The organism is Sorangium sp. So ce1335 (genome assembly GCF_051521615.1).
Taxonomy (GTDB): domain Bacteria; phylum Myxococcota_A; class Polyangia; order Polyangiales; family Polyangiaceae; genus Sorangium.
Genome location: NZ_CP150363.1, coordinates 1,210,200 through 1,440,885, shown reverse-complemented (window position 1 = coordinate 1,440,885; position 230,686 = coordinate 1,210,200). Strand labels below are relative to the sequence as shown.

The window sequence follows — 230,686 nt, the reverse complement described above, 5'->3', positions numbered from 1 at the left end:
CGACGCGCAGCCGGGCCCGCGCCGCGGCGCGCTCGGGGCCCAGGTCGCGGGCCAGCCCGCGCGACGAGCGGCTGGAGGCATCCGTCTCTGCTGCTTGAGATTCGTTCAACACGTTCGAACGGGACACGGCGGGCGCGCGATTCTAGCGAGGGCATGGCGTATCGGGAACGTTTCTGCGGCGGGTCGGTGGCGGCGCGATGACGCGTCCGGCCGGCTGCGGGGCGCGCCGGGGTGGAGAAATCCCTTCGACAGCCGCCCGGGGCGTGCCATGAGAGGCGTCCTACATGGCGGAGCAGCTCTTCCTGAACGGGATGCGCGGCGCCCAGCAGGCCCCCGGGGCCCCGGCGCCGCCGGCCGAAACCTCCTCCCCTGCCGCGGCCTCCGCGCCTGCCGAGCCGCGGCCGTCCTCTGACCTGCCGCACGTGCCGCACGCGCCGCACACGCCGCACGTGCCGCAGGCGCCGGCGCCCGAGCCGCCGCGCGAGACGGCGGCGCGGCTCAGCGCGGAGCTCGAGGCGGCGCTCGTGCGCGAGCTCATGGAGGCTTACCAGACCCTCAACTACACGCATTTCGGGCGGAAGCTGCGCTCGGCGTCCATCGAGCTGTCCGACGCCGCGAGCCGGCTCGGGCGCTGGGTCTCGGAGGCGCGCGCGATCGAGATCTCGCGGCCGCTCGTGCTGACGCAGCCGTGGGGGGTGGTGATCGAGGTCCTCAAGCACGAGATGGCGCACCAGTACGTGTTCGAGGTGCTGGGCGTCACGGACGAGGCGGCGCACGGGCCGGCGTTCCGCGAGGTGTGCGCGCGCCTCGGCATCGACGCGACGGCGTCCGGGATGCCGGCGGCGGCGCCCTCGCCGGCGGATCCGGGCGCGGCGGCGGGCGGCGACGCGGGGGCGGACGCGCGGATCCTCGATCGGATCGCGCGGCTCCTCGCGCTCGCCGACAGCCCGAACGCCCACGAGGCGCAGGCGGCGATGAGCGCGGCGCAGCGGCTGATGCTGAAGTACAACCTCGGCGTCGCGAAGGCGCGCGCCGCGCGGCAGTACGGCTTCCGCCACCTCGGCGCGCCGAGCGGCCGCGTGGGCGAGAGCGAGCGGATCGTCGGAGGCATCCTCGGCAAGCACTTCTTCGTCGAGGCGATCTGGGTGCCTGTCTACGTGCCGCTCGAGGGCAAGCGCGGCAGCATCCTCGAGATCTGCGGGACGCCGGCGAACCTGGAGATGGCGGCCTACGTGCACGCGTTCCTGCACCACACGGCCGAGCAGCTCTGGCGGGAGCACAAGCGCGCGCACAGCGTGAAGGGCGACAAGGACCGGCGGACCTACCTGGCCGGCGTGATGCTCGGGTTCCTCGAGAAGCTGAACACGGAGCGGAAGGCGTCCGCGGAGCAGGGGCTCGTCTGGGTGAGGGACGCCGACCTCGACAGCTACTACCGGACGCGCCACCCGCGCGTGCAGCACCTGCGGCACGCGGGCAACCAGCGGACGGCGGCGCACGCGCACGGGCGCGAGGCGGGGCGGAAGATCGTGCTGCACCGCCCGATGGAGGGCGCGACGGGCCAGCGGGGGCTGCTCTTGCCGGGCAAGAAGGGCTGAGCCCCGGCTTCCGGCCGGGGCGCCCGTGCGCCGGCGGAGCGCACGGTGGCGGCGGCGTCGGGCCGCGGCGCGGGGCCGACGCGCTCGTTGACGCAGAAGGAGCGGTTCCGGCACGATGGCCGTCCGGTGTGCGCGGGCCCACCCAGGAGAACAACGAGATGCCGCTCCGGTTCACCATTGAAGAGCGATTCGATGCGTCCCCCGAGGACGTGTTCCGGATGGCGACCGACATCGACGCGTTCGGCGACTGGATGCCCAACTTCGTGCGCGCGGAGAAGCTCACCGGCGACGTCGTCGGCAAGGGCGCGATGTGGCGTGAGACCCGCAAGATGTTCGGCAAGGAATCGACCGAGCAGTTCGAGGTCACGGCGGCGGAGCCTGGCAAGAGCCTTGACCTGTTCGTCGACGGGAAGAAGGGCACGACGGGGCGCGGGGAGTACCGGTTTCGCTACGTCTTCGAGCCGCAGGGCGCGGGCACGCTGATCAGGATGGATGGCGAGATCGCGGGCATGGGGTGGTTCATGGAGACGCTCGGGCGGCTGTTCATCGGCAGCTTCAAGAAGGCCGTGCACGGGGATCTCAAGGCGATGAAGACCCACCTGGAGCGGCGGCGGGGCGGCTGAGGGGGCGCGGGGGCGCGGGGGCCCAGGGAGAGAGCGCGCGGCGGGGAGAGGGCGTGCCGAGCTGCCCGGCCCCCGTGGAGGGTGTTCGTCGCGCGGGGTGGGGGCCCCGCCGAACTCGCCTGGCCATCTCTCGTCCGGCGGAGTCGGAGGAGAGCGATGGCTGTCGGGCTCAGATATAGGCCCACCCCTGACCCGCGCGACGAACGCCCTCCACGGGGGCCTACCGTTGCCCACCCGAGCCACGCGCGGACATCGGCCCATCCCACCCCGCGCAACGAACACCCGCTCCGAGGTCTGGCCAGGTCTGCGTCGAGCACTCCGCATCCAAGGTACCGAGAAGCCAACGTTGGACAGCGCAAGGGCGCCGACACCGGTATCCGATGCAGCCCAGCGCGCCGTCAGCCTCGAAAAGGCAACGAAAGCGCCACGGGGCCGGTCCGCGTCACCGCGGCGAACCTGCTGAAGCAGAGGGCCATGTACCTGGAGGGGGACCCGTGAGACGCATAACGCAATGTTCCAGATGGCAAGGTTCGATGGGACGCGCCGGGCGGCGGAGCAGCGGCCGAGCCCCGATCTGCCGCGGCGCGCTCCGGAGCCGGAGCTGTCGCGCCGGTCCCTCGCGGGACCGGCGCGCGACGCCCGGAATCCTCTCTTTCCCGCATCCAGGCCTTCCGTCTTTGTTGACCCGGTGCGCGGCGCCAGGCACCATCCACGCGCGGCGCCAGGCCGGCCTGCACGGCCGGAGGCTCGACCCCGGCTCACCGCGCTTCCCCTAAACACGCGATTGAGGTGCTTGGATGCACGTTCGTACGATCCTCTTGTTCTGCCTTGCTCCCTTCTTCATTGGCGCGCTCCAGGGCTGCGGCGGCTCGGATGATCCGCCGGACGAGAACACCGACGTCGCGGGGCCGCTCGGCGAGTGCCCGCCCAGCCCCGATGCCCAGGTGACGTTGGGCTTCGACACGCTCCAGAACAAGTGCATCACCTGCCACACCAAGGAGAAGACGGACCTCTTGAGCCGCGGCGGCGCGCCCACCAGCGTCAACGTCGACGACGAGAACAGCGTCACCGCCGAGGCGGTGAAGATTTACAACCGGGTCAAGGACGGCACCATGCCCCCCGCCGATCCGCAAAGCGCCGAGACCGTCGAGGCCATCCGCGTCTACCTCGCCTGCGAAGCGCTGTAGTCATCACCGCGCTCCCCTCCCCTCCACACACCTGATCCAGCGCCAGCGCGCCCCTCACGAGACGGCGCGCCGGGAGCTCACGGCGCGCGCGGCGATCCACCGCGTGATCGTCGGCTGCTCGGGCGATCTCCCGCGCTTCGCCACGGTCGCCGCCACGGTGGTCTCCGCCGGCCCTGACCTCTCCGGCGCGCCGCGCTCCCCACGCCATGACCGCCCGGCTCCCCGGCGCGCTCCCGACGCCATGACCGCCCCGGCTCCGCGGCGCGCAGCGCTCCGGATCGCCTCGGATCGCTGTGCGGCCGCGCGATCCGGAGTATGGTGCGGGCATGCCCAGGCTGGATGCCCGCTCCGGGGCCGCGGCGCTCGCGCTGGCCGCCGCGCTCTCGCTGACCGCCGCGCTCGGCGCCTCCTGCGCCGGCACCCCCGCGGCGCAACGCGGCGCGACGACCTGCCCTCCGCTCTGCCCGGCCGGCCCGCAGCAGACGCCGCCGCCGGCAGCGTCGGCGGGGCCGGTCGTGCCCGGTGAGGCGGGGGAGGCCCCGGTGTTCGATCCGGAGCGCCTCACCCTCGTGCTGGACGACCCGCGCCTCGCGCAGGTGCACAAGCTCGTCGAGCAGGAGGCGTACGCCAGCGCCGCCTCCGCGCTGGCCCAGGTGCTCGCCGGGCCCCTCCCGCCCGCGGACGCGGCGGCGTTTCGCTACCAGCTCGGGCGGCTGCGCGCGCTCGCGGGCGACCCGATCGGCGCCGCGAGGGAGTACGACGCGGCAGCGGCCGCAGGGGGGCCGCTCGCGGATCACGCGCGGTTCGCGGCGGCCGACCTCCTCGCCAGGGCGGGGCAGCCCGACGCGGCGCTCGAGCGGGCGCGCGCCGTCGCGTCGGACGTCGCGGTCGTCGACGAGATCGACCGCATCATCGCGGGCGCGCTCGCCGACAAGGGCGACATCGAGGGCGCGGCCGCGCACTGGAACGCGTACCTCGGCCGGAGCTGGCCGGCGTCGACGTGGGTGCCCGAGGCGCTCCGCTTCGCCCGCGCGCTGCTCCGCCACCCCAGCGAGGACCACGCCGAGGAGGCGATCCGGATCGCCCGCCGCATCATCGACCAGGCGCCGGGCGGCGCCGGCGCGGGCGAGGCGAAGGAGATCCAGGATCAGGCGCTGTCGACGCTGCCGTTCGCGCGGCGCAAGCCGTTCCTCGACCCCGGCCCCGCCGACCTGCTCGCCCGCGCGCGCGCCCTGCTCGCCTCGCGGCAAGACAAGGAAGCGCTCGCCATCGTCGACGCGCTGGTCGCCCTTCCCGAGGCGCAGGCGCCCTCGGCCTTCGCCTGCGACGCGTTCGCCGCGCGCGGCGAGGCGCTCGGGCGCCTCCGCCGGAGGGCCGAGGCCGCGGACGTCTACGGGATCGCGATCGAGCGCTGCGGGCCGGCCGCGCCCGCGGCGGCAGCCGCGCCGGCTGGAATCGCGCCCGCGGCGGCAGCCACGCCGGCTGGAATTGCGCCCGCGGCGGCAGCCGCGCCGGCAGGGACCGCACCCGCAACGGCAGCCGCGCCGGCCGGGGCCGCGACGCCCGGTACCGTCGCGCCCATCGCGCCCGCGGTGAGCGGCGGCGCCGCCGGGTCGGGCGCCCCGGCGCCGCGGCGGCCCGAGACGCTCTACAACGCCGGCCGCGCGTCGATCCGCGTCGACAGGCACGCGGAGGCGGCCGCGCGCTTCGCGCTGCTCGAGAAGGAGTACCCGGATCACCGGCTCGCGGACGACGCGCGCTACCTCGGGGCGCGGGCGCTGCTCGCGCTCGGGGACCAGGCGCAGTTCGTCCAGATGCTCACCGCCATGCCCGACGACTTCCCCTCGGGCGACATGGTCGCCGACGGCCTGTTCGAGCTCGCGCTGTTCGAGATGGAGCGCGACAGCTGGGCGGGCGCGGTCCGGCCGCTCGAGCGCGCGCTCGCGCGCTTCCCGCACGAGCGCGCGTACCACGCCGCCGGCAGGCTCCCGTACTACCTCGGCCGCGCCCACATCGAGACCGGCTCGCCCGACAAGGGCAAGGCGCTGCTCGAGCAGGTGATCCGCGACTACCCGCTGTCGTTCTACATGGCGCTCGCCCACGCCAGGCTCGCCGAGATCGATCCCGCGGCCGCCCAGCGCGCCCTCGCCGCGGCCATGGACCGCGACGCGAGCGCGCCGTACACCGAGCTGAGGAGCCCCGCGTTCGCGCACCCCGCGTTCGCGCGCGCGGTCGAGCTGGCGCGCCAGGGCGAGCCGCGGCTCGCGCGGCGCGAGCTCGACCTGCTGGGCGTCGGGAGCCGCACCGCGCCGCGCGAGGTGATGTGGGCCTCGGCGTTCCTGCTCGCGCGCGCGGGCGCGCTGCCGCAGTCGTACAGCATCCTGCGCACCGCGATGACGGCGCCCGCCGAAGGCCACGCCGAGCTCGCGGGAAATGGCGAGTGGGTCGACCACTACCCGGTCGGGCGCTGGCGCGCCGCCTGGGAGCTCGCCTACCCGCGCCCCTTCGCCGCCGTCGTCGCCGCCGAGACGAAGCGCAGCGGCATCCCCGAGGCCCTCGCCTACGCGATCATGCGCGAGGAGTCGGCCTTCGACCCGAAGGTGGCCTCGCACGCCGACGCGTACGGGCTGATGCAGCTCATCGTGCCGACCGCGAAGCGCATGGCCAAGCCGCTCGGGCTGCCCTGGAGCGCCGAGGCGCTGAAGCGCCCCGAGATCAACATCGCGCTCGGCTGCCGCTACCTCTCGGTGCTGCGCAACCAGTTCTCGGACAACCCGCTGCTGGCGATCCCCGCCTACAACGCGGGCGGCGGCGCGCCGAAGCGGTGGATCGCGGAGCGCCCGTCGCAGAGCTTCGACCTGTGGGTCGAGCGCATCCCGTACCCGGAGACCCGGCTCTACACGAAGCGCGTGCTCACGAGCCTCGCCGTCTACGAGCTCCTGTACGCCGGCGCGCAGCCGAGCGAGGCCCTGCGCACGCCGCTGCCGGCGAGCCCGGCGGCGCGCTCGGCCGTGGCCAACGCGGCGCCCTGACGCGGCCCGGCGCGGCGCCCCCGCGGCGCGCGCCCTCGCCGCCGGCGCGCCCCGCGGCGCGCGCCCTCGTCAGCGGCGCGCCCTCGCCGCCGGCGCGCCCTCGCCGCCGGCGCGCCCTCGTCAGCAGCTTGCTCCCCGCCCGGCGCCGAGGTTTCGGCGAGCGGGCCACGCGGGAGCTTTGGTACAGTCCTCGCGTGGTCGACCCCTCGAGCCCCTCCCATCAGCTCGTGGGCGCCGTCTTGAACGGGCGCTTCCGGATCGTGCGACTCCTCGGCGAGGGGGGCATGGGGGCCGTGTACGAGGCCGACGGGCTGCGCGGCGAGGGCAAGCGCGCGATCAAGGTGCTCCACCCCGAGTTCACGCAGGACGAGCAGGTCCTCCACCGCTTCTTCGCCGAGGCCGAGGCCACGAAGGGCTTCGTCCACCAGAACATCGCCTCGGTCTTCGAGGCGGCGCGCGCGGAGGACGGCACGCCGTACCTCGTGATGGAGCTCCTCCAGGGTGTGCCGCTGTCCGCGTACATCAACGCGGGCAACCCCATCCCGCCGCAGCAGGCGGTGCCGATCATCCACGAGGTGCTCCAGGCGCTCATGGCGGCGCACGCCCACAAGGTCATCCACCGCGATCTGAAGCCGGAGAACCTGTTCCTCGTGCGCGACCCGCGCGGCGGCTTCCGCGTCAAGGTGCTCGACTTCGGCATCGCGAAGGTGATGGACGCGGCGGGCGGCATGGGCCTGAAGACCCGCGCTGGCACGCTCCTCGGGACGCCCGGCTACATGAGCCCCGAGCAGATCAAGAACGCGCAGGGCGTCGACGCGCGCACCGACCTCTGGAGCGTCGGCGTCATCTTCTACGAGATGCTCACGGTGACGCAGCCGTTCCCCGCCGAGAACGAGTTCGCGCGGCTCACCGCCGTGCTCGCGAAGGAGGTGCGCCCGATCGAGCAGGTCGCGCCGCACCTCGCCGCCTGGAGCCTCTTCTTCCAGCGCGCCCTCTCCAAGGACGTGAACGGGCGCTTCCAGTCGGCCGAGGAGATGGCGCAGACGCTCGGCGCCATCGCGCACCGCACCGGCATCGCGACGCCCGGCGCGTGGGTCGATCCGCAGGCGTCGCTCCCGCCGGCGCACCACCTGCCCTCGCTGCCGCCGCCGCAGCAGCAGCCGCGTTACCCATCACCGCCGCCGCCGCCGTACACGCCGCAGCCGGGCGCGGCGGCGAGCGCGCCGGTCGGGCCGCGGCCGCCGACAGTCCCCCCGCCGCGCGGGACCACGCCGCCGACGCAGACGACCCCATCGATCGCGCCCACGGCGGCGTTCCCCGCGGCCCCGGTGGCCCCCGTGGCCGCCGGGTCGACGTACATCAGCGCGCAGCGGCCGACGGGCGTGCCGACGCTCACGGGCGGCCACTACGACGTGCGGGTCGTCGAGGTCCCCCTCCCCGGCGCCGACGGCGCGGCCCCCGAGGGCGCGGCCTGGTGGCTCGTGGCGGTCATCGGCCTCGTGTGCCTCGGCGTCGGCTTCGCGCTCGGCGTGCTGGTGAGCGGATGAGCGCCGCGGACCGCGTCCGCGCGCTGCTCGCCGTCACGTGCGCCGCCGGCGCCCTCGCCGCGCCCCGGCCCCTGCGCGGCGACGCAGCCGGCGCGGGCGGCGCGGGCGGCGCGGGCGAGCCGCCCGTGCACGTCGTCGATCTGCACGTCGACGTGCCCTGGCAGGTCCACTTCAAGGGGCGCGACCTCCGCCTCGACGAGGGACACGCTCGCAGGGACACGCTCGTCGCGGGCAACTACCTCGGCATCGTGCTGCCGATTTACCTGCCCGACAAGGCGCGCCCCGAGGGCCCGCAGATCGAGGACGCGAGCGCGATCCTCGCCACCATCGAGGCGATCATCGCCGCGAACCCGGTGTTCCTGCCGCTCGGCGCGGCGCGGGCCGAGCCGGGGAGGATCAGCACGTTCCTCTCGATCGAGGGTGCCGGCGCGTTCGCGGCGGACATCGCGCAGATCGACCGCTTCATCGCGCGCGGCGTGCGGCTCATCAGCCCGAACCACGCCCAGAACACGCGGCTCTCGTCGTCGGCGACCGGCGAGCCGGCGGCGTTCGGGCTCACCGAGCTCGGCAAGCGGTTCTGCGAGCGCGTGTACGCGCAGGGCGCGCTGATCGACGTCTCGCACATCTCGGACGCCGCGTTCGCCGATCTCGTCCCGATCGCCGCGGCGCACGGCGCGCCGATCGTCGCGACCCACTCGAACGCGCGCGCGGTGGCGGACCGGCCGCGCAACCTGACCGACGAGCAGCTCCGGCACATCGCGCGGAGCGGCGGGGTCGCGGGGCTCAACTTCCACGCCCCGTTCGTGAACGGCAAGGGCCAGGCGGATCTCGACGACGTGCTCGCCCAGGTCGACCACATGGTCCGCGTGGCCGGCGTCGATCACGTCGCGATCGGCTCGGATTTCGACGGCGGCATCATCGTTCCGAAGGGGCTCGACGACGCGTCGACGCTGCCGGCCCTCGCCGCGCGGCTCCGGCGGCGCGGGATGTCGCGCGACGACGTGGAGAAGATCTTCTCGCGGAACGCGCTGCGCATCCTCGGCTGGCGGCCGGCGGGCGGGAGCGCGGCCGGCGGCGCCGGCGGGTAGGCGCAGGCCGGCGCGCGCCGCCGGCGCGGCCGTGGTAAGGGCCCGCATGCGCACGAATGTCGCCCGGTCGGTGCGGGGGCTCGCCGCCCTCGCGATCGTCGCGTCCGCCGCGGGCCTGAATTGCGCGGAGCTCGGTCGCCTGGAGGGCGTCGGCGAGGCCGTCTGCCCCGAGCTGCGCGGGCCCGGCGACGTGCTCGGCGCGCGCTTCTCCGCGGACGCGCGGGCGAACGCGAAGGTGAGGACGTTCGTGCAGGCGGCCAAGGACATGGCCGCCGTGTCCGCGGCGATCGAGGCGCAGGTGGCCGACGCGTGCCGCCGGATCGGCGCTGATCTCGGCATCCCGCCCGCGCACATGGCGCCGCGCGACGAGGCGGGGGGCCAGGCGAGCGGCGCCTGCGCCCCGGTCGCGGCGGCGGTCGACGCCATCCTGCGGCAGGGCGCCGGCGTGCAGGTCGCCGTGACGCCGCCCGTGTGCCAGGCGAACGCGCAGGCCGGGGCGCGCTGCAGCGGCGCGTGCGACGTGCAGCTCGACCCGGGGCAGATCGTGGCGCAGTGCGAGCCCGCGCGGCTCTCCGGCTACTGCCACGGCCGCTGCGCGGGGCGGTGCGACGGGCGCTGCGCCGGGCAGTGCCGCGGGCAGTGCTCGGCCTACGACGCGCAGGGCCGCTGCGCGGGGTACTGCAACGGCGAGTGCGACGGCGGCTGCGACGCGACATGCCACGCGCGCTGCGAGGGCACCTGGCAGGCGCCGCAGTGCGCGGGCACGGTGCGGCCGCCGAGCGCCGACGCCGAGTGCGAGGCGAGCTGCCGCGCGCACGCCGACGTCTACGCGGCCTGCACGCCGGCGTTCGTCCAGGTGCGCCCGTCGCACGGCGCCGAGATGGCCGCGCGGCTCGCGGCGACGCTGCAGGCCAACCTGCCGGCGCTGCTGCACGCCGAGGTGGCGCTCGGCCGGAGGCTCCTCGGCGACGCCCAGACGGTGGTGCAGGTCGGCGCTGCGCTGCCGCGCGTCGTGGGCGACGCGGGCGCGCACGCGCTCGCGTGCGTCGCCGGGGCGGCCGAGGCGTCGACGAGCGCGTCGGTGCGGATCCAGGTGAGCGTGCGCGCCAGCGCCAGCGTCACGGGGCGCGTCGGGGCGACGGGCGGGTAGCGGCCGGGCCGGAACGGCGCGCGAGCGCGGGCGCCGGGGCGCACGCTCAGCGGGACGCGCGAGGCACACCGACGGCGCCCCGGAGCACGGCGAGTGCAGCGCGGCGGCGACGGCGGTAGACTTGTCTCCGTGCAAGCGCTCAAGACCCGCGTTCAAAACGGCCGCATCGTCGTGAACGAGCCCACCGACCTGCCGGAGGGCACGGTGCTCGAGCTGGTCGTCGCCGATCCGGGCGACGAGCTGGACGACGAGGAGCGCGCCGAGCTCCATGCGGCGCTGGCGGAGGGGCTCGCGGAGCTGCGAACGGGAGGCGGCGTCGACGCGGACGAGCTCCTGTCCGAGCTGCGGGCCCGCGGGTGAAGGTCCGGTTCCTGGGGCGCTCGGCCGAGCACGCGCGGGCGGCTGACGCGTGGTGGCGCGAGAACCGCGAGGCTGCGCCGTCCCTGTTCGCGGAGGAGCTCGCCACGGCGCTCCGCATGCTCAGGAACGTGCCGGAAATGGGAGCGCCTTACGGACCCAAAGCCGATGACAGAGTGCGGCGCGTCTTGCTGCCGCGGACTCGGTACTACGTCTACTACGCGTATGTTCCGGAGGAACGCTCGATTGGCGTGCTCGCCATCTGGAGCTGTCTGCGCGGGAGGCCGCCCAGCTTGCGGCACGCGCGTGGGATGAGGCGACCCTGACCGGGGGCGCAGCGATCGTCGCTGCTCCGGCGCCGCCGCGCCCTGGACGGCGCGCCCTCGTCTGCATGGACGGCGTGGACGGCGCCGCGCCGGTCGGACTACCCTCCCGCTCCCGCCGGGAGGATCCCATGACCGATCTCGACGACCGCTGTCTCGACACGTTCCCCGAGTGGCTGCGCAGCCTCGCCTCCGACGCCACCGACCTGGCGGCCCTGCTCGCCGCGCCGGACATCCCGGAGCCCGCGCGCCGCTCGCTCGCGGGCGGCCTCAATTACCTCTTCAAGTCGCTCGACCTCATCCCGGACGGCATCGAGGACCTCGGCTTCCTCGACGACGCCTTCGTGCTGCGCGTCGCCGCGGCGTTCGCTGCGGCGGAGAGCCCGGCGCTTCGCGACCAGGCGCCCACCGTCGCGCGGCTCGCCCGCGACGCCGAGCTCATCGCGGAGCTGCTCGGCGCCGACAGCGCCCGGCTCAAGGGCTACGTGCGCTCGCTGGAGAAGGGCGCGGCGCGCGGCCGCACCGTCGACGACATCCTCGGCGACGAGCAGGTCCGCACGTCGTTCATGCACGAGATCACCGGCTGGGCGTCGAGCTACACCGCCCCGACCTTCAGCCGCGACGCGAAGAACCTGATCAAGCTGAAATCCTTCCTCTCGGCCAAGCTCCCCGCCTGAGGCTCCACGCCCGCTCGCGCCGCGGCGCCCCCCCGCGCGGCGCAGCGCGAGCGCCGCCCACGTAGTACACCACGCGCACCACCCCGGAGGACCGCGTCCGATGTCAGCCGCTCCCCGCCTCTCCGCGCCGCTCGGCGCGCTCGTCGCCGCGCCGCTCGGCGCGCTCGTCGCCGCGCTGCTCGCCGCGGGCTGCGACGCCGATCGCCCCGCCCCGACGGCGCCGCGGCCCGCCCCCGCCGCCTCGGCGCCCGCCCCGCGCTCGGCCGGCGCCGCGCCCGCGCCGCCGCCCGACGCCGATCGCTCCTACGCCCGCCCCGCCGCCGAGCGCGTGGTGGCCATCGGCGACGTGCACGGCGACCTCGCGGCCACGCGCGCGGCCCTCCGGATCGCGGGCGCGATCGACGGCGCGGATCGGTGGATCGGCGGGAAGCTCGTGCTCGTCCAGACGGGCGACGAGCTCGACCGCGGCGACGGCGAGCAGGAGATCGTGGACCTCTTCGACCGCCTCGGCGAGGAGGCGCGTGCCGCCGGCGGCGCGGTGTACGCCTTGAACGGCAACCACGAGGTCATGAACGTTCAGCTCGATTTCCGCTACGTCACCGAGGGCGGCTTCCGGGACTTCGAGGACGCGCCCGGGGTCGACGCCGCGGCCCCGCGGCTCGCGCCCGTGCCGCCGCCCGCGCGGGCCCGCGCCGCCGCGTTCGCGCCCGGCGGGCCCTACGCGAAGAAGCTCGCGACGCGCGACGTGATCATCACCGTCGGCGACACGGTCTTCGCGCACGGCGGCGTGCTCCCGGCGCACACGCGCTACGGCGTGGCGAGGATCAACCGCGAGGTGCGCGCGTGGATGGAAGGAAAGGCCCCGTCCCCGCCGGCCGTGATCGCCGCCGAGGACAGCCCTGTGTGGGCGCGGCTCTACTCGAGCGACCCGCCCCCGACCCCGGGCTCGAGCGCCTGCGCGGCGCTCGACCAGGTGCTCGCCGCGATGTCCGCGAAGCGCATGGTCGTGGGCCACACCGTCCAGCGCCAGGGCGTCACCTCGGCCTGCGGGGACAAGGTCTGGCGCATCGACGTCGGCATGGCCGCCCACTACGGCGGCAAGCCAGCAGCGCTGGAGATTGCCGGTGACACGGTGCGCGTCTTGACCGGCGACACGAACGAGGCGGGCGCCGACAAGGGCGAGAGCAAAGGGAACGCGAGCCGCGAGAAAAAGTGAGCCGAAAACGCAACATCAGGGCACTTCCCTGACGCGTGAGCCACGCGAAGCCTGCGAACCGCCCGAACGGCGCGGAAACACGCCGGACCGCGCGAAACATCCGGACCCGGCGAACCCCCCGGACCGTCGAAACGACGGTCGCGTCGGATCAACGCAGCGCAAGCGTGGGACGCGCAAGCATGGGATGAACGAGATGAGCGCCGCGCCGGCCCGCCCGTGGTCCATTGACGGGCGCCGAGAGGACCGGATAACGTCGTTGGCAAACTGGGGTCTTTCGATCCACAGGGGAAGGGAATCAGATGCCTGAGCTACCGCTCGCGCTGATCCACGAGGCGAATCGGGGCGTACGGGACCCCGCCCTGGAGTCCGGCGAACGGCGGCTTCCCCTGCTGTATCCTCGTGTCGCACCTTCTCCGCTGCGCCGACGCCGGCAGCTCGGGCGCCGCGCAGCGCGGCCCGGCACGGGGAGCGGCTGATGGACGACGACGAGCTGTTGCGCGCCCTGACGCGCATCGCGCAGCAGGATCGAGGGGGCGATCCGCGCACGCGCAAGCTCGGCGAGGAGATGCTCCCCGAGGGCGAGCAGGGCGCCGAGGGCGGCGCGCGCCCGAGGGCGGCGCGCCAGGGCGAGGGACTGGAGGGGCGCGAAGCCCGGCCGCCCCTCGACGACGAGACGCGCGCCCGGCTCGCGGACCAGCTCATCGCGCAGCTCCGGGAGCCGCGCGGCGACGCGCCCGCGCCGCTGTCGCGCCCCATCGTCGACAGGGAATCCGGGATCCGCTTCCGGGGCCCCCACGCCTGGGACGGCGAGGTGGAGGAGCCGGACGCCATCGTCGAGCCGCCGCAGCTCGGCGCCGACGCCGACTCGCTCAGCGGGACGAGCGCGCCGCTGAACACGGACGCGCCGGTCTGTCGCTCGATCGGCGGCGCGTCGGAGCCGCCCGGCGCGTCCGAGCCGGCGCCCGGCGCGTCGGAGCCGCCGCGCGACGTCGTCTGCCAGGGCGCGGCGGCGGCGCCCGGCGCCGGATGCGCGCCGGACGACGCGGGCGTCCTGGTGCCGCGCGCGCGCCCGGCGGGCCCCGAGCTGCGCGTCGAGCGGCGGACCTCGCGGCGGAGCCAGGCGCGCGCGATCGCGGGCATGGCCGGCTGGGCCGCGGCGGCGGCGCTCGTGTCGCTGCTCGCGCTGCGGCCGGCGCCGTTCGCGCCGGGCGCGGCGCCGCTCCCCGGCTACACGGTCGCGACGACCCTCGGCGACGGCCCGCACCACGGCGATCGCGAGCCGGGCGCTTCTCGCCACGTCGCCCACGTCGCCCACGTCGCCCACGTCGGCCGGGGCGCCCGGCTCACGATCGCCCTGGCGCCCGGCGGCCGCGTGCACGCGCCGGTCGACGTGAAGGCGTTCCTCGTGCAAGGCGGGAACGCGCGCCCGTGGCCGGTGGCGATCGATCTGGACGAGCGCGGCGGCGCGCGCATCTCGGGGACGCGGGAGGAGCTCTTCAAGGACGTCGCGGCGGGCGCGTGGGAGGTCGTCTTCGTGATCGGCCAGCCCGGCTCGCTGCCGGACGACGCCGGGGCGCTGGCCGACGAGCACGGCATCCACCAGGCGGGGGGCCGGCTCGTCCGGCAGCGATTGTTCCTTGACTGACCGCCACTTGGACTAAGAGGAAAGGCGCTCTTCTCGCGGCGCGCGCCGGCCGACGGCTCGCCCCGGGGGGTGCCGGTCGACGGGCGAGCCCGGGGGCGCGGCGCCGTCGGGCGCGGGGGGGCAGAGGGCAGCACGCATGAACCGACGGATGTTCAAGAGCAAGATCCACCGCGCGACCGTGACCCACGCGGATCTGCACTACGAGGGCAGCGTCACGATCGACGCCGATCTCCTGGAGGCCGCCGACATCCTGCCCTACGAGGCGGTCGATATCTGGAACGTGACGCGCGGCTCCCGGCTGACGACGTACGCGCTCGCGGGGGCGCGCGGCTCCGGGGTCGTGTGCATCAACGGCGCCGCGGCGCACCTGAACCAGCCCGGCGACCTCGTGATCATCGCGACGTTCGCGGACATGGACGAGGCCGAGGCGCGGCGGCACGCGCCGCGCGTGCTCCGCGTCGACGGGCAGAACCGGCCGCTCGCCGAGCAGCCCCCCGAGACGCCGGGGCCGCTCGCGCCGGGGGGGCCGCGCGCGTCCAACTGAGCGCGCGGCGTCAGCCGCCGTGCGGCAGCGCCCGCGCGACGGGCGCGCGGGCCAGCCGGACGAAGCGCGCCGTGAGCACCGCCGCGACGGCCATGAGCCCCGCGGTGAGCCCGAACCAGAGGCCGCGGACGCCGAGGTCGAGCCCGAAGGCGAGCCCGATCGAGAGCGGCAGGCCGAAGGCCCAGTGGGCGCCGAGGTTGGCCCAGAAGGGGAACCGCACGTCGCCCGCGCCGCGCAGCGCGCCGGCGGCGACCGCCTGGATGCCGTCGAAGAGCTGGAAGAGCGCGGCGATGCGCAGCAGCGGGACGCCGAGGGCGAGGACCTCCGCGTCCGGGGTGAACGCGCCGATCAGGGCGTGGGGGAACGCGGCGTACGTCGAGGCGCTCACGCACATGACGCCGGCGCCGAGCAGGAGGCCCAGCAGGCCGGGGCGCAGCGGCGACCGGCCCGCGCCGACGGCGTGCCCGACGCGGACGGCGGTGGCGCCGCCGACGCCGATCGCCCCCATGAACGCGAAGGCGGCGAGCCCGATCGCGACCTGGTGCGCCGAGACGACGGTGGCGCCGAGCCGCCCCGCGAGCAGCGCCGTCATGCCGAACACGCCGACCTCGGCGAGGAGCTGGAGCCCGATCGGGACGCCGAGCCGGTAGACCGCCATGACCGGCACGGCGCCCGCGTCGTCCCGGGCCGCGCCGCGCCGGCGCAGGGCGGACCAGAGCGCGATCGACGAGAGCACCGCGCTGGCGAGGCTCGCGGCGAGCCCCGCCCCGAGCGCGCCGAGCTGCGGCAGGCCGAGCGGCGGCAGGCCCACCCAGCCGAGCGCCTCGTCGCCGCGGACCAGGAGGTTGCACGCGACGAGGTTGACGGCGTTCGCCGCGATCACGGCGACGAGCGCGGGCCGCGTCGCGCCGTGGGCCTGGAGGAAGCTCTTCGTGGCGAGGAAGACGGGCCAGAGGAAGATCCACAGCGCGTGGCCGAGGACGTACCGGCGCACGCCGGGGACCAGCGCGGGGTCGACGCCCATGGGCGCGAGCGCGAAGGTCGCCGCGAGCGCGGCAGCGAACGCGACGACGCTGACGAGCACGCTGGCGCGCAGGGTCGCGCGCAGCGCCGCCCACGCCTGACCCGGGCGCCCGGCGCCGATCGCCTGCGACGCGAGCGGATCGACCGCGGCGGCGATGCCGATGCCGAGCGCGTTGGACGTGTGGACGAGCGTCCTGCCCATCGCGCAGGCGGCGAGCTCGTCGACCGAGACGCGCCCCACGATCGCCACGTCGACGAGCGACATCGCGACGAGCCCCGCCTGCGCCACCGCGATCGGCAGCGCCAGGCGCGCGAGCGTGCGCAGCTCGGACTGCGCGCCGTCGGCGGCGAGAGGGGTGGGTGCGAGGTTCAAGGGTTCACCGGCGCCGGAAGAAGAGCGCCACCGTAGCGCGCCGGGGAGAGAGCGCTCGTCGGGGACGCCCGGCGGGAGGCGCAGGGGTGAAGATCAACGATCTTCCTGGCTTTCTGTGATCCGGGCGGCTGGACCGCGAAGGAAGAGAGAGAGAAGAAACGCAAAGGCGCAAAGGGGGTGGACTGAAGTCTCTCGACTCCGATCTCCGTCCCCGAGCTGCCGCCTTTATTCTCTCTCTTTCTTTTTTGCGCCTTTGCGTTGTTTCTTCTTTTCGCTGGCGTGCTTTGACGCCCTCTCCTCGCGCCGCCCACCCCTCACCAGGCGAGGTGAACCCTCCCATCCAGGTACACGCGCTGCGCCTCCGCGAGCCCCGTCGACTCGCCGTCCACGGCGCGCAGGATCCCCGTCGCGGGCCCGAGCATGACGTCGCGCCCCGCCTCGAAGCGCTGCGCCCGGACCAGGGCGCGGTAGGCCTTGTCGAGCAGGAGCGCCCGCTCGCGCGACGGCGCCACGAGGTACGCGAGGTCGCGATCGCCGCCGGGCGCGCCGCGGCGGACCTCGGCCTCGTCGAGCGCGCCGCCCGGGAAGAACCGCGCGAGCATCTCCGTGTTTCCGCGGTAGTCGTCGGCACCGCCGGCGCGGCGCAGGTACGTCAGCACCTCGGGGTCCGCATGGCCGGCCTGCGGCGCGTCCGGCATGCCGCGCAGATCCTGGTGCCGCCAGCCGGCGGCGCCAGGCACCTTGCGCGCCAGCGAGAAGGTGTGGTCCACCGTGACGCCGACAGCGCCGTGACACCCCATGCACGCGCGGTGCTCCTCCGCCGTCTGCAGCCGCAACCGGCCCTGCTCGTCCTCGATGAACCCCTGGATCTGCCAGCCGAACGCGTTGCGCAGGCCGACCTCGGGCGCGCCCGCGTAGAGCGGCGGGCGCCCCTCCTCCTTCTCGTCGGCCTCGCGCTCGTACGCGCGCGAGATCGCCCAGTCGTCCGGCTCGTCGGCCTTGCGCGCGTAACGCAGCTCCTTCATCCGCGCCGCGAGCATCCCCGGGCGGTCCGGGTCGAGGTAGCGCACCGAGTGCAGGAGCTCCGTCCCCCGCGGGTAGATCCACGCGCGCACCGGGACCCCGGCCGCGCCCCCCGCGTAGCGCGCCGGCAGGCGACGGATGCGCGTCACCGCGGGCGCGATCACGCCGTCGCCGTCGAGATCGACCCCGGCGACGACCTCGCTCACCGGCTCGACCTCCCGCCCCGCCGAGGCCGCCATCGGGGCCGCCTCGCCGGCCCGGGGCAGCGGCGACGGCGACGCGATCGCCGCCTCGAGCAGCGCGAGGTTCAGCTTGTAGACCTCCCGCGACGGGGCGCCGGACGCGTCCTCGCGGAACGCCGCCGGCAGCCGGATGAACACGTCGCCGGCGCTGCCGTTCGTGGGCCAGAAGCTCCCAGGGAACGGCTTGTACCGCACCGCGCGGAAGCCGCTCCCGTCGGCCGCGAAGCCCTCGTCGTCGAGGCCGGCCTCGAGGTCGAGATCCGGCACGTAGCCCGGGTAATCCCCACGCGACGAGAGCGCCCGGCGCAGCGGCGCGTAGTTGTCCTCCCGGATGTACTCGAGGATCTCGGCGTCGCTCGTCCGCGCGGCGACGGCCGACAGGTCCTCGAGCAGGTTGGTCCAGGGGTTCGTCCGCGCCGCGTCCGAGAAGCTGTAGTCGCGCTGGAGGTCGTGATCCGCGAGCGTGTTCGGGCCGAGCCCGGTCGCGTGGCACGTCCAGCAGCCGTTCGCGCCGCCCGCCGTGCTCGCGTAACACATCGGCGGGATCGACGCCTCGGGGTTGCCCGCGCGCCCGGCACGCGCGGCCGCTGTCGCGAGCGGGTCGTACGCGCCCCCGCCGCAGCTCGACCCCGCGGCGACGACGGCGGACGCCGCGGCCAGCGCCAGCGCCGCGGACAGCAGGCGCGCACGGCCACGCTGCCAGGCGCCCAGCGGGCGCGACGCGCATGACGGGCGCAACGGGCGCAACGGGCGCAACGGGCGCAACAGGCGCAGAAGACGCATCGCTCGCACGGCGCTCACCCGGGCAGGAAGCTGACCGCGATCACGCTCGACAGCGCGTCATCGCCGTGGGGCCACGCGCTGTACGCGTCCTCGCCGGGGTGCTGCACGGACATGAAGATCGTGCCCATGTCGGGGGTGAACTGCGGGCCTGTCGCCTCCGCGTCGCCCGGCATGGCCACCACGCGGAACGCCTTGCCGAAGCTCGGCGCCACGACGCCCGGCGCGCCCTCGCGGTGCGCGGGGTCGAGATCCAGGTAATAGAACGCGTCCGCGTGCGGGTTCGTCCCGAAGTTGCCGTCGGTCCCGAACCACACGCCGCCCTCGCGATCGAGCAGCAGGTTGTCCGGGCAGGCCGCGTCGAAGTCGCCCTGTCCCTTCGACCCGTGCCAGACCTCGAAGAACCGGAACGTCGCCGACGCGCCGGGCGCCGCGGGGTCCTCCTCCTCGAGCGCGAAGATCGAGCCCACCTCGTCCGCGCGCCGCGGGGCCTCCGTGGCGTGGACCTCCGGCGCGAACAGGACGCCCCGCTGGTCGAGCGCCGTCGGCCGCGTGTGGTTCGTGAACGCCACGTAGATCCGCGGCGTGCCGCTCGGATCGCGCGGGTTCCACTCGATGTCCTCGGGCCGGTTCAGCTCCATGACCCCGATCTTGTTGCTCGCCGTGAACAGCGCGCGCCGGACGTCGTCGTCCGATGCGAAGCCGCCTATCCCGTTCCAGCGCACGTCGCGCAGCGCCTCGCCCACCGTTGTCGCCGGCGCCCCGAGCGCGGCCGCGTTCGGCGCGATCGCCGTGCTGCTCACGGAGAGCTCGACCCACCGGCCGACGCCGGGGGCCGCCTCGGTCGGGGCCGCGCCGGTCGCGAGCAGGGTGTCGCCGGTCGCGTTGTCGAGGCCCTCGAAGTGCGCCGCGTAGAGCGTGCCGTCCTCGAGCAGCGCGCGGATCTCGGCCCGCCCCATCCCGGCCGCGACCTTGCCGGCCGTCACGTACTTGTAGATGCGGCCGCCGCGGCGGTCGTCGGCGCCGTAGATCACGATGGGCTGGCCCGGCAGGAGCTTCCAGTCGCCGTCGACGGCGAAGGTCGCGGCCTCCCAGCGGGCGCGGCCCATGAAGCCGAGCTTCATGTGGCCCACGCCGGGCTCCGTCGCGCCCTCGAACTCGCCCGCCGGCTTCCCGGGGTCGATCTCGGCGAGGTACCCGTAGTGGTCGCGGGGCTGGCGGCCGCTCTGGTCGGAGATGCGCCCGAACTCCGCCGTCTCGCTGGCCTCGACGACGGGGCTCACGCTGGCGCCCGGATCGAACCCCTTGCCCGCGAGGAACTTCTGGTCGCCCGACCAGCTCGCCTCGAGATCGCCGTAGTAGTCCTGCACGTTCTCCTCGGCCGAGATCACCGTGCCCCACGGCGTCAGCCCGCCCGCGCAGTCGCCCATGATGCCGGCCACGACGCCCTCCGGGAGCGCCTCGCCGGTCGTGTCGTCCCTGCCCGGGCCGAGCAGCGCCTGGCCCGCGACCCGGGTCCGCGTGGCGCTCGTGGCGTCGTAGCGGACGGCTGTCGCGCTCCGGTCGACGGACCACGCGCCGGTCGACGGGTCCTGCACGGCGCGCAGCCACGAGCCGCCGACCTGCTTCTTCTCCCACCGGATGTACGTGTCGACGTCCGCCTGCGACCAGACGCTCGACGCGACGTCGTTCGTGAGGACGCCGAGGGCCCTGAGGTGCCGGGCGAGCGTGAGGTGCTGGCCGGTCGGCGCGGAGGTGACCGTGGGGCTCCTCCCCGAGACGTACTCGTGGTTGACCCAGAGCCAGCCCGCGGAGCCCGAGCCGTTCCACTGCGGGGCGTTGCCCGGCGCGGCGTCCCAGCCCTGGCCGAAGAAGGCGATGTAATCGTTGTTGGCGCCGAAGCGGGGCGCGTCCGGCGCGGCGCTGAAGGTCAGCGGGTCGAGCCAGCTCACGAGCACGTCGGAGCGCACCCCGGCGAGCGTCCGGATGGTGTCTGTCGCGGCCGCGTGGAGCGGGAACTGCTCGCCCGCGGGCAAGGCGCCGGCGGCGAAGAGCTCCACGCGCTCCTTCACGTAGTCCGAGAGGTTCGCGGCGCTGGTCCGCGTCGGCGCGTCCTCGCCGGGCTCGCCCTTCGGCCCGGGCTGCCCGTCCTGGCCCGGCGCCCCGTCCTGGCCGTCCTCGCCGTCCCTTCCAGGAGCGCCGTCCTGGCCGTCCTCTCCATCTTTGCCGGGCGCGCCGTCCTTGCCGGGCGCGCCGTCCTCACCAGGAGCGCCGTCGTTGCCGGGCACGCCCTTCGCCCCATCCTCGCCGCAGCCGCTCCCGAGGGCGGCGAGGCCGCCCACGAGCACCAGAAGAAAGGCCGACCTCAGGGTCCGCTTCGTCATCATTGCATCGTCTCCGCCGGGTAATGGCGGCAGACGATGCCCGGCGATGGTGTCGCCCGGGTGCGACGAGCGCGACGACTTCTTGTCAGACAGCGTCCGCGCCACGAGCGCGCGGCGCGCGAGATCACGGCGCGCGTGGGGGAAAGCTCCCCGGCGCGGGGCGTCGCGCTACTCGTCGTCGTCGTCGGGGACGACGACCTCTTGGCCGAAGCGCGCGCGCGCCTCGAGCAGGTCCTGGTCCGAGATCCAGGTGCGCTCGCAGCTATGGAGCGGCGCGACCTGGTAGACGTCCTTGCGCTGCTCGCCGTGTCCGTCGTCGAGGACCCGGACTACCTCGTGATGGAGCCCGCAGGAGGGGCAGAGCGCTCGCATGAGGGGTCACTATAGTGCGAGCGCCCTGGGTGCAAGGCCCTCCCCGCGCGCCGCCGAGGGGCGGCGCGGCGGAGGGACGTCGGCGCTGGGGAGAGGGACGAAGGCGGGGTCGGGAGGGACAGGGACGGCCGGGTCAGGCCGTGACGCGGGCGCCGGCCGCGGCGGGCGCCCTCTCGCCCGACTTGATGCGCATCCCGTAGAAGGAGCGGTAAACGAACACCGTCGAGAGAACGAAGAACACGGCCGCGAGCACAATGCTCGTCGTGCGGTCGATCTCGATCGCCAGCTCGACCGCGAGGAGACCGAACAGGGTCGTGAACTTGATGATCGGGTTCATCGCGACAGACGAGGTGTCCTTGAAGGGGTCGCCCACGGTGTCGCCGACGACCGTGGCCGCGTGGAGCGGCGTGCCCTTCTCCTTCAGCTCCACCTCGACGAGCTTCTTCGCGTTATCCCAGGCGCCGCCGGCGTTCGCCATGAAGATCGCCTGGTAGAGCCCGAAGAGCGCGATGCTGATGAGATAGCCGATGAAGAAGAACGGCTCGAGGCAGGCGAACGCGAGCGTCGAGAAGAAGACGCCGAGGAAGATGTTGAACATCCCCCGCTGCGCGTATTGCGTGCAGATCTCGACGACCTTCTTGCTGTCGGTGATCGAGGCCTTCTCCACCCCCTCGAGGCGGATGTTCGCCCTGATGAACTCGACAGCGCGATAAGCCCCCGTCGAGACCGCCTGGGTGGACGCGCCGGTGAACCAGTAGATCACCGCGCCGCCGGTCACCAGGCCGAGCAGGAACGGCGGGTGGAGCAGCGAGAGCCTGTCCACGTTGGCCGTCAGCCCCCTCGTGAGCACGACGATGATCGAGAAGATGAGGGTCGTCGCGCCGACGACCGCCGTCCCGATGAGCACCGGCTTGGCCGTCGCCTTGAAGGTGTTGCCCGCGCCGTCGTTCTCCTCGAGGTAATGCTTGGCCTTGTCGAAATTCGGGGTGAAGCCGAAGTCCTTCTTCAGCTCGGCCTCGATGTTGGGCACGTTCTCGATGAGCGAGAGCTCGTAAACCGACTGCGCGTTGTCCGTCACCGGGCCGTACGAGTCGACCGCGATGGTCACCGGGCCCATGCCGAGGAAGCCGAACGCCACGAGGCCGAAGGCGAAGACGCTCTCGGCCATCATCAGGCTCTCGAGGCCCTGGGCCGAGATGAGGTACGAGACGCCCATCAGCACGACGAGGACGAGGCCCATCCAGTACGCGCTGAAGTTGCCGGCGGTCAGGCCCGACAGCACGTTCAGCGAGGCGCCGCCCTCGCGCGACGCGGTCACGACCTCGCGCACGTGGCGCGACTCGGTCGAGGTGAAGATCTTGATCATCTCCGGGATGATCGCGCCCGCCAGGGTGCCGCACGTGATGATCGACGACAGCTTCCACCAGAGCGACGGGTCGCCCCCGAGATCCGGGATCATGAACGCCGAGACGGCGTAGGTGAGCGCGACGGACACGATCGAGGTCAGCCAGACGAGGCGCGTCAGCGGGGCCTCGAAGTTCATCTTGTCGGCGTTCGCGTAGGACGCCTTCGCGATCGCCTCGTTGAGGAGGTACGAGCCGATGCTCGCGAGGACCATCACGATGCGCATCACGAAGATCCAGACGAGGAGCTGGACCTGGACGCCCGCGTCAGGGACGGCGAGGAGGATGAACGAGATGAGCGCGACGCCGGTCACGCCGTAGGTCTCGAAGCCGTCGGCGCTCGGGCCGACCGAGTCGCCGGCGTTGTCGCCCGTACAGTCGGCGATGACGCCCGGGTTGCGCGCGTCGTCTTCCTTGATGTTGAAGACGATCTTCATGAGGTCGGAGCCGATGTCGGCGATCTTCGTGAAGATGCCGCCCGCGATGCGGAGCGCGGAGGCGCCGAGCGACTCGCCGATGGCGAAGCCGATGAAGGTCGGGCCGGCGTAGTCGCCGGGGATGAAGAGCAGGATCATCAGCATGAGCATGAGCTCGGTGCTGATGAGGACCGCGCCGATGCTCATCCCGGCCTTGAGCGGGATGGCGTAGGTCGGGAACGGCTTGCCCTTGAGGCTCGCGAACGCGGCGCGCGAGTTCGCGAAGGTGTTGATGCGCATGCCGAACCAGGCGACGCCGCAGCTGCCGGCGATGCCGACCAGGCTGCTCAGCAGGATGACCACGACCTTCGTGGCCTCCATGTGGCGCAGCACGCCGAAGTAGAGGACCATGACCGCGCCGATCAGGACCTCGAGGATCAGGATGAACTTGAATTGCGTGACGAGGTACGTCTTGCAGGTCTCGTAGATGAGCTCCGAGATCTCCCGCATCGAGCGGTGGACGGGGAGCTTGTTGAGCTGCGAGAAGATGACGATCCCGAACACGAACCCGAGCGCGCAGACGACGATGCCGCCCAGGAGAAGCGTGCGGCCGTCGACGCCGCCGAACGACTGGGTGCCTAGATCGGGGAGGACCAGATCGGATTCACTGGCGCTGGCGAGCCCGCCGCTGAGCAGAAGGGCGAGCGCAGCGAGCCCGGCCAGCAGCGGAGAAAGCCAGGCCTTTTGAGACCGGATGACGTTCATGGACGGTGTGCCTCCATCGCAAATGCCGATGCAGAGGGAGGCGCCGTCGCCGCCCGCTGCTTCGTGGTTCCGAGGGGTTGGCCGCCTGCGTAAAGGGAAAGGAGAACCGGCGTGCTGCCGGCTGGGTTCTTGCTCTAACGCCGACGCTTCAGCACAGCCTCGCCCCCCAGCGACCGGTGGTGTCGGATTGCTCGGCTCTGCCGAGCGCGCCTCTACCGTGTGACCGCCGAGGCGCGCCGTAGGTACCATGTGTGGCAGACGCCGTCGAGAGGGTGCGAGGCGCGCGCACGACGAGAGTCCCTATCAGCGCGGGTGTGTCAGGAGAACGCTTAGGGAGATTGCGTAGGTTCGTGTCGCGATGGGAGGAGGCAGAGAGGAGCGCGCATTACGGCGCTCCTTACACGAACCATCGCATTCTGTGCGTCCAGGGCGTTTGGACGCGCTCGGTCGCACCCAGTTGCGCCTGGTCGCGTTCCATTGCGCTCGATCGGGTTCATCTGCCAATCCGAGCCAGACAGCCGCTGATCGGAGCCTGATTCCCCGTTGAAGCGCGCATTACCGCGCTCCTTGACGAATTGTCGTATTTCGTTCGTCCAGGGCGTTCAGACGCGCTTGATCGCGTTCCGTTGAGCGCGGTCGCGTTCCGTTGCGCGCGGTCGCGCTCATCCGCCGGTCCGAACCAGACAGCCGCTGATCGGAGCCCGAGTCCGCGCTGGAGCGCGAATTACCGCGCTCCTTGACGAATTGTCGTGTTTGTGCGTCCAGGGCGTTCAGACGCGCTCGGTCGCGATCAGTTGCGCTCGGTCGCGTTCATCCGCCGGTCCGAGCCCGACAGCCGCTGATCGGAGCCCGAGTCGGCGTTGGGGCTCGCGTGGGACGTGAGGAGCTCCGCCACGAGATCCCGACACTCCGGCTTGTTCCGGAGGTGGCTCAGCAGCAGGTTCGACGCCTCGCTGAACGACTTCTCGTACGCGAGCCCCTCGCGCGTGCGCGCCGCGACGCGCTCGCGCCCCTGCGCGAGGTCCTCCTCGAGCGCCTCGGCGTAGCGGGCGAGCTGCGCGCGGAGCTCGTCGATCTGGCGGCGGAGGTCGCGCGCGTTCGCCTCGCGCGCGTTCTTCTTGTGCTCGTAGCGCCCGAGCTGCTCGCGCTTCGCCTGCGCGGTCGCCGCGGCCGCGCCCGCGCGCTCGTAGACGAGCGGGTCGTGGTTGCCCTGGCGCACGGCCGCGTCGGCGAGCTGGCGCGCGGACAGCGCGAGCTTCTCGGCGGAGGCGAGCTCGACGCGGACCTTCTCGACGTCCTCGCCGTCGGCCATCGCCTCGCGCATCACGCGCGACTCCTCGTGCGCGAGCTCCTCGACCTTGCGGCCGATCTCGGCGCGCAGCGCGCGGCCGCGGCGCTCGAGCGCTTCGAGCTTGCGGGTGAGGCTCGCGACCTCGCCCTCGAGCTTGTTGGCGCGCGCGGCGAGATCCCAGGCCTGCGCGAGGCCGTTCTGGACCTCCTGCGGCACCTGGCCGGACGGGTAGGCGCGCGAGACCATGCGCGAGAAGAGGGCCGCGCGGCTCGCCCACTCGATGACACCAGCGCTCTGCGGCGGCGGCGGCGGCGGCGGGACGGGCACGCCGTCGCCCCCCTCGACCTCCCACGCGTGGGCGGGGAGCCCGCGCTGGAGCGCCTTCAGCTCCTCCTGGAGGTGGTGGGCGTCGCGGTAGCGCTTGCGGATGTCCTTCTCGAGCAGGCGCAGCACGATCGCCTCGCCCTGCGCGTGCGCGTCGGGGCGGATCGAGCGGGGGCGCGGCGGCGCGTGGGTGCGCTGCATCTCGAGGAGCGTGTCGCGGTCGTTCGCGCGGAACGGGAGCTGCCCCGTCAGCATCTCGAAGAAGAGCACGCCGAGCGCGTAGAGGTCCGACTGCGCCGTCGCCTCCTCGCCGCGGGCCTGCTCGGGCGACATGTACTCGGGCGTCCCGAAGACCGCGCCCTTCGGGGCGAGGCGCGGGTCGCGCGCGATGGCGGCGAGGCCGAAGTCGAGGATCTTGACGAAATCCTTCCGGCCGCCGCGGTGCGTGAGCAGGATGTTGTCGCTCTTCAGGTCGCGGTGCACGACGCCGAGGTCGTGGGCGCGCGCGAGCGCGGCGCACATCTGCTCGAGGATGTCCACCGACCGCGCGATCGGCATCGGGCCGCGCGCGAGCTCCGCCGAGAGCGGCGTGCCGACGAGGTACTCCATGACGAGGTAGAGCTCGCCCTCCTCGGTCTCGCCGATGTCGTGGATATCGATGATGTGGGCGTGATCAACGCGGTTTGCGGCGCGCGCCTCGCGCAGCATCCACGCGCGGAGGTGGGTCTCTCCGCGGAGATCGGGCCGGATGAGCTTCAGGGCGACGACCCGGTCGATCAGCACGTGACGGGCGCGGTAAACGACGCCCATGCCGCCTTCGCCAAGCCGTGCCTCGAGCCGGTACCGGCCGGCCACGACCTTCCCGATCAACGGATCGGTGCTCGAAGCCTTGGGACCTGCCGGTCGCTGAATCGCGCGCTCCATGGTGCCTTCGTTTCTCCTCAGCGCTCCCCGAAGTGCGTTTCGCGTGTCTCAGGGGCCTTATTGCGCTGTGCGGTGGTCGGATCGCTCGCTGAAGGTATCCGGTTTGAAACAGCTGGTCTACGGGCCCGCGGCCCGGGTGGAGATGAATCTCGGGCGCGCTCCGCGGAGGGGTCGGGGTGGGAGATCGGCGCCGCTTGCGCGCTTCCTCAAGCGTCCGCGGGGGGGTGCGCGGCCGGGGGCGCGTCCGCTTGCGGGCGGATGCCGGACGGGCGAGCATCGAGGGGCAGGCGACAGACGAAGCGCGCCCCGGCCAGCTCGCGCCGGCCAGCGCGCCGCTCGCCGCCGCCATCGTCGTCGTCATCGTCGACGGGCGGCGGCGAGGGCGACAGCGCCGGCGCGAGGGCGAGGGTGCCGCCGTGCCGTCGGACGATGTCCGTCGAGATCGAGAGCCCGAGGCCCGTCCCGTGCCCTCGCGGCTTTGTCGTGAAGAACGGATCGAAGATGCGCTGCGCCAGGTCGAGCGGCACGCCGGGGCCGCTGTCGGTAATGGCGACGGCCGCCATGTCCTCGTCGATCCAGGTCTCGACGCAGATCGCCGGCGCGCCGGGCGGCGTCGACGAGGCGGCGCCGGCCTCCTCCAGCGCCTGGATGGCGTTGACGAGGAGGTTCATGAACACCTGGTTGATCTCGCCGCTCCGGCAGGTGACCGGCGGCAGGTCGCCGTAGCGCCGGATCACCGCGATGCGCGCCTGGCGGAGCCGCGGGCCGAGCAGCAGCAGCGTCTCCTCGAGCCCGGCGTGCAGGTCGACGGGGAGCGGTTCGCCCGAGACGCGCGAGAAGCTCTTGAGGTTGGTGACGATGCGGACGCTGCGCTCGACCGCGCGGTGGACGACGTTCGAGATGCCGACGAGGTCGTCGAGGGCGGCGTCGGCCTGGAGCCGCTCGCGCAACGCCTGGAGCGCGCGGCGGCGCTCCTCCGGGAGCTCGGGCTCGGCCGCCCGGTAGGCGTCGAGGACGGCGCGGAGCTCGGCGGCCCGCTCCTCGATCGGCTGGGCGGCGCCGGCGATGGCGTTCAGGGGGTTATAGATCTCGTGCGCGACGCCGGCGACGAGCTCGCCGATGGACGCGAGCCGCTCGCCCTGGATGAGCGCGGCCTGCGTCCGCCGGAGCTCGGTGAGCGCGCGCGTGAGCTCCGCGGTGCGCGCGGCGACGTTCTCCTCGAGGCCGGCGCGCTCGCGCTCGAGCTCCGCGATGGTGCGGGACAGCGCCTGGCGCATGCGCTCGACGCTCTCGCCGAGGCCCACGACCTCCCGCGGCCCGGACAGCTCCGGCACCACCGCGTCGAGCTCGCCGCGGGCGACCTCGTCGGCGGCGCGGGCGAGCTGCGCCATGGGCCGGGAGAGCTCGCGCGCGGCCCGCGCGACGACGCCGAGGGCGGCGAGCACGAGCAGGGAGAACGAGGCGAAGAGCGCGGTGACGGCGTTGAAGTCCTCGTTGAAGGTCGAGCCGGTCGCGAGCGCGCGGTAGAGGCCGATCGACGAGAAGAGCGAGAGGAGCCCCGTGAACAGGAGCGGCAGCCCGAAGTCGCGGAGCATGCGCCGCCGGAGGGGCATGGGCGGCGCGCCGCGCAGCGGGCCGTCGACCTGCTGCGCGCCCGTCCACGCGCGCAGCAGGTCGACGGCCCGCGCGACGGAGTCCTTGTGCCACGCGCGCTGGTAGAACGAGACGCCGAAGCCGAAGAGCGCGCCGAAGCCGAGCTGCATGAGCCCGTCGGCGAGGGTGAAGGCGGCGGTGGCGCCGGGGCGCACGTAGGCGATGCCGATCGCGGTGCACGCGAGCCACAGCGCGAAGTTGAGGTAGGCGAGCACGTCGGGGAGCCGCTCGGCGCGGGCGAGGCCGCGGGCGAGCAGGGCGCGGTCGCCGGACGGGCCGGCCTCGAGGGCGGCGACGATCGCGCGCGTGGCGGGGCGCACGGCGAGGGTGAAGCCGAGGGTGCCGGAGAGCGCGAGCAGGGGGACGACCTCGAACCACGCCTGGAACACGACCTGGCTCTGGGTGCGGAGGAACGCGACGGCGAAGAGCAGCATGACGTGGCCGCCGACGATGCCGGCGGCCGTCGCCGACTCGGCGAGCCGCGGCCGGAGCGCGGCGGCGAGGGCGCGCGCGGAGGCGGCCTCGGAGGCGCCGCCGTCCGCGGCGTCGGCGCGGAGCAGGGCGCGGTAGATGGCGCGGCGCATGCCGCCGGCCATGACGCCGAAGGCGACCGCCGTGACGAGGAGGCCGAGCCACGCGGGCGGGGTGGCGTGGCCGATCCCGAGCGGGCTGGGCCACGAGGGGGGCGCGGCGGGGGCGCCGCGGCCGGCGAGCGGCAGGACGGCGAGCGGCCACGAGAGGGTCCGGATCGCCGCCGCGATGGCGAAGCCGCGGTCGCCGCGCCGGACGAGGGCGCCGGAGAGCGCGGCCGACAGGGCCATCGAGGCAAGGAGGAGGATCGCCGGCCACGGCGTTGTGAGGGCCGCGGGGACGACCGCCGAGAGGAACAGGAGGGCGGAGAACAGCTCCCAGCCGTTCGCGACGAGCTCCGCGCGGGCGCGCGGCGTGCGGAGCAGGGAGAGCGGGGGCGACGGCACGGGCGGGCGCCATGGAAGCCCAGCGGCCGCGGCTTCGCAACGGCGCGCGAGCTGCACGGCGCGCGCGGGTCACGCGGCGCTGGCGGCGCGCGGCGCTGGCGGCGCCGGCGCGGCCGGAGGAAGATCGCGCGCGTCGGATTGACTCTCCAGCGGCTGGAGACCTCAGGGTGGCGGCGTGGCAAGGGAGCGGCTCACCATCGGCGCGCTGTCGAGGCGGACGGGAGTTCCGGTGAAGACGCTGCGCTTCTACTCGGACGAGGGGCTCCTCCCGCCGTCCGAGCGGTCGCGGAGCGGCTATCGGCTCTACGCCGAGCAGGACGTCGTGCGGATCGATCTGATCCGCACGCTGCGCGAGGCAGGGCTCGGTCTGCAGACGATCCGGGCGGTGCTCCGCCGCGACGTGTCGCTGGGCGGCGCGCTCCGGCTGCGGCTCACCGCGGTCGAAGCGCAGATCAGGGCCTTGCAGCAGGTGGCCGCCGCGCTCCGCGCCGCGCTGCGCTCGGAGCCCACCGAGCAGGACATCAGGAGGTTGTGCGCCGTGACCCAGCTATCGAACGAGGAGAGGAGAGCCACCATCGAGCGCTTCTTCGAGCGCGTGTCGGACGGGATCCCCATCGACCAACAGTGGCTGCGCGGGATGATCGAGGCGAGCGCGCCGAAGCTGCCGGACGAGCCCACGCCCGCGCAGCTCGACGCGTGGATAGAGCTCGCCGGGATCCTGTCGGACCCGACGTTCGTCGAGAACATGCGCGCGGCGGCCGCGGACACGTGGAGCGGGGGCTTCGATCTGGTGGCCTACCAGCGGGCGAACCAGGAGGCCGCGCGCGCCGCGCGCGACGCCAGCGAGCGCGGCGTCGCGCCGTCGTCCGCCGAGGCGGCGCCGGTCGTCGAGGGCTTCGTCTCGGGGCTCGCCGCGGCGTCCGGCAAGCCGGCCGACGCGGCGTTCCGCGCGTCGCTGCTCGACCGGTTCAGCACGCACGACCCGCGCGCGTCGCGCTACTGGGAGCTCGTCGCGATCATGAAGGGCGAGGCCGCCGCGGCGGGGCGGGCGCCGGAGTGGGACTGGCTCGTGGAGGCGATCAAGCACCACCTGCGCGCGACGTGACGCGTCACCGGCCGGAGAGGCGCACGCCGGGGAGAACCTTTCGGCTCTCCACCACCTCCTCGAGCGCGTCCGCGTCGATCAGGAGGTGCGCGCGCAGGCTGCCCTCGATCGCGGTGAACACCTTGCCCTGGTACCGGACCTCGCCGCCGGGGCGGGCCGCGAGCCAGTAGTTGCCGCCGAAGCTGCCCCCCTCGCCCGCCGGGCTCGGGCCTGCGAGGAGCGGCGCGGCGTTGCCGGGGAACGGCTCGGGCGGGGTCGCGAAGCCGAGGAACGCCGGCGCGGGGGGCTCGGGCTCGGGGGCGGCGGAGAACGCGAGCGACGCGCCGGGCTCGAAGCTCACTGCGAGGACGCCCGCGCGCGCGTCGACGACGACGCCGGGCGTGCGCTCCTCGACGACGACCTCCTCGATGACCTTCCCCGAGACGAGCAGGAGCTTGTGGCTGCTCGTGATCTCCGAGCGATCGGCCGTGAGCTCGCGGCGCAGCGCGACCTCGTGCGAGACGTAGAACTGGAGGTTCTTCACGTCTCGGTCGGTGAGGCCGTGCTGCACCCGGAGCTCGTGCGTGAACGGCACGAGGCGCGGCCCGCAGCCGGTGACGGCGAGGAGGGCGGCGACCGCGAGCGCGAGGAGGAGCGCGGCGGGCGCCTGGCGCCTCCGCGGAGCGTGACGGGCGAGCGATGCGCGGACGCGGAACAGCATGGAAGCCCTCCGTGGCGGCGCCTCGGCGGGGAAGCCGGGGCGCGCTTCCTCGGAACGGCGGCGCCCGGCCGGAGCTTACAGCGCGAGTTCGTGCGGCGGCTCGCGGGATGCCCTCGGGGGAGGGAGGACAGCGCGACCGTGTCAGCGTCCCGGAAGGGGCATGCCCGAGATCGTTGCGAGCGCCCGGACAAGTTTGTCGAGGCTGTCGGATCGCTTGCGGACGAGGGCAATGTCGAGCCTCCGGGTCTCGCTCAGCTGGTGCGTCGTCGGCAGGTAGCCCGGGACGAGCCGCCTCAGCACTTCCTTGGCGCCGCGCTCGCTCTCCGGCGTGGGGGCTCCAACCCGCCGCAGCTCATCCTCCGCGAAATTGAGGAGCAACCACGTCTCGTACTCGCGGACCGCCATCACGGCATCGCCAGGCATGAGCACCTGAATGGCGCGCGCTGCATCCGGGCCCCACGTTGCCGGGCAATCGTCGTCCGCATCGCACAGGACAAGCACCGCGTCGGCCCTCCACGTCTGCCGCGCGAGCAGCACGGCGCGGCGCAGTCCGTCGGCGTGACAGCGGCGCAGCGGACCTCGGACCGTCTCGTCGACCAGCTTGCCGCGAGGGTGCCTGATCGGATCCTGATCGACGATCCACGCCGTATCGAGGAGGTGCTGGCGGAGGATCCGCATGCAGGGGTTCGGGATCGCGGCGACCTCGCCCTTGCCCTCGACGATGCAGACGAGTCGCTTCATCGGGCTCAGAGCTGGACGCTCGCGGGTTCTTCCCCCTCGATCCGCAGCGGCTCGGAGCGCATCAGCTCGGCGACAGAGAACAGCCCTTGTCGAACCACGTCGCGCTGCGCCGAGGAGAGCGGACCTATCTGCGTCACGCCGTCGCGGTACGAGCAGACAAGGATCTCCTCCTCGCGCGCGGCGTCGAGCAGATCGGCGCTGTGCGTGGTGATGAGCAGAGATCCCCTCGTCGACGCGTCCTTGAGCACGTCGAAGAGGAGCTGGGCGGCTCCGACGTGGATCGCGACCTCGGGCTCCTCGATGATCAGGAGCTCGTCCCCGGTCATCTGCTGGGCAGCGACGAGGATCCCGAGCGCGCGCAGGGCGCCTTCGGACATCTCGCTCGCCGAGAACCGCGCCACGTGCCCTCCAGGCTGGCGCTGCTCGAACTTGAGGAGCAGGAATCGATCGAACGCCTCCACGGCGATGCGCAAGAGGTCCGGGACGATCCGCTGCATGGCGGCCAGGACGCGCGCCTGTCCTTCGGCGTCGAGGCTCCGGAGCGCCACGGCGATGTTGCTTCCCGACTCGTCCAGGCGCGTGTTCTCGGTCGCGACCTGCGGCTTTCGCATGGCCTCGGCGTCGAGCCGGATCCGCGTGACGTTCCGGAGCGCTGTGGCCCTGGTGAAGTCGGCAAGCTGGCGCGCGAACACCATGGCGCTCGCGGTCTCGCTCAGCGGGGGGGCGCTCCCGCTCGAGATCACACGCTTCTCCGGTTCAGTCTCCACTTCCAGCCCCTCGGGCGTCCGCTCGACCGAGAGCACCGGGGCGCCTCGGACGAAGAGCTCGATGATCTCGTTGTGAAACGCCCAGGATCCGTCGCCTGCGGCCCGGATCGTGAACCGGTGACGCAGGTAGTCCGTCTCGAGGGCTTCGCGCGACGTTGCGGCGCGAATGTCCACGTGCACCTCGGTTCGGTCATCCTCGTCCGCCGGCTGCCAGCGCCTGATGCCGGCGATGCCGCCGCGCCTCTCGACCGCGGTCGCGGCGTCCGTCGCGACGTCGCGCGCGAATACGATGGCGTCTGCGAAGTTGGACTTGCCGCTGCCGTTCGGGCCGACGAGCACCGTGAAGGGGGCCAGATCGACGCTAGCCTCCGCGATGCTGCGGTAGTTCCTGAGCTCGACGCGGCGCCACATCTGCACCGGCCCTTGGTCGATCGGCGGCGCGTCGACGTCGACGTACCGGCGCACTGCCAGGCTGAACCCGTTCGCCGCGATCTCGTCGACATCGACGAGGCGCGCATACCCGGCAATGTCGCTGGCCGACCGGAAGGTCGTCGCGATCTTCGTCACATCCTCGGGCCCGAGCCGGTTCCTCCTGCGCTCCTCCTGGAACCCTCGCGATGCATCGATGAAGAGCACCTTCCGCTTCCTCGACGCCGGCCTGTGGCGGCTCAGCACGAGGAGCGCGGCGGGGCCCCTCGTCGCGTGGAGCAGGTTGGCAGGGAGCCCGATCACCGCGTCGAAGAGGTCGTCCTGCAGCATTCTCTTGCGGATTTCGCCCTCGGTTCCTCCGCGAAACAGCACGCCGCCGGGCGCCAGCATCGCCAGCACCCCCGCAGGGCCGAGGCTAGCGATCATATGCTGCAAGTACGCGAATTCGCTTCGATTTCCAGAGGGAACACCGTACCGAAAACGCGCATGGCGGTCGCGCTCCGCCACGTCATGCCCCCACCATGTAAGGCCGACCGGCGGAACGCAGAGGACGCGGTCGTAAGACACAAGATGACCGTCCACGGAGGTGCGCGGATCGCGAAGCGCATCGCCCCTGTCGATCTGTGCGTCCGGCAGACCGGCCAGGAGCACGTTGATCCTGGCGAGCGTCCAGGCTTCGACGCTCTTCTCCTGACCGCGGAGCGAGAGGCTTCGCCCGTCTCCGCCACGGCGCGCGACGTATGTCGCGCATGCGACCAGCAAGGTGCCGTAGCCACACGCCGGGTCGTAGATGCGCATTCCCTCGGACGGGGCGAGCAGCTCCGCCATCAGCTCCGCGACCGCGCTCGTGGGGTGGGGCCCACCGGCGCGCTTGGCGTCCCGGAGGTCCACCTCCTCGAGGAACACCTGGAAGGCACGCCCCAGCGTGTCGGGCGTGGCCAGATCTCCGTCTCGAAGCGACATTCCCGAGAGGAGCCGGAGGAGCTCGTGCAGGAGGCGAAGGCGCTCCGTGCGATCCCCGAGACGTCGCTCGTCCGTGAAGTCAAGCCAGGAGAGCACGCCTTCAAGAGGCGGATTGCTCTCCTCGAGCGCTGCACAGGCCCGGTTGAGCGCCAGGTCGACCGCCGGAAGGCTCGCTTCCACCGTCGCCCATCGCGCCCGGGCAGGCACCGCGATGTTGAGCGTGGAGGGATCCGCGTCGTTCAGACGCTTCAGTAGGAGCAGGACGGCGATCGTCATCCGATGCTGCCCGCTCGGACCGAGCGCGTGCCGGAGGAGTTTGTCTGCCTCGAGCAGGCGGCCCACGATCTCTTCTTTCGTCAGCCGACCGTCTCGCGCTGCGCTCCCCGAGCCACCCCTGGACGCTGAACCCCTCTGTGTCCCCAGAGCGCCACGCGCCGCGCTCCGAGGCGAGCGATCGTCGAGCAGACGCGCGACGAGGAGGGCCTTGTCACGTCCGCGCGCGTCGAGGCCGAGCGCACGGCAAAGCTCCTTCAGCTCATCGAGGCGGAAACCGCGCAGCAGCTCATCGAGCTGCAGCCCCGGCGCCGAGAGCATCGCGTCGACGATCGCCGCCTTCTTCCGCCGGTCGGGCAGGTCGACCCCGAAGCGATCGGCCAAGGCAGCGAGCGCAGACCGGGGAAGCAGCAGCAAGACGTCGCGGGGCGTCGGCATGGCTGCGCGAACGGTACACGCGCGCACCACGCGTCGCGAGCCTGGCTACTTCCGCCGCCGCTTCCACCAACGTCATGGGCGCGTCCCCCTCGCGCACGCCACGTCGCGCGCTCGGCCACGCGGACCCGAGCGCAGCGTCCCCCTCACCGCCAGTACAGCGTCGCCCGCCCGATCGCCGTGAAGGGCCACCCCGGCGAGTAGTGGATCCCGGTGACGGCGGCCGGCTCGTGCGGCAGGCGCGACTCGCTCGCGAACTGGACCTCGCGCCAGGTCGTGTCGAGGAGGTTCTGGACGTCCACGGCCACCTCGACGTCCCTCCACCGGAGCCCGGCGTTGGCGTCGACGACCGTGAACCCCTCGGCGGTCAGCGACTCGTCCTCGGTCGCGGGCCGCGCGCCGATCGCCTTGACCCGGAGCGCGGCGAACGGCGTGAACGCGCCGACCGTCGGGCGGACGCCGACGCCCGCGGTCAGCGTGCGGGTCGGCGCGAGGGCCACCGCGCTGCCGTTGCCCGCGTTCGCGCGGAACCGCGCGCGGGTGAACGTCGCGTCGACGTCGGCGAAGAGCCAGCTCCCGAGCCGGTAGCGCGCGCCGACCTCGAGGCCGTAGCGCCGCGTCTGCCCCGACGGCTCGGTCGCGCCCGCGTCGCCGCTCCAGACCAGCTCGGAGTCGAGATCGAGGAGGAACCCCGCCGCGCTCAGCGTCAGCCCGCGGAGCGGCGTGGCCCTCGCGCCGACCTCGTAGCCCGTCGCGGGGGTGATGAGCGTCGCCCCGCCCTGCCCCAGCACCGCGCCCTGGGCGTCGTTCGAGTGGAAGCCCCGCCCGTAGTGCGCGAACAGATCGAGGCCCTCGACCGGCGACACGATCGCCGTGAGCTTCGGGAAGAGCTGCATCTGCCCCCGGAAGCCGCTCGACCGGCTCCCTGTCGCGCCGAGGTCCTCGCGCCGGTCCTCCACGTTGACGTCGATCCACTGCCCGCGCAGCCCCGCCACGAAGCGGAGCCAGCGACGGAGCCGGGCGTCCTCCTCGACGTACACGCCGATCTGGCCCTCGTCCACGTGCGCCCTGCCCCGCTCCTCGATGCGCTCGCGCGCCACGTCGTGGTGGAGCGACTTGTCGATCGCGTCGGCGCGGATCTGCGCGCCGAGCGACGTCGTGAGCTTCACCCCGCGGTGCTCGAAGCGCCGGCGCAGCCGGAAATCGGCGCCGCCGACGACGCGGTCGTCGTTCTGCTCGATCTGGTCGCCGTGGACGGGGTCCTCGCTGAAGAAGGTGAAGTTCGAGTACAGCGTGAAGCGGTAGCGGACGAGGTACGCCATCGCGCTCAGGTCGGCGTCCCGCCACGCCGTCGAGTACGCGAGCGAGGCCATGTGCCGCTCCGTCGCCCCGCCCTCGGTCGGGTCGACCGCGCCGAAGTGATCGATGCACGGCGGCTGTCCCGGCGCGGGCGGCGGCGGGCTCGGTTGGCCCGGCTCGCCTTCGCCGCACACGGCGCGCGCGGGGATCTGGCCGGAGCCGTACCAGGTCGATCCATAGGACATCCACGTCATCTGGATCTTCCCTGCGGCGCCGATGTCGTGCGTCGCCCTCAGGAACACGTTGAAGCGCTCGAGGCGCTCCGGGTTCAGGAAGGGCCCGTCGTTCCGGTAGACCTCCGCGGCGGCCACCGCGCGCCAGGCGTCGCCGAGCTCCGGCGAGGCGATCACGAGCCCGCGCTGGATCCCGTACTGCCCCAGGCTGAGCTGCGCGAGGCTCTCGTCGAGCTTCTCGGCGAAGCGGAGGTCGACGGCGCCCGCGGTGCCGAAATCGCCCAGGCTCGCGTAGTAAGGGCCCTTGGTGCCGTCGAGCCCGGTCACGAGCTCCGGGATCACGAAGTAGAGGTCGGTGAACCCGTGCCCGTGCCCGTGGCTGACCATGTTGACCGGGACACCGTCGACGGAGAAGGCGACGTCGGTCCCGTGGTCCGCGTCGAACCCGCGGAGGAAGTACTGGTTCGCCTTGCCGCCGCCGGCGTGCTGCACGGCGAAGAGCCCGGGGACCGCCTCGACGATGTCGCCCGCCCGGAGCCTCGGCCGTAGCTCGAGCTCGCGGTGCCCGACGGACACGCGCGAGGCGGCCTCGCTCCCCGGCTTCTCCGCCTGCACGGTGACCTCGAGCGGGGCGTCGGCGCCGGCGGGCGCCCCCGCGCTGCCCTCGGTCGACGCCCCAGCGCTGCCCTCGGTCGACGCCCCAGCGCTGCCCTCGGTCGACGCGCCCGCGGGCGCCTCGGGGGCCTCGCCCTCGGCCCGCGCGAGCTCGGCGCGCGCGAGCGGCGCGATGGCGAGCGAGATGGAGAGTGCCGCGAGCCCGTCGCGTGAAAGCCGATGTCCGTTTCGCCTCGTGATCGTCGCGCGCCGCATGCGCGTCCTCCTTCGCTTGCATCGCGCAGGGCGGCGTCGGGCCGCTCGCGCAGGGCACCGCGAGGAGAGAGGCGCATCCGTCGCGCGCTGCGCCGGACCGACCTCTCGCCCCCGCGGGCGATCGGGAGGCCGCGCGGGGGGCGGGTCGGACTCCGGGACGCGCGCGAACGGCTGCGGCGGCTCGGACCTACCGCCTCCCTCGAGGCTCCCAGGTCAAGCCGACGCCGGATGTCTCCCCACCGCCGGGCGCTGGCAGGTCTTCGGGCTCGCGAGCGTCTCGGCCGGGGCCGACTCCCTACTGTCCACCGCTTCCCAGCCCTCGTCGGGCCAGTGCTCGTCGTGGAGGTCGTTCTCGCTTACCGCTGCGGGGCAGCCCCGGATTTTCACCGGGTTCCCTATTCAGCCCGGGCAAGGACCCGGGCACCAGCACGCCGCGCAACCTAGGTCGGCGCCGCTCCGGCTGTCAATGCTCCCGCTCACTCCGCCCGCTCACCGCGCAACCTGGCGCCTGGCGTGATTCGCCTTCGCGCCGCGCGCCGCGTTCACCACGCCGGCCGGACGTTCGGGCTCTGGCGAGGATGGGCTCGCTCCTCCGTGGGTCGCGTGCTACACGGCCGCCGCCGTATATGCCCCGTAATGATCTCCGCAACATCGCCATCGTCGCCCACGTCGACCACGGGAAGACGACGCTCGTCGATCACATGCTCCGCCAGTCGGGCGCCTTCCGAGAGAACGAGGTCGTGGCCGAGCGGGTCATGGACTCGAACGACCTCGAGCGGGAGCGCGGCATCACCATCCTCGCGAAGAACACCAGCATCCGGTACCGCGGGGTCAAGATCAACATCGTCGACACGCCCGGCCACTCCGACTTCGGCGGCGAGGTCGAGCGCACGCTGATGATGGCCGACGGGGCGCTGCTCCTCGTCGACGCCGCCGAGGGCCCGCTGCCGCAGACGCGCTTCGTGCTCTCGAAGTGCCTCCAGCGCGGCTTCCCGGTCATCGTGGTCATCAACAAGATCGACCGCAGCGACGCGCGCGCCCACGAGGTGCTCTCCGAGGTGTTCGACCTCTTCTGCGACCTCGAGGCGAGCGATCCGCAGCAGGACTTCGCGACGCTCTACGCCGTCGCGAAGCTCGGCCAGGCGAAGCGCGAGCTCGAGCACGAGGCCACCGACTTAGAGCCGCTCTTCGAGACCATCCTCGAGCGCGTCCCCGGCCCGTCGGGCGACCCCGACGGGCCCCTCCAGGTCATCGTCTGCAACACGACGCACGACGACTACGTGGGCCGGCTCGCCGTCGGCCGCGTGGTCCGAGGCACGGCCCGGTCCGGCACCGACGTCGCGCTCCTCGCCGAGGGCGGGCAGTCGCGCGGCTACGTGAAGATGCTCTACGCCTACGAGGGGCTGAAGCGGGTCCCGGTCGAGAGCGCCAGCGTGGGCGAGGTGATCGCGATCGCGGGGCTCGATTCGGTCACGATCGGCGACACCATCGCCGACCTGGGGCAGCCCGAGGCGCTGCCGCGGATCGTCGTCGAGGAGCCGACGATCAAGATGAAGATCGGCGTGAACACGTCGACGTTCGCGGGCAAGAGCAAGCAGTCGAAGTACCTCACGAGCCGCCACCTGAAGGAGCGGCTCGAGCGCGAGGCGATGAAGAACCTCGCCATCCGGGTGGAGCCGACCGAAGTGCCGGACACGTTCGTCGTGCTCGGCCGCGGCGAGCTCCAGCTCGCGATCCTCGTCGAGACGATGCGGCGCGAGGGGTACGAGATGCAGCTATCGAACCCCGAGGTGGTGACGCGCGAGATCAACGGCGAGGTGATGGAGCCGATCGAGCTCGTCGTCATCGACGTGCCGGACACCTACGTGGGCATCGTGACCGAGCGGCTCAGCACCCGCCGCGGCCGCATGGTGAAGATGACGAACCCCGGCTTCGGGCGCGCGCGCCTCGAGTTCCGGGTGCCCTCGCGCGGGCTCATCGGCTTCCGCGGCGAGTTCCTGACGGCGACGCGCGGCACGGGCCTGCTCAACACGATGTTCGACGGCTGGGCGCCCTGGGGCGGCCCGATGATGCGCCGCCCGACCGGGGCCATCGTCGCCGACCGCGCCGGCGTGGCGACCCCGTACGCGCTGCACCACCTCCAGCCCCGCGGCATGTTCTTCATCGTCCCCGGCGTCGAGGTCTACGAGGGGATGATCATCGGCGAGCACAACCGGCCGAACGACACCGACGTCAACGTGATCAAGGAGAAGAAGCTGTCGAACGTGCGCAACCACGGCAAGGACGAGAACGTCCTCCTGGCCAGCCCGCGGCTGCTCACGATCGAGACGGCGATGGAGTGGATCGACGGCGACGAGCTCGTCGAGGTCACGCCCGACGCGGTGCGCGTCCGCAAGAAGGTGCTCGCGTGCAACCGCCGCGAGCGCCGCGAGGACGCGATCGAGCAGGCGCAGGCCGTCGAGTGATCGGCCGGCCGCGCGCCGCGGCCGGCTCCCCTGCCCCACCCGCTCCGGTGTAGTATCGCCGGGCATGAGAACGACGCTGCTTGCGGCGGGCCTCGCATCGATCGTCGCGCTCGCGCTCGCGCTCGCGGGGGCGGGCGCGTGTGGCGGGAACGTCGTCGTCGACGGGCCCTCCGGGGGCGACGAGGGGTCCGGGGGCGCCGGCGCGACGGCGGGCGCGGGCCCACAGCAGCCGACGACGGGCGCGGGGCCGACGACCGCGGGCGCGGGCCCGCAGTCGTCGAGCGCCGGCGGCGTGGATCCGGTCGAGGCGCAGATGGCCTCGTGCGGCGCCTTCTGCGCGCTGTTCGACCGCGCGTGCCCGGCGAACGGCTGCCGCGACGCCTGCGCGGCCCTGCTCACCGTGCCGCGCCCCTGCAACGCGCTGACGGCGCCGTACTTCGACTGCTTGAGCGTCGGCATCCAGATCTCGTCGATGTCGTCCTGCGCGCAGATCGCGCGGTGGATCGATCCGCTGTTCGAGTGCCTGAGCTCCAGCGAGTCCGCGTGCGACACGCCGTTCAAGGAGGTCTGCACGGAGCCCTTCCAGGACCACCGGGCGTGTCAGATCAGCGGCGTCCCGTAGCCCGGGCGCTCGTCACCTGACGGGCCCCGGGGGCGGCTCGGGCCGCAGGGCGCGCCGCAGCGGGGCGAGCGCGTCGACGACGAACGCGATGAGCGCCTTCACGCGCGGCACGGCGCGCGCATCCCGGTGCACCCCGAGCCACAGCGCGCGCTCGGGCGGCGGCGAGGGCGGCGAGAGGAGGCGCAGGCCCGGCGTCGCGTCGCCCAGGTAGCGCGGCAGACAGACGAGCCCGACGCCGGCGGCGCCCATCGTCGCCTGGGCCTCGCGGCCGTTGGTGCGGGCGGCGACGCGGGCCTTTCCGGCGACGGCGCGGAGCCACGGCAGGTCGGCGACGGCCGGCGGATCGTCGCTCATCGTGACGAGCGCGTGGCCCTCGCACTGCGCCTCGAAGTCCGGCGTGCCGCGCTCGGCGAGGTAGGTCTCCGACGCGTAGAGGCCGAACCCGATCCGCGCGATCTCGCGCTGGAACACCTCGTTGTGCTCGAACGCCGCGGGGCGGAGGGCGATGTCCGCCTCCCGCCGCGGGAGGCTCAGCCAGCGCGCGTCCGCGATGAGGTCGACGGAGATGGCGGGGTGGCGCGCGACGAACGGGACGAGCAGCGGCCCGAGGACGCGGACGGCGAGCCACTCGGACGCGGTGACGCGCAGGTGGCCTCTCAGGCCCGCGTCGCGTCCGGAGGCGGCGAGCTCGGCGGCGAGGGCGTCCTGCTCCATGCGCACGGCGTGCCCGAGCATGCTCTCGCCCGCGGCCGAGAGCGCGAATCCGGACGGCGAGCGCAGAAAGAGCTTTGCCCCGAGGCGCCGCTCGAACGCGTCGATGCGGCGCCCCACGGTCGGCTGCGTGACCTTCAGCGCGCGCGCGGCGGCGGAGAGGTTGCCGTGCCGCGCGACGGCGAGGAAATAGCGCAGGTCGTCCCAGTCGAGCATGGCTCCGGCGCGCGGGGCGCCGCTGCCGGAGAGCGCGCCGCGTCATGCGAGGATGCATGGCGAGTATACGGCGATGGCGGATCCCGCGACAACGGCGGGGCATGCATGCTCGGCGCGCTCCCCCGCTCTCGCGTCCTTCGAGGGCGTCACACCGGATCACCCGATCGAGGTCACCATGCTTTCGCGTCGCCGTGAGTTTCTCGACCTTCTCTCCGGGATCACCGCAACCGGCTTCCTGAGCTCCGCCCCGCTCGCCATGACCGCCTCGTGCGCCGCCGAGCGCGGGTCGGCGCGGCCGCCGCCGGCGCGCTCGAAGATCAGGGCCGTCGCCTTTGACGCCTTTCCTGTCCTCGACCCCCGGCCGGTCGCCGCGCTGGCCGAGCAGCTCTCCCCGGGCATGGGCGCCCTGCTCAGCGAGGCCTGGCGCACCCGCCAGTTCGAGTACACGTGGCTCCGGATCGCCTCGGGGGAGTACGCGGATTTCTGGCAGGTGACCGGGGATGCGCTGGTGTTCGCCGAGAGGCTATTGAAGATCAACCTCGGCGAGGAGAAGCGGGCTCGGCTCCTCGGGGCCTACCTCGATCTCCGGGCGTGGCCGGACGCCGCGCCGGCGCTGAGGTCGCTCAAGGAAGCGGGCGTCCGGCTCGCGTTCCTGTCCAACTTCACGCCGCGGATGCTCGACACCGCGATCGAGACGGCCGGCCTGGGAGGCCTGTTCGAGCACGTGCTCAGCACCGACCGGGCGAGGACGTACAAGCCGGATCCCCGCGCATACCGGCTGGCGCTCGACGCGTTCCGTCTGGAGCGCGAGGAGATCCTGTTCGTGCCGTTCGCCGGCTGGGACGCCGCGGGCGCCCGGTGGTTCGGCTACCCGACGTTCTGGGTCAACCGCCTTGGCCTGCCGGCCGAGGAGCTCGGCGTGACCGCCGACGCCACGGGGACGAGCCTGGCCGATGTGGTCGAGCTCGTGACGGCGGGGGAATGAGCGGCGGGCCGGGCCAGGACAAGAAGACATCGAGGGACGCGGCGATCCGGACGACCTGCGGTGAACTGCCAAGGATGCCAGGAGACAAAAGGAGAGGAAGAAACACCGCCACGGCGAAAGGAGATAAGAAGAGAGAGGCCCCGTCGAGTCATCCCGGTGCGCCGGCAAAAGAGCCCTCGGGCCGAATGGGACGGTCGGCCCGAGGGGGGTGCGTCTTCATGGCGGACCGCCCGGCGAATTACCTGCGATAGCCCGTCCACTACGAGTCGTTCCCGCCAGACATCTATACCCATGCTGGTGGTGAGATGGCCAGAGCGAACTGCACGAGATCTGCTCTTTTGATGCGAGCTCGGTCATTGTGCATGTCGATCCGAGTTTCTCAGGAGTCAGATCCGGAGAGCCGGCGCGAGACATTCTGCGTGACACCGGAAGGCAATGTCCCTGGCTGCAAGGAGCCTGGCGAGGGTAAGGCCCACGCCGCCGTCGAGGTCGAGGAGCGCGGCGAGCACGAGCGGCCCGACGTCAGGCACGAAGAGCTTCGAGATCGGAGCGCTGGCGCCGAAGGGCGCGGCCGCGGCGAGCCCGCAGGCGCCGCCCCGCCCCTGAGCGGCCCTGTCAGGAGGCGCCTTGGCTCGCGACGACCGGGGTGCGCTCCTCGTCGATGGCCCGCAGCATGGCGGCGGCGGCGTGCCCGTCCCGCGGCCGCTCGCCCGGGTACTTCGAGAGCATGCGCGAGAGCAGCGCGTCGAGCGCGGGCGGCGCGCCGGGCACCCTGTCGCGGAGGCGCGGGGGCGCCTCGAACAGGACCTTCGTCAGCGTGGCCGCCGTGGTGGCGGCCGCGAACGGGGGCCCGCCCGTCAGGCACGCGAAGAGCACGCAGCCGAGCGCGAACACGTCGGCGCGCGCGTCCAGCTCCTTCGCGCCCAGCGCCTGCTCGGGCGCCATGTACCCGGACGTCCCGAGCCGCGTCCTCGCGGCCGTGCGCCGCGTCGATGCCTCGACGTGGACGACGCCGAGATCGAGGATCTTGATGCGATCGACGCGCCCCCCGACGAGGAAGACGTTGCTCGGCTTGAGGCCGCGGTGGACGATGCCGCGCTCGTGCAGCGCGCCGAGCGCCTCGGCGACGGACAGGGCGAGCGCCACGCTGTCCTCCGCGCGCATCCGGCCTCCAGCGAGCCTCGACGCGAGGTCCTCACCGTCGAGCCACTCCATGACCAGGTAGGGCTCGCCCGAAGGGAGGACCCCCTCGGCCACATGGCGCGCGATGCGCGGGTGGTCCAGCCGATCGAGGATCAGCGCCTCGCGGCCGAACCGCGCGAGGCTCGCGTCCCAGTGCTCGTGCAGGACCTTGATCGCGACGGGCTGCCCCGTGCTCCGGTCCAGGCCGCGATAGACCTCGCCCATGCCTCCGCGCCCGGCGAGCCGCTCGATCACGAAGCGATCCGCGATGGTGGATCCGAGATGCATGCCGAGCCCCCCGTGGCGATGCGAAATCAAGACAGCACCGGCAAGCAGACAGCGGCGACGGGCCCCTGTCAAGGGAAGGGCCGGCCGCCGACCGCCGTTCGGAGCGAACGGCGCGAACGCCGAATCAGCCATTTTTGCAATCCTTTCGCGCTGCTTCCGCGGTCATTCCTCGTGTCGTTACCGCAATCGACCGCGCTCGATCCCGCGTTCGTTCCACGACGGTTCCCGCTGGCAGGGACGATGATGCTGTCGAGGATTACCGTGGTCCAGTGGCGCGACCTTTCGTGCGCTGGACCGCGGCGGACGACAACAATCCAGCGATGCGCGCGGCACCGAGGCGGCGCGCTAGCAGCCGGGGACGGCGACGTCGACGTCGAGCAGCACGTCCGCGGCCACGGTCGTCGCCTCGTCGGGGCGGCCGCTCACGCCGGCCTCGCTCGTGATCGTCATGCTCGGCGCCACGACGTAGGGTTTGAGATCCACGCCCTCGATCACCTCCATCGACAGCTCGCGCGCGCCGCGCGGCACCTCGTCGAGCTTCGCGATGAGCACCCGCGGCTGCCCCTCCGCCTCGACGAAGAACGACGCGGAGCTCAGGAAGTCGAAGCTCCCGCCCTCGGGGCTCTCGACGCGCAGCGTGAACGCGACGAGGTGCACCGAATCGACGTCGTCCTTTGTGACACCCTGGTTCTCGAACTCCGCCGAGAGATCGATGTTCTGAAAAGCGTCGAAGTCGAGCACGCCGAGGAGGTCGTCGATGATCGTCCCCGCCGGGACGACCGCCGTGCCGCCGACCTCCACGTCGATGTTGTCGAGGGAGTCGCACATCGGCAGCGCGCACAGGCCGAGGATGGACGCCGCGCGCGCGAGCGCCTCGCCGAGGGGACGCCGCCCGTCGCGCCGTGAGGACCGCCGGCTGGATGCAACAGGAGAGGGCGAAGGAGGCGAGCTGTTCATGGGGCGAGCGTAACGTATCTCCAACCCCTCACGCGCCCGCGACGCAGGCGCTCGAGCGGCCACGGCGCAGGCGCCCGCGATCCAGGCGCCAGGCGCCCGCGATCCAGGCGCACGGGCGATCCCTGCGCTAGTCTTCCGCTTTCCCGGGTGACGCGGCCTGCCGGTGGGTGTGGCCGCGCCCCAGGGTGAGGGGCACCGCGCGCCCGCAGCCCGCGGGCGGCCCAACCGCCCTCTCCGTGATGCACAAGGAACTCCTCGATCTCCTCCTCGCGCTCGATCGCGTGCCGCAGGATCCGCGCTGGCACCCCGAGGGCGACGCGCTCTTCCACTCGCTCCAGGTCTTCGACCTGGCCCGCCGCGAGACAGCGGACCGCGGGCTCTGGGCCGCGGCGCTGCTCCACGACGTCGGCAAGGCGTTCGCCTCGGCCGACCACGCCGAGGAGGGGGCCGACGCGCTCGCGGAGCTCGTCTGTCCGCGGGTGGTCTGGCTCGTGCGGCACCACCTCCACCTGCTGAGGGCGCCCGCCGCGACGAAGCGCCGCCTCCGGCGCACGCGGGCCCTCACCGACCTCGCGCGGCTCCGGCGCTGGGACCTCGGCGGCCGCTCGCCCGGGGCGACCGTGCTGCGCCCGGAGGCCGCCGTGGAGGTCCTGCTCGACGGCGCGGACTGGACCCTGCTCTCGGTAGGCGGCGAGCCCGCCCCCTTCCATGATCTGCGAAAGGAGCCGCTCGCGTAGCCGCGCGACCCGCCGGGAGGTCCTCTGCGACGACGTCGACCGCTGGGGCGACGAGCGCCGGCTCTGGGGCGGCGAGGGCGAGCCGCCGGGCCGGGCGCGGCTCTGCGAGGCGGTGCGGGCCGCGGTCGAGACCGCGCTGACCGCGAAGCAGCGCGAGGTCGTCGAGGCCTACTTCTTCGACGGGCTCTCGCAGGGCGAGATCGCGCGCCGCCTCGGGGTGGCGCAGCAGGTGGTGCAGAAGCGCCTGTTCGGGGCGCCGCGCGGCGGCCGCCTTGTCGGGGGCGCGATGCTGCGGCTGCGGCAGGCCCTGGAGCCGGCGCTCGCCGCCGCGGCGGCGACTGCGCGCGGCGCGGCGGCGGCGCAGGCGCACGCGGTGACGCGCGCGGCGCGGGTGGCGCGATGAGCGCCGAGCGCTTCGGCGGGCTGCGCGCCCGCATCGCCGTGGAGGCCGCGCGCCTCATGGTCGAGGAGGGCGTGGACCAGTACTTCACCGCCAAGCGGATGGCCGCGAAGCGGATCCTCGGCCAGGTGGAGGGGCGTCGGGCGCGCTGCCGGCCCGCGGATCTGCCGTCCAACGGGGAGATCCGCGAGGCGCTGCTCCTCCTCGTCGAGCGCGCCGAGGGGAGCGGGCGGACGCGCCGGCTGTTCGCGCTGCGCATCGTGGCGCTGGAGGCGATGCGCGCGCTCGCGCCGTTCTCGCCGCGGCTCATCGGCTCGGTCTCCACCGGCCACATCCGCCGCGGCAGCGACGTCGATCTGCACGTGTTCCCGGCCGACGAGGAGGCGCTGGAGCGGCACGTCCGCGCGCTCGGCTGGATCTTCGACCGGGAGCGCGTGACGATCCAGAAGGGCGGCGAGATCCGCGAGTACGTCCACTACCATGTGGCCGACGTGGCGCCCCTCGAGCTCACGGTGTACGCCCCGCGCGAGCTGCGGGCGCGGCCCCGCAGCAGCACCGACGGGAAGCCCATCGTGCGGCTCGGCATCGCCGCGCTCGCGGCGCTCTGCGCACGCGACCACCCCGCGGCCTGGGAGCGCTACCTCGAGACCGGCGAGGTGGACGGGATGGACGCGCTGCTCGAGGCGGACGAGGAGGCGCCGCTCCCCGGGCCGTTCGACGGGCTGCTCGACGACGGCGCCGAGGGCGGGGACGAGCCGGCCTGCGCCGAGCCCGGCGAGGAGGACGACCCCGACCAGGACTACGATCCGCTGCCAGGGTTCGAGGGCGTCGCCTGAGGCGGCCGGCCAGCGTGCCCGCTGCAGGCGTGCACGCAGGCCTGCCCGCTGCAGGCGTGCACGCACGCTGGCCTGCCAGCTGCAGGCGTGCACGCTGCCGGCGAGCGCGCCGCGGGCGGGTGCGCCGCCGGGAGCCCGCGGACGGGGGCGGGGCGGGCGAGCGCCGCGAGCCGGTGGGTCAATACGTGAGCGAGGGCGTGGCGCAGCCCAGGCCGAAGGCGGCGACGGGTCCGCCCGCGACGACGGCCTGAAAGCGGTTCGCGATCTGGTCGGCGCCGCAGAAGGTGTCCGGAAACTCGCTGCCGCCGTCGCCGCCGACGCCGTCCGGCCACGTGACGGGTCCGAGCTCGACGCGGAGATCGCCGGGAGGTCCCGTCACGACGAGCGGCGCGCAAGCGATGAAGAGGAGATCCAGGTAGCTGCCGGACCAGCCGCTGAAGCCCACCACCACCTCGTTCTCCGGGCACATGATGTCCCACGACTCGGAGCCATAGGTGCCCTGGAGCGGCGTCACGTCGCCAGGCGCGGTGGTGATGGTGTACGAGCCGTCTCCGGTGAGCTCCAGGTGGCCGCACTGCGCCTGGATCTTGCCATGGATGAACGACTCCCCGAGCGTCCCCAGGGCGCCTCGAACCCCGACGATCACCTGACTCCCCGGGCACCGCTCCATGGCCGGCGTGGCCGTGCCGACGTTGCCGCGCAGCTCGGTGTAGCCCTGGTCCGCGACGTCGACGCCCGTCGGCGTCGGGCACGGCTCCCCGTCGCACGCGCCGCCGCCACCGCCGGCCTCACCGCCCGTGCCGCCGCCCGCCTCGCCGCCCGTGCCGCCGCCCGCCTCGCCGCCCGTGCCGCCGCCCGCCTCGCCCCCTGCGCCGCCGGTCTTACCGCCATCGCCGCCCGCCCCGCCGTCGCCGTCGCCGGGCAGGGCGCCGTCGCCGCCGCCCGCGCCGTCGAAGGTCAGGCTGTCGAGACCCGAGATCGCATTGCACGCAGCGAGGGCGAGGCCGGTGATCAGCGCGGAGAGTCCGAGGAGATGACGCGTCACGGCAGACGACTACTCGATCCGCGGCCGGCACGGTAGGTGGTCGCCCGCACGCCGCAGAATCGTCGCTTTCAGCGGACGTCATGCCAGAGGCGGTCGCCGCGGCGGCCGTCCATGGCGCGGCCGCCGCGGCGCCATCACGGCCGGGCGTCGTGGGTCGCCGCGGGCGCGTGTACTGCTGCGCGCGCCGGCTTCGGGCGGCTCGACCCCACGCGCAGGCCGCCGAGGAGGTCCTCACCGAGACCACGGGCCTCGACGCCTCGAGCCTCGAGCGCAGCAGCGGCGCGCGCTCGCGGATCGCGCGCGCCCGCAATCCGGGCTGCGCGATGGCCCAGGCGTCGCCGATCTCGTCGATCGCTTCGAGCTCAGCAGTGGAGTCGACCGTCGATTGCATTGCGCGACCATAGCGACACCGTCGCTCTCAGCAACACCGCGACTCCGCCACCCGACCCACTTTTTCTCCCCGCAATTCCCCACGACAGCGAATTCCGTACCGCGCCTCGGGAGACCCTCACAATAGATTCGGGGCCATCATCATTCGCGTCACGCCCACCCACCATTCGCCCTGCCCCGTGGCGCAGATCGGATCGAGCCTCCCCCGGGACTCCGGACCCCTCTTCTCTCTCGCCCGCTGTGCCCTCTGTGTCTCTGTGGTTTTTCTCTTCTCATGAGCCCAGCGACGAGCCCGGGCGCCCCTCGCCTCGCCGCCCTCGTTGCCCTGCCTCGCCGCGCCCGGTAGAGTCGAGCATGGTGGTCACGACGGTCGTGCGGCGCGACGCCATGTCGGTGCTCGATTACCGGTGCAGCTCCGGACCCGGGGACGCGCCGTTCGTCGAGCTCCACGGCGGATTCTCCGTTTCGTACGTGCGCGCGGGCAGCTTCGGTTACCGCGTCCGGGGGGAGGCGTTCGAGCTCGTGGCCGGGTCGCTCCTGGTCGGCCATCCCGGCGACGAGTACATGTGCACGCACGACCACGTCGCCGGCGACGAGTGCCTGTCGTTCCAGCTCGCGCCGGCGCTCGTCGACGCGATCGGCGGCCGGAGCGACGCCTTCCGGCTCGGCGGCGTGCCGCCGCTGCCCGAGCTCATGGTGCTCGGCGAGCTCGCGCAGGCGGCCGCCGAGGGCCGGAGCGGCGTCGGCGTCGACGAGGCGGGGATGCTGTTCGTGGCCCGCTTCGTCGATGTCGTCTCCGGCAAGCCGCGTCGCCCGCCGGAGGCCGGGGCGCGCGACCGCCGCCGGGCGGTCGAGGCGGCGCTCTGGGTGGACGCGCACGCGGACGAGCCGATCGATCTCGAGCGGGTCGCGCGGGAGGCCGGGCTCAGCGCGTTCCACTTCCTGCGCCTCTTCGCCCGCGTGCTCGGCGTCACCCCGCACCAGTACCTCGTCCGAGCCCGGCTGCGCCGCGCGGCGCGCCTCCTCGCCGACGGCTCCCGGTCGATCACGGACATCGCCCTCGACGTCGGGTTCGGCGACCTCTCCAACTTCGTGCGCACGTTCCACCGCGCGGCCGGCGTGTCGCCCCGCGGCTTCCGCCAGGCGGCGCGCGGCGAGCGCAAGCTCTTCCAGGACCGGATAGACCGCGCCCTCTAGACCAGGGCGGCGCCCGGACGAGACCCGGACGAGACCCGGACGAGGCGCCCGGACGAGACGCCTCGACCCCCGCGCGCGGACCCACGTTAGAGAAGAAGAACCGCAAGGACGCCAGGAGACGAACTGGCAGATACCATTCCCTGATCTCTGGCGAATTTCTCACCTCGTCGCTGCGCGCGACGCGCTCGGGCGCCGCTGCCGGACCGCAAGAATCTCCAAGAACGGCCAGCGCGGCGGGCGCTACGCTCGCGCCGGATCATGACAGCCCACGGATTCACGCTGTTCGACACATCGATCGGCCGGTGCGGCATCGCCTGGGGTGGGCGCGGCGTCGCCTTCGTGCAGCTCCCGGAGGCGCGCGACAGCGAGACGCGCGCGCGCGTGCTCCAGCGCTTCCCTGGCGCGCGCGAGGCGCCGCCGCCGCCCGACGTTCAGCGCGCGCTCGACGGCATCGTCGCGCTGCTGCGCGGCGAGGCGAGCGACCTCTCCGCCGTCGCGCTCGACATGGAGCGCGTGCCGCCGTTCCACCGCCGCGTCTACGAGGTGGCGCGCACCATCCCGCCGGGCGCCACGCTGACCTACGGCGACATCGCCGGACGGCTCGGCGCGCGCGGCTCGGCGCGCGCCGTCGGGCAGGCCCTCGGGCGCAACCCGTTCCCGATCGTCGTGCCGTGCCACCGGGTGCTCGCGGCCGGCGGCAGGGTCGGCGGCTTCTCCGGCAACGGCGGTGTCACGACAAAGCTCCGCCTCCTCGCGATCGAGGGCGCCCACGCGACCGGGGCGCGCAAGACGGACGACAGCGGCGGCGACAGCGGAGATGGCGGCGCGCTCGGCTTCGATCCGGACGCCGCTGTCGCGCACGTGCGCGCGTCGGACGCGGCGCTCGCGCGGCTCATCGACGCCGTGGGCCCCTTCCGCATGCGGCTCGACCGGACGTCGAGCCTCTTCGTCGCGCTCGCGGAGGCGATCGTCTACCAGCAGCTCACCGGCAAGGCGGCGGCGACCATCTTCGCGCGCGTGCGCGCGCTCTTCCCGCGCGCGCACGAGGGCCCCACGCCCGAGCAGATCCTGCGCGCCCCGGACGAGAAGCTCCGCGCCGCCGGCCTCTCGCGCGCGAAGCTCCTCGCGCTGCGCGATCTCGCGCGGCGGGCCGCGGACGGCGAGCTCCCCACGCTCGCCGAGGCCCGCCGCATGGAGGACGAGGAGCTCATCGAGCGCCTCACCCAGGTGCGCGGCGTCGGCCGGTGGACCGTGGAGATGCTCCTCATGTTCCGGCTCGGCCGCCCGGACGTGCTGCCCGTCGACGACTACGGCATCCGCAAGGGCTTCGCGATCGCGCTCGGTCAGGGCGACCTCCCCGCGCGCAAGGACCTCGAGGCGCACGGCGCGCGCTGGAGCCCCTACCGGACGGTGGCGAGCTGGTACCTGTGGCGCGCGGCGGAGACGGCGCGGAGCGGCTGACCCCTTGCTTCCGCGCCGGCGCGGGCGCTGACTCACTAGCGTGGGGAGCGAGCGGCCTCTCGCCCCTCGTCCGGAGGTGCAGCCATGGGAATGCCGAGGACGACGCCGTTTCTCCCTCTCCTGTTCGTCGCCAGCGCCGCCTGCGCCCCCGCCGCGCAGCGCGGCGCCCCCAGGGCGCAGGCGGACGCGCCGCGCGCCCCGGCGGAGGCCGCGGACGCGCCCCCGATGCAGGTCTTCGCGTTCGGCTGGAAGGTCCCGTGTCGGGTGCCCGTCGAGCAGATCACGGACAAGCGGGGTCGCAAGGCGCGCCTGCGCTACACGCTGTCGGTGCTGCCCGCCGTGGACGGCAACCTCGACGTGCGGTTCGAGGACATGAGGTTCCTCGAGATCGACGGGCAGGACGTCGCGTCGCCGGAGGCCGGGGCGCAGCCGGGCGCGTCGCTCGGGCTGATGGCCACCGCGCCGGTCCTCGTGGTCTCGCGCGAGGGCGCGTACGTGGGCGTCCGGGAGCTCGGCGACTCGGTCGAGCGGCTCCTCGGCTCACCGCTGTTCCTCGAGGGCCCGCAGCAGGTCGCGAGCGTCGCGAAGCTCCTGCCCGCGCCGCAGATGAAGGCGATGCTCCTCACGAAGGCCGGCGATCACTGGACGACCTGGGTGGGCGCGTGGGCGGGCCTCGAGCTCGCGCCGGGCGAGTCGCGCGAGGGGGTCGAGGAGGTCGCGGTCGGCGAGCGCCAGGTCCCGATGCGCGTGCGCTACGACCACCACGGCCCGGTGGCGGGGCCGAGCGGGCTTGTCCGGGTGTCGTTCACCTCTACCCTGGACGACGAGACGGGCTGGGGAGCGATGCGGCACGCGGTCGTCGACATGCAGCGGGACGCCGGGCACGAGCTGTCGACCGAGGTGGAGAAGGCGCTCGATCAGATCAGCCTCCGCCGCGTGATCCGCCTTGAGGCGGAGACGGATCCGGCGACGCTGCGCTCGATCCGCGCGCGCTACGAGATGGTCATGGAGTTCTCCGCGAAGGGCAGGAAGGAGCGGCGGCGCGACGTGCGGGAGGACCGCTTCGACTGGGACCGCGCCGAGGGCTGCCGGTGAGCGGCGGCGGCGCGCCGCGCAGCGCGTAGGCGCCGGCGCGCCGACGCGACGGCGCAGAGGACGAGGGCGCGCGCCCGCGGCCGGGGAGCGGCCGTGCGCCGCGGCGGCCCGTCGGGGGTTCTCTGACGACGAGCGGGTGCAAGACTGTCACAGCGGGCTGTGCCGCATCGACGGCGCGGGCGCGCGCGGCTCTCGGGATCACGCGCAACGGCTGGCCGGCGTGGAAGGGCGGGGTTAAGTTCTCGCCGGCGCGGCGAGCCCGCACGGGCGCCGCACGACGTTGAACAAGGGTTGCGGTCCCCGATCGCAACGAGAAGAGCACTGGAGGAGCACGACAGTCATGTTGAAGAACCTCGAAGGGCAGCGCGTTCCGGATGTCACGTTTCGTACGCGTGTCGACGGCCAATGGAAGGACGTGACCACCAAGGACGTGTTCGCTGGCAAGAAGGTGGTGGTGTTCGCGCTGCCGGGCGCCTTCACGCCGACCTGCTCGAGCAGCCATGTGCCGCGCTACAACGAGCTCGCGAGCGAGTTCAAGCGCCGCGGGGTGGACACGATCGCATGCGTGTCCGTGAACGACGCGTTCGTGATGGATGAGTGGTGCAAGGCCCAGCACGCCGACAACGTCCTGTTCCTCCCGGACGGGAACGGGGAGTTCACCGAGAAGATGGGCATGCTCGTCGACAAGGCGAACCTCGGCTTCGGCAAGCGCTCGTGGCGCTACTCGATGTTCGTCGATGACGGCGTGATCAAGAAGATGTTCATCGAGCCCGAGGTCGAGGGGGATCCCTTCGATGTTTCGGACGCGGACACGATGCTCAAGCACCTGGATCCGTCGTCGAAGGCGCCGCACGACGTGCTGATGTTCACGAAGCCCGGGTGCAGCTACTGTGTGAAGGCGAAGCGGCTCCTGGACCAGCGGGGCGTGGCCTACGAAGAGGTGCCCGCCTCGCCGCGCCGGCTGCGGGCCGTGAGCGGCAAGTCGTCGACGCCGCAGGTCTTCATCGACGGGCAGTACATCGGAGGCGCCGACGACCTCGAGGCGTACCTCGCGAAGGGCTGAGCTGGGGTGAGGCGGGGGCCGGGTTGCCCGGCCCCCGTGGAGGGGGGCTCGTCGCGCGGGGATCCCCCGCTCCGTTCACTCGGCAGCGTACATCTGGTCGATCAGACCGCGGAAGCGGTGCTCGATGACGTTGCGCTTCATCTTGAGCGTCGGGGTCATCTCGCCGTCCTGGACCGAGAACTCGCGGCCGAGGACCGTGAACTTCTTGATCTGCTCGAAGCTGGCGAGATCCGCGTTCAGGGCGTCGATGTGCGACTTGACCTGATTGACCACCTCGGGGCTCGTGATCGCGTCACCGTTCAGGACCCCGCGGTCCTTCAGCTCGGCCAGCTTCCCCTCGGTCAGGGTGATCAGCGCGGAGAGGTACTTGCGGCCGTCACCCACCATGCACACCTGGCTGATGATCTCGGCCGCCTTGAGCTTCTCCTCGATCGGGAGCGGCGCGATCATCTTGCCGCCGGAGGTCTTGAGGATCTCCTTCTTGCGGCCGCGAACCTTGAGCTGCCCGCGCTCGTTCCACTCGCCGAGATCGCCGGTGTGCAGCCAGCCGCCCTCGAGCGCGGCCTGGGTCGCCGCCTCGTCCTTGTAATAGCCCACGAACACGTGGCGGCCGCGCGTCAGGATCTCGCCGTCCTCGGCCAGCCTGAACTCGAGGCCCGGCACGGGCTTGCCCACGGTGCCCGCGCTCTCGACGCCCGGTTCGGTCATGCAGATGACGCCCGTCGACTCGGTCTGGCCGAAGTCCTCGAGGATCTCGAGGCCGAGCGCGCGGAACCACGTCGCGATGTGCGGCGCGAGCGCGGCCGCGCCCGAGGCGAGCATCTCGGCCTTGCCCAGGCCGAGCGCGGCGCGCACCTTGCTCAGCACGAGCTTGTCGGCGAGCTTGAGCTGCACGAGATCGAGCGGGCTCGGCGCGCGCTTCGCGTACTTCGCCTCGGCCACGCGGGCGCCGACGGAGAGCGCCCACTCGGCGAGCTTCTTCTTCGCGCCCTTGCCGCCGCGCACCTTCGCCATCACGCCTTCCATCATCTTCTCCCAGAGGCGCGGCACGCAGAGCAGCAACGTGGGCTGCACCTCCGGGAGCTCGACCGAGACGTTCTCGAACTTCGAGCAGAAATTGACCGTGTAGCGCTGCGAGATGCCGACCCCCACGCACTGGAGCTTCTCGGCGATGTGGCAGAGCGGGAGGAACGAGAACATCGAGCCGCGCGCGAACGGCAGGCCCCAGTATTTCACGGCGACGTCCGACGTGAAAGCCAGGTTGTCGTGCGAGAGCATCGCCCCCTTGGGGTTGCCGGTCGTGCCCGATGTGTAGATCAGGAACGCGCCGGCCTTCGGGTCGATCTTCGCCAGGTAGTCGGCGTACGTCTTCGCGCCCGGCTTCTGCGCGAGCGCGCGCCCCTCGGCCAGCGCCTGCTCGTACGAGATCGCCTTCGGAGAGATCGAGGTGTCACCGTCGAAGACGAGGATCCAGCGCACGGTATCGGGGATGGAGTATTCGCCGCCGGCGCCGGAGATCTTCTGAAAGTACTCCTTGTTTTGCGCCGAGAGCAGCGTTGCCTGGGTGTGGTTCAGGATGTACTGGATGTCCTTCGCGGTGGAGTTCGGATAGAGGCCTGCCGATTTGCCTCCGACGAGCAGCGCCGCCAGATCGACGTGGACCCACTGCGGGCAGTTGTACGAGAGAATGGCCCCGACCTGGCTCGCGTCGAAGCCCTTCGACTCGAGGAACAAAGCCAGGTGGTACACACGATCGCGGTACTCGCGCGCAGTCAGCGTCTTCCATTCGCCCTGGGATTTGTAGCGCTGGGCCGGCGCGTCAGGGGTCTCATTGGCCCACTGTTCCAGACGGTGGAGAACGGTGCTCATTGGCATTTCCTGCGGCCTGGGGCCTCGATGGTGATCGGGGAGCCAGGATGCGGGAGTCGCTGGGGCATTGTCAATCAGCCTCGAAGAGCCCAGGACGGGTCGCCCCGCCCGACGCGCCTGCGTCTCCGCCGGCGGCAGGTGCGGGCCGCTCGCAGGCGCCGACCCGACCTGACCCGGGTTCGCCGCCGACCCGACCTGACCCGGGTTCGCAGGCGCCGACCCGACCTGACCCGGGTTCGCAGGCGCCGACCCGACCTGACCCGGGTTCGCAGGCGCCGACCCGACCTGACCCGGGTTCGCAGGCGCACCCGACCCCCGCCCGACCTGACCCGGGTTGGCACCGACCCCGGACCTGACCCGGGTTGGCACCGACCCCGGACCTGACCCGGGTTGGCGTCGCCGACCCCACCTGACCCGTGATGCCGTGACCCCACCTGACCCGGGTTGAAGCCGGGCGACCTGACCCCGACGCCGGGCGACCTGCCACCGGTTGGCGACAACCTGATCCACATGTGAGCGACCTGACCCAGATTAACTCAGCACGATCTGCCCAAGGCGCAGCGCGACCTATGTGATCTATACCCCGGTCGACCCAAGGCGTCGCGCCCGAGTGCGCCACCTAACCGGGTTGCCCCACTTCCGTGATTCGCCCTGGTGCTGACCTCGGGTTGATCGTGGATTCGAATTCAACTTCTCATCTGCAATGCTCCCGTTCCGTCGAACATAGCGTCAGACACCACGACATTCGTTTCGCGCACGCTCGACGCGGCAGGACACCTGTACGTCCTATCGCGCAATGCGACATTGACGATGTGCCGCCGGTCGCGCCTTCACCACACGACGTAGCAGCCGTCGTAGGCCCCTCACCCATCTCCTAGCGGCACTCCCGCGCGCGTTCCTACACGGCGGGCACCACATCGCTCACGTTCACGCCGTGAAATGTGTACATCCACCACGTTCCCGCCGGGAACAACGCGCTGCGCACGCCAGCGCACCATTGCCCGAGCGCCACGCGGTACGCCGCGCGAAATGCTCGCACAGCAGCCACAGCGGTTCGCCACATATCCCTCTGCTCACGACCGACTGCGAATGTAGGATTGCGGTCGCGTAGCGCCTCGAAGCTTGTCGCACGTACGTAAGGGGAGACCTTGCCGGCTCGTTCGGCTCCCAGGAATCGGAGCCCTTGCCGCTGTACCTCCACATGCGCCTGCGCTTCCCGTCGCTCCAGCTCGGCAGCGACTTCACGACGAAAAGCTCCCGCGCCGTCCTGTTGAACGCTCGGCGGCAGCGTGAGTGAAATCGTCATCTCCTCGCTCCACTGCGGATTCTTTGGGTCGAAGAACGCCGAAGGGCGCGACGCGTGGAGCGTGCCAGTTCCGAGCTCACCCACATGCACCTTGACACCCGGCCATTGCTTCGCATGACGGACGAGGCCAGCGGCCACAGGATTCGCGAGGACATAGGCAATCTTCTCCACCACTGCCGCGTGCGTTAGAAGCCTAACCAGGCTCGTGGCTCGATGATCCCAGACTGGTCCCTCCCATTTGCGTACCACCTTCGTGCCAAGCGCAACGAGGCGATGAAAGAACTGCAAGAATCGCGGCAGGACCCCTTGCACATCGGTCACGATGAGGTGTAGGTGCGTCGACATCGCGCAAACGGCATGAACTTTCACGCCGTAGCGGCGGGCTGAGACGCCGAGGGCGTAAACCAGTAGTTGGTTGATGGCCGCATCAGGGCGAAAGAGGTGGTGCCGGCGCACGACGCGCCGCGTGATGAGGTAGGTGGCGCCTGGAGCGATCTCGCGAGGCTGGCTCATGGCCGCAGATCACTGACAACCTGCGTGCCGCGCGCTGACGTGAATCATTTCAAACACTTGCCGTGCTCCGTGGGTGGCGGAGGCCGATTTCCGCCGGTTTCCGCCACCCCGGGGACAGGTGCGATGCGCTATGTCAACCCAACCGACACGCTCCGGTATAGCTAGCGTCGCTCCGATCGTCGCAGCTCTCCTGGATCCGGTCGCTGTAGTGCTACCGCAACCTGCGCGCGCTCGCGCTGCCCTCCTGGGTCGCACTCGCGCTCGCTGCTGCTGCCGCTGCCGCCGCAACCTGGGTCGGGGTCACCTGCCTCGCCCGCCGCCCGCGCCGCATTAACCGGGTCAGGTTGGTCTCCAGCTCAACCGGGGTCAGGACGCCCCCTCCCCGGCGTGGGTCGGGCCGGGGTCGGGCCGCGCCCCCGGCCGCAGCTCGACCTGGGTCGGGTCGCCACCCGCAGCTCGACCCGCGTCGCGTCGCGACCGCTCAACCTGGGTCGGGCCGCGCCCCCGGCCGCAGCTCGACCTGGGTCGGTCGCGCCGGCTCAGCTCAACCTGGGTCGGGTCGCGCCGGCTCAACCTGGGTCGGGTCGCGCCGGCTCAACCTGGGTCGGGTCGCGCCGGCTGCACGCGCACGCTCTTCCACCGCGCGAGCTGCACCAGCCCAGCGGGCGCCCCGCGCGGCTTGCTCACATCCGCCACGCGGCACACGTGGACCTCCACCCTCGCGGCGCCCCGCGCCTTCGAGTACCACGCCGCGGCCTCCGCCGCGCGCTCGACCACCTCGCGCGGCACCTCCACGCGCTCCGGATTGCGCACGATCACGTGGCTGCCCGGCGTCCCCCCGGCCACGTGCAACCAGAGGTCGTGCGGCTCGGCGACCTCGAACGTGAGCGCGTCGTTGTCCTCGTCCCCGCGCCCGACCAGCACCTCGAACCCCTCCACCGCGAGCGTGCGGTACGGCCGCCCCTTGCTCCCCATCCCGCCCTCAGCCGGTCGCCGCGCCGGCGCTCGGCTGCGCCGGCCTCGCCGCCTCGCCCCTCACCTCCGCCGCGAGCCACGCGAGCAGGTCCCGCGTGACCTCCTCGCGGTTGATCTCGTTCAGCATCTCGTGCCGCCCGCCGGGGTAGAACCTGTGCGTCACGTTGCGGAGGCCGGCGGCGCGGTACGCCTCCAGCATCTGCGCCACGCCCCTGAGCGGCCCGCCGACCGGGTCGCGCGTCCCGGAGAACACGTACAGCGGCAGATCCTTCGGGATCCTCGCCTGCCGCTCGGGCCGCGCGATCTCCACCATCGCGTCGAGCACGTCCACCCAGAGCGACGTCGTCGCCGGGAAGCCGCAGAGCGGATCCGCGATATACCTGTCGACCTCCTCGCGATCGCGAGACAGCCAGTCGCAGTCCGTGCGCGTCGGCGCGAACGCCTTGTTGAAGCTGTCGAAGCTCATCGCCTGGAGGATCGCGCTCTTGCCCCGCTCGCCGAGCCGCCGCTGCTCCGCCCGCGCCACGAGCCGCCCCGCGTTCACGAGCGCGCTCGGCTTGCCCGACGACCCCGAGAGCACCGCGCCCTGGATCGAGCCGCCGCGCTCGATCAGGTACTCCTGCACGAGGTACGAGCCCATGCTGTGCCCGAAGAGCACGACCGGCAGCCCCGGGTGATCTCCCTTCTCGCGGTCGATGAGCTGCGCGATGTCGTCGACCACCCGCTGGAAGCCGCCCCGGCTCGCGAAGAACCCGAGCTCGTCGCTCCCGCGCGCCGTCCTGCCGTGGCCCCGGTGGTCGTTCGCGTAGACGGCCCACCCGGCGGCGCAGAGCGCCTGCGCGACGCGCGCGTAGCGGCCCGCGTGCTCGGACATGCCGTGAGCGACGTGGAAGACGCCGCGCGCCCCGCCGTCCGGGAGCCAGCGGTACACGAAGAGCTCTCGACCGTCGTCCGCCTGAAACGTGAAGGTGTCCGCGCGCATCGGGAGCGGACCCTACCATCGCTCCGCGCACCACTGACCACGATTCTCGATGCTTCCGCGCCGAAAAGGAGTTTTCGGTACGGTCCCCCATGGCATGAGGTTCGCACGATCCCCGGACCATGCCCGAGCGCCGATCGTTGCCCGTGCTCTCGTTGCGCGACACCGTCCTCTTCCCTGGGATCGCGACGCCGATCACGGTCGGACGGCTGAAGACGCTCCGTGCGGTGGAGGCCGCCCTCCGGATGGAGGGAGAGGACAAGCGCATCTTTGCCGTCGCCCAGCGCGACGCCGCCGAGGAGCCCACCACGGGCGGCCTCTTCTCGATCGGCGTGATCGCCCGCATCACCCAGGTGCAGCGGTTCGGCTCGGGCCTCCAGCTCGTGCTCTGCTGCGAACGGCGGGCGGCCGCGCCCCGGTACACGGAGGTCGACGGCGTGATCCGCGCCCCCGTCATCGAGCTCGCGGATCTCCCCCTCCGTCCAGAGGAGGACGGCGCCCTGGAGGCGCTCTCCCGCGAGGTGCGAGAGCGCGCCGTCGAGTACGGCCGACACCGCGGCGCGCCGGAGGACGTCCTCAAGCAGTTCGTCGGCGGCATGTTCGGCCCGGCCGAGCTCGTGAACCACATCGCCTTCTACCTGGACCTCCCGACCCCCGAGAAGCAGGCGCTGCTCGAGATCCTCTCGACGGAGGAGCGGATGCGCAGCCTCGCCCTGCACCTCTATCGGCAGATCGGCATCGTCGAGACCCAGGAGAAGATCCGGACCACCGTCGAGGAGGAGCTCGGCGAGCGCCAGCGGGAGCTCTACCTGCGCGAGCAGCTCCGCGCGATCCAGAAGGAGCTCGGCGAGGAGGACGACGAGAACGTCGTGGCACGTCTGGAGCACAAGCTGCAGCGCGCCTGCCCTCCGCCCGAGATCCTGCAGGAAGCCCGGCGCGACCTCGCGCGGCTGCGGCGCATGGGCCGGGAGACATCGCCCGAGGCGCAGGTCCTGACGACCTGGCTCGAGCTCGTGGCCGATCTCCCCTGGAACCAGCGCACCGACGACCACGTCGATCTCGATCGCGCGCGGGCGATCCTCGACGAGGATCACCACGGCCTCGACGACGTGAAGGATCGGGTGCTCGAGTTCCTGGCCGTCCGCAAGCTGCGCATGGAGCAGGCGCGGGGCGAGGGCGAGCGGAGCCGCGCGATCTCCCGCGGCCCCATCCTGCTCTTCCTCGGCCCGCCCGGGACCGGCAAGACGTCCATCGCGGAGTCGATCGCGCGGGCGCTCGGCCGCAAGTACGTCCGCGTCTCGCTCGGCGGCGCGCGCGACGAGGCCGACATCCGCGGCCATCGCCGCACCTACGTCGGCGCCATGCCGGGCCGCATCCTCCAGGGCATCAAGCGGATCGGGTCGAAGAACCCGGTGATCGTCCTCGACGAGGTCGACAAGCTCGGCGCCTCCTTCCAGGGCGATCCCGGCGCGGCGCTGCTCGAGGTGCTCGATCCTGCGCAGAACGACGGCTTCGTCGATCACTACCTCGGCCTGCCGTTCGACCTGTCCGAGGTGCTGTTCATCTGCACGGCGAACTTCCGCGAGACGATCCCCGCGCCGCTGTTCGACCGGATGGAGACCGCGCTGTTCGCCGGGTACACCGAGCAGGAGAAGCACGAGATCGCGCGGCGGTACCTGCTCCCGCGGCAGCGGCGGGAGTGCGGGCTGCGCGAGGACCAGCTCCGCGTCACGGGCGCGGCGCTCGGCGAGATCATCAGCGGATACACGCGCGAGGCGGGCGTGCGGCAGCTCGAACGGACCCTTGGCGCCCTGGCGAGAAAGGCCGCGCGCAGGATCGCGGGTGGGGAGAGCGAGCGGGCGGTGGTGGACACCGGAGATGACGTGAAGGATTTGCTCGGTCGCGCGCGGATGCGCCCAGAGCGAAGGTTGCAGCACGATCAGCCGGGCGTGGCGACTGGCATGTATTACACGCAGACCGGTGGCGACATCATGCACGTCGAGGCGAGCGTGATGCCGGGCAAGGGCGATTTCGTCCTGACGGGGCAGCTCGGCGACGTCATGAAGGAGAGCGGCCGGGCGGCGCTGAGCTACGCGCGCGCGCACGCCGCGGAGCTCGGGGTGCCGCTCGATAGGCTCCAGCGGCGCGACGTCCACATCCATGTCCCGGCGGGCGCGGTGCCCAAGGACGGTCCGAGCGCGGGCCTGACGATGGCGGTGGCGCTCGTGAGCGCCCTGTCGGGCAGGCCCGTGCGGAGCGACATCGCGATGACGGGCGAGATCACGCTGCGCGGCACGGTGCTGCCGATCGGGGGCATCAAGGAGAAGGTGCTGGGGGCCCACCGCGCGGGGATCTTCGAGATCCTGATCCCCGCGGACAACGAGGCGGATCTCGACGATCTCCCCGCCGAGGTGCGGAGCTCGCTGGAGTTCTACCTGGTGAGCACGCTCGACGAGGCGATAGCGCTCTGCCTGCGGCTCCGCCCGATGCGCCTGGAGGCCCCGGAGGTGATCCCGCACGCGCGGGCCTCCTGACGCTGCGCTGCCCGCGGGGGGCCCCAGGGGACCGACGGCGGCCGGGCGCTCACGTGGGCGGACGGCTCACGTGGGCGGACGGGAGGCCGGCGCCTCGCCTCCGCCGAGCGTCTCGGCCAGCGCGCCGCCTCCGCCGAGCGTCTCGGCCAGCGCGGCGGCGGTGGCGGCGGCGAAGGCGTCCAGCGTGGCGGGCTCGGTCCAGCGCGCGGCCTCGCGGGCGTCGAGCGCGTTGTGCGTCTCGATCAGAACGGAGGGCATGGTGGGGCGTCGCAGCACGAAGATGCGCTCTCCGGGCGGGTGCCGATCGACGAAGACGCCTGCCTGGGCGCTGTCGGCCTCGTACAGGCCGCTGTAGGCGGCGCCGCCGTACGGCATGAGGCCGGCTTCCGCCATGCGCCGGGCGAACGCGCGGGCGAGGGCGAGCCGGCGAGCGCAGAGGGCGGGCTCGCCCTCGTCGGACCAGAGCACGGCGAACCCCGGCGCCGCGAGGTTGAGCGGGCACGTCCGGCCCGGCGCGGGCGACCACGTCTCGATCCTGCCGCGCACGTCCGAGTGCAGGCTGACGAAGGCCTCGGCGCGCCACCGCGCGGCATCCTCGGCGCGCTCCCGGTACGGCAGCGGCCGGGCGGCCGTCCTGCCCACGCGCGCCTCGAAGCGCCCCGTGGCGTTGAGCCGCTCGGCGAGCGCGTGCGCCGCGGAGAGCGTGAACTCCTGCTCCTCGACGCAGAAGCAGGAGAGGTTCCCCGAGTTGCCCGGGGCGCCGTGTCCCGGGTCGAGGTAGATGCGACGGACCCCGAAGTCGGGTGGGAAGACGGCGGTGGGGGCGACAACGCGGGCTCCCGGAAACGGCCAGCCGCTCGGCGCGATCGGGAGCTTCAGCGCGCGCCGCACCGCGAGGTCGCGCGGGGGGCCGGTGGAGAGGGCCCGCGCGAGGGCGGCGGCGCCGGCGGCGCCGGCGAGACCGAGGACGAGCTTCCTGCGCGAGATCACCGCGGCTCCGCTTGCTATCAAAGCCGCGGCGTCCCGTCAGGTTCCTGGCAAGGCGGGGCGCCGGACGCGCGGGAGCACGCGCGACGCCTTCGTCCAGGGCGCCTGCGCGCCTTGGCCGGGGCGCCTGCGCGCCTTCGTCCGGGGCGCCCGGGGTCTGCCACGAGACGCGCGCGCGGCAACGACGCGTGCGCCGGCGACCTCCCCGATCGCCGGCGCGCCTCTCGTCAGCGCAACGCGTCGGCGGCTGTCTCGGCGGTGAGCGACTGATCCAGCCATCGCTCCAGCGTCGCCAGATCGTCGCACGCCTCGATCCGAGCGAGCTCGTCAGCCCCGAGCTCGAGCCGCCGCCTCGCGAGCAGCCGGCGGAGCAGCGCGCGCGCTTCGGCGAGGCGCCCCGCTTCCATGCCCTTCTCCAATCCTTTCTCGAGCCCCTTCTCGATGCCCTGCTCGAGCCCCTTCTCGACGCCCTGCTCGAGCCCCTTCTCGAGCCACTGTTGCTGCACGTCCGGGAACGCCCTCAGCAGCGACTGCAGGATCTCCCGCTGGCGCGCGCGGATCTCGGGATCCTCGGACCTCTCGAAATTGCGTAGAATCTCCTCGCGAACCTTCGTCGACATCGTCGTGTACTGTACCATGCTCAGCACCCACTCTTCCCGCCGGCGTGTTGCCACCCACCGGGCGAATTCGTCGAGCGGCCGTCCTGAGCGGGCCACCAGGAACGGCACCAGCTCGTCCCGGAGCGGCAGCTCATTGGCCGCGATCCACAGAAACTGAAATGGCGACGGCGCCACGCCGTAACAGCCCTCCGCGACGCGCTGCAGCTCGCGAACGCGCCCCACCCACGCGGGCAGGTGCGGCGCCACCAGCCACAGCGGCTCCTCCCCAAGCCAGGGCGGGTCCCGCTCTTCCACCCGTTGCACCTGCCTCGCCTGCCGGCGCAGCAGCGCCCGCTGCGCGGCGACCACGTCCACGTGGTCCCCGGGCATCTTCAGCTCGATCAGGATCTCATCATGTCCTCCCGCTTGCGGCCATGGCTCGCAAAGTGTCAGCAAATCGCCAGGTCGATGCACGGAGAGCAGCCCGTCTCCTTGCACCTTGTTCAACCCCATCTCCGGCGGATCGTGCCATTCGACGGCACCCCTCGTGATGACCTCCGCCTCCTCGGCGAACGTGCGTTTGATGAACCGGTCCGGCTGACCCATCTCCAGCGCAGTAGCAGAGGGCGTGGAGGCCACCAGGTATATTCGATCGTTGTCGTTTTATGAGATCAGGTGGCGTTCGCCCCGGGAACACTCATGCAACGGGCACAACTCACGCTCGTTCTTCGCCCGTCTTCCGCTCTCTCAACGGCACGAGCAGGACGAGAAAAGCGAACGAGATCCCCGTGCAGAGGGCAAACAGCGCTGCATAGCCGAGCCGCTCGGCGAGCACGCCCGACGCCCACACGGCGGGCGATTTCCCGAGCACCTCGACGCTGGCCAGCAGCGTGTAGTGCGTCGCGCCGACGGACCGCCGGACGCGCGACATCATGAAGGCGAACACCGTTGTCGTGACGGCGCCGCCGAAGAGGTGCTCGGCCACGGTGACCGCGATGACGGCCCCGGCGGTGGGCGTCCCCGCCGCGGCGAGGTACCACTCGCCGGCCATCGCGAAGGACCGCAGCGCCGAGCTCACCCCGACGGCCGCGAGCAGCGGCAACCGATGCGCCAGCAGCCCTCCCGCGAGCGACCCGGCGATCGACGCGACCAGACCGTAGGTGCCGACCCAGAGGCCGATCCGGTGCGGCGGGAAGCCCGCGTCGACGAGGAACGGCTTGAACATCACGTCGACGATCGACTCCCCCAGCTTGTAGGTGCCGAGGAACGCGACGACCCAGAGCGCGCCCGGCGCCCGCAGGGCGGCGAGGACCGTCGCGAGCACCTCGCGCAGCGAGCGGCGATCGCGCGCCTCGATCTCGCCCGCCGGCGGCTCGCGCAGCGCGAGCGAGGCGAGGGTCGAGAGGAGCACGAGCGCCGCCATCGCGCCGAACTGGCCGCGCCAGCCTATCCAGGCGCTCGCCCACACGAGCAGCCCGCCGGCGACGAGCATGCCGGCCTTGTAGCCGACCACCTGCGCCGCGTTCGCCAGGCCGAGCTCGCCGCGCCCGAGCAGGTCGATCGCGAGCCCGTCGACGGCGATGTCCTGCGTGGCCGCGAGCAGGTTCATCAGGAAGACGAGCGCGAGGAGGGCGCCGAGGTGGCGCGACGGCGGGACGAACGCGGCGGCGGCGCACGTGAGCGCGAGCAGCGCCCCGAGCGGCAGGATCCACGAGCGCCGCCGGCCGATCCGCTCCCACCCGAAGCGGTCGACGAGCGGCGCCCAGAGCGCCTTGGCCACCCAGGGGAGCGCGAGCGCCCCCGCGAAGCCCACGCCGGCGAGGGAGACGCCGCTCGCCCGCAGGAAGACGGGGAGCGCCGTCGCCTGGAAGCCGAAGGGGATCCCCTGCGCGAAGTACAGCGCGGCGAGGGCGGCGATGTTGCCGGCGCGCGTTCGGTCTGCCACGAGCCGGAATCGTAACCGAGCGGTCGAGCCCCGGTCGCTCGAAACACGGACACTGGCGCTTCGATGGCGAGCATCACGACCAAGCCGACGGCGATGACGACGAGGAGCAGGCCGCCCGGACCCACGCTGTCTCCCGATCGCGGGAGCGCGCGCCGGCGCGCGTGCGCGACGTCGAGCGCGCGCCGGGCGGCGAGCCCGTCGTCGCCGAGGTCGGCCCGTTCCGGCTGCGCCTCCTGCCGAGCGCCCACTCCCGCCTGATGCTCGGTGTGGAGCGAGCCCCCGGTCCGAAGCCACCTGGCCATCGGATGCTCTCCAAGGTGCATCGCCTCACCGACCGCGGGCAGCGACTGCTGGACAAAGGGCTCGATCGGCTCACAGATGCGCCAAGTCTGCCGGTCGGCGGGATCGACGCCTACTCGGCTTCAGCTCCTTGGGTGCAGCTCGAAGATGGACGGCTGGCTCGGGCATGAGGGACACGGCTGACTGTCGTGCACCGCAGCGCGTCCGCTGAGCGCAGAAGGCTGCCCCTTCACATGGTCACCGCATGCCGCGCCCCGCCGCTCACCCCGAGCACGCCGCGTCGCACCCCTCGCCGCCGCAGTCCACGCCGAGCTCGCCGCCGTTCTCCACGCCGTCCTTGCACGAGGCCGGCTCGCAGGCGCCGGCCCAGCAGACGCCGCTTGCGCAGTCCTCTCCGGACTCGCAGCCGCCGCCGTCAGGGCAGCGGCGGGGGCATCTCCCGCTGCAATCCACGCCGGTCTCGTCGCCGTTCTTCACCCCGTCGCTGCACGTCGGCGCCTTGCAATGCGCCATCGCGCAGACCCCCGACTGACAGTCCGCCCCGGCGTTGCACGGATCCCCGTTCCTGCACGGAGCGCAATCTCCACCGCAATCCTGGGCGGTCTCTCCACGCCCGGGATCGAACACCATGTTGACGCAGTGTGGCGGGACGCAGAACACCCCGTCACAGGCCAGCCCCGCAGCGCAGTGCAACGTGGGATCATCGTGGAGGCACTCCACGCACCGCCCCTCATGACACCGCCCCGATCCGGAGATCGGGCAGATCACCCCGTCGAGCAGCGCGTTGATGGGCCGGTCATAGTCGCAGAGATCCTGCGTACACTGGTTGCCGTCGTTGAACACGTCGTACGCCGGCACGCTGACCACGATCCCCTCCTCCGTGCACTCGTCCTGCTTGCAGTCGCCGCGGAGCTGCGAGCCGAGGCGACCCGGCTTGATCTCGAGCTCGCACTTCCCCTCGACGCACCGCCCCGCGCCGCACCGCGGGTCCGGCGGCCCCGGACACTCCGCGTCGCCCTCGCACCGCTCCGACGGATCGACGACGCCCGAGCACTCCGCCGTCCCCTCCGCGCACTCGGCGCAGGGCCGGCACATCTGGAAGCAGCCCGGCGCCCTCTCGCCGCGCGCGCAACAGACCACCTTGCCCGGCTCGGCGCACTCGCAGCGCTCGTTGATGCAGACCGTGCCCGGCGCCGTCTGGCCGTCCGATAAACAGTCGTTCGTCGTCGCGCAGTCGCCCCCCACATACGGCTCGCCGCCACAGGCGAAAGGGAGCGGTAAGACCGTGAGAAAAAAAAGCCCCACGGCACAAAGCTTGACAGAGCGCATCGTGCGTCCAGTCCTCCGGCACAAGGCTGGGCTGGCCGGCACCCCGACGGCCCCAATCCGCCAAAGTGCCGTTGGCCTGATCCTCGAACAGGCTCACTATGCCGCGCTCGGCCTGCGGCCGTCACGCAAGTTTTCGCCAGTAGATGAGCCGCAGGCGCTGATTTCCCGTCAGCGCCGGTCGCGCAGGATCGATGTCGATTTCGTGGTCAGAAGACGCCTGAAATCGTAAAGCTCTCCAAAGACACCCTGACCTCGGCCTCGCCGCGCGGGTAAAACGTGTACCCGAGCGTGGCGGCCAGGATCGCGCCGCCGGTGATCAGGCCGGCGACGCCGATCGCCCTGAAGGTGCGCATGTCGTCGCGGGCCGAGGCGGCGTGCTGGCACACCGGCTCGCTCAGGCGGAAGCAGCCGTTCGGGCCCGCGGCGCGGGCGGAGGCGAGGATGGCCTCCTCGCGCTTCTCCGCGCCGCCGAGCATCACGCCGCCGAGCGCCGCGAAGGTGGCGGACAGCCCGACGCCGCCGACGAGGATGGCTGTGCTCGGCCCCGGGCGAGCCGGCGGCGGCGCCGCGAGGCCCACAGCCGCCGCGCGGGGCGCCTCCGGCTCCGGGCGCTGCGGTGCGGGCGGCGGCGGGAAGGTCAGCCTCACCTCCCGCGTCTCGCCGCGCGGGACGTCGACCTCGGCCGTGGCCGTCCTGCCGTCCAGCGCCGCGCGCACGACGCGGCGCCCGGGCTCGACGGGGATCGGCCTGTCGCCCTCGATCTGGACCGGCGCGCCGTCGATCGTGACCGTCGCGCCCGCGGGCGCGACGATGCGGAGCTCGCCGGCGAGCTGGCGCGCGCGGGCGAGATCGACGAGCCGCGACTCGTAAAGCGCGCGCTCGTCGGCGGTCCGCGGCGCGCGCATGATCTCCTTGCAGAGCGACAGCCAGCGCACGGCGGCCGGCATGTCGCCGATGCGGAACGACAGCGCGCCGATGTTGCAGGCCGCCACCTGGGAGCGCTCGAGCTTCCACACAGCCATCCAGAGCTCGCGCGCGTCCGCGAGGCGCCCCTCGTCCACGGCGGTGTGCGCCTGCGCCACGAGCCGGTCCCGGGCGCCGGACGGCGGCTCGGCCAGGGCGCCTGCCGAGGTCGAGAGGAGCGCGGCCGTCAGCGCCGACGCGGCGGCACGACGAAGGTTCCTGTGCATGAGGGTAGCCCTTCACGCGCCCGGCGCGGGCTCACGCGGACGCCGCGGACCGGCTACCAGGGCACGCAGGGGCTCACGTACCAGAACGACGGCGGCCGTGGAAGCAGCGGCGGCGCACGGAGGGGCAGCGCCGCAATGGATCGAACCGCCAAGGCGCCAAGTTCTTGAGATTTCTTGGCGCCCTGGCGCCTTGGCGGCTCCCGGAGTACCGCACTGCCGCCTTGGGCCTGGTCGAGAGAGGTCGAGCGCCCTCACGCCTGGTTTCACGCACCAGGAGTCCGGTCAGGGAGCCGGAGAGATTTCAACGCAAAGGCGCAAAGGCGCAAAAAGAGCGAGTCGCATTTCCCCCGCCGTCCTGCGCCCCGTCACGACCCTGCCCTCAGGAACGCCGCCTTGATCCGCTTCTTCCCCCACCCGGAGAACTTCACGGTCGCGATCGGATCCGCCCCCGGATCCACGCTCTCCACGACGCCCGGCCCGAACCGGTCGTGGAATACGCGCATCCCGCGCCGCAGCGCGAGCCCCTCGCCCTCCCCGCCCACGTCGACCGCCTCCCGCTCCACGTACCGCTCGCCCGGCGCCCGCTCGGCGCGATCCGCGCCGCCCGCGCCGGCCCCGCCGCGCGCCCCCGCCGCGTCGCCCTCCCGCGACAGCCGCGACCACGCCAGCCGCTCCTCGGCCTGCGGCGCGGGCCTCCGCCCCTCCCACGAGCCCCGCCCCTCCCACGAGCGCTCCCCAGATCCACCGAACCTCCCCGACGACGCGCCATACCCCCCGCCGCCCACGTCGACCCGGCGCTGCGCCATCATGCTCGTCGGCGTCGCCATCGGGCGCACCGACGCCGGCGGCAGATCCGCGAGGAAGCGGCTCGGCAGGCAGTAACGCGTCTGGCCGAAGATCGCCCGCCGCGCCGCGTGCGTGATCCAGAGCCGCTCGCGCGCCCGCGTGATCGCCACGTAGGCCAGCCGGCGCTCCTCCTCGATGTCGCCCTTGCGGTTCGGGTCCTGGCTCCGGAACGGGAACAGGTCCTCCTCCATGCCCGTCAGGAACACCGCATGAAACTCCAGCCCCTTCGCGGCGTGGATCGTCATCATCGCGACCTTCGGCATGTCCACCAGCATGTCGGCGTCCGACACGAGGCTCACCCGCTCCAGGTACCCCGCCAGCGTCGCCTGCTCGCCGGCCGCGATCGCCTCCTGCTCGTAGTCCACGATCGACTGCACGAGCTCGCGCAGGTTCTGGAGCCGCGCCTCCGACTCCACGCTGTCGTCCTGCTCGAGCATCCTCGCGTAGCCCGACCGCGCGAGGACCTCCTCCGCGAGCTCGCTCGGCGACAGGCGCGTCAGCTCCGCCATCAGCCCCTGCATCAGGTCGCGGAAGCCGAGCAGGCTGCGCTTCGCCGCCGTGGCGAGCGGCTCGAACCGGCCCGACGGCAGCGTCGACCGCTGCACCGCCGACGGCGGCACCGCGCCCCCGACGAGCGGCTCGATCGCCTCGTAGAGCGACACGCCGAGCGCGTCCGCCGCCTGGATCAGCTTGTCGACCGTGCTCTGGCCGATCTTGCGCGCGGGCACGTTGATGATGCGGTTGAGATCCACGTCGCTGCGCGGATTGACCACCACCCGCAGGTACGAGAGCAGGTTCTTCACCTCCGCCCGCTCGAAGAAGCGCGTGCCGCCGATGATCTGGTACGGGATGCGCGCCTCGCGCAGCACCTCCTCGAGCACGCGCGACTGCGCGTGAATCCGGTAGAACACCGCGATCTCGTTCGGCGACACCCCCTGCGCGATGAGCTCGCGGATGCACTCGACGACCCACGCCGCCTCGTCGTGCTCGCTGTCGGCGGCGACGACGTCGATCGGCGCCCCGTCCTTGTTCGAGGTCCACAGCTCCTTCGGCTCGCGATCGGACGCGTGGCGGATCACGCCGAGCGCGCCGCGCACGACGTGCCCGACAGAGCGGTAGTTCTGCTCGAGCTTCACCACCGTCGCGTGCGGGAAATCGCGCCGGAAGCCGCGCACGATCCGCACGTCCGCGCCGCGCCAGCGGTAGATGCTCTGGTCGTCGTCGCCGACGACGCACAGGTTGTCGTGGGCCTTGCAGAACGCGCGCACGAGCCGGTACTGCACCTGGTTCACGTCCTGGAACTCGTCGACGAGCACGTGGCGGAAGCGCGCCCGGAGGTCCTCGCCGGCGAGGCTCGCCGGGTCCTCTGCGAGCCGCAGCACGAAGAGCAAGAGGTCGTCGAAATCGACGGCGTTCGCCGACTTGAGGTGCCGCTCGTACGCCTCGAAGCACCGCGCGATCGCGTCGTCGAAGTAGCCGTTCCGCTCGAACTCGCCGGGCCCCCGCCCCTCCTGCTTCTCGGCGTGGATGCGCGACAGCACCTGGCGCGGCGGGTAGCGCCGATCGTCGAGGTTGAGCTCCTTGAGCACCCGGTTCATGACCGCGCGCTGATCGTCGTCGTCGTAAATGACGAAGTTCTTGTCGAGCCCGGCCGCCTCGTGGTGCCGCCGCAGCAGGCGCGCGCACACGGCGTGGAACGTGCCCACCCACAGGTCCTTCACGATGTCGGCCCCGATCAGCCCCTCCAGGCGCCGCTTCATCTCGGACGCCGCCTTGTTCGTGAACGTCACCGCGAGGATCCGGTAGGGCGGAACACGGTGCGTCACGATGAGGTTCGCGATCCGGTACACGATGACGCGCGTCTTGCCGCTGCCCGCGCCGGCGAAGATGAGGAGCGGCCCGTGGGCGTGCTGGGCCGCGCGCGCCTGCGGTTCGTTCAGCTCCTCGTACGGAATGCCTGGCTCGGGCGGCGGAGGGGGGTAGGCGTCGGGTGCAGCGAAACGATCCACAGGGGGTCGCTAGCACGGCCTCCGCGCGAGCGGGAGCCCGGCAAGCCCGCGGACCGCCGCGGCGCTTCCCCGCATTTTCCGCCGCAAACGGGGAGCGCTCGCCGTAATCTCGCACGCGCGTGCGCCGCCGGCAGAGCACCGGCGGAGACGCGGCCAGGACGGGCCGCACAGGAGAGATCATGCGCATCGCGCTGACGCACAACCTGAAGATCACGGGATCCGCCGAGGAGGCAGAGTTCGACAGCCCGGAGACGATCGCCGCCATCGCCGGCGCGCTCGAGCGGGCCGGGCACGAGGTGGAGCGGATCGAGGTCAGCGGCCCCGCGTCCCGGGTCCTGGCCCGGCTCGAGGCGCTCCAGCCGGACCTCATCTTCAACACGGCCGAGGGCCACAAGGGCAAGACGCGCGAGGCGTTCTATCCGTCGCTCTTCGACGAGCTCGGCATCCCCTACACCGGCTCCGACGCCTACGCGCTCAACGTCGCGCTCGACAAGTCGCTCACGAAGCGCGTCCTCGCGAGCTACGGCGTCGCCACCCCGCGCGCCCGCCTCGTCAACCGGACGACGCTCGACAGCGGCGCGCTCGACGACGTGAGCTTCCCGGTCATCGTGAAGCCGAACTTCGAGGGCTCCTCGAAGGGGATCCACAGGGAGTGGAGCGTCTGCGAGGACGCGTACCACCTCGCCGAGGTCGTCGAGCGGCAGCTCGCGCGCTTCGAGGCGGGGCTGCTCGTCGAGCACTACGTCGCCGGCATCGACGTCGCGTGCTCCTTCGTCGACGGCCTCAAGGAGGCGAGCGGCGCGCGCCCGAGCAGCGCCGGCGTCCCCGAGGGGGTCCTCACGCCGGTCGAGTTCGTCATCGATCCCCAGGTGCCCGGCAGCTACAACGTCTACGACTTCAACCTGAAGCACGCGAAGCCCGAGCGCGTCACGCGCCGGCCCGCGCAGCTCCCCCCGCAGACCATCGAGCGCATCCGGTCGCTCACCGCGCGCGTCGTGCGCGCCCTGGACCTCAAGGACCACGCCCGCTGCGAGTTCCGCGTCGCGCCGTCGTCCTCGCGCAACCAGGGCCACGACGTGTACTTCCTCGAGGCCGACGGCCTGCCAACGCTCCAGCCGGGCGCCAGCGTGTTCGTCGCCGCGGCGCAGCGCGGCGTCGACTTCGACGGCGTGATCCGGGCCATCGTCCGGAGCGCCTGCCAGCGGCGCGGGCTGTTGCAGCTCCTCGAGGGGGGCGCGCAGCGCCGGTCGAAGCGGACCGCGCTGCGCGTCGGCTTCACCTACAACATGAAGCGGGGCGAGGCGGCCGCGGCGGACGCGGGCCCGGCCGGCAAGGCGGGCCCCGGCGCCGCGTCCGACTCCGAGGCCGAGTTCGACTCGCCGCGCACCATCCAGGCGATCGCCAGCGCCATCGAGAGCTACGGCCACACCGTCGTCCAGCTCGAGGCGACCCCGGATCTGCCGCGCGCGCTCACGGCCGCGGGGGTCGACGTCGTCTTCAACATCGCCGAGGGGCTCCGCGGCCGCGGCCGCGAGGCGCAGGTGCCGGCGCTCTGCGAGCTGCTCGGCATCCCCTACAGCGGCTCGGACGCGACGACGCTCTCGCTCGCGCTCGACAAGGGCCTCACGAAGCAGATCCTGCGGGCGGCCGGCATCGACACCGCCGAGTGGCAGGTGGTCACGACCGGGCGCGAGAAGCTGAAGCCGTTCCGCTACCCGGTCATCGTGAAGCCGAACGCCGAGGGCACCTCGAAGGGGATCACCTCCGCGTCCGTCGTCAAGGACGAGGCCGCGGCGCGCGCGGCGGCGAAGCAGCTCGTGGATCGCTATCACCAGCCAGCGCTCATCGAGGAGTACATCACGGGGCGCGAGTTCACCGTGGGCCTGCTCGGCGAGCGGCGGCCGAAGGTGCTGCCGCCGATGGAGGTCGTCTTCGTCGACCCGCCCACCTACCCCGTCTACGGCTACGAGGAGAAGCAGTCGGACACGCCGCGCGTGCGCTTCGAGTGCCCCGCGCAGCTCACGCCGTCCGAGCTCCGCCGCATCGAGAAGGTCGCGCGCGACACGTTCGCGGCCCTCGCCTGCCGCGACGTGGCCCGGGTCGATCTGCGCATGACGAAGGACGGCAGGGTGTACGTGATCGAGATCAACCCGCTGCCCGGCCTGACGCCCGATTTCAGCGATCTCTGCGTCATCGCGAAGGTGGCCGGGATGGATCACAGGATGCTGATCGGCGAGATCCTGGCCGGCTGCCTCAAGCGCTACCGCGACGCCCGCGCCACCTCGCCGCAGGCCGGCCTCGCCGCGGCGCCCGCGGGCGGCGCGGCGGCCGTCTCCGCGGCGGTCCCGGCCGCCGCGCCAGCGGCCTCGCCGCCCGCCGGCGCGACGGCCTCGCCGGGCTCGCAGCCCGCGCCGGGCTCGCAGCCCGCGCCGGGCTCGCAGCGCACGCCGGGCTCGCAGCCCGCGCCAGGCTCGCAGCGCACGCCGGGCTCGCAGCCCGCGCCGGGCTCGCAGCCCGCGCCGGGCCCTGCGCCCGTCGGGGCCGCGCCGCTCGGCGCGGCGCGCCCGTCCCTGCCCTCGACGAACGGCGAGGTCGTCGGCCCATGAGCGCGCCCTCGGCCCAGATCCGGCGCCCTCGGCTGCGCGATCTCGGCGTCGCGATCGGCCGCTTCCCCACGGGCCCCGAGAACGCGATCACGGACGTCGCCGGGGTGCGGGTCCACCACGTCACGAAGATCGAGGGCACGGGCGAGCTCGTCCCCGGCATCGGCCCGGTGCGCACGGGCGTGACCGCGGTGATGCCCGCTGACGGCGACCTGTTCCTCGATCGGGTGTTCGCCGCCAGCTACGTGCTGAACGGCGCCGGCGAGGTGACCGGCCTCGCGCAGGTCAACGAGTGGGGCCTCTGCGAGACGCCGATCCTCCTCTGCAGCACGCTCTGCGTCGGCCGCGTCCTCGACGCGACCGTCGCGTGGCTCTCGAACCGCCACCCGCAGATCGGCACGGAGTACGACGTCGTGATCCCGGTCGTCGCCGAGTGCGACGACAGCTTCCTCAACGACACCGTGGGGCGGCACGTCACGCAGGCCGACGTCGAGGAGGCGATCGACAACGTCCGCGGCGGCCCCGTGGGCGAGGGGTGCGTCGGCGCCGGCACCGGCATGCAGACCTTCCACTTCGCGGGCGGGATCGGCACCTCGAGCCGCTCGGTGCCCGTCGGCGGGGTCGACGCCGTTGTCGGCGCGCTCGTGCTCTCGAACTTCGGCGATCGCGAGCTGCTCCGCATCGACGGCGTCCCTGTCGGCCGGCTGATCAGCGACCGCTTCGCCCACGTCCCGCGGCGCGGCCCGGCCGGCTCGATCATCGTGCTCGTCGCCACCGACGCCCCCCTCATCCACCGCCAGCTCACGCGCATCGCGCGGCGCGCCGCGCTCGCGATCGGCCGGACGGGCGGGTACGCGGCCAACAACTCGGGCGAGATCGTCCTCACCTGGAGCACCGCGAACCGGGTGCCGCGCGTCGCCACGGAGCAGTGGAGCGCGCCCCGGTCGAGCCGCTCGCTCAGCGTGCACCCCCTCGCGCCCGGGCGGCACATGGCCGAGCTCGTCCTCGACACCGAGCTCGACGGCCTCTACGAGGCCACCGTCGACGTGGTGGAGGAGGCGATCCTCAACGCGATGTGCGCGGGCGTTGACATGACCGGCCACAGCGGCCACCACGCCCCCGCCCTGCCGCTCGACGCCGTGGCCGAGGTCCTGAAGCGGTACCGGCCACCGCACCCCTGCGATCCGCCGGCGCTGCGCTAGTCCCACGCACCAGGGATCCGGAGCGAGATTTCAACGCAAAGGCGCAAAGAAAAAAAACAATAAATTCAGGCCTTTTTGCGTCTTTGCGCCTTTGCGTTGAAATCTCTCCGCTCGCGCGGCAGAGCCCTGGCAGGACTCCTGCCCCGAGGTAACGAGGCGCTGCCCCGACGGTCGGCCGCGCGGCGCGCTACTCAGGATCGCCGTGGAGGAGCCACTCGTGGGCGGCGTCCTCGTCCCAGAAGCGGCGGAGGACCTTGTCCGTGCCGCTCTCGCGCGCGACGCGGTTGAGCTGGAGCGCGACGATGTCGCTCTCGATGATCTCGGCGACGCGCATCACCCCGAGCTCCAGGCCGAACTCCTGGACGGCGCGGATCCTCTCCGCCACCTCGGGGGCCATCGGCCGGAAGCCGCGGACATCCGCCTTGATCTTGATCTCCCGGCCCTGCAGGCCCTCGCACGCCTTCCTCAGCTCGCTGACGAAGTTCTCCATCTCCTCGAGGCGAACACGGCCCTCGAGGACGAAATCCACGATGGCGTGGATCCGGTCGACTTTGATCTCGAACACGTTGAGAGACCTCCTGCAGTTCCCGAAGCGGCGGGATGGGGCCGCGCAATCATACTCCGGATTGCAGGGGGCGAGCCCCCGGATCGCGCCGCCCGGGCGGCGGCGATGCCGGCGATCAGCCGTGGGCGGCGCGCGGGGCGCGGGCGAGATGCCCGCGCCCCGCGCGGACGTTCACGCCGCCCGCGCCTCGCCGACGGGCGACTTGCCCTGCCCGCGGCGCGCGGCGATCGCCTTCTCGTAGATGGACGCGTACCGCGCGAGCAGCTTGGGCCACTGCCGCTCCTCGAGGATCCACGCCCGCGCGTTCTTGCCGACCTGCTCGAGGCGCGCCGGGTCCTTCAGGGCCTCGACGCACCGGCGCGTGAGATCGGCGCTGTCGCCGGCCTTGAAGACGAACCCCGTCTCGCCATAGCGCACGAGCTCCCCCATGGCGGGGACGTCGCTCACCATGACGGGCCGGGCCATGGACATGGCCTCGAGGGGCTTCAGCGGCGTCGTGAGCTCCGTCGTCCGGGTCCGGATGCGCGGATACACGAGCAGGCTCGCCATGGCGTAGATGTTGAACACCTCGTCGTGCGGCACCCGCCCGGTGAACGTCACCTTGGACTCCACCCCTCGCTCGCGGGCGAACGCCTTGAGCTCCATCTCCTGGCCGCCGGCCCCCGTGATCACGACGTGCGCGTCCGGGATCTCCCGCGCGATGTCGCCGATCGACGCGATGAGCGTCTGGAGCCCCTCGTACGGCTGGAACGTGCCCACGTACCCGATGAGCCTCTTGCCGGCGAGCCCGAAGCGCTCCCAGGCGCCGGGCGGCGCCTCCCGCGGCGAGAACTTGTCCGAGTCGACGCCGTTGCCCACGACGTGGAGCGCGTCCGCGCTGCGCACCCGCGGCGCGACGGCGTTCTTGAGGCTCTCGCAGATGGTCACCGTCGCGTCGGCGTACCTGTACACGATGCTCTCCAGGCCGGCCGCGATCTTGTAAGGCACCGAGTCCTCGGCGAACTTGCCCCGATCGACCGAGGCGTTCTCCCAGAGGTCGCGCACCTCGTAGACGAGCGGCAGCCCGAAGCGGCGCGCCGCCGCGAGCGCCGGCAGCCCGACGAGCATGGGCGAGTGCGCGTGCACGAGATCGGGCTTAAACTCCCGGATCGCGTCCTCGACGCGCGCCTCGAGTGCCCGCACGAGCGAGAGCTCCCGGACGACCGGCAGCTTCTTGACGGCGGGCTCGCGCGTCCGCCAGTACGAGATGCCGCCGATCTCGTCCTTCAGCGCGTCCCCGGACCCCTGCTGCGCCGAGGTCACCACCGCCGGACGCATCCCGTGCTCGGCCTGATGCTTGATGATGTAGTCGCTGCGGATCGTGTACCCCGCAATGACAGGCAGCGACGTATGAAGAACATGAAGCACGCGCACGAATCACCGCCCTTCCTTGTGATGATGCGCCGCGCAGCGTACCCGAGGCCGTCGCGATCGTCACCAGGCTCGTCCCGCCGCCCCGCTGCGCCCACCACGCGCACGACGCGCGCAACGCCGACGCCGCGATCGTCGCCAGGCGCGTCCACCGCCCCGCTGCGCCCACCACGCGCACGACGCGCACGACGCCCACCACGCGCGCGACGCCCACCACGCGCGCGAACGCGAGCCTAGCTCTCCGCTGCCCCGTTGCGGTACGCTCCGCCGCCCCATGACCCTCAAAATCGCGATCGTCGGCTGCGGCAAGATCGCCGACGGGCACATCGAAGAGATCCAGAAGATGCCGGAGCGCGCCCGGGTCGTCGCCGTCTGCGACCTGGAGCTGCTCATGGCCGAGCAGATCGCGGTGCGCTACGGCATCCCGAGCCACTACGACTCGTTCGACCGGATGCTCGACGTCGAGAAGCCCGACGTCGTTCACATCACCACCCCTCCGCAGTCCCACCTGTTCCTCGCGCGGCGCGCCATCGAGGCGGGCGCCCACGTCTACGTGGAGAAGCCGATCGCGCTGAACCTCTCGGACGTCCGGCGCCTCATCGAGCTGTGCACCGCCGCCGGCAAGAAGATGACCGTCGGCTGGGAGTACCAGTTCGATCCGCCGGCCATCGAGATGCGGCGGCTCATCGGCGAGGGCGTGCTCGGCGACCCCGTCCACGTGGAGAGCTGCTTCGGCTACAACCTCTCCGGCCCCTTCGGCACGGCGCTCCTCGGCGACGGCTCGCACTGGGTCCACCGCCTCCCGGGCAAGCTGTTCCACAACAACATCGACCACCTGCTCAACAAGATCGCCGAGTTCGTCGACGACGAGCAGCCGAAGGTCACGGCGACCGCCTACGCGCTCCGCGAGAAGCGCTTCGGCGACGCGCGCGACGACATGCTCGACGAGCTGCGCGTCACGCTGCAGGGCGCGCGCGTCAGCGCGTACGGGACGTTCTCGTCGCACGCGCGGCCGCCGGGCCATTTCCTCCGCGTCTACGGCACGAAGAACACGCTCCACGTCGACTACACGAGCCGCACCGTCACGCTCGACGCGTCGCCCAGGCTGCCGAGCGCCATCGGCCGGGTCGTGCCCGCCTTCGATCAGGCCCTCGCGTACTTCCGCGAAGGGGGCAAGAACGTCGTGCGGTTCGCCCGCAGCGACTTCCACTTCTTCTCGGGGTTGAACCGCCTGATCGGGCTCTTCTACGACAGCATCACGCGGGGCGCGGAGCTGCCCATCTCGTACCGGGACATGATCCGGGTCGCGTGGATGATGGATGAGATCTTCCGGCAGGTCCCGCAGGAGAAGGCGCGCACATGAAAGTCCTTGTCACCGGCTCGAACGGCTTCCTTGGGTCGGCCCTCGTCGACCGGCTGCTCGCCCACGGCGAGACCGACATCCGCTGCCTCGTCCGCCCGGCGAGCAACCGCGCGCGCCTCGAGGAGATCGAGAAGCGCCGGGGCGCCGCCCTCGAGGTCGCGGTGGGCTCCCTCGCGACGAAGGAGGCCGCCGAGCGCGCCGTCGAGGGCGTGGACGTCGTCTACCACGTGGCCGCGGCCATGGGCGGCGCGCCCGCGGACATGTTCCTGAACACCGTCGTCGCCTCGAAGAACCTGCTCGAGGCGCTCGTCCACACCGGCCGATCGCCCCGGGTCATCCTCGTCAGCTCCTTCGGCGTCTACGGCGTGGCCGACCTGCCGCGCGGGTACATCGTCGACGAGAACACCCCGCTCGAGTCGCGGCCCGCGCAGCGCGACCTCTACTCGCAGGCGAAGCTCCGGCAAGAGAAGCTCTTCTGGGAGTACCAGGCGCGCTACGGCTTCCCGCTCACGGTGATCCGCCCCGGCGTCATCTACGGCCCGGGCGGCAACGCCTTCTCCGGCCGCGTCGGGATGAGCCTGTTCGGCGTGTTCCTGCACCTCGGCGGGCGCAACCTCCTCCCGCTCACGTACGTCGACAACTGCGCCGAGGCGATCGCGATCGCCGGCCGGAGCGAGGTCTCGAAGGGGCAGGTCTACAACGTCCACGACGACGACCTGCCCACGGCCGACGTCTACCTCGCCCGCTACAAGCGCGAGGTGAAGCCGATCCGCTCGATCTCGGTGCCCTATGTCGCCCTCACCGGGATATCGAAGCTCGTGGAGCGCTATCACGCCTACTCGAAGGGGCAGCTCCCGGCCGTCTTCACGCCGTACAAGACCGCGACGTCGTGGAAGGGGAACCGGTTCGACAACACGAAGCTGAAGGCGCTCGGCTGGAAGCAGCTCGTCTCCACGGAGGAGGGCCTGCAGCGGACGTTCGCCTACCTCCGGGAACGCGCGACATGATCCGCGGGCGGTCGCTCGCGCCGCTCGCGCTGGCGCTCGGCCTCGCGGGCCTGTTCGCCGGCTGCGACCGGCGGCAGACCCCCGGGCCCCCGGCGGTGCACAGCGGCGCGGGCGCGCCGCCCGGCGCCGCGGAGCCGCAGTCCGGCGCCGCGGAGACGCAGTCCGGCGCCGCGGCCCTCGCCGTCGCGGCGCCGCGCTTCGAGGCGCCGCCCGCGCCGCCGGCCTCGCCGGCCAAGGGGCACCCGCGGCTCTGGGTGCGCGAGGCCGACCTGCCGAAGCTGCGCGCGCGCGCCACGCCGGCGAACCCGCTCTTCAGGGAGCTCGCGACCGTCGCGGCCGAGGCCGTGGCGGCGATGGACAAGGGCCAGATCCCCTCCGAGGGCGACTGCGTCGCGAGCCGCGTCTACTGCGAGGCGCACGCCGAGCTGTTCGCCTTCATGTCGCTCATCTCGAGCGACGCGGCGGCCCGCAACGACTACGCCGCCCGCGCGCGCAAGATCCTCCTCTACATCGTCGACCGCGTGAACAAGGGCGATCCCAAGGACCCCTTCAACCGCAACTTCGCCAGGGGCGATCGCGCGCGCTGGGCCGGCGAGTCGTTCGGCCTCACGGTCGACTGGATCTACGGGTACCTCTCGGCCGACGACAAGGCGGCGATACGGTCCGTCTTCCTCCGCTGGGCCGAGGCCCAGCTCAGGTCGACGACGACGAGCCACGCCCACCCCGAGCCGATCGGCAAGCTGAACGACCCGGTGATGCTGAAGGAGCCGAAGAAGCGCCGGTACGCCGTGAACAACTACTTCACGTCGCACATGCGCAACCTCACGCTCATGTCGCTCGCGTTCGACGACGCCGACGACCCGCCGGATCTGAAGCACGACCGCGCCTACCCGCGGCTCCGGGACTACTTCGCCAACGTCGCCGGGGCGTGGCTCTACATGACCGACAGCGTCCTCCGGAACGACGCGCGCGGCGGCGCGCCGCCCGAGGGCTTCCAGTACGGCCCCGCGACGCTCGCCTACGTGAGCCAGACGCTCCTCGCCATCCAGACGGCGGGCGAGGCCGATCCGGCGAAGTGGGGCCCGCAGGTGCACCTCGACGGCAACCCCTTCTGGCACGAGTTCATCCCGGCGCACCTGCACAGCCTGAGCCCCGCCGCGCCCCAGGGCCGGATCGGGCCGACCCACGAGGCCGCGTGGACGGGCGACGGCGAGCGCTACGAGTACACCGATCACATCGATCCGTTCGCGGCGCTCGGCCTCCACGCCCAGAACAGCGGCAACGCCGAGCGCCTGAACGCGCTCCGCTGGATGGCCATCCACGTGGGCCCGGGCGGCGCCGCGGGGCTCGCGCGGCGCGCCCGCTCGACGCTCGGCCAGGTCCACAAGCGGCACTCGATCATGTACTTCCTGCTGCTCGATCCGGCGGTGACGCCGACCGACCCGCGCCCGTCGATCCCGCTCGCGCACCACGGCGCAGGGCTCGGCCACGTCTTCGCGCGGACGGGCTGGGGGCCCGACGCGGCGTGGCTCCACTACCAGCTCGGCTGGGAGCAGATCGACCACCAGCACGGCGACGGGCTCAGCTTCGGCTTCTACCGCGGCGGCGAGTGGCTCACGAAGGAGCGCGTCGGGTACGGCGCGTTCTTCATGAACTCCGAGCAGCACAACACCCTGGCCGTCGAGAACGACCGCAACCGCCGCCACGACGACCCGAACCGCGGCGAGCTCTGGCGGCGCGGCTCCCAGTGGCCGCTCGTGCACACGAACGACCCCCGCTTGCTCGCGAAGAGCTTCGCGCAGGACCACGTGTACGTGCTCGGCGACGCGACGGCGCTCTACAACTCCGACTACGAGAACATCCACGATGTGAAGCACGTCAGCCGCTCGCTCGTGTGGCTCAAGCCCGATCACCTCGTGCTCTACGACCGCGCCGCGACGGGCAAGGACGGGCGCTTCAAGCGCTTCTTCCTGCAGACGCCGAGCGTCGCGCAGGTCGCGGGCAACCTCGCGACGGTCACGACGCCGAAGGGGCAGAAGCTCTTCGTGACCTCGCTGCTGCCCGAGCGCCCCGTCGTCACGGCCGAGGCGTACAAGCCGACGGGCACCTGGGACACGAAGCCCGCCGAGTTCGAGTCGATGCTCGCGACCCTGCGGGTCGAGCCGCCGGCGCCGACGCCGCGGGACGCGCGCTTCCTCCACGTGCTCCAGGGGGCCGCCGACAAGGCGACGGCCGATCCGGCGACGCTCGTGCGCACGAAGCAGGGGACGCCGTTCGCCGGCGCCGCGGTGAAGGGCACCGTCGTCCTGTTCCCTGTCGAGCTGGGCCCCGTGTCCCAGGTGCAGTACACGGCGCCCCCTGGCGTGACGAGGCACCTCGTCACGGGCCTCACCCCCGGCGCCTCGTACGACGTCAGCAAGAAGCCCGCGGGCGGCGGCGACGAGATCACCATCCGCCCCGGCTCGACCACGAAGGCCGACGAGGGCGGCGTCCTGTCCTTCTGAGCGCCCGACGCGCCCCGCCCCGCTCGCGCGCGCCCCGCCGGCTTGTCCTCGGCGCGGCGCGCTGCGATAATTTCTGTTCTCCCGCCACATCTTCCACGGAGATGTCATGAGCAAGAAGCTTCTCGTCGCTGCCGGCGCGTTCGTCGTCGCGCTGGGCGCCCTGTTCATCCCTGTCGAGGGCAGCGCTCCCGCCGCGACGGGCCCCATCCCGAAGGCCGGCTCGCTCGACCTGTCCGGCTACTCGGCCGCCCCGCCCGACGCCCCGCTGGATCTGCTCTTCATCCACCACTCGGTCGGCGGCCAGATGCTCACGGACCCCGGCCCCGAGAAGGAGAAGGCGTCCTGCGTCTACGAGACGCACCCGAACGGCGGCGGGCTCAAGAAGAAGCTCGCGGCGCAGGGCTACCGCGTCCACGAGGCCTCCTACGGCAGCGAGATCGGCGAGGACACAGACCTCTTCCACTGGGCGCCCAAGTTCCGCGACAAGATGGACAAGCTGCTCCGGGTGGCGCTGAACGACCAGATGCACCCGGACGGCGTCGTGAACCGGATCGTCGTCTTCAAATCCTGTTATCCCAACAACCGCTTCGTCGGCGAGGGCGCCGCCCCCGGCAACCCGGCCGGCCCGGAGCTCACGGTCTGGAACGCGAAGGCCACGCTCGCCTCGCTCCTGCCCGAGCTCGCGAAGCGCAAGGACACGCTGTTCGTGTACGTCACCGCCCCGGCGAACGTCCTCAAGCGCTCGAAGGAGCCCTTCTGGAAGTGGACAGCGAAGCAGATCCTCGGCCGGCCGTCGGAGGCCCAGGTCGCGCAGCGAAAGGCCGACCTCGCCCGCTCGTTCAACAACTGGGTCAAGTCGCCCGACGGATGGCTCAGCGGTTACCCGGAGAAGAACGTCGTCGTCTTCGACTACTACGACGTGCTCACGAACAAGGGCGAGTCCAACTTCTCGCAGTACGGCTCGGAGGGGGGCACCGACAACCACCCCTCGCGCGAGGGAAACGAGAAGGCCGCTGACGAGTTCGTGCCGTTCCTGAACCAGGCCGTGCGCCGCATGGGCTTCAGCACGTGAAGCGCGCGACGCCGCGCGCCCGGGCCCACCACCGGCGGCATCGAGCGCGACGTGCTTGACGCGGGCCTCGATTCTCCGGAACGTCGCCCTCCACCCGAACCGCGTCTTCGCTGAGGACCCTCGACATGCTCGCGCTCCCCGGGGTCATCCTTCTCATCATCTTCATCTACGGCAGGCCCCAGGAGTGGGACGAGCGGTTCGAGAGCCTGCCGTTCCTCTACCTGTGGCTCGCCCTCGCGTTCATGGGCATGGGCCTCGACCTCGCCATGGGCAAGGTCCGGCTGAAGGCCACCCCCCAGCTCCGGTGGGCGATCGTCGTCTACCTCTGGTGCGTCCTCACGCTCGCCCTGCGGAACCCCGCCGAGCTCTCCGAGGGCTTCGTCTCGATCAGCGTGACGTTCGTGCTCTTCTTCCTGATCGGGCACAGCCCAGACGGCTTCAGGGGGTTCCAGAAGCTCGCCGGCACGGTGCTCGTCATGGGCCTCTTCGTGGCGGGCGTCGCCATCCACCAGGGGTTCTCCTCGTTCCAGTGCCTCGCGATGACGCAGACCATCGGCGGCTCGCGCGGCGAGGCCGGCATCCCCGACGGCCGCTCCTGCGAGACCCGCGTGGACTGCCGCGAGGGGCCGGGCGCCGATCCCGAGGCCGAGTACCTGTGCGAGCGCGTCGGCCTCTTCAAGACGTCGACGATCAACGGCCGCGTGCGCTGGCGCGGCGTGCTCCAGGATCCCAACGAGCTCGCGCTCACGTCGGGCATCGTGCTGCCGTTCAGCTTCGCGCTCTTCGAGCAGAAGCGCTCGTTCTCGCGCGCGCTCCTGGTGCTCGCGTCGCTGCTCGTGATCGCGACGGCCATCATCCTCACGCAGTCGCGCGGCGGCCAGCTCGTCTTCGCGACGGTGCTCGGCGTCTACTTCGTGAAAAAGTACGGCGTCCGCGGCGCGATCTTCGGCGCGGTCTTCGCGGCGCCGCTCATGCTCCTCGGCGGCCGCGGCGGCGGTGAGGCGGAGGAGTCGGCGAACGAGCGCACGGAGATCCTGTCCGAGGGCCTGAAGATCTACCGCATGTTCCCGATCCTGGGCGCCGGCTACCGCCAGTTCACCGAGCACCACTGGCTCACGGCGCACAACGCGTACCTCCTCGCGCTCGCGGAGCTCGGCCCGCTCGGGATGTTCGCGTGGACGGCGATGATCTACCTCACGCTCAAGATCTCGCTCGTCGCGCTCAAGCGGTACGAGCACGGCGCCCAGTTCGCGATGATCCGGGCCTGGGCCATGGCGGTCATGGCCGGGTTCTGCGGGATGATGGTCGGGATCTTCTTCCTCTCGTTCACCTACCACTACGTGCTCTGGATCTACTTCGGCCTCGCCGGGGCGCTGTACTGCGCGATCAGGAGCGTCGACCCCTACTTCTCGGTCAAGCTCGAGCAGCGCGACGTGCTCCGGCTCGTCCTGGCCAACATCGGCCTGATTGTCGCGCTGCTCGTGTACACGAAGTCGAAGGGCTACTGAGGGCCGCGCGCCCCCGCGCCACCGCGCCCCCGCGCCTCGTGCCTCGCGCGGGCGCAGGACGCCCGGGGCGGCGCCCGGACACCCGGGGCGGCGCCCGGACACCCGGGGCGGCGCCCGGACACCCGGGGCGGCGCCCGGACACCCGGGCGCGGGTTGCTCTTCGCCCGGGCTCAGCGCCCGAGGCCGAGGACCATCACGAGCGGGGTCTTCAGGATGATCGACAGCTCCATCTGGAGGAACGTCGACAGCTTCTCGAGCGACGCGGCATATGCGAGGTCGAAGAGCAGCTTCATCCGCATGTCGTCGGCCTCGGCCCCCTCCGCCTCCTCGAGGCCGAACGGGTTCGTCAGCGTCGCCTCGAAGGCCGCGACCTCGCTCTCCGCCGGGGCGCGCCCGGTGTAGCCGAGCGAGACCTGCGCGAGGCCCGTGATGCCCGGCTTGATGTCGCGCATCCGCTCCTCGAAGAACGGGATGGCGAGCGCGAGGTTCACGAGGAGCTCGGGGCGCTCGGGGCGCGGCCCCACGATGCTCATGTCGCCCATGAGCACGCTCCAGAACTGCGGGATCTCGTCGAGCCGCGTCTTGCGCAGGAAGCGCCCGACGCGCGTGATGCGCGGATCGTCCTGCTGGGCGAGCACGGGCCCGGTCATCTTCTCGGCGTCCACGCGCATGGAACGAAACTTGCGCATGTGAAATTCGACGAACTTCGGGTAGGCGACGCCGTCCCGTACTTCCGTGCCGATGAGCATCCCGGCACGGCGCTGCATGTAGAAGATCGGCCCGGGCGACTCGAGGTAGATGGCCGCGCCGATGAGAGGGTAGAGCGGGAGGGTCAGCGTGAGACCCACGAGCGAGCCCGCGATGTCGATCGCACGTTTCGCTACACGAACGCCAGGTGTCACTGTTTACCTTGTGGCTCCCATAGTTCAGAACGTGGTAGGGTACAAGCTCGGATGGAGGTTTGGGCGTGATCCGACTCCGCGTACCAGGTTCGTTGACCTATCGCCACCTCGCCCTCCGCGTGGTGGCGGCCGCTTGCAAGATGGCCGCGCCTGGGAGGGTCGAGGGCGGGTCGCCCGGCCTGAGCCAGGAGGATTTCGAGGCCCAGACCGTCTCGGCGTTCGGGGAGGCGTTCAACAACATCGCGATTCACGGATACCGCGATGGTCCGCCGGGCGACGTCGACATCGAGATCGAGTCCGACGCGGACGGCATCATCATCCGCCTGATGGACACGGGGTGCAGCTTCGATCCCGCGGCCATCGAGAACCCGCCCATCGACGACCTCCCCGAGTCGGGGATGGGGCTGTTCATCATCAAATCGTTCATGGATGAGGTCGACTACTGTCCCGGCAGCCCGAATGTCCTCCGCCTCGTGAAGCGGAGGGAAGGCAGCTCGTGCATCGCCGGCGACGGCAGTGAAGGCAGCAGTGAACAAGAGCATTCCGATGCCGATTTCGCCGAGGCGACGGGGCGTCGGACGAGCAGTTTCCGAATGCGGAGCGTCTCCCGATCGGGCGCAGCCCGCGCCGCTGGGGGAATCAAGATCCAATGAGCTATACGCGGACCGATAACGGCAATGAGACGGTCGTGCAGTTCGAGGGGACCCTCGACGCAGTGACCGCACCGGAATTCAGGACGTTGGTTGACGAGCTGGTGGCCGAGAACCGCCAGAACATCACGCTCGAGCTCTCGTCGCTCCGGCTGATCGACAGCTCCGGCGTGGGCGTGATCGTCTCGCTGTTCAAGCGGGTGCGCGCCAACGGCGGCCAGGTGCGCATCGTGGGGCTGAGGGATCAGCCGCGCGCCATCTTCCGCCTGCTGCGCCTCGACCGGGTGTTCCCGACGTGACGCCGGGGGCGGCGTGCTCGCCGCCGACCTGGCCAGAGCGGCTGCGGCGCGGCGTCGACGCGGACGTCGCGCCGGCGCGGCGCCGCAGCCACGCCCGTCCGCGCGCGCGGCCGGGCATGAGATAGGCGCGCCGTCGCGGCGCTCAGGGGCCGCGTGCAACAAGCTGGCGCTCGGGCAGCACACGTCTACCATAGGCAGCCGTCTGCCCGACCGGGGCTTGCGCTCCGGGTCGGGCGGCGCAAGCCAACCTTCGAGGAGCGGGGACTATGGACAACTGGAAGATGAACCAGCAGCCCGCCGGGCTTCCCCCGCCCCAGGAGCCGCTCGGGGCGCTTCCCGCTGATACGTCGGCGCGGCCTGCAGGCCCGCAGCCGCCCAGCATCAGCGCGATGATCAACCGGACCCTCGTGCACTGGTACGTCGCGGTGCTCGTGGCGCTCGCGGGCATGGCGTTCACCGTGCTCGTGGTCAAGGCGCGGAAGCCCGCGTACCGCTCCGAGACGGTGATCTTCTACCGGGAAGGCGTGAAGTCGACGTACCTCGGTCCGGACGGGCCCGACCCGCTCCGCACGCTCTCGGCGCGGCTGAAGGAGACGCTGCTGGCGCGCTCCAACCTCGAGAAGGTCGTGACCGAGTTCAGCCTCTTCCCCGACGTCCTCGAGAAGCGGGGCATGGTCGACGCGGTCGACCGGCTCCGCAGCAAGATCACCTTCAAGGCCCGCTCGACCGACACGTTCGCGATCTCGTGCGAGGGGGAGACGCGCGAGCAGGCGCAGGAGGTGACGCAGCGGCTCGCGGACATCCTCGTCGAGGAGACGACGCGGATGCGCAGGTCGCAGGCGAAGCTGACGAACGAGTTCCTCGACGCCGAGCTGAAGCGCGCGGAGCAGGACGTCGAGAAGGCCGAGGCCGAGCTCGCGGCGTTCCTGGCCGAGCACCCCGAGTTCGCCGCCGAGCAGGCCACGCCCGGCGGCGCGCAGGCCGGCGCCGCCGTCCGCGCGCAGCAGACCCGCAGCACGACCTCCGACCCGACGCTGGAGGCCCTCGAGCGGCAGGTGCCCCGCCTGCGGGCCCGGCTCACCGGCACGCCGCAGCAGGCGGCGCCGAGCTCCCCGGGGGCGCCCTCCCCGGCGCTCGTGCGGCAGCGGGACCAGGCCGAGCAGGAGCTCGCGACAGCGCGGCGGGATCTCGCCGACAAGCAGTCCCGCTTCACCGAGCAGCACCCCGACGTCCGGGCCGCGCTGGCCCGCGTGAGCAACGCCGAGGCGGCGCTGCGGCGCGCCGAGGAGGCGCTCGTCCTGCCGCCGCCGCCGGAGCCGGTCGTCGAGGTCGCCGCGACCGACGAGGCCGAGAAGGCGAAGATCAGGTCCCAGCTCGCCATGCTCGAGCGGGAGATCGCGGCGCGCCGGGGCGCGAAGAAGGGGAACGCCGCCGACGCGAGCGAGGCGGCGAAGCTGATCATCAACACGGAGACCGAGTGGTCCCGGCTCAGCCGCGAGAAGGCCCGGGCGCAGCAGCGGCTCAACGATCTCGAGGGCAAGTCGTTCCGCGCCGAGATGGCCGCGAGCTCGGAGCAAGGCGGCTACTCGGCGCAGATCGAGGTGCTCGACCCGGCGTACAGGCCGAGCGGGCCGTCGGGCCCGTCGCGGCTGCTCCTTGCCCTCGGCGGGCTCTTCGTGTCCATTGCGGCCGGCATCGCGGCCGCAGCGGCGCGCGGTATCGTGTTCGACGATCGGGTTTACGACATGGAGGATATCGATCGCATGGCCCTCGCCCCGGTGCTCGTCATCGTACCGGCCGCGCGCGGCCCCCGAGGCCGCCGTGGCTGAGACAGGCGGCGCTGAGCCGGGAAAGCCCCCGCCGGTCGCTTCCCTGGAGCGGGCGCTCGATCAGGTGTGCGACTTCCTGAGTCGCGCGGAGCAGACCGCGCGGGTCCGCGCCCTCGTCATCGAGGCGCGCCGGCTCCGCAACGTGGTCGGCAACTGGCGGTCGATCGCGCCCGATCCGGACGTGCGCGAGGAGATGATCGCCCGCGTCCTGCGCCTCGCGAACGACGCGGAGGATGTCGTCTCGGCGGAGCGCCCGAGCGCCAGCCAGGACGACCCGAACGCCGCGTTCGACTCGCCGACCATCCGGCAGGACCTCTCGCCCGCGGGGCACCTGCAGCCCCCGCACGGGATCGGGCTGCGCCTCGGCCCCGCGCCCATGCAGGGCGGCCATCCCGGCATGCAGCACCCCCCGCCCGCCCGTGCGCCGTCGCCCCCGACGACGCTGTTCCTGGCGGGCGGCCCGCCCGCGGGCCACGGCGAGCACCCGGGCCATGGGGCGGTGCACGGCGTGCACGCCCCGGCGCTGCCGCCCGGCCCCGAGCGACCCGGCGTGGGCCCCGCGGTGGCGCGCGTCGTCGACCTGAGCGCCACGCTGAGCAGCCCTGGGCTCGTGTCGAGCGGCCCGGTCGCGACGAGCGCGTCGGCGGCGGTGCCGATCGAGCGCGTCATCGCGCCGCCGGCGCGCGACGTGGGGGTGCGGGACGCGGCGGCGCACCCGGCGCACCCGGCGGGCTCCCCGCCGCTGGAGCGCGGGTTCAGCGGGACGTTCCCCTCGCCTCCGTCGCTCGTCTTCGATCGCGTGGTGCCGCCCGCGTCGCGCGAGGTGACGGTGCGCGAGGTGCCGCCGCAACCGCAGCAGCCGCCGCTGGAGCGCTCGGTCACCGCCACGTTCTCCTCGCCGCCCTCCCTCATCTTCAACCGCGTCGTGTCGACGCCCGCGCACCACGCCGTCGACGCGAAGCTGCAGTCGCTCGACCCGACGTTCGAGGAGCCGCCGTCGCTCCACATCGAGCACATGCGCTCCCTGCCCTCGGGGCCGGAGACCGCGGGGCTGCTCCCGGAGGAGTCGCTGGCCGGCCCGGGCGAGGTCACGGTGCGCCCGCTCCCGATGCCGGACTCCGTGGACCCGAAGATCGTGATGGTCCACGCGCCGTACTCGCCGCAGGCGGACGCCTACCGCACGCTCCGGCGCAAGCTGCCGTCGGGCGCGGGGACCACGATCGCCGTGACGAGCGCGTCGCCGGGCGAGGGCAAGACGTCGTGCGCCATCAACCTCGCGCTCGCGCTGCGCGAGACCGTCCGCGGGCGGATCCTCCTCGTCGAGGCGAACATCCGCACGCCCGGCATCGCCAAGGCGCTGCGGTTCGACCCTCCGGTCTGCTTCACCGAGCAGCTCCAGCGGCACGTCAGCGATCGGTACGCGCCCTGGGTGGTCGTCGAGCAGGCCGCGCCGACGCCCGCCGTGGCGCCCGGCGACGACGCGGCCGACTCGTCGGAGAGGAACGGACCGCTGGGCAGCAGGTCGCCCGACCCGAGGCTCTCCGTCCAGACGCCCGTCCACATCCTGGCGGTCGATCCGGGCAAGGAGCGGCCGCCGCGCCTCGACGCGGTGGCGTTCGCGGCCGCGATCGAGAGCCTCAAGCGCGCGGGGTACTCCTACATCATCATCGACACGCCGCCCGTGCTCGGCGGCATGGACGTGAACGACATCGCCGACTCGGTGAGCGGCGTGGTCATGACGTCGCTGGTCAAGAAGTCGACCCGCAAGGCGATCCGCCAGGCCATCGAGCAGCTCCGGCCGGCGCCCATCCTCGGTGTCGTCCTGCTCGACGCCTGAGCGCCCGGCGCGCGGCCGGCGGCTCCCCACGTCGAAAGGCGGGGGAGGCGTAGCCGCGCGCCGCCTCCATTGTTACCTTGCGGCCCTCATGCGCTCCGGACGAGGTATTGCGGTCGCGGCCTTCGGCTGCGCGATCCTCACCCATCACGACGCCCGAGCGCAGGACGCGTACCTCCAGGGCGTCTTCACCGGGTCGATCGGCGTCACCGACAACGTGAGCTCCGCGGCCGAGCAGTCCGACGGGCCCGGCCCCGAGGCCGACGGCTTCGGGACCGCGAGCCCCGGGCTGATCTTCACGTACACGACGCCGCGGACGTCGAACACGCTGTCGTACACCTTCGCGGCGAGCTTCTTCTTCCTGCACTCGGAGGCGAGCTCGTACTCGAACATCGCCACGTGGACCGGCCGCTTCGTCACGTCGCCGAGGACGACGCTGACGCTCGGGGCCTCCGGATCGCAGGGCCAGCTCAACACCATCCAGCTCGAGCAGACGCCGGGGACGACGACGATCGGGGGCACCGCGGGCGGGACGACGAACTTCGTGCAGGGGTCGTTCAACGAGGGGTTCTCGTTCCAGCCCTCGCCGGTCTGGCAGCTCGGGCAGGCGGCGACGTTCCTCGCCTACAACCCGCTCGTCCGGCGCCCGCAGCGCACGTACAGCGCGGCGAACACGCTGAGCGCGCAGCGGATCTTCCGCCACGACATCGCGTCGCTGGCGCTCTCGGTCGGCTACACGCATTTCGACAACGTGCCGGAGAACGTGCCGGCGACCGACACAGACCCCGAGCCCGAGGTCAGGTACGTGGAGCGCGACCAGCTCCTGACCACGCTCGTGGCGAGCTGGCAGCACGACCTGGGGCGCCGGTTCTCGAGCCAGCTCGACGTCGGCGGGGTCGTCGCGACGGACGTGACGGGCGACGCCGTGTCGCTCGTGCGGCCGGCCGGGCTCGCGGCGCTGCGCTACACGCACGACCGGGGCGAGGCCGAGCTCGCGTACACCTACGCGGCCACGCCCAACGTCTTCCTGCAGCAGATCCAGCTCTCGCATCAGCTCACGCTGCGCGCCGCCGCGCCCATCCTCCGCCCCTCGTGGCGCCTGTCGGTCGAGGGCTCGGCCGGCGTACAGCTCGCGCGGCCCCTCGAGCGGGACGCCGAGGGAGAGCTCACGACGGGGCCGAACACGCTCGCGGTGCTCACCGACGTCGCGCTGCTCTGGAGCCCGGTCATCGTCATCCCCGATTTCGCGCTCGCGCTCCGTTACCAGCACACGAACCAGCGCACCGACACGCGCATCGTGCGCAACGCGCTGCTCGTGTCCGTGTCGGGGGCGTTCCCGCGGCGGATGGAGGCGGGCTCGCGCATCTCGATGACCCAGCCCTTCGGGTCGGCGGGGCCCGTGGGGCCGCCGCACCGGGATCCGACGCCGATCGAGGCGCCGGAGGGGACGGAGCCGTCGTCGGCGGCGGGCGACGCGACGCCCTAGAGCAACGATCAAGCGAGAAATGAACCGCCAAGACGCCAAGGACGCCAAGAAGAGAATGTCTCGGCGTCGTTGGCGTCTTGGCCGTTCGAGGTTCTGCTCGTTTCAGGCGGGTTCAACCCGTTTGTTGCACTAGGAGCTCGTCGCCCGGACCCGAGAGGCCGTGCCGAGCTGCTCGGCCCGCGTACCCATCGCGGGCGGGCTTGCCGGGCGCTCAGGTGCGGCGGGCGAGGAGGAAGGCTCTGTCGTCCTCGGGGAGCTGGTCGCCGCGGAACTCCTCGAGCATCTGCGTGAGCTTGTCGGCGATCGCCGCGACGGGGCGGCCGGCGCTGGCGGCGCACAGCTTCGCGAAGCCGGTGCCAAGCGCGTGCAGGCCGAGCATCTGCTTGGACGAATTGCGCAGCTCGGTGAGCCCGTCGGTGTACATCGCCAGCACCTCGCCGGGCGCGAGCACGCTCTGGTGCGCCTCCATCGGCACGAGGCCGATCCCGAGCGCCGGGTTGACGGCCGCCTGGAGGTGCCGCAGGCCGCCCTCCGCCGTGGCCACCAGCGCCGGCGGGTGTCCCGCGTTGACGCACTCCATGCGGCCCGTCGCCGGGTCGAGCGCGACGGCCACCATCGTCACGAACGACTGCTCCGGCAGGTACTCGCAGAGGTAGGCGTTCAGCCGGTCCATCATGCCCGTGATGCCGCGGCCGGCGTCGACCGTCGCCCGCACCATCGTGTGGACGCTCGACCCGATGAGCGCGGCCTGGAGCCCCTTGCCGCAGACGTCCGCCACGGCGAGCAGGAGGCGGCCGTCGGGCATCGGGACGATGTCCACGTAGTCGCCGCCGACCCACCGGCACGGCTCGAAGCCGAGCGCAACGTCCAGCGCCTTGAACTCCAGCCGCTTCGGCACGAAGGTCCGCTGGATCTGGTGCGCCATCTCGAGCTCGCGCTCGATCGCCGCGTGCGCCTGCGCGTGGCGCCGCGCCTCCCAGGCCGACTCGGCCTGCTGGTAGACCTCGGCCGCGAGCGCGATGAGCCCGAGCCACTCCACGCTGCCGAAGTCGGGCGGCAAGGTCACGTAGAGCAGGTTCATCAACTGCTCCTCGACCCGCAGCGGGCACGCAACGACCCAGAGCGCCATGACGTCGCGCGACATCGTGAGCTCGACCGTGGCGCTGTCGCTCACCAGGTTGCCGGCGAGCACCGGCTCGCGCGTGTCCTGCACCGCCGCGAGCACGCGGCGCGAGATGTACGGCGGCGCGACGGAGTCCTCGCGCCGGAGCGACTGGAACGGGCGGTGCGGCCCGGACAGGATCGTCAGCGCGCCGTTCTGCCGGAGCCGCAGGGCGAGCGCCATGCTGCCGTGGAAGTCCTCGCGGACCATGAGCTGGCAGAGCGCGTCGAACCGGTCCGTCGCGTCCTCGATGCTGAGCAGCCGCCGCGACAGGTCCATCAGGGTGAACAGGTGCTTCGCGGCGATGCGCGGCGGGTCGAGCTCCCCGAGCTTCCGGATCGCGGTCGGTTTGTCCTCCTCGAAATGAAGGCCGCCGGGGTCGAGCGGCACGCGGGGGGCGCGCGCCGTGAGCTGGAACTCGAGGACGTAGTCGCCGATCCCGATGCGATCGCCCGGCTTGAGCACCTTCTCGTTGATCCGCTCGTCGTTGACGAGCGTGCCGTTGGTGCTGCCGAGATCGCGGATCCACCACCGGCCGAACGGATCGCAGAACAGCTCGGCGTGGCGCCGGGAGACCGTGTAGTGGTCGAGCGTGAGCTGAACGCCCGGCGCCCTGCCGATGACGATATGGGACTCGGTCAGCGGCCGCCGCGTCCCCGGGAGATCGCCGAGGCGGATCTCCAGGTGGCCCTTCCAATCCGAGCTCGACGGCGCAGCGCCCAGGCTCTCATCTGCAGGCGACATCGTTCGACCTGGCCCGACCATGGGCGGCGGCGTGGACATGGACCGTCTTCGATGGGTACCGAACCGGCGCCCTGACATCAAGGGGATGCTCGCGATTTCGCGAGCACGGAAAGCGCCTCGTCCGTAACCTGTAACAGAGGGCGCGTCGAGAGCAGCCCCGCCGAGCACCGCCCACAGCGCGGGTGTTTCGCGACACACCGCGGTGCTGCGGGTGAGGCGGGAGAGCGCGCGACCGAGGGGGACCGCGATCGCCACGGCCGCCCACGCCGCGCCACGTCACGCCCCCCGACCGGACGCGGCAGACGCACGTCGCGCCGCGCCACCTGCTGCGCGCGGCGGACGAGAGCGCGCCGCGCGCGGGCGGGGAGAGGCCGCTGCGCGCGGGCGGGGAGAGGCCGCCGCGCGGGCGACCCCCGTCAGGCCTTGATGACCTTGGGGTTCTCCGCGCGGTAGACGCCGCGGGCGTCGACGATCAGGGCGGCGTGCTTGAGCACCAGGTCGTAGTCGACGACGGAGTGGTCGGTGACGAGCATGACAGCGTCGTGGCTCTTGAGGGTGTCCTCGTTGAGCGGCAGGGACGAGAGCTCCGGCAGGTGCGGCCAGGTGCGCATGCGCGGCAGCTTGGGCACGTGCGGGTCGTGGTAGCTGAGCACGGCGCCGAGCTTGCGGAGGAGCTCGATGATCTCGAACGCGGGGCTCTCGCGCGGATCGTCGATGTCCTTCTTGTAGGCGACGCCGAGGATAAGGACCTTCGTGCCCTTCAGCGGCTTACCGCGGTCGTTGAGGCCGAGCTGGAGCTTGTTGACGACGTAGTGCGGCATCTCGACGTTCACCTCGCCCGCGAGCTCGATGAACTTCGTCGACACGCCGTACTCGCGCGCCTTCCAGGCGAGATAGAACGGGTCGAGCGGGATGCAGTGCCCGCCCCAGCCCGGGCCCGGGTTGAACCGCATGAAGCCGAACGGCTTCGTCGAGGCGGCGTCGAGCACCTCCCAGACGTCGATGCCCATGGAGTCGTAGACGACCTTGAGCTCGTTCACGAGCGCGATGTTGATCGCCCGGAAGATGTTCTCGGTCAGCTTCGCCGCCTCCGCCGCGCGGGCCGAGGACACCGCCACGGTGCGCGCGATCGCCTGCGAGTAGAGCGCCTGCGCCAGCGCCAGCGAGGCGCGGTCGACGCCGCCGACGACCTTCGGGATCGTCGCGGTGCTGTGGTCCCGGTTGCCCGGGTCCTCACGCTCGGGCGAGAAGGCGAGGTAGAAGTCCTCGCCCATGCGCAGGCCCGACTGCTCGAGGATGCCCTTGACCAGCTCGTCGGTCGTGCCGGGATACGTCGTGGACTCGAGCACGACGAGCTGCCCCTTGCGCAGCCGCTCCTTGATCTTCTGCGCGGAGCCGACGACGTAGCTCATGTCGGGCTCCCGCTGGGCCGTGAGCGGGGTGGGGACGCAGATGAGGATGGCGTCGGGCTCGTCGAGCCGCGAGAAGTCCGCCGTGGCCTCGAATCGACCCGTCTTGGATGCCGCCGCGACGCGCGATGGATCGAGGTGCTTGATGTAGCTCTTCCCCTCGCTGAGCGCGGTGACCTTCTCGGGGTCGACGTCGAAGCCCAGCACGCGGAAGCCTTTCTCGATGAACGTGAGCGCCAGCGGCAGGCCGACATAACCCATGCCGATGATGCCCACCTGGGCTTCGCGTGAGGTGATCTTCGCCAGGAGGCCCTCGACCGCAGCGGGATGCGTCTCTGCCATTTCCTTTTATCTCCAGTGGTGGAGGGGAGCCGCCACGCGGATCCCGACCCATGTTCGAAGAGAGGGGCCCGACGCTACCACAGGCCCCCAAAATTCGCTCGAGTGTCGAAACGGATCCCCGGCGAGGGGAAGGCCGGCGAGCGATATCGGGAGCGCCCCTAGCGGCGTCGGCGCATCGCCTCGCGGGCGAGCTGGAGGAAGTCGCGCGACGCCTGCCGCGCGATCACGAGCGCGGACGCGACGAAGACAAGCCCGCCCGCGATCACCTCGGCGCCGAGGCGGAACCCGCGCGGCAGCGGCCCGAGCTCCCGCACGCCGTAGCGCACGGCGAGCACGGCCACGATCATGGGAAGGCACGCGATGAGCGGTCGGATCAGCGGGCGCAGCAGGCGCATGTAGGGGACGCCGTCGGCGCGCTGGACGACCCAGAGGCTCGCCAGCGCGTGCACGCCGAAGGCGACGCCGACCCCGGCGCAGGCCCACAGCACGCCGCCGATCGTCCCGAGCAGCGCGATGCCGCCGATGATCGCGCCGACCTTGAGCCACTCGAGGATCATGATCGTCCGCGTGCGGCCGTAGACCTGCATGTAGGACGACATCACCCAGCCGATCGGGCGGGTGACGCCGAGCGCCGCCAGCACGGCGAGGAGCGGGCCGGCCGGCTCCCAGGCCTCGTTGAAGAAGGTGTCGTTGAGGATCGTCGGGGCGACCGCGCCGAGGCCGACGGCGAGCGGGAAGATGAGGAGCGACAGCAGCGTGAGCGCGCGGACGAGGGCGGTCTTGCGCTGCTCCGGCTCGAGCTTCGAGAACGACGGGACGAGCACGTCGCCGATGCGCTCGCCCACCTGCGAGGCCGGGATGTCGGCGAGGTTCCACGCGAGGTTGTAGAGCCCGCCGACGTGCTCCCCGAAGAGTCGGATCATCACGAGGTTGTCCCACTTCGAGGCGCCGAAGTTCGCCAGCGATCCGAAGTTGAGCGGGATGCCGAAGGCGAACAGCTCGCGCGCCTTCTCGCGCGACAGCGGGCTCGGCGTCAGCCACTCCGCGAGCTTCACGGCAGGGACCGTGGTGACCACGCGCACGACGGCGCGCAGGAGCGTGGCGACGACGATGGCGTTCCCTCCCCAGCCTCGCATCGCGAGGACGACCGACGCCGCGGTGTAGGTGAGCTCTCCGGCCGCGTTGCGGAGGCTGACGCTGCGGAAGCGCATCTCGCGGATGAGCAGGCGATCGGGGACGTACCAGAGCCGGTCGATGACCATCGCGAGGATGAGCCCGGGCATGAACTCGAGCATCCCCGGCGCGCCGACGAGGTGCACCGCGATCGGCTCCCGCAGGAGGTACACGAGGCCGATGGCGAGGAGCCCTGCCCCGTGGAAGTAGACCGTCGCGTTGAACAGCATCTGGCGGTCGAGGTTCGGCCGCGACGCGATGTACTGCCCGATCCCGAGGCTCGAGAGAAAATGCGCCGTCATGATGACGACCGACGCGGCCGAGACCTCGCCGTACACATCCGGCGCGATGAACCGGGTGAGGACGAGGGTGCCTATCAGGCCGAGCACGCGCGAGCCGAGGCCTGTCGCGATCGTCCAGACCGCGCCGAGGACGGCCTTCCGGGCGAGCGCGGAGGAGCCGGCCACGATCAGGGCACGAAGACGGTATCGCCCGCCTTGAGCACGAGGTCCTGCTCAGGCCGCTTCCGCGAGGCGATATCGTCGTAGTTGATGGGGATGTGCCGGAACTTGCCCGGGCTATCCATCCGGATGAGCAGGATCTGGTCCGTCGAGGCGAACTGGTTCGGCCCGCCGGCGAGCGCGAGCGCCTCGGAGACGGAGACGAAGTAGTTCGACGCGTAGATGCCGGCGCGCGCGACGTTGCCGCTGACGACGAACCGGTAGCTGTTGATCCCGGTCACGGCGACGGTGATGACGGCGGTCTCGTCCTTGACGAACTCCGAGAGCCGCCGCTTCAGGTCCTCGCGGACCTGGGTCGGGGTCTTGCCGGCGACCTGGACGTCGCCGATGAGCGGCATCGTGATGACGCCGTCGGCCCTGACGAGCGCGTCGCTCGACAGGTCGCCCATGCGCCACACGTTGATCCGGAGCTGGTCGCCGACCCCGATCACGTACTCGTGCTTACGCGGGTCGTATTCCTTCGCGTAATTCGCCGGATTGTAGATGTACGTGGGCGAGCACCCGGCAGAGAGCACGGCGAGGGCGAGCCCGGCCGCTGTCAGAAGCGCTCCTCTCATGAACGACCGTTTCGTGGGACGGGCTGTGCCTTCCATGGGCGTCTGCATCGAGGAGAAAGTCAGGCAGTGCGGGTTGCGATCGTGGCGATCTCGGCGGCGCGGCAGCGCGGTTGCGCGGCTCCCACCGAGCGGCGCCAGCATTGCAGGAAGGCCGTCCGCCGCCAAGGGGAAGTTTTCACCCCGCGACAATGCTCAGGATCCTCGCGAGGAACGTGCTTGACGGCCCGAGGGTCGCTCTGAAAGCTCGGCTTTGATGCTGCTTCATGTCCAACGGATCGCGGTCCCCTTCGAGTACCCCGTCTACTTCACGGAAGGCGTCTTCTCGCCGAGCAACGACGATCTCGCGTCCGCGGTCTCCGCGCGGGAGCCGCAGCGGCGGCACCGGGTGCTGCCGGTGATCGACGGCGGCGTGGCCGCGGCCTGGCCTTCGCTCGCGGAGGACATCGCGCGGTACGTGGGCGCGCACGCGGATCGGCTCTCGCTCGTGGCCGAGCCGATCGTGGTGCCTGGGGGCGAGGCGGCGAAGAACGACGACGCCGCGACGGCGGCGCTGCAGGCGCGGCTCGACGCGCTCGGGATGGATCGGCAGTCGTTCGTGATGATCGTCGGCGGGGGCGCGGTGCTCGACATGGCCGGCTACGCGGCGGCGACGGTGCACCGGGGCGTCCGGGTCGTGCGGATCCCGACGACGGTGCTCGCGCAGGCCGACTCCGGGGTCGGCGTGAAGAACGGCGTCAACGCGTTCGGGAAGAAGAACCTGCTCGGGACGTTCGCGCCGCCGTTCGCGGTGCTCATCGATCCGCGGTTTCTGGAGACGCTGTCCCTGCGCGACAAGGTGGCCGGGATGGCGGAGGCGGTGAAGGTCGCGCTCATCCGGGACGCGCGGCTGTTCTCGTGGCTGACCGAGCGCGCGCCCGCGCTCGCGTCGGGGTCGCTCGCGCCGCTGGCCGAGCTGGTGCGCCGCTCGGCGGAGATCCACCTCCAGCACATCGCCACGGCGGGCGACCCGTTCGAGCTCGGGAGCGCGCGGCCGCTCGATTTCGGGCACTGGGCTGCGCACAAGCTGGAGTCGCTGACGAAGCACCGGCTGCGCCACGGCGAGGCGGTGGCGATCGGGATCGCGATCGACACCGTCTACGCCGCGCTGGCCGGCCTGTGCAGCGGGGCGACGGCGGCCGCGGTGCTGACGACGCTCGAGGCGCTCGGCTTCGCGCTGTGGGACGACGCGCTCGCGCTGACGCGCGGCGCCGGCGAGCGGGGCGAGCGGGGCGAGCGGCTCTGCGTGCTCGACGGGCTCGACGAGTTCCGCGAGCACCTCGGGGGCGAGCTCACGGTGACGCTGCTCGAGGACGTTGGGCGCGCGCGGGAGGTGCACGCGATGGAGGAGCGGCACATCGTCGCGGCGATCGCGCGGCTGCGCGAGCGGGCCGGGAGGCGGCCGTCGCACGCGCCGGCCGGCGCGGCGGGAGCGGCGCGGTCGTGAGGCTCGCGTGCGCGGGGGCGCCGCACCTCACGTACTGCACGAACATCCACCCGGGCGAGACGTGGGCGGAGGTGAAGCAGAGCCTGGAGACGCACCTGCTCGAGATCGTGTCGCGCGCGGCCGGCGGCGAGGTGGGCGCAGGCGGCGGGGCGAGCGGCGGCGCCGTGCGCCCGCGGTGCGGCGTGGGGCTGCGGCTCTCGGCGAGGGCGGCCGCGGAGCTCGCCGCGCCGGCGGAGCTCGAGGCGTTCCGCGATTTCCTCGCGCGGAACGGCCTCTACGTGTTCACGCTGAACGGCTTCCCCTACGGCCGGTTCCACGGCGCGCCGGTGAAGGAGCGCGTGTACCTGCCCGACTGGCTCGACGACGAGCGCCTGGCGTATAGCGATCTCCTGGCGACGCTCCTCGCCGCGCTGCTGCCGGCCGAGGAGGGCCTGATGGGCAGCGTCAGCACCGTGCCCGGCGCCTTCCGGCCGCGGGCGCGCGCGCCCGGCGACGCGGAGGCGATGGCGCGGCGGCTCGTGAGGCACGCGGCGCACCTCGTCGAGGTCCACCGGCGCACGGGCAAGCGCATCGCGCTGGCGCTCGAGCCCGAGCCGTGCTGCTTCCTCGAGACGACGCCCGAGACGATCGGCTTCTTCACGGATCACGTGTTCTCGCGGGAGCGGGCGCGGGAGCTGTCGGCGCTGACGGGGATGAGCCTTCCGGGCGCGGAGGAGGCGCTCCGGGCGCACCTCGGCGTCTGCTTCGACGCGTGCCACATGGCGGTGGAGTTCGAGGACGCGCCCGCGTCGCTCGCGGCGCTCCGCGCTGCGGGCATCGCCGTGCACAAGGTGCAGATCAGCGCGGGGCTGCGCGCGAGCGTGGCGGAGCGCGATCCGGCGACGATGGCGAGGCTGCGGGCGTACGCGGGGGATGTCGTCTACCTGCACCAGGTCGTCGAGCGGCGCGGGGGCGCGGGCGGCGGCGGCGAGCTGGTGCGCTACCTGGACCTGCCGGAGGCGCTGGCGGCGCTCGAGGGCGCGCGGGCGGCCGCGCCGGGAGGGAGGCCGGAGGAGTGGCGCATCCACTTCCACGTGCCGATCTTCCGGGGGATCGAGGGCGCGCTCGGGACGACGCAGCCGGAGCTGTCGGCGCTGCTGTCGCACCTGCGCGAGGTGCCTGCGACGCAGCACCTCGAGGTCGAGACGTACACATGGGATGTCCTGCCGGAGGACCAGCGGCGCGGGGGCGTCGTCGAGGCGGTGGCGCGGGAGCTCCGCTGGGTGGAGGAACGGATGGTGCGCGGCGGAGCGGGCGCTGGCGCCGGAGAGGGGGGTGGCGGCGGCGCGCGCCGTGGCGGCGGAGAGAGCGGTGGCGGCGGCGCTGGCGGCAGTGCGGCCAGCGGAGAAGGAGCATGACGATGACGTCACGCGCGCGGGTGTATCTGCGGCTCGGCCGCGTCTCGAACCTGCCCACGGTCTGGACGAACGTGCTTTGCGGGATGGCCCTGTCGGGAGCCGGCCTGCGGGCGCGCGAGGTGGCGCTCGTGGGGCTGGCGGTGTCGCTGATGTACGTTGGCGGCATGTTCCTGAACGACGCCTTCGATCGGGAGATCGACGCGCGCGAGCGCCCGGAGCGGCCGATCCCTTCCGGCCTCGTGAGCGCCCGCGAGGTGTTCGCGGTGGGGTACGGCTTGCTCGGCGCGGGGGTGTTGATCGTCGGGGGGCACGCGCACACGGAGGGCCGGGGCGCGGCGCCGGCCGTGGCGAGCGCGTTGCTCGCGGGGGCGATCGTGCTGTACGACGCCTGGCACAAGGGCAATCCGCTGAGCCCGGCGCTCATGGGGCTGTGCCGCGCGCTCGTCTACGTGACGGCGGCGCTCGCGGCCGGGGGGCAGCTCGGGCTCGCGCTGCTCGGAGGGGGGGTGGCGCTGCTCTTCTACCTGATAGGCCTGACGGCGATCGCGAAGCAGGAGAATCTGCTGGCGGTCCGCAGCCTGTGGGCGCTCGGCTTCATGGCGGTGCCGTTTCTCTACACGATGGGGACGCCGCTCACGGGGATGATGGGGATCGTCGCCTACGGGGCGCTCGCCGGGTGCGTGCTCCACGCGATCGGGCTGCTCCGGGGGACGCGCAAGGACCGGATCCCGCGCGCCGTGGTGACGCTGATCGCGGGGATCTCGCTGCTCGACGCCGTGCTCATCGCGAGGACCGGCGCGCCGGGGGCCGGCGGCGCGGCGGCGCTCGCGATGCTGGGGTTCCCGCTGACGCTGGCGATGCAGCGGGTGGTCAGGGGGACGTGAGGGAGAGATGAGCGTTCGACCGCGCGCCCCCTGCATCTTTCCTCGCGAGGAATCACCCCGAGACTCGGGAATACATTGAGCCGCCGGAGACAAACGCATATGACGTTACGCCACGTTCGAATGGTACGAGCCAGTTTTCTGGCGCTCATCTTTACCGGATCTGGATGCGGGCTGCTCCTCGGGCTTGATGATTTCGAAGATGCACCTGCATCAGGAGGTCAAAGTTCGGGCGGGGATGGCGGCCTCGACACCTGCCGCCCTGACACGTCGGAGCAATGTTACGGTGGTCCGTCCGATACCGAAGGCGTCGGTCTTTGCAGATCCGGGACACGGACGTGCGACAGCAGCGGCGAGATGTGGAGCGCCTGCCATGACGAGGTGCTGCCGCAGCCGGAGAGCTGCGCCTCGCCCGAAGACGAGAACTGCGACGGGTTTGATTGTGCAATATGGTCCAGAGTTAGTCACCTGACCAACACCGCAACGCGCATCACATCGATATCCGCCAACGACAATCATCACATTTTCTCAGTAGGAGAATTCCAGGACACCGTACAGTTCGGCAGCGAACCCCTGATCAGCGCCAACCGAATCGACGACACCAACCTCGACGCATTCATTGCCTCCTTCGACAGCACCGGAAGCCATCGGTGGAGTCGTCAGTTTGGCGACGAGATGCATCAAGCAGCGACCTCCACGTGCGTCGACAGCTCAGGCGATGTCATCTTCGCCGGAATCAACGACGGCAACATCAACCTTGGCGGAGGCGAGATCGGCCCCGGCGTATTTGTCGCGAAGTTCGACGACGATGGCTCCCATATATGGAGCAGAGGCATTCACGGGGCTCCGGAGGGCGACCCCGGCCGTTTTGCAACTACCCAGAAGGTATATTGCACCCCGGCTGGCGACGTGATCCTCGCCGGGGGATTTGCTGGAACGGTTCAGCTCGACGAGGTTACCTTCAGCACGCACCCCCCGGACGCGTACGACATCTACATCGTGAAGATCAACGGGAGCACCGGCTCCTGGAGCGCAACGGATGGTGGTTGGTCGAAGAAATTCGGAGGTTCGGGTAACGACAGTGTGGCCGACGTTGTCGTGCGCTCCGACAACAACACCATCATCATCACAGGAACGTTCACGGGACGGATCCAATTTGGAAGCTTTTCGTCGACCGTCGACAATGGGATGTATCTGGTCAGTATCGATGGTACCGGGAAGCCCACCTGGGCGCGTAGCTTCGGCAACGCTCGCCCGCATGCTCTGAGCATCGATGCGCTCGGCAACACCTCCATCACAGGCGCCTACGACCATCCTGTTGATTTTGGAGGTGGCGAGCTTCCAGAGTGGAACCAGAACCAGATGACCTTCACGACGCAGTTCGACATCGCGGGTAATCACAGATGGAGTCGGGGATTCCTCGGAAATATGACGATGTCAACCATCAACACCGATCCCCTCAACAATGTCGTGCTCGCCGGCCAGGGGAGCTACAGTTTGAGGATCGACGACAACGAAGTGTGGACAGTGGAAGATTTTCCCTCCGCGTTGGTGATCAAACTCGATCCTGAAGGGAGAACCATCTGGAAAAAGTCGCTTCCGAACACCTGGAGCCACATTGTGACGTCAGTGGTTGCAGCGACCGATCTCAGGGGCGAGAGCATCATTTCCGGAAGAGCGACGTACCCAGGAGGCTCGAGCACAGGGACCATCGACTTCGGCACCGGTCCGCAGCGTACGGGCGAGCACTCCTTGTTCATCACAAAGATTGGAAACTGAACTCCGCCCGTCAACCAAAGACGTGGTCCAACACCGTCGATGCAACATCAGTAGCGCGAACTGTGTCGCCTAGCGCGCCTGAGTCATGGCTGGATAGGAACACTGGCCCCCGTTCCAGGGGTTCGAGCAAGCGCCCATGGGACCCGCGCACCAACGCAGGATCGAGGGGGATCACGTCCATGAGGTAACGGAGGCCGAGCTTCTTCTTGAGCAGTCTCCAGGCGACATGAACCGGCAAAACACGCAGCTTAGGATCAGCGAACAACTCGACTGGATCGTACCCGGGCTTGCGGTGGATGTCGACTGTCCTGGCATACTCCGGCGCCCTTTCCTCATCTAGCCAATAATAGTAGCTGAACCATCGATCTTCGCGAGAGACAGCGACAAGCTCGCCCGAACGTGGATGATCCAACCCGGCAGAACGCTTGCCTTCAGCGTCGAGGACAAAGTCCACTCCGGGCAACCTTTCGAGCAACGATTTCACCTCCTCGACACGTTCCGGACGACGCACGTAGACATGCGCCACTTGGTGGTCCGCCACGGCGAATGCCTCGGACGCGCCGGCGTCGAGCTTCTCGAGCCCACGCTCGACGCGCACGCGCAGGAGGCCATGCTCTCGGAGCGTCCGGTTGATGTGCACGGCCCCGGAGACCCGTGTGATGCCGTACTCGGACAGGACGAGCACGCGCGCCCCATCCTTCCGCACATGCTCGATGAGCTCGCCGCACACCGCGTCTACGGCGCGGAGATCATCCTTGATCGCGGGGTGTTCCGGCCCAAGGCGTTGCAGGTTGTAGTCGAGGTGCGGGAGGTAGACCAACGTCAACGTCGGCCGGCGCGTATCGTAGACGTGGCGCGCGCACCGCGCGATCCACTCCGTGGACCGGATATCCGCGTTCGGACCCCAGAAGTTGAACAGAGGAAACCCGCCCAGCCGGAACACGAGCTCATCGCGCAACGACGCCGGCTCGGTGTAGATGTCCGGCAGCTTGAGCCCGTCCGCCCAGTAGATTGGCCTCGGCGTTACCGCGTAGTCTGCCGAGCTGTACATGTTGTACCACCAGAACAGCTTGGCGCAGGTGAACGTCGGGTCGCGCCGGCGCGCGGCCTCCCAGATCTTCTCCCCGGTCACGAGCTGGTTCGCCTGGCGCCACAGGTTCACCTCGGCGATGTCGCGGAAGTACCAGCCGTTCGCGACGCAGCCGTGGCGGCTCGGGAGGAGGCCTGTCGTGAAGGTCGACTGGACCGTGCACGTGACGGCTGGCAGCACGGTCTGCAGGGGGCGCATGACGCCCTCCCGGGCGAGCCGCTGCAGGTTCGGCGTGGCGTCACCGAGGAGTTCGCCGGTGAGCCCGACGACGTTGAGGACGACGGTGCGGTGCATGGGTCTGCTCGTCAGCTTTGCACGACAGGGGTTTGCCCCCGCAACACGGAGTTGCCCTCGAACAGCTCCCGCTGATCCACGGCGGGCATCTCCCCGAACTCCGATAGATCGAGGCGGCCGCTCTGAGCGAAGAAGGCGAGCGGATTCTTCCACACGATCCGCTCGATCACATCGTCCGTGATACCGTTCTCGCGCATCCGCGCCGCCGTCTTCGGCACCTTCAGCGGATCGCTCACGCCCCAGTCCGCCGCGCTGTTGATCAGGATCCGCTCGGCGCCGTATTTCTTGACCAACGCGACCATCCGGTCCTCGTCCATCTTCGTGTTCGGATAGATGGAGTGACCGGCCCAGCAGCCGGTCGCGAGCACGAGCGGCAGCGTCTCTTCGTTGTTGTGGTCGATGAGTACGCGCTCCTCCGGAAAGCGGAGCTCCCGCACCAGGGCGAGCGTCCTCTCGGTCCCCCGCTTCTTGTCGCGGTGCGGCGTGTGCACGAGGACGGGCAGATCGTGCTCTCTCGCGAGCTCGACCTGCAGGGCGAAGTATCTCTCCTCCTCGGGCGTCATGTCGTCGAACCCGATCTCGCCGACCGCGACCACCCCTTCCTTGTCGAGGTAGCGCGGCAAGAGATCGATGACGCCTTGCGCCACGCGAGGGTTGTTGGCCTCCTTCGGGTTGAGCGCCAGCGTGCAGAGGTGGCGGACGCCGAACTGGCTGGCCCGGAAGCGCTCCCAGCCGAGCAAGGAGGCGAAATAGTCCTCGAACGTGCCGACGTGCGTCCTCGGCTGGCCGAGCCAGAACGCGGGCTCGAGGACGGCGACGATGCCGGCGGCGGCCATCGCCTGGTAGTCGTCCGTCGTTCGCGATGTCATGTGGATATGAGGATCGAATAGCTTCACTGGTCCCTCCGACGCACGCGGCTTCACTCGGCGATCCGCGTCGCGCGCTCGTGCTCTTGCTCGAGCGAGAGCAGGCCGATGTCGGCCGGGACGCTCCGGCCAGCCGCCCTCCGCTCGCTCGCGAAGTCCTCCGCCATCCTGGCGAGCTCGCTCGATCGCCGCTGCTCCAGCCCGACGACCCTCGCGAGCGCCACGCCCATGAACATGGCCTTCAGGACCATCTGGTTGAAGTTGAGGTCCGGAAAATGGGCCGCCGGGTAAGGATTCTCGCAGGCGATCGCCTCGAAGACGGGCAGCTCGTTCGTGCGACACGCTTCGACCGCGAGTGGGACGAAGCGCTCTGCATCGGCCACGAGCGGCAGGGCCCGCAGGAGCGCCTGCCGCTCCCGGCCGTCTCCCTGCTGGTAGCAGTCCCAGAGCAACCGATCGAGCTCCGGTGTGGGAAGGCGCCTCGAGACCAGCGAGAGCATTGTGATTCGACCGAGTTCATCCAGCCGCCAGTCGTCGACTGCTCCGACGACACCGGCGGCCGCCAGGGCGTCCCGCTCGTCGGCGTGCAGCCCGAGCGGCGCCTTGCCGAGCACGCGTACCGCCGCAGTGAATGTCGTCAGGAAGCGGTCGCGATCGAACCAGGCGAACGCGTCGTTGGCCGGTGCGTCAGGCGCCCGGCCAGGACGCGTACCAGGCCCGGTGACCCGTTCGACGCGCTCCAGCCAGGAGCCCGCCGCCGGCGGAACCCGACGCGATAGGGCTTCGAGGAGTGGTAGGGAAGGGTCTTGCATTGTCGTCGTGCTCGCGGGTCCCGATTTACCTGCCGCAAGATGGCGACGGCGCCAAGCGGTGGAAAAATATATCAACGAGCGCCTCGTTCGGATAGTCTCCTACGGCATGATGGACCAGAAGCGTTCCTTTATGTCTTTCATGCCGATCGCAGCCGCCCTCCTCGGGCTGGGCTTCAACCTGAATGGCTGCGGCAGCAGTGAGACCGGAGCCGGCGGGGGAGGTGGCGGCGGGGGAGGATCCGGCCCCGGCGGACCGGGTTCCGGGGGCGGCGCGTCGACGGGCGCCCCCACGAGCAGCGCAACGGGCTCGGGCACCAGCGGGACCGGCGGGACCAGCGGGACCGGCGGGACCAGCGGGACCGGCGGGACCAGCGGGACCGGCGGGACCAGCGGGACCGGCGGGACCAGCGGGACCAGCGGTGGGGGCGCCGGCCCAGTGACCGGGACCGGCGCGGGTGGGCATGGGACGATCGAGTGCGACGAGCCGGGCGGAACCGTGCCGCCGCTGAAGCTGACGGAAGTGGTGAGCGGCCTGCATCGACCCCTTTTCATGACGAGCGAGCCCGGCGATGCCAGCCGGCTCTACGTGGTGGAGCAAGGGGGGACGATCCGACTTGTCCGCGGAGGCGTACTGCAGAGCACTGCGTTCCTTGATATCTCTGACGAAGTCCAGCAGATCGAGTGGCAGGCCGACGAGCGTGGCCTTTTGGGGCTCGCCTTTCACCCTGATTACGCGACCAATGGTAGATTCTTCGTGTACTTCAACACGAGATCACGCTCGCGGGTCCTCCGAGAGTACAGGCGTTCAGAGTCCAACCCAGATCAAGCTTCTCCGCGGGCGCAAAACGAATTCTTCTCGATACCGGTACGGAGAGCCAACCACAACGGCGGGATGATCGCCTTCGGCCCTGACGGCATGCTCTACATCGGCGTCGGCGACGGCGGCAGCGAGGGCGACGTTCAGGATCCGGACAAAAATGGACAGAACATCATGGTGAAGTACGGCAAGATCCTGCGGATCAACGTCGATACTTACCCGACTCCTCCCGCCGGAAACCTCCCCAACGGCGATCCGGACATCTGGGATTACGGCCTCCGCAATCCGTGGCGGTTCAGCTTCGACAGCTGCAACGGAGACCTCTACATAGGCGATGTTGGAGCGAAGTCGGTCGAGGAGATCAACGTCGAGCCGCGCGGCCAAGGACACAGAAACTATGGGTGGAGCGTCCGCGAAGGAAACGGCTGCTACCCGCCTCGCGGGGGGGAGCCCGCCGAGGAGGCCTGCCCGCTGGTAGGCCACACGCCACCTGTCGAGGTGCACGGGCACGGCAGCGGCGACGGCTCCATCACAGGGGGTTATGTGTACCGCGGCAGCAGGATCCCCGCGCTGCGCGGCACTTACATCTACGGCGACTTCTCCTCGAACCGCATCTATAGCTTCGTCTGGAAGAACGGCAGCATCGTCACTAAAAGGCCTCTGACGGCGGATCTCGAGAGCGCGGATACTCTGCGGGCGCTCGCTTCGTTCGGAGAGGACGCCGCCGGCGAGCTGTACGTTGTCGATTATTCGCCGATCGTGCCTCCGGATCCTGACGCCGGCACGGCTGGCACGAGTGGACGGCTGTACCGGATCGATCCCGAATGATGAGGTGAAATCAAGCTCGTAAGGTGAAACCGCCGCCTGATGCGAGCAGAGCAGTGCGGTGCAGCGGCAAGCCATGAGGACGGGATCGAATGTTGACCACACGCGAGAGGGCTGCGGCTCTACTAGGACTGCTCGTCGGGCTCGGGCTGCTGAGCCGAGACGCGGCCGGCGGAATCGATGATCTCCAGGGCACGAAGCCAGGGGAGCTACCGAACAATGGGGAGTTCTCCTCGTCAGAGACGTGTTACGGCTGCCATCGAGCCCTGCCCAACACCAGCCCGCCCCAGTCCAAGGACTACATGCCCTTCGACACGTGGGCGGGTACCATGATGGCGAATGCGTGGCGAGATCCCGTCTTCACCGCCGCCCTCACCGTCGCCGAACAGGATATGCCCGGCGTCGGAACGTTTTGCGTGCGCTGCCACTCCCCCATCGGCTTCGTGCGCGGTCGAGCGACGCCCCCGTATGGGTCAGCGTTCGATCCCGATCCGAGCCTGGAAGGCATCGTTGATGGTCAAGGCGTCGGCTGCGATGTGTGCCACCGTGCAACGACCTCTCCGGCACCCAACGCCCCCTACATCCTGGGCAACGCGCAGCTCGTGTTCGGGCACGAGATTGATCCCGAGGAGCAAAAGCTGGTCAAATACGGCCCCTACGAGAACGTGATCTCCGAGAACCACGGCGGGAAGGAGGAGCCCGCCATGTCCAGCTCCCGCTTCTGTGGCCAGTGCCACCAGGTCACGAACCCCGAAGTGATGCTGCGGGATCTGAGCGGCAAGCCGACGACCGTCGAGTTTCCTCTCGATACCACGTTCGAGGAGTGGGCCTCCAGCGATTTCCGAGACCGCGGCGCGAGCCCGAAGAGTTGCATCGATTGCCATATGCGCAAGAGGGATGGGGAGTGGACTGTCGCCAAGGAAGGTGTGCTCCGCACCGATCCGCGCGACCACCTGATCGTCGGCGGCAATCACTGGGGCATCCAGGCCGTCATGGCGGCCGACCCGACCCGCGCCGCGGAGTACGCCACCTCCTTCCAGCTCGCGCTGGACCGCACCCTGGAGAGCCTCGCCTCCGCCGCCTCGGTCACGCTCGTCGAGGCCCCACAGCAGGCCGAGCCCGGAGACGAGATCACCGTCACCGTGCGCGTCGAGAACCTCACCGGTCACAAGTTCCCGACCGGCTACGCCGAGAGCCGGCGCGCCTGGATCGCCGTGTTCCTCGTCGACGAGGCCGGGGTCGAGCGGCCGCTGCTCGGCGGCTATGACGCCGACACGGGGGAGATCCAGCACGCGCCGCCGACCCACGAGTACCGGGCGGTGCACGGGCGTTGGAACAGCGAGGCGGGCGTGGGCGAGAAGGAGGAGCACCTCGCGCTCCACGACATGATCATCTCGGACACGCGTATCCCGCCGAAGGGCTTCGTCGCGTCGCAGACCACCCAGGCGACCCAGGAGATCGACTTCAGCGACGGGAACGGCGGATACCGCAACTACGACGAGGCGAGCTTCACGCTCACCGTGCCGGCCGACGCCTTCGGCGCCCAGACCCTCTCGGCGCGCGTCTACTACCAGTCGATGACCAGGGAGTACGTCGAGTTCCTGCGCTCCGCGAACGTGACGGACAACAAGGGAGAAGAGCTCATGGCCATCTACGAGGAGACCGGCGAGGCGCCGCCGATCCTCGTGGACAACGAGGATGCGCCGCTCGATCTGGGAGCCCCGCCCGATACGACCGGCAGCAACGGCGCCAGCAGCAGCGCCGGCAACGGCGCCGGCGGCAGCGGTGGCGGCGGCGCCGGCGGCGATCCGACCGGCGGCGCCGCCGACGGAGCCCGCGACGACGGCGGATGCGGCTGCCGGACGCCCGGCAGCGGCCACGACCGGTGGCTGCCCGCAGCGCTCGCCGCGCTCGCCCTCGCCTCCGCCGCTGCCCGGCGCCGGCGAGCGCCCCCGTCCCCTTGAGCGACGTTTTTCGCTCGCCCCGCTGCCCGGTGACAGCATAGACACCTACCGAGCGCCTCACGGCGAGCCCCGCCTTGCCCATCGCCCGCCTCGTCGATCCCCTGTTCCTGCTCCTCGTCGCCACGGGGCTCGGCCTCGCGCTCTCCGGCGTCGACTGGAGCTACCGCGCGCGCCGGGCGAAGGTCGGACGGGCCCTCGCGTGGAGCGCCTGGCTCGCGCTGTGGCTCCTCTCCATGCCCTGGGTCTCGAGCTCGCTCGTGCGCCGGGTCAGCACGCCGCCGAGGGACCTGCGCGCCGACCTCGCGGGGACGCCGCTCGAGCGGCGGGTGCTGATCCTCCTCACCGCCGGGATCGACGCCGACGAGTTCGGTGTGCCCCCCATGGAACGGCAGTCGGCAGCGGGCCTCGAGCGCTGCCTCGCCGCCGTCCGCGTCTACCGCGAGTACGGCTTCGGCCACGTGATCATCTCGGGACAGGACGTGCGGCGCGCGCCCACCGAGCTCGCCGGCAGCATGGCCGACCTGCTCGTCGAGCTGGGCGTGCCCAGGAAGAAGATCATCCTGGAGACCGAGGCGCGCGACACCCGAGAGAACGCCATCCACTCGGCCCGGATCGCGCGCAGCCTCTCGGCCGAAAGGGCCGTTGTCGTGACGAGCGCGCTCCACATGCCGCGCTCGCTCCGCATGTTCGAGCGCGTCGGCCTCGACGTCCTCCCCGCGCCGGTCAGGTTCCAGTCGCTGCCGCCCGACGGGGTCGAGCGGCTGATCCCCTCGTCGCTCGCCCTCTACCGATCACAGCGCGTCGTTCACGAGATCGTGGGCCTGCTCGACATGTGACCGGCGCGATCATCACGGCTCCGCCCTCGGGCGCTCGCGCCTCGCTCCCTGCTGCCTCCGCCCGCGGCATGCCTTCGCGCGACGTCGCGCCCTTCCACGGCGTCGCGCACCGCCGTCCGCCCCCGCGCCCCGCGTTACCAGGTGACCCTCTGCGACCCGCGGAGGAAACGCCACAGGCCGACGACGGCCGCTGCGTTGAGCACAACGAAGGTGCGCGCGAGCGTGCCGAGCTTGCCCGCAGCGCCCCCGAGCGCGGCGAGCAGGTAGAAGGCCACCTGACCCCCGAACAGCGCGCGCGTCGCGTAGAGCGCCCACGAGACGTCGCCGCTTGTCTCCGCGCCGATCCAGGCGACCGTCGACGTGAGCAGCAGCACGGCGAGCGCCCAGGGGCACACGAGGCGGAGCAGCTTGTGCGAAAAGACCTCGAGCCAGGACGGGTTCCTGAACGGGACGAGGAGCGCCGGAAGCAGCGAGAAGAGCTGGTAGTTGCCCGCCAGCGTGCGCACCTTGCGGCCGAACTCTCGATCGTCGCCGAAGGCGTCGTCGTACGCGATCGCGTCCTGCGCGAAGAGGATCTCGCGGCCCTGGAGGCGGAGCCGCATCGGCACCCACATGTCATCGAGGATGACGCCCTCCGGGAGCTGGCCCATGTCGGCGCGCCGGATCGCGTAGATGGGACCGGTCACCCCGACCATGCTCCGGAACCGCCCCTCCTGGAGGCGGATCCAGTTCTCGTAACGCCAGTAAGCCCCCGAGCCCGCCGAGCCCTTCAGGACCAGGTTGCCGGAGACGCAGCCCGCGTTCGGATCGGCAAGCAACCGCACGAGCGCCCGCAGCGCGCCGGGCACGAGGGGCTGTCGGACATCGGTCATCAGGAGCACCTCGCCCGTCGCGACGCCGAGCATCGTGTTCACGCCGATCGGCTTGCCGCGCCGCGCCTCGCTGACGATCACCTTCACCCGCGGGTCGCGCTCGGCGAGCTGTTGGGCGACGCGCACCGTGTCGTCGGTCGACCCGTCGGAGTAGAGCAGGACCTCCAGCTTGTCCTTCGGATAGTCGAGCGCGAACAGGCTCTCGACCTTCGCCGGGAGATACGACGCCGCGTTGTAGACGGGGATGCACGCCGTCACGGTCGGCAGGTAGCTCGGATCCTCCTTCCGCCGCGCCGGCCACAGGCGCGCGAGCACGCCGATAACGACCGGGTACCCGAAGTAGGTGTACACGAGCACCGCCACGGCCAAAAAGGAGGCAATTACCACGTTAACCTGTAAAGCGCCGGTCGGGGGCGGTTGTCAATCGACATGGATCGCCCCGCGGCGACCGAGCGGATTGCGTCACGTGCGCGTCGCGCGCGGTCGGTTCGCGATCGGCTCGCGAGCAGTTCCCGGTCAGCTCCCGCTCAGTTCCCGCTCAGTTCCCGCTCAGTTCCCGTTCAGCTCCCGCTCAGTTCCGCACCTTCACGCTCCGGATGACGTCTCCATCCACGAGCGCGGCCCACGGACCGGCGGCGACGCCGACGGCCGCGTACTGGCCGTCGAGGTGCGGCGCGCGCGCGTGCATGACGAAGAGCTGGCTCGATCCGGTGTCGCGGCCGGCGAGAGCGACGCCGACGCGGAGCGGCTCGAACGGGACCGGCGACGTCTCGCAGCGGAGCGCCGGCCTGCCGGGCGGACCTCCGGCGCCGTCGCCGAACGGCGCGCCGAACTGCGTGACGAAGCCGGGCACCACGCGGTGGACGATCTGGCCGTCGTAGTAGCCCGAGCGCGCGAGGTCGACGAAGCGGGTGACCGCGACCGGCGCGAGCGCCGGGTCGAGCGTCATCGTGAGCTCGCCGGCGTCCGTGTCGAACGTCAGCACGGCCGGCTCGCGCACGAGCGCGGACGCCTCGGCCGGCACGTCGCCCACCGGCGGCGCGACGGGCGGCCGCCCCGCCGCGCCCGCGTCGCCAGGCAGCCCGGCGTCGCACGCGACCTTGCGGCCCCGGAGCACGCCGAGCGCCGTCCCCGCGCGCGCCCGCGTCGTCGGGTAGCTCGACCTGCAGAGCTCCTCCAGGCGCGCCTCGGCCGCCCGGAGCGAGAGCGCCCCCGCCGCGTCGATCACCGCGCCGATGAGCTCCGGGTCGTCGCGCGCCGCAGGGCGGTCGAGGATCGACAGCAGCGCGGCCTCGATCGCCGGCGACGTGACCGCGGCGGGGGCGTCCTTCGCCTCGCGCCTCGCCTTGCGCTTGCGCTTCCCCTGCGCCGGGGCCTCCGACGCGCGCTGCGGCTGCCGCGCGATGACCTCGGCCGCGGCGGCGACGAGGCCGGGCTCCTCCGCGGCGAGCGCCTTCGCGAGCAGCCCGGGCGCGCCGACGATCTCCTCGTGCGAGGCGAGGAGCTCGATCGCGGCCTCCCTCGCGCGAAGGTCGCCCGACTCGGCGTAGGCGCGGAACGCGGCGAGCCGCGCGCCCGTGATCGCGCCGCGGCCGATCACCTCGACGACCGCCCGCGCGCCGATCGAGCCGCGCACGGGGGCGCCGGCGTCCGGCTTGCTCGCCGGATCGTCCGGCGCGGTGACGTCGCAGCCGAGCAGCAGCGGGTCGCGGAAATTCTCGCCCGCGAGGAGCCTGGCCGCGCCGCAGCGGAGCCACGCGACGCGGCGGAGGAGCGCCGGGGGCGCGCTCGGCGGCGGCGGCAGGGCGGCGAGCTCGCGGAGCGGCTTGCGCGCGGCGCCCGCCGCGCCGAGCGCCTCGAGCGCGGTGAGCAGCGCGCCGAGGTCCTCGCTCACGAGGCCCGTGAGCGCGATCGGGTCCGCGCTCGGGACGAGCGCGGCGACCGCGTCGGCGAGCGCGCGCTGGCCGGGGGCGCCGAGCCGCTTCAGGGCGCGCGCGGCCTCGGCGCGCTCGCCCGCGGTGAACACGCCCCGCGCGCCGAGCACGCGCGCGAGCTCGCCGACGGCCGGCTCCCCTGCCCTGCCGAGCGCGCGCACCGCGAAGATCCGCGCGTCGCCCGCCTCCGCGAGCCGCGCGGTCGCGACGTCGCGGATCCGGGGGATCACCGTGAGCGGGACGTGCTCCAGCCGCCCGATCGGGTAGAGCGCCTCCGGGACCGGCGGGCTGGCCGCGCTGCCCGAGGCGAGGTTGAGCAGCGCGACGAGCGTCTCCTCCCGCAGCTTGAGCTTGAGCGCCGCGAGATCGCCGAGCGCGTAGGCCGCGTGGATGGCGCGCTCGCGCGGCCCGTCGAGCCACGCGACGAGCGTCGGCTCCGACGTCTCGGCGCCGCACCGCCCGATGGCGCGGGCGATCGCGCCGCCCGCGTCGAGCCGCGGAGTCCCCGCGGCGGCGCCGCCCGCCGCCGCGACGCTGCCCACCGCCGCCGCGACGCTGCCCACCGCCGCCGCGGGCGCGGCGGCGCCCGGCCCAGCGGCGCCCGGCGCGCCCGTGAGGACCGGGCCGGCGTCGCGGGCGAGGGCGCGCGCGACGAGCAGCGAGGCGGTCTCGCCCTCGTGCCCCTTGCACGAGGACCCGAGCCCGTACGCGGCCCACGCGATCACCTCGTCGTCCTCGTCGGCGAGCGCCCGCACGAGCCCGGGCCGCGCCGCGTCGCCGCCGATGCGCGCGAGCGCCCTCGCGGCGGCGCGCCGCACCTCGACGTCGCGGCTCTGCTGATCGGCGGGGCTCACCTCGAGGGCGGCGCGGCGCTGCTCGGCGGCGAGGAGGACGCCGATCCGGTCCTGCGCCCCGCCGCCCGCCGGAGCCGCCGCCGCGCTGCCCGCGTCGGGGGCGGGGCCGGGCGCCGGCTGCCCGGTGCAGGCAGCGAGGGGCTGGGACAGCGCGAGCAGGGCGAGGAGAGAGGAGGCGCGCCTTCGGTGCATGATCACGGTTCCCCCTGGCGGGCGCGGTCGAGCAGCCAGGCGGCGCTCTCGCTGAGGATCTGCCGGCGGCGCATGGCGCGCGCGTCGAGCCACATGGAGACCACCTCGTGACCGCGCTGCCACGCGCGCGCAACCATCGGCGCGCTGACGTGCGGCGACGGCAGCGCGCAGGCGTCGATCCCGACCTCGCGGAAGTTCTGGAGAGCCCTCGCCATGTGCCAGGGACAGGTGACGATCGCCGCCCGCCGCGCGCCCATGCGGCGCAGGAGGGCGGCGCTGAAGATCGCGTTCTCGTGGGTCGTCAGCGACCACAGGTCCTGGACGATCGCGTGCGCCGGGACGCCGCCGCGCCGCAGCTCGGCGGAGAGCACGCGCGCCTCGATCTGCGCGCCCCAGCGCCGCCCGCCGCTGGCGATCACCCAGGGCGCGACGCCCTCACGGTAGGCCTGCGCCGCGGTCGCCGCGCGGCGCGCGCCGGGGGCCGCCGGGCGCCCGGACGGGAGCATCCTGCAGCCGAGGACGACGATGGCGTCCGCGTGGAGCGGCATGGGCCCGACCATAGCCCATCGCCCGCGATATTCGCCCGTCCGCTGCGCTCTCCCGGTGCGCCCGCTCTCCGGACCCGCCGCCTCTCAGACGCCGCCGCGACCCCGCCGCGGGGCCGGCGACGACCGCGCAACTACATTGGCGCCGTACCCCTGCTCCCCCGGCCAGGTCTCCACGTCTGCGACCTTCCTTGCTCCCGGTGCACCAGGCGGCTTGACGCTGCCCGCGCTCGGAATCTAATAGCTCTACCTTGAAACGGGCGGGGTTCAGCGAGCGAGGCAGGATGCGGATCAAGATGTGGGGGGTTCGCGGAAGCATCCCCACGCCCGGTGCAGGCACGGTCGAAGTCGGCGGCAACACGAGCTGCTACGAGATTCGTGCCGGCGAGACGCTGGTCATCCTCGATGGCGGGACGGGGCTCCGTCTCCTCGGCCAGGATCTGGTCAAGGAGATGCCGTTCGAAGCCTGGATGTTCTTCAGTCACGTGCACTGGGATCACATCCAGGGCTTTCCCTTCTTCACGCCGGCCTTCGTGCGCGGAAACAAGATTCATCTTTACGGCGGCCTGAACGTCTCCCGGACGCTCGAGGAGACGCTCGCCGGGCAGATGGACTACCCGAGCTTCCCGGTGCACCTCACCGAGATGGGCGCGGCGATGACCTTCCGCGACCTCTACGAGGGCGAGGTCGTCACGATCGGCCCGAACGACGACGTGCGCGTGACCAACGCGCGCGGCAACCACCCGAACGGCGTGTACGCGTACCGCGTCGAGCACGAGGGCAAGGTCGTCGTGTACATCACCGACTCCGAGCACTACGCGATCGTGGACCCGAAGCTGAAGAAGCTCGCCATGGGCGCCGACGTGCTGATCTTCGACGCGATGTACACGCCCGAGGAATACGCGGGCGAGGTGGGCGGCGGCCCGAAGACGGGCTGGGGTCACGCGACGTTCGTCGCGGGCTGCGAGCTCGCGAAGGCGGCCGGCGCAAAGCAGCTCGTCCTCCACCACCACGACCCCAACCAGACCGACGCGATGGTGCGCGAGAAAGAGATGCGCGCCCGCGAGCTCTTCCCGAACACCATCGCCGCGCGCGAAGGCACGGTCATCGAGATCTGACGGACGTCGGGCGGCGGACGGCCCCCGCGGGGCTCGCAGGGGCGCGGCCGCCGCCGCGTCAGGCGCTCTTCGCCAGCGGCGCCATGGCCATCGTTGCCATCGTTGCCGTCGTTGCCGTCGGTTCCCGGCCCGGTTCCCGGGTGATCTCCTCGATCCGCGCGCGCATCCGCTTCTTCGCGCGCTCCTCGATCTGCCGCACGCGCTCCTTGCTGACGCCGAAATCGGCGCCGAGCTGCTCGAGCGTCACGGGGCTGTCGGTCAGCCAGCGCTGGCTCATGATGCGGCGCTCGCGCGGCGACAGCTCGCTCACGACCTGGAGCAGCGCGCGCGAGAGCTGCTCGCGCTCGTCGGCGTCGCACGCCTCCTCCTCCGGGGTCTGCGAGCTCGACGCGAGCCGATCCACCGGGGCCACGCCGTCCTCGGTCGGCGCGCGCTCCAGGCTGACGTCGCGGGCCATGAGCAGCGGGAGCAGCTCGGTCGCCCGCTCCTCCGACAGGCCGCTCAGCTCGGCCAGCACCGCCGGGTCCTTCTCGTGCGTCTTGCGGTAGATGCGCAGCGCGCGGCGCTCGCTCTTCGACGAGCCGAGGCGCACGATCCGGTACCCCCGCGCCACGTGCTCGCGGATCTCCGCCCGGATCCAGTACGCCGCGTAGGTGGCGAGGCGGCAGCCGCGGTCCGGATCGAAGCGCTCAGCCGCCTTCAGGAGGCCGATGTTCCCCTCCTGGACGATGTCCTCCATCGGGAGCCCCCACCGCCGGTACTCGAGCGCGATCGTCATGACGAAGGGCAGGCACGCCTCGATGAGGCGCCGGCCCGCGTCCCGATCACCAGCGCGCCAGCGGAGCGCGAGCTCCCGCTCGGCCTCCGGGCTCAGGGTGGCGTAGCTCGCGAGCTCTGTACGGTAAGCCGAGAATGCCGCGCGATCCCAGGTGGTGCTCATCGTGTGTTCGCTCTCCGCCGCGCGCGCCGATGAAGGAGGGCTGGGTTGAGAGACCCCCGCGACCCGGTGGGCGGCGCTCGGGTAGATGCAGGGGGGATGCCGGGATAAACCTTAGGAAATTGCCTTTTTTTGCGCTGGAGTGCGCAACGTGTTCGGATCCTCCGGCGGACGCGAAAGCTTTGCGGGAAAGCGGAGGACCACGGATGCGCGGCGCTGAGCCAAGACCCACGGCGCGCGAGCGGCGGACGAGAACAGGGACGGGCCTCCTGCGCCCGGGGGCCGGCGGCGCCGCCGCCCGCGCCGACGGTCGCGAGGCCGCCGCGCAGGCCCCCGGCCGCGAGGCCGCCGCGCGCGCGGGTAGGACCATGACCAGGACCAGGACCGCGGGCGAGACCGGCACGCGCGCGGGTCGGACGACCGGGGCGCCGCGCGCCGCGGTCGACCCTGCCCCCGGGTCCCGCGTCGTGGTATTCGGAGAGCAGTGAGGACACGCGTCGCGAGCTCGGTCGCGTGCATCGCCGCAGGCCTGGCGACGCTCGCCTTGCTCTCGCGCGAGGCCGAGACGCCCCTCGCCAGGGCGCAGCGCGGGATCGCGCGGCCCCTGCTCCATGTCCTTTCGCCGGGCGACGAGGAGATCGACGGCGCCGGCTGCGACCCGAACGCCCTCGACCGCGGCATCGCCGTGCCGACCGGGGCGCCGACCTCGCTCGGCTGCGATCAGGCGCGCGCGATCATCGCCCAGGCCCGCACCACGCTGGCCGCCCCGCCGCTCCGCGTCGACCCCGCAAACTTTGCCGAGGCGACCTCCGACTGGCTGGATCCGCACGGGCTGTGGTCGGTCGCCCCGGACGCGCCCGTCGGCGCGTCGCTGCGGCGGGAAGCCGCCGCGCTCCTGGCCGAGCTGCAGGCGCCCGTCGGGAGCGGGCCGTGCCCCGCGGCGCTGCGCGTGGGTCAGGAGCTCTCGCGGTGGTCGCGCGAGCTCGACGGGCTCTTCGGCGAGGGCTACCAGCGCGGCCTGGCCAGCCCGCCCGCGACCCTCGCCGAGGCGTGGGCGCTCGTGTCCTCTGCGCCGTTCGAGGACGGCGAGGTGACGCGCAGCGCCCGCGACCTCGCGCGCGAGCTCGGCCGCGAGGTCGGCGGGTTGCGCGCGCGCTTCGGAGAGCCGCTTGCCCGCTACGCCGACGCCGTGCGCGAGCGCGCGGCGCCGTCGATGAGCGACGACGGCTGGGCGCGCGCGGTGATCGCGGCGGCGGTGCGCGCGTACGTGCCCCAGCTCGACGCGCACGGGGCCTGGGCGCCGCTCGAGGAGGAGGTCTCCATCTACGATCTCGACCTCGAGGCGAACCCGCCGGCCCGGCTGTGGCAGGAGATGACGCGCACCACGATCGGCGTGCGCATCGACCGCGGCGCGCTCGCGCCGCTGGCGGACGGCGACGTGGTGCTCCGGATCCAGGACCTGCCGATCTCCGGCATGAGCGTCGAGCAGGCCGAGCAGCTCGCCGTGCTCGCCGACGTGCGCCCCGGGACGACCGCGCGGGTGGCGGTGCTCCGGCGCGGGGCCGCGGCGCCGCTCGAGCTGACCGTGGCGCCGCACGCGCCCGGGCCGCAGCCGGTGGCGGAGACGGCGCCCTCGGAGCTGCCGCTCGATCTGGTGCGCTACGGCGACGGCAAGGTCGCGGTGATCAGCATCCCCGACGTGCCCGACGACCTCGGGGACAGGGTCGCGGCGTCGCTCCACCGCGCGCGCGCGCAGGGCGACACGCGGGGCGTGATGCTGGACGTGCGCGCGAACGGCGGCGGCTCCACCGACGGGGCGATCGCCGCGCTCGGGCTGTTCCTGCCGGGCGTGCCGCTGTTCCCGATGCGGCGCCGCGACGGCGGCGTCGAGGTGGAGCGCTCGCCCGACGTGCCGCCGGAGCGCGGGTGGAGCGGGCCGCTCGCGGTGCTCGTCGACGGCGACTCCGCGAGCGCGGCGGAGATGATCGCCGGCGCGATCGCCAGCTACCGGCGCGGCGTGGTCATCGGCGATCGCACCTACGGCAAGGGGTGCGCCCAGGAGTACCTCGACGACGACGCCCACGTCGGCGTGCTGCGGCTCACGACGCTGCTCTACGCGCTGCCCGACGGCGCGCCGGTGCAGAAGGTCGGCATCGTGCCGCAGGTGCAGCTCTCGCTGCCGGCGACGAACGAGCGGGAGGCGCGCGTCGATCGGGCGCTCGGCCCGTGGCGCGGGCCCGACGTGCGCGATCTCCACCGCGTGCGCGACGTGCCCTGGCCGGCGCACGCGGGGCGCGTGGGGCCCTGCCGCGAGGAGACGGTCTGCCGCGCGCTGCGGTCGCTCGGCGCGGTCCCCGCCGCGGCGCGCTGAGGCGAGGTACCGCGGCGGCGCGCTGAGGCGCGGTACCACGGCGGCGCGCTGAGGCGCGGTACCGCGGCGGCGCGCTGAGGCGCGGCGGACGTGGACGCGCGGAGGCGCGCGGCGGACGTGGACGCGCGCTGGCGCGGTCAGCGCTTGAACAGCTTGCCGAGGAGGCCGCCCGCGGGCGTCGGGTCGTTGCTCGTCCGGCTGCGCATCTCCTGGACGCGGACCTCCCGGATCGCGTCGAGGTTCTTCGGGTTGATCTCGGCCGCGAGACGGAAGTCGCGGATCGCCTTGTCGATGCGCCCGGACCGCTTGAGGAGCATTCCGCGGTAGAAGAGCGCCCGCTCGTAGCGAGGCTCCTGCTGAAGGACGGCATCCAGCGTCTGGATCAGGTCGTCGTAGTGCGCGCTCGTGGCGCCCTCCGCGAGCGCGGGCGGCTCGCCGCGCCGCTGCGCCTGGATCCACGCGAACAGCGTCATGTACTCGGGCTGCTCCGGGTCGGCGGCGAGCGCGCGCCGCGCGCGGATCTCGGCGCCGATGAGATCGTTCTTCTTGAGCAGGACCTCGGCCTTCTGGAACTCGAGCGCGGCGTCGACGGCGCGGGCGATCTTCTCCTCGTCCTCCGCGGGCGCCGCCGCCTCCTTCGGGCCCTGGAGGTACTCGGCGCGCCGCTTCGGGTCGCTCAGCGTCTGGTACGCCTCGCTGATGCGGGCGAACACGCGCGCGACGAGCGGCTTGACGTCCTGGAGCTCGGGGGGCGTCCGGTCGGGGTGCCACAGCTTGGCGAGCGCAAAATAGGCGCTCTGCACGCGCTCCGGCGGGGCGTCCTCCGCGACGCCGAGCATCTCGAAGAAGCTCTCGCCGTCGATCGCGGCGGCGCGCGCCTCGATGTCGGCGCGCCGCGCCGCGAGCTCCGGGCTCAGCCCGACGCGCGGCGGCGGCGGGAGCTCCGACGCCGACGCCTGCGGCTTCGCCGGCGCCGCGGCCGCCTGCGGCCTCGCCGCCTCGGCGGCCCGCGCCGGGGGCGGAGGCGCCGCCGCCTCGGCGCGCCCTCCGCCCCGCGCCGCCCTGGCGTCCGCGCCGACGACCGGCATCTTCACGGTGGGCGCCTGCTGCGGCAGCGGCGCGCGGGCGCCGGGAGCGGCCGGCGCGGGCGGCGCCGTCGTCCGGCGCGGGGCGACCGCCTCGGCGAACGGCGACCCGGATCGCCTGCTCGACGGCGCCGCGTCGTCGGGCTGCCTCGGCGAGGCGCGGCCCTCGGCCTCGCCGCGCGCGGGGCGAGGCGCGGGCATCGTCGAGCCCGAGGCCTGCCGCGGCGAGCGCGCCGCCGCGCCGGACGGCTCGCGCTGCGGGGCCTGCCCCGCGTCGGCCGACGGGGCGCCGGACGCGCGCCCCCGTCCGAGCCCGACGGGCCGCCGGCCGGGCGCGCCGAGATCGAGGTGGCGCGTGATCGCGAGCGCGTAGATCGTCAGCCGCACGACGCGTTCCTGCGCGACGCCTGCCCCGACGAGCTCGGCGATCGTCATGCGCCGCGCGCGCAGGAGGTCGACGACGGCCGCCTCGTCACGGTGGAGCTGGAACCGCTTCATCTCGGCCTCGACATGGAGGCCGATCGGCCGGTTCTGGATCCGATCGAGCGTCGCGTCGATCAGCGGATCGTCGGCGTGGAGCCGGACCCCCGCCATGATCACCGCGAGCGGCTCGCACCCGATGAGCTCCGGGCCGCCGTACGACGACAGCAGGTTCTGGCCGTCGTAGTAGGCGTAGCGCGTCCCGGGCGGGAGGTCGTAGAGCGCGACAAGCTTGCGCACGAGCTGCTGGCGCAGCACGGCGAAGACCGTCTCCCGATCGAGCAGGCCGCGGGAGACGAGCAGCCGCCCGTGCAGCACCCGCCGCTTCGTGATGTCGCGGAGCGTCTCCCGGAGCGTCGCCTCGTCGAGCAGGCCGAGCTCGAGGATCACCCGGTCGAGCGGCGCGATGATCGTCCCGGTCCAGATCTTCGCCGGCACGCCGTCGCTGAAGAAGATGCCGTGGCGGACGCCGTCAGGGTCGATGAAGCACGCCGTGCCGGTGAGGCGCCGGTCGAGCATGTACACGAGCAGGTGCACGAGCGGCGTGCGCGCGAGCGTGCCCTCCGCGGTCGGCGCGTCGGGCGGCAGCGACAGCACGGCGATCGGGCCGGCCATGGCCGACGGCGGCAGCTCGGACTCCGGGCTGCGATCGCGCCGCGATGGCTGCTCCCCCCAGCCGCGCGTGCGCAGCGCGGACGACCGCGCGCTCTCCTCCGGGACCTCGTCTGGCTCGCTGTCTGTCTGCACGGACCACGACTCCTCTCCCAGGGCGCCCGGCGGCAACGCGTACGGGTCCGCCGCCGCGGCGGGCTCCTGCTGCTGCGGTGGATCGGGCCAGCGCGCCGTGGTGCGCCCCGGCCGCAAGGTCGGCGAGCGCTTGCCGGACGGCGCCGGCGGAAGATCCGCGAGCATCCTGGCCTCCGCGCCGCCGTCGTCGGGCGCGGAAGCCGGCGCGGCGTCGGGCGACGACGCGGGCCCGCGGCCGGCGTCGCCGGGCCGCGTCCTCCGCCCCGTCGGCGCGCTGGTCATCGGCAGCGTGGGCGACGAGGGCCACGTGATCGGCTGCAGCGGCGGCATGCGCAGGTGGCCCAGCGGCGACGACGGCGCCGGCACCGGGATCGTGCGGATCAGCGGCGGATCCGCCGCGACCGCCGGCGCGCGGAGCGACGCCTGCGGCCCCTCCTGGACCGCCGCGTAGGCGCGCATCGAGGCGACGGCGGGGTCGTCGCTCGTCGCGACGATCCGGCGGATGTGCCGCGCCGGCTCGCCGTGGCGAGGCCGCTCGGCGAGATCGACCTCGAGCGGGCGCGCGGAGACCGGGCCGCCCGAGGCGTCGAGGACGAGCCGGACGCGCGGCTGCGAGTAGCGGGCCGGGTGAGACGGCGTCTGCACCACCAGCGCGACCTCCCCGGTCGACAGCTCCACGAGCGTGCCGGTCGGAAAGATGCCGAGCGCGCCGACGAGCAGCCGCAGCACGGTACGGTCCGCGGGGTCGGCCGCCTCCTGCTCGAGCTTGGCGATCGCCTCGTCGGCGGAGAGCGGCGCCTCGCCCGGCGCGGCGGTCAGGAGATCGTTGAAGGCGCGCGCTGTCGCGAGGATGCGCGCCTGCAGCGTCGGCTGGCGGAGCCCGCGGTAGACCGGGCCGAGCGCCGGCTGACGCCGCACCCAGTGCGCCTCGTAGGCCACCACCGTGCGCGTCACGCTGGGCTCGTTCACGAGGCCGAGCGCGGTCAGCACGACCGCCGTGCCCGCGGGGACGTCCGCGTCCTGCTGCTCGCTGAGCTGCGGGACGAGCCCGCCCGCGCCGCCCCCCGCGACGCCGGTGAGCCGCGGCCGCGCGATGTCGAAGAGCAGCGCCGCCATCGAGAGCCGCTGCAGGAGGACGACGTCGCTCGTGATCTGCCGGGCCATCGCGAGGCTCAGGATCGCGGTGTTCACCGCGCGCCCGGCGTCGTCGTGGTTCTGGTTGCGGAGCGCGGTGACGCCGAGGAAGGCCGGGGTCTCGTTCGCGGAGAGGTCGACGAGGCGCTGCGTGATGCGCTTGACGCCCTGCCGCAGGACGTACCGGCCCTGCCGCAGGTCGTCGTAGAAGCGGCGGAGGATCACGATCGCCGTCGCGTACGTCCGCACGATGGCCGCGGCCTCGTCGCCCTCGCGATCGATCGCGGCCTCGCGGCGCAGCACGGCCTCGTCGACGGCGCGCAGGCGGACGCGCGGCGCCGGGCGGTCCACGAGCGCGGGCTTGCTGCTGCGGAGCGCCTCGGCGAGCGCGGAGGCGAGCGCGTAGAGGTCGCTCGCGCGGACGTCCTTGGCGACCCCGATCTCCGAGTAGCCGCAGCGGCCCAGGATGTCGCCGAGCTCGAGGGCGCCCTCGTAGACGGCGCGGCTCGCCTTGAGGAGCTGCCCGGAGACGAAGACCGAGCCGCGGGTGAACAGGATGGAGACGTTGTGGCCGGAGCGCTGGCCGAAGTCCTGCACCAGCGAGACCGTCTCCTCGACCTGCCGCACCATGGCCTGGTTGTCGATCGCGTGCAGCGTCGAGAGCTTCACCAGCCGGAAGAGCGCCTGCACGACGCTGGCCGCGAGATCGCGCGCCTGCTCGCGCCGGATGTTCTCCGACATGTTCTGGCTGATGACGTCGACCTGCGGCGTCGTCACGGCAGCTCCCCCGCCGTCGAGATCCGCTTGCCGAGGCGCGCGGCGATCGCCTCGGCGGCGGCGCTCGCGGCGTCGCGCAGCGGCTGGCTGTTCCAGGGGCGCCGCTTCGCGGCCGCGAGCGCGGCGTCGAGCGCCTCCTGCGAGCACGCCTCGCGGCCGAGCAGCTCCGCCGAGAGGCAGCGCGTCTGCTCCGCCGCGTCGTCCGCGAGCAGGCCGTGCCGCTGGAGCAGCTCGACGGCGACCGACTCGCCGCGGGCCGGGTTCAGCGTGTAGAGGGCGCCGAGGAACTCGCGCCGCTCTTCGGGCGTGAGCTGGTGGAACGAGGCGTCCTGCACGCGGCGGACGAGCAGCGGGCCGGCCGCGCGGACCTGGTGGTGCGCCAGCGTGCGGAGCGCCGCGACGCGCACGTCGGGCGGCGCCGACTCGGCGAGCGAGAGCAGCTCGTCCCGGATCTGCTCGTGGCTCGTCGCGAGGTGCGCGATCGCCTCGCAGCGGAGCGCCGCGTTCGCGCAGCCGGAGAGCCGCCTCAGCGCGCTCAGGGCGCCCGGCGTCCGCGACGCGGCGAACATGGCGAGGATCGGGCGGGTGACGTCGAGATCCAGCGTCATGAGCGCGTCGACGACCCCCTCCTCGTGCCCGGGCAGCGTCCGCTCGAGGTGGCCGAGCAGCGCGCGGCGCAGCGCCTCGTGGCCGGCGTGCCCGACGACCTCCATCGCGACGGGCAGGTACTCGGGGCCGAGCCGCTGCAGCACCGGCGCGAGGCGCTGCGCGACGAGGTCGAGATCCACGGGCGCGGGCGGCGCCGCGGTGACCGGCGTGCTCGTCGCGACGGCGCGCGTCGCCTCACGGAGGAGCAGGCGCATCGTGTCGGGCGGGAACATGCCGCGGGTGAACTCCGTCGCGAGCGCGGCGCCCTGCTGCCGCGGCGCGAGCGCGTCGATCGCCTTCTCGACAGCGTCGTGCATCGCGAAGAGCGTGTCGAAGCGGCGCGCGAGGATGAGGTCGCGCGCCGAGGCGGCCATCGGCTCCGTCACGAGCTCGACGTCCTGGTAGCGCTTCGCGTTCAGGAAGGCGTCCGCCACGACCTCGACGAAGCGCTCGCTCCAGCGGTCCGGGCTGAGCACGAGCTGCGTGCCGAGCGCGCGCTGCGCGGCCGGGTCGAGCGCGAGCGCGCCCGCGGCGCGGCGCGCGGCCCGCAGCGCGGCCTCGTCGGTGTCGATCACCATCGCGGCCGCCTCGGCGCGGTTCGCCTTCTCTTCGGCGGCGCGCCGGGCCATGCCCTCGAGGTCGTCGGCCTCGTGCCAGAACTGCTCGCGATCGGCGGCGTCGCCCTCGGCGAAGACGCTCACCACGTCGTAGCGCACGTGCTCGAGGCGCCGCTCCCACAGGGCGGCGGCGACGTCGTCCTCGGGGGCGAGGTCGCGCAGCGGATCGAGCAGCAGCACCTCGCAGAACGCGCGCAGCTCGTCCTCCGTGATGCCGGGCAGGAGCTGGACGCGCCGCACGCCGGCCGCGAACAGGTTGTACGGGACCAGATCGAGCGGGTGCGACGGCTCCCAGACCGTGCGCCGGCGGTGCTCGAACGCGTACGGCGAGAGCGCCCAGTAGACGAGGTTCGCGTCGGCGCGCAGCGCCTCCACGGCCGCCTGGAAGGTCGCGCGGAGCTTGTTGTCCGCGTCCGGGTGGCTCCATCCGTAGTGGCGCACCGCCGGCAGCAGCCGCTCCAGGCGGCGGAACACCTCGGCGAGGCGCGCGACCGCGGGGTCGTCCGGCTCCGCGTCGCCCAGCGGCTCCTCGATCGCGGGCTCCTCGGGGGGCCGCGCGCCGACGGCGGTGGGCGAGTCGTCCGGCGGGGGGCGCTGCGTGCTGTGCGGCGCGCTGCGGCGCGGGGCGGAGGCGCCGAGGTCCTCGAGGATGCGCAGCACCTCCTGCCGCATCTGCGCGGCCGACTCGTAGCGGTTGCGCCGGTCCCACGCGAGCGCCTTGTCGATGAGGCCGATGACCGGGGCGGGCAGCTCGGGCGCGATCCGCGCGAGCGAGGGCGCCGGCGTCGTCGCGGCGAGGATGAACGCCTCGTTGTCCGAGCGCCCCTGGTGGAGGCGCTGGCCGCTGAGCACGGCGTACAGGGTCGCGCCGATCGAGAAGAGATCTGCCCGGCCGTCGACCCCCTCGGCCAGCCCCATCGCCTGCTCGGGCGCCATGAACGAGGGCGTCCCGAGCGCCGTGCCGGCCTTTGTCTTGTCGCCGGGCGCGCCGCGCAGCCGCGCCACGCCGAAGTCGAGCAGCTTCACCGCGTTGTCCTTCGTGATGAAGATGTTCGCGGGCTTCAGGTCGCGGTGGACGATGCCCTCGGCGTGGAAGCTCTCGAGCGTGTTGAGCACCTCCCCCGCGATCCAGAGCGCCTCCGCGACGGGGAGCCTCCGGCTCTTGCGCTTCCAGAGCTGCTGCACGGTCTCGCCGTCGAGCAGCTCCATCACGAGGAACGGCTCGTCCTGCTCGGTGATGTCGTCGTCGAGGATCGCGACCCGGCCGGGGTGATCGATCTTGTTGGCGACGTAGCCCTCGCGCAGGAACCGCTCGCGGATGCTGGCGTCGCGCGCGAACTCGGCGTGGAGGATCTTCAGCGCGGCGCGCGAGCCGTTCCGGTGGGTGGCCGCGTACACTGAGGCCATGCCGCCCACGCCGAGCAGGGCGTCGATCCGCCACTTGTTCTTGACCGTCATCCCGACGCGGGCGCGCGCCCGCTGCTTCTCGTCCGGCGCGTCCGTGACCTCCGATGGCGGAGGGAAGACGGACTCGGGGATGACGCCACGTGAGGTCATTCGGCCACCGGGAGGCGGCAAATCGTATCACCTCCGCGCCCTCACCAGGCTCCGGATTTCACGTGTATTTCACGCGGGAGGGCGTCGGACCTCACCGTTTCGCAGCGCGTCCTCGCCGGGCCCTCGCCGAGGCGCCATCGCCGCGGCGCCCTCGCTACGGCCCCCGCCCCGGCGGCCCCCAGACCGACGGCCCCTCTCCCCGTTCGGCCCCTCTCCCCGGCCCCCGGGTGTTCCGAGGGGTGGGGCGCCCGGTCAGGATGGCCCGGGCGTGGTGACGATCGCGCGACAGCGCGCGTCATCGAGCACGAGGCGCACGCCGCGGTTCGACGGGAAGAGGGCGTTGAGGCGCGCGGTGACCGCGGGGTCGCCGGTGAAGACGTCGATCTGCCGCCCGACGACCTTGATGCCGCGATCCTCGGCGACGAAGCAGCCGTCGTGGCGGCCGCCGCCCGGGAGCGGCAGGCCGACGAGCTCGGGCACGTAGAGCGACGTGCCGAGCGGGATGACGCTCGAGTCGACGGCGACCGTGCGCAGCGGGGTGATCGGGCGCCCGGTCGCGCCCCGGCCGTACGGGAACCGCCGCGGGTCGAGCCGCTCGAAGCAGAGCTGCTGGCCGGTGCGCGGGCAGACGTCGGCGCACGCGCAGCCGCGCCGCGCGAAGCTCACCGTGTCGCCCGAGGCGAGCCGGCCGCTCCCCTGGACGCAGACCTGGTCGTGGAACGAGCGCGGGACGCTCGCGAGCGGCGCGCACGACGCGTCGTAGAGCACCGCGTCCTTCGGCCCGCCGCCCTCGCTGGGGAAGTCGTAGTAGGTGTTCCGGAACAGCCCGGGCCCGAGCGCGGGCGCCGCGCGCGCCGCCTGCGCCGCGCCGGTGCGCGCGGGGCGGCCGTGCTCGCGCACGAGGATCGCGGGCTCGTCCTGGCCGAGATCCGCCTCCGCGGCGGCGCGCCGATCGCCCGGCGCGACAGCGGCGCGGCCTCCAGGACCGCCGGCAGCGCCGGCGCCCTGAACGCGAGCGCCGTCGTCGGGCGCGTGGATCCAGCCGCCGCCGCCGCGCGCGATGCGCGGCTCGCTCGATCCGTCGTGCACCCAGTCCGCGCCCGCCTTCGCCGTGCACCCGGCGACGAGCGCGAGCAGCAGCGCGCGGAGCCCGCGGGCGGCGAGCGCGCCGGCGCGCGCCGCGCTCGTCAAAAGGCGCCCCCGAGGCGGGCGAGCTCCCGGATCGCCGCGGCGGCGATGTCGGCCCGCGCCCAGAGCGCGGCGGGCGCGCCGGCGGCGGCGGGCGCCGCGCCGGCGGCGATCACCACGGGCGCCGGGTCGCCGGCGCCGGCCTGGCCGAGGCGGCTCGCGACGAGCCGCAGCGGATCGATCACCAGCGCGAACGCGATGTCCGAGCCGAGCGGGGCGAGCGCGGCCTTCATGGCAGGCACCCCGCCGAGGCTCTCGCCCTGGGGCGCCGCGACGACGCTGCGGAGCCCCGCGCTCGGGTCGTTGCCGACCGACGCGAACAGGCCGTCGTCGCGGACCAGGTAGAGGATCTCGATCGTCGGCGCCGACGTCGACGCGCTGGCCCCGCCCTTGTTCCCCGCGCCCTTGTTCCCCGCGCCCGCCGACCCCTTGCGCGCAGGCGGCTGGCCTGCGCCGGGCTGGCCCGCGGCGGCGGTCTGCTCGAACCGCACGCGCCGCACCTCGCCCTCTATCTGCGGGAGCTCCGCCTTGCCCGTGAACATGCGGAGCCCCTCCCGCTGCAGCGCGCCCTTCACCGGCTGGAGCTCCGTGGTGCCGAGGAGGTCCTGGATCGCCGTCTCGAGCCTGGCCCGGTCGCCCACCGCGGCGCGAACGAACGCCGTGGGTCCCGGGCCGTCGAAGCGGAGCCCGCCGGCGAACCAGTCGCCGCGGGCGTCCGACGCCGCGCGGATCGCGGCGCCGAGCCGCTCCCGCTCGGCGGGCGGGAGGCCGCCCTCGACGAGCCCCGTGAGGGAGTCGACGAGCCTGGGGACGTTCTCGGCGCGCGACGCGGCCCGGTCGCGGACCACGATCCCGGCGAGCGTGTCCGCGGGCAGCTCGAGCAGCGGCTTCACGTCGCCGACCGCGAGATCCGTCGACGCCTTCGACGCCGGGCCGCCCCCGGCCCTCGGCGTCCCGGAGACGCGCAGGTGCGCGCTGTCGTCGAGCACCAGCGTGACGCGCGCCCGCTCGAGATCGCCGAGCATCGCGAGCGCGCTCTCCACCGCCGGAGCGAGCGGCACCGCGGTGGCGCGCGGCGCGCCGTCGGGCCCGCGGGCCCTGTCCCACGCGCTCCGCGCCGCCCTGAGCACCGGCCCCTCGATCGCGGGCCGCGGGATCTCGACCGCGAGGTCCTCCTTCGGCACCTGCGCCTGCGGCATCGTCCGCGCGACGTACGGCCCCACGGCGGTCAGGTCGCCCGCGCTCTCCGCGACGAGCAGGTAGTTGCCAAGCACGCCGAGCGCCGCCGGGCTCGTCCCCTGCAGCGGCTCGAGCAGCGCGATCGAGGTCGCCGCGTCGGGCGTCGCGCGGAAGCGCGCCCCGTCCCCGCGCGTGAGCTGGTCGACGAGGCGCGCGCCGTCCTTCACGTGGATGCCGAGCACGACGCGGGGGCGCGGCCGGTCCGGGGCGGCCTCGACGGCCGCGCCGAGCACCGGCACGCTGCCGTCGATCTCGGACGCGACCGCGATCGGCAGGCCGAGCAGCGACGCGGCGAGGGCGCCGGCGCTGCCCGGGAGGAGCGCCGCCGGGCCGCCGAGGAGGGCGCGCGCCCTGGCCCACGTGGCGTCCGGCGTCGGGAGGAACGCCTCGGCGATGAGCCCCGCCGGCGCGGGCACGGGGCTCAGACCGGCGACGCCGGCGTCGGCGGGCGCGCCCGGCGATTTGCAGGCCGGCGCGCCCGCGCTCAGGCCGAGGACGATGGCCAGGAGCGCGGCGGCGCGGCGGCGCGCGAAGGAGGTCGAAGACACGGTCACGACCGAACCGTAGCGCCTTCCGGCCGGGGTCGACCACGAACCTGCGATGGTCCGGGCGCGCCGCGCCGCGGCGGCGCGTCAGGGCCTCGGGGCGCGGCGGGCGGCGACGACGACCGAGGACTCGCCGAGGCAGATGCGCGCGAGCGAGAGGAGCATCGCGTTCTCGCGGACGCGGAGCAGGAAGCTCTCGCGCAGGGCAGGCTCCGGGATCGCGGCGGCCCGGGCGATGAGCCTGCCGCGGGCCCGCGCCGCGGCGTCGCGCGCGCGCTCGTGATCCCCCGCGGCGCGCGCCGCCTCGACGGAGGCGACGAGGACCAGCGACTCGAACGACTCGATGCCGCCGTGGCGCGCGAGGAGATCGGAGGCCTCGCGCGCCGCCGCGAGCGCCTCCTCGACGTCCCCCTGGGCCGTGAGGGCGCGCGCGAGCGCCGCGAGCGCGCCGGCGCGGGACGGCGGCGCCTCCTGGAGGAGCTCCGCGGCGCCGCGCGCGTCGGACTCGGCCGCGCGGAAATCGCCGGCCGCGTGGGCGACGAGGGCGGCGTAAACGCGGGCCACGCCCTCGAGGCGCAGGTTGCCCTGCCCGCGGCACTCCAGGATGACCTGCCGCGCCAGCGCGAGCGCCTCGTCGAGCTGGCCCCGGGCCGCGAGCACGCGGCCGAGGTGCTGCCGGGCGCGCGTCGCGACGGCGCGCAGCCCCATGCGCTCGGCCGCCTCGAGCGCGGCGGTGAGCCCCTCGCCGGCCCGCTCGGCGTCGCCGAGCTCGAGCAGCGCGGCGCCGAGGTCGACGCGGGCGCTGCACGCGTCGCGGGCGTCGCCGGCGCGCTCGAACGCGTCGGCCGCGGCCGCGTAGCCCGCGATGTTGCCCGCGGGATCGCCGAGGTGCCGCGCCCGCGCGCCGCGCAGCCGGTGCACCTCGGCGGCGGCGCGCGGCGCGAGGGGCGCGGGATCCGCCGCGAGGGCGCGGACCCGCGCGATCAGCGCGTCCGCCTCCGCGTAGCGCCCCACGGGGAAGAGCTGGCGCGCCGCGGAGCACAGGGCGATCACGCGCGCCGCCCGGGCGTCCGCCGCGAGGCCCGCCGCGGACGGCCCCGCGCGGACCTCCGATCGGCGCGCGCCCTCGTCGCCGGGGCCGCCCTCCGCGGCGAGATCGCCGCACGCGGCGACCTCCTTCGCCCAGGCGGTCGCGAGCACGTGGTCGCCCCTCCGGCCGCTCGCGCTCATCAGCTCGTCGGCGGCGCGGAGCCAGAGCGGCGTGCCGCGGGGCAGCCGCCGCGCCGCCTGCGCGGCGCAGCGCTGGGCCTGCTCGAACTCGCCCCGCCACCGGTGGGCCTCCGCCTGGACGAGGCGCAGCGCGCCCAGCGTCTCGCCGCCGCGCGCGCTGCGCGGGCCGGACGACGCGCCGGCGTCCTCGTCGGGATCCGCCTCGGCGAGGCGGTCGCAGAGGTCGCCGTGCCGCGCCCCGCGCTCCGCGAGCGCGATCGCCGCGGCGAGATCGCCGCGCGCGAGCGCCTGCTCGGCGCCGCGCAGGAACCACCGCATCGCCCGGCCGTGCTCTCCGCCGTGGTCGAAGTGCTCCGCGAGCGCGAGCGCGTCGGGCTCCCCGACCTGCTCGAGCCACGCGCCCGCGAGCCGGTGGCCGAGGAGCCGGTCGCCCCGGGAGAGCGCCGCGTAGGCGGCCTCGCGGAGGCGGGCGTGGCGGAACGCGTACTCCTCGTCGCCGGCGAACCTGCACGCGGGGCGCCGCTCGACGAGCGCGCGCGCGACGAGCTCGGACAACCACCGGTCGAGATCGGGGGCGCCCTGCGCGCCGCCGAGCAGGGCGGCCACGCCGCCGCGCCAGAACGCCTCGCCGAAGATGCTCGCCGCGCGGAGGATGCGCCGCACGGCGGGGTGCAGGTCGTCGAGGCGGGCGTGCGCCATCGCGAGCACCGTCTCGGGCGAGGCCTCCGCGTCGCCGCGCGCGACCGACCGGATCAGCTCTTCGAGGCAGAACGCGCGCACCGCCCCGCGGCCGCCTTCGCCCGCCCGCGCGGCGGAGGCCTCGGCGGGCACGTCGCGGGCGAGCTGCCCCTCGGCGCCGCGCGAGCGTTCGCCCGGGCGGGGCGCGACGGCGTCGCGGCCGGCGAGGAGCTCCTCGTGGAGGCGCTCCACCTCGGGGCGGCCGAGCGCGAGGAGGCCGGCCGTCACGTCGTCGATCAAGACGCCGCCGCGCGCGGGCGCGCCGTCGCCCCCGCCGGCCGTGCGGTCGGGCCGTTCGCGCGAGCGGGCGCCGAGGAGCGCCGCGGCGCGCTCGATCACCTGCCGCGCGGGCCAGCGGCCCGAGGCGGCGTCCTGGCCCATCGCGAGCGCGACGGAGACGTCGGCGGGCAGCAGCGAGCGCAGCGCCAGCGCGCAGCGCGCGGCGCGGGCGGCCTGGTCCGTCGGCAGCGCCCCGGCGCCGCGCGGCGGCGCTGCCTCCGGATCGGCCTCGGCGCCGGAGAGCGTGACGACGAGCCACCTGGAAGCGAGCCGGTCGACGCGCCCGCCGAACGGCGCGACCGCCGCCCGGATCGCCGCCTCCGCGGCGTCGCCCGGGAGCGCGCCGTGGAGGAGCACCACGCCGAGGAGCCGCTGCTCGACCGCGGCGCTCTCGGCCAGCGCCCGCGCGGGCCGCGCGCTCGCCGCCGCGTCGTCGCCGGCGCCGCTCGCCTGCCCCCCGGCGGCGCACAGATCCGCCGCGCTCGCGAGGACCTCGTTCCCGTCCCGCGGGCGGCCGTCCGGCTCCTTCTCGAGCATCCAGGCGACGAGATCGTCGAGCGCGGCCGGCACGTCGGGCCGCAGCTCGGACAGGCGCGGCGGGCCGACGAGGGCGGCCCTCGCGAGGATCGTCATCACCTGGTCGCCCGCGAAGGGCGGCCGGCCGGTGAGGCAGTGCCAGATCACGCACCCGAGCGAGAACACGTCCGCGCGGGCGTCCAAGCGCGCGTGGCCGCGCGCCTGCTCGGGCGCCATGTACCCCGGCGTCCCGAGCGTCACGCCGCCGCGCGCGCCCGCGCCGGCGACCTGCCGGAGGGCGCCGGCGCCGCGCCCGGACGCGCGAAGGCGAGGCACGGAGTCGGGTCCGGCGACCGCGCGGGCGATGCCGAAGTCGACGATCTTGGCGCCCTCCAGCGCGCCGCCCGGCAGGAAGATGTTGCCGGGCGTGACGTCGCGGTGGACGATCCCCCGCGCGTGCGCCGCGCCGAGCGCGCCCGCGAGGCGCCGCAGCAGCGCCACCGCGCCGTCCACGCCGAGGCGCTCGCGCGCCACGCGCGCCGCGAGGTCCTCGCCGTCGAGCCACTCGAGCGCGAGGTAGGGCTGCCGGTCCCCGGTGACCCCGTGCGCCACGTAACGGACGATCCCCGGGTGGCGCAGCTCGGCGAGCAGCCGCGCCTCGCGCTCGAGCCGCCGCTCCTCGTGCTCGTCCCCCCGGTGCAGCATCTTCAGCGCGACGGGGCTGCCGTCGGTCAGATCCGTGGCCCGGTACACCGAGCCCACCCCGCCCGATCCCGCCAGGGCGTCGATCCTGAAACGGTCCGCGACCGTGACTCCCGGGCGCATCAACCGCGCGATTATACGTCCGGCCGCGGTCGCTCCTAGGGGAAGCCCGCGCCCTGAAAGCGCTTGCAGCGTACGCCCTCGCCGCCCCCGCGCTCGTCCGAGGCGGCGTCAACGGAAAGCTGCGGAGCAGGCGCACCGCTGCGGTAAGCTCCGGCCGATGCCTCGCCCCGGCCACGACAGCGTGGTGCTCATCACCGGCTTCCCCTCGTTCGTCGCGCGGAAGATGCTGCAGCACATCCTCGCGTCGGAGCCGCGCACGTTCGTCTACGCCGTGGTGCTCGCGAAGTCGTCCGCGCAGGCAAGCGCGGAGCGCGACGCGCTCCCGGCGGCGGATCGCGAGCGGGTCGCGCTGCTCGAGGGGGACGTCACCGCGATGGACCTCGGCCTGTCGGGCGCCGAGTTCCGGCAGCTCGCCCGCGAGGTCGACCGCATCCACCACCTCGCGTACGTGGGCCACGCCGGCGCCGAGCGGAGCACCGCCCACACCGTCAACGTCGTCGGCACCGCCGAGGTGCTCGAGCTCGCGCGCGCCTGCGCCTCGCTCCAGTGCCTCGTCCACCAGTCGACCGCGTTCGTCGCGGGCGACCGGACCGGTACGGTGTACGAGGATGATCTCGAGGCCGGTCAGGCGTTCCGCAATCCTGTGGAGGAGACGCGGATGCGCGCCGAGGTGCTCGTGCGGCGGGCGATGCGCCACGTGCCGGTGGCGGTGGTCCGGCCGACGACGGTGGTGGGAGACTCTGCGACCGGGGAGATCGACCGGCTCGACGGCCTGTACCTCCTTGTGCTGCTCATCATGGCGGCGCCGGCCGACATGGCGATCCCGATGCCGGGCCGCGGCGACGTGCCGCTCAACATCGTCCCCGCCGATTTCGTGGTCCGCGCGACGCACGCGATCGGGCTGCACCGGCTCGCGCCGCGCCGCACCTTCCATGTCGCCGATCCGCACCCGCTGTCGGCGCGGCGGGTCTTCGACCTCATCGCCCGGGCGAGCGGCCGCCGCGCCGCGCGCGGCCACATCCCGTCGAACCTCGCCAAGGCGCTGCTGCGCACCCCCGGGATCGAGCGCTTCGTCCGCAGCCCGCGCGCGTTCGTCGAGCAGCTCATGACCCCGGTGCGCTACGACGCCCGCAACGCGGACCTCGCGCTCACCGGCGCCGGCATCGCCTGCCCGCCCTTCGAGTCGTACGTCGACGTGCTCGTCGGCGCCGTGCAGGAGCGCGTCCGCGAGCGGCGCGAGCGCCAGGAGCTCGAGGCGAACGCGGACGCCGACCTCGACATCGAGGATCCGCTGTCGTGAGCGGAGCGGATCGCTCCGCGTCCCGCGCGGAGGTCCCGGCGCGCAGCGCGGCGCTCCCGCGCGCTCCGCGGCCGCGCCCTCCCGCCGCCCGGCTCGCCGTCGCGCGGCTCGCCGTCGCGGCGCTGCTCGCCGCCGCGGCGCTCGGCTGCAGCTCGACCCGCGAGCACGTCGCGCCGCCGACGCCCGAGGCGGCGCCCGCGCCCCCCGGGGCGGCGGCGCTCACGACCCGCCAGGCCGACGCTGCTGCGCCGGAGGCGACCGCGCCGCGCCGGGCCGAGCCCGCGCCGGAGCGCCCGCCGGAGCTGGACCTCGTGCGCCCGGAGGACGGTGCCTACGCCCGCTTCTTCGCGGCGCTCCGCGCGCTCGAGCAGGGTCGCCGCAAGGACCACGTGCGCGTCGCCTGGCTCGGCGACTCGCACGCCGCCGCGGATTTCTGGAGCGGCGCGCTCCGCGCCGCGCTGCAGCGCCGCTTCGGCGACGGCGGGCTCGGCTTCGTGCACCTCGGCTACGCCGCCTACCGCCACGACGGCGCGCGGCTCACGACCCAGGGCAAGTGGCGGACGCGCCCGAAGACGCCGGGCGGATCCACGCCGGTCGACGACGGCGTCTTCGGCCTCGGGGGGATCCTCTTCAGCGCGCCGAAGGGCCCGGCGCGCGCGGAGATCGCGGTCACCGGGGCCGGGCCCTCTGCGCGGCTGCTCTGGGACGTGTGCTTTCGATCCAGCGCGCCGACCGACGAGATCGCGGTGACGATCGAGGGCGGCCCGAGCGAGATCGTCCGCGCCGCCGCGGGCGACGCCCCGGGCGCGCTGCAGCACGCGAAGCTCGCGAGCGTGGGCGCGACGAAGCTCGGCGTCGTGCCGTCGGGCGCGCCCGAGCTCTGCGGGCTCATCGTCGAGACCGACCCGCAGGTCACGCCCGGGGTGGTGGTCGACACGCTCGGCATCAACGGCGCCCGGCTCGCGACGCCGCTGCGGTGGAGCGAGCTCGCGTGGGCCGCGGAGCTCGCGCGGCGCTCGCCGGAGCTCGTGGTGCTGGAGTACGGCACGAACGAGGCGGGCGACGTCACGACGGATCCGTCCCTCTACGCCAGGCAGCTCGCCGAGCTGCTCGCCCGCATCCGCAGGGCCGAGCCCGACGTCGACTGCCTGGTGCTCGCGCCAACGGACCGGAAGGACGCGCCGGAGCGCACCCCCGCCATCCGGGACGTCCTGCGCGGCGCCGCCCAGGAGGGCGGCTGCGCGTTCTGGGACACCTACGAGGCGATGGGCGGGAGGGGCTCGATCGAGGCCTGGTACCGCGAGCGCCCGCCGCGCGCGTCGCGCGATGGTGTCCACCTGACCTTCCGCGGTTACCGGGAGCTCGGCGTCAAGCTCGCGAACGACGTCCTCGAGCGCTACCGCCCCTGACGTGCGGATCCATCCGCGCGCTCCGTCCGACGACGACAGCGGATCCACGTCGATGGCCTTGCTCGTGCTTTTCGGCTCTCGTGCCCGGTCGGCGTGAAGGCTTCTCTCACGCGCGATGGGCGAAGGGGGCACATGCTGCATGCCGGAGACGTTGCAGGAGGTCGATTCCGACTGATCCAGCCGATCGGCTCGGGCGGGATGTCGAGCGTCTGGTGGGCCCGCCATGAGCTGATCGGCCGGGACGTCGCGCTCAAGCTGTCCCCTGCGATCCAGGATGAGCAGGTCATCGGGAGGTTCGTCCGCGAGGCGAAGATCATCGGCAAGTTCCAGCACCGGAACATCGTCGGCGTTGTCGACGCCGGGGAGCTCCACGAGGAGGGCTACCTCTTCCTGGCCCTCGAGCTCCTGCGGGGGTCGCCGTTCGCGGACCGCCTGCTCCCGAACCGGCCGCTGCCGCCCGAGGAGGTCGTGCCGGTGCTCATCGAGGTGTGCAGCGGGCTCTCGGCCGCCCACGCGGAGGGCGTCGTGCACCGCGACATCAAGCCGGAGAACATCGTGATGGCCATGGTCCCCGGCGAGGGGGTCGTGCCGAAGATCGTCGACTTCGGCATCAGCCAGCTCACGGGCGCGGGCGACGCGCTCACCATCGAGGGGCAGCTCCTCGGGACGCCGTCGTACATGAGCCCCGAGCAGGTGCTGGGCAAGCGCACGATCGACGCGCGCGCCGATCTCTGGGCGGTCGGCGTCATGCTCTACGAGGCGCTGAGCGGCATGCAGCCGTTCCGGGGGGGCAACCACCACGCCGTCCTCCGGCGCATCCTCGAGGTCCAGCCGGCGCCGCTCCCGCCGTCGATCCCGCCGCGCCTCCGGAAGATCGTCGGCCGCTGCCTCGAGAAGGCCCCGGCGCGGCGCTACCCCGACGCGGCCTCGCTCCGCGCGGATCTCCAGGCCGCGCTCGAGGACCTCGGCGCGAGCGCGCCCGCGCCGCTCGTGATCCTCTCGCCGCGGTCCGCCGGCTCGCGGTCGTTCGAGACCACGCGCCCCCGCGGCGCGCTCGCCGCGCCGCAGAAGCTCAGCGCGCTCGCCGCGCCGCAGGACCTCAGCGCGCTCGCCGCGCCGCAGGACCTCGACGCGCGCGCCGCGCAGCCGGAGCTCGGCGCGCTCGCCGCGAAGCCGGAGCTCGGCGCGCTCGCCGCGCTCGCCGCGCTGCCGCGGCTCGGCGCGCGCGCCGCGCCGCGGAAGTTCGACCCGCTCGACGCGATGCCGGAGCTCGGCGCGCGCGCCGCGCAGCCGGAGCTCGGCGCGCTCGCCGCGCTCCGACGGCTCGGGGCGCTCGCCGCGCCGCCGAGGATCGCCCTCCGCGCGCTCGGGCGCATCTGGGCCTCGCTGCCGCAGGCACGCCGATGGCGCGAGGCGCCGACGCTCGGGAGCACGCTGGGCGCCGCGCCGCCGCCGGACGACCAGCGGCGAGCTCGGACAGGCCTCGCGCTCCGGCTCGCCGGCGCGGCGGCGCTCGTCGCGGCGCTCACCTCGGCGGCGCTGCGAGAGCCCGCGGATGCAGAGCCCGGGGGCGCGGCGCGCGAGATCCTCCGCCCCGTGCTGGCCGCGGCCTTCGCGGAGAGCAGCGCCGCGATACGGCGCGGGGCCGGCGCGCCCGGCGAGCCGAACGGCGGCGCGCCGCCCCCGGACGCGCCGAGCTGCGACGGCGCGCCCGGCTCGCCGGAGATCGCGTCGACGACCCCGGCGAGCGCCGAGATCGCGACCGCTTCCGAGGACAGGCCCCCGCGCTCGCAGGCGCCGCGCGGGGCCTCGCGTTCTCGCATCACGAGCCCTGGATTCTGATGAGCAACGCCGCACCCACCTCCGCTCTGCGCAGGCGCTCCCGCCGGCGCGCCGCCGCGCTCGGGCTCGTTTGCTGGGCGCTGCTGTCCCCGTCCTGGCTGCGCGCGCAGGACAACGTCGCGACGCGCGCGCACGACGTCGCGACGCATACGCACGACGACGTCGCGACGCGCGCGCTGCGGCTCCAGTTCGCGCGGGGGCTGACCCTCGAGGGCGCAGGACGCTGGGCGGACGCGCTCGCTCGATTCGAGGAGATCGCCCGCCGCCGGCCGACGGCGAACGTGACGTTCCACATCGGTCTGTGTCACGAGCGGCTCGGCCGGCTGCGCAAGGCCGAGCAGACGTACCAGGACGCGCGCGCGAGCGCGCGGGCCGCGACCCCGGCGGTGCTGGCCGAGATCGACGCGCGCCTCCAGGACCTCGAGGGGCGGATGCCGAGGATCGTGCTGAACCTCGCCGGCGAGACCGAGGGCGTGACCGTGCTGCTCGACGGCGAGGTGGCGCAGCCGTCGCGGGCGATCCGGGTCGATCCGGGTCCTCACGTGGCCGTGGCGCTCCGGCACGGGATCCCGGTCGCGGCGAGCGCGTTCTCGAGCCACGAACGCCGCACCAGGTTCGTGACGCTGACCGTTCATCCCGTCCCGAGCAGCGCGCCGCGGCCCTGAGCGCGACGGCCCATCGGTGCCCCGGCGCGGGCATGATGGACGGCTCGCTTTCCTTGCCCATTTCCAGTTCAGAGGCCCCACCTGGCCCGACCTGCCCACGCGCGGCGTCGGCGGGCTCGGCGCGCGCCGAGCTCCCCACAACCGAGCACCTGTGCGCGCGAGGGAGCCCGCGCCCCTCATCGCGGGGGCCGCGGCCGTGTCCGCTTTTCTCGACGATTTCGCGGTACTCGCTGGAGCTCTGCGCAGGCGTATGTCAAGCCGCGGGACGCGCGGCGCGACGCTCGCGGTGCTCGCCGACGCGAGCGCGTCGCGACGCGCACAGCGCTGGCCAGCGCGCCCTGCGTGCGCGCGGAGCGCCGTGCGCGCTGCATGCGAAGCTCGCCTGACAGGGCGCTCCGGACACGAGCGAACCCGCCGTGGAACCGGCCATGAACGCTGGATCCTGCTTCTGCCGTCCTGATAGCATGCAAGTCCCATGGCGCTCGACAGGCCGCCCGGTGCGGGCTCTGCTTCGCGACTCGGCAATTATGAGCTGCTGAAAGAGCTGTCCGGCGGCGGCATCGGTTCCACGTGGCTCGGGCGAGCGTCCTCCGAGGGCGAGGCGCAGAGCGCGGCGCCTGTCACGATCCTGCGCATCTACCGGCACCTCACGAAGAAGACCGAGACCGCCGACGGCATCCTCCGCGAGGCCGGATCGGCGCAGCAGCTCCGCTTCCCGAACGTGGTCTCGGTGCTCGACGCTCGCATCGCCGACGGCGAGGTCTTCATCGTCTCGGAGTACGTGGAGGGCGAGCAGCTCGGCGCGCTTTCGTCGGCGGCCGGCGCCGAGGGGCTGCCGCTGCCCGTCGCCCTCCGGATCGCGGCCGACGTGCTGCGCGCGCTCGCGTCCGCGCACGCGGCCGAGCCGGCGCTCTTCCATGGCGAGCTGAACCCGACGCACGTCCTCGTCGGCGTCGACGGCGTCGCGCGGGTGAGCGGGCTCGGCGTCGCGCGGGCCATCGCCGGGCTCGCGCCGATGGGGACGAGGAACCCCGATCGGCTGGCCTACGCCGCCCCGGAGCGGGTCAAGGCGATGGCGACGCACACGGCAGCCCCGCTCGACGCGCGCGCCGATCTCTTCTCGGTCGGCGTGATCCTGTGGGAGCTGCTCTCGCGGCAGCGGCTGTTCTCGTCGAAGCTGGAGACGGCGGTCGTCCAGAAGGTGCAGACGGCGCCCATCCCGCCGCTCGCGGGCGTCGCCGGGGGCGCGATCCCGGCCGAGGTCGGCGAGGTCGTCCGGACCGCGCTCGAGCGCGATCCGGCGCTCCGCTTCGGGAGCGCGTCGGCGATGCTCGCGGCGCTGGAGGCCGCCGGCGCGGGGCGGATCGCCGCGACCGAGGACGTGGCCGCTGTGGTGAGCAGGCTGGCCGGCAAGACGATCGAGCCGCGCAGGACGATGATCGCCGCGGCGATGGCGGGCACCGCGGGCGCGACCGGGTCGCGGCCGGCGCCGCCGCCCCCCCGCGCGCGCGGGGCGACGCTCGTGGGCCTGGCGATCCCCGAGGGGGTGCTGTCCCCCCGCGGCGAGGCCCCGCGGCACGGGATCACCGCGCCGTCCCCGCGCCCGCGCGGGGCGCCGACCACGCCGGGCACCCCGCCCGTCGCCGTGGGCGGCGCGGCCACCGCGAGCCAGCTCCGCCCGTCGGGCAGCGCGGCCGCGCTGAAGAACGGCCTCGCCACCAAGGCGGCCGGCGCCTCGAACGGCGCCGGGGCGGCGCACGCCGACGTCGACGCCGCGTGGGGCGCGGCGGAGGAAGGCCCCGCCCGCGACCTGCCCGCGCCGCGGCCGCCGGCGCAGACGCTGCCGCAGATCGAGCCGTCGAGCGAGAGGACGGCGAGCCGCGTCGCCGCGTCGGTCCCCGAGGTCTCCGCGGCGACGCCGTCGCCGGCGGCCGTCGCTCCGAAGGAGCCGCCGCCTCGGGCCGCGGTGCCGCGGCCGGGCGATGCGGGCGCCGGCTCCGTGGCGGCGCGCATGACGCCGACGCCGGCCGAGGGCGCCGCGCCGAAGCGGCCGACGCCCATCCCGCCGGGGCCTCCGAGACCGCCGCGTCCGCCGGCAGCCCGCGCAGTGTCAGCGCCTCCTGAGGTCCCCGGCAAGGCCTCCGCCCCGGCGCCCACGGCGGCCGCGACCTCGTCGAGCCGCCCTCCGCCGCGCATCCCTGCGGTGCCCGCCGTGCCTCCGGCCCCCGCCGCGCACCGCGCGCCCGCGGTGCCGGTGACGCCGCCCGTGCCGCGCGTGGCCCCCGTGCCCGCGGGGCCGACGACGCCCCGCGCGCCCGTGGCGCCGGCCGTCCCCGCGGCGCCTGCCACGCCCGCCCCCCCCGCGGCAGCGACAGCGCCCGCAGCAGCGTCGGCGCCCCCCGCGCCCGCGACGTCAGCCGCGCCTCCGCGGACGCCGGTGCCTGCGGCACCGTCACCGCCGCCCCCGATCCCTGCCGCGATGAAGGCGCTGTCGCCTGCGTCGGCCGTCGTTCCGCCGGGCGGGGCGCCTGCGCCGACGACCTCCGTGACGCCGGAGAGCGCGCGCGGCGTCGACCTGCCGCCCATCTCCGCGAGGTCGATCCTCACGCCGACCGGAACGCAGGGCCCGACGAAGCTGTGGGGCCGCGCGGCCTCGGCCGTGGATCGGCTCGGCCCGGGGAGCACCCTCGGCCGCTACGAGATCCTCTTGCCGGTCGCCAAGGGAGGCATGGCGGCCGTGTGGGCGGCGCGCCTCCAGGGCACCCGCGGCTTCCGGAAGATCGTCGCCATCAAGACGATGCTGCCTGACGTCTCCGACGATCCCGACTTCGAGTCGATGTTCCTCGACGAGGCGCGGGTCGCGGCGCGCGTCCGCCACCCCAACGTGGTCGAGATCCTCGACCTCGGCGAGGAGGACGACGTCCTCTACATCGTCATGGAGTGGGTCGACGGCGAGACCGCCGGCACGCTGCAGAGGGCCGCGAAGAAGCTCGGCGGCATCCCGCAGCGGATCGTGCTCCGCATCGCGTCGCAGATCTGCGCGGGCCTCCACAACGCGCACGAGCTCCGCGACGACAGCGGCGCGCTGCTCGACCTGGTCCACCGCGACATCTCGCCGGCGAACGTGCTCATCTCGACCGCCGGGTTCGTGAAGATCGTCGACTTCGGCGTGGCGAAATCCAAGGGCCGCCTGCACGTCACGCGCGCCGGCGGCATCATCAAGGGGAAGACGCCGTACCTCTCGCCCGAGCAGCTCGCCGGGCTCCCCATCGATCGCCGGAGCGACATCTTCTCGCTCGGCGCGATGCTGTACGTGCTCACGACGGGGATGCACCCGTTCCGCGCGGAGACCGAGCTCTCGACGGTCGAGAACATCACCATCAAGGCCCCGCTCCCGCCGCGCGAGCTGAACAGCGCGATCCACCCCGAGCTCGAGAGGATCATCCTCAAGGCGCTCGAGAAGGATCGCGAGGGCCGCTTCTCGACGTGCGCCGAGATGCAGCGGGCCATCGATCAGGTGGCGTCGAGCCTCGGCGAGCCAACGACCGACGAGGACGTGGCCGCCTTCGTGCGGCTGGCGATCGGCGAGACCCAGGCGAGGCGGGCGCAGGAGCTCCGCGACGCGATCGCGGCGGTCGACGCCGGCGCAGCCCAGAACTCGGAGCCCCGCCCCGTGGTCTCGCCGGATCTCCAGGCCTCGCCCGCCAGCGTCGGCCCGGCGTCGAGCGAGCGCGCGCCCGGCGTCGCCGGGGCGGCGTCGGCCGCCGCTGCCGCGACGGCGGCCGCTGCGACCGGCGGCGACCTGAAGTCGAACGCGGCGGAAGCCGCCTCGACAGCGGCGCAGGAAGAGGAGATCCCGCTCAGCCTGGAGCCGATCTCGATCGAGGAGGCCGTCGCCCCGGCGCAGCCGCCCCAGCCCCCGCCGCGGCTCATCATCGCACCCGCGCTCCACGCCGACCTCCCGCAGGGCGCGTCGGTGGAGGCGGCGGGCTCGCCGGTCTCTCCGCGCGAGGGCAAGCCGCTCGGCGCGTCCGTGCCGCGGGTCCTCCCGGCGGCCGGCACGCCCGCGACCAAGGTGCTCGCGGCGGCGGACCCACCTGCGTCGAGGGCGGCGGCGCTCAGCGCCCGGTTCGCGAGGGGCGGCTCCCGGAGCCTCGCCAACGACGTCGGCGAGGTCACGGCGGTCGACCGCTCGTACGAGACAGCGCAGCGGCACAGGCGGCTCCAGCTCATCGTGGCCGGCGCGGCGATGTTCTGCGTGGCGATCGGCGCCGTCGCGCTGGTCACGCGCAGCGGCGACGAGCGCAGCTCCGGCGATCTCGGCAAGGCGCGCGTCGACGCGCTGCCCGCGACCGCGACGGCGGACACCGCCGCGCCCGCGGCCAGCGCCGTCCCACCGGCGCCCCCCGCGACGGTGGAGCCCCCGCAGGCGGCGCAGCCGCCGTCGCCGCCGCCTCCGGAGGACCCGCCGAAGCCCGCGGAGCCGCCGCCCGAGGCGACGCAGAAGCCTCCTCAGGCGGCGGCGCCGCAGCCTGCTGCCGCTTCGCCGGCGCCGCGCCCGACCGCGACGTCGCGCTCCCGGACGACCTCCACGACGACCAAGCCTGCGCCCAAGCCGGCAGCGACCAGCAAACCGACCACCAAGAAGAAGTACAACCCCTCGGGTATCTGAACACCGTGCGATCTCGACCCTGGCTCCGTGCGCTGCTCTTCGGTGCGGCGTCTTGCCTCTGCCTGTGCACGCTCCCCGGGCCCGCAGCGGCCGCGGACGACGCCGCGTCGACGCCGACGCCGGACGCGGTGGAGAGGGCGCAGAGCCTGTTCAAGAAGGGTGCCGCCCTCTTCGAGGGCGGGCGCTACGCGCTCGCGCTCGAGCAGTTCCGGGCGTCGTACGCTGCGGTGGCGAGCCCTAACTCGCGCCTGTACATCGCGCGCTGCCTCGCCGAGCTCGACGATCTCCCCGAGGCGTACCTCGAGTTCGAGCGGGTCGCTGAGGAGGCCGCGGCCCGGGCCAAGACCGAGGATCGCTACGCCCAGACGGGGCAGACGGCGCTCCTGGAGCGCGACGAGCTCGCGCGCAAGCTCGCGCTCGTGACGGTCACGGTGGCGCGCCCGGCGTCGGCGACGTCGCTCACGATCGCCGGTAAGGCGATCCCGCGCGAGCGGTGGGGCAAGCCGTACCCGGTCAGGCCCGGCAAGACCGAGGTCGTCCTGCGCACCCAGGTCACCTCGATCCCGCAGACCATCGAGCTGTCTGCGGGCGAAGCGAAGACGCTGCCGATCGACGCCGACGCGAGCGGCCCGCTCGATGGTGCCGAGGGCGCGGGGCTCCTCGACGAGGGCACGGTCCCGGCCACGGCGGAGACGCCCTCGCGGCGCGCGTACCTGCGCCCCTACGCGGTTGTAGCCGGCGGCGTGGGCGTGGCGGGGCTCGGCGTGTTCACGGTCGCCGGGCTGATGGCGAACAGCACCTACAGCGATCTGGCCGAGACCTGCCGAGGCCCCTGCCCCATCGAACGCCAGGACGATGTCGACGCTGGAAAGGCCCAGAAGACGGTCGCGAACGTCGGCCTCGTGGTCGGCGCGCTCGGGCTCGTCACCGGCACGACGCTGTTCATCCTGAGCTTCACCGGAGGCGGCGCCGGCGAGCCGCAGGGCGCGGCCACCTCGCCGCAGCTCCTCGTCGCGCCCAGCTACGTGGGCCTGCGCGGCGCGTTCTGACCTCCGCCTGCGCGGCGCGTTCCGGGTCGGTTCTCGGCTGAAAAAGCGAACGGGCGGGATCGCTGCTGCGATCCCGCCCGCCTGCCGTCGATCTCTCGCGCTGACGCGGAGAGATCAGCGACCGCCGCCGCCCTTGGCGACCTTGGCCTTCTTGTCCCCGGAGTGGCCGTGGAACGTGCGCGTCGGGGCGAACTCACCCAGCTTGTGGCCGACCATGTTCTCCGTCACGAACACGGGGACGAACTTCCTCCCGTTGTGCACGGCGAACGTGAGGCCGACCGACTCGGGCAGGATCGTCGAGCGGCGCGACCACGTCTTGATGACCTTCTTCGCGTTGGTCGCCTGGGCTGCCTGGATCTTCTCCAGCAGGTGACCGTCGATGAAGGGCCCTTTCTTGATGCTCCTCGGCATGACTAACCCTTGGTCCCGCGCCGCCGGACAATCATCGAGTCCGTGCGCTTGTTGTTCCGCGTCTTGAGCCCCTTGGCGAGCTGACCCCACGGCGAGCACGGGTGGCGCCCGCCGCTCGTCCGGCCCTCACCGCCGCCCATCGGGTGATCGACCGGGTTCATCGTGACGCCGCGGTTGTGCGGCCGGCGGCCGAGCCAGCGCGAGCGCCCCGCCTTGCCGAGGCTGATGTTCGCGTGGTCGGAGTTCGACACCTGCCCGATCGTCGCGCGGCAGTCGAGGTGGACCTTGCGGATCTCGCCGCTCGGGAGCCTGACCTGCGCGTAGTCGCCGTCCTTCGCCATGAGCTGGGCAGCGACGCCGGCCGAGCGGACGAGCTGGCCGCCCTTGCCCTTCTTGACCTCGACGTTGTGGATCGACGTGCCGGGCGGGATGAAGCGGAGCGTCAGGCTGTTGCCAGGCTTGATGTCCGCGTTCCGGCTCGCGAGCAGCGTCGCCCCGACAGCGAGGCCGTCGGGCGCCAGGATGTAGCGCTTCTCGCCGTCCACGTAGTGCAGGAGCGCGATGCGCGCCGTCCGGTTCGGGTCGTACTCGATGGCGGCGACCTTCGCCGGAACGCCGATCTTATCGCGCCGGAAATCGATGATCCGGTAGCGCTGCTTGTGACCACCGCCGCGGAACCGCGACGTGATCCGGCCGTTGTTGTTCCGGCCGCCGGTGGACGTCTGCTTATCGAGCAGCGACCGCTCGGGCTCGACCTTGGTGATCTCCTTGAAGTCGCTGACCGAGTAGTAACGCCGCGCCGGCGAGGTCGGCTTGAAGGATCTGATTCCCATGGCTATTCCGCCTTCTCGTCGAAGAACTGGATCTCGTCACCCTCCTTGAGGGTGACGATCGCCTTCTTCCAATTGCGCAGCTTCGCATAGCCGCGCCCCATGCGCTTTTCCTTGCCGCGCATGATCATGGTGTTGACGTCCACCACGCCCACCTTGAAGAGCGTCTGGATGGCGTCCTTGATCTGGATCTTGTTCGCCTCGCGGCGGACCTCGAAGATGACCTTGTTGCCTTGGTCGCGGAGCCGGCTCGACTTCTCCGTGAGGATGATGGGCCGGCGGATGATCTGCTCGGGCTGCATGGCGGACTCCCCTGACTAGCGAAGGCAACGCGCCTCGAGCGCCTTGGCGGCGTCCCTCGAGACGATGAGGTGGTCGTGCCTGAGGAGGTCGTAGACGTTGACCCCCTCCGGCGGCAGGTACTGGTGGTTCTCCAGGTTGCGGAGGCTCTTCACCAGCTTCTCGTTGCCGGCCGTGTCGACGACCAGCGACTTCCGATCCGCCTGCAGCGTCGTGAGCGTCGCCGCGATCGCCTTGGTCTTGATCTCGGGGACCTCGAGGCTGTCGAGCACGATGAGCCGGCCCTCCTTCGCGAAGAGGGAGAGCGCGCTCTTCAGCGCGCCGATGCGCACCTTGCGCGGCGGACGGTACGACCAGTCCTTCGGCTCCAGGGCGTGCGCCATGCCGCCGCCCGCGTGGTGCGGCGCGCGGATCGAGCCCTGGCGGGCGCGGCCGGTGCCCTTCTGGCGATAGAGCTTCTTCGTGGAGCCGGCGACCGCGCTCCGCTCCTTGGTGGCCTTGGTGCCCGAGCGGCGGGACGCGAGCTGCGCCTTCACGACCTCGTAGAAGAGGTGCTCTTTCACCTCGGTCCCGAAGACCTCGTCCGAGAGGTCGAGCTCGCCGACCTGCTCCCGCTTGAGGTTGTAAACGGTAACCTTCATGGTACCTGGACTCCTAGCTCTTGATCTCGACGTCGACGCCGGCCGAAAGGTCGAGCTTCATCAGCGCGTCGAGGGTCTGCTGAGTCGGCTCGATGATGTCGAGAAGCCGCTTGTGCGTCCGGATCTCGAACTGCTCGCGGGACTTCTTGTCGACGTGGGGCCCCCGCAGCACCGTGTAGCGACGGATCTCGGTGGGCAGCGGGATGGGTCCCGCGACGTGCGCGCCGGTCCGCTTGGCCGTCTCGACGATGTCGCTGGTCGACTTGTCGAGTAGCTGGTGGTCGAAGGCCTTGAGGCGAATCCGGATCTTCGTTGTATCAGCCATGGTGCTCTTCCTACGCGAGGATCTTCGTGACGACGCCGGCGCCCACCGTCTTGCCGCCCTCGCGGATGGCGAAGCGCATCTGCTCCTCCAGCGCGACCGGGGCGATGAGCTCGATCGTCATCGTGATGTTGTCGCCCGGCATCACCATCTTCACCCCCTCGGGGAGGTTCACCGTGCCGGTCACGTCCGTCGTCCGGATGTAGAACTGCGGCCGGTAGTTGGTGAAGAACGGCGTGTGGCGCCCGCCCTCCTCCTTCTTGAGGACGTACACCTCACCGGTGAACTTCGTGTGCGGCGTGATCGACCCGGGCTTCGCGAGCACCTGGCCGCGCTCGATCTCTTCCTTCTCCACGCCGCGGAGCAGACACCCGACGTTGTCGCCCGCCTGCCCCTGATCGAGCAGCTTCCGGAACATCTCGACGCCGGTGACGACCGACTTCTTCGTGTCCTTGAAGCCGATGATCTGGACCTCGTCGCCGACCTTGATCACGCCGCGCTCGATGCGGCCCGTGGCCACCGTGCCGCGGCCCTTGATCGAGAACACGTCCTCGATCGCCATCAGGAACGGCTTGTCGATGTCGCGCACCGGCTCGGGGATGTAGCTGTCGAGCGCGTTGAGGAGCTGCTGGATCGTCTCCTCCCACTTCGGGTCGCCCTGCAGCGCAGGCAGCGACGCGCCCCGGACGACCGGCGCGTTGTCGCCGTCGAACTTGTACTTCGACAGGAGCTCGCGGACCTCCATCTCGACGAGGTCGAGCATCTCCGGGTCGTCCACCGCGTCGCACTTGTTGAGGAACACGACGATGTGGTTCAGGCCGACCTGCCGGGCGAGGAGCACGTGCTCGCGCGTCTGCGGCATCACGCTGTCGAGCGACGACACGACGAGGATCGCCCCGTCCATCTGCGCCGCGCCGGTGATCATGTTCTTGATGTAGTCGGCGTGCCCCGGGCAGTCGACGTGCGCGTAGTGGCGCTTCTCCGACTCGTACTCCACGTGCGCCGCGGCGATGGTCACCGTCTTCGTCTCGTCGCGGACCGTCCCGCCCTTCGCGATGTCGGCGTACGAGATCGCCTTCGCCAGCTGACGCTTCGACTGCACCTTGACGAGCGCGGCCGTGAGCGTGGTCTTGCCGTGGTCGATGTGACCGATGGTGCCCACGTTCACGTGCGGCTTCGTACGAGTGAATTTCTCCTTGGCCATGGCGTCTTCTTTAACCTCGCTGCTTGGCGACGATCTCTTCCTGGATCGCTGCTGGAACCGGTGCGTAATGAGAGAACTGCATCGAATGGGTCGCGCGGCCCTGCGTCTTGGAACGGACGTCGGTCGCGTAACCGAACATGGTGGCGAGCGGGACCTCCGCTCGGATCACCCGGGTGTTCGCGCGTTGCCCCATGTCGAGGATGCGGCCACGTCGCGAGTTGAGATCTCCGATGACGTCCCCGAGGTAGTTCTCGGGAGACACGACCTCGACGGCCATCATCGGCTCGAGGAGCACGAGGCCCGCCCGCTTGGCGCCCTCCTGGAAGGCCATCGACGCGGCGACCTCGAACGCGGGGCCCGAGGAGTCGACCTCGTGGTAGCTGCCGAAGTGCAGCCGCACCTTGATGTCGACGACCGGGTAGCCCGCGAGCACGCCGCGGCCCATCGCGTCCCGGATGCCCTTCTCGATCGAGGGGATGAACTCCTTCGGGATGATGCCGCCGACGATGTCGTTCTCGAACACGAAGCCCGCGCCGCGCTCGGCCGGCTCGATGTCGATCCGGACATGGCCGAACTGGCCGTGACCGCCCGACTGCCGGACGAAGCGCCCCTCCACGTCGGTCGCCTTCTTCGAGATCGTCTCGCGGTAGGCGACCTCGGGCTTGCCGACGTTGGCGTCGACCTTGAACTCGCGCTTCAGGCGGTCGACGATGATCTCGAGGTGGAGCTCGCCCATCCCGGCGATGATCGTCTGCCCCGTATCCTCGTTCGTGTAGGTACGGAACGACGGATCCTCGTAGGCGAGCTTCTGCAGGCTCAGCCCGAGCTTGTCGAGATCGACCTTCGTCTTCGGCTCGATCGCGATCGAGATCACCGGGTCCGGGAACTCCATCCGCTCCAGCACGATCGGGTGCTTCTCGTCGCAGAGCGTGTCCCCCGTGCGGGTGTCGCGGAGCCCCACGGCGGCGTAGATGTTGCCCGCGTAGCAGACGTCGATCTCCTCGCGCTTGTTCGCGTGCATGCGGAGGATGCGCCCGAACCGCTCCCGCTTGCCGCGGGTCGAGTTGAGCACGCTGACGCCGCTCTTCGTCGTGCCGGAGTAGACGCGGAAGAAGGTGAGGTTGCCGAACTGGTCGTTCATGATCTTGAACGCCAGCGCCGCGAACGGCTCGTCGTCGCTCGCCTTGCGCGCGACGACCTTGTCCTTCTTGTCGGGCAGCGTCCCCTCGACGGCCGGGATGTCGACCGGCGAAGGCAGGTAGTTCACCACGCTGTCGAGCAGGAGCTGGACGCCCTTGTTCTTGAACGCCGAGCCGCACAGGACCGGGACGAACTTGAAGCTCAGGGTGCCGGCGCGGAGCGCCCCGTGGATCTCCTCCTCGGTGATCTTGTCGAGCTCGCCGGCGATGAACTTCTCCATCACCTTGTCGCTCGCGTCGGCGCATGCCTCGACGAGCTTCTCCCGGAGCTCCTTGCATCGGGGGAGGAGGTCCCCCGGGATCTCCTGCCAGTCGATGTTCTGGCCCTTCGACTCCTCGTCGAAGACGGCGGCCCGGAGGGTCACGAGGTCGATGACGCCGCGGAACGAGTCCTCCGCGCCGAGCGGGTAGTGGATCGCCACCGGGGTCGCGCCGAGGCGCTCGCGGATGGAGTCGACGCACATGTCGAAGTCGGCGCCGATCTTGTCCATCTTGTTGATGAACGCGATCCGCGGGACCCCGTACTTGTCCGCCTGCCGCCAGACCGTCTCGCTCTGCGGCTCGACGCCGTTGCCGCCGTCGAACACCGCCACGGCGCCGTCGAGCACCCGCAGGCTGCGCTCGACCTCGATGGTGAAGTCGACGTGGCCGGGGGTGTCGATGATGTTGATGCGGTGGGAGACGCCCTTCTGGGGTCCCTGCACCGGCGACCAGAAGCAGTTCGTCGCGGCGGACGTGATCGTGATGCCGCGCTCCTGCTCCTGGACCATCCAGTCCATCGTGGCCGCGCCCTCGTGGACCTCGCCGAGCTTGTAGTTGACACCCGAGTAATAAAGGATGCGCTCGGTGACCGTGGTCTTGCCCGCATCGATGTGGGCCATGATCCCGATGTTGCGCGTCCGTTCCAGGCTGTACTCGCGTGCCACTGTTCCTTCTCCGTCGTGTTGATGCGTGGGGTGAGTGTTCCGGACTCAGGATGCAAAACACCCTCTCCAGCCCGGCCCACCGCTGTTGTGGCGGGCACTTGAACCTGGAGAGGGTGTCGGGGTACAGCAGCAGCTTTTTCAGGTCTCGCGACGGCGAGCGCTGTCGCGCTCCCTCGTGAAGACCGGCTCTGTAACCCGATCCTTATGTCGACTGTGCCATCTCGCTCTACGCGTCTCCTCGCCTGGTCACCGGGACGTGAACCGGACGGTGAAATGGACGAACCAGCGCAGATCCATGATCTGCGCTGGCGGCCTCGTCACCTACCACCGGTAGTGGGCGAACGCCTTGTTGGCCTCCGCCATCTTGTGCGTGTCGTCGCGCTTCTTGACCGCGTTGCCGCGGTTCTGCGCCGCGTCGACGAGCTCGGCGGCGAGCCGCTCGCGCATCGTCTTCTCGCCGCGGCCGCGCGAGTAGGTCACGAGCCAGCGCATCGCCAGCGCGACGCGACGCTCGGGCCGGACCTCGACGGGGACCTGGTAGGTCGCGCCGCCGACGCGCCGGCTCTTGACCTCGAGCTTCGGCTTCACGTTGTCGAGCGCCTTCCGGAAGACGTCGATCGGCTCCTCCTTGAAGCGGTCGCGCACGATGTCGAACGCGCCGTAGAGGATCCCCTCGGCTGTCGCCTTCTTGCCCGAGAGCATCAGGGAGTTCGTGAACTTGGCGACGAGCTTGTCCTTGTACTTCGGGTCCGGAATGATCTTCCGCTTCGGGACTTCGCGACGACGGGGCATCTTCGTTCCTCTGCTCGGCTATCGCCCGGTCAGGCCTTCGGGCGCTTCACGCCGTACTTCGAGCGCTTGCGGTTGCGGTTCGCTTTGTTCGTGGAGCTCGGCCCGGCGGCGCCGGAGGCGTCGAGCGTGCCGCGGACGACGTGGTAACGCACGCCCGGCAGGTCCTTCACGCGGCCTCCACGGATGAGGACGACCGAGTGCTCCTGCAGGTTGTGACCTTCGCCCGGGATGTAGCTGGTCACTTCCATCTGGTTGCTCAGCCTGACGCGGCAGACCTTGCGGAGCGCCGAGTTGGGCTTCTTCGGCGTCGTGGTGTAAACACGTACGCACACGCCTCGCCGCTGCGGGCAGGACTTGAGCGCAGGAGAGGCCGTCTTGTAGCGGGCGGCCTCGCGGCCTTGGCGGATGAGCTGGCTGATGGTCGGCATAGTGACGCGGATTTCCACCTGAGGGATGGGGACGCGCAGGATACCCAGGAGCAGAACCCTGTCAAGAGGGACCACACCCGTTCATGCTGGATGCGTCTGCGCGCGGCTGTGCCGCGTGCTTCCCGCCTCCTTTACACGTGTCTTCGGCGTGATTCTACCCGCGCGACGCGGGGGCGCACGCTGCGTGCTCGTGGACGACGCGCAGCGAGGCGCTGTCGCGCGGGCGCCGGTGCTCGCGATGCGCGCGCGAGCTCGAGCCGCGGCCGGGCGCGGCACGAAGCGAACGCGGGCGCGCGCGGGCGGCTCTTGGCGGCCCGGCTGCTGTTCGGTACGGTCGCTGCGTGGCCAAGAAGCTTTCACGCGCCCAGCGTAGAGAAAGCCGGCGGAAGGCGCCGCAGCACGGCGTCGCGCCGGGCGCTGTGTCCCGCGCGGACACGGCGGTCGCGGCGCCATCGTCGCAGAGCGATCCGGGCGACGAGGCGACGGAACGACGACCCGCCGGGGCGCGGACCGAACCCACGGCGAGCGGGCGCGGCGACGAGGCGTCCCGTGCACGGGCGCGCGGTGCCATCGCGCCGAAGGCCACGGCGGCGCGCGACGCCGTCGCGCCGAAGGCGGCCCACGCCGCGCGGGCGCGCGACGCCGTCGCGCCGAAGGCGGCCCACGCCGTGCGGGCGCGCGGCGTGGGCGCGCGGGCGAAGACGGGGAGAGACGTGCTCCTGATCTTCCTGGGCGTCGTGGCGCTCTCCGCGGTGATCGTCTTCGCCGCGCAGTCTCCCCGCGCCCCGGAACGCGCGATGGCCGAGCCTGCCAGCGCGGCTCCGTTGCCGCGGGAGCGCGCTGGAGAGGAGCCATCGAGCGCGGTGCCCGCTGCGCCGGCGGCGTCGGGCGAACTGCCGGCCCGACCTCCCGTCGATTCGTCGCCCCCCACGATCGTCACCGCGGAATCGACCGCGGGTGCGCCGGCGAGCGCTGCGGCCTCGCAGCGCGCGGCGGCCAGCGCTGCGCCGCGTGAAGCGACCAGCGCTGCGCCGCGTGAAGCGACCAGCGCTGCGCCGCGTGAAGCGACCAGCGCTGCATCAGGGGCGGCTGGCGCCGCGACACCGAAGAGGCCTTCTCGGGCGGCGAAGCCGGGCGCCGTGCCTTCTGCACCCGCGCCATCGGCCGGAGCGACGCCGACGGCGGGAGCGACGCCGACGGCGGGAGCGACGCCGACGACGGGAGCGACGCCGGCGGCGGGAGCGACGCCGACGGCGGGAGCGACGCCGACGGCCGGGACGACCGGAGCACCCCCGGCCGGAGCAACGCCGCCGGCAGACGCCACGCCAGCAAAGCAGCCGGCGCAGGGGCCCGCCGAGACCCCGTAGAAGGATCGAAACCGCCGCGATGAAAGGACGCCCGAGATGCTTCGCTTGATTGCCTTGCCCGGCGCGGGAACGCCGCGCCGCGCGCCGCTCCTCGGAGGGCGGGCGCTCGCCCTGCCGATCGGCGTCGCGCTGTCCGGCCTCCTCACCGCGGCCACGGCGGTCGCGCAGCCGCCGCCGCAACGACAGCCGGCCGCGGGGTCGCCCGCGCCGCCCGCCGCGGCGCCTTCGGCCGCCGCGGCGCCTTCGGCCGCCGCGGCGCCGCCTGCCGCCGCGGCGCCGCCTGCCGCCGCGGCGCCGCCTGCCGCCCCGTCACCGGCCGCCGCGCCGCAGCCCGGCGGCGCTCCCCCCGCGCCGCCCGCCGGCGCTGCGATGCCGCCGCCCGGCGCCACGCCCCCCTACCCCGCGGCCCCCTACCCCGCGGCCCCCTACCCGGCGGCCCCCTACCCCGCACCGCCACACGCCTCTCCGGGGGCACCAGGCTACCCGCCGCCCGGCTACCCGCCGCCGGGTTATCAGGGCGGTTACGCGCCGTATGGCGGCGCCTACCCGCCCCCGCCAGGCTATCCGCCGGCCGGGGCGGAGCTCCCGCCAGCCCCGCCGCCGGTCCCGCTCAAGCGAAAGAACCCGAGCCTGATGCTGGGCGGCATCGCGCTCACCGCCGGCGGCACCGTCGCGTTCTTCGCCGGGAGCGCCCTGCTCGCCTCGGCGAGCGAGCGTTACGAGGTCTACTGCGATATCGCGGGCAGCACGGACATCTGCGAGACGCGCAACGACGGGCCCCGCCAGGTCGCTGGCGCGCTCGTCTCCGTGGCAGGCGGCATCATGCTCGCCGTGGGCATCCCGCTCTGGATCATCGGCGGCAAGAAGGTGCCGGCCACGGACGAGGCACCCAAGGCGCAGACCCAGACCACGCTCTCGCTCGGCCCCGGCTCCGCCACGCTGCAGACGCGGTTCTGATCCGTTCGCCGGCTCCCGCTCCGCTTCCGGCGCGCGGAAGCGGCTGCCCGCGCATGGAAGCGGCTGCCGGCGCGCGGAAGCGGCCCCGACGCGCCCCTCCCGACGCTTCCGGCGCCGGCCAGGCGAAACCCCTCAGGGGACGCTCTTCTTCTTCTTCATGCCCTTGCGGCGCGACTCCCCGTCCGAAATGCTCGCGGGCATGCGGAGGATGTGGAAGCGCCCGCCGCCGCGCGCCAGCGGATCGCTGTGCTTCACCCGCTCGCGCGCGAGCTCGATGAAGCGCTGCTGCGACCGCAGCGGGGCGGCGCCGGGGGGCACCTGGAGCTTGTGGTAGCTGCCGTCGCTCGCCAGCTCCCACGTCTTCGCCGTGTCGGACATCACGGTGTTCAGCATGTCCTCCACACGCGCGCGGATCGCAGGCTCGATGATCGGGATCATCAGCTCCACGCGCCGGTGGAAGTTGCGCGGCATCCAGTCGGCGCTCGACATGTAGATCTCCTCGTTGCCGCCGTTCGCGAAGCGGAACAGCCGCTTGTGCTCGAGGAAGCGGTCGACGATCGCGCGCACCTGGATCCGCTCCGACAGCCCGGGGATGCCCGGACGCAGGCAGCAGATGCCGCGCACCGCGAGCTTGATGTCGACCCCGGCCTGCGACGCCGCGTAGAGCGCGTCGATGACGTCGACGTCCACGAGCGCGTTCATCTGCGCCACGATCTCCGCCTTGCGGCCGGCCCGCGCGTGCGCCGCCTCGCGCGCGATGAACCCGAGCACCGCCTCGTGCAGGCCGAGCGGCGCAACGAGCAGGCGGTTCCACTTGGGCGGCGCGCTGTAGCCGGTCAGCAGGTTGAAGAACGACGTCATGTCCTCGCCGATCTCCCGGTTCGCCGTGAACAGGCCGATGTCGGTGTAGAGCCGCGCCGTCTGCGGGTTGTAGTTGCCCGTCGAGAGGTGCACATAGCGGCGCAGCCTGTCCTTCTCCCGCCGCACGACGAGCAGCGCCTTCGCGTGCGTCTTCAGCCCGAGCAGGCCGTAGATCACCTGCACGCCGCTCTGCTCGAGCATCCGCGCCCACTGGATGTTGCTCGCCTCGTCAAAGCGCGCCTTCAGCTCGACGATGGCCGTGACCTGCTTGCCGCTCTCGGCCGCGCGCGCGAGCGCCTTCAGGATCGGCGAGTCGCCGCCGGTCCGGTAGAGCGTCTGCTTGATCGCGAGGACGTTCGGGTCGTCGGCCGCGCGGGAGACGAACTCGGCGACGGGATTGAACGACTCGTACGGGTGGTGCAGGACCACGTCCTGCTCCCGGATGACGGCGAAGATGTCCTCGACGTCCCGGAAGAGCGTCGGGACCTGCGGCGAGAACGGCTCGTCGCGGTACTCGCGGCGCTCGTCGTCCGCGACGATGCCCATGAGGTCGGCGATGTGGAGCGGCCCCGGCACCCGGTACACGGCGAGCGAGGCGTCGACCTTGAGCGCGCGGCAGAGCCGCTGGACCGAGGTGCCGGCGCCCTCGCCGATGCCGATCTCCAGGCGCACGGCGTTGCCGCGATCGCGGCGGCGGAGCTCGGCCTGGATCGTCTCCAGGAGGTCCTCGCCCTCCTCCTCGTCGATCTCGAGATCCCAGTTCCGGGTGACCCGGAAAGGATACGTCCCGCGCAGCCTGCCCGAGGGGAAGAAGTCCTTCACGTGCCGCGCGATGACGTCCTCGAGCAGGACGAACGCGCGCGTCGCGCCCTCCACGCGGACCCGCATCAGCCGGCTCAGCATCGGCGGCACCTGGATGACCGCGAAGCCGGGCTCCTGCGCCTCGTGCTCCCGGGAGAACATGATCCCGAGGTTGATCATCTTGTTGCGCAGGTGCGGGAACGGGTGCCCCGGATCGATGGCGATCGGCGTGAGGATCGGGAAGATGTCGGTGCGGAACCTGTCGTCGAGGGCGCTGAGCTCGGGCGGATCGAGCTCGTCCGGCCGGACGATGACGATGCCGGCGCGCCGGAGCGCCGGGATCAGGTCCGAGTTCCAGATCTGGTAAGCGTCGTCGACGAGCGCGTGGACCCGCGTGCCGATGGCCACGAGCTGCTCGTGGGGCGTGAGCCCGTCCGGCGGGACCTCCGCGATCGTGCGCTGCGTCTGCGCCTGGAGGCCCGCGACGCGGACCATGAAGAACTCGTCGAGGTTGGAGAAGAAGATGCTGAGGAACTTGAGGCGCTCGAACAGCGGAACCTCGTGGGATCGCGCCTCCGCCAGCACCCGGGCGTTGAACTCGAGCCACGAGAGCTCCCGGTTCAGGTACTGCGACGGGTCGCCCTCGATCGGGATCGGCCCCGAGGCGACCGGCGCCGGTATCGACACGGGGCCGCTCGACGGGGCGGCGCTCCCTCCCGATCTCGCGCCGGCCGCGTCGCCTGCCCCGGGCCTGGCGACCTGAGCGGCGTTCGCGTCATCACCGGAGCTGGAGCCGGAGGCGAGGGTTGTGTCTGTGGAGGAGGGAACGTCACTCATGGCGAAGCTTCGATTTTATCCCAGGTCTGATAGGGTCCGCTCATGGAATTCTGGCGACATCCGGGCGAGCTGAGGCTCGCTTGCGAGCGGGCGCGCGCGGCGGGGCGCCGCGTCGGCCTCGTCCCGACGATGGGCGCGCTCCACGCGGGCCACCTCGCGCTCATCGCGGAGGCGCGGCGGAGAGCGGACTTCGTGGCCGTGACCATCTTCGTCAACCCGACGCAGTTCGGCGCGGGCGAGGACCTCGCGCGCTACCCGCGGACGCTCGAGCGCGACCGCGCCGCGTGCGAGGGGGCCGGCGCCTCCGGGGTGTTCGCGCCCGACGTCGCGGCGATGTACCCGCCCGGCGAGGAGACGCGCGTGCGCGTCGGCGCGACCGCGGCCCCGCTCTGCGGCGTCCACCGGCCCGTTCACTTCGAGGGCGTCGCCACGGTGGTCACGAAGCTGTTCGCGCTCGCCGGCCCGTGTGTCGCCGTCTTCGGCCGCAAGGACTACCAGCAGCTCCAGGTGATCCGCCGGCTCGCGGCCGACCTGTTCCTGCCCGTCGAGGTCGTCGGGGCGACGACCGTGCGCGAGCCCGACGGCCTGGCCATGTCGTCGCGCAACGCCTACCTCTCGCCCGAGCAGCGGAGCGCGGCGCGCGCCATCCCGCTCGCCCTCACCGACGCGTGCCGCGCCTTCGCCCGCGGCGAGCGGCGCCCCGCCGCGCTGCTCGAGCCTGTGCGCGCGCGCCTCGCGGCCGTCGCGACGAGCATCGATTACGTGGACCTCGCCGACCCGGAGTCGCTGGCGATCTGGAGCGGCGAGGCGGCGGTCGGCGACCGGGCGCTCCTGGCGGTCGCCGTGCGCCTCGGGTCGGCGCGCCTCATCGACAACGTCGTGCTCGGGGAGGACGCGCCGCCCATCGCGGGGGCGGGCGAGGAGGCCGGCGGATGACGGCGAGCTCAGACAGGGAGGCCGCCGCGCCGTCGTCGCGCCCCCCGGCCGAGTCCCGGCGCGGCGTCTTCATCGTGTTCGAGGGCATCGACGGCGCGGGCACGAGCACGCAGGCCGAGCGCTACGCCGCGCACCTCAGGGCGGCGCGGCGCATGGTCCGCGTCACGCGCGAGCCGAGCAGCGGGCCCGTGGGCTCGCTCCTCCGGCTGATGCTCACCCACCGGGTCTCGCTGCCCAGCGCCCGGCAGGCGGAGGTGATGGCGCTGCTCTTCTCGGCCGACCGCCTCGACCACCTCGGCGCCGAGGTCGAGCCGCTCCTCCGCGACGGGTACGTCGTGATCTCGGATCGCTACGACCTGTCGAGCCTCGCGTACCAGTCGACGACGGCGGCCGGCGGAGAGGGGGACCCCGGGAAGATCGTTCAATGGATCCGGGAGCTCAACCGCCACGCGCGGAGGCCCGACGTCACCGTCGTGATCGACGTGGCGCCGGAGATCGCCGAGCGGCGCCGCCGCGCGCGCGGGGGCGCAGAGGAGCTGTTCGAGCAGACCGAGCTTCAGGCGCGGCTCGCGGAGGCGTACCGGCGGGCGGAGCAGCTCGTGCCGGGGGACCGCGTCATCCACATCGACGGGGACGGCGAGGTCGAGGGGGTCTCGCGCGCGATCGTCGCGGCGCTCGGGCCGATCGTGGAGCGGTGAGGCGGACGTCGATGGCTCGATGAATCGAGTCGAGGACGGCGGGCCGGTCGCCGAGGCGCGGGAGCTCTCGTGTCTTCGCGCCCGCTGTGCACCTCTGCAGCGCGCCCTCGCGCCGCGGGGGCCGCGCGGTCCGCGCCGTCCGCGTCAGGGGCAAGCGGCGTTCGCGATCTCCACGTCGTCGATGTTCCAGCCAGACACCGTGTCGACGAAGGAGTCCCGATCGATCGCGTAGCCGAAGCGGATCCGCAGATTGGCGCTCTTGTGGGGGGTCAGGTCGTAGCGGATCTTCGTCCAGGCCGCGTCGCGGACGCCGGGGTACGCGCCCGACTCGTAGAGCACCTCCCAGCGGACGCCGTTGTAGACCTCGACGCGATTCGTCATGTGGGGTGACTCATCGCTGTTCAGGAAACGCCAGAACGTCAGGTACACGCCGCCCGCGACATCGGCGTTGATGACGGGGCTCGTCATGTAGAAGTACGGGTGAACGCCGAGGGGCGCGTTCCCTCCGATGACCACGCCGGCCACCCCGTTGTCCGAGGTCGTCGTATGATCGAGCGCCGGGTCGGCGTGCCCGTAGGTCTGCCCGGAAGACGCGGTCGCCGCGCCGATCTGCCAGGTCGGACCGAGCTCCCACCCGGACGCGTTGCTCTCGAACGTATCCCGGAAGTAAACCGTCGGCGTCGCCGCGGCGCCGCCGCCCTGGCAGACGCCGGCCAGGCACGACTCCCCCACGGTGCACCAGTCGCCGTCCGCACAGCCGCCCCCGTCGGGGACCGGGCGCGCCGTGCACACCCCGTCGTCGCTGCAGATGCCGCGCGTGCAGCCCTCGGTCTGTGAAGGGCACGAAGCGCCGGGGGTGGGGATGGAAATACAGGCGCCGCTCTCGTCACAGACACCACGGTTGCACTCGTCGGTCCCGGAGAGGCAGGCGTCGCCCGGCGCGATCGGTTCAGCATAGCAATTGCCAGATCCGGGATCGCAGGCGCCATGGTTGCACCCGACGCTCAGCGCGCTGCAGTCCTTGGGGACGCCGCCCTCGCAGCGGCCGCCCTGGCAGGCCTTGCCGACCATGCAGAGATCGCCGGAGTCCGCGCACGGAGCCCCGTCGTTCCCCGGGACCGCCTCGCACGCACCGGTGGCCGGATTGCACGCGCCGACATGACAGGAGTCAGGAACTTGGAAGAAGAAACAATCCCGCTGCGTCCCGACACAGGCGCCGTCCATGCAGGCCGCGTTGAGGACGCAGCGATCTTCCGTCGAGCACGGCGACCCGTTCTCCTTCGGCACCATCCCGCACCGGGGAGCGCCGCCCGCGTCAGCGCAGGTGACCACGTGGCAGGCGTCCGGCGTGAGGCCGCAGTCCTCCGGCGCGCCGCCCTGACAGAGACCGTCCGAGCAGGTCTCGCCGACCGTGCAGGAGTCCCTGTCGTCGCACGGCTCCCCACCCGCGCTCGGCACCAGCTCGCACTTCCTCGTCGCCTCGTTGCACACGGCCGTCATGCACTGCGGGACCGGGACGAGCGCGCAGTCGATCTCGCACGGAGCGCCGGCCCCGCCCCCTCCGCTCGAGACGGGCGGCGCCGCGGCGGCGCCCCCCTCCCCCGTCGCGCCCGAGCCCCCCGCGGACGTCGCGGTCGAACAGCCGAGATCCGTCAGGGCGACAGCGGAAAGTACCCATGGAATCCACCTAGTCATGTTCGCCTCTTTCCAGCAAGCGTGACGCACCTCGTGGGAATTACGCGTTCTTCTCGCCTGCGCAAGGAACCATGATGTTCGGGCGCGCGAGCACCCGGAACGGTCAGCGCAGACGTGGACGAGCGCCGACGACCGCCGATGACGAGGCGAGCGAGGCGCGAGCCATGCGCCGGGTGCGCGCGATGCGCGGGGTGCGTGCGACGGGAGGAGTGAGAAGGGCACGAGTGAGAAGGGTGAGAAGCGCGAAAGAAAGACGAGAGTAGCGACAGCGGCGAGAGCGACGACAGCAACGACACCAACGACACCAACGACAGCAACGACAGCAACGACACCAACGACACCAACGACACCAACGACAGCACGAGACCAAGAAGCCCAACAAACCGGAGAGCCCCTATCGCCCCTTCATCGAGTATTGCGGTATGCTGACGAGAGCGTCTGGAGCTCGGCTTCCCTCGACAGACAGACCACTTCGCGCGTGGAGCCCTCGCGCCCGCGAGCCACGTCGCATCAATTTCCAGAGGAGCAGAGAGATGTCCGTCCGACGTCATTTCGTGTTTGCGCCTTTCCTCGTCGCCGCCGGGATGGCAGCCCAGTCGGGCGGCTGCGCGGCAACGGACGAGGCGAAGGACGGGAGGCGGCCTCCGGGGGTCGCCCCTCCGGAGGAGACCGAGAGCGGCGGCGGCGGCTCCTTCGGGCCGAGCAACGCGGCCGGAGACCCGTCGCTCGGCCAGGGAGGGTACGGCGCGACCGGCGAGGGCGGCTTCGACGAGGGGGCCTCCTGCGCCCAGACGAGCGCGGCGGCCACGCTCCTGCCGCTCGATATGCTCGTCCTGCTCGACCGCTCCGGCAGCATGCTCGGCGCGAAATGGAGCGGCGTGACGAGCGCGATCTCGACGTTCGTCAACGACGCCGCCTCCGCCGGGATGAACGTGGGGCTGACCTACTTCCCGCGCGGCAACAACGGCCTGAACGACTGCGAGCACGAGACCTATGACGAGCTCGCTGTCGAGATCGGCGAGCTGCCGCTTCACACGCAGGACCTCACCGCCTCCATCCGGAGGACGGCGCCGGGCGGCGGGACGCCCATGCGCCCCGCCCTCCAGGGGGTGCTGTCGAACGCGACCGCCTACAAGGACGCGAACCCGTCCCACAAGGTGATCGTCGTGCTCGCGACCGACGGCGACCCGTCCGGATGCGCGAACAACACCGTCGCGGATACCGCGGAGCTCGCGCAGCGGGCCCTCAATTACAACGGCGTCCAGACCTACGTCATCGCCGTGGAGGGCTCGACGCTCTCCAACCTGGACCAGATCGCCGCCGCCGGCGGGACGGCGCGCGCGTTCGATGTCACCGCGGATGTGAGCGCCTTCTCGGCGAAGATGGCCGAGATCCGCGCGTCGGCCCTGCCGTGCGAGCTCCTCATCCCCGATCCGCCGGAGGGCGCGACCCTCGACAAGACCCGCGTCGCCGTGAAGCTGGCGCCCGGGACCTCCGGAGAGCTGGAGATCCCGAAGGCCGACGACGAAGCCGACTGCGGCGCCGGGCCGGGGTGGTACTACGATGACGAGGAGCTCCCGCAGAAGATCATCCTCTGCCCCGCGTCGTGCTCGGCGGTCCAGGCCGAGGTGCGGGCCGAGCTCAACGTGCTCTTCGGGTGCGAGCCGAAGCTGAACTGAGCCGCTCGCGCCGTCCCGCGCTCATCAGCGCTCGTCAGCGCTCGTCAGCGCACCTTACGGCCTCTTCGGCGGCTCCGTCTTCAGGGCGTCGAGCGCCGCCGAGAGCTCGGCCTCGGTGAACGGGAGCCGCGCGAGCGCCGCCCGCTCGTCGGCGAGCGCGAGCTCGATCTCGCGCTGCGCGTCGCGCGCCCGGAGGACCCACGCGGACGACTCGCCGGTGCGGTCCCCCATGCGCGCGGTGCCGGCGAGCATCTTCTGGCCCTTCTCCAGGAGCACGCGGTAGCGCAGGCGCATGGCCCCCTCGAAGAGCTGCTTCTTCTTCGGGGTGTCGGCGCTCGGCGGCGGCGGGACCTGCATCACGTCGCGGTGGAGCTCCTTGTAGAGCTGCCCGATGCGGTAGCCCGCCATCGCCGACCAGTGGGCGTCGAGGCTACGCATGGCCTCGGTGTAGGCGCTCTGGGCGTCGAGCAACCCCTGACAGCGCCGCTCGAGCGCGTCGGCGAAGCTCGCCGGCACCGGCACGAAGGTGATGGCCTCGCTCCGGCGCCGCCGCACCTCGCCGAGCGCGAAGCTCACCTGCGCGAGCTCGATCGGCGGCTTGCCCGACTCGCCGAGCCGGTGCGCCTCGATGAGATCGCGCGCGACGGCGACCTGGCGCGCCGCCTCGTCGACGAGGTCCTGCTCGACGAGGCCGAGCGCGAGCGCGCCGCGCGCCTCGATGGCCTCGAGCACGGTCAGGTCGCCGACGCGGAGCAGGGCGCGCGACACCTCGACGAGCTCGGGCCACCGCTCGAGGTAGGCGGCGGCGCGCGCGAGCCGGAAGAGGGCGCCGCGCGCGACCGGGTGGTCCGGAAAGCGCCGCGCGACCTCGCGGTAACGCTCGGCGGCGAGCGCGCGGTCGCCGAGCGCGTCGTGCGCGATCCCCGCGTTGAACAGGCTCGGAGGGGCGACCTCGCCGTCGGGCGACAGGCGGACGAGCCGGTCGAAGAGCGGGGCCGCCTCGCGCGCCTTGTCGGCCAGGAGCAGCGCGCGCGCCCGCTCGAACTCCGCCGCGAGCTCGGCGTCCGAGTAGGGCGACACGACGACAGGCGCGAGCTCGACCGGCCCCCGCGCCGAGGAAGGCTGCGGCGACCGCGCCGGGACCGGAGACGTGGCCTCGGATGTGCATCCGCCCAGAACGACCGCGAGGGCCAGGGCAGCGACCGGGGTGAAGCAGGAACTCGACATGCCGGGGAAGGATAGCCGCACGTCCGAGGTTGTTCCGCTGGTGCCTGGACGGAGATCGGAGCCTGGCCGTCCGGAACGAAGGTGGATGGCTGTGCGCCTACGGCGATTCCTGTATCCAGCCGATATTTTTGTGGAAAGGGAGGGTCGTACCCCCCGACAAAAGGCTGCATCGGGGCCGCACGATGCGGTAATCTCGCCTTCGTTCAACAGGCCGTTGTCGCGGCTCGTAGCGCGGTCAGCGGCGATCTCCTCTCCAGCGACGATCAGGACGAGGGCTTCTGTTGTGGGCCCTCGAAGGCATCACGGCTCCCTTGTGGGACCTTGGAGGTGGGTACATGAAGCATCAAATCGTCTCTCCTCGCACGGTGACGGCAATCGGCACGGAGCAGCGGCTGAGCTTGGCCGAAGCGCGTCACCGCGAGCTCGACTCGCGCCTCAGGCAGCTGGGTCGACGGGCTTTCCTGACACCCGGGGAGAGGATAGAGGCAGCCCAGCTCAAGAAACACAAGCTCGCAGCGAAGGACGAGATCGAGGCCCTGCGCCGAAGGTTGTCGTAGCGCAACCAGGCTGACCCGCGATCCCGAGCGCCGCGCACGGCGCCCCGCCCGTTCGTTTCCCCCTCATCCCCTGTCCAGCCCATCCGGCGCGCTCCTGCGGCGCGACGTAGCCCGAGGCGCGCACGCGGCGCCGGGCGAGCACGCAGCGCCCAGCGCGAGGCCCGCAGCGGCCCCCCGGCCCGGCTCGCAGAGGTGCCCAGCGCGCACACAGCGCCCGGCACCAGGACCCCACGCAGCCCGAGGCACGCAGTGGCGTCCGGCGCGCACGCGGCAGGCCACAGCGCGTGGTGGCGGAGCGGCGCTTCTCGCGAGGGCCGCGGAGGCCAGCGTGCGCGCGGAAGCGCCCGTGGAGATCAGAGCGTCGGCGCGGGCGGCTCCGGCGCATCCGCAGGCGCCGTCGCGGGAGCGTCGGCCTGCGGCGCCGCGCCGGACGCTGCGTCGCCCTCCGGCAGCGCCTCGGCGCCGCCGAACACGTCGCGGTTGAGGTCCGCCAGCGTCTCGTTGAGCCGGTTCTTCTGCTCGCTGCTGATGCTGCCGGGGGTCTGCTTCTCGATCGCCGCGGCGAGCCCGAGCCAGTGGCGCGCGTTGTCGCGGTAGCCCTTGCGCGGATCGGCGACCCCGGTGCCCTGCGGCGCGAGATCGGCCAGGCGGTAGTCCGTCATGCCCCGCAGGTACGCGTACCGCGCCCGCTCCGGGATCGAGAACGAATCCATATCGTGCTCGAGGACGCGGAACAGCGCCAGCGCCTGCTCGAACCGGTTCGCCTCGTAATGGCCGCGGGCGCGGTCGAGGTCCTGCGTGTAGGTCGCGCACCCGGGCGCGAAGGCGAACGACGAGAGGAGGAAGACGCACGAGACCAGGCGGCGCATGCGCGGAGGGTATCTCCCGCGTCGCGGCGCGATCAAGCGGGAAGACGGCGGTCCGGCCGCCTGCCGCGCTGGCGGCTCGCCGCGCTGATGGGCGCGCCGGCGCTCAACACCTGCTTTGGCTTCACCGAGGCCGAGGCGCTCCTCGATCGGCGGGCGAAGGAGCACGGCTCGTGCGACGCGCTGGCCTGGTACAACGGCGACGTCTCCGGCGAGCAGGTCGTCCACAATCCGTGGTCCATCTCAGCTTTCTTCGAGCGCCGACAAGCGCCTGCGGGGGTACTGGGTCGCGACGAGCGCTGACGATCTCTTCAAGGCACCTTCCGGGGTGCGGGGAGAGCCGGCCGGGCTCACCCCACGAGCCGCCTCCCGATGAGCCGCGCCGCCAGCTTCCGAAGCCAGTCGGCGCGCCGCGCGTCGGGCGGGACGAGCCGCCCGGTGCGCGCGGCCTCGAGGATCGCGGCCGTCTCGGGCGTCGGGTCGGCGCACGCCTCCAGCACCCGGAAGATCGTCGCGTCCTCGTGCCCGACGCCCGCCTCGGCCATCCAGGCGTCCACCGACGCCGCGAACGCGGGATCCCCGGGGAACGGCTGCTCGACCTCGTTGCTCGGGCCGAGCCCGTTGATGCCGCTGATCACGAGCTCCTTGCGGTCCTTGTAGGTCAGCCCCGCGAGCTCCTCGGGCAGCAGCGGGCGGCCGATCCAGATGTCCTGCACGCCCATGCCGAGCGGGAACTCGAGCCGCCGATCGAGCGGCTCCGGCGGCAGCGCGCCGGAGAAGCGCACAGGCACCACGGGGACGCCCACCGCGAGCGCCATGTCGATGAACGCGCCGCTCATCTTGCGCACGGGCGTGCGGCACTCGATCGAGCGCGTGCCCTCGACGTGCACCATCACCCCCTTGCCGGCCCCCTGCATCTCGGCCCCGAGCTCGGCGATGATGGTCCCGAGCGACGCCTTGTCCTCGCGATCGAAGTACGTGATCACCTTCGGATCGCGCGCGCCCGGGTACGTGAAGCAGTGCGCGAGCAGCGTGCCGAGCCACGTCGTCCGGTGCTCGGCCTTGGCCAGCGTGACCGTGGAGACCCCGGTGAGGCCGGAGACGGCGATGCCGAAGAGCAGCGACTCCACGCCGACCTGGTGGTTGCCCAGGTAGAGCAGGCTCCGGCCCTTCACGGCGCCGAAGGCCGCCGGGTCGGCGACGTGGACGCGGCGGATGAAGCGCTCGATCAGGCCGAAATACAGGTCCTCCGCGGGCCAGCGGCCGAGGCCCATGGTCGCGCCCCAGTAGCGGCGGACCGGCTCGAGGTCGATCGCGGGCGCGCCGGCGGCGCGGACGACGACCTCGGTGCCCTCGCGCGCCACCGCGAACGGCCAGCGCGTCAGCGGCTGCGCGGAGGAGATCCCGGCGAGCGACACGGTCGACGGGTGAACGCCCGCGCGGCGCGCGACGTGATCCTTCACGGCCGCCGCCTCGACGAGATCGCCCGACGCGGCGTAGAGCTGCGCCACCGTGCCCGGCATCCAGTCCATCGTGCGCACGTCCGCGGGGCCGCAGCGCGCCTCGCCCGACGCCGGGTCGACGCGCGAGACGCCGAGCTCGACCGGCGCGCGGTCGCGAAGGAACGCCCGGCGGATCCCGGGAGGCGCGCCGCCGACGGAGCCCTGCGGGAGCAGCACCTCGACGAGGCGGAGCTCGAGCCAGACGCGCTCTCCCGCGGGCGCCGCGCCGGCCCGCGCCGCTGCCTCCGCGCCGGCGTCGGCCGTGGGCCCGGCCTGCGCGACGGCCTGGATCCGGAACGAGACGAAGCGATCGTCGCGGCCCTCGTAGCGCACCTCGACGCGTACCGGGCCCTCGGGCGCCGGCCCGAAGAGGCGGAGCGACGGGACGCGCGACGGGAAGGCGATGTGGGCCGGCGGGCTCTCCGGATCCCACAGGAACAGCCGATCATGCGGGATCGTGTGCGTCAGCGCGTCGAGCATGCCCTGGTGCAGCGCCCCGGGCGGGACCGAGCCCCTGCGCGGGTCGAGCGTCGCCGACGCGCCGCGCGCGCCGAGCCGCAGCGCGGTCAGGTACTGGAACGCCGGGCCGTGGAACAGCGTGCCCGCCGCGTACGGGTCGTCGGCCTCCGGCGCGTCGAGCGCCGGCTCCGGCAGAGGGGCGGGCGGGTACGCGCCGGCCACGCGCACGCGGCCGGCGCACACGGGCTCGAACCGCGAGAGCGCCGGGTTCGAGGCCTCGCGCCACGCGAGGAGCCGGACGTCGAGGACATCGCCGGAGCCGCTGACCTCGGCCTTGATGCGCACAGGCCCCGGCACGGGCAGCCAGCGCTGGACCACCACGTCCTCCACGGCCACGACAACGCTGCCCGGGCGCGCCCGCAGGGCGGCGCCGGCCAGCCTGTCGACCATGCTCATCCCGGGGAGCGCCGGGAGCGTCCAGGTGGGGCGGTGATCGGCCACCCACCCGTCCGGATCCAGCACCTCCTCGGCGTCGTCGGCCTGCAGCGAGGCCGCGGGGCGCCCCGCGGCCTCCGGCGACGCCACAGCGCGACCCGCGGGCGACGCCGCGGCATCCCGGGACCGGGCGCTCCGGTTGACGGCGCCCGGGAGCGACGCGAGGTGGCGCGCGCTCCCGCGCACGTCGAAGCCCACGTCGCGCCGCGCGCGCGGCGGGGCGCCGTCGACGATCCGCACCCCGAGCGTCGCGCCGTAGATGCGCAGGCCGTCCACCCAGAGGTACGACTCGGCGATGACGTACGGCCCGCGGTCGTCGCGGCCGACCTCGAGGATGTCGGTCTCGACCGTCACCCGCCGGCTGCCCGGCAGCACCTGGCCCCGGTAGCGCCAGGCGTGCTCGTGCCCGGTCATCACCGGCTCGAACCGCGGATCGCCGAGGCCCGCGTGGAGGTCGTTGTGGAGCATCCAGAACTGGATCGTCTGCAGCATCGCCTCGATGCCGAGCGAGCCGGGCTGGACCGGATCTCCGTGGAAATGCGCCTTGAAGAACCACTCCGACGCGTGGACGTCCCGCTGGGCGCGCACGCGGCCGAGGCCCTTCCGGCCGCCGGACGGCCACAGGCCGTCGATGCGGTCGATCATCAGCAGCGACGGCCGCGCGAGCCCGAGCTTGCCGCCGCAGTACCGCGCGGGGCGCGCGCGGAGGTCGACCTCGAAATCGGACGGCGCCTCGAGCGCGGCGAGCTCCTCGGGCTTCGGCGGGAGCCCGACCTGCGTCGCGAGCGCGGCCTTCGGGAAGAAGCCGAACACCGTCTCGAGGTCGTACACGCGGGCGCCGCCGACGCTGCACTCCACCCGGAAGGCCAGGATGATCATGCCGCTCGAGCGCGAGATGCTCGTGAGCTGCGACGTCGTGCGCAGCGCGCCGCCGGCCGGCGCCGGCAGGACCTCGGCGTGGAGCGTGCCCTTGCCGTCAAGGTTGCGGAAGTAGAGCGCGCTCTCGGACGAGAGCGCGCAGCCGACGTAGCTCGCCAGCCAGCCGCACGTCTGGAGCGCGGCCTCGAGGATCACAGCGAACGGCATCGTGAGGCTCGCGTTCTCGTCGAAGTACCAGGCGTCCTCCGGGACGTCGTACTCGACCTCGACCCGCGCGCCGGCCTTCATCGCCGCCATGGGGCTCGAGACCGAGAGGACCCGGCTCATGAAGTGGTACGGCGGCCCCGGGAGCCGGGCGACGTGCTGGCCCCCGTCGAACCTGCGGTACAGCGGGCCGAACGCGTCCGACGGCCGGCCCCAGGCGCACGAGAGCAGGCTCCTGTAGTCGAACGGAAAGCCGCCCGCGCGCGCGGCGTCGGCGCCGTCCAGCGCCGCGGCCTCGGACGGCGCCGCGGCGCCCAGCTCGGACCAGGGGACGCGCGCGACAGGCTTCGGCTCGACGTGGCCGTCGAGCAGCTCGGGGTGGCTCGTGAGCGGCCAGTCGGGGCTCAGGCGCAGGCCCACGCGGCGGGCGTGGAACGCCTTGAGCCCGTCGACCGTGCACAGGAAGTCGGCGTAGACGGTGGGGTGCGGGCCGTCGTGGACCTCCTCGACGAAGACCTCGTACGTGAGCAGCCGGCTCGTCGGGACCACCTGGCCGCGGCAGCGGAGCAGGTAGGGGATCTCGGGCACGGGCTCGAAGCGGAAGCCGTCCGCGTCCACCGTGAAGCCCATCGCCGCCATGTAGAAGGCGAGCGCCTGGAAGCAGCCCTCGAACATGAGCGTGCCCGGCATGCACGGGTCGTCCTTGAAGTGGCCCTCGAAGAACCAGCCGTCCTTCGTGATCGGCAGCGTGGCCCTCAGATAGCCGCGCTTCCACGGCCCCCCGGCCGGGTCGAACGCGTCGACGCGGTCGAAGAACAGCATCGGCGGCCCGCTGATCCGCGGCGTGCGGACGTGGGTGCGCAGGCGCTCGAAGCCGGGGCCGAACGCCGCGGCGCCGTCGCCGGCCGCGAACGCGAGGAGGTCGGCCCGATCGAACGCGGACTTCTGGCACGCGATCCGCGGCGGATCGAGGCGGGCGGCCGTCGCGTGCTCGGCGGTCTCCGCGTCCCAGAGGACGCCGCCGGAGTTCGCGAGCTCCTCGTCGGTGAAGAAGCCGGCCTGGCCCTTGCGCGTCTTCAGCCGCAGCTCGCCGTTGATCCGGCAGTCGTAGTGGAAGAAGAACAGCCGGACGTCGCCGTGCTTCGCGTGGCCGTCGACGTGGATGTCGTAGACGAGCGTGTCGCCCGGGCGCGGCAGGCCGCCGTAGAAGGTGAGCTCGCAGCCGAGCAGCCGGTAGACGCGCTCGCCCCGGTTCTCGAAGTCCGCGCCGAGCCAGCTGATGAGCAAGAGGTCGGCCTGGCCGCTCTCGATCATGATGCCGGCCGGCATCGCGCCGTCGTGCAGGTACCAGGAGTCCCACCGCACGTCGGTCTCGGTCCACATCGTGCCGAGCTTCATCGAGCCGGGCTCGGCGTCGATGCCGGTGACCCGATCGGCGAGCAGCAGCGGCGGCATGGGCATGCGCACCTGGCGGCGGTAGCCGTCCTGCCGCGCGAACAGCGGGCCGAACACGTCGGAGATCCGGCCCGAGGCGAGCTGCTCGAGCTGCTCGCGGCTGAACCGGGGGCCCCTCGGGGCGAGGGCGGACGCCGCGGGGGGCGCGGCGGGGCGCGGCGCTGGCTGCGGCGCAGCGACGGGGCGCGGCGGCTCGGCCGGGCGCGGCGCTGGCCGCGGCGCAGCGGCGGGGCGCGGCGGCTCGACGGGGCGCGGCGCTGGCTGCGGCGACGCAGCGATGGGGCGCGGCGGCTCGGCGCGGGCGACGCGCGGCGATTCGACGACGGGCGCAGGCTGTGGCGCCGCGATGGGACGCGGCGATTCGACCGGGCGCGGCGCCTCGGCGCGGAGCGGCGCGACGTGCGAGACAGGCACCGCATGGGCAGCCGGCGCGACGGCGACCGCGCCCGACGACGCCTGGACGAGCGCGTCCAGCGCGCGCTGCCGCACCTGCAGGAAGCGGCCGTGGACCTGGGCCTGCTGCTCTATCCACTCCCTGTGAAGCTGCGCGAGCTGGACGGTGAACGCCGCCGCGCCGGCGATCACGTCGCCCGGGATGCCCGGCGCAGGCGGCGCGACGATCGCGTCCGCCACGTGCAGCGGCCCGCGCTCGACGTCCGCGACGCGCGACGCGACGATCGCCTCCACCCCGTGCAGCGGCTCGTACGCGATCTCCGCGACGGGCGGCGCGAAGGCCGCCGGCGCCGCCAGCGACGGCTCGTCCTGGGGCAGGGCCGGAGGCGCGTCGGCGGCGGAGAAGCCCGTGGGCCCGGGGTACAGCGGCGGCAGGTCGTCGAGGGCGGACGGCAGAGGCGGCGCAGGTTCCATGGAGTCTCCGGGAGATGAGCAGGAGGCCGCGCCGGGTACGACGATCGCCGGCGGGTGGGCGGGAAACGTGAGCGTCGGCCCCTTCGCGGGCCGCGGGGGCGGCAGGGGCGCAGGCGGACCGCCGGCCCCGATGCGGACCGACAGCGAGCCGCCGCCGAGGCCGGCGCAGCGGACCTCGGCGACGCGGACGTCGTCGGACCAGGGCGCGCCGTCGGGCCTGCGGGCATGACGACAGGCGAGCACCGCGGCGGCGACGTGCAGAAGGCCGGAGGCGGCGTGCGCGTGGCCGAACCGCGGCGCGAGGTCCGTGGCCGACAGCACGAGGCCGGGGTCGGCCGGCTCGTCGACGACGACGGCGAGCACCGGGTGCTTCTGGCGGACGGCGTCGTCGAGGCGCTCGATCACGAGCACGACGGCCGCGTCGCCGGGGGGCAAGCGGACGCCGAGCGCCTCGAGCGCGGCCACATGGGCGGGCTCGCACGACATGTCCACCGCGCCGACGATCGCGGCGTCCACGGCGCCGGCGCGCAGCGCGCTCCCCGCGAGGCGCAGCGCCCACGGCCCGGAGAGCTCCTCGGCCGCGACGGTGAACGACGGCCCGCCGACGTCGAGCTGGCTGTTCAGCCGGTTCGCCGGGATGTTCGGCATGTTGCCGACGACACCCGCCGCCTGGAGCGCAGGGATCACCGCGTCCTGCAGCGCGCCGACGTCGACCGACGGCCCGAGGCGCGCCGGCGCCGTCTCGGCGAGCCGCCAGCGCGCCATGTACCGGCACACCTCGGTGTCGGCGCCCATGCCGATGAGCACCGCGGTGCGATCGCGCGGCAGCGCGAGGCCCTCGGTGGCCTCGATCGCCGCCTCGAGCAGCAGCGTCTGCTGCGCGAGCGCCTGCTGGAGATCGCGCGGCGGGAACCGGAGCTGATCGGCGGGCAGCGCGACGGTCGCGCGGCGGGGGTCCGCGGCGCCGCCCGAGAGGAGCGCCTCCGCGAACGCCCGGACGCCGCCGAGGGCGCCGACGGACAGGCCCATCGCCACGACGGCGAGGTGGCCCGCCGCGGCGGGGCTCGCGGTCGCGGGCGGCGCGCCGGGGCCCGGGGACGCCGCGCGCGGTGCGCCGGGGCGCGCGGCCGCCGCGGGCGACACCCCGACGCGCGCCCCGGCGCGGGAGGCGCCGGGCTCGTACGCGTCCACGAGGAGGTGGGCGTTGTTGCCGCCGAAGCCGAACGCCGACAGGCCCGCGAGGCGCCGCCCCTCCCAGGGCTCGGCCCGCTGCAGCACCCGGAACGGGCTCGCGGCGACCGCGTCGCTCAGCGGATCCGCGTGGAGCGTCGGCGGGCGGATCCCCGCCTCCATCGCGCCGAGCAGCTTGAGCAGCCCGGCCGCGCCCGCCGTCGTGACCAGGTGGCCGAGGTTCGACTTGAGCGAGCCGAGCGGGACCTCGCGGCGCCCGAACACCTCGGTGAGCGTCGCGATCTCGGTCGCGTCGCCGAGGGGGGTGCCCGTGGCGTGGCACTCGAGGAGCGAGACCTCGGCCGGGTCGAGGCCGGCCATCGCGTACGCGGCCCGCATCGCGCGGAGCTGGCCCTCGACCGACGGCGCGAGCAGGCCGCGGCCTCGGCCGTCGTTCGACAGGCCGACGCCGCGGATCACGCCGAGGATGGGCTTGCCCGCGGCCTCGGCGTCGGACAGGCGCTCGAGGACGACGAACGCCGCGCCCTCCGCCGGGACGAGGCCGTCGGCCGCCGACGAGAACGGGCGGCTGCGGCCGGTGCGGCTCATGGCCGAGAGCGCGCAGAACCCGATGTGGATGAAGAGGTCGTCCGACCGGCACACGGCGCCCGCGAGCATCCGGTCGGCCTCGCGGCGCTGCAGGCGCTCGCAGGCGAGGGCGATCGCGTACAGCGACGACGCGCACGCGGCGTCGAGCGCGAACGCCCCGGCCCCGAGGCCGAGCACGTCGGCGAGCAGGTGCGCGGGCAGGCCCGACATGAAGCGGTTGCGCGGATCGGGCCGCGGGACGCCGGCGAGCTCGCCGAGCCACGTCGCCTCGGCCCACGCCGACATCGCCGACGAGGGGAACGAGAGGTTCCCGAGCACGGCGCCCGCGCGGTCGGACGGGCCCTCGTGGCCGGCCTCGCGGAGCGCCTCGCGGCCCGCGTAGAGCACCCACTGGAAGAGCGGGTCGAGCGCGAGCAGGGACTCGGGCGGGCCGCCGCGCCGCGGGAACGGGTCGCCGGCGAGCACGCGGCGGAAGTGCTCGTCGAACCCGGTGACGTAGCCGCCGCGGTCGCTCCACGCGCGGTCCTTCACGTCGCGCAGGTCGCGCGATCCGTGCGGGGCGCGCGGCTCGCAGACGACCGCGCGCTCGCGCGAGAGCCGCCAGCGGCCCTCGGGGGCGGCGGACAGGAGGTCCCTGCCGGCGAGGACGTTGTCCCAGAGGGCCGCGGGGTGGAGCGCGCCCGGCAGGACGCACCCGCGGCCGACGATGGCGATGGGCTCGAACACGGCGCGCTCGTCCCCGCCGCTCACGCCTGGCCGCGCGCCGTGTCGGGCCGCAGGACGTACTGCACGTCGCGCAGCTCGGCGACGAGCGTGCCCTCGGGATCGACGAACGCGATGTCCGCCTTCGTGCGGTCGCGGGCCACGATCTGCCCGCGCACCACCGCGCGCAGCGGGCCGTCCGACGGCCCCTCGGCGAAGGTGTGGAGCGCGCCGACGGACATCGGGAGCGCCGCGCCGCCGAGCACGTGCTGCGTCCACAGCGTCGCGAGCTGCAGCCCGCCGTCGAGCGCCGCCGGGTCGGTCTTCCACGGCTGGGCAACCCAGCCGGCCTCGCGCAGGCCCACGACCGTCCCCGCGATCCCCTCGCGGCTCACGCCGTCGAGCCGCCGGATCACCTGGAAGTCGCGGCCGTGGAAGAGCGTGTGGCCGTCGTACGGGTCGTCGCCGCCGCTCCACGGGCCGAGCGCCGGCGCGGCGGGGCCCTTCGGGGCCACGCGCTCGGCGGGCGGCCGCATCTCGATGGTCGCCGCGTAGTGCAGCGCCCCCTGCGGCCCGCGCAGCTCGGCCGCGAGCACCGCGCCGTGGCCGTTGCTCACCTCGCGGCAGTCGACGCGGAACACCTCGCCGCCCGACTCGTACGCCGCGAGCTTGATCCCGCGCAGCACGCGCACGTCGCGGCACTGGGTCACGACGAGATCCGGCCGGCACGCGCGCGCCGCGCGGGCGAACCACTCGAGCGCGATCACCACCGGCACGACGGGGACGCCGTTGATGGCGTGATCGCCGAGGTACGGGTGCGTCGCGCGGTCCGCGCGCACGGCGAGCGCGACCCGCCGGCCGTGGCCGTCGGCCGCGAGGCTCTTCGGCTCCGCGCCGAGCACGACCTCGACCGCCGCGCGCGCATCGCCGGCGCCGGCGCCGTCGCAGAGCTCGTCGATCAGCATCCTCGCGCCCGCCGCGAGCGGGATGAGCGGCACGCCGAGCTGCGCGAAGTGCGCCTCGAGCGCCGCGTTCACCATGCCGCCCTGCCAGGGGCCCCAGCCGAGCGACTTCACGACGCAGCCGGGGCGGCGCGCGGCCTCGGCGGCGGCGACCTTGTTCAGGACCTCGTTCGCCATCGCGTAGTCGCACTGCCCCTTGTTGCCGCTGCGCGCGGCGATCGAGCTGAAGAGCACGATCGCCCTGAGCGGGTCGCCCGCCGTCGCGCCGAGCAGGGCCCGGAGGCCGTCGACCTTCGTGTTGAACACGCGGTCGAACTGCTCGACCGTCTTCTCGGCGACGAGCTTGTCGGCGAGCACGCCGGCGCCGTGGACGATCGCGGTGACGGCGCCGAAGGCGCGGCGCACGTCGTCGAGCGCCGCGGCCACCGCGCGCGCGTCGTTCACGTCGGCCGACACGTAGAGGGCCTCGCCGCCGGCGGCGCGGATCGCGTCGAGCGTCGCGCGGACCTCGCGGTTCGCGAGGATCCTCGCGACCCGGCGGCCGATCTCCGCCGGGGTCGCCTTGTGGCCCGCGGCGGCCGCCGCCTTGACCAGCGCCGCCTTGAGCGCCGCCTCGCCGTCCACGCCGCGGCACGCGGCCGGGTCGTCCTCGAGCGCGGTGCGGCCGAGCAGGGCGAACCGCGCGCGGCTGGCCCTGGCGAGCGCGATCAGCGTCGCCGCCGTCACGCCGCGGGCGCCGCCGCTCGCCACGACGACGTCGGACGGCCCGAGCGGGAGCGGCCCGGGCCGCGCGGCCTCGCGGACGCTGCGCAGCGTGGTGCGCCGGCCGTCGGCGCGCAGGCCGATCTCGAGCTCGACGCCGCCGGAGAGGAGCTCCGCCGCGATCGCCTCGGCGAGCTCGCCGGCGGGCCGCCCGCCGCGCTCGACGTCGATGGCGCGGCAGGAGGCGTCGGGCCACTCGACGGCCGCGGTCTTCGCGAGGCCGGGCAGCCCGCCCGCCCAGGCGCGGTCCGATCCGGCGAGGCCGAAGTCGCCGCCGGTGTCCTGGACCGTGACGAACAGGGCCGGCTGCGCCGCGATGGCCTGGGCGGCGAGGAACGCCTCGCGGTGGACGGCGAGCGCCTCGTCGACGGTGGCGAGGTCGCGCAGGCCGCCGAGGAACACGGCGCCGCGGGCGCCGCGGGGCACGGCGGGGGCGTACTCGGCCGCGACGCCGCGCGCCGCGAGGGCGGCGACGAGCGCGGGGCCGATCGCGTCGTGGCCGGTGACCACCACGGTGCCGGCGTCGAAGAGGCCGGGCATCGCGAGGCCGGCGGCGGGCGCCGGCGCCTCGGCGAGCGTCCACCGGCCGAGGTCCGCGGAGGCCGGGGCCGTGTCCTCGGCGGGCGCGGCCGGGGCAGCGCCGGCGGCCGGGCCGAGGTTCGCGCGGAGGTGCTCGACGACCTGGCCGAGCGTGCGGAGCTGCGCCAGCGCCGAGGCGTCGACCTCCGACAGCCCGGGCGTCCGGTCACGGACCGCCGACAGGATCTCCACCCGCTTGATGCTGTCGATGCCGAGGTCGCTCTCCAGCTCCATCTGCAGTCCCAGCATCTCGGCCGGGTAGCCCGTCGTCTCCGCCACGACCGCCATCACCACCCGCTCGACGTCGGCCGCCGCGGGGGTCGCGCCGGCTGCGACGGCGGGCGCCGCGGCGGGCGATGCGACGGCGGATGCCGCCGGCGACGCGACGGCGGCCGCTGCCGGCGCGCCGGCGGGCAGCGAGGCGCGCAGGTGGTCGACGACCTGGCCGAGCGTGCGGAGCTGCGCGAGCGCCGAGGCGTCGACCTCCGACAGCCCGGGCGTCCGGTCACGGACCGCCGACAGGATCTCCACCCGCTTGATGCTGTCGATGCCCAGGTCGCTCTCCAGCTCCATCTGCAATCCGAGCATCTCGGCCGGGTAGCCCGTCGTCTCCGCCACGACCGCCATCACCACCCGCTCGACGTCGGCCGCCGCGGGGGTCGCGCCGACTGCGACGGCAGGCGCCGCGCTCGCGGTTGCTGCCGGCGCCGCGATTGGCGCCGCGACGGCGGCCGCTGCCGGTGCGCCGGCGGGCAGCGAGGCGCGCAGGTGGTCGACGACCTGGCCGAGCGTGCGGAGCTGCGCCAGCGCCGAGGCGTCGACCTCCGACAGCCCGGGCGTCCGGTCACGGACCGCCGACAGGATCTCCACCCGCTTGATGCTGTCGATGCCGAGGTCGCTCTCCAGCTCCATCTGCAATCCGAGCATCTCGGCCGGGTAGCCCGTCGTCTCCGCCACGACCGCCATCACCACCCGCTCGACGTCGGCCGCCGCGGGGGTCGCGCCGGCTGCGACGGCAGGCGCCGCGCTCGCGGTTGCTGCCGGCGCCGCGATTGGCGCCGCGACGGCGGCCGCTGCCGGCGCGCCGGCGGGCAGCGAGGCGCGCAGGTGCTCGACGACCTGGCCGAGCGTACGGAGCTGCGCCAGCGCCGAGGCGTCGACCTCTGACAGCCCCGGCGTGCGGTCACGGACCGCCGACAGGATCTCCACCCGCTTGATGCTGTCGATGCCGAGGTCGCTCTCCAGCTCCATCTGCAATCCGAGCATCTCGGCCGGGTAGCCCGTCGTCTCCGCCACGACCGCCATCACGACCCGCTCGACCTCCGCGGACGCAGCCGGCGCAGCGGCGAAAGCCGTGGCGGGCGCGGCGGCGGCGGCCGGCGCGGCGACAGGCGCAGCGGCCACGGCGGGCCTCGCGCTCGCTACCGGCGCGGCGGGCAGCGATGTGCGGAGGTGCTCGACGACCTGACCGAGCGTGCGGAGCTGCGCCAGCGCCGAGGCGTCGACCTCCGACAGCCCGGGCGTGCGGTCCCGGACCGACGACAGGATCTCCACCCGCTTGATGCTGTCGATGCCCAGATCGCTCTCGAGCTCCATCTGCAGCCCGAGCATGGAGACGGGGTATCCCGTCTTGTCCGCGACCACCTCGAGGACCAGCCGCTCGATATCTGCCGCCGGCGCGGCCACGGCCGCCTGCGTTGCCGCGGCGGGCGCCGCCGGCCTCGCGGCCGCTGCCACGGCGGGCGCCGCGGTGACCGGCACGGGCGCTGCCACGGCGGGCGCCGGCGCTGCCACCGCCGCCTTCGCTGCCACCGCGGGCGCCGGCGCTGCCACCGCCGCCTTCGCTGCCAGCTGGGGCGCCGGCGCTGCGGCCGTCGCTGTCACGGCGGGCGCCGCAGGCGCCGCGGTGACGATCGCGGCGTGGTGCTCTCCGCCTGCGCCATTGAGGCCGTCCCGGCCCACGCTGCCGCCGCGCGCCAGCGCGCTCGCAGACCCCAGGGACGCCTCCGAGATCGGCCCCGCGTGCACCGGTGAGAGCAGCATGGGCGCAGGGCGCGCCACGGGCGGCGCGGTGGCGGCGGCCGTGTACGGCGCGCCGGTAGCGAGCGCGGCGAGCCCCGCGAAGGAGGCCTCCGCCGCCTGCAGGAAGGCGATGTGGCTCTCGGCCATCGTGCGCTGGTACACGCCGTGCGCCTCCGCCGTGGCGCGCTGCGCCTCCTGGTATGCAGCCAGCCACGACGCGCTGACGGCCGGCGCTGACACGCTCACCACCGCCGGCGACGCGCTCACTGCCGGCGCTGACACGCTCACCACCGACGATGACGCACGCACTGCCGGCGCCGACGCGCTCACCATCGCCGGCGACGCGCTCACTGCCGGCGCTGACACGCTCACCACCGACGATGACGCACGCACTGCCGGCGCCGACGCGCTCACTGCCGGCGCCGACGCGCTCACTGTAGGCTGGGACACGCGCACTGCCGGCGCCGACGCGCTCACTGTAGGCTGGGACACGCGCACTGCCGGCGCCGACGCGCTCCCTGCCGGCCCCGACGCGCTCCCTGCCGGCCCCGACGCGCTCCCTGCCGGCTTGGCCGCGCTCACCGCCGGCTGCGCCGCGCTCACCACCGCCACCGTCTCCGCCGCCGGCTTCTGCCCCGGCCGCGCCGCGCTCGTCTTCGGCAGCTCCTTCGCGCCGCCCTGCGGCGGGTACGGCTTGCCGTAGTTGCTCCCGTTGATCGGCAGCGCCAGCTTCGGCTTCGGCAGCGTCCGCGGGTCGACCGGCGCCGCGAAGCCCTCCCACAGGACGCGCGCGTCCAGCGGGACCCCGGCCACGGCGAGCCGCGCCACCGCCTCGAACAGGCTCGTCACGCCGTGCTTGCCCTTGCGGTCGAGCGCCACGGCGCGGTGCGGCCGGCCGCTCAGGATCTCGCCCACCAGGTTCGTCAGCACCGACCCGGGGCCCACCTCGACGAACGTGCGCACCCCGGCCGCGTACATCCGCTCGATCTCCTCGACGAACCGCACCGGCTCCGCGAGCTGACGCGCCAGCCGGTCGCGCGCCGCGTCGCCGCCGCCCGGGTACGGCTCGACCTCCGCGTTGCTGTACACGGGCGCGGCCGGCGCCCCCACATCGATCCCGCCAAGGAACTCGCGGAACGGCGCGCTCGCCTCCGCCACGAGCGGCGAGTGGAACGCCGCGGCGACGTCGAGCCGCCGCGCCTGGATCCCGAGCTCCCCGAGCCGCCGCTCCGCCGCCTCGATCGCCGCGACCGAGCCCGACAGCACCACCTGCTTCGGCCCGTTGTGGTTCGCGACGACGACGTCGCCGAGCCCGAGCGCCCGCACCTCGTCGATCGGCCGCGGGACCGCGATCATCGCCCCCCGCTCCGACGACGCGGCGCCCATCAGCTCGCCCCGCCGCCGCGCCACCCGCAAGAGGTCCGCCGCCGAGAGCGCGCCCGCCGCGTGGAGCGCCGCGATCTCGCCGAAGCTGTGGCCCGCGAACGCGTCCGCCCGCACCCCGAGCGCCTCGAGCAACGCGAGGTGCGCGAGGCTCGTCGCGCCGATCGCGGGCTGCGCCCACCGCGTCTCGCGCAGCCGCGCCTCCTGCGCCCGGCGCTCCTCGTCCGAGAACACCGGCCGCGGGAACACCACCTCGTGCAGCGGCACCTCCCCGAGCGAGACGCCCGCCGCCGCGTCCCACGCGGCGCGGGCCGCGTCGAACGTCATCAGCACGTCGGCGCCCATCGCCACGTACTGGCTCCCCTGCCCCGGGAACAGGAACGCCACCTGCCCCGGCGCCTCGCCGTTCGCGTAGTGAACGAGCGGCGCGGCGAGCGCCTGCTCCGGCCTCGCCCCGAGGTGCGACGCGACCTGCTCGAGCTTCCTCGCGAGATCCGCCTCGTCCGTCGCGCACAGCCCGAGCCGCGCCGGCCTCGACGCGTCGAACGAGAGCACCGACTCCCGCGCCAGGAAGCGCAGGATCTCCGGCGTCTCCGCCGCCTTCGCCAGCGCCCGCGCGCGGTCCGCGAGCGCCGCCGGCGTGTCCGCCGACAGGAGCACGAGCTCCGCCGGCGCGGACCGCACCCGCCACGCCCTCGGCGCCGGGCCCGTGTACTCCTCCAGCGCGACGTGGAAGTTCGATCCGCCGAACCCGAACGAGCTCACCGACGCCCGCCGCGGGTGATCGGCCGCGCGGATCCACGGCCGCGCCTCGGTGTTCAGATAGAAAGGAGTCTTTTCGATCTCGAGCTTCGGGTTCGGCTTGTCGACCTTGATGGTCGGCGGGAGCACCTTGTGGTGAAGCGCCATGATCGCCTTGAACAGCCCCGCCGCGCCGGCCGCCGCCTTCGTGTGGCCGATCTGCGATTTGACGCTGCCGAGCGCGCACCACTGCCTGTCGGCGCGCCCCGACTCGTCGAACATGACGCGCAGGCCCTCGAACTCGGCCGCGTCGCCCGCCTTCGTCCCGGTGCCGTGGGCCTCCATCAGCTCCACGGTGTCGGGCCCGTACCCGGCGGCGGCGTAGGTCCGGCGCAGCGCCTTCGCCTGCCCTTCCGGCACCGGCGCGTACACGCTCTTGCTCCGGCCGTCCGAGGACGAGCCGATCCCGCGGATCACCGCGTACACCCGGTCGCCGTCGCGCTCGGCGTCGTCGAGCCGCTTGAGCGCCACCATGGCGATGCCCTCGCCGAGCAGCGTGCCGTCGGCCTTGTCGGAGAACGGGCGGCAGTCGCCCGACCGCGACAGGGCCGGCGTCTTGCTGAAGCACATGTACATGAAGGCGTCGTTCATCGTGTCGCAGCCGCCCGCGATCACGAGGTCCGACTGGCCGAGCGCGAGCTCGTTGATCGCCATCGACATCGCCGACAGCGACGACGCGCACGCCGCGTCCGTCACGCAGTTCGTCCCGCCGAGGTCGAGCCGGTTCGCGATGCGCCCGGCCACCACGTTGCCGAGCAGGCCGGGGAAGGACGACTCCTGCCAGGGCACGTACTTGCCTGCGATCGTGTCGCAGGCGCGCGTCACCTCGTCCTCCGGATACCCGAGCTCCCGGAGCGCGCGCGCCCAGACAGGCCGCTGGATCCGGCTCACCATCGAGGCGAGCAGCTCCTGCGCCGAGGTGACGCCGAGGATGACGCTCATCCGCTCGCGGTTCATCGCCTCGAACTGCCCCTGCGCCGCGTCCTCCAGCACGCGCTTCGCCACGATCAGCGCGAGGAGCTGCGTCGTGTCCGTCGCCGGCACGATCGAGGGCGGCACGCCCCACTCCAGCGGATCGAACGGCACGTTCTTCAGGAAGGCGCCGCGCTTCGCGTACGTCTTGTCGGGCGCGGACGGGTCGGGATCGTAGTAGTCCTCGACGAGCCAGTGCGACGCCGGGACGTCCGTGATGAGGTCGGTCCCGGCCAGGATGTCGCGCCAGAAGCCGTGCGCGTCGAGCGAGCCGGGGAAGATGGCGCTCACGCCGACGACTGCGATGGGCGGAATACGGGAGGACGAAGCGTGCATAAGGACCTCAGCAGGTGTTCAGGCGCTCAGGCGAGCGGGCGGGGAGTGAAGCTGAAGGCGGCGCTCGGCACGGGGACGCCGTACGTCCGGAGCTGCTGCGCGCGCGTGACGACGGCCGCGCCCTCGAGCAGGTTGCGCGCGACCTGGACGACAGTTCGGTTCTGCGGGTCCTCGAGAAAGGACCCCTTGACCCAGCGGTTGAACGCGCCCATCGCCGGGCCACACCAGATCTGGTAATCCGCGCGGCGCTTCGGGTCCCCGGCGATGGCCCACTTGCTGGACATGCCGAGATACCAGCGGAAGATCAGCGCCATCTTGTGCTTGGGATCGCGCGCGGCGCGCTCGAGCTCGGCGGGGTCGCGCTCCGCGAAGAACCGCTCGCAGCCCGACCACACCTCGTCGCACGACATCTGGAACATCTCCCGCTCGATGCGCGCGCGCACGTCGGCGGGCAGCGACTCGATGGATGCGTGGGCGACGTAGAGGTCGTAGAGCCGCTGCGCGCGGACGCCGAACATCGTGCCGCGCTTGAGCACCTGGACCTGCACGCCGAGCTCGAACATGTCGGCGGCGGGCGTCATCACGACGTCGGGGAGGTCGGCCTGGGCGAGCATCTTCTTGCCCTCGTCGGACAGGCCCGACTCGACGCACGCCTGGTTGACCGAGCCCGTGAGCACGTACGCGGCCCCGAGCGAGAACGCGGCCGCCACGGTGGACGGCGTGGAGAGGCCGCCGGCGGCGCCGACGCGGATCGGGCGCTGATAGCCGTGCTTCGCCGCCAGCTCGTCGCGGACGCCGAGGATCACCGGGAACAGGGCGACGAGCGGCTGGTTGTCCGTGTGCCCCCCGGAGTCGGCCTCGACGGTGATGTCCTCGGCGACAGGCAGGCTCCGCGCGAGCTCGGCCTCGTCGCGGGTGAGCCACCCGTTCCGGACGCAGGTGTCGAGGATCTCGGCGGGCGCGGGCGACAGGAAGCGCGCGGCGACCTCGGGGCGCGAGATCTTCGCGAACAGGTGGTTCTGCCGGTCGATGCGGCCGTCGGGCAGGCGCCGGACGCCGCTGTAGGCGTACCGCACGACCATCGGGTTCAGGCCCATGTAGGCGGCGGCCTCGGCCCGGCGGACACCCTTCCTCAGGTAGAGCTCCACCGTGTCGCTCTCGAGCCTGGGCTGGTTGGGAGCGTGGATGAGGTTGCAGCCCCAGGTCGGGCCGTCGGGGCCGAGCGCGGCGATGATCTCGTCGACCGCCTGCTCGATCCGGTGCAGCCCGAGGCCGGCGGCGCCGAAGAACCCCATCATCCCGGCCTTCGCCATGGCGATGGTGATGCGCGTCGTGTGGATACCGTTCGCCATCGCGCCGGCCACGTAGGGGAAGCGCAGGCCGTGGACCTCGAGGAAGGAGCGGTCTCCGAGCCACTCCGGGTACAGCGCGGGGAGCGTGCCGAGGAGCGGAAACGTCGGGACTCCATTCACCTGGTCCTCGCGGATGACCGCGCCGCCGCGGGACACGCCGACGCGCCCATCCGGCGTCTCGCGCACCACGTGCACCGGCTCGCGCACGCAGGACACGGCCTCCCGCAGATCGGTCGATGTGAACGCGGGGAGCCAGGGCCCGCTGCGCCAGATGCCGATCGGCTGGAGTCCGGCGCCGCGGAGGGCCTGCGGGTTCTCTACCATGCTGAGCTGCCTCCTAATGACAAGCTCGCGCTCTATAACATCCGCTGTGTTCGCCACACGGTAATGGTTCGGTCATGGAGCCGGGGGACGGCCGGTCTCGGTCGACCCCGAGAGCGCGGGATGTGAAGCGATTTTCCCGGCGTCCATGGCCCTGCGCCGCCGTGACGCGCTGCGCCTCCGTTTCGGACGTGTGACGCGCGCCGTGGGCTGACGCGAACGCTGTCGCTTTACTTTTTCACGCTCAGCAGATCCACGGACTGCGGGCTTGCGTGCTGGCAGCAGTGCTCTTCTCTCGCCGCTGACCTCGCCCTCGCTTCGTTAAGTAAAGAAGAATTTGAACCACAGAGGCACAGAGGGCACAGAGGAAAGAGAGAGAGAGAATATTTGTTCTCTTCTCTATCTCTCTCCTCTGTGCCCTCTGTGCCTCTGTGGTTCCATTCTCCTCTCATGAAACCAGGAACGAGCCACGGAGCACTAGAGTGAATAGCCGCCGTCGCTGACGAGGAGCGCGCCGGTCATGGTGGCCGACGCGTCCGAGAGCAGGAACGCGATCATGCCGGCGATCTCGTCGGCGCTCGCGTAACGGCCGAGGGGCGTCGCCATCGCGGCCATCTGGTCGAACGCCGCGCGCTCGCTCCCGGCCGTCGTCACGAGCGCCTGGAAGAAGGGCGTCTGGGTCCAGATCGGCGTCTCGACGCCGCCGGGCAAGACGCCGTTCACGCGGATCTTGTCGGGCGCGCCTTCCTTCGCCGCCACGCGGACGAGCTGCGCCGCGCCCGCCTTGGACGCCGCGTACGCCCCGATGCCAGGCTCGGCCTTGACGGCCGCGACCGACGAGACGACCACGGCCGTGCCGCCCTGGCCCGTCTTCCGGAGGAGACGAAGACCGGTCCGGAGCGTCAGGAAGACGCCGTCGAGGTTCGCGGAGAGGACGCGCCGCCAGTCGTCGAACGACGTCTCCGCGAGCGGCGCGCCGTGCGCGATGCCGGCGTTCGCGACGACATGGTCGAGCTTGCCGAAGCGCTGGTCCACGGCCTCCTCGAGCTCGGGCCAGGGGGCCTCGCTCCCCACGTCGAAGGCGCGCAGCAGGAGCTCCGGACCGCGGAGCTCCTCGGCCAGGGCGTGGAGCGCGTCGCGGCTCCGGTCGACGAGGACCAGGCCGCCCACGGCCTGCGACAGCCTTCGCGCGGTCGCCGCGCCGATGCCCGACGCCGCTCCGGTGATGAGCGCGACTCGATCCGACATGAGCGCGGCGCCCTACCACGGCGGCGCCACCGCGTGAACGCGCACCCGGCCCACGCGCGCCATCCATCGACGCCACGCCCCGGAGGAGACGGGACCGCCGCGCCCGCCCGCCGGCGCGCCGCCGACACGAGCGCTCATGCTCGACGGCGGTGTTCCTGCACTGCGCGCTTTGAGGTCGCCCGGGCCCGTCCTATGCTTGACCGCCAGTCGAACGATGCGACGTCTTTACCGGCTTTCCGCCAAGCTCAGCAAGCTCGTCCCGGCCCGCCGAACGCGCGCTGGACAGGCACAGACGTCCCGGGCGGCGCCGCTGGCCGAAGCGCAGGAGGGCACCGCCGCCAGCGTCGACGCATGGAGGCGGGAGCAGGAGGCGCGCGAGGCCCTGGAGCAGCAGCAGGCGGTGCTCAAGTACGTCATCGCCAACGTCCCTCACGCCATCTTCTGGAAGGACCGCGAGGGCCGTTTCCTGGGAGGAAACCAGAACTTCCTCAACGACACGAACACGAAGGTCCTGGAGAACCTCGTCGGAAAGACCGACTTCGACGTGTGGGGCAAGCAGAAGGAGGTCGAGTTCTTCGTGCAGGTCGACCGGGAGGTCATGGAGCGCGGCACGCCGATGCTCGACATCGAGGAGCCGCTGCTCCGCCCGGACGGCAAGCACCGGGTGCTGCTCACCAGCAAGGTGCCCATCCGCGACGAGCGCGGCGAGGTCACGGGGCTGCTCGGGATCTACGCCGACATCACCGAGCGCAAGCAGATGGAGATCGAGCTCCAGAAGGCGAAGGAGGCCGCGGACGCCGCCGCCCGCGCCAAGGGAGAGTTCCTCACCGTGATGAGCCACGAGCTCCGGACGCCGCTCTCGCTCATCCTCGGACCGCTCGAGTCGCTCCTGTCGAGCCCGGACGAGCCTCTCTCGCCGAAGGTGCGGGCGGACCTGGAGCGCATCCAGCGCAGCGGGCGGCGGCTCCGCCGGCTCGTCGACGACGTCCTCGATTACCAGAAGATCGAGGCCGGCAAGATGCAGGTCCACCGGGAGGCCGTCGACGTGGGAGAGCTCGTCGCGGACATGGTCGAAGAGGCGCGGCCGGCGGCGGAGCGCGGCGGCATCCAGCTCTCGATCCAGGTGGATACCGCGCTGCGGACAGTCCCCCTCGACCGGCGCAAGTTCGAGAAGATCGCGCTCAACCTGCTGGGCAATGCGCTGAAGTTCACGCCGCCGGGGGGCCGCGTCGCGGTCGATCTGCGGGTGATGGACGGGGTGTTCGAGCTCTCCGTCGAGGACACCGGTCCAGGCATTCCGGCGGACAAGAGACACCTGCTCTTCCAGAAGTTTCAGCAGATCGACGCGTCGGCGACGCGCAAGCACGAGGGGACCGGGATCGGGCTGTCGCTGGTCAAGGAGCTCACGGAGCTCATGGGAGGCACGCTCGGCGTGGAGAGCGAGCCCGGGTCCGGATCTCGCTTCTTCGTGCGCCTCCCGCGCGCCGCGGAGGGCGCGGGCGCGACGAGGACCGCCCGCGCGCTGGAACCGGCGGAGACGGCGGGATCGCACGAGTCGCCGGCCTCCCAGGAAGCGCCGGCGTCGCGGGAGCCGCTGAGGGCGCTGGGGTCGCCTGCCGGGGCGGGCCGCGGCGCGGGCGAGGCATCCCGCGCGCGGGATGACGACGAGGGGCGCGCGGGCGGGCGGCGCTCGCCCCGCGCGCGCGTGCTCGTGGTGGAGGACAACCCGGACATGGCCTCGTACCTGGAGAGCGTCCTCTCGGCCGAGCACGAGGTCGCGCTGGCGACGAACGGCCGGGAGGCGCTCGAGTCGATCGGGGCGCGGCGGCCGGACGTCGTCGTGTCCGACGTGATGATGCCGGAGATGGATGGCTTCGAGCTGGTCTCCCGGCTCAAGGGGAATCCGGAGCTCCGGGACATCCCGATCCTCCTGCTGACGGCCAGGGCGAGCCGGGCGGAGGCGGTGGTGGGGCTCGAGGTCGGCGCCGACGACTACGTGAGCAAGCCGTTCGACCCGCTGGAGCTGAAGGCGCGGGTCCGCGCGGCCGAGCGGCTGCACCGCGTCTACCTGGAGCTCGCCGCGAAGAACGGCGAGCTCGCGACGGCGCTGACGCGCCTGTCGGAGACGCAGGGGGAGCTGCTCCAGGCGGGCAAGATGGCGGCGATAGGCACGCTCGTCGCGGGGCTCTCGCACGAGATGAACAACCCGGTCTCGGTCGTCCTGATGAACGTGCAGCACCTGCTCCGGCTGCACCGGAAGGGGCACGGCCTGCCCGACGAGGCGGCGCTCCTGAAGGTGCTCGTCACCATCGAGCGGCAGGCGAACCGCTGCTCGGAGCTCGTGAGGGCGCTGCTCGAGTACGCGCGCGGCAAGCCGATCGGCCGGGAGCCGTGCGACGTGCGCGAGGCGCTCCGCCGCGCGGTCGACCTCTCCGCGCCGCGGGCGCGCGAGCGCCGGGTCCAGCTCGAGGCGAGCAGCCCCGCCGCGCTGCCGGTCGTGCTCGTCAACACGTCGCAGCTCGACTCCGCGTTGCTCAACGTGATCGGCAACGCGCTCGACGCGAGCCCGCACGGCGGCGCCGTCGTGGTCGGGGCTCGCCCGGTCCCGCGCGGCGACGTCCACGGCGTGGAGATCGACGTGCGCGACACCGGCTGCGGCATCCGCGCCGAGGACCTGAGCCGCATCTTCGAGCCGTTCTTCACGACGAAGCCGCCAGGCCAGGGGACGGGCCTCGGGCTGTCGCTGACGCACCGGTTCATCACGGAGCACCAGGGCAGCATCCGTGTCGAGAGCCAGCCCGGCGAGGGCACCACGGTGCGCATGTGGCTGCCCGCCATGCCGTCGGACGGGGCGGAGTGAGGCATTTGCCTGGCCCGAGGCCGGTGAGCGCGCCTGCGCGACGCGACGTCAAAGCCGCAGCCTTGATCACAAACAGCCACAGGCACGGCGCATCTTCATCGAAGATTTTTCATGCCGCTTGACGCGCCAGTCCTCCTTGCGATGTCATCCTCGGGCCTGAATGTGCCCTGGAGATCTCATGGCGAGAAGTGGACATTGGGGGACAATGGTCCTCGGACTCACGTTGATGACGGCGGCGTGCGGATCGGGTGAGCCCCCCGGCGCGGGGGAGAAGACCACGCCGATACAGCGAGCTCCGACGCTGGACGACGAGTTCACGCCCATGGAGCTCGAGGCCACGGTCGACAGGCTCGTCGCCGAGATCAACGAGAGCTCGCTCGAGCCGATGCAGATGGCCGTCCTCCTGAGGGGCGCCACCGGCTTCTGGGAGCCGGTCGTGAAGGCCGCGAGCCGGGCCATGGGTGAGCTCGACGTCACGGGGAGCGTGGTCGGGCCCGTCACGTCGTCGGAGGACGGCGCTGCGCCGGACGCGCTTCAGAATCAGCAGATCGCGCAGGCGGTGGCGGACGGAGCCGAAGGGATCGGCCTCGCGCCGATCAGCGACATCCAGGCAGCGGCCATCGAGGAGGCCGTCGCGGAGGGGGTCCACGTCGTGACGCTCGACGCCGATGTGGCGGCCTCGAAGCGCTCGATCTACGTCGGGAGCCTCGACCGGCCCGCCGGAGCCAAGGCAGCGAGAACCCTGCTCGCGATGCTGCCCCCGCCCCCGGGGACGGTGATCCTCCACGGCAGCGTCAACACGGCCGGGAGCAGCGGCCTGGACCGGACGCACGGCGCCAAGGAAGCGTTCGAGGAAGCCGGTTACGAGGTCCTCGTGCGTCAATCCACCTGGGCCGCCGGGGGCGAGGCCGATGACGTCGCGTGGATGACGGCCCAGATCGGGACGGCCGACCCGCCCGTCGTGGGGTTGATCGGCCTGTTCAACATCTCGTATCGGTGCGCGATGGCCGCAGAGGCCGCGGGAAAGCCGGAGCTGCCCGTCGTCACCTTCGACTTCGATCCGAAGACCGTCGAGTACATGCGCGCCGGGCGCATCAAGGCCACGCACATCCAGCGGCAGTACTACCAGGGCTATCTCGTGCCCTACATCCTCTACGCCATCAAGAGCATCGGCCTCGACGCGACAAGGACGATCCTCGCCCCCCAGATGGACGACGCCCGCCGGGTCAACACGGGCATCGACGTGGTCCCGGCGGACAAGATCGACGCCTACAACGACTTCCTCGGCTCCATCGACGCGAACCAGTAGCGGCGCCGCGGCCCCGAGGAGGGCCTCGCGCGGGCCGATCCGGGGGACGGCCACGCGACGCGGTGATCGAAGCCCAGAACGACGATCAATCACGTTGGGCGAGCGAGAAATGAACCGCCAAGACGCCGAGGACGCCAAGAAGAAGACAAAGTCTTGGCGTCCTTGGCGTCTTGGCGGTTCGAAGTTCTGCTCGTTTCAGGTGGGTTCAACCCGTTTGTTGCTCTAGACTAGCCCGCTGCCCTGATCCCGGGCGGCCGTCGCCCGCGCCGGTCACAGGCAGGTGCAGAGCGGATCCCCCGCGACGCACCCGCAGCCCACCTTGGCGCCGTCGCGACGCCGGGGCGCTGCGCCCGGCGCAGCCCCGGCGGGCTCGGCCTGCGCCTCGCCGCGCGCGGACGGCGCTTCGCCGTACGTCGGCGGCTCCTCCGCTGCGGGCGGCGGCGCCTCGGCTGCGGGCGGCGGCGCCTCGCGGAGCACGGGCGGGCGCGCGACGCTCCTCCCGGTGCGCTCGTCGGCGTCGGGCCGCGCGACGCTCTGCGGCGGGATGAGGCTGCCCACGGTGATGCTGACGCCGGGCTCCACGGCGTGGCGCGGCGCCGCGACGCCGCCCATGACGACGAGCGAGGAGCCGAGCGCCGTGCCGGCGGCGAGCAGGCCGCCTCCCACCGCCGCAGCGGCGAGGTTGCGGATGCGGCGCCGGCTCACGCCCACGGGGCAGTCGGCCGTGAGCAACGTCCCGTCGGCGCGCTGGTAGAGCCGCACGCAGAGGTCGCCGGCGGCCGCGCGGACGAGCCGCTCCGCCTCCTCGCGCGGCATCTCCGACAGGTTGTACACGTGCTTCTCGCAGTGGCGGCAGAAGCGCACCCGGTCGTCGCCGGCCATCTCTTCCCAGCGCGCGGTGCACGGGCTCGCGACGCGCAGGCTGTCGAGCAGCGGCAGACCCCGGCGCGCCGCGATGCCGTCGAGCTTCTGGCGCACCGTCTCGAGCTCCCCCTCCAGGTGCCGCTGGGCCTCCTGAAGGGCCGAGAGCTCCCTCACCCGCTCCTGGATGGCCGCGAGCTCCTCGACGAGCTGGGCGTGGCGAGCGTTGAGGGCGTCGACGTCGTCTCGGTAGGGTGTGGGCATGGCGGATTGGACGGTGGAGGGGCGGCCAGGATTCTGCTCAAGGCCGTCCGCCCGACGGCGAGGAGCGCAGGAGTCTGTCCGGAGGCCAAGTGTAGCCCGGCCCTTCCCCCGGATCACCTCCGGGCGAGCGGGGCGGGCAGTCACGCTGCGGGCGTACGCCGCTCCGGGCGCGCGCCGAGCGCTGCGCGCCGTCGCCAGGGCAACGATCACGTGGAGCGAGCGAGAAATGAACCGCCAAGGCGCCGAGGACGCCAAGACAAGAAGACAGTGTCTTGGCGTCCTTGGCGGTTATCTCCGGGCAGATGCCGGAGAGGACCCTCTGCGCGCGGGCGCACATGGGGCGAGGACACCTTTGTTCAAGCCTGATGGCGCGCTGGCGCACATGCGGCGATGTGCGCTTGTACAAGCCTTGGTTGTGGTAGCTTGCCCGCATGACCAGCGCGACCGTGACGCTGCTCGGCGCCGCCGAGGCGTCGCGCCCCCCTGCGCGGCGGGCTCGCCTCATCGAGTTCCTGCTGGTGGGGGGCGGGACGCTCGTGCTCTTCCCCCTCGCGTGGCTCCTGCGCCACGCCGTCGGGCTCGATCCGGCGGAGCTCGCGGTCGGCTTCTTGACGTTCCACGCGGCGTCCTTGATCAACGACCCGCACTTCGCGGTGACGTACCTGCTGTTTTACAGGGACGCGCGGCAGCGCGCCCTCGGCGGCGAGCTCGCCCCCGCGCAGCGCGCTCGCTACATCGTGGCCGGGCTCCTCGTGCCGCTCGCGCTCGTCGCGTGGGCCGCCGCGGCGCTGACGACCGGCTCCGCGCGGATCATGGGCTTCATGATCCAGCTCATGTTCTTCCTCGTGGGCTGGCACTACGTGAAGCAGGGCTTCGGCATCCTCACGGTGCTCTCGGCGCGACGGGGCTACCGCTTCGGCCCGGCGGAGCGCCGGGCCATCCTGGCGCACTGCTTCGCGGGCTGGGCGTATGCGTGGGCGAGCCCCGCCGATCCGGGCAGGGAGGTCGCGGAGAAGGGCGTGATCTACACGTCGATCGCGCACCCGCCGGGGCTCGAGCTCGCCGCCGGGATCGCCTTTGGCGTGAGCGCCGTCGCGCTGCTCTGGGCGCTCGCGCGCAGGTGGCGCGCGGAGCGGCGGTTACCGCCGCTCGAGCCGCTGGCGGGGTTCTTCATCACGATCTGGCTCTGGACGGTGTACTCGAGCCTCGACCGGCTCATGGTGTACCTGATCCCGGCGCTCCACTCCGTTCAGTACCTGTATTTCGTCTGGCTCCTGAGGCGGAACGAGGCGCGCGAGGCCGAGGGCCCGCCGACCTTCGGGAAGCCGACCACCCTGCGCCTCGCGATGCTGGCGGCGTCCGCCGTGGGGCTCGGCTGGGTGCTGCTCCGGGGCGCGCCGGCGCTCCTCGACGGCGCGCTGGTGCTGAACGCGAGCGCGGGAGAGGCGGCGGCCGACCTCGGCGAGACACCGTATCTCGCGGCGATCTACGTGTTCGTGAACATCCACCATTACTTCATGGACAGCGTGATCTGGCGCCGCGACAACCCGGATACGCGGTATCTGATGCACTCGAGTTGATCCGGCCGGCGCGGGCGCCCGCGCGGCGGTTCCCGGGAGCGTCCCCGCCCCCGGGCCGCTTCACGCCCTCCGGGCCACCGCCGCCCTCGCCGCGCGCGCCGTGAGCCAGACGGCGGCGGCCGCGCCGCCGAGCGCGGCGGCCGCGCCAAGGCCGACGCGGAGGAGCGCCGCCGCGTCCTTCTCCGGCCGGTGGTCGGGCAAATAGGGGCGGACCGCGCGCGGCAGCACCCACGACTCGCTCCCGGGGCCCTCGCCGCCGAGGGCGCGCACGACGCGGGCGAGGCGGGTGCGGGGCGCCGTGCGGCTCTGGACCCACGGGACGAACCGGAGCAGGGGCACGCGGCCCGGGGCCTGCCGCTCCATCCAGGCGACGACGCGGCGGAGCTCGTCGGCGGTCGCGGCGGCGCTGCCGTCGCCCTCGAGGCGGCGCCACTCGTTGTGGCCGGGCAGGACCCACGTGAAGCGGAGGTGGCCAGCCTCCGCCAGCGCGGCCAGGCGGCGCACGGAGCCGATCTGGCGCTCCCAGTCGTCCCAGCACTGGAGCCGGAACGCCGTCATCTGCCCGAGCCTCCGCGAGTACGCGAGGTGATCGCCCGTGAACAGGAAGCGGCCCCTGTACAGGAGGCACATCGAGCCCGGCGTGTGGCCGGGCTGGGAGAGCACGGCGAGCTCGGCGCCGGCGAGCTCGCCGTCGGAGAGCGGCGCGCCCTCCAGGGTCATGGGCTCGGGACGATCGGCAAGCTGGACCTCGACGTCGCCCGTCGCCGCGCCGTACTCGCTGCCGCGCAGCCTCACGTCCGCGGCGCCGAGGACGCGGCGGCAGCCGGGGAAGCGCGCCGCGAACTCGGCGTGATGCTCGGCGTGGTCGCGGTGCGTGAGGAAGATCCACCGCACGCCGCCGTGCTCCTCGAGGAAGCGGAAGATGTCCTCGCTCGGCTTCGGCAGGTCGACGAGCACGCCGCCGCCGGGGCGCTCGATGAAGTAGCTCGTGGCGCCGATGTTGTCGGGCGAGGGGTGGCCGAGCGCCCAGACGTCGTCCTCGATGCGCCGCGGCCACGCGCGAAACGGCGCGCCGAGCGCGCCGGGGCGCACCCGCCCCGCCGGCGTCCTCAGGCGCAGCGCGTGGACCGGGCAGGCGGCGACCGCCGCGCGCGCCGCCTCGAGATCGGCCAGGCTCCGCGGCTGGCGCAGGACGCCCGTGAACGCGCCCTCGTCGTAGGTGCCTTCCAGCACGGCGGGGCCGCGGCGCTGGGCGCCGCCATCCATGCGCTCCCAGTGGGCCGGAGAGACCTCGCCCAGGAGATCGGGCGCGTAGTTCCTGCAAACGCCTGCGCCGCAGCAGGCGCGCGTGACGTGGAGTCGACCCAAGTGGCCCTCGCCGACGTCCTCTCTCTCGCTGTCGTTCGACGCGTGGTGCATAGGACGCGGACACTACCACGCTGCTCGCGAGCAGGCATGTCGGCCCCGCATCGGAATACCGGACACAGCGGTGCGGCCTCTCTCCATGACGCCGTCGTGCGTCGAGCGCGCGGCACCGGCCTCACTCGCCGGCCATGATGACCAGCGTCGAGTCCGGTTCCGGCGTGATCACCCCGCCTGTGTGCGCGCCGCCCGTATACCCCTGAAGGCCCATCTCCGGCTCGTCGAGGCCGCCGATCTCATCCTCGGCGGACACGCGGTTGCCCACGGCCCTGTCGATGACGAACAGCGCCGCCGCGCTCACGGGCACCACGTAGAGGAGGTTCGCCGCGATGCCGACGAGCTGCGCGGCGAGCTGGCTCGCGTCGCCGTGGAGCAACCCGCGCACAGGCCCCTCGACGCCGTTGAGCCCCGCGCCGTACTTGCCGTTCGCGAACAGGCCGAGCGCGAGGATCCCCCACGTCCCGTTCACCGCATGAACGGACACCGCGCCGACCGGATCATCCACCTTGAGCCGCCCCTCGACGAAGAGCGTCGAGACAACGACGAGCACGCCCGCCACCGCGCCGATGAGCACGGCCGCCGGCGCCGAGACGAACGCGCACGACGCCGTGATGGACACGAGCCCCGCGAGCATTCCGTTGCAGAGCATCGTCACGTCCGGCTTGCCGTAGCGCGCGGTCACGTAGATGTACGCCGCGATCGCGCCGGAGGCCGAGGCGAGCATCGTGTTGGTGGCGACGACGCTGATCTGCCGGTCGGTGCCCGCGAGCGTGGACCCGGCGTTGAAGCCGAACCAGCCGAACGCGAGGATGAACGTGCCGATGACGACCATGGGGATGTTGTGGCCAGGGATGGCCCTGGGCATGCCGCTCCTGTCGTACTTGCCGACGCGCGGGCCGAGCATCTTCGCGCCGATGAACGCGATGATCCCGCCGGTCATGTGGACGACCGAGCAGCCGGCGAAATCGACGTGGCCGTGCCCGAGGCCGAAGTCCCTGCCGAGCGTGGACAGCCACCCTCCGCCCCAGACCCAGTTGGCGTAGATGGGATAGATGATCGTCGAGATGACGGCGCTGAAGAGGACGAAGGAGAGGAACCTCCAGCGCTCGGCCATCGCCCCCGTGGGGATGGTCGCGGTGGTGTCCATGAACACCATCTGGAAGAAGAAGATCGTCGCCACCGCGGGCGTGAAGACCTCGCCTGCGAGGAAGAACCCGGTCGTGCCGAACAGCCCGAGCTCCCTGCCGGCGACGGTGACGGTGAACTCGCTCGAGAGCGTCCCGTCGCCGCCCAGCGTCCCGAGCGCGCCGACGCCGCCCATCTGGAGCGCGAACCCCACGCTCCAGAAGCCGAGGATGCCGATCGCATAGACGAGGAAGTTCATCCCCATCGTGTGCGCGGCGTTCTTCGCGCGCGTGAGGCCGGTCTCGACCATCGCGAAGCCCGCCTGCATGAGCATCACGAGGAACCCCGAGACGAGGATCCATACGAAGTTGATCGACACCTGGACATCGGCGATCTGCTTCGCGACGTCCAGCGGGGCGGCATCGGACATGGCTTCACCTCCTCGAGATGGGTGCGGACCTCACCTGCACGCGACGGCGATGAGCCAACCGGTGAACCTGGCAGGATCCTGGAGGTTGTACGCGGCCATGCTCGCCTCGTCGGGTGGGACGCGCGTCGGTGACAGCAAACGGACCAGTTCGGCAGGTTGATCGTCGAGGTCCGCCCGTTTCGTCGTCGTTTCGCGCGCATCTTTTTTGTGCTGTATCGTGTTCGCGTGCGGCTCGCCGTGCTCGGCGCCAGACGGCCACCCGACGACGAGGGGTAGGAGCGCGCGCCGTCGCGGCGTCGGGGGCGGCGGCGAACGTCGGAGACGTCCCGGCGCAGCATCGAACGTCGGAGACCTCCCGGCGCTCCCCGACGGCGGCGCCGGGGCGCTCCTCGAGCGAGGGAGACGCGCGCGTCGCGCGCCGAGCCCCGTTGCCGCGCCACGGCGGCGCATGGCCTCCGGCGAGGTGAACCGGTTCACACGCTGCGTCACGGCGGCGGACGGCCGGGCCTGCGCCGCCGCCGCGCGCGGCGGCTCGGCGGCGGTCGACGCACGTTCCCGGCGGTGCCGCCCCTCCCGGCAACCCTTGACGCCCCGCCTCATCGCGCCGATGAGCGCACGACGTGAGACCGGCACGGAACCGGCGGCGCCTCACCCCGGGCGTGACCGCAAAAACTGAACCGGTTAACTATCCCGGTCTTGCTTCCCCACTGACACAGCTCGCAGGGAAGGACCCATGAAGCGCATCCAGCCGACCTCACGCTTGCTCGCCGCATCCATCCTGTTCCTGACCGCCGCCTGCGGGTCGTCGAACGACGGCACGCCGCCCGGCGAGGACACGCCGCCCGGCGAGGACACGCCGCCCGGCGAGGACACGCCGCCCGGCGAGGACACGCCGCCCGGCGAGGACACGCCGCCCGGCGAGGACACGCCGCCCGGCGAGGTCCCGGACTTCCCGGACACGCCGAGGGGCAAGCTCCTCGAGGACCTCTTCACGTCGTCCCGGGACGGCAAGTTCCGGTTCGGATACGAGAACAGCACCGTGTGGGGCCTCTACGACGCCGACAAGATGCAGCTCGTGTCGACGAACGACTGGTTCTCGACCATCGCGGGCGCGGCGAGCCGCGGCGAGCGCGACTGGACGTCGGACGCCGGCGCCACCGTGGGCAAGACCCCCGGCCTGCTCGGCCTCTCCCTCGACGCGATGGTCTTCGACCCGGTCTCCTGGAATCGGCGCGACGTCACCGCGGACGCCGCGGCGTACATGCTCGCTCAGCCGGCCGGCATGGTGGCCATCGACTGGCACTCGCCCCCTTGCAACTACGACATCAGCACCTCCGACTTCGCGGAGGCCATCGAGACGCCGCTCGCCACCATCTCGGTCGACGGACAGGAAGTCCCGATCCACGCCCAGGGCGGCGGGACGCCGTTCTACGCCGAGACGTACTACGCGCGCTCGCTCGCCTCCACCGACGACATCCCGGAGAACCTGAAGTGCATCTGCAAGATCGCCAATGACCTGCCCATCGCGGAGGGCAGCCACGCCGGGATCTCCGCGCGCGACTGGCTCGTCGCCCACGCGAAGTACGTGGCCCAGTTCTTCCGGGAGCACGGGCTCGACGGCAAGCCGATCGTGCTCAGGCCGTTTCACGAGCACACAGGCGCCTGGTTCTGGTGGGGTCAACCCTACTGGAACTGCGGCGCCCTGCTCGGCGACGATCAGGCCGTCACCGGCCCCGACGCGTACCGCGCCGCGTACCGCACGTTCGCCGAGGCCCTCCGGAGCGAGCCGGGGATGGAGAACGTGATCTTCGCCTACTCGACCGACAAGCTGCAGAAGCTGAGCGACAGCGAGGTGACGTCCGCCGAGGCGAAGGTCAGGGACCCGGAGAGCCTCTCTCGCGACATGCTCCGGGCGCGCCTCGTCGAGGAGCTCACCGAGCTCGGCGCGGCGTACGTGAGCCCGCCGCAGCAGGCGATCTTCGCCCAGAGCGGCGCGCCGTCGTCCGAGATGCTGCAGGAATATTACCTCGAGGCATATCCCGGCGACGACCTCGTCGACATCCTCGGGATCGACCTCTATTACCCCTACGAGCGGGCGGCGTCCCCGGCCGATCTCGACGACATGAAGCGGATGGCCGGCGCCGTCGCGGAGATCGGCGAGTCGAAGGGCAAGCCGCACGCGCTCACCGAGACGGGCACCTACCGGCTCCACCTCCTCCACCGGGTGAGCAAGCTCGCGGCGGGCGACTCGCTCACGCTGTATTCGGCGGAGCACGTCAGCCGGTGGAACGATACCCTGTTCGATCAGACCCTGAAGACGGAGTTCCTGTCGAACTACGGCCTCGGCGCGGCATCCGCCGTCGTGCTCTCCCCGGACGAGGTCACGAGCCTGTTCCCGGGCGCGGGGCAGGGCGCGCTCACGGAGGACTGGTACAACGAGCACCTGCTCGAGATCGCGCGGAGCACCGGCGTCTCGTACGCGCTCACGTGGCAGACCTACTACGACGGCAGCGACTTCGACGACAAGCCCGTCTATTACTACGTCCCGTTCCCGGGGCACCCCGAGGCGGAGAGCTTCCGGACGTTCGCGCGGGATCCCGCGGTCTGCTTCGACGCGACGGCCTGCGAGTAGCTCGGGACCGCGCCGCGAGGCGCGGCCCTTGTGACGCCGACCCGCCAGACCTCCGGCGGGTCAGGGCTCGCCGGCGAGCTTCTTCACCGCGGCCAGCAGGAGGTCCGGCTTGAACGGCTTGATGATCCAGCCCTTCGCGCCGGCCTTCCGGGCCTTCTCGATGAGCTCGGGCTGCCCCTCTGTCGTGAGCATGAGGATCGGGACGCCTGTCGCGAGGTTCTTGTCCCGCAGGCCCTGGATCATCTCGATGCCGTTCATCACGGGCATGTTCACGTCCGCGATGATCATCGCCAGATCCCCCTTGCAGGCGGCGACGGCGGCGATCGCGTCGCGGCCGTTGTCCGCCTCCAGGGTGGCGTAGCCCGCCCCCTGGAGCAGGATGCCTACCTGCTGGCGGACCGTGCTCGAATCCTCGACGAGAAGAATCTTCCTGGGCATCTGTCGTGTCTCTCCTTGGGCGTCCGCGGCCCCGCAGGTCAGAACAGCAGCACTTCGCCTTCGCGCTGCGGGTCGGGCGGGCTCCCTTCCTCGAGCTTGAGCGCGGCGTCGGGGGCGAGCGCGTCGAAGAGCACGGCGAGCCGGTCGGGCCCTGCGTCGAACAGCAGCCGCCGGAAGCCCTCGCTCTGCTCCTCTCGAGCGCGCAGGTGATCGCCGATCGCCGCGCTCGGCGTCGAGAGCACGATGACGAGCCCGAGCGGGCGCAGGCGGTTCTTCACCCGCCCGAGGAGCTGGTTGGCGAGCTCGCTCGCCCAGTCGCACACCATGTCCTCATCGAGCTCGCGCCGGTCGCGCAGCGGGTGGCTGCGCGTGATGAGCGACACGGGGGCGACGAGCGTCAGGCTCCCGCGGAGGTGATCGCCCGTGAAGCCGATGAACGAGACGACCGCGTTGCCCGGCGTCACCTGCGGCTCCGCGTCCTCCAGCAGCCGGAGCTCGACGCCGTTGTCGCGGAACAGGTGGACGCACGACGCCGCAAGCTCGTCATGGATGCGGTGCCAGCTCTCCGGATTCATTCAGCTCTCCTCGGTGTCTCGCGCTGCATTGTCGACGCGCTCACGGTGCCGCGCGCTCCGGTTGGCTCGCGCTCGGCGCGCCGCCGGCGCCGCTCGGTGACAGGCCCGGGTTCGACCCGCCGCCCGGCGGGTGGCTCGGGCTCGACCCGCCGCCCGGCGGGTGGCTCGGGCTCGACCCGCCCGGGGGTGGGAGGCTCGGGCTCGCCCCCACGCCCGGGGGCGGGAAGCTCGGGTTCGAGCTGACGCGCGAGGCGCCGGCGAGGAGCGCGCCGGGCCGGCTCGACGGCGGCAGCGAGGCGGACGGCGCGCCCGCGGGCAGGACGGCGGCCTCGTTCAGCTCCCGGGGGAACCGGAAGCGGAACGTCGTCCCCTGCCCCGCCTTCGTGTCGATCTCGATCCGGCCGGAGAGCCGCCGGCACTCGTGGAGCGCGACGCCGAGGCCGACGCCCCGGCCCGAGACGTCCGTGACCTGCTCGGCGGTGCTGAAGCCGGGTGAGAACAGCGCGGCCTCGAGATCCCGCCGCGTGGCGCTCGGCAGCCCGACGGCGGCGGCCTTCTCGCGCACGCGCTCCCAGTCGATGCCCGCGCCGTCGTCGCCGATCTCGATGAGGATCTCGTCCGCCGTCGCGCGCGAGCGGAGCGTGAGCACGCCGCCCGGCGGCTTGCCCGCCCGCTCGCGCACCTCCGGCATCTCGATGCCGTGGTCCATCACGTTGCGGACCACGTGGCCGAGCGCCTGCCACATCGCGGCGAAGCGCGCCGCGGGGAGCCGCACGCCCCCGGCGTCGATGCGCACGTCCGGCCTCGGCTTGCCGAGCCGCCGCGCCAGCGTCTCGGCCTGGTCCTTCATCCGGTTGAACCGCACGTCGGTCCGCTCGTTGCGGAGCGCCTCGAGCGCCCGCTCGAGCTCGGCGGGATCGCGGCGCTGGCGCGCCATCTCGAGCAACGCCTCGATCTCTTCGTGGGTCACGTCGACGCGCATGGCCTGCGCCGCCCCGGCGAGCAGGCTGCTCGCGCGCGCCACGAACGCGCACCACGCGTCCTTCAGCGCCTCCAGCTGCTCGTCCGGCGGCAGCGAGCGCTCCTCGACGACGAAGCTCTCGATCTCGTGCGCCACGCTCGCCACGCTCGTCACGCCCCAGAGCCCGGCGTTGCCCTTGATCGTGTGCACGAGGCGCATCACGTGGTCGACCTCGGCGATCGTCCGCGCGCTCACCGCGTCGACGAGCTTGCTCGTGTCGTTCACGAACCCGAGGAGGCCGAGCCGGTCCTTCACGGCCCGCTCGAACACCTGGATGTACTCGCGCTGCCGCTCGTACTCCCGCAGGGAGTCCATCGTGGCCGTGACGTCGGTGACCACCATCAGCGCGCCGTTGAACTGGCCCTCGGGGGACAGGATCGGCTTGAAGCCGAGCGTGAGGTGGCGGCCGCCGCGGAGCAGCGCCTTCGGGAGCTGATCGAGGACGACCTCGAGCGGGAGGAAGTCCTCGCAGGCGGCCTCCCACCCCATCGTGAGGAAGGCGCGGGCCCGGGGGTCACGATCGGCGATGCGGTCGGCGAAGTGCTCCCCGGGCGACGGCGCGCCGAAGAGGCGCTCGAACGCGGCGGAGTACGCGGGCTCCATCGTGCCGTCCCGGCGGATGGTCACGAGCGCCTGATCGACGTTGTCGAGCACGAGGCGCATCTCGCCATTGCGCTTCTCGAGCTCCCGCGTCCGCTCGGCGACGGTGGCCTCGAGGTTCTGCCGGTGGCTCTCGAGGGCCTCGTCGCGCGCCTGGATGCCCGCCAGCATCTCGTTGAAGGCGTCCGTCAGCGCCCCGAACTCGTCGTCGGCCGTCTTGCGGGCGCGCGTCCTGTAGTCGCGCGTCCGCCGCACGTGGGCCGCGGCCTCGCCGAGGACCTCCAGCGACCGGGACAGCCCCCGCACGAGGACGAACGCGAGCGCGACGGACAGGAGGAGCACGAGCGCGGAGACCGCGATGCCCTTGTGCATCGTCCTCCGCGTGCCCTCGACCTTGTCCGCCGCGGCGCGCCGCATGCCCGTGAGCGCCTCGCGCTCGATGGAGGCGAGCCGGTCGAGGCGCCATTGCTGCGCGTCGAACCACGCGTCGTGATCGAGGGCCAGCGCCTCGTCCGTCGACGCGATCGCGGCGGCCCGGAGCGCGTCGGCGCGCTGCACGCGCACGTGCAAGAGGGAGGCGTCGTAGAGCGCCCGCGCCGACTCGGACGCGTTGGCCATGAACGCCTCGCGATAGAGCTCCTCCTCGGTCATCAAGGTGACCAGCGTCTTGAAGGCGCCGGGCTCGAACTGCGTTGACGCGAAGGCGTGCGCGAGCAGCGCGTGCTGGCGGCTGGCGCGCTCGGCGAACTCGTGGACGGCGACGAGCGACTGGATGCTGCGCAGGAGCTCGCCGTCGTCGCTCAGCTCGGAGAGGCCGGCGTTGGCCCGGATGAGGCTCACGTTGATGGCACCGAACACCTTGAGCACGCTGTCGAGCGGCACCGGCTTCGCGTCGGCCTGGCCCCGGAACGCGCCGAGCTCGCGGACCCGCTTGCGCGCCTCGGCGAGATCGCGGGCGAGCCGGTCCGGCAGCCGGGAGAGGTCGCGCTCGGCGAGGAACGCGTCGAGGCGGGCGAGGCCCTCGTCGGTGGCCGCCCGCGCCGCCTTGAGCTCGGCGCCCGCGCGCGCGAGCGCCGGACCGCGCTGGAACGGCCGCGGGGTGCCCCCCTCGACGTCGGGGTCCCGCGCCTCGAGCGGGCGGACCTCCAGCCCCTCGACGAGCGCCGTCCAGGCCCGCTCCTTCTGCAGCGCGTGCAGCGGTTGCGCCATGATCGACGAGAGCTGCGCGAGATCCTCGATCGAGCCGATCCCCGCCGCCCGCTCGGCCTGCTGCCGCGCGTCGCCCACGATCATCGCCGCCAGCAGCAGGGCGCCGATCACGGGCACGCCGGCCAGCGACCAGAGCTTCAACCGAATCGAGGCGTCACGTAATCTCGGCATGCACAACCATCCCCCCGGATCGGCTCGCCCGGCACGCAGGCCGCTCGCGTCTCGTGTGCTCCTCGACAGGGGGCTCCGGGCGAGCGCCCGGGTCTCCGCGCCTTCCGCTCATCTGGAGCATCGGACGAGGCGAGCATCGCAGAGGATCACGGCGGCGCCCAGATACAGAGTCGTCGTCGGGCCTTCCTCGCGCACCATGTGTGTCTTCCTGATTCAGGCGCTTTCTTGTTGCTGCGGTTCATGTGTGCGCGTGCAACCACGTGCAACCGCGTGCAACGGAGTGCGACCGCGTGCAACCGCGTGCGTCGGATCAGCGCGGAGCGCGTCGAGTTCCCACCTCTCATCCTTCCTGTGTATGCTACGCGTGACGGTCGCGAGTCCGCAAGAGCGCGTGCGATGTCGGCAAGCCGCAACCGGAGCTCTGCGGGCAGGGGAGAAAGCAATGGTGATGGGTCGGAGATCACAGCGGCGAGCGCGCGTGTGGCGCCTCGCGCGCGCTTCGAGCGCTGCCATCGGAGGCGTGCTCGTCACGGCATCGCTCGCGCACGCGCAGGGCCAGGGCGCCGGCGTCGCGCCGGGTGCCGCCGCAGCGCCCGCCGCGCCCGGAGCAGCCGCTCCGCCCGCTGCGGCGCCCGCCGCGCCCGCCGCCCCCGCTGCGGCGCCCGCCGCCCCCGCTGCGGCGCCCGCCGCGCCCGCTGCGCCCCCTGATGCGCCCGCCGCGCCCGCTGCGGCTCCGGCGACGGGCGGAGAGGCTGCCGTCGAGGCGCGGCTCGCCGCGGCGGAGAAGCGCGCGGCAGATCTCGAGAAGCGCCTCGCGGCGATCGAGGACGCGCAGGCGTCGCCGGAGGACGACGGGAAAGAACTGCTCCGGCTCTACGGGTTCATCGACGTCGGCGTCCAGCGCATGTGGGTCCCGGAGAACTCGGCCCTCGCGGCCGCCGCCCCGAACGCGAACGCCACGAACTTCGTCGTGGGGAACCTGAACCTCTACCTCGATGCGCAGCCGAGCGACCACTTTCGCTTTCTCGGGGAGCTGCGGTTCACGACCGCGCCCGGCGGCGCCCCGACGCCGGCCCCGCCGACGACGCCGCTGCCGCCCGACGTGGTGTCCCGGGTGACCACGCAGCCGTACGGGACCTTCGACTCGGCGGCGCTCGCGCTCGGCTCGCCGACCACCTACGCCGGCCTCGTATCGATAGAGCGCGCCCACATCGACTGGACGCGGTTCAACCTCTTCAAGGTGCGCGTCGGGCAGTTCTTCACCCCGATCGGCATCTACAACGTCGACCACGGCAGCCCGGTGCTCATCACCGCCGCCATCCCCTACTTCATCACGTCGCGCCTGTTCCCCACGCGGCAGACCGGGCTCATGATCTACGGCAGCACGTTCACGGGCCCGTGGGAGCTCGGGTACAACGCCTACGTGAGCAACGGGCGCAACGAGGACGCGCCGTTCGCCTTCGACGACGACCGCGGCTTCGGCGGCCGCCTGCACGCCAGCTACGAGAACCCCGGCAAGCTGGCGTTGAAGCTCGGCGGATCGTTCATCGCGAGCCACGCCCGCGACTGGGTCGCCGATTACAAGATCGGGCAGTTCGAGCCGACCATCCACGCGACGTGGTCGTTCCGGGAGTACGTGGGCGCCGGCGACGTCTCGCTCGACATCGGGGCGACGCGCCTGCGCGCGGAGGCGGCGGTCGTCCGCGTCGTCTTCGACGAGGGCAAGCGCCAGGGCGGAGGCGGGCTCTACGCGCCGGACGCCTGGAAGACCTCCACGTACGCCGTGGCCGCGCACCGGTTCGATTTCCTGAACATGGAGCCGTTCGTCATCGGCGCCGCCCTGCACGCGCCGTTCTTCGGGCACGATACGATGTTCCAGGTCGGCGGCGGCCTGAACTTCTACGTCACCCCCGACATCACGATTCGGACCCAGGCGCTGCGCACGATCATGACCGTCCTGCGCGATCAGGAGACCACGGTGCCCGGTATCCCCCCGGTGGAGAATTTCCACACCACGTACGCGCTCGCTCGCCTGATCCTGGCCTTCTGAGAGAGGTTCGACGCAACGATGAAGCGTTTATCCCTTCTGCTCCTCCTGGCCCTGCTCGGCATGACCCCGTCCGCCTCGTCCTTCGCGGTGGAGGAAGAGATCGTCGTCGTCGTCAACCAGGCCAACCCTGTCCGGGCGGCGGGGCGCGACACGCTCCGTCCCATCTTCCAGACGACGCGGACCGAGTGGTACGGCAGGTCGGCGGTGCCGGTGAACCTCCCCGAGGACTCCGCGCTGCGGCAGCGCTTCGACATGGCGGTGCTGGGCCTGGATCCCGAGGGCGTCGCCCGTTACTGGATCGACCGGAAGATCCGCGGCGGCGAGCGGCCGCCGCGCAAGGCGGCGAGCCCGAGCGCCGTCCTCCGCATCGTGGGCGAGGAGGCGGGCGGCATCGGGTACATCGCCGCCGGCGATGTCAACTCCTCTGTCAAGGTGATCGCGCGCATCCGCGACGGCCAGGTGGTGCCGCCGTGAGCCTGAGGAGAGAGGAGCGACCGATGGACACCCACCCTTCTCGCACCGTGCCGTCCCCCCGTTGCAGGGCCCTGCTCGTCGCGCTCGGCGCCGTCTGTGCGGCGACGCTCGCGGGATGCTGGGATTCGACCCCCTGCGATCCGGATCAGCTCGTCTTCATGAACGCGTGCATGGATCCGTTGCCGCCGACCGGCACCGGCACCGGCTTCGGCACCGGCACCAGCACCAGCATGGGCACCGGCTTCGGCACCGGCACCGGCTTCGACACCGGCACCGGCGGCGCGGGCGGCGGCACCGGTGGCGCCCCTGGCACCGGCGGCGCGGGCGGCGGCACCGGCGGCAACGCGGGCGATGGCGGCGCAGGCGGCAGTTCCCCGGGCGACGGCGGCGCCGGCGGCGCGGGCGGCGGCACCGCGGGCGGCGGCACCGCGGGCGGCGGCGGCGCCTAGAGTACCGATCACGTTGAGCGAGCGAGAAATGAACCGCCAAGGACGCCAAGAAGACGAGAACTTGGCGCCCTTGGCGCCTTGGCGGTTCGAGATTCTGCTCGTTTCAGGCAGGTTCAACCCGTTTGTCGCTCCAGGCTCGACCGCCCCCTCTGGAGCGCCCCCGCCCAGCTCGATTGCGCCTCCCCGTCGCCGAGCGGGGGTCGCCCGCACAGGAGACGGGTCCAGATCGGCGTTTTCGGCGCACAGGCGCACTCCAGTGCGCCGAGCACCGAAAACGCCGAGATGGGCCGGTATCCGAAGCGGGCGGCCCCTGCTCAAAAGAGGATGACTTTGCCGTCGAGGGGGAGCGGGGAGGCGTTCGAGAAGATCAGGGAGCCGTCGTCGAAGTCGCCGCTCAACGTGACGAGCACCTCGCCCTTCAGCGTCCGGAAAGAATAACAGAACTGCTGTCTGCAGCTCCGGTGCCGGCGCTCCACGTCGCTCGGGCTGCGCAGCTGCGGCAGCTCCGTCTGCAGCGTGATCTGGAACCGGGCGATGCGGCTCTTCACCTTCCCCATGAGCTGATTGGCAACCTCGCGCATCCAGTCGCCGAAGCCCTCGGGCATGGGTGGCAGCCCCTTCATGGCACGGAACACGCCAGCGTTCGCGGACAGGGCGAGCACGCCGCTGAAGCCGGGGGCGAAAAAATCGATCGTGCTCGCCGGATCGCTGTGGACGCGCCCCTCTTCACGGCAATCACCGGTATCCACAGGTGCGATGGCCACACCGTAAAAATGAAAGAGCTCCACGGTCGCGCCTTGAACGAGGACGTCGATGGTGCGTACCCTGCGCGAAGGGGGTGGTCGTGACGTGGGCGAAGCATCGCTCGGCGGGGCGGGACGGGAGGGCGCGGGCGGCGGCACGCTGAGCCGGGACGGCTCGCTGGGAGGGGCGGGACGCGAGGACGACGCCGACGGCGGCGCGCTTCGAGCCGAGCGGCTCACGTCGCGACCCTCGGTGCTCGGAGGCTCATGAAGGCTGTGCCCCGGCCGCGTGTCGGACTCACGATTCCGTAGGGTACCACGCCGACGCACCATGATAAACGCACAGCGTACCCTACGTGTACCCCCTCCGGCAATGCCGTTTGCGGACGAGATGCGATGATGCGCCGAGACGCGGGCTCTCACGTCCGGTTCGCATGGAGGCGTGGCTGCCGCGGCGCGTTGCGCCCGTGCCAGAGCGTGCTCCCTCGCCTCTTGGTCTTCTGTATTTACAATGCCGGCGCCAAAAGACGCCGAGCCCGCTCATCGTCGAGGCGGGCACCGCGCGCCGCGAGCCCCAGTGCTCCACGTTCTCGCCGCCCTCGACGCGGCGCAGACCGTAGAAGCCATGGGCGGCGCCGTTGCGCGTCCCTTCGGAGAGGGTGAATACGTAGTTGTCGTCGGCGATGACGTGGTGCACCCGGGCGTAGCCGATGTCCTCCTCCGTCACCTACTCGACGGATGCGCTCGGCGGCGCCCCGACACCGACGCATCTCGACTCGGCTGAAGCTCCGAAGCCAGATGAGCGCAGGCGTCCGCCGGGCGTGACGCGGCGGCTCATCGCTTCGCCCGCGATCGCTCGCCGGCCATGGCCGCGGCGAGCCAGCCGCGGAGCGCCGCGATCTCCTGGCGGTCCGCTGCGCCCTCGGGGTACACGAGCCGATAGCGTAGGCCGTCGAGCACCGGCCCGAAAGGCTGCACGAGGGCGCCGCTCTTCAGCTCGTCGGCGACGAGGAACACGCTCAGCAGCGCGACGCCCTGCCCCGCGATCGCCGCCTGGATGGCGTGGGCCTCGTCGGAGAACGTGACGCCGGCGTCCGCGCGGACGCCGGCGAGACCGGCGCGCTCGAGCCACAGGCGCCACGTCGGCGTGTCGCGCTCGACGCGCCGCCACTCGAAGTGGAGAAGCGGCTTGTGGCGCAGGTCCTCCGGGCGGCGCACGCCGAGCCCTGGGCTGCAGACGGGCGCGAAGCGATCCGCGATCAGCACCTCGGCGGCGAGGCCGGGGTACGGGCCTCGCCCGTACCGGATCGCCGCGTCGGCCTCGGCCGCGTGCAGGTCGACGGGCTCGTCCGACGCGTGGAGGCGCAGGTCGAAGCCGGGGCACGCCTCGCGGAACGCCGCGACCCGGGGCACGAGCCACCTGGCCGTGAAGGCCGTCGTGGCCGACAGGGTGATCGCGCGGCGCGCGCGGCGCGCGGCGAGCTCGTCGAGCGCCCTCGCGAACGCGTCGAACCCGTCGCGCAGCACCGGGTAGAGGAGCTGCCCCTCGCGCGTGGCGAGGACCCGCCGCGCGCGGCGCTCGAACAGCCGGACGCCGATCGTCTCCTCGAGCAGCCGGACCTGGTGGCTGATCGCGGTCGGCGTCACCCCGAGCTCCTTCGCGGCCCGCTTGAAGCTGAGGTGGCGCGCGGCGGCCTCGAAGGCGCGGAGGGCGGTCAGCGGAGGGAGCGTTCGCACGCGGGAGCGATAGCTGATCCAGGCTCACCTCTCCGCTGAAAAATACGCGTTTGCCGTCCGGCGAGACGCGACGCACCTTCGGCAAAGCAACGCGGAGGAGGCACGCCATGTCCACGATCCTGCACATCGACTCGAGCGCTCGTCCGGGCAGCTCGGACACGAGCCGTCACGGCTCTCACACCCGCCGCCTCACGGCCCGCTTCGTCGCGCGATGGCGCGAAGCGCGACCGGAGGACGAGATCCGTTATCGGGACGTCGGGGAGAACCCGCCGTCGCCGGTGACGGGCCGCTGGATCCAGGCCGCCTTCACGAAGCCCCACCTGCGCGAGCCCTGGATGCGCGAGGTGCTCTCGGAGAGCGACGCGCTCGTCGACGAGCTCATCGCCGCGGACCTCGTCGTGGCCGGCGTGCCGATGTACAACTTCAACGTTCCCGCGCAGTTCAAGGCCTATATCGACAACATCGTGCGCGTGGGGCGCACGTTCGGCTTCGATCGATCGCGGCCGGGCGATCCGTACTGGCCGCTGCTCGCGGATCACGAGAAGAAGCTCGTCATCCTGACGTCACGCGGCGATCACGGGTACGGCAAGGGAGGTCGGATCGAGGCCATGAACCACGTCGAGCCGAGCATCCGGACGGCCTTCGGTTACATCGGGATCACCGACGTCGAGTCCGTGGCGATCGAATACGACGAGTTCGGCGACGAGCGGCTCAGCGCGTCGATCGGGAGGGCGGAGCGCGAGGTGGACGCGCTCGTCGACCGCCTGCTCGCGGCGCGCCCCCCGGCGACGTGTGGCGCGGTGAGGGCTCGCACGGCGAGGTCAACGAGCCCGTTGACACCGGCGAAAGTTCCGGGATTCCCTGATCCTCGATGCTGAAGCGCAGAGATTTCCTTCGAGCCACCCTCGTCACCGCCGGCACCCTCGCCGTCCCCGCCTGCGGCGGCCCCGAGATCATCGATCCGGTCCTCGACCCTCGCGCGCTCACCGACGGCGCCGAGTTCTTCCCCCAGTCGATCGCCTCCGGCGATCCCCGCCCCGACAGCGTCATCCTGTGGGCCCGCGTGCAGGACGGCGAGGAGGATCTCGACCTCGAGGTCGAGGTGGCGACCGACGCCGAGTTCACGCAGCGCGTGGCGCTCGACGACGGCCAGGCGAAGGTGAAGGCGCTCGCGAAGCACGATCACTGCGTCAAGGTGAAGGTCCGCGGCCTCGCGGCGGGCACGGTCTACTACTACCGCTTCATCTACGTGAAGGGCGCCGAGAGCTACGTGTCTCGCGTGGGGCGCACGAGGACCGCGCCGGCCCCGGACGCCGATGTCCCGGTGCGCTTCGCCTACGTGTCCTGTCAGGATTACGTCGGGCGCCACTACAACGCCTACCTGGCGCTCGCCGAGGAGGAGCTCGACTTCTTCGTCCACCTCGGCGACTACATCTACGAGACGACCGGCGACCCCACCTTCCAGAACACGAGCGGGCGCGGCGTCGAGCTCACGGACGAGGAAGGCGCGATCGCGCTCGCGGACGGCGCCTTCCACGCGGCGAGGTCGCTCAGCAACTACCGGGAGCTCTACAGGACGTACCGCTCCGACGCGAACCTCCAGAAGGTCCACGAGAGCTTCCCGATGATCGCCACCTGGGACGATCACGAGTTCTCGAACGACTCTTACGGTGCCACGGCCACGTACTCCGACGGCCGGCTCGACGAGACCGACGTCGATCGGCGCAAGGCCGCCAACCAGGCCTGGTTCGAGTACCAGCCCGTCGATTACGGCGATCACGGCGAGGGCTTCGAGTACGACCCCCGCGCGGAATTCCCGGGCGATATCCGCGTCTACCGCGATTTCGTTTTCGGCCGGCACGTCCACCTGGTGATGACGGACCTGCGCAGCTACCGGCCGGATCACCTGATCCCCGAGGGCGCCTTCCCCGGCAAGGTGGTGCTCGATCAGTCCAGGCTCGTGGAGGAGTTCGGGGAAGTGCCCGAGATCGCCCAGCCCTACGTGAACATCGAGAGCTTTGGCGACGGAATCTATGCGTCGGCCCTCACCGGGGCCGCCCAGGCCGCCGGCTACGACGCCGCCGAGGTGACGGGGAACATCAGCGTCGCCTTCATCAACCAGGTCGTCGCCGGCGTGAACGAGGGCCTGCCGGAGGACATGCAGATCCCGCTCATCGGCCCCGCCGAGCAGCAGTTTGCGGACCGGGGCATCGCGTACGTGGATCTCGGCAAGATGGGCGCGTACAGCTCGATCGGCTCTCGGTACTTCGCGATCAAGGACACCGTCGATGTCTACGCCGCCATCCGCTACAAGGAGACGCAGGGCGCGAGCGAGGACGTGATGGGCGCCGAGCAGGAGTCGTGGTTCCTCGAGACCATGGAAGGCTCGAGGGCGACCTGGAAGGTCTGGGGCAACGAGTACTGCCTCCTCCCGCTCGCCATCGATCTCGCCCCCTACAGCGTCCCCGAGGCGTTCAAGCGGCGCTTCTACATGAACCTCGACGCCTGGGACGGCTTCCGCAACAAGCGGAACGAGCTCCTGGCGCGGCTCGTCGACGTGGGGAACGTCGTCGCGATCACCGGCGACATCCACGCCTTCTACGCGGGGACGGCCGGGCTCGACGCCGATCCCGCGAAGAAGATCGTCGAGTTCGTCGGCGGCGCCGTCTCGTCGGCGCCCTTCCGCGAGATGCTGACAGGCCAGGTGGCCGGCGATCCGGTGCTGGGCGCCATCCCGGGGGCCGCGCTGCTCGCCGCCGCCATCGACAGCGTGCTCACGTCGACCGAGACGAAGATCAACCCGCACCTCGCCCACGCCAACAGCTACGCTCACGGCTACGTGGTGGTCGAGGCGGACGGCGACGCGCTCCTCGTCGACATGCGGAGCATCGACCCTGCCGAGGTGAAGACCGACTACACGTCGAAGCGCGGCGACCTGAAGGTGCAGAGCAAGCGCTTCCGCACCCTGGCCGGGGAGAGCGACATCTACCGGGACGACAACGGCACCTGGAGGCGCTGGGACGCCTCCAGGCAGAAGTGGATCTGATCCGACGCGGCCGCGGGCTCCGCCGCGCCTGCGGCTCCGCTGAACGCGCGCGGCGGCGCGTCGGCTAGCCCGACGAGCGCGTCACGCAGCGCTCCCTCCCGCCTCCCCGGGCGGCGCCTGCGCGGAGAACAGCGCGGGGTCGAGCCGCTCCGTCAGCGCGAGGAGCTGCCCCAGGTTCTTGAAGTGCAGCTTCCGCAGCCGGCCGAGCGCGCCCGCGTGCTGCTGCATGAGCTCGTTGATCCACGCCCCGGAGATGCCGTTCCCCTCGAGCGGCGCGACGAGCGCCTCGGGCAGCACGAAGCGGTGGAGCAGCGTGCCGCGCTTGAGCAGCGCGAGCTTCGGCGGGACGAGCGGCTTCGTCGTCCGCAAGGTCTCCTCGAGCGCGGCGCGCGCCGCGGAGAGGACCTCCACGAGGCGGCGGAACTCGTGCTCCGGCAGCTCGGTGCCCCCCTGGAGCCCCTGGAGCGCGCCCTCGAGCGCCTCGTCGAGCGCGTTGTGCTTCACGACGAGCTTCTGGATCACGAGGAGGAACCGGTAGCGCTCGAGGAGCTCCGCCCGCGCCTCCGGGTCGTCCGCCGAGCAGGCGTAGAAGTGACGGAAGAACGCCTGATCGGCCCCCTGGAGCGCCGCGAGCTCCGCCCTGAGCTCGCGCTGGACCTCCGCGGCGAGCGCGATGATCCCGTCGCGGGACCGCTGCGCGCCGCGGAAATCGGCGGTCTTGCCCTTCAGCCGGACGCGGTCGGCCGACAGCGCCTCGATGAGCTCGTTCTCGCCGCGCAGCGTGTCCAGGCGCGCCATGCGCTCCTTCAGCGCGTCGCCGGTGAACGGCAGCACGGCGGCGCGCAGCGCGCCGCGATCGAGCGCGCCGCGCGCCGCGTCGGCGTCGATCGAGGCCGCGGCGGCGTCGAGGTCGCCCGGGTCCAGCACGCGGTTCTCGTAGAGGCCGTGGTAGTGCTCCGCCTGGCGCATCTCGCCGCGCTCCTCCTCGATGAGCGCGGCGATCTCCTCGGCCGGGAGCATGTCGCGCGCCTTCCGCCCGAGCGCCTCGTAGACGGCGCGCGACATCTTCCTGCGCAGCGCCTTGCGCTCCACGAAGAGCGTGAACGCCGGCCGCCGGTCCTCCGGCGCGGCCACGTACACGCGCTTCGCGTTCGCCTCGCGCTCGTGGTTCGGCGGGTGGGTCGCCCAGAGCGAGCTCACCCGCTCCGCGGGGCTCGCGAAGTGAAGCGCCGGCCCCCGCTCGTACCGCGCGAGGATCGGCCCGAGGCGCTCCCGGACGCCCGGCGCCTTGCCGAGCCGCGCGTCGAGCTGGGTCAGCGACCGCTCGACGTGCGCGAACACGTCCTCGGAGAACTTGCCGTGCTCGGCGACGCTCGCGAGGCCGCCGAGCGCGTCCCGGTAGGCGAGCGCCGCCCGCTCCGCCTTCCAGAGCCCGGAGACGATGGCGTCGCTGCCCGCGATGCGCACGGCGTGGAGGTCGGCGTTGAACTCCATCTGACGCGCCAGCGACAGGTTCGCGAGGTTGATCCCGCGGTAGACGAGCTCGAGCAGCTTGCGCAGCACCCACACGATGCCGCTCAGGATCCAGGCCGGGAAGCTCAGCCGGATGTCCACGCTCCGCCACTTGCTCAGCGCGCTGTCCCACGCGTCGCGGCCGAACACGATGTCTGCCACGACGCCGTTCGCGATGTACACATACTGGCCGAGCTTCATGCTCGCCTGCGAGAAGTGCCCGAACTCGTGCGCCAGCACGGCCTTGAGCTCCGACAGGTCGAGGGCGGACACGAGGCCGAGCCCGATGACGAGGTTCTTGCGGACAGGCCAGATCAGGCTGAGGAGCGACTGGGGATAGGACACCGCCGCGTTCACGTCGTGCGAGAGGTAGACCTTGCCCGGGAGCCGGCTGCCCGCGTCGTCGCAGAGCCGGCGGAGGAAGGCGAAGAGCCGCGGCTGGTCCGCCTCCGTCACCTCGACGAGGCCCTCCGACGAGAACGGGCGGCTATGGAAGAGGCCCTTCAGCAGGAAGAGGAACAGCATCCCGCTCGCCGCGATCGCGCCGAGGTTGAGGATGATCCCCTTGCCGGGCAGCCACGCCATCTCGAAGAGCGTGAGGTAAACGAGGTAGCCCGAGGCGGCGAGCAGCGCGAGGTAGAGCGCCACGAAGGTGAGCAACGAGACGAGCACAAGGACGACCCGGAGCCTGTACCCGGGCGTCGCCTGGACCGGCGGCAGATCCCCGGTCGGCCCGGCGGGATAGATGTCGCGCCTCTTCTTCGGGGCCGTGTCCCCCGGTTCCCCCTCCCCCGGCGTCGATGGGAGCTCTGCATGATCCTCGGAGTCATTCGCTTCCACCATCACGCCACGATAACACGACAGCACCCGAGCCCGTCACGGGCGGGCGCGGCGCTGCGCGCAAGTGGCCGTAACTTCTATGGTTGCGAGCCGCTTTACGAGGCGCGGACCGCCGCGGCGGGCGGGCCGGCGACGCGCTCGTCCCCGGCCTGCGCGGCGGTCCTGGCGCCGGGCGCAGGGCCGCGCGCGATGCGTGGCCGCGCGTCCGTCGCTGTCAAGGTCACAGCCCGAATGCGCCGATCGTGAGCTTCGGGCCGTCGTTGCGCGGCCTGGCATCCATGTGGGGCGCATACTGGTGCTCGACCGCCGGGAGGCCGTCGAGCGAAGCCCCGGCGCCAACGAGCGGACCGCCGGTGGCCGGGACGAAATCGTGGTCTTCCGCCGAGACGAACGCCGGATCGAGGCCGATGATCGAGCTGTCGAGGCCCTCCACCTTCCCGAGCAGCCGCGCGCCGGGCACCGGGTCGAACGCCGTCCAGCCCTTCATGATCCAGTTTCCGGCGAGGCGGAGCGTCCCGGCGGCCACGTTGTCGCGGTCCCCGAGGAAGGTGATCGCGCGGATGGACGTGGGCTCCTGGCTGCTCGCGAACACGTTGTTCCGGGCGTCGATCCGCTCGTCGTTGGTGGACGCCTCGAACACCGCGGAGCGCTCGTAGTCCTGGTACGTCGTGTTGTCGACGAAGACGGTGTTGGCGAAGAAGTGGAGCGTGCCCTTCCTGTAATACTCGGTCTGCCCGCTGTCCCCGCCGTAATGGACCATCGAGGGCCCGTAGCCGGTGCGCAGGAGCACGTTGCCGTAAATGAAGGTCTCGTGGAACGACGGCATGCCGACCGAGTCGGTCGCCTCCTGCGCGTCCACGAGGTCGATCAGGTGGGCGCCATCCTCGATCCAGTTGTACCGGATCACGACGCCGGCCGAGCGCTCCTTGATGTTGTTGCCCTGTCCGTTGCGCGTGGGGCCGAAGCGGTTGAACTGGTAAATGACGTTCGACGCCTCGTTGTAGACGTTGTGCTCGTTGTAATCGGTCGGGCTGCCGTTGTCGTGGACGTAGTTCGACTCGATGAGCACGTCCGTCGTGCGGATCTCCGCGCCGCCCGTGCCGATGAAGAGGCCGTTGGCGTTCTCGTGTACGTCGCAGCCGCGGATCGTCACGTGCTCTCCGCGCTCGACGAAGATGCCGGCGGCGTTGCGCGCGTAGGGCGTCACCGCGCCCGCCTTGTCGGTGAAGCGGTGGGGCGGAGACGCGTTCCTTATCTCGAGCCCCTCGATGGTGATGTGGCTGGGCTGGAGATCGTACGGGTCGTCGTGCTTGTGCCCGATGACGACGAGCCCCCGCACCTGGTGGCCGTCGAACGGGAAATCGAGCTCGGGCCGGGTGGTGGCGCCCTCGCCGTCGATCACCGGCAGCTCGCCGCCCGGCCCCCGGACGCCGCAGAGGCGGATCGGCTGCTCCGCCGTCCCCTGCCCTCCGAGCATGATCTTCTCGTGGTACGCCTCGGGGCGCCAGAAGATGCGCACGGTGTCGCCGGCGACGAGCGACTCGAGCGGCACATCGCCGATCGCCTCGAACTCCTTGCCGGGGCCGACCTGGTAATCCCTGCCGCTCCCGACGTGGGTACACTCGGATAGCACGGGTGGTCTGCTGACGGGCCCGGGGAGCGGCGCCGCCCCATCGGGGAACGGCGCGGCGCCTCCAGGCGTCGTTTCGATGTCGCCGATCTCGCCGTTGCAGCCCACGACGAGGAGCAACCCCGTCAACAAAGCTCGAGCTCTCACAGAGGCGTCCTCCTCATAAATTGTAAAGCTCCACTGAATTTTTACACCGTCAAAGCTTCACTGGAATTTTACACGCAGAGACGCGCGCCCTTCGCGGTGAGGCAAGATGACACGCCGACACCGGTTGTCATGCGAGCGGACGCCGCGGTGATGGCGAATTCTTGATCAGGTGGGAGGATGTGGCGCACGGGCTTCGTCGAGCGCGCTGCCCGCTCGTGGCCTGGATCGTGCGGAGAAGGTCAGTCCGCGGCGTAGCGCGCGCGATGCAAGGGCGCGATGGCGTCCATCCGTCACCGTCGGGCGCCGGCGATCGCGCCCGAGGAACGCGGGGAGGCATCCACCGACGAGCCGCGCGGGAGACGCCGCATCACGCGCTGCCGGACGACGGGGTCGCGGCGCCCTTCGGGGCGCTCTGGCTGATGAGGACGCCGCCGAGGACGAGGCAAGAGGCGGCGTACTGGCCGGGGGTGAGCTGCTCGCCGAGGAAGACGCGCCCCACGAAGAGGGAGAAGACCGGAATGAGGTTGATGAGGGGCGCCGCGTGGACCGCGGGCACCTTGCTCAGCGCGTAATTGTAGAGGGCGTAGGCGCCCAGCGACACGAACACGCCGAGGTAGAGCACCGCCTGAAGCGGCCTGTTGGCGAGGGACAGATCGGAGAGGCGCGGGCCGGCCGTGATCAGCATGAGGGGCAGGAAGAAGAAGGCGCCGACGAGCGCCTGCACCGCGGTCAAGAAGAGCGGCGGATAACGCGGGGCGAGCCGCCTGCTCGAGATCGTGTATCCGGTGGCGAAGGCCACGGCGACGAGCTCGAGGAAGTTGCCCAGCGCGGGGTTGGGCGCGAGCCCGGTGGCCTGTCCCGCGGCCGAGAGCCAGAGCGCTCCGACGATGCAGACGACGAACCCTGGGAGCACGCGTGGGGCCAGCGTTTCCTTCAGGATGAGCCGCGCGGAGAGGGCGATGAGGAGCGGCATCATGGCCACGATCATGCCGGCCTGCGAGGCGCTCGTCTTCGTGAGCGCCCACGCCTCGAAGACGAAGTAGAGGCACGGCTCGAACAGCGCGAGCAGCAGCAGCCTCCACCAGTCGCCAGGGCGGTAGAGCCGGCGGACGCCCCTGAGCTCGCGGAGCAGGAAGACGAAGCAGGCGCTCGCCACGGCCATGCGGCCGAAGTTCATGGCCATGGGCGAGAAGGCGAGCAATGCGTACTTCTGGGCGGCGAACGAGGAGCCCCAGAGGACCATCGACAGGATCAGGGCGGCGCGGGGTAACCAGGCGGGGCGCATGCGAGGTCCGGAGTTCTCGTTTTCCCGGAGCGTCAAGAGGCGGGAGACACGAGGAGGCGCCTCCGGGGGCACGAAGCTACCCTGGCGGAGGGTGAAGGGCACGTCCTGGCGCCTGTGGCGAGACGTCTGGCCACCGGACGGCCAGACGTCTGACCATGGACGGCCAGACGTCTGACCACGGACGGTCAGACGTCTGACCACGGACATCCCGACGTCTGGATGTCCGTGGCTCCCTGGCGCGCACGGCCCTGCCGGCGCGCGGTTGAGATCGCACCGGGACGCGCGCGCTCGCCGCGCGCCGTACCTCCGCGAGCAGCCGCGCGAGCTCCTCGACCAGGTGATGGAGCGCGGAGAGCTGGACCTTGCCGCGGACCATGCGGTCCCACTCCCTCTCATGGTGAGGGAAGAGCAGGCCGATCCGGAAATGAAGGCCATACGCACGCGCTGCCAGGGCGGACGCTCCATCTCCCGTGCGCTCCTCCCCACGATGGGACGTTCCCGGCCACACGCGCAGCCCATCTGCCGACAGAGGTGCGGAGGTGCAGAAAATGCCCCGGTCGCTGGGTTGCCCCGGCAACACCTCGAGACCACCGCAGCTCGCGACTTACGCGCATCACAATCATCTCGTTTCGAAAAAAATCGACGAGGGCCCCCTTTCGTCTTTGCCGACACGAGCACCACGAATTCACGCTTCGATCGTCACCGCAGGATTCCGGCGCACCTGCGCATTCCCACCATGGAATCGCGGAGATACAATCTGGCCACAGCGATCGACGTCTGCTTAAGATACCTCGCGATGTCGACGAGCGTACGGATCCTGTCGGCTTGGGGCCACAGATCGTGGTGAGGCTTCGTCGTGGAGACGAAGCAGCGGTGCCGGCCGCGATGCGGCGTCCGCCAGCAAACCGTCAGATCATATCACGGAGAGTGCGCCGGCGGCGCCGCTCCCGCGCAGCGCCGCCAGGTCAGTCCACCCGCAGGGCGAGCTTGCCGAGGTAGTGGCCGCCGAGCGCGCGGTGGGCCTCGGCCGCCTCGGCGAGGGGGAACGTGCGGGCGATGTGGACATCGAACGGGCCGCGCTCGATGAGGCGATTCAGCCGCGCGATGATCTCCGCGTCCGGCTCGCCGTTGTAGCTGCGGCACACGACGGCCGGGCGGCCCTCGGGCTCGGGCTGGACGCCGCCCGGATGCGCCACACGCCCGCCATCGCGCACGGCGCCGAGCGCCCGCTCGGCCGCCTCGCCCCCGGCGGTGAGCAGGACAGCGTCGAGCCCGCCGGGCGCGAACGCACGGGCGGCCGCCAGCACGTCGTCCTTGCGGCCGTCGACGGCCGCATCGGCGCCCAGCCGCTCGACCAGCGCGACGCCGTCGGCGCCCGAGGCCACCGCGAGCACCCGGGCGCCCATCCGCCGGGCGAGCTGCACCGCCATGTGCCCGACGCCGCCGCTCGCTCCGAAGATCATCACCGACTCGCCCGGCTTCAGGGCCAGCGTGTCGTCCAGACCGCGCAGCGCGGTGATCCCGACCCCACCCATCACCCCCGCCTGTTCTACCGTGAGCGCGCCAGGGATCGACGCGACAAGGTCGGCGCTCACCGCGACGTACTCGGCGTAAAATCCGCCGCTGGGGTTGAGGAAGCCAAGGGCGTACACCCGGTCGCCCTCGCGGAAGCGGCCGACTTGCTCGCCCACCGCGGCGACCCTCCCCGCGCCCTCGGAGCCGAGCACATACGGAAACCGCGGCTCGCGCCCGAGCATCCGCGCATATCCCCCCTCGCGTTCGAACGGATCCCACTCGCCAACGCCCGCGACCTCGACGCGAAGCAGGACATCGCCCGGCCCGAGGGCCGGCACGGGGAGCGTCCGGAGCGCGAGCGCCTCGGGACCGCCGAACCGGTCGAGCGCAATGGCCTGCATCGTGCTCCGGATCGGTTGTTTCATGGCTGACCTCCTGACCGGGCGGCCTGTCCCGCGTGCTTCGTCAGGCCACCGCGCGAGCAAGCCTATCCGTTGTCCGGCGGCGCGCCAGTGTCCGGCGGCGCGCCAGTGTCCGGCGGCGCACCAGTGTCCGGCGGCGCGCCGCCGGCGCGCGGGCGGCGCCGGTAGAGCAGCCGGTTCACGGGCAGCCCGTCGGCGATCGCGTGGTGCTCGCGGGGGCTCCGGGCGCCGTAGGGGTTCTCGCCGAGGTGCGGCGAGCCGGGGGCGTCGCCGGCGGGCTCGAACGCGGCGTGCGCGCCGATCTGCTCGGCGTACAGCGCGGCGCGCTCCTCGACGTCGGTCTGGACGAAGAGCTCGCCGCCGTCCACGAGCAGGCGCGCGAGGCTGTCGAGGAGCGCCGGGCCCATCACGAGGCGCTTCGTGTGGCGCTTCTTCCACCACGGATCCGGGAAGTGCAGGAAGAACCGGGAGATCGAGGCGTCGGGCCGGAGCCGCGCGAGCGCCTCGCGGGCGTCGGCGTTGAGCGCCCGCACGCGGCCGCCGAGCCCGCCTTTGCGCAGGCGCTCGTCGACGATGGCCGACCACTTCAGGCGGATCTCCAGCCCGAGCAGCCGCGCCTCGGGGCTCGCCGCGGCGCGCTCGAAGAGGAAGCCGCCGCGGCCGGGGCCGATCTCGATCTCGACGGGACCGGCGCCGGGGAGCAGGTCGTCGATGGACACGTCGTCGCCGTCGGGGAAGCGAGGCGCGTCGGCGTAGGGGTGGTTCGGGCGCGGCTGGAAGACCATGGAGCCCCGGCGCTCTACCAAATGCCGGCCGTCCACGCGCGGGAAATCGGGGCCCCCGGGCGGGGTGGTGGTATTCGTCGGGCGCCATGGCGGAAGGTGATCACGGCGCAGCGCATCCAGCGTCGCAGCCCGGCGACGCGGGCGCTGGCGGCGCGGCCCCTGCGGCAGCGCGCTCCAGCGCCGCAGGTCTGGCGGCCGCGCCCTCCGCGGCGGCGCCCTCCGCGCCGCCCGCCGCGGCGGCGCCCTCCGCGCCGCCCGCCGCGGCCGCGCCCTCCGCGCCGCCCGCCCCGGTCGCGCCCTCCGCGCCGCCCGCCCCGGTCGCGCCCGCCGTGCCGCCCGCTCCGGTCGCGCCCGCGCCCTCCCCTGCTGCCCCCTCGCCGCTGCGCGCCCTCGCCGCGCGCGCCGCCCCCTACGCGCCCGCGCTCGTCGCCAGCGGCGCCCTCGGCGCGCTGTGCATCCGGGCGGTCCTCGCGCAGGCGGGGAACCCGGCCGTGCCGCTCGACGACGCGTTCATCCACATGCAGTACGCCCGCCGGCTCGCGGAGGGGGGCTTCTTCAGCTTCGTCGCCGGCGAGGGGTACTCGACCGGCGCCACCAGCTTTCTCTGGCCCGTGCTGCTCGCCCCCTTCCACGCGCTCGGGCTGCGCGACCTCTCGCTCATCCACGCCGTGTGGGCGCTCGGGCTCGTGTTCCACGCGGCGCTCGCCGTCGAGACCGCGCGCCTCGCGCGACCCCTCGCCGGCCCCGCGGCCGCCGCCGGCGCGGGCGCGATGTGCGCCGGGTTCGCGGCGTTCGCCTGGTTCGCCTGGAGCGGGATGGAGACGGTCGCGTTCGCCTGGATCCTCACCCGCACGGCCCGCCTCGCCGCCACCCTCTGCGAGCCCGCACCGCCGGAGCCCGCCGGCGACAGCGCCGCCCCCGCGCAGCCGACCCCCGCCGCCGTCGCCCGCGCCCTCGCCGTCGCCGGCTTCGCTGCGCCCCTGTTCCGCCCCGAGGGCGCGCTCGCCTCCTTGCTCGCCGCGCTCGCGCTCGCCACCTCGGCGCCGCGCCCGGCGCCCCCCGCCGCGGCCGATCCGTCGCGCCCGCCGCTCCGCGCCCGAGCGGCCGCCTCCCGCCTCCTCGCCGGGCGCCTGCTCGCCGTCGTCCCGCTCCTCGGCCCGTTCGTCGTCCCCGCGCTGAACCAGCTCCTCGCGGGCCACGCGACCTCGTCGACGACCGCCGTCAAATGGCTGATCGGCAACCCCAGCTACGACGGCCCGACGCTGCGGGCGGCCATCCTCGACAACCTCCGGCTGCTCGTCACCGACGTGCTCGACGGCGGCCAGTGGACGGCCGTCTTCCTCCCCGAGGGCTCCGCCGCCGTCATCGCCCTCGGCGCCGTCGCGCTCTTCGTGGCGGCGCACCGCAGGCGCCGCCCCGTGCACGCCGCCGTCGTCGTCGCCCTCGCGCTCGGCGCGGCGCTGCCCTGCACCTACCTGAGCTTCCTCTGGAACCGCGTGCGCTACGTCTGGCCGTTCGCCCCGGCGTGGATCGTCATGGCCGCGTGCCTCGCGCGCGAGCTCGGCGACGCCGCCCGGCGGCTCCGGCGCCCGATCCACCACGTGACGCCGCTCCTCGCGGGCGCTTTCGCTGGCGCCCTCGCCGCGCGGCTCCCGTGGGCCATCGACGACCTCGCCAACTCCGCGCGCGCCATCGATCGGCAGCAGGTCCGGCTCGGCCGCTGGGCCGCGCAGCACCTGCCCGAGGACGCCAGGATCGGCGTGAACGACACCGGCGCGCTCGCCTACGTCAGCGGCCGCAAGACCTTCGACGTCGTGGGCCTGACGACCGAGGGCGAGGCGCGCTACTGGGTCGCGGGCGCGGGCTCCAGGTTCGAGCACTACGAGAAGCTGCCCCCGGAACGACGGCCGACGCACTTCATCGTCTACCCGCACTGGATGGCGTGCCCGCCGGTGCTCGGCCGCGAGCTCACGGCGGCCACCGTCGAGGACCAGGCGATCCTCGGCGGCACCACCATGGTGGCCTACGAGGCGCGCTGGGACCTCCTCGGCTCCGGGGCGCTGCCCGTGCGGGCCGTGCCCGGCGAGCGGATCCTCGACGAGCTCGACGTCTCGGACCTCGAGTCCGAGGCCGCCCACGCCTACGCGCTCGAGCCGCTCGCGGACCTTCGCAACGCGGCCATCGCGCTCGAGGCGCCCGAGAGCAGCGCGCCCGGAGAGCCCGACCCCACGCGGCCGGAGATCGCCGACGGCGGGCGGTACCACCGGACCGCCGACCGCTTCGTCGTCCACCTCGTCGCGCCCGCGTCCGAGGCGCGCCTCGTGCTCCGCGTCGCCGCGGACGAGCGCGCCGAGCTCGCGGTCTCCGTGGCAGGCGAGGAGGTCGGGACCGTCGATGTGCCAGGCGGCCCCTGGGTCGAGCGCGCGCTGCCCCTGCCCGTCGCGCGCCTCTCGGGCCCGACCCCGATCGCGATCACCCTGCGGCGCGGCGCCGGATTCCACGCCTTCCATTACTGGATCACCGGGCGGTGACGCCGGGCGCCGCGCGGCTCCGCACCCCGCAGGCGCGGGCCGCGCGGCGCTGAATCGGTTCATCCTGCGCGCGCGTCGAGCGCCCGCGCGGCTCTCACTTCTGCGCGGGAGACGCGCCCGGCAGCGCGATCGAGATCTCGACACGCCCCGCCGGCAGCTTCGTCTCCCCGAGCGCGGCGGCCGCGGGGTCGTGCTCGGCGTGCCCGACCGCCGACAGCCGGGCCCCCGCCACCGCGCACTTGTCCTGGAGGGTCTGCGCCACGGTCGCCGCCCGGACCGCGGAGAGCTCCCACGGCGTCGGATAGGCGGCGTGCAAGGCCGGCGGCACCGAGTCCGGAGGACCGCTGACCGCGCCGACGCGCAGCGGCGCCTGGCCGGCGATCGAGGACAGCGCGCCCGATACCTGGCACAGGAGGCCCTGGCCCTGCGGGCTCACGTCGACCGTGCTGGGGAGGAACACCGCGCTCTCGGAGAGCGCGACGAACACGTGGCCGTCCGCGGCCGCGATCGCGGCGACCCCTTTCTTGATCTGCTTGTCCAGCTTCCCCGCAAGATCGGTCTTCAGCTGCTCGACCCGCTCGACCCCCGATCGCTTCGCGGCCGCCGCCTGCTGCCGCTCGGCTTCGAGCCTGTCGACCTCGGCGGCCTTCGCCTGGAGCTCACCGCGCACCTGGCTCAGTGTCTGTTCGAGCTCTCGGCCTTTCTCGTTGGACCGCTGCTGCTCCTGAATCAGGAGCATGTGCGCGCGGCGCAGCGGAACGTAATAGGCCGCCACGAACGTCGCGCCCCCGATGATGAGGAGCGCCGGCACCACCCGGATCCAGCGCGAGAAGCTGGAGGGTCCAGCGCTGTTGCCGGCCGCGATCCCCTCACCCCTCGTGCTCATGAACGCCTCCATGCTCCGCCCCGCCGCGGGCGAGAATACCTACCTGGCGAGGATCTCGCCAGCGCAACGGATCGCGCGTCAGGCGCTGCAAAAATCCGTACCTCCTCGAAAGACCGGCGCGTCTCATGTCGGTGTGTACAGGTGCGCTCGTGTCGTGGCATCCTCCGCCTCGCAAGGGAGGACTTTGTATGAAACCGCCGCCCCTTCCGGCCAGGCGCGCTGCGCCGCCCGTTCCGGCGACCGATGAGCGCGAGACGCTCTGGCACGTCGCGATCGCGCCAGACGACATCAAGGTGCTCACGTTGGACAAGCTCGACGATCTGTTCCGCCTCGACCTCATCGACGAGTCGACGAAGATCTGGCGGCCCGGAATGGCGACCTGGCAGCCGCTCGGCATCGTGGCCGGCCTCGAGCCGGAGACGCCGGAGCCGCCGCGGGCCCCGGGTCGGCCGGGGGCCGGTCGGCCGGGCCCGGTGATCCCGCGGGCCATGGATTCCGATGATCCGACGCCCGTCGTGACGAGCCTGTCAGCCTCCGCGCTGCTCGGACCGGTGGACAGCTTCACGAACATCGTGACGCGGACCGAGGTGGCCGCCCCGCCGGCGGCGGTGCTCGCGGCGTCCCGGCCCACCCCGCCGCCGCCGCAGCCGCAGATGCTGGCGACGATGGTGCTGCCGGACGCCCTGACGCCGGCGCCGCAGAGGATGGCGCCGCTGGCGCTGCCGGACGTGATGGCGCCGGCGCCGCAGGTGCTGCCGACGTCGCAGCACGACACGATCAGGACGGGGCCGCGCGCGCGCGGCACCGGGCGCGCGCAGCGCGTGACGGTGGCGCTGTCGATCGTGGCGGGGCTGACGTTGACGCTCTACCGCAACGACGTCCTCCTCGACGCCGCGCGCTCCGCGGGGCGGGAGAACGAGTATCAGCGGATCGAGTCCGTGATCGGCGGGCCCGGCTTCGGGACCCCGCGCTCGCTGGAGAAGCTCGGCCTGTCGGAGAAGGCGCGGTAGCCGAGGAGGCGCCGCGCCTCCCCTGCCCCGCCGCCCGCGACCGCGGCCCCCCCCGGGCCGGTCGCGCCGCGCCCCGTGCCCGCTGGTCTGGCCCCATCCCATGCTCGCGCCGCCGCCGGCAAGCGCTGCCAGCGTGGGTGACGGCTGCCTCGCGGACCTCGCGTCATGGACACGCCTGGCCACCTTGCGCCGGCGCGGGGCACGCTCGATTCGCGAGATGGCCCACGGCGCTCACCACGCCTCGGCAACAGCCCCTCTCGCGTTCCCCGCCTGAGCTCCCGGGAAGAGGAGACGCTCGGAGACGTCCGGGAAGAGGAGACGCTCGGAGATGTCCTGTTCTCCTCGACTGCCACGGCGAGCTCACCTTGACATCCCGGATTCGCCTCGCCGTTCGCGCCAGCGCGATCGCAGCCCCGCCGCCGGCGTCCCGGTGGCGCAGAATAAGCGCGCCCTGACGACATGCTGCTCCGTCAAGCGCCACGCGCCGATCGACTCCAGGGCGCGGCGCTCAAGCGCACGAGTGTCACGCGACAGATCGCGAGCGGCGCAGCTTCGCGTGGCCGGCCTTTTGCGTGGACCGCGGCCGCCCAACGCGCCTGGCTGCCCGCGCCTGACGCGCGGGCATGACGCGGGAGCAACTCGGTCATGACGCTTGGCGGCTTGTCCCAGTCGCCGCAACGCCCGTGCCAGAGCGGTTGATACTTCGCTGCTTTCTTGCGGTGTCATTCGTGCTGCGACGCAGATTAAACTTGACAGCACGGGGGTCGCGGGCGCTTGCTATAGTTAAGACCTTACCCTAACCGGAACACGCCTTACCGGGAGCCGTGTGGTCCCTGGTTTCACGTTGAAGCTCTTCCATGTAGTCCGCCGCGCCCTTGGCGGCAGGATTCGGGCAGCGCCATTGCCTGAAAGAAGCAGAGAGGTAGTTCTATGTCTTCACTCATCTCACGCGGTTCAACCGTCACCCTTGCTCAGGTTGGTTTGCTCACCGCGGCTTCGTGGAGTCTCATCGGATGCGGCCATGCGGGGGATCTGGACGCTCCGATCGAAGCCGACGGCCAGGCCGTCGTCGTCGGCGAGCCCGGTGGCGGCGGCGGGGAGGCCCCCGCGGAAGCCACCTTCGCCTCGCGCGAGATCACGAGGAACCTCGCGTACCCGATGCGGATCGTCTGGGGACCGGACGACCACCTGTGGTTGACCGAGCGCACGGCAAAGCGGGTCGTGCGCGTGCGGCCGGAGGACGGCCTGCTGAAGCCCGCGATCACGATCACGGAGGCGTTCCAGTCGGGTGGACAGGACGGCGTGCTGGGCCTGGCCCTCCACCCGGACATGTTCAAGGGCATGGGGAGAGACTACGTGTACGTCTCGTACACCTACGACATCGATCCCGGCGAGGGCGTGGAACGCAGGACGAAGATCCGCCGCTACACGTACGACCCGGCGACCGAGACGCTGGGGAACCCGTTCGATGTCATCACGGGCCTTCCGGGGAGCGACGATCACAACTCGGCGCGGATCCTGATCGGCCCCGATTACAGGATCTATTACACCATCGGGGATCAGGGCAACAACCAGTTCGGCAGGAAGTGCCTCCCGATCCGCGCGCAGGAGCTGCCCACGGCGGCCCAGGTCGCGGCGCAGGACTGGCAGACGTACCAGGGCAAGATCCTGCGCATGAACCTCGACGGCTCGATCCCGAAGGACAACCCGGTGATCGACGGGGTCCGCAGCCATGTGTATTCCTACGGACACCGCAACCCGCAGGGCCTCACGTTCGGCCGGGGAAACAAGCTCTACGCGAACGAGCACGGGCCGAAGACCGACGACGAGCTGAACTTCATCGAGCCCGGCACGAACTACGGCTGGCCCCACGTCGCGGGCTACCAGGACGACCAGGCCTACACGTACGACAACTGGTCGGCCTCGAGCCCGGACTCCTGCGAGTCGCTCCCCTGGAACGACTTCGGGGCCCCTCCCTCCGTCCCGCAGCAGGAGGAGAGCGCGTTCAGCCAGCCCTTCAAGGAGCCGATCCAAACCTTCTTCACCGTCCCCGACGACTACAATTTCTTCGATTGGTCGTGCGGGTTCCTCCAGTACATCTGCTGGCCGACGATCGCGCCCTCCTCGCTCCACTACTACCCCGCCGGGCACGGCATCCCGGGGTGGGACAACACGCTCCTGATGACGGCGCTCAAGAAGGGCGCGCTGTACCAGGTGAAGCTGAGCGCGAACGGGAAGTCGGTGGTCGGCGAGCCGATCGTCCAGCTCCAGACGACGAACCGCTACCGCGACCTCGCGATGAGCCCCGACCGCAAGACGCTCTACATCATCACGGACACGGCCGGGAACACGAGCGGACCGACCGGCGGCGCCACGACTGCGCTGGAGAACCCGGGGGCCATCCTCGAGTTCAAGTACACCGGCTCGCCCTGAGCCGGCCGCGCGGCGCAGGACCTGCGTCGAGCCGGCGCAGGTCCGCGACCGCCGGTGACAGCGCCCGGCCCGCCAGGGTATCTGTGGGCGCCGACGATCGTGCCTGGCGGGCGCTCATGGCCCGTGGCGCGACCTCGTCCATGCTGTCATGAAGCAACAAGGAAAGGTCCGGTGCAACGAGATGCGCGTGTCGTCTTCCATCGCCGTGGGGCGCAGGATCCTGCGATGGGCATTGCTGCTGTCCGCGCTCTCCGGAGCGGCGTGCCGATCCGACCCGCCGCCGGCGGGCGAGGAGGGCCTGGCGTCCTCGACATCCTCCGGCGCAGGAGGCGGCGGGCAGGGAGGCGCTGAGGAGGGAGGCGGCGGCCATGCCGGGGGCGAGGGCGGCCGTGGCGGCGCCGGGGGCGACGGCGGCATCGGCGGCGAGGGCGGCGCAGGCGGCATCGGCGGCGCCGGGGGCGCTGGCGGCATCGGCGGCGCGGGTGGCGCTGGTGGCGCTGGCGGCGAGGGAGGCGTCGGCGGCAGCGGTGGCCACGGCGGTGGCGAGGGCGTCGGCGGCGCCGGTGGTCACGGCGGTGGCGAGGGCGTCGGCGGCAACGGTGGCGAGGGCGGCGCCGGGGGCGGTGGTCACGGCGGTGGCGACATCGGTGCCGGCGGCGGCCAAGGCGGCGCCGGCGGCCAGGGCGGCGGTGACGGCGAGGGCGGCGCCGGGGGCGACGGCGGCGGCGACGGCGAGACGCCCCCGACGGTGCGCCTCCGGCTCATGGCCGCGAACCTCACGAGCGGCAATCGCCAGAGCTACGACCCCGGCCACGGCCAGCGCATCATGCAGGGCATCGGACCGGATATCGTCCTGATGCAGGAGTTCAACTACGGCAACAACGGCGCGGACCAGCTCCGCGCCTTCGTGGACGACACCTTCGGCACCTCGTTCAGCTACTACATCGAGGAGGGCGCGCAGATCCCGAACGGGATCATCAGCCGCTATCCGATCCTCGAGGCCGGCGAGTGGGACGACGGCGAGGTGGGCAACCGCGATTTCGCCTGGGCGCGCATCGACATCCCCGGCCCGATCGACCTCTGGGCCGTCAGCGTCCACTTCCTCACCCGAAGCGCGAGCACGCGCGAGGCCGAGGCGCGGCAGCTCGTCGCGACCCTCCAGGACATCGTCCCCGAGGGCGACTACCTGGTCGTCGGCGGCGACTTCAACACAAACGAGCGGAGCGAGCCGTGCATCACGACGCTCGCGGAGGTCGTCGTCACGTCCGGGCCCTACCCCGCCGACAGGAACGGAGACACGGACACGAACGCCGGCCGGAACAGGCCGTACGACTGGGTGCTCGTCGACGACGATCTGGAGCCGCTCGAGACCGCCGTCGTGATCGGCGAGAGTCGCTTCCCCGACGGCCTCGTGGCGGACACGCGCGTCTACGCGCCCATCGAGGAGCTCAGCCCGGCCCTCGCGACGGACAGCGGCGCCACCTCGATGCAGCACATGGGCGTCGTTCGCGACTTCCTCGTGCCGGCCGACCAGGCGGCGGCCGGGGCGCCGTGACGTGGGCGTACCGGAGGCACGCGTGAGCAGGACTCGCGTCCCCCAGGGACGATGATTGCTCGGTGAACACGGCCCAGGCGGCGTTCCTGGCGCACCGATCGCCTGTATCCGCAGGTTCACGCCGCCTGCCAGATGACACGACGGGTGCCCGCCCGTTTACAGGTCTGCCTGCGAAATGACACGACGCGACCCCCGTCAGGCCGCGCCGGGCTCCACGCCGTGAGCGTGCGCCGGCCCCCCTCTCCGGCGCGTCGCCCGCGACCATCGCACACTGGCACACACGAAGCCACACCGAGCCATACTGAGCGTCCATCGCGGCACAATTCAGCGTCCAGCGCCGGGAATGATTCACGATTTGCGTGGCATCCCCGGTGCGAGGGCGGGCCGCTCGTGGAGGTGTTCATGGCACAGTTTCAGCGTAGGGCGCTTGCGCTCATCGTCCCGGCTTCTCTGTCGATCGCCTGCTCCTCGTCGAGCGGCACGCCACCGCCGCACGAGCCGCTCCTTCTTGGCGAGGCGCCGGCGGCGATCTGCGGCGGCGGCGCGACCCGCGAGGGGGACGGCACCGGCGGCCGCCCCGGAATAGGCGGCATCGGCGCGGGCACGGGCTCGTCGGGCGCCAGCGTGGGGACGGGCTCGTCGGGCGCCGGCGTGGGGCCCAACGGCGACACGAGCGAGCCCGGCGCGGGAGGGAGCGCGGGCGGCGCCGGCGTCGGGGGCAGCGGCGCCGGCGTCGGGGGCAGCGGCGCCGGCGGCAGCGGCGCCGGCGGCGAGAGCGGGTGCGGCGAAGGCGGCGCCGGCGGGACCGGCGGCGGCGCCGGCGGAGGGTGCGGCGACGAGGGCAGCGGCGGCGCGGCCGCCGGCGGCGGAGCGACGACGGACGCGGGAGCCCGCAGCTCCGGGGAAGCCGGGCCCCGGCTCACGCCGCAGGCCAGCGGCGCCTCGTGCGCGGGGGTCGACCTGGCGACGCCGCTCACGCTCTACCTCTCGTCCGACGACTCCAACTCGATGGCCTCCCCGGTCATCGTCCGCCGTCAGATCGAGATGGGCGCGGCCGAGGTCGCCCCGTATGTCGTCCGGACGCACGAGTTCCTCAACTACTACCGCTACTCGTTCGCTCCGGCCGAAGCGGGAGAGCTCTCTATCGTGTCGCAGCTCGGCTCCTGCGTGCTCACGGGCGACCTGGCGCTCCAGATCGCGGTGCAGTCGAGCCCCGCGCCCGCCCAGCGCAAGCCCATGACGATCACGCTCGTGCTCGACACCTCAGGCTCGATGTCGGGCACGCCGATGGAGCTCGAGAGGTCGGCCATCCGGGCGATCGCGTCGGCGCTCGTCGAGGGCGATATCGTGAACGCCGTCACGTGGAACACCGGGCAGAGCGCCGTGCTCGCGGGCCACGTCGTCTCGGGCCCGGACGACCCCATCCTGCTCGATCTCGCGAGCTCGATCGACGCCGACGGCGGCACCGATCTGAACAGCGGCCTCGCGGCGGGCTACGCGCTCGCCAACGCGCACAGGAGCGAGGGCGGCATCAACCGCGTCGTGCTGATCAGCGATGGACAGGCGAACGCCGGGGTGACCGAGGAGCAGCTCATCGGCGAGAACGCCGAGGACGCGGACGGAGAGGGCATCTACCTCGTCGGCGTCGGCGTCGGCGACGGCGTGAACGACACCCTCATGGACGTCGTCACCGACGCCGGCCGCGGCGCGTATGTCTATCTCGACAGCGCCGACGAGGCGAAGCGCGTGTTCGTCGACCGGTTCGACGAGACCCTGCTGGTCGCCGCGCGCGACGTGCGCATCGAGCTGACGCTCCCGCCGTACTTCGCGATCCAGAAGTTCTACGGTGAGGAATACTCGCCCGATCCGGCCAAGGTGCGCACGCAGCACCTCGCCCCGAACGACTCGATGATGCTGTATCAGATCCTCCGCCCGTGCGACCCGTCGCTGCCGAGCGCGAACGACCCCTACCGGGTCCGCGTCACCTGGCGCGACGCGGAGACCGGCGAGGCCAGGGAGGCCGTGCAGCAAACCACGCTGGGCGGGCTCGGGATCGACGACGGCAACCTCACGAAGGCGGCGGCGATCGTCGCGTATGCCGAGGCCCTCAAGCAGCTCGTCGAGCTCGACGCCGCCGGGCGCGCGGCCGCGCTCACGGCCGCCCGCGAGACGGTCCTCGCCGCGAACGCGGGCGGCGCAGACGCGGATCTCGTCGAGATCGCCGCGACCCTTCAGAAGATGATCGAGAACCAGGCATCGAGCCCCTGAGCGCCCCGCTGACGTCGCGACCGCCCAGCGGCTCGTCGCGAGCTCAGGGCGCGCAAGCGCAGCCGCAGACCGACATCTCGCCCCAGACCGTCGTCGTCCACTCCCCATCCCAGGCGCGGGTATCGCCGCAGGCGGCCGCGCATTTGCCGGCCGCGTCGCCGTTGTTCCAGATGGGCCCGGCCTCCAGCGACACCCTGGCCGGCGGCGCATAGGCGCATTCGCAGACGGACATCTCGCCCCAGACCGTCGTCCACCATTGCCCGTTCCACGCCGTGGCGCTGTCGAACCCAGCACAGGTATCGGGACACTTGGTCTGGGCATCGATGTTGCTCCAGATGGGCCCTGCCTCCACGACCGCGGGAGGGCGCGGGCTGCATTCGCAGACCGACATCTCGCCCGAGACCGTCGTCCACCACTGTCCACCCCAGTCCATGTTCTGGGCGTCGCAGACGCCTGTGCACTTTGTCGGGGCGTCGGCGTTGCTCCAGATGGGGCCGGCCTCGAGCGCGAGGTTCTCGGCGACGCAGGCAGGGCTGAGCGCCTGCGGGGCATCGTTGACGATCTCGTCGCCGGAGATCGCTTCTCCAGGGTCGCCTTCGCCCGACGGCGCGCTGCAGCCCGCGATCAGCATGATGCCGAGCGCGCTGGAAGTGAGGAATGAGGTGATGACGCGTTGGATGTTCATGGTCGCCTCCCGGATTGGTTGCTCAGGTCGATGCGTTGGACGCGTTGTTCGCGGCCCGCGTGATGGTCGACTGTGATTGCAGCCTGCGTGCCAGCAGGGTGCTCCGGGATCCGGGCGCTCGGCCGGGCGGATCAGCCGATCGAATGGGGGCAGCGCGTGGCCGGTTCGGGCGCGCGCTGCGACCGCCGATACCGCCTCGGCAAGACATTGCCCGCAAGAGATCGCCGTCGGGCAGCGCCCCGGCAAGACATTGCCGGCGGGGGCTCGTCTTCCCACCTGCTGTTCGCCCGCGTCGCGGCTCGACCGGCACGTCAGCGGGCCGGAGCTCCCAGGTCTCGGCCGGCCGCGCATCGGTAAAATTTCGCCCCCAAGGGACTGCCGCGCGCGGTGGCCTGGCAGGGAGCGGGCGGGGGACGCCTCCGCGGATCAGCCCGGTAGTGCCCCTTGGAGCGGTCGTACGAGCCTGATATAGAGACCTGCGAGGGTAGTACATGCGGTCGAGCAAATCGGTCCAGGACGACGCAGGAAAGACCTGGACGATGGATGAGGAGGCGACCGCTGCGTTGCAGCAGAGCGCGGCGCTGCGCATCGCGCTCGTGTGGCGCCACGACGGAAGGACGGAGAGACGTTTTCTCTCGCCGGACACGCCGCTTGTCGTGGGGCGCGCCCTCCCTGCATCGCTCTGCATCGACGATCGTACCCTGTCGCGGGAGCACGCCAGCTTTCTCCTCTCCAGCGGGCGGGTGTGGGTCGATGACCTGGGATCCAAGAACGGAACATTCCTCGATGGCCGCCGCGTCTCGCGCGCCGGGATCTCGATCGGCGATGAGGTCGTGCTCGGCAGCGTCGCGCTGCAGGTGCAGGCGCTCGGCGCCCGGGGAGACTCGCTCGATCTCGAGGGAGAGGAGAGGCTCCTGCGCCGCGTGGAGGACGAGCTCACGCGCGCCCGACACTTTCGCCGCCCGTTCGCCGTCCTCCACGTGCGCGTCGGCGCGGCGGTCACGGACGAGGGCTGGCTCAGGGCCGTGCGCGCCTGCCTCCAGCCGGTGCACCGCGTGGCGCTCTATGGCACGTGTGCTGCCCAGGTGCTGCTGCCCGAGACCGGCGCCGAGGAGGCGAGCCAGGTCGCCCAGGCCATCGCCGCCGCCCCCATCGGCGCTGACGCGCGGTTGCTCGTCGGCGTCGCCCTCTATCCGGGCGGCGGCAGCACCGCGGACGAGCTCTTCGCGGGCGCGCGCGAGGCCGCCCGCCGCGCCTCGCCCGAGCGCCCGGTGGCGCACGGCCCGGCCGCGGCCACGGTGCTCGCGCGGGAGGAGCCGGCCGACGGGGGGATCATCGCCGGCCAGCAGATGCGCGCGCTGCTCGAGACGGTGAGGCGCGTGGCGGCCTCGCGCATTCCGGTCATCCTGCACGGCGAGACGGGGACGGGCAAAGAGGTCCTCGCGCGGATGATCCACGAGATCGGGCCGCGCAACGGGCGGCGCATGGTGCGCGTCAACTGCGGGGCGATCCCGAAGGATCTCGTCGAGAGCACCCTCTTCGGCCACGAGCGCGGCGCCTTCACCGGCGCCCTCCAGCAGCAGAAGGGCGTATTCGAAGAGGCCGACGGCGGCACGGTGTTCCTGGACGAGATCGGCGAGCTGCCCGCGGCCGCGCAGGCCGCGCTGCTCCGCGTGCTCGAGGTGGGGGCGTTCAGCCGCGTGGGATCGAGCCGCGAGATCGAGGTCGACGTGCGCGTCGTCGCGGCGACGCACCGGGATCTGGAGTCGATGGCCGCGTCGGGCGCGTTCCGGGCCGATCTGTATTATCGGCTGGGCGGCGTCGTGCTCGACATCCCGCCGCTGCGCGACCGAAGGGACGAGATCGAGCCGCTCGCGCGGCACTTCCTGCGCACGGCCAGCGACGCCAACGGTCACCGCGTCGAGGGCATCGCCCGGGAGGCGCTTGCGCTGCTCGGCGCGTACGCGTGGCCCGGCAACGTGCGCGAGCTGCGCAACGTGATCGAGCGGGCGGTCGTGGTGGCGCGCGGGGCGATCGTCGATACGGCGGACCTGCCGCCGCGGGTGCGCGCGGCGGAGCGCGCGCAAGACGCGGACCGCGCTCCGGCCGCGCAGCGCGCCTCGGACCGTGACCGAATCGCCTCCTCGCCCGACCCGGTGGCACGGTGGTCGGCGCCCTCTGCGCCCGAGGAGGCGGCCGCGGAAGGTGGGGCACCGGCCCGCGGGATGGTCCAGCAATACGAGGCCAGGCTCCTCCACAGCACGCTCGAGGCCGCGGGCTGGAACCGGGCCGAGGCGGCGCGGCGGCTCGGGATGCCGGTGCGGACCCTGTCGTACCGCATGAAGGTCCTGGGCGTGAAGCGGCCCTCTTCTTGCTAATTCTCCCGACGGACGAGGCTGAGATGCTGCCGACGAGCTCCCGCGCTTCGAGCGCGAACCGGTCGCCCAGAACATGGGCTTTGCCGTACGGCGGTCAGACCGCCCGAGTCGTGACGACGGGATCGCGATGACCATGTCGAACCGCACGATCGCGCGGAAATACACGCTGACGCGCCAGATCGGACACGGCGGGATGGGCGTCATCTGGGAGGCCTTCGACGAGGTGCTCCGGCGTGCCGTGGCGCTCAAGGTGATGACGCCCGAGCACGTCACGTCCGACACCGCGCGACGCCGCTTCCAGCGCGAGGCGACGGCGATCGCTCGGCTCCGGAACGAGCACATCGTACAGATACACGACTACGGCATCGACGAGGATTGCCCTTATATCGTGATGGAGCTCCTCGAAGGGGAGGACCTCGAGAACAGGCTCAACCGCGAGCGGCAGCTCTCGCCGTCGGCCACGCTCTCTTTGCTCCGGCAGATCGCCATTGGCCTCCAGGCGGCGAACTCGGCGGGGATCGTCCACCGCGATCTCAAGCCGGCGAACGTCTTCATGGCCCGGAAGGAGCCCGGTGAATGCGTGAAGCTCCTCGATTTCGGCGTGGTGTGGACGTTCTTCGAGGGAGCGGACGAATCGCAGCAGAGATCGAGCGGCAGGGCGATCGGAACACCGGCGTACATGAGCCCCGAGCAGGTGCGCGCGGTCGAGCCGGATCATCGGAGCGATCTCTGGTCGCTCGGCGTCATCGCTTACCGGGCGCTCACGGGCCGGCTCCCCTTCGCGGCGCGCGGGATCGGCGAGCTGCTCATCAGCATCTGCACCGATCCGTTTCCGCCGCCGTCGAGCCTCGCCCCCGGCCTGCAGCCCGGCTTTGACGGCTTCTTCCAGCGCGCGCTGGCGAAGGACCCAGCGCAGCGGTTCCAGTCCGCGCGCGAGCTCGTCGCGGCGTTCGCGGCCGTGATCGAGGCCAGCAGCGGCCCGACCAAGATCCTCGTCGCCGACGATGAGCCGGACGTGACGCTCATGATGAAGCTGCAGTTCCGGCAGAAGATCCGGGACGGGATCTACGAGTTCATCTTCGCTGGCAACGGCGAGGCCGCCCTCCACGAGCTCCGGCGCCACCCCGACGTCGACGTCATCTTGACCGACATCAAGATGCCCGTGATGGATGGGCTCACGTTCCTCGGGCGCGTCCCGGAGGTGAACCCGTTCGCGAAGACGGTGATGGTGTCCGCTTATGGCGACATGGTCAACATCCGTAGCGCGATGAACCAGGGTGCGTTCGATTTCCTGCTCAAGCCGATCCATTGTACCGATCTCGAGGCGACCATCGACAAGACCGCAAGGCATGTCGCGGAGCTGCGGAGGAACGCCCGTTCGGACGAGGAAAACAAGGTCCTCCGGCAGTTCACGAGCGCCGCGGTCGTCGAGCGCATCCGGGAGATGGGCCCCGCGATCGCGCTCGCGAGCGAGGCGGTCATGGCCACAGTGGCGTTCATCGACATCTTCCAGTTCACACAGGTCACGAAGGAGAGGCCGCCCGGCGAGGCCATGCGGCTGCTCAGGGCCAATTTCGAGGTGATCGTCCCGGAGCTCATGGCGAAGGGGGGTGTCGTGGACAAGTATCTCGGCGACGCGGTGATGGCGGTGTTCCAGGGGCCGGATCACCTGCCCCGGGCGCTCAGCGCGTGCGCGATCGTCCGCGCGCAGATGGCCGCGGTGGCGCGCCGAGCCGGCGAGAGCTCGCCCTACACGCAGGGGATATGCATCGGCCTCTCCACGGGGCAGGTCCTCTCCGGCAGCGTCGGATCTCAGGCGTACGGCCGGCTCGACTACACCGTGCTCGGCGAGGCGGTCAACACCGCCGCGCACCTCGCCAGGGCGGCGCGGCCCGGGGAGATCCTCGTCGATGCGCCGGTCCGTGAGGCCGCGCGGGCGCTCTTCGACTTCGAGGAGGTCGGCGGGAGGTGCCTCGTGCCGGGGGGCTCTCCCGTGAACGTGTTCAACGTGGTACGGCGCAGCGCGGCCGCCCTCCTCTCGGACGGCGAGCCGACCGTGGCCATCGCCACGACAACCACCATGCGATAGGTCGAGCTGTGCCGACGCTCATCTACAACCCCGGTGCGCCTGACGAGCAGGTCTTCGTCCTCGGAGACGCCGCCGTCACCATCGGCCGCGCCGAAGATCAGGCGATCTGCATCCCGCACAGGAGCCTGTCGCGGAGCCAGGCGCGGATAGAGAAATCCGAGGGCAGGTTCTTCATCGTCGACCTGCAGAGCAAGAATGGAACGTTCGTCAACGGCATGCGGGTCCAGCGCAAGGCGATCCGGAGCGGCGACACGATCACGCTCGGGGACCTGGACCTGCTCTTCACGGCGGACGCCGATACCTCGTCGGAGCCATTGCTCCGACCGCAGGCGATCCGACCCCTGACGCACACATCGATCGGTAAGCTCGTGGGCGACACGAGGCCCGGCGGCAGGCCGAGCGCGGAGGACCGGCTGCAGATCCTGATCGAGGTCGCCAAGCTGCTCCCGGTCTCCGACGACATCGACACCCTGCTCCACAAGGTCCTCGATCTGATCTTCCAGATCCTCAACGTGGACCGCGGCGTCATCCTGCTCATCAACGAGGCGACGGGCCGGCTCGAGCGGCGCGCCGTGAAGACGGCGCACGCCGCGCCGCACGATGAGCCGATCTACAGCCAGAACATCGTCGACTACGTGCTCCGCAACAGCGTGGCGGCGCTCTTCGCCGATGCCGTCCTCGACCCGCGCCTCGAGGCGGCGCGCTCCGTCGTCGCCCAGTCGATCCGCGCCTCGATGTGCGTTCCGCTGAAGCCCAAGGACGACGTGATCGGCG

General features: G+C 72.5%; 154 protein-coding genes and 1 riboswitch (2 of these 155 only partly in view). Of the genes, 76 read left to right on the top strand and 78 right to left on the bottom strand.

Going from position 1 to position 230,686, the window contains the following annotated elements:
• Positions 1-127 carry the 5' portion of a sulfatase-like hydrolase/transferase gene (locus tag WMF24_RS05165; RefSeq protein WP_437735226.1) on the bottom strand. Its footprint begins 1,919 nt before the window's first position, so 127 of the gene's 2,046 nt are visible here — the first part of the coding sequence; the start codon lies at positions 125-127; its stop codon lies beyond the left edge, outside the window.
• A gap of 157 nt (positions 128-284) precedes the next feature.
• On the opposite strand from WMF24_RS05165, the gene WMF24_RS05160 reads away from it, so the two are divergent.
• From WMF24_RS05160 to panD, 12 genes are all read left to right on the top strand, one after another.
• Positions 285-1,595 (top strand): SprT-like domain-containing protein, encoded by a 1,311-nt coding sequence (locus tag WMF24_RS05160; RefSeq protein ID WP_437735225.1) that lies wholly within the window; start codon positions 285-287, stop codon positions 1,593-1,595.
• 128 nt (positions 1,596-1,723) lie between these two features.
• Positions 1,724-2,218 (top strand): SRPBCC family protein, encoded by a 495-nt coding sequence (locus WMF24_RS05155; RefSeq protein WP_437735224.1) that lies wholly within the window; start codon positions 1,724-1,726, stop codon positions 2,216-2,218.
• A gap of 797 nt (positions 2,219-3,015) precedes the next feature.
• Positions 3,016-3,405, top strand: a complete 390-nt coding sequence (locus tag WMF24_RS05150; protein ID WP_437735223.1) for a hypothetical protein — start codon at positions 3,016-3,018, stop codon at positions 3,403-3,405.
• Positions 3,406-3,731: 326 nt separating this feature from the next.
• Positions 3,732-6,437 (top strand): transglycosylase SLT domain-containing protein, encoded by a 2,706-nt coding sequence (locus tag WMF24_RS05145; RefSeq protein WP_437735222.1) that lies wholly within the window; start codon positions 3,732-3,734, stop codon positions 6,435-6,437.
• A 194-nt stretch (positions 6,438-6,631) separates the two neighbouring features.
• Positions 6,632-7,984: a serine/threonine-protein kinase gene (locus tag WMF24_RS05140; RefSeq protein ID WP_437735221.1), complete on the top strand. Its 1,353-nt coding sequence runs from the start codon at positions 6,632-6,634 to the stop codon at positions 7,982-7,984.
• On the top strand, positions 7,981-9,072 hold the full coding sequence (locus WMF24_RS05135; RefSeq protein WP_437735220.1) for a dipeptidase: 1,092 nt from the start codon (positions 7,981-7,983) through the stop codon (positions 9,070-9,072). The genes WMF24_RS05140 and WMF24_RS05135 overlap by 4 nt, the downstream gene beginning before the upstream one ends.
• 46 nt (positions 9,073-9,118) lie before the next feature.
• Positions 9,119-10,222 (top strand): hypothetical protein, encoded by a 1,104-nt coding sequence (locus tag WMF24_RS05130; protein ID WP_437735219.1) that lies wholly within the window; start codon positions 9,119-9,121, stop codon positions 10,220-10,222.
• A gap of 129 nt (positions 10,223-10,351) precedes the next feature.
• The gene (locus WMF24_RS05125; RefSeq protein WP_437735218.1) at positions 10,352-10,582 is read left to right on the top strand and encodes a hypothetical protein; all 231 of its coding nucleotides are present in this window, start codon (positions 10,352-10,354) and stop codon (positions 10,580-10,582) included.
• A 451-nt stretch (positions 10,583-11,033) separates the two neighbouring features.
• A complete protein-coding gene (locus WMF24_RS05120; RefSeq protein WP_437735217.1) occupies positions 11,034-11,579 on the top strand; it encodes a YkvA family protein in 546 nt (181 codons plus the stop codon).
• Positions 11,580-11,679: 100 nt separating this feature from the next.
• Positions 11,680-12,795, top strand: coding sequence for a metallophosphoesterase (locus tag WMF24_RS05115; protein ID WP_437735216.1), 1,116 nt, complete (start codon positions 11,680-11,682; stop codon positions 12,793-12,795).
• 475 nt (positions 12,796-13,270) lie between these two features.
• Positions 13,271-14,440, top strand: a complete 1,170-nt coding sequence (locus WMF24_RS05110) for a hypothetical protein (protein ID WP_437735215.1) — start codon at positions 13,271-13,273, stop codon at positions 14,438-14,440.
• Between the two features lie 136 nt (positions 14,441-14,576).
• The gene (gene panD / locus WMF24_RS05105) at positions 14,577-14,984 is read left to right on the top strand and encodes an aspartate 1-decarboxylase (RefSeq protein ID WP_437735214.1); all 408 of its coding nucleotides are present in this window, start codon (positions 14,577-14,579) and stop codon (positions 14,982-14,984) included.
• 10 nt (positions 14,985-14,994) lie between these two features.
• Here panD and WMF24_RS05100 read toward each other — a convergent pair whose 3' ends face one another.
• From WMF24_RS05100 to WMF24_RS05070, 7 genes are all read right to left on the bottom strand, one after another.
• Positions 14,995-16,380, bottom strand: a complete 1,386-nt coding sequence (locus WMF24_RS05100; protein ID WP_437735213.1) for an MATE family efflux transporter — start codon at positions 16,378-16,380, stop codon at positions 14,995-14,997.
• 314 nt (positions 16,381-16,694) lie between these two features.
• The gene (locus tag WMF24_RS05095; RefSeq protein WP_437735212.1) at positions 16,695-18,383 is read right to left on the bottom strand and encodes a hypothetical protein; all 1,689 of its coding nucleotides are present in this window, start codon (positions 18,381-18,383) and stop codon (positions 16,695-16,697) included.
• Between the two features lie 59 nt (positions 18,384-18,442).
• Entirely contained in the window at positions 18,443-20,812 is a 2,370-nt protein-coding gene (locus WMF24_RS05090; RefSeq protein WP_437735211.1) for an alkaline phosphatase PhoX, read from the bottom strand.
• A 165-nt stretch (positions 20,813-20,977) separates the two neighbouring features.
• On the bottom strand, positions 20,978-21,181 hold the full coding sequence (locus WMF24_RS05085) for a hypothetical protein (protein ID WP_437735210.1): 204 nt from the start codon (positions 21,179-21,181) through the stop codon (positions 20,978-20,980).
• 133 nt (positions 21,182-21,314) lie between these two features.
• Positions 21,315-23,765: a sodium-translocating pyrophosphatase gene (locus WMF24_RS05080; RefSeq protein ID WP_437735209.1), complete on the bottom strand. Its 2,451-nt coding sequence runs from the start codon at positions 23,763-23,765 to the stop codon at positions 21,315-21,317.
• 790 nt (positions 23,766-24,555) lie between these two features.
• Positions 24,556-26,304 carry a protein kinase domain-containing protein gene (locus WMF24_RS05075; protein ID WP_437735208.1) on the bottom strand — a complete coding sequence of 583 codons (1,749 nt, stop codon included), beginning with the start codon at positions 26,302-26,304 and terminating at the stop codon, positions 24,556-24,558.
• Positions 26,305-26,510: 206 nt separating this feature from the next.
• Positions 26,511-28,934 (bottom strand): ATP-binding protein, encoded by a 2,424-nt coding sequence (locus WMF24_RS05070; RefSeq protein ID WP_437735207.1) that lies wholly within the window; start codon positions 28,932-28,934, stop codon positions 26,511-26,513.
• Between the two features lie 175 nt (positions 28,935-29,109).
• On the opposite strand from WMF24_RS05070, the gene WMF24_RS05065 reads away from it, so the two are divergent.
• A complete protein-coding gene (locus tag WMF24_RS05065; protein ID WP_437735206.1) occupies positions 29,110-30,039 on the top strand; it encodes a MerR family transcriptional regulator in 930 nt (309 codons plus the stop codon).
• Positions 30,040-30,043: 4 nt separating this feature from the next.
• Here the strand turns inward: WMF24_RS05065 and WMF24_RS05060 are convergent, their stop codons facing one another.
• The 4 genes from WMF24_RS05060 to WMF24_RS05045 form a co-directional block, all read right to left on the bottom strand.
• Complete coding sequence (locus WMF24_RS05060) at positions 30,044-30,739, bottom strand: DNA-directed RNA polymerase (protein WP_437735205.1); 696 nt, start codon at positions 30,737-30,739, stop codon at positions 30,044-30,046.
• Positions 30,740-30,880: 141 nt separating this feature from the next.
• Positions 30,881-31,417, bottom strand: coding sequence for a hypothetical protein (locus WMF24_RS05055; RefSeq protein WP_437735204.1), 537 nt, complete (start codon positions 31,415-31,417; stop codon positions 30,881-30,883).
• A 68-nt stretch (positions 31,418-31,485) separates the two neighbouring features.
• A complete protein-coding gene (locus WMF24_RS05050) occupies positions 31,486-34,296 on the bottom strand; it encodes an N-6 DNA methylase (RefSeq protein ID WP_437735203.1) in 2,811 nt (936 codons plus the stop codon).
• Between the two features lie 197 nt (positions 34,297-34,493).
• The gene (locus WMF24_RS05045; protein ID WP_437735202.1) at positions 34,494-36,749 is read right to left on the bottom strand and encodes a TonB-dependent receptor; all 2,256 of its coding nucleotides are present in this window, start codon (positions 36,747-36,749) and stop codon (positions 34,494-34,496) included.
• A gap of 234 nt (positions 36,750-36,983) precedes the next feature.
• A riboswitch (cobalamin riboswitch) is annotated at positions 36,984-37,192 on the bottom strand.
• A gap of 135 nt (positions 37,193-37,327) precedes the next feature.
• On the opposite strand from WMF24_RS05045, the gene typA reads away from it, so the two are divergent.
• Together typA and WMF24_RS05035 are read left to right on the top strand one after the other, a co-directional pair.
• Positions 37,328-39,214, top strand: coding sequence for a translational GTPase TypA (gene typA / locus WMF24_RS05040; RefSeq protein WP_437735201.1), 1,887 nt, complete (start codon positions 37,328-37,330; stop codon positions 39,212-39,214).
• A 64-nt stretch (positions 39,215-39,278) separates the two neighbouring features.
• Positions 39,279-39,836 carry a hypothetical protein gene (locus WMF24_RS05035; RefSeq protein WP_437735200.1) on the top strand — a complete coding sequence of 186 codons (558 nt, stop codon included), beginning with the start codon at positions 39,279-39,281 and terminating at the stop codon, positions 39,834-39,836.
• A gap of 12 nt (positions 39,837-39,848) precedes the next feature.
• On the opposite strand, the gene WMF24_RS05030 is transcribed toward WMF24_RS05035, so the two are convergent.
• Complete coding sequence (locus WMF24_RS05030; RefSeq protein WP_437735199.1) at positions 39,849-40,763, bottom strand: LysR family transcriptional regulator; 915 nt, start codon at positions 40,761-40,763, stop codon at positions 39,849-39,851.
• Positions 40,764-40,938: 175 nt separating this feature from the next.
• Between WMF24_RS05030 and WMF24_RS05025 the strand changes: the two genes are divergently transcribed.
• Positions 40,939-41,748, top strand: coding sequence for a haloacid dehalogenase type II (locus tag WMF24_RS05025; RefSeq protein ID WP_437735198.1), 810 nt, complete (start codon positions 40,939-40,941; stop codon positions 41,746-41,748).
• A 615-nt stretch (positions 41,749-42,363) separates the two neighbouring features.
• Here WMF24_RS05025 and WMF24_RS05020 read toward each other — a convergent pair.
• Positions 42,364-43,218 carry a serine/threonine-protein kinase gene (locus WMF24_RS05020; RefSeq protein ID WP_437735197.1) on the bottom strand — a complete coding sequence of 285 codons (855 nt, stop codon included), beginning with the start codon at positions 43,216-43,218 and terminating at the stop codon, positions 42,364-42,366.
• A 345-nt stretch (positions 43,219-43,563) separates the two neighbouring features.
• Positions 43,564-44,175, bottom strand: coding sequence for a hypothetical protein (locus tag WMF24_RS05015; RefSeq protein ID WP_437735196.1), 612 nt, complete (start codon positions 44,173-44,175; stop codon positions 43,564-43,566).
• Positions 44,176-44,414: 239 nt separating this feature from the next.
• On the opposite strand from WMF24_RS05015, the gene WMF24_RS05010 reads away from it, so the two are divergent.
• The 3 genes from WMF24_RS05010 to WMF24_RS05000 are packed head-to-tail and all read left to right on the top strand — an operon-like array spanning position 44,415 to position 46,148.
• On the top strand, positions 44,415-44,912 hold the full coding sequence (locus WMF24_RS05010) for an HD domain-containing protein (protein ID WP_437735195.1): 498 nt from the start codon (positions 44,415-44,417) through the stop codon (positions 44,910-44,912).
• Positions 44,884-45,315, top strand: coding sequence for a sigma factor-like helix-turn-helix DNA-binding protein (locus tag WMF24_RS05005; RefSeq protein ID WP_437735194.1), 432 nt, complete (start codon positions 44,884-44,886; stop codon positions 45,313-45,315). Before WMF24_RS05010 ends, WMF24_RS05005 begins: the two co-directional genes overlap by 29 nt.
• Positions 45,312-46,148: a nucleotide-binding enzyme gene (locus WMF24_RS05000; protein WP_437735193.1), complete on the top strand. Its 837-nt coding sequence runs from the start codon at positions 45,312-45,314 to the stop codon at positions 46,146-46,148. The genes WMF24_RS05005 and WMF24_RS05000 overlap by 4 nt, the downstream gene beginning before the upstream one ends.
• Positions 46,149-46,326: 178 nt before the next feature.
• Here WMF24_RS05000 and WMF24_RS04995 read toward each other — a convergent pair whose 3' ends face one another.
• Positions 46,327-47,193: a hypothetical protein gene (locus WMF24_RS04995; protein WP_437735192.1), complete on the bottom strand. Its 867-nt coding sequence runs from the start codon at positions 47,191-47,193 to the stop codon at positions 46,327-46,329.
• 744 nt (positions 47,194-47,937) lie between these two features.
• Here WMF24_RS04995 and WMF24_RS04990 point away from each other — a divergent pair.
• The 4 genes from WMF24_RS04990 (at position 47,938) to WMF24_RS04975 (ending at position 52,399) form a co-directional block, all read left to right on the top strand.
• Positions 47,938-48,780 (top strand): helix-turn-helix transcriptional regulator, encoded by an 843-nt coding sequence (locus WMF24_RS04990; RefSeq protein ID WP_437735191.1) that lies wholly within the window; start codon positions 47,938-47,940, stop codon positions 48,778-48,780.
• A 258-nt stretch (positions 48,781-49,038) separates the two neighbouring features.
• Positions 49,039-50,241: a methylated-DNA--[protein]-cysteine S-methyltransferase gene (locus WMF24_RS04985; protein WP_437735190.1), complete on the top strand. Its 1,203-nt coding sequence runs from the start codon at positions 49,039-49,041 to the stop codon at positions 50,239-50,241.
• An 84-nt stretch (positions 50,242-50,325) separates the two neighbouring features.
• Positions 50,326-51,336 carry a hypothetical protein gene (locus WMF24_RS04980; RefSeq protein WP_437735189.1) on the top strand — a complete coding sequence of 337 codons (1,011 nt, stop codon included), beginning with the start codon at positions 50,326-50,328 and terminating at the stop codon, positions 51,334-51,336.
• Between the two features lie 340 nt (positions 51,337-51,676).
• Positions 51,677-52,399, top strand: a complete 723-nt coding sequence (locus tag WMF24_RS04975; RefSeq protein ID WP_437735188.1) for a glutathione peroxidase — start codon at positions 51,677-51,679, stop codon at positions 52,397-52,399.
• Positions 52,400-52,474: 75 nt separating this feature from the next.
• On the opposite strand, the gene WMF24_RS04970 is transcribed toward WMF24_RS04975, so the two are convergent.
• The 4 genes from WMF24_RS04970 to WMF24_RS04955 all read right to left on the bottom strand — a co-directional run bounded on the left by WMF24_RS04970 (position 52,475) and on the right by WMF24_RS04955 (position 58,044).
• Entirely contained in the window at positions 52,475-54,268 is a 1,794-nt protein-coding gene (locus tag WMF24_RS04970) for an AMP-dependent synthetase/ligase (protein WP_437735187.1), read from the bottom strand.
• An 898-nt stretch (positions 54,269-55,166) separates the two neighbouring features.
• Positions 55,167-56,087 (bottom strand): transposase, encoded by a 921-nt coding sequence (locus WMF24_RS04965; RefSeq protein ID WP_437735186.1) that lies wholly within the window; start codon positions 56,085-56,087, stop codon positions 55,167-55,169.
• A gap of 594 nt (positions 56,088-56,681) precedes the next feature.
• Positions 56,682-57,062, bottom strand: a complete 381-nt coding sequence (locus WMF24_RS04960; RefSeq protein ID WP_437735185.1) for an NFACT RNA binding domain-containing protein — start codon at positions 57,060-57,062, stop codon at positions 56,682-56,684.
• Between the two features lie 7 nt (positions 57,063-57,069).
• On the bottom strand, positions 57,070-58,044 hold the full coding sequence (locus WMF24_RS04955) for a lysophospholipase (protein WP_437735184.1): 975 nt from the start codon (positions 58,042-58,044) through the stop codon (positions 57,070-57,072).
• 119 nt (positions 58,045-58,163) lie between these two features.
• Here WMF24_RS04955 and lon point away from each other — a divergent pair, with 119 nt between their 5' ends.
• Positions 58,164-60,575 carry an endopeptidase La gene (gene lon / locus WMF24_RS04950; RefSeq protein WP_437735183.1) on the top strand — a complete coding sequence of 804 codons (2,412 nt, stop codon included), beginning with the start codon at positions 58,164-58,166 and terminating at the stop codon, positions 60,573-60,575.
• 66 nt (positions 60,576-60,641) lie between these two features.
• On the opposite strand, the gene WMF24_RS04945 is transcribed toward lon, so the two are convergent.
• From WMF24_RS04945 to WMF24_RS04935, 3 genes are all read right to left on the bottom strand, one after another.
• The gene (locus WMF24_RS04945; protein ID WP_437735182.1) at positions 60,642-61,565 is read right to left on the bottom strand and encodes an N-acetylmuramoyl-L-alanine amidase family protein; all 924 of its coding nucleotides are present in this window, start codon (positions 61,563-61,565) and stop codon (positions 60,642-60,644) included.
• A gap of 224 nt (positions 61,566-61,789) precedes the next feature.
• The gene (locus tag WMF24_RS04940; RefSeq protein WP_437735181.1) at positions 61,790-62,767 is read right to left on the bottom strand and encodes a hypothetical protein; all 978 of its coding nucleotides are present in this window, start codon (positions 62,765-62,767) and stop codon (positions 61,790-61,792) included.
• 109 nt (positions 62,768-62,876) lie between these two features.
• Entirely contained in the window at positions 62,877-64,106 is a 1,230-nt protein-coding gene (locus WMF24_RS04935; protein WP_437735180.1) for an MFS transporter, read from the bottom strand.
• Between the two features lie 161 nt (positions 64,107-64,267).
• On the opposite strand from WMF24_RS04935, the gene WMF24_RS04930 reads away from it, so the two are divergent.
• Positions 64,268-64,576: a hypothetical protein gene (locus WMF24_RS04930; RefSeq protein ID WP_437735179.1), complete on the top strand. Its 309-nt coding sequence runs from the start codon at positions 64,268-64,270 to the stop codon at positions 64,574-64,576.
• 91 nt (positions 64,577-64,667) lie between these two features.
• Here the strand turns inward: WMF24_RS04930 and WMF24_RS04925 are convergent, their stop codons facing one another.
• Positions 64,668-65,501 (bottom strand): hypothetical protein, encoded by an 834-nt coding sequence (locus WMF24_RS04925; protein ID WP_437735178.1) that lies wholly within the window; start codon positions 65,499-65,501, stop codon positions 64,668-64,670.
• A gap of 79 nt (positions 65,502-65,580) precedes the next feature.
• On the opposite strand from WMF24_RS04925, the gene WMF24_RS04920 reads away from it, so the two are divergent.
• Positions 65,581-65,964 (top strand): hypothetical protein, encoded by a 384-nt coding sequence (locus WMF24_RS04920; RefSeq protein ID WP_437735177.1) that lies wholly within the window; start codon positions 65,581-65,583, stop codon positions 65,962-65,964.
• On the opposite strand, the gene WMF24_RS04915 is transcribed toward WMF24_RS04920, so the two are convergent.
• Positions 65,942-66,925 (bottom strand): hypothetical protein, encoded by a 984-nt coding sequence (locus tag WMF24_RS04915; protein WP_437735176.1) that lies wholly within the window; start codon positions 66,923-66,925, stop codon positions 65,942-65,944. The genes WMF24_RS04920 and WMF24_RS04915 overlap by 23 nt on opposite strands.
• Before the next feature lie 365 nt (positions 66,926-67,290).
• Positions 67,291-69,780 carry an ATP-dependent helicase gene (locus WMF24_RS04910; RefSeq protein WP_437735175.1) on the bottom strand — a complete coding sequence of 830 codons (2,490 nt, stop codon included), beginning with the start codon at positions 69,778-69,780 and terminating at the stop codon, positions 67,291-67,293.
• Positions 69,781-69,959: 179 nt separating this feature from the next.
• Here WMF24_RS04910 and WMF24_RS04905 point away from each other — a divergent pair, with 179 nt between their 5' ends.
• Together WMF24_RS04905 and WMF24_RS04900 are read left to right on the top strand one after the other, a co-directional pair.
• On the top strand, positions 69,960-72,386 hold the full coding sequence (locus WMF24_RS04905) for an ATP-grasp domain-containing protein (RefSeq protein WP_437735174.1): 2,427 nt from the start codon (positions 69,960-69,962) through the stop codon (positions 72,384-72,386).
• Positions 72,383-73,585, top strand: coding sequence for a P1 family peptidase (locus WMF24_RS04900; protein ID WP_437735173.1), 1,203 nt, complete (start codon positions 72,383-72,385; stop codon positions 73,583-73,585). Before WMF24_RS04905 ends, WMF24_RS04900 begins: the two co-directional genes overlap by 4 nt.
• A 187-nt stretch (positions 73,586-73,772) precedes the next feature.
• On the opposite strand, the gene WMF24_RS04895 is transcribed toward WMF24_RS04900, so the two are convergent.
• Together WMF24_RS04895 and WMF24_RS04890 are read right to left on the bottom strand one after the other, a co-directional pair.
• Positions 73,773-74,150 (bottom strand): STAS/SEC14 domain-containing protein, encoded by a 378-nt coding sequence (locus tag WMF24_RS04895; protein WP_437735172.1) that lies wholly within the window; start codon positions 74,148-74,150, stop codon positions 73,773-73,775.
• 171 nt (positions 74,151-74,321) lie between these two features.
• Entirely contained in the window at positions 74,322-75,557 is a 1,236-nt protein-coding gene (locus tag WMF24_RS04890) for a glycosyltransferase (RefSeq protein WP_437738765.1), read from the bottom strand.
• Between the two features lie 277 nt (positions 75,558-75,834).
• Between WMF24_RS04890 and WMF24_RS04885 the strand changes: the two genes are divergently transcribed.
• From WMF24_RS04885 to WMF24_RS04865, 5 genes are all read left to right on the top strand, one after another.
• On the top strand, positions 75,835-76,923 hold the full coding sequence (locus WMF24_RS04885) for a Gfo/Idh/MocA family protein (protein WP_437735171.1): 1,089 nt from the start codon (positions 75,835-75,837) through the stop codon (positions 76,921-76,923).
• Positions 76,920-77,930 (top strand): NAD-dependent epimerase/dehydratase family protein, encoded by a 1,011-nt coding sequence (locus WMF24_RS04880; protein ID WP_437735170.1) that lies wholly within the window; start codon positions 76,920-76,922, stop codon positions 77,928-77,930. The genes WMF24_RS04885 and WMF24_RS04880 overlap by 4 nt, the downstream gene beginning before the upstream one ends.
• Positions 77,927-80,434 (top strand): hypothetical protein, encoded by a 2,508-nt coding sequence (locus tag WMF24_RS04875; protein WP_437735169.1) that lies wholly within the window; start codon positions 77,927-77,929, stop codon positions 80,432-80,434. Before WMF24_RS04880 ends, WMF24_RS04875 begins: the two co-directional genes overlap by 4 nt.
• A 106-nt stretch (positions 80,435-80,540) precedes the next feature.
• Positions 80,541-81,506 (top strand): hypothetical protein, encoded by a 966-nt coding sequence (locus tag WMF24_RS04870; protein ID WP_437735168.1) that lies wholly within the window; start codon positions 80,541-80,543, stop codon positions 81,504-81,506.
• A 125-nt stretch (positions 81,507-81,631) separates the two neighbouring features.
• On the top strand, positions 81,632-83,014 hold the full coding sequence (locus WMF24_RS04865; protein ID WP_437735167.1) for an O-antigen ligase family protein: 1,383 nt from the start codon (positions 81,632-81,634) through the stop codon (positions 83,012-83,014).
• Positions 83,015-83,184: 170 nt separating this feature from the next.
• Here WMF24_RS04865 and WMF24_RS04860 read toward each other — a convergent pair whose 3' ends face one another.
• Positions 83,185-83,916 (bottom strand): sugar transferase, encoded by a 732-nt coding sequence (locus tag WMF24_RS04860; RefSeq protein ID WP_437735166.1) that lies wholly within the window; start codon positions 83,914-83,916, stop codon positions 83,185-83,187.
• A gap of 92 nt (positions 83,917-84,008) precedes the next feature.
• Between WMF24_RS04860 and WMF24_RS04855 the strand changes: the two genes are divergently transcribed.
• The 5 genes from WMF24_RS04855 to WMF24_RS04835 all read left to right on the top strand — a co-directional run bounded on the left by WMF24_RS04855 (position 84,009) and on the right by WMF24_RS04835 (position 90,014).
• Positions 84,009-84,569, top strand: a complete 561-nt coding sequence (locus tag WMF24_RS04855) for an ATP-binding protein (protein ID WP_437735165.1) — start codon at positions 84,009-84,011, stop codon at positions 84,567-84,569.
• On the top strand, positions 84,566-84,865 hold the full coding sequence (locus tag WMF24_RS04850; protein WP_044985570.1) for an STAS domain-containing protein: 300 nt from the start codon (positions 84,566-84,568) through the stop codon (positions 84,863-84,865). The genes WMF24_RS04855 and WMF24_RS04850 overlap by 4 nt, the downstream gene beginning before the upstream one ends.
• Before the next feature lie 266 nt (positions 84,866-85,131).
• Positions 85,132-86,694, top strand: a complete 1,563-nt coding sequence (locus tag WMF24_RS04845) for a GumC family protein (RefSeq protein WP_437735164.1) — start codon at positions 85,132-85,134, stop codon at positions 86,692-86,694.
• Positions 86,687-88,531: a CpsD/CapB family tyrosine-protein kinase gene (locus tag WMF24_RS04840; protein WP_437735163.1), complete on the top strand. Its 1,845-nt coding sequence runs from the start codon at positions 86,687-86,689 to the stop codon at positions 88,529-88,531. Before WMF24_RS04845 ends, WMF24_RS04840 begins: the two co-directional genes overlap by 8 nt.
• 88 nt (positions 88,532-88,619) lie before the next feature.
• Positions 88,620-90,014 carry a hypothetical protein gene (locus tag WMF24_RS04835; protein ID WP_437735162.1) on the top strand — a complete coding sequence of 465 codons (1,395 nt, stop codon included), beginning with the start codon at positions 88,620-88,622 and terminating at the stop codon, positions 90,012-90,014.
• Positions 90,015-90,225: 211 nt separating this feature from the next.
• Here the strand turns inward: WMF24_RS04835 and WMF24_RS04830 are convergent, their stop codons facing one another.
• From WMF24_RS04830 to WMF24_RS04815, 4 genes are all read right to left on the bottom strand, one after another.
• Complete coding sequence (locus WMF24_RS04830; protein WP_437735161.1) at positions 90,226-91,920, bottom strand: SpoIIE family protein phosphatase; 1,695 nt, start codon at positions 91,918-91,920, stop codon at positions 90,226-90,228.
• Between the two features lie 416 nt (positions 91,921-92,336).
• Positions 92,337-93,671, bottom strand: a complete 1,335-nt coding sequence (locus WMF24_RS04825) for a nucleotide sugar dehydrogenase (RefSeq protein ID WP_437735160.1) — start codon at positions 93,669-93,671, stop codon at positions 92,337-92,339.
• A gap of 158 nt (positions 93,672-93,829) precedes the next feature.
• Positions 93,830-95,311 (bottom strand): oligosaccharide flippase family protein, encoded by a 1,482-nt coding sequence (locus tag WMF24_RS04820; protein WP_437735159.1) that lies wholly within the window; start codon positions 95,309-95,311, stop codon positions 93,830-93,832.
• A gap of 2 nt (positions 95,312-95,313) precedes the next feature.
• Positions 95,314-95,922 (bottom strand): polysaccharide biosynthesis/export family protein, encoded by a 609-nt coding sequence (locus WMF24_RS04815; RefSeq protein WP_437735158.1) that lies wholly within the window; start codon positions 95,920-95,922, stop codon positions 95,314-95,316.
• Between the two features lie 253 nt (positions 95,923-96,175).
• On the opposite strand from WMF24_RS04815, the gene WMF24_RS04810 reads away from it, so the two are divergent.
• From WMF24_RS04810 to WMF24_RS04795, 4 genes are all read left to right on the top strand, one after another.
• On the top strand, positions 96,176-97,405 hold the full coding sequence (locus WMF24_RS04810; protein ID WP_437735157.1) for a 3-dehydroquinate synthase: 1,230 nt from the start codon (positions 96,176-96,178) through the stop codon (positions 97,403-97,405).
• Positions 97,402-98,802 carry a metabolite traffic protein EboE gene (gene eboE / locus WMF24_RS04805; protein ID WP_437735156.1) on the top strand — a complete coding sequence of 467 codons (1,401 nt, stop codon included), beginning with the start codon at positions 97,402-97,404 and terminating at the stop codon, positions 98,800-98,802. Before WMF24_RS04810 ends, eboE begins: the two co-directional genes overlap by 4 nt.
• A gap of 2 nt (positions 98,803-98,804) precedes the next feature.
• Positions 98,805-99,686: a UbiA family prenyltransferase gene (locus WMF24_RS04800; protein ID WP_437735155.1), complete on the top strand. Its 882-nt coding sequence runs from the start codon at positions 98,805-98,807 to the stop codon at positions 99,684-99,686.
• A gap of 120 nt (positions 99,687-99,806) precedes the next feature.
• Positions 99,807-101,462, top strand: a complete 1,656-nt coding sequence (locus WMF24_RS04795) for a hypothetical protein (protein WP_437735154.1) — start codon at positions 99,807-99,809, stop codon at positions 101,460-101,462.
• Between the two features lie 10 nt (positions 101,463-101,472).
• On the opposite strand, the gene WMF24_RS04790 is transcribed toward WMF24_RS04795, so the two are convergent.
• Genes WMF24_RS04790 through WMF24_RS04780 form a run of 3 tightly spaced genes read right to left on the bottom strand, consistent with a single transcriptional unit; the run spans position 101,473 to position 104,524 of the window.
• Positions 101,473-102,846, bottom strand: a complete 1,374-nt coding sequence (locus WMF24_RS04790; RefSeq protein WP_437735153.1) for an alkaline phosphatase family protein — start codon at positions 102,844-102,846, stop codon at positions 101,473-101,475.
• A gap of 11 nt (positions 102,847-102,857) precedes the next feature.
• Positions 102,858-103,742, bottom strand: a complete 885-nt coding sequence (locus tag WMF24_RS04785) for a TatD family hydrolase (protein ID WP_437735152.1) — start codon at positions 103,740-103,742, stop codon at positions 102,858-102,860.
• Positions 103,743-103,765: 23 nt separating this feature from the next.
• Complete coding sequence (locus WMF24_RS04780) at positions 103,766-104,524, bottom strand: EboA domain-containing protein (protein WP_437738764.1); 759 nt, start codon at positions 104,522-104,524, stop codon at positions 103,766-103,768.
• Between the two features lie 58 nt (positions 104,525-104,582).
• Here WMF24_RS04780 and WMF24_RS04775 point away from each other — a divergent pair, with 58 nt between their 5' ends.
• From WMF24_RS04775 to WMF24_RS04765, 3 genes are all read left to right on the top strand, one after another.
• Positions 104,583-106,169: a PQQ-dependent sugar dehydrogenase gene (locus WMF24_RS04775; protein WP_437735151.1), complete on the top strand. Its 1,587-nt coding sequence runs from the start codon at positions 104,583-104,585 to the stop codon at positions 106,167-106,169.
• 89 nt (positions 106,170-106,258) lie between these two features.
• Positions 106,259-108,130, top strand: a complete 1,872-nt coding sequence (locus WMF24_RS04770) for an MYXO-CTERM sorting domain-containing protein (protein ID WP_437735150.1) — start codon at positions 106,259-106,261, stop codon at positions 108,128-108,130.
• A gap of 74 nt (positions 108,131-108,204) precedes the next feature.
• Positions 108,205-108,966, top strand: coding sequence for a YdcF family protein (locus tag WMF24_RS04765; RefSeq protein WP_437735149.1), 762 nt, complete (start codon positions 108,205-108,207; stop codon positions 108,964-108,966).
• Positions 108,967-109,100: 134 nt separating this feature from the next.
• Here the strand turns inward: WMF24_RS04765 and WMF24_RS04760 are convergent, their stop codons facing one another.
• The 3 genes from WMF24_RS04760 to WMF24_RS04750 all read right to left on the bottom strand — a co-directional run bounded on the left by WMF24_RS04760 (position 109,101) and on the right by WMF24_RS04750 (position 113,366).
• A complete protein-coding gene (locus WMF24_RS04760) occupies positions 109,101-110,225 on the bottom strand; it encodes a glycosyltransferase family 2 protein (protein WP_437735148.1) in 1,125 nt (374 codons plus the stop codon).
• Positions 110,226-110,409: 184 nt separating this feature from the next.
• Positions 110,410-112,818 (bottom strand): peptidylprolyl isomerase, encoded by a 2,409-nt coding sequence (locus WMF24_RS04755; RefSeq protein WP_437735147.1) that lies wholly within the window; start codon positions 112,816-112,818, stop codon positions 110,410-110,412.
• Between the two features lie 2 nt (positions 112,819-112,820).
• A complete protein-coding gene (locus tag WMF24_RS04750) occupies positions 112,821-113,366 on the bottom strand; it encodes a YdcF family protein (protein WP_437735146.1) in 546 nt (181 codons plus the stop codon).
• A 281-nt stretch (positions 113,367-113,647) separates the two neighbouring features.
• Between WMF24_RS04750 and WMF24_RS04745 the strand changes: the two genes are divergently transcribed.
• A complete protein-coding gene (locus WMF24_RS04745) occupies positions 113,648-114,481 on the top strand; it encodes an MBL fold metallo-hydrolase (protein ID WP_061621449.1) in 834 nt (277 codons plus the stop codon).
• 58 nt (positions 114,482-114,539) lie between these two features.
• Here the strand turns inward: WMF24_RS04745 and WMF24_RS04740 are convergent, their stop codons facing one another.
• Entirely contained in the window at positions 114,540-115,421 is an 882-nt protein-coding gene (locus WMF24_RS04740) for a sigma-70 family RNA polymerase sigma factor (protein WP_437735145.1), read from the bottom strand.
• A 481-nt stretch (positions 115,422-115,902) separates the two neighbouring features.
• Here WMF24_RS04740 and WMF24_RS04735 point away from each other — a divergent pair, with 481 nt between their 5' ends.
• Positions 115,903-117,789 (top strand): S41 family peptidase, encoded by a 1,887-nt coding sequence (locus WMF24_RS04735; protein WP_437735144.1) that lies wholly within the window; start codon positions 115,903-115,905, stop codon positions 117,787-117,789.
• Between the two features lie 137 nt (positions 117,790-117,926).
• Here the strand turns inward: WMF24_RS04735 and WMF24_RS04730 are convergent, their stop codons facing one another.
• The 5 genes from WMF24_RS04730 to WMF24_RS04710 all read right to left on the bottom strand — a co-directional run bounded on the left by WMF24_RS04730 (position 117,927) and on the right by WMF24_RS04710 (position 131,394).
• A complete protein-coding gene (locus tag WMF24_RS04730) occupies positions 117,927-122,012 on the bottom strand; it encodes a DnaJ domain-containing protein (protein ID WP_437735143.1) in 4,086 nt (1,361 codons plus the stop codon).
• Positions 122,009-124,834 (bottom strand): protein kinase domain-containing protein, encoded by a 2,826-nt coding sequence (locus WMF24_RS04725; protein WP_437735142.1) that lies wholly within the window; start codon positions 124,832-124,834, stop codon positions 122,009-122,011. The genes WMF24_RS04730 and WMF24_RS04725 overlap by 4 nt, the downstream gene beginning before the upstream one ends.
• A 252-nt stretch (positions 124,835-125,086) precedes the next feature.
• Positions 125,087-126,025 carry a 3D domain-containing protein gene (locus WMF24_RS04720; protein ID WP_437735141.1) on the bottom strand — a complete coding sequence of 313 codons (939 nt, stop codon included), beginning with the start codon at positions 126,023-126,025 and terminating at the stop codon, positions 125,087-125,089.
• Positions 126,022-127,815 carry a hypothetical protein gene (locus WMF24_RS04715; protein WP_437735140.1) on the bottom strand — a complete coding sequence of 598 codons (1,794 nt, stop codon included), beginning with the start codon at positions 127,813-127,815 and terminating at the stop codon, positions 126,022-126,024. Before WMF24_RS04715 ends, WMF24_RS04720 begins: the two co-directional genes overlap by 4 nt.
• A 78-nt stretch (positions 127,816-127,893) precedes the next feature.
• A complete protein-coding gene (locus WMF24_RS04710) occupies positions 127,894-131,394 on the bottom strand; it encodes a protein kinase domain-containing protein (protein WP_437738763.1) in 3,501 nt (1,166 codons plus the stop codon).
• Positions 131,395-131,551: 157 nt separating this feature from the next.
• On the opposite strand from WMF24_RS04710, the gene WMF24_RS04705 reads away from it, so the two are divergent.
• The 6 genes from WMF24_RS04705 (at position 131,552) to WMF24_RS04680 (ending at position 142,331) form a co-directional block, all read left to right on the top strand.
• Complete coding sequence (locus WMF24_RS04705; protein ID WP_437735139.1) at positions 131,552-132,694, top strand: SDR family oxidoreductase; 1,143 nt, start codon at positions 131,552-131,554, stop codon at positions 132,692-132,694.
• On the top strand, positions 132,691-134,103 hold the full coding sequence (locus WMF24_RS04700; RefSeq protein WP_437735138.1) for a GDSL-type esterase/lipase family protein: 1,413 nt from the start codon (positions 132,691-132,693) through the stop codon (positions 134,101-134,103). Before WMF24_RS04705 ends, WMF24_RS04700 begins: the two co-directional genes overlap by 4 nt.
• Before the next feature lie 132 nt (positions 134,104-134,235).
• Complete coding sequence (locus tag WMF24_RS04695) at positions 134,236-135,945, top strand: protein kinase domain-containing protein (protein ID WP_437735137.1); 1,710 nt, start codon at positions 134,236-134,238, stop codon at positions 135,943-135,945.
• Entirely contained in the window at positions 135,945-136,610 is a 666-nt protein-coding gene (locus WMF24_RS04690; RefSeq protein ID WP_437735136.1) for a tetratricopeptide repeat protein, read from the top strand. Before WMF24_RS04695 ends, WMF24_RS04690 begins: the two co-directional genes overlap by 1 nt.
• A 475-nt stretch (positions 136,611-137,085) precedes the next feature.
• Entirely contained in the window at positions 137,086-141,282 is a 4,197-nt protein-coding gene (locus WMF24_RS04685; RefSeq protein WP_437735135.1) for a protein kinase domain-containing protein, read from the top strand.
• 5 nt (positions 141,283-141,287) lie between these two features.
• A complete protein-coding gene (locus tag WMF24_RS04680; RefSeq protein ID WP_437735134.1) occupies positions 141,288-142,331 on the top strand; it encodes a tetratricopeptide repeat protein in 1,044 nt (347 codons plus the stop codon).
• Positions 142,332-142,445: 114 nt separating this feature from the next.
• Here the strand turns inward: WMF24_RS04680 and rpsS are convergent, their stop codons facing one another.
• The 9 genes from rpsS to rpsL form a co-directional block, all read right to left on the bottom strand.
• The gene (rpsS, locus tag WMF24_RS04675) at positions 142,446-142,742 is read right to left on the bottom strand and encodes a 30S ribosomal protein S19 (protein ID WP_061621683.1); all 297 of its coding nucleotides are present in this window, start codon (positions 142,740-142,742) and stop codon (positions 142,446-142,448) included.
• 2 nt (positions 142,743-142,744) lie between these two features.
• Positions 142,745-143,575 carry a 50S ribosomal protein L2 gene (gene rplB / locus WMF24_RS04670; RefSeq protein WP_437735133.1) on the bottom strand — a complete coding sequence of 277 codons (831 nt, stop codon included), beginning with the start codon at positions 143,573-143,575 and terminating at the stop codon, positions 142,745-142,747.
• Between the two features lie 2 nt (positions 143,576-143,577).
• Positions 143,578-143,874, bottom strand: coding sequence for a 50S ribosomal protein L23 (locus tag WMF24_RS04665; RefSeq protein ID WP_020733177.1), 297 nt, complete (start codon positions 143,872-143,874; stop codon positions 143,578-143,580).
• Between the two features lie 15 nt (positions 143,875-143,889).
• The gene (gene rplD, locus WMF24_RS04660) at positions 143,890-144,513 is read right to left on the bottom strand and encodes a 50S ribosomal protein L4 (protein ID WP_436612696.1); all 624 of its coding nucleotides are present in this window, start codon (positions 144,511-144,513) and stop codon (positions 143,890-143,892) included.
• A gap of 13 nt (positions 144,514-144,526) precedes the next feature.
• The gene (rpsJ, locus tag WMF24_RS04655; RefSeq protein WP_012233476.1) at positions 144,527-144,838 is read right to left on the bottom strand and encodes a 30S ribosomal protein S10; all 312 of its coding nucleotides are present in this window, start codon (positions 144,836-144,838) and stop codon (positions 144,527-144,529) included.
• 10 nt (positions 144,839-144,848) lie between these two features.
• A complete protein-coding gene (gene tuf, locus WMF24_RS04650) occupies positions 144,849-146,039 on the bottom strand; it encodes an elongation factor Tu (RefSeq protein WP_020733175.1) in 1,191 nt (396 codons plus the stop codon).
• A 10-nt stretch (positions 146,040-146,049) separates the two neighbouring features.
• The gene (fusA, locus tag WMF24_RS04645) at positions 146,050-148,164 is read right to left on the bottom strand and encodes an elongation factor G (protein WP_437735132.1); all 2,115 of its coding nucleotides are present in this window, start codon (positions 148,162-148,164) and stop codon (positions 146,050-146,052) included.
• Between the two features lie 321 nt (positions 148,165-148,485).
• Positions 148,486-148,956: a 30S ribosomal protein S7 gene (gene rpsG, locus WMF24_RS04640; RefSeq protein WP_129345492.1), complete on the bottom strand. Its 471-nt coding sequence runs from the start codon at positions 148,954-148,956 to the stop codon at positions 148,486-148,488.
• A gap of 29 nt (positions 148,957-148,985) precedes the next feature.
• Positions 148,986-149,384: a 30S ribosomal protein S12 gene (rpsL, locus tag WMF24_RS04635; RefSeq protein WP_129356460.1), complete on the bottom strand. Its 399-nt coding sequence runs from the start codon at positions 149,382-149,384 to the stop codon at positions 148,986-148,988.
• 1,403 nt (positions 149,385-150,787) lie between these two features.
• On the opposite strand from rpsL, the gene WMF24_RS04630 reads away from it, so the two are divergent.
• Positions 150,788-151,708, top strand: a complete 921-nt coding sequence (locus WMF24_RS04630) for a hypothetical protein (RefSeq protein WP_437735131.1) — start codon at positions 150,788-150,790, stop codon at positions 151,706-151,708.
• 132 nt (positions 151,709-151,840) lie between these two features.
• Here WMF24_RS04630 and ppk1 read toward each other — a convergent pair whose 3' ends face one another.
• Positions 151,841-154,057 (bottom strand): polyphosphate kinase 1, encoded by a 2,217-nt coding sequence (gene ppk1 / locus WMF24_RS04625; protein ID WP_437735130.1) that lies wholly within the window; start codon positions 154,055-154,057, stop codon positions 151,841-151,843.
• 192 nt (positions 154,058-154,249) lie between these two features.
• On the opposite strand from ppk1, the gene panC reads away from it, so the two are divergent.
• Together panC and tmk are read left to right on the top strand one after the other, a co-directional pair.
• A complete protein-coding gene (gene panC / locus WMF24_RS04620; RefSeq protein ID WP_437735129.1) occupies positions 154,250-155,143 on the top strand; it encodes a pantoate--beta-alanine ligase in 894 nt (297 codons plus the stop codon).
• Positions 155,140-155,841, top strand: a complete 702-nt coding sequence (tmk, locus tag WMF24_RS04615; RefSeq protein WP_437735128.1) for a dTMP kinase — start codon at positions 155,140-155,142, stop codon at positions 155,839-155,841. Before panC ends, tmk begins: the two co-directional genes overlap by 4 nt.
• A gap of 144 nt (positions 155,842-155,985) precedes the next feature.
• On the opposite strand, the gene WMF24_RS04610 is transcribed toward tmk, so the two are convergent.
• A complete protein-coding gene (locus WMF24_RS04610) occupies positions 155,986-157,536 on the bottom strand; it encodes a hypothetical protein (protein WP_437735127.1) in 1,551 nt (516 codons plus the stop codon).
• 533 nt (positions 157,537-158,069) lie between these two features.
• Here WMF24_RS04610 and WMF24_RS04605 point away from each other — a divergent pair.
• Complete coding sequence (locus WMF24_RS04605; RefSeq protein WP_437735126.1) at positions 158,070-159,215, top strand: vWA domain-containing protein; 1,146 nt, start codon at positions 158,070-158,072, stop codon at positions 159,213-159,215.
• 54 nt (positions 159,216-159,269) lie between these two features.
• Here the strand turns inward: WMF24_RS04605 and WMF24_RS04600 are convergent, their stop codons facing one another.
• Entirely contained in the window at positions 159,270-160,442 is a 1,173-nt protein-coding gene (locus tag WMF24_RS04600; protein ID WP_437735125.1) for a tetratricopeptide repeat protein, read from the bottom strand.
• Positions 160,443-160,777: 335 nt separating this feature from the next.
• On the opposite strand from WMF24_RS04600, the gene WMF24_RS04595 reads away from it, so the two are divergent.
• The gene (locus WMF24_RS04595) at positions 160,778-160,999 is read left to right on the top strand and encodes a DUF465 domain-containing protein (protein WP_437735124.1); all 222 of its coding nucleotides are present in this window, start codon (positions 160,778-160,780) and stop codon (positions 160,997-160,999) included.
• A gap of 353 nt (positions 161,000-161,352) precedes the next feature.
• On the opposite strand, the gene WMF24_RS04590 is transcribed toward WMF24_RS04595, so the two are convergent.
• Positions 161,353-161,868, bottom strand: a complete 516-nt coding sequence (locus tag WMF24_RS04590; protein ID WP_437735123.1) for a hypothetical protein — start codon at positions 161,866-161,868, stop codon at positions 161,353-161,355.
• 87 nt (positions 161,869-161,955) lie between these two features.
• Here WMF24_RS04590 and WMF24_RS04585 point away from each other — a divergent pair, with 87 nt between their 5' ends.
• Complete coding sequence (locus WMF24_RS04585) at positions 161,956-162,168, top strand: hypothetical protein (protein WP_437735122.1); 213 nt, start codon at positions 161,956-161,958, stop codon at positions 162,166-162,168.
• Between the two features lie 47 nt (positions 162,169-162,215).
• Here the strand turns inward: WMF24_RS04585 and WMF24_RS04580 are convergent, their stop codons facing one another.
• The 4 genes from WMF24_RS04580 to WMF24_RS04565 all read right to left on the bottom strand — a co-directional run bounded on the left by WMF24_RS04580 (position 162,216) and on the right by WMF24_RS04565 (position 180,945).
• Complete coding sequence (locus WMF24_RS04580) at positions 162,216-170,231, bottom strand: beta-ketoacyl synthase N-terminal-like domain-containing protein (RefSeq protein WP_437735121.1); 8,016 nt, start codon at positions 170,229-170,231, stop codon at positions 162,216-162,218.
• Between the two features lie 20 nt (positions 170,232-170,251).
• On the bottom strand, positions 170,252-178,024 hold the full coding sequence (locus tag WMF24_RS04575) for an SDR family NAD(P)-dependent oxidoreductase (protein WP_437735120.1): 7,773 nt from the start codon (positions 178,022-178,024) through the stop codon (positions 170,252-170,254).
• A gap of 26 nt (positions 178,025-178,050) precedes the next feature.
• On the bottom strand, positions 178,051-179,700 hold the full coding sequence (locus WMF24_RS04570) for a PfaD family polyunsaturated fatty acid/polyketide biosynthesis protein (RefSeq protein ID WP_437735119.1): 1,650 nt from the start codon (positions 179,698-179,700) through the stop codon (positions 178,051-178,053).
• Between the two features lie 474 nt (positions 179,701-180,174).
• Positions 180,175-180,945, bottom strand: coding sequence for an SDR family NAD(P)-dependent oxidoreductase (locus WMF24_RS04565; RefSeq protein ID WP_437735118.1), 771 nt, complete (start codon positions 180,943-180,945; stop codon positions 180,175-180,177).
• Positions 180,946-181,159: 214 nt separating this feature from the next.
• Here WMF24_RS04565 and WMF24_RS04560 point away from each other — a divergent pair, with 214 nt between their 5' ends.
• Both WMF24_RS04560 and WMF24_RS04555 read left to right on the top strand, forming a co-directional pair.
• The gene (locus WMF24_RS04560; RefSeq protein ID WP_437735117.1) at positions 181,160-183,805 is read left to right on the top strand and encodes an ATP-binding protein; all 2,646 of its coding nucleotides are present in this window, start codon (positions 181,160-181,162) and stop codon (positions 183,803-183,805) included.
• A 205-nt stretch (positions 183,806-184,010) separates the two neighbouring features.
• The gene (locus tag WMF24_RS04555) at positions 184,011-185,114 is read left to right on the top strand and encodes a substrate-binding domain-containing protein (protein WP_437735116.1); all 1,104 of its coding nucleotides are present in this window, start codon (positions 184,011-184,013) and stop codon (positions 185,112-185,114) included.
• Positions 185,115-185,384: 270 nt separating this feature from the next.
• On the opposite strand, the gene WMF24_RS04550 is transcribed toward WMF24_RS04555, so the two are convergent.
• The gene (locus tag WMF24_RS04550) at positions 185,385-186,239 is read right to left on the bottom strand and encodes a hypothetical protein (RefSeq protein ID WP_437735115.1); all 855 of its coding nucleotides are present in this window, start codon (positions 186,237-186,239) and stop codon (positions 185,385-185,387) included.
• 431 nt (positions 186,240-186,670) lie between these two features.
• Between WMF24_RS04550 and WMF24_RS04545 the strand changes: the two genes are divergently transcribed.
• A complete protein-coding gene (locus WMF24_RS04545; protein WP_437735114.1) occupies positions 186,671-187,819 on the top strand; it encodes a hypothetical protein in 1,149 nt (382 codons plus the stop codon).
• Between the two features lie 60 nt (positions 187,820-187,879).
• Here WMF24_RS04545 and WMF24_RS04540 read toward each other — a convergent pair whose 3' ends face one another.
• Both WMF24_RS04540 and WMF24_RS04535 read right to left on the bottom strand, forming a co-directional pair.
• Positions 187,880-189,238, bottom strand: coding sequence for an MBL fold metallo-hydrolase (locus WMF24_RS04540; RefSeq protein ID WP_437735113.1), 1,359 nt, complete (start codon positions 189,236-189,238; stop codon positions 187,880-187,882).
• A 121-nt stretch (positions 189,239-189,359) separates the two neighbouring features.
• Positions 189,360-190,796: an ammonium transporter gene (locus WMF24_RS04535; RefSeq protein ID WP_437735112.1), complete on the bottom strand. Its 1,437-nt coding sequence runs from the start codon at positions 190,794-190,796 to the stop codon at positions 189,360-189,362.
• A gap of 733 nt (positions 190,797-191,529) precedes the next feature.
• On the opposite strand from WMF24_RS04535, the gene WMF24_RS04530 reads away from it, so the two are divergent.
• Positions 191,530-193,428 carry a glycosyl hydrolase gene (locus WMF24_RS04530; protein ID WP_437735111.1) on the top strand — a complete coding sequence of 633 codons (1,899 nt, stop codon included), beginning with the start codon at positions 191,530-191,532 and terminating at the stop codon, positions 193,426-193,428.
• A gap of 60 nt (positions 193,429-193,488) precedes the next feature.
• Here WMF24_RS04530 and WMF24_RS04525 read toward each other — a convergent pair whose 3' ends face one another.
• Genes WMF24_RS04525 through WMF24_RS04515 form a run of 3 tightly spaced genes read right to left on the bottom strand, consistent with a single transcriptional unit; the run spans position 193,489 to position 197,442 of the window.
• Positions 193,489-193,866: a response regulator gene (locus tag WMF24_RS04525; protein WP_437735110.1), complete on the bottom strand. Its 378-nt coding sequence runs from the start codon at positions 193,864-193,866 to the stop codon at positions 193,489-193,491.
• 38 nt (positions 193,867-193,904) lie between these two features.
• Positions 193,905-194,441, bottom strand: a complete 537-nt coding sequence (locus WMF24_RS04520; protein ID WP_437735109.1) for a chemotaxis protein CheX — start codon at positions 194,439-194,441, stop codon at positions 193,905-193,907.
• A gap of 40 nt (positions 194,442-194,481) precedes the next feature.
• Positions 194,482-197,442, bottom strand: a complete 2,961-nt coding sequence (locus WMF24_RS04515; protein WP_437735108.1) for a nitrate- and nitrite sensing domain-containing protein — start codon at positions 197,440-197,442, stop codon at positions 194,482-194,484.
• Between the two features lie 520 nt (positions 197,443-197,962).
• Here WMF24_RS04515 and WMF24_RS04510 point away from each other — a divergent pair.
• Genes WMF24_RS04510 through WMF24_RS04500 form a run of 3 tightly spaced genes read left to right on the top strand, consistent with a single transcriptional unit; the run spans position 197,963 to position 200,415 of the window.
• Positions 197,963-199,492 (top strand): hypothetical protein, encoded by a 1,530-nt coding sequence (locus tag WMF24_RS04510; RefSeq protein WP_437735107.1) that lies wholly within the window; start codon positions 197,963-197,965, stop codon positions 199,490-199,492.
• 18 nt (positions 199,493-199,510) lie between these two features.
• Positions 199,511-199,966: a hypothetical protein gene (locus WMF24_RS04505; RefSeq protein ID WP_437735106.1), complete on the top strand. Its 456-nt coding sequence runs from the start codon at positions 199,511-199,513 to the stop codon at positions 199,964-199,966.
• Positions 199,967-199,989: 23 nt separating this feature from the next.
• Positions 199,990-200,415 carry a hypothetical protein gene (locus WMF24_RS04500; RefSeq protein WP_437735105.1) on the top strand — a complete coding sequence of 142 codons (426 nt, stop codon included), beginning with the start codon at positions 199,990-199,992 and terminating at the stop codon, positions 200,413-200,415.
• 314 nt (positions 200,416-200,729) lie between these two features.
• On the opposite strand, the gene WMF24_RS04495 is transcribed toward WMF24_RS04500, so the two are convergent.
• The 3 genes from WMF24_RS04495 to gcvA form a co-directional block, all read right to left on the bottom strand.
• On the bottom strand, positions 200,730-201,203 hold the full coding sequence (locus WMF24_RS04495; RefSeq protein ID WP_437735104.1) for a chemotaxis protein CheX: 474 nt from the start codon (positions 201,201-201,203) through the stop codon (positions 200,730-200,732).
• Positions 201,204-201,510: 307 nt separating this feature from the next.
• Positions 201,511-201,885, bottom strand: a complete 375-nt coding sequence (locus tag WMF24_RS04490) for a hypothetical protein (protein WP_437735103.1) — start codon at positions 201,883-201,885, stop codon at positions 201,511-201,513.
• Between the two features lie 107 nt (positions 201,886-201,992).
• Positions 201,993-202,895, bottom strand: coding sequence for a transcriptional regulator GcvA (gcvA, locus tag WMF24_RS04485; RefSeq protein ID WP_437735102.1), 903 nt, complete (start codon positions 202,893-202,895; stop codon positions 201,993-201,995).
• Between the two features lie 107 nt (positions 202,896-203,002).
• Between gcvA and WMF24_RS04480 the strand changes: the two genes are divergently transcribed.
• Together WMF24_RS04480 and WMF24_RS04475 are read left to right on the top strand one after the other, a co-directional pair.
• The gene (locus WMF24_RS04480) at positions 203,003-203,773 is read left to right on the top strand and encodes an FMN-dependent NADH-azoreductase (protein WP_437735101.1); all 771 of its coding nucleotides are present in this window, start codon (positions 203,003-203,005) and stop codon (positions 203,771-203,773) included.
• The gene (locus WMF24_RS04475; RefSeq protein WP_437735100.1) at positions 203,767-205,941 is read left to right on the top strand and encodes an alkaline phosphatase D family protein; all 2,175 of its coding nucleotides are present in this window, start codon (positions 203,767-203,769) and stop codon (positions 205,939-205,941) included. The genes WMF24_RS04480 and WMF24_RS04475 overlap by 7 nt, the downstream gene beginning before the upstream one ends.
• A gap of 81 nt (positions 205,942-206,022) precedes the next feature.
• Here the strand turns inward: WMF24_RS04475 and WMF24_RS04470 are convergent, their stop codons facing one another.
• The 5 genes from WMF24_RS04470 to trmB form a co-directional block, all read right to left on the bottom strand.
• Positions 206,023-208,296: a M48 family metalloprotease gene (locus tag WMF24_RS04470; RefSeq protein ID WP_437735099.1), complete on the bottom strand. Its 2,274-nt coding sequence runs from the start codon at positions 208,294-208,296 to the stop codon at positions 206,023-206,025.
• 217 nt (positions 208,297-208,513) lie between these two features.
• Complete coding sequence (locus WMF24_RS04465) at positions 208,514-210,052, bottom strand: right-handed parallel beta-helix repeat-containing protein (RefSeq protein WP_437735098.1); 1,539 nt, start codon at positions 210,050-210,052, stop codon at positions 208,514-208,516.
• 385 nt (positions 210,053-210,437) lie between these two features.
• A complete protein-coding gene (locus WMF24_RS04460; protein WP_437735097.1) occupies positions 210,438-211,355 on the bottom strand; it encodes a DMT family transporter in 918 nt (305 codons plus the stop codon).
• Positions 211,356-212,320: 965 nt separating this feature from the next.
• Positions 212,321-213,295 (bottom strand): quinone oxidoreductase family protein, encoded by a 975-nt coding sequence (locus WMF24_RS04455; protein WP_437735096.1) that lies wholly within the window; start codon positions 213,293-213,295, stop codon positions 212,321-212,323.
• Positions 213,296-213,357: 62 nt separating this feature from the next.
• A complete protein-coding gene (trmB, locus tag WMF24_RS04450; RefSeq protein WP_437735095.1) occupies positions 213,358-214,077 on the bottom strand; it encodes a tRNA (guanine(46)-N(7))-methyltransferase TrmB in 720 nt (239 codons plus the stop codon).
• An 86-nt stretch (positions 214,078-214,163) separates the two neighbouring features.
• Between trmB and WMF24_RS04445 the strand changes: the two genes are divergently transcribed.
• Positions 214,164-216,608 carry a hypothetical protein gene (locus tag WMF24_RS04445; protein ID WP_437735094.1) on the top strand — a complete coding sequence of 815 codons (2,445 nt, stop codon included), beginning with the start codon at positions 214,164-214,166 and terminating at the stop codon, positions 216,606-216,608.
• Between the two features lie 94 nt (positions 216,609-216,702).
• Here WMF24_RS04445 and WMF24_RS04440 read toward each other — a convergent pair whose 3' ends face one another.
• Positions 216,703-217,494 carry an OmpA/MotB family protein gene (locus tag WMF24_RS04440; RefSeq protein WP_437735093.1) on the bottom strand — a complete coding sequence of 264 codons (792 nt, stop codon included), beginning with the start codon at positions 217,492-217,494 and terminating at the stop codon, positions 216,703-216,705.
• 188 nt (positions 217,495-217,682) lie between these two features.
• On the opposite strand from WMF24_RS04440, the gene WMF24_RS04435 reads away from it, so the two are divergent.
• The 4 genes from WMF24_RS04435 (at position 217,683) to WMF24_RS04420 (ending at position 224,760) form a co-directional block, all read left to right on the top strand.
• Positions 217,683-218,504: a DUF4339 domain-containing protein gene (locus tag WMF24_RS04435; protein ID WP_437735092.1), complete on the top strand. Its 822-nt coding sequence runs from the start codon at positions 217,683-217,685 to the stop codon at positions 218,502-218,504.
• Between the two features lie 981 nt (positions 218,505-219,485).
• A complete protein-coding gene (locus tag WMF24_RS04430; protein ID WP_437735091.1) occupies positions 219,486-220,937 on the top strand; it encodes a glucose/sorbosone family PQQ-dependent dehydrogenase in 1,452 nt (483 codons plus the stop codon).
• Positions 220,938-221,085: 148 nt separating this feature from the next.
• On the top strand, positions 221,086-222,492 hold the full coding sequence (locus WMF24_RS04425) for an endonuclease/exonuclease/phosphatase family protein (protein ID WP_437735090.1): 1,407 nt from the start codon (positions 221,086-221,088) through the stop codon (positions 222,490-222,492).
• Positions 222,493-223,116: 624 nt separating this feature from the next.
• Positions 223,117-224,760: a vWA domain-containing protein gene (locus WMF24_RS04420; RefSeq protein ID WP_437735089.1), complete on the top strand. Its 1,644-nt coding sequence runs from the start codon at positions 223,117-223,119 to the stop codon at positions 224,758-224,760.
• Between the two features lie 43 nt (positions 224,761-224,803).
• Here WMF24_RS04420 and WMF24_RS04415 read toward each other — a convergent pair whose 3' ends face one another.
• Positions 224,804-225,445 carry a mannan-binding lectin gene (locus WMF24_RS04415; protein WP_437735088.1) on the bottom strand — a complete coding sequence of 214 codons (642 nt, stop codon included), beginning with the start codon at positions 225,443-225,445 and terminating at the stop codon, positions 224,804-224,806.
• Between the two features lie 491 nt (positions 225,446-225,936).
• Here WMF24_RS04415 and WMF24_RS04410 point away from each other — a divergent pair, with 491 nt between their 5' ends.
• From WMF24_RS04410 to WMF24_RS04400, 3 genes are all read left to right on the top strand, one after another.
• Positions 225,937-227,823: a sigma 54-interacting transcriptional regulator gene (locus tag WMF24_RS04410; protein WP_437735087.1), complete on the top strand. Its 1,887-nt coding sequence runs from the start codon at positions 225,937-225,939 to the stop codon at positions 227,821-227,823.
• A 133-nt stretch (positions 227,824-227,956) separates the two neighbouring features.
• On the top strand, positions 227,957-229,912 hold the full coding sequence (locus WMF24_RS04405) for a protein kinase domain-containing protein (protein WP_437738762.1): 1,956 nt from the start codon (positions 227,957-227,959) through the stop codon (positions 229,910-229,912).
• Between the two features lie 8 nt (positions 229,913-229,920).
• Positions 229,921-230,686, top strand: the beginning of a protein-coding gene (locus WMF24_RS04400) for an ATP-binding protein (RefSeq protein WP_437735086.1). 950 nt of this gene lie beyond the right edge of the window; 766 of the gene's 1,716 nt are visible here — the first part of the coding sequence; it begins with the start codon at positions 229,921-229,923; its stop codon lies beyond the right edge, outside the window.

Coding starts and splice junctions, on each gene's coding strand:
- WMF24_RS05035 (WP_437735200.1), top strand. CDS start 39,279: ATGAGAACGACGCTGCTTGCGGCGGGCCTCGCATCGATCGTCGCGCTC.
- WMF24_RS04925 (WP_437735178.1), bottom strand. CDS start 65,501: ATGTGCCGGCCCTGCGCCGAGTGCGCGGAGGGGACGGCGGAGTGCTCG.
- WMF24_RS04800 (WP_437735155.1), top strand. CDS start 98,805: ATGACGTCACGCGCGCGGGTGTATCTGCGGCTCGGCCGCGTCTCGAAC.
- WMF24_RS04685 (WP_437735135.1), top strand. CDS start 137,086: ATGGCGCTCGACAGGCCGCCCGGTGCGGGCTCTGCTTCGCGACTCGGC.
- WMF24_RS05110 (WP_437735215.1), top strand. CDS start 13,271: ATGGACGACGACGAGCTGTTGCGCGCCCTGACGCGCATCGCGCAGCAG.
- WMF24_RS04455 (WP_437735096.1), bottom strand. CDS start 213,295: ATGAAACAACCGATCCGGAGCACGATGCAGGCCATTGCGCTCGACCGG.
- WMF24_RS04665 (WP_020733177.1), bottom strand. CDS start 143,874: ATGCAGCCCGAGCAGATCATCCGCCGGCCCATCATCCTCACGGAGAAG.
- WMF24_RS04815 (WP_437735158.1), bottom strand. CDS start 95,922: ATGAGAGGAGCGCTTCTGACAGCGGCCGGGCTCGCCCTCGCCGTGCTC.
- WMF24_RS04870 (WP_437735168.1), top strand. CDS start 80,541: ATGAGCAAGAAGCTTCTCGTCGCTGCCGGCGCGTTCGTCGTCGCGCTG.
- trmB (WP_437735095.1), bottom strand. CDS start 214,077: ATGGTCTTCCAGCCGCGCCCGAACCACCCCTACGCCGACGCGCCTCGC.
- WMF24_RS04905 (WP_437735174.1), top strand. CDS start 69,960: ATGCGCATCGCGCTGACGCACAACCTGAAGATCACGGGATCCGCCGAG.
- WMF24_RS04875 (WP_437735169.1), top strand. CDS start 77,927: ATGATCCGCGGGCGGTCGCTCGCGCCGCTCGCGCTGGCGCTCGGCCTC.
- WMF24_RS04745 (WP_061621449.1), top strand. CDS start 113,648: ATGCGGATCAAGATGTGGGGGGTTCGCGGAAGCATCCCCACGCCCGGT.
- WMF24_RS04535 (WP_437735112.1), bottom strand. CDS start 190,796: ATGTCCGATGCCGCCCCGCTGGACGTCGCGAAGCAGATCGCCGATGTC.
- WMF24_RS05025 (WP_437735198.1), top strand. CDS start 40,939: ATGCTTTCGCGTCGCCGTGAGTTTCTCGACCTTCTCTCCGGGATCACC.
- WMF24_RS04500 (WP_437735105.1), top strand. CDS start 199,990: ATGGACACCCACCCTTCTCGCACCGTGCCGTCCCCCCGTTGCAGGGCC.
- WMF24_RS05060 (WP_437735205.1), bottom strand. CDS start 30,739: ATGCTGTTCCGCGTCCGCGCATCGCTCGCCCGTCACGCTCCGCGGAGG.
- panD (WP_437735214.1), top strand. CDS start 14,577: ATGAACCGACGGATGTTCAAGAGCAAGATCCACCGCGCGACCGTGACC.
- WMF24_RS04565 (WP_437735118.1), bottom strand. CDS start 180,945: ATGTCGGATCGAGTCGCGCTCATCACCGGAGCGGCGTCGGGCATCGGC.
- WMF24_RS04530 (WP_437735111.1), top strand. CDS start 191,530: ATGAAGCGCATCCAGCCGACCTCACGCTTGCTCGCCGCATCCATCCTG.
- WMF24_RS04740 (WP_437735145.1), bottom strand. CDS start 115,421: ATGAGCACCACCTGGGATCGCGCGGCATTCTCGGCTTACCGTACAGAG.
- WMF24_RS05135 (WP_437735220.1), top strand. CDS start 7,981: ATGAGCGCCGCGGACCGCGTCCGCGCGCTGCTCGCCGTCACGTGCGCC.
- WMF24_RS04710 (WP_437738763.1), bottom strand. CDS start 131,394: ATGCGCCCGGGAGTCACGGTCGCGGACCGTTTCAGGATCGACGCCCTG.
- WMF24_RS04750 (WP_437735146.1), bottom strand. CDS start 113,366: ATGCCGCTCCACGCGGACGCCATCGTCGTCCTCGGCTGCAGGATGCTC.
- WMF24_RS05005 (WP_437735194.1), top strand. CDS start 44,884: ATGATCTGCGAAAGGAGCCGCTCGCGTAGCCGCGCGACCCGCCGGGAG.
- WMF24_RS04570 (WP_437735119.1), bottom strand. CDS start 179,700: ATGGTAGAGAACCCGCAGGCCCTCCGCGGCGCCGGACTCCAGCCGATC.
- WMF24_RS04960 (WP_437735185.1), bottom strand. CDS start 57,062: ATGGGGAGCAAGGGGCGGCCGTACCGCACGCTCGCGGTGGAGGGGTTC.
- WMF24_RS05045 (WP_437735202.1), bottom strand. CDS start 36,749: ATGCGGCGCGCGACGATCACGAGGCGAAACGGACATCGGCTTTCACGC.
- WMF24_RS04470 (WP_437735099.1), bottom strand. CDS start 208,296: ATGGTGGAAGCGAATGACTCCGAGGATCATGCAGAGCTCCCATCGACG.
- WMF24_RS05030 (WP_437735199.1), bottom strand. CDS start 40,763: ATGCTCGACTGGGACGACCTGCGCTATTTCCTCGCCGTCGCGCGGCAC.
- WMF24_RS04545 (WP_437735114.1), top strand. CDS start 186,671: ATGACCAGCGCGACCGTGACGCTGCTCGGCGCCGCCGAGGCGTCGCGC.
- rpsG (WP_129345492.1), bottom strand. CDS start 148,956: ATGCCCCGTCGTCGCGAAGTCCCGAAGCGGAAGATCATTCCGGACCCG.
- WMF24_RS04425 (WP_437735090.1), top strand. CDS start 221,086: ATGAAGCAACAAGGAAAGGTCCGGTGCAACGAGATGCGCGTGTCGTCT.
- WMF24_RS04755 (WP_437735147.1), bottom strand. CDS start 112,818: ATGCACCGAAGGCGCGCCTCCTCTCTCCTCGCCCTGCTCGCGCTGTCC.
- WMF24_RS05075 (WP_437735208.1), bottom strand. CDS start 26,304: ATGGAGCGCGCGATTCAGCGACCGGCAGGTCCCAAGGCTTCGAGCACC.
- WMF24_RS04480 (WP_437735101.1), top strand. CDS start 203,003: ATGTCCACGATCCTGCACATCGACTCGAGCGCTCGTCCGGGCAGCTCG.
- WMF24_RS05120 (WP_437735217.1), top strand. CDS start 11,034: ATGACCGATCTCGACGACCGCTGTCTCGACACGTTCCCCGAGTGGCTG.
- WMF24_RS05010 (WP_437735195.1), top strand. CDS start 44,415: ATGCACAAGGAACTCCTCGATCTCCTCCTCGCGCTCGATCGCGTGCCG.
- WMF24_RS04405 (WP_437738762.1), top strand. CDS start 227,957: ATGTCGAACCGCACGATCGCGCGGAAATACACGCTGACGCGCCAGATC.
- WMF24_RS05145 (WP_437735222.1), top strand. CDS start 3,732: ATGCCCAGGCTGGATGCCCGCTCCGGGGCCGCGGCGCTCGCGCTGGCC.
- WMF24_RS04795 (WP_437735154.1), top strand. CDS start 99,807: ATGGTACGAGCCAGTTTTCTGGCGCTCATCTTTACCGGATCTGGATGC.
- WMF24_RS04920 (WP_437735177.1), top strand. CDS start 65,581: ATGCAGACCGTGCCCGGCGCCGTCTGGCCGTCCGATAAACAGTCGTTC.
- WMF24_RS04770 (WP_437735150.1), top strand. CDS start 106,259: ATGTTGACCACACGCGAGAGGGCTGCGGCTCTACTAGGACTGCTCGTC.
- WMF24_RS04575 (WP_437735120.1), bottom strand. CDS start 178,024: ATGCACGCTTCGTCCTCCCGTATTCCGCCCATCGCAGTCGTCGGCGTG.
- WMF24_RS04975 (WP_437735188.1), top strand. CDS start 51,677: ATGTTGAAGAACCTCGAAGGGCAGCGCGTTCCGGATGTCACGTTTCGT.
- WMF24_RS04690 (WP_437735136.1), top strand. CDS start 135,945: ATGAGCAACGCCGCACCCACCTCCGCTCTGCGCAGGCGCTCCCGCCGG.
- WMF24_RS04940 (WP_437735181.1), bottom strand. CDS start 62,767: ATGGGTCAGCCGGACCGGTTCATCAAACGCACGTTCGCCGAGGAGGCG.
- WMF24_RS04600 (WP_437735125.1), bottom strand. CDS start 160,442: ATGTCGAGTTCCTGCTTCACCCCGGTCGCTGCCCTGGCCCTCGCGGTC.
- WMF24_RS05000 (WP_437735193.1), top strand. CDS start 45,312: ATGAGCGCCGAGCGCTTCGGCGGGCTGCGCGCCCGCATCGCCGTGGAG.
- WMF24_RS04980 (WP_437735189.1), top strand. CDS start 50,326: ATGGGAATGCCGAGGACGACGCCGTTTCTCCCTCTCCTGTTCGTCGCC.
- WMF24_RS04590 (WP_437735123.1), bottom strand. CDS start 161,868: ATGCGCCGCCTGGTCTCGTGCGTCTTCCTCCTCTCGTCGTTCGCCTTC.
- rpsL (WP_129356460.1), bottom strand. CDS start 149,384: ATGCCGACCATCAGCCAGCTCATCCGCCAAGGCCGCGAGGCCGCCCGC.
- WMF24_RS05055 (WP_437735204.1), bottom strand. CDS start 31,417: ATGCGGATCCTCCGCCAGCACCTCCTCGATACGGCGTGGATCGTCGAT.
- WMF24_RS05020 (WP_437735197.1), bottom strand. CDS start 43,218: ATGCATCTCGGATCCACCATCGCGGATCGCTTCGTGATCGAGCGGCTC.
- WMF24_RS04410 (WP_437735087.1), top strand. CDS start 225,937: ATGCGGTCGAGCAAATCGGTCCAGGACGACGCAGGAAAGACCTGGACG.
- WMF24_RS04830 (WP_437735161.1), bottom strand. CDS start 91,920: ATGTCGCCTGCAGATGAGAGCCTGGGCGCTGCGCCGTCGAGCTCGGAT.
- WMF24_RS04550 (WP_437735115.1), bottom strand. CDS start 186,239: ATGCCCACACCCTACCGAGACGACGTCGACGCCCTCAACGCTCGCCAC.
- WMF24_RS04845 (WP_437735164.1), top strand. CDS start 85,132: ATGGACAACTGGAAGATGAACCAGCAGCCCGCCGGGCTTCCCCCGCCC.
- rplB (WP_437735133.1), bottom strand. CDS start 143,575: ATGGGAATCAGATCCTTCAAGCCGACCTCGCCGGCGCGGCGTTACTAC.
- WMF24_RS05130 (WP_437735219.1), top strand. CDS start 9,119: ATGCGCACGAATGTCGCCCGGTCGGTGCGGGGGCTCGCCGCCCTCGCG.
- WMF24_RS04435 (WP_437735092.1), top strand. CDS start 217,683: ATGAAACCGCCGCCCCTTCCGGCCAGGCGCGCTGCGCCGCCCGTTCCG.
- WMF24_RS04445 (WP_437735094.1), top strand. CDS start 214,164: ATGGCGGAAGGTGATCACGGCGCAGCGCATCCAGCGTCGCAGCCCGGC.
- panC (WP_437735129.1), top strand. CDS start 154,250: ATGGAATTCTGGCGACATCCGGGCGAGCTGAGGCTCGCTTGCGAGCGG.
- WMF24_RS04540 (WP_437735113.1), bottom strand. CDS start 189,238: ATGCACCACGCGTCGAACGACAGCGAGAGAGAGGACGTCGGCGAGGGC.
- WMF24_RS05085 (WP_437735210.1), bottom strand. CDS start 21,181: ATGCGAGCGCTCTGCCCCTCCTGCGGGCTCCATCACGAGGTAGTCCGG.
- WMF24_RS04440 (WP_437735093.1), bottom strand. CDS start 217,494: ATGAGCACGAGGGGTGAGGGGATCGCGGCCGGCAACAGCGCTGGACCC.
- WMF24_RS04915 (WP_437735176.1), bottom strand. CDS start 66,925: ATGCACAGGAACCTTCGTCGTGCCGCCGCGTCGGCGCTGACGGCCGCG.
- WMF24_RS04835 (WP_437735162.1), top strand. CDS start 88,620: ATGCGCTCCGGACGAGGTATTGCGGTCGCGGCCTTCGGCTGCGCGATC.
- rpsS (WP_061621683.1), bottom strand. CDS start 142,742: ATGCCGAGGAGCATCAAGAAAGGGCCCTTCATCGACGGTCACCTGCTG.
- WMF24_RS04985 (WP_437735190.1), top strand. CDS start 49,039: ATGACAGCCCACGGATTCACGCTGTTCGACACATCGATCGGCCGGTGC.
- WMF24_RS04460 (WP_437735097.1), bottom strand. CDS start 211,355: ATGCGCCCCGCCTGGTTACCCCGCGCCGCCCTGATCCTGTCGATGGTC.
- WMF24_RS04810 (WP_437735157.1), top strand. CDS start 96,176: ATGCTGCTTCATGTCCAACGGATCGCGGTCCCCTTCGAGTACCCCGTC.
- tuf (WP_020733175.1), bottom strand. CDS start 146,039: ATGGCCAAGGAGAAATTCACTCGTACGAAGCCGCACGTGAACGTGGGC.
- WMF24_RS04885 (WP_437735171.1), top strand. CDS start 75,835: ATGACCCTCAAAATCGCGATCGTCGGCTGCGGCAAGATCGCCGACGGG.
- WMF24_RS04415 (WP_437735088.1), bottom strand. CDS start 225,445: ATGAACATCCAACGCGTCATCACCTCATTCCTCACTTCCAGCGCGCTC.
- WMF24_RS04630 (WP_437735131.1), top strand. CDS start 150,788: ATGCTTCGCTTGATTGCCTTGCCCGGCGCGGGAACGCCGCGCCGCGCG.
- WMF24_RS04595 (WP_437735124.1), top strand. CDS start 160,778: ATGAAGCATCAAATCGTCTCTCCTCGCACGGTGACGGCAATCGGCACG.
- WMF24_RS05090 (WP_437735211.1), bottom strand. CDS start 20,812: ATGATGACGAAGCGGACCCTGAGGTCGGCCTTTCTTCTGGTGCTCGTG.
- WMF24_RS04990 (WP_437735191.1), top strand. CDS start 47,938: ATGGTGGTCACGACGGTCGTGCGGCGCGACGCCATGTCGGTGCTCGAT.
- WMF24_RS04825 (WP_437735160.1), bottom strand. CDS start 93,671: ATGGCAGAGACGCATCCCGCTGCGGTCGAGGGCCTCCTGGCGAAGATC.
- WMF24_RS04970 (WP_437735187.1), bottom strand. CDS start 54,268: ATGAGCACCGTTCTCCACCGTCTGGAACAGTGGGCCAATGAGACCCCT.
- WMF24_RS04525 (WP_437735110.1), bottom strand. CDS start 193,866: ATGCCCAGGAAGATTCTTCTCGTCGAGGATTCGAGCACGGTCCGCCAG.
- rpsJ (WP_012233476.1), bottom strand. CDS start 144,838: ATGGCTGATACAACGAAGATCCGGATTCGCCTCAAGGCCTTCGACCAC.
- WMF24_RS04610 (WP_437735127.1), bottom strand. CDS start 157,536: ATGACTAGGTGGATTCCATGGGTACTTTCCGCTGTCGCCCTGACGGAT.
- WMF24_RS04505 (WP_437735106.1), top strand. CDS start 199,511: ATGAAGCGTTTATCCCTTCTGCTCCTCCTGGCCCTGCTCGGCATGACC.
- tmk (WP_437735128.1), top strand. CDS start 155,140: ATGACGGCGAGCTCAGACAGGGAGGCCGCCGCGCCGTCGTCGCGCCCC.
- WMF24_RS05150 (WP_437735223.1), top strand. CDS start 3,016: ATGCACGTTCGTACGATCCTCTTGTTCTGCCTTGCTCCCTTCTTCATT.
- WMF24_RS04475 (WP_437735100.1), top strand. CDS start 203,767: ATGCTGAAGCGCAGAGATTTCCTTCGAGCCACCCTCGTCACCGCCGGC.
- WMF24_RS04955 (WP_437735184.1), bottom strand. CDS start 58,044: ATGCGCGCGGACACCTTCACGTTTCAGGCGGACGACGGTCGAGAGCTC.
- WMF24_RS04555 (WP_437735116.1), top strand. CDS start 184,011: ATGGTCCTCGGACTCACGTTGATGACGGCGGCGTGCGGATCGGGTGAG.
- WMF24_RS05080 (WP_437735209.1), bottom strand. CDS start 23,765: ATGAACGTCATCCGGTCTCAAAAGGCCTGGCTTTCTCCGCTGCTGGCC.
- WMF24_RS05160 (WP_437735225.1), top strand. CDS start 285: ATGGCGGAGCAGCTCTTCCTGAACGGGATGCGCGGCGCCCAGCAGGCC.
- lon (WP_437735183.1), top strand. CDS start 58,164: ATGCCCGAGCGCCGATCGTTGCCCGTGCTCTCGTTGCGCGACACCGTC.
- WMF24_RS04850 (WP_044985570.1), top strand. CDS start 84,566: ATGAGCTATACGCGGACCGATAACGGCAATGAGACGGTCGTGCAGTTC.
- WMF24_RS04585 (WP_437735122.1), top strand. CDS start 161,956: ATGGGCGCGCCGGCGCTCAACACCTGCTTTGGCTTCACCGAGGCCGAG.
- WMF24_RS04515 (WP_437735108.1), bottom strand. CDS start 197,442: ATGCCGAGATTACGTGACGCCTCGATTCGGTTGAAGCTCTGGTCGCTG.
- WMF24_RS04695 (WP_437735137.1), top strand. CDS start 134,236: ATGCTGCATGCCGGAGACGTTGCAGGAGGTCGATTCCGACTGATCCAG.
- WMF24_RS04865 (WP_437735167.1), top strand. CDS start 81,632: ATGCTCGCGCTCCCCGGGGTCATCCTTCTCATCATCTTCATCTACGGC.
- WMF24_RS04965 (WP_437735186.1), bottom strand. CDS start 56,087: ATGAGCCAGCCTCGCGAGATCGCTCCAGGCGCCACCTACCTCATCACG.
- WMF24_RS05015 (WP_437735196.1), bottom strand. CDS start 44,175: ATGAACAGCTCGCCTCCTTCGCCCTCTCCTGTTGCATCCAGCCGGCGG.
- WMF24_RS04880 (WP_437735170.1), top strand. CDS start 76,920: ATGAAAGTCCTTGTCACCGGCTCGAACGGCTTCCTTGGGTCGGCCCTC.
- WMF24_RS05115 (WP_437735216.1), top strand. CDS start 11,680: ATGTCAGCCGCTCCCCGCCTCTCCGCGCCGCTCGGCGCGCTCGTCGCC.
- WMF24_RS04520 (WP_437735109.1), bottom strand. CDS start 194,441: ATGAATCCGGAGAGCTGGCACCGCATCCATGACGAGCTTGCGGCGTCG.
- WMF24_RS04605 (WP_437735126.1), top strand. CDS start 158,070: ATGTCCGTCCGACGTCATTTCGTGTTTGCGCCTTTCCTCGTCGCCGCC.
- WMF24_RS04705 (WP_437735139.1), top strand. CDS start 131,552: ATGCCTCGCCCCGGCCACGACAGCGTGGTGCTCATCACCGGCTTCCCC.
- rplD (WP_436612696.1), bottom strand. CDS start 144,513: ATGAAGGTTACCGTTTACAACCTCAAGCGGGAGCAGGTCGGCGAGCTC.
- WMF24_RS04790 (WP_437735153.1), bottom strand. CDS start 102,846: ATGCACCGCACCGTCGTCCTCAACGTCGTCGGGCTCACCGGCGAACTC.
- WMF24_RS04725 (WP_437735142.1), bottom strand. CDS start 124,834: ATGACCTCACGTGGCGTCATCCCCGAGTCCGTCTTCCCTCCGCCATCG.
- WMF24_RS04900 (WP_437735173.1), top strand. CDS start 72,383: ATGAGCGCGCCCTCGGCCCAGATCCGGCGCCCTCGGCTGCGCGATCTC.
- typA (WP_437735201.1), top strand. CDS start 37,328: ATGGGCTCGCTCCTCCGTGGGTCGCGTGCTACACGGCCGCCGCCGTAT.
- WMF24_RS04780 (WP_437738764.1), bottom strand. CDS start 104,524: ATGCAAGACCCTTCCCTACCACTCCTCGAAGCCCTATCGCGTCGGGTT.
- WMF24_RS04560 (WP_437735117.1), top strand. CDS start 181,160: ATGCGACGTCTTTACCGGCTTTCCGCCAAGCTCAGCAAGCTCGTCCCG.